The 165,492-nt window shown below is 72.2% G+C and carries 151 protein-coding genes and 2 riboswitches (1 of these 153 only partly in view); of the genes, 116 read left to right on the forward strand and 35 right to left on the reverse strand.

All coding sequences use genetic code 11. The annotated features are described in order from the left end of the window. From ABD332_RS20045 to ABD332_RS20075, 7 genes are all read left to right on the forward strand, one after another. A protein-coding gene (locus tag ABD332_RS20045; protein ID WP_344503648.1) for a glycosyltransferase family 4 protein crosses the window boundary here: on the forward strand, window positions 1–1,065 show its 3' portion. 75 nt of this gene lie to the left of the window's left edge; the window shows 1,065 of its 1,140 coding nt (coding positions 76–1,140); its start codon lies beyond the left edge, outside the window; the stop codon is at window positions 1,063–1,065. Window positions 1,066–1,094: 29 nt separating this feature from the next. Next, window positions 1,095–1,562: a hypothetical protein gene (locus tag ABD332_RS20050; RefSeq protein ID WP_344503507.1), complete on the forward strand. Its 468-nt coding sequence runs from the start codon at window positions 1,095–1,097 to the stop codon at window positions 1,560–1,562. 220 nt (window positions 1,563–1,782) lie between these two features. Further along, window positions 1,783–2,691: a pyridoxal 5'-phosphate synthase lyase subunit PdxS gene (pdxS, locus tag ABD332_RS20055; protein ID WP_344503508.1), complete on the forward strand. Its 909-nt coding sequence runs from the start codon at window positions 1,783–1,785 to the stop codon at window positions 2,689–2,691. Window positions 2,692–2,699: 8 nt separating this feature from the next. Beyond that, on the forward strand, window positions 2,700–3,356 hold the full coding sequence (gene pdxT / locus ABD332_RS20060; protein ID WP_344503649.1) for a pyridoxal 5'-phosphate synthase glutaminase subunit PdxT: 657 nt from the start codon (window positions 2,700–2,702) through the stop codon (window positions 3,354–3,356). Between the two features lie 3 nt (window positions 3,357–3,359). Next, window positions 3,360–4,115: a YebC/PmpR family DNA-binding transcriptional regulator gene (locus ABD332_RS20065; RefSeq protein WP_344503509.1), complete on the forward strand. Its 756-nt coding sequence runs from the start codon at window positions 3,360–3,362 to the stop codon at window positions 4,113–4,115. 220 nt (window positions 4,116–4,335) lie between these two features. Then, entirely contained in the window at window positions 4,336–4,584 is a 249-nt protein-coding gene (locus tag ABD332_RS20070) for a type II toxin-antitoxin system VapB family antitoxin (protein ID WP_344503510.1), read from the forward strand. Beyond that, window positions 4,581–4,988 (forward strand): PIN domain-containing protein, encoded by a 408-nt coding sequence (locus tag ABD332_RS20075; RefSeq protein WP_344503511.1) that lies wholly within the window; start codon window positions 4,581–4,583, stop codon window positions 4,986–4,988. The genes ABD332_RS20070 and ABD332_RS20075 overlap by 4 nt, the downstream gene beginning before the upstream one ends. Window positions 4,989–4,994: 6 nt before the next feature. On the opposite strand, the gene ABD332_RS20080 is transcribed toward ABD332_RS20075, so the two are convergent. Further along, window positions 4,995–5,672 carry a response regulator gene (locus ABD332_RS20080; RefSeq protein WP_344503512.1) on the reverse strand — a complete coding sequence of 226 codons (678 nt, stop codon included), beginning with the start codon at window positions 5,670–5,672 and terminating at the stop codon, window positions 4,995–4,997. Continuing rightward, window positions 5,669–6,799: a sensor histidine kinase gene (locus ABD332_RS20085; protein WP_344503650.1), complete on the reverse strand. Its 1,131-nt coding sequence runs from the start codon at window positions 6,797–6,799 to the stop codon at window positions 5,669–5,671. The genes ABD332_RS20080 and ABD332_RS20085 overlap by 4 nt, the downstream gene beginning before the upstream one ends. 166 nt (window positions 6,800–6,965) lie before the next feature. On the opposite strand from ABD332_RS20085, the gene ABD332_RS20090 reads away from it, so the two are divergent. Beyond that, window positions 6,966–8,243: a hypothetical protein gene (locus ABD332_RS20090; protein WP_344503513.1), complete on the forward strand. Its 1,278-nt coding sequence runs from the start codon at window positions 6,966–6,968 to the stop codon at window positions 8,241–8,243. A 184-nt stretch (window positions 8,244–8,427) separates the two neighbouring features. Here the strand turns inward: ABD332_RS20090 and ABD332_RS20095 are convergent, their stop codons facing one another. The 4 genes from ABD332_RS20095 to ABD332_RS20110 are packed head-to-tail and all read right to left on the reverse strand — an operon-like array spanning window position 8,428 to window position 12,919. Further along, window positions 8,428–9,579 carry a cytochrome P450 gene (locus tag ABD332_RS20095; RefSeq protein ID WP_344503514.1) on the reverse strand — a complete coding sequence of 384 codons (1,152 nt, stop codon included), beginning with the start codon at window positions 9,577–9,579 and terminating at the stop codon, window positions 8,428–8,430. Beyond that, the gene (locus tag ABD332_RS20100; protein WP_344503515.1) at window positions 9,576–11,225 is read right to left on the reverse strand and encodes an FAD-dependent oxidoreductase; all 1,650 of its coding nucleotides are present in this window, start codon (window positions 11,223–11,225) and stop codon (window positions 9,576–9,578) included. Before ABD332_RS20100 ends, ABD332_RS20095 begins: the two co-directional genes overlap by 4 nt. Before the next feature lie 34 nt (window positions 11,226–11,259). Further along, complete coding sequence (locus ABD332_RS20105) at window positions 11,260–12,264, reverse strand: sensor histidine kinase (RefSeq protein WP_344503516.1); 1,005 nt, start codon at window positions 12,262–12,264, stop codon at window positions 11,260–11,262. A gap of 7 nt (window positions 12,265–12,271) precedes the next feature. Then, window positions 12,272–12,919: a response regulator gene (locus ABD332_RS20110; protein ID WP_344503517.1), complete on the reverse strand. Its 648-nt coding sequence runs from the start codon at window positions 12,917–12,919 to the stop codon at window positions 12,272–12,274. Between the two features lie 146 nt (window positions 12,920–13,065). On the opposite strand from ABD332_RS20110, the gene ABD332_RS20115 reads away from it, so the two are divergent. The 21 genes from ABD332_RS20115 to ABD332_RS20215 all read left to right on the forward strand — a co-directional run bounded on the left by ABD332_RS20115 (window position 13,066) and on the right by ABD332_RS20215 (window position 34,767). Then, complete coding sequence (locus ABD332_RS20115; RefSeq protein ID WP_344503518.1) at window positions 13,066–13,677, forward strand: GtrA family protein; 612 nt, start codon at window positions 13,066–13,068, stop codon at window positions 13,675–13,677. Further along, window positions 13,571–14,743 carry a glycosyltransferase gene (locus ABD332_RS20120; RefSeq protein WP_344503519.1) on the forward strand — a complete coding sequence of 391 codons (1,173 nt, stop codon included), beginning with the start codon at window positions 13,571–13,573 and terminating at the stop codon, window positions 14,741–14,743. The genes ABD332_RS20115 and ABD332_RS20120 overlap by 107 nt, the downstream gene beginning before the upstream one ends. After that, a complete protein-coding gene (locus tag ABD332_RS20125) occupies window positions 14,733–16,337 on the forward strand; it encodes an ArnT family glycosyltransferase (protein ID WP_344503520.1) in 1,605 nt (534 codons plus the stop codon). Before ABD332_RS20120 ends, ABD332_RS20125 begins: the two co-directional genes overlap by 11 nt. 16 nt (window positions 16,338–16,353) lie before the next feature. After that, the gene (locus ABD332_RS20130; protein ID WP_344503521.1) at window positions 16,354–17,841 is read left to right on the forward strand and encodes a hypothetical protein; all 1,488 of its coding nucleotides are present in this window, start codon (window positions 16,354–16,356) and stop codon (window positions 17,839–17,841) included. A gap of 5 nt (window positions 17,842–17,846) precedes the next feature. Then, the gene (locus tag ABD332_RS20135; protein WP_344503522.1) at window positions 17,847–18,896 is read left to right on the forward strand and encodes a sensor histidine kinase; all 1,050 of its coding nucleotides are present in this window, start codon (window positions 17,847–17,849) and stop codon (window positions 18,894–18,896) included. Next, window positions 18,896–19,555, forward strand: a complete 660-nt coding sequence (locus ABD332_RS20140; protein WP_344503523.1) for a response regulator — start codon at window positions 18,896–18,898, stop codon at window positions 19,553–19,555. The genes ABD332_RS20135 and ABD332_RS20140 overlap by 1 nt, the downstream gene beginning before the upstream one ends. 112 nt (window positions 19,556–19,667) lie before the next feature. Next, a complete protein-coding gene (locus ABD332_RS20145) occupies window positions 19,668–20,876 on the forward strand; it encodes a glycoside hydrolase family 5 protein (RefSeq protein WP_344503524.1) in 1,209 nt (402 codons plus the stop codon). 53 nt (window positions 20,877–20,929) lie between these two features. Further along, window positions 20,930–21,802, forward strand: coding sequence for an alpha/beta hydrolase family protein (locus ABD332_RS20150; protein ID WP_344503525.1), 873 nt, complete (start codon window positions 20,930–20,932; stop codon window positions 21,800–21,802). A 133-nt stretch (window positions 21,803–21,935) separates the two neighbouring features. Next, the gene (locus ABD332_RS20155) at window positions 21,936–23,144 is read left to right on the forward strand and encodes a substrate-binding domain-containing protein (protein ID WP_425552254.1); all 1,209 of its coding nucleotides are present in this window, start codon (window positions 21,936–21,938) and stop codon (window positions 23,142–23,144) included. A 60-nt stretch (window positions 23,145–23,204) separates the two neighbouring features. After that, on the forward strand, window positions 23,205–23,948 hold the full coding sequence (locus ABD332_RS20160) for an ABC transporter ATP-binding protein (RefSeq protein ID WP_344503651.1): 744 nt from the start codon (window positions 23,205–23,207) through the stop codon (window positions 23,946–23,948). A 148-nt stretch (window positions 23,949–24,096) separates the two neighbouring features. Continuing rightward, window positions 24,097–24,819: an ABC transporter ATP-binding protein gene (locus tag ABD332_RS20165; RefSeq protein ID WP_344503527.1), complete on the forward strand. Its 723-nt coding sequence runs from the start codon at window positions 24,097–24,099 to the stop codon at window positions 24,817–24,819. Next, window positions 24,816–25,703 carry a branched-chain amino acid ABC transporter permease gene (locus tag ABD332_RS20170; RefSeq protein WP_344503528.1) on the forward strand — a complete coding sequence of 296 codons (888 nt, stop codon included), beginning with the start codon at window positions 24,816–24,818 and terminating at the stop codon, window positions 25,701–25,703. The genes ABD332_RS20165 and ABD332_RS20170 overlap by 4 nt, the downstream gene beginning before the upstream one ends. Continuing rightward, window positions 25,703–26,794, forward strand: a complete 1,092-nt coding sequence (locus tag ABD332_RS20175) for a branched-chain amino acid ABC transporter permease (protein WP_425552255.1) — start codon at window positions 25,703–25,705, stop codon at window positions 26,792–26,794. Before ABD332_RS20170 ends, ABD332_RS20175 begins: the two co-directional genes overlap by 1 nt. A 203-nt stretch (window positions 26,795–26,997) precedes the next feature. Further along, a complete protein-coding gene (locus tag ABD332_RS20180) occupies window positions 26,998–27,756 on the forward strand; it encodes an ABC transporter ATP-binding protein (protein WP_344503530.1) in 759 nt (252 codons plus the stop codon). Continuing rightward, a complete protein-coding gene (locus ABD332_RS20185; protein WP_344503531.1) occupies window positions 27,743–28,435 on the forward strand; it encodes an ABC transporter ATP-binding protein in 693 nt (230 codons plus the stop codon). Before ABD332_RS20180 ends, ABD332_RS20185 begins: the two co-directional genes overlap by 14 nt. Before the next feature lie 10 nt (window positions 28,436–28,445). Beyond that, window positions 28,446–29,687, forward strand: coding sequence for an ABC transporter substrate-binding protein (locus tag ABD332_RS20190; protein ID WP_344503532.1), 1,242 nt, complete (start codon window positions 28,446–28,448; stop codon window positions 29,685–29,687). 4 nt (window positions 29,688–29,691) lie between these two features. Beyond that, window positions 29,692–30,564, forward strand: a complete 873-nt coding sequence (locus ABD332_RS20195) for a branched-chain amino acid ABC transporter permease (RefSeq protein ID WP_344503533.1) — start codon at window positions 29,692–29,694, stop codon at window positions 30,562–30,564. Then, window positions 30,561–31,520, forward strand: coding sequence for a branched-chain amino acid ABC transporter permease (locus tag ABD332_RS20200; protein WP_344503534.1), 960 nt, complete (start codon window positions 30,561–30,563; stop codon window positions 31,518–31,520). The genes ABD332_RS20195 and ABD332_RS20200 overlap by 4 nt, the downstream gene beginning before the upstream one ends. A 124-nt stretch (window positions 31,521–31,644) precedes the next feature. Continuing rightward, window positions 31,645–33,231 (forward strand): MFS transporter, encoded by a 1,587-nt coding sequence (locus tag ABD332_RS20205; RefSeq protein ID WP_344503535.1) that lies wholly within the window; start codon window positions 31,645–31,647, stop codon window positions 33,229–33,231. 58 nt (window positions 33,232–33,289) lie between these two features. Further along, window positions 33,290–33,907: a TetR/AcrR family transcriptional regulator gene (locus tag ABD332_RS20210; RefSeq protein ID WP_344503536.1), complete on the forward strand. Its 618-nt coding sequence runs from the start codon at window positions 33,290–33,292 to the stop codon at window positions 33,905–33,907. A 95-nt stretch (window positions 33,908–34,002) separates the two neighbouring features. Beyond that, window positions 34,003–34,767, forward strand: coding sequence for a DUF6928 family protein (locus tag ABD332_RS20215; protein ID WP_344503537.1), 765 nt, complete (start codon window positions 34,003–34,005; stop codon window positions 34,765–34,767). A 754-nt stretch (window positions 34,768–35,521) separates the two neighbouring features. On the opposite strand, the gene ABD332_RS20220 is transcribed toward ABD332_RS20215, so the two are convergent. Both ABD332_RS20220 and ABD332_RS20225 read right to left on the reverse strand, forming a co-directional pair. Next, window positions 35,522–37,417: a helix-turn-helix domain-containing protein gene (locus ABD332_RS20220; protein WP_344503652.1), complete on the reverse strand. Its 1,896-nt coding sequence runs from the start codon at window positions 37,415–37,417 to the stop codon at window positions 35,522–35,524. 18 nt (window positions 37,418–37,435) lie between these two features. Continuing rightward, entirely contained in the window at window positions 37,436–38,227 is a 792-nt protein-coding gene (locus ABD332_RS20225) for a 3-hydroxybutyrate dehydrogenase (protein ID WP_344503538.1), read from the reverse strand. A gap of 140 nt (window positions 38,228–38,367) precedes the next feature. Here ABD332_RS20225 and ruvC point away from each other — a divergent pair, with 140 nt between their 5' ends. The 8 genes from ruvC (at window position 38,368) to ABD332_RS20265 (ending at window position 47,421) form a co-directional block, all read left to right on the forward strand. Beyond that, the gene (gene ruvC, locus ABD332_RS20230) at window positions 38,368–38,880 is read left to right on the forward strand and encodes a crossover junction endodeoxyribonuclease RuvC (protein WP_344503539.1); all 513 of its coding nucleotides are present in this window, start codon (window positions 38,368–38,370) and stop codon (window positions 38,878–38,880) included. After that, window positions 38,877–39,485, forward strand: coding sequence for a Holliday junction branch migration protein RuvA (gene ruvA / locus ABD332_RS20235; protein WP_344503540.1), 609 nt, complete (start codon window positions 38,877–38,879; stop codon window positions 39,483–39,485). Before ruvC ends, ruvA begins: the two co-directional genes overlap by 4 nt. Then, entirely contained in the window at window positions 39,482–40,549 is a 1,068-nt protein-coding gene (gene ruvB / locus ABD332_RS20240) for a Holliday junction branch migration DNA helicase RuvB (RefSeq protein ID WP_344503541.1), read from the forward strand. The genes ruvA and ruvB overlap by 4 nt, the downstream gene beginning before the upstream one ends. 152 nt (window positions 40,550–40,701) lie before the next feature. Then, on the forward strand, window positions 40,702–41,079 hold the full coding sequence (yajC, locus tag ABD332_RS20245; RefSeq protein WP_344503653.1) for a preprotein translocase subunit YajC: 378 nt from the start codon (window positions 40,702–40,704) through the stop codon (window positions 41,077–41,079). Window positions 41,080–41,152: 73 nt separating this feature from the next. After that, the gene (gene secD, locus ABD332_RS20250) at window positions 41,153–43,003 is read left to right on the forward strand and encodes a protein translocase subunit SecD (protein WP_344503542.1); all 1,851 of its coding nucleotides are present in this window, start codon (window positions 41,153–41,155) and stop codon (window positions 43,001–43,003) included. A gap of 2 nt (window positions 43,004–43,005) precedes the next feature. Next, window positions 43,006–44,139 (forward strand): protein translocase subunit SecF, encoded by a 1,134-nt coding sequence (secF, locus tag ABD332_RS20255; RefSeq protein WP_344503543.1) that lies wholly within the window; start codon window positions 43,006–43,008, stop codon window positions 44,137–44,139. A 75-nt stretch (window positions 44,140–44,214) separates the two neighbouring features. After that, the gene (locus tag ABD332_RS20260; RefSeq protein ID WP_425552246.1) at window positions 44,215–44,742 is read left to right on the forward strand and encodes an adenine phosphoribosyltransferase; all 528 of its coding nucleotides are present in this window, start codon (window positions 44,215–44,217) and stop codon (window positions 44,740–44,742) included. A gap of 123 nt (window positions 44,743–44,865) precedes the next feature. Beyond that, on the forward strand, window positions 44,866–47,421 hold the full coding sequence (locus ABD332_RS20265; protein ID WP_425552247.1) for a RelA/SpoT family protein: 2,556 nt from the start codon (window positions 44,866–44,868) through the stop codon (window positions 47,419–47,421). Window positions 47,422–48,390: 969 nt separating this feature from the next. Here ABD332_RS20265 and ABD332_RS20270 read toward each other — a convergent pair. Together ABD332_RS20270 and ABD332_RS20275 are read right to left on the reverse strand one after the other, a co-directional pair. Then, window positions 48,391–49,206: a peptidylprolyl isomerase gene (locus ABD332_RS20270; RefSeq protein ID WP_344503544.1), complete on the reverse strand. Its 816-nt coding sequence runs from the start codon at window positions 49,204–49,206 to the stop codon at window positions 48,391–48,393. A 94-nt stretch (window positions 49,207–49,300) separates the two neighbouring features. Further along, window positions 49,301–50,200, reverse strand: a complete 900-nt coding sequence (locus tag ABD332_RS20275; RefSeq protein ID WP_344503545.1) for a peptidylprolyl isomerase — start codon at window positions 50,198–50,200, stop codon at window positions 49,301–49,303. Between the two features lie 166 nt (window positions 50,201–50,366). Here ABD332_RS20275 and ABD332_RS20280 point away from each other — a divergent pair, with 166 nt between their 5' ends. The 15 genes from ABD332_RS20280 (at window position 50,367) to aroB (ending at window position 68,452) form a co-directional block, all read left to right on the forward strand. Further along, on the forward strand, window positions 50,367–51,041 hold the full coding sequence (locus tag ABD332_RS20280) for an MBL fold metallo-hydrolase (protein ID WP_344503546.1): 675 nt from the start codon (window positions 50,367–50,369) through the stop codon (window positions 51,039–51,041). 6 nt (window positions 51,042–51,047) lie between these two features. Next, window positions 51,048–52,364, forward strand: coding sequence for a histidine--tRNA ligase (hisS, locus tag ABD332_RS20285; protein WP_344503547.1), 1,317 nt, complete (start codon window positions 51,048–51,050; stop codon window positions 52,362–52,364). Window positions 52,365–52,409: 45 nt separating this feature from the next. Further along, window positions 52,410–54,239 carry an aspartate--tRNA ligase gene (aspS, locus tag ABD332_RS20290; RefSeq protein WP_344503548.1) on the forward strand — a complete coding sequence of 610 codons (1,830 nt, stop codon included), beginning with the start codon at window positions 52,410–52,412 and terminating at the stop codon, window positions 54,237–54,239. A gap of 2 nt (window positions 54,240–54,241) precedes the next feature. Then, window positions 54,242–55,018, forward strand: coding sequence for a sugar nucleotide-binding protein (locus ABD332_RS20295; RefSeq protein ID WP_344503655.1), 777 nt, complete (start codon window positions 54,242–54,244; stop codon window positions 55,016–55,018). A gap of 154 nt (window positions 55,019–55,172) precedes the next feature. Beyond that, window positions 55,173–56,573 carry a replication-associated recombination protein A gene (locus tag ABD332_RS20300; RefSeq protein WP_344503656.1) on the forward strand — a complete coding sequence of 467 codons (1,401 nt, stop codon included), beginning with the start codon at window positions 55,173–55,175 and terminating at the stop codon, window positions 56,571–56,573. A gap of 908 nt (window positions 56,574–57,481) precedes the next feature. Beyond that, window positions 57,482–59,464 (forward strand): hypothetical protein, encoded by a 1,983-nt coding sequence (locus ABD332_RS20305; RefSeq protein ID WP_344503549.1) that lies wholly within the window; start codon window positions 57,482–57,484, stop codon window positions 59,462–59,464. A 103-nt stretch (window positions 59,465–59,567) separates the two neighbouring features. Further along, window positions 59,568–60,017, forward strand: coding sequence for a DUF948 domain-containing protein (locus ABD332_RS20310; RefSeq protein ID WP_344503657.1), 450 nt, complete (start codon window positions 59,568–59,570; stop codon window positions 60,015–60,017). Between the two features lie 52 nt (window positions 60,018–60,069). After that, the gene (locus ABD332_RS20315) at window positions 60,070–60,336 is read left to right on the forward strand and encodes a hypothetical protein (RefSeq protein ID WP_344503550.1); all 267 of its coding nucleotides are present in this window, start codon (window positions 60,070–60,072) and stop codon (window positions 60,334–60,336) included. Continuing rightward, window positions 60,333–62,993, forward strand: a complete 2,661-nt coding sequence (alaS, locus tag ABD332_RS20320) for an alanine--tRNA ligase (RefSeq protein WP_344503551.1) — start codon at window positions 60,333–60,335, stop codon at window positions 62,991–62,993. Before ABD332_RS20315 ends, alaS begins: the two co-directional genes overlap by 4 nt. Before the next feature lie 86 nt (window positions 62,994–63,079). Beyond that, the gene (ruvX, locus tag ABD332_RS20325; protein ID WP_344503552.1) at window positions 63,080–63,547 is read left to right on the forward strand and encodes a Holliday junction resolvase RuvX; all 468 of its coding nucleotides are present in this window, start codon (window positions 63,080–63,082) and stop codon (window positions 63,545–63,547) included. Window positions 63,548–63,568: 21 nt separating this feature from the next. Next, entirely contained in the window at window positions 63,569–64,762 is a 1,194-nt protein-coding gene (gene mltG, locus ABD332_RS20330; protein ID WP_344503553.1) for an endolytic transglycosylase MltG, read from the forward strand. Continuing rightward, window positions 64,763–65,557 carry a shikimate dehydrogenase gene (locus tag ABD332_RS20335; protein WP_344503555.1) on the forward strand — a complete coding sequence of 265 codons (795 nt, stop codon included), beginning with the start codon at window positions 64,763–64,765 and terminating at the stop codon, window positions 65,555–65,557. Window positions 65,558–65,671: 114 nt separating this feature from the next. Further along, window positions 65,672–66,850, forward strand: a complete 1,179-nt coding sequence (gene aroC, locus ABD332_RS20340; protein ID WP_344503556.1) for a chorismate synthase — start codon at window positions 65,672–65,674, stop codon at window positions 66,848–66,850. Continuing rightward, window positions 66,847–67,344 carry a shikimate kinase gene (locus tag ABD332_RS20345; protein ID WP_344503557.1) on the forward strand — a complete coding sequence of 166 codons (498 nt, stop codon included), beginning with the start codon at window positions 66,847–66,849 and terminating at the stop codon, window positions 67,342–67,344. Before aroC ends, ABD332_RS20345 begins: the two co-directional genes overlap by 4 nt. A 22-nt stretch (window positions 67,345–67,366) precedes the next feature. Further along, on the forward strand, window positions 67,367–68,452 hold the full coding sequence (gene aroB / locus ABD332_RS20350; protein ID WP_425552248.1) for a 3-dehydroquinate synthase: 1,086 nt from the start codon (window positions 67,367–67,369) through the stop codon (window positions 68,450–68,452). 336 nt (window positions 68,453–68,788) lie between these two features. On the opposite strand, the gene mptB is transcribed toward aroB, so the two are convergent. Then, window positions 68,789–70,168: a polyprenol phosphomannose-dependent alpha 1,6 mannosyltransferase MptB gene (mptB, locus tag ABD332_RS20355; RefSeq protein WP_344503559.1), complete on the reverse strand. Its 1,380-nt coding sequence runs from the start codon at window positions 70,166–70,168 to the stop codon at window positions 68,789–68,791. A gap of 138 nt (window positions 70,169–70,306) precedes the next feature. Here mptB and efp point away from each other — a divergent pair, with 138 nt between their 5' ends. Further along, window positions 70,307–70,864 carry an elongation factor P gene (gene efp, locus ABD332_RS20360; protein ID WP_344503560.1) on the forward strand — a complete coding sequence of 186 codons (558 nt, stop codon included), beginning with the start codon at window positions 70,307–70,309 and terminating at the stop codon, window positions 70,862–70,864. Window positions 70,865–70,914: 50 nt separating this feature from the next. Then, window positions 70,915–71,322 (forward strand): transcription antitermination factor NusB, encoded by a 408-nt coding sequence (gene nusB / locus ABD332_RS20365; protein WP_344503658.1) that lies wholly within the window; start codon window positions 70,915–70,917, stop codon window positions 71,320–71,322. 204 nt (window positions 71,323–71,526) lie between these two features. Here nusB and bldD read toward each other — a convergent pair whose 3' ends face one another. After that, a complete protein-coding gene (gene bldD / locus ABD332_RS20370) occupies window positions 71,527–72,015 on the reverse strand; it encodes a transcriptional regulator BldD (protein ID WP_033356835.1) in 489 nt (162 codons plus the stop codon). Between the two features lie 190 nt (window positions 72,016–72,205). On the opposite strand from bldD, the gene pyrR reads away from it, so the two are divergent. From pyrR to ABD332_RS20435, 13 genes are all read left to right on the forward strand, one after another. Further along, window positions 72,206–72,775, forward strand: a complete 570-nt coding sequence (gene pyrR, locus ABD332_RS20375; RefSeq protein WP_344503561.1) for a bifunctional pyr operon transcriptional regulator/uracil phosphoribosyltransferase PyrR — start codon at window positions 72,206–72,208, stop codon at window positions 72,773–72,775. Next, window positions 72,772–73,683, forward strand: a complete 912-nt coding sequence (locus ABD332_RS20380) for an aspartate carbamoyltransferase catalytic subunit (RefSeq protein WP_344503562.1) — start codon at window positions 72,772–72,774, stop codon at window positions 73,681–73,683. The genes pyrR and ABD332_RS20380 overlap by 4 nt, the downstream gene beginning before the upstream one ends. A 17-nt stretch (window positions 73,684–73,700) precedes the next feature. Next, entirely contained in the window at window positions 73,701–74,906 is a 1,206-nt protein-coding gene (locus ABD332_RS20385) for a dihydroorotase (RefSeq protein WP_425552257.1), read from the forward strand. After that, window positions 74,903–76,015: a glutamine-hydrolyzing carbamoyl-phosphate synthase small subunit gene (gene carA / locus ABD332_RS20390; protein WP_344503563.1), complete on the forward strand. Its 1,113-nt coding sequence runs from the start codon at window positions 74,903–74,905 to the stop codon at window positions 76,013–76,015. Before ABD332_RS20385 ends, carA begins: the two co-directional genes overlap by 4 nt. After that, the gene (gene carB, locus ABD332_RS20395; protein WP_344503565.1) at window positions 76,008–79,310 is read left to right on the forward strand and encodes a carbamoyl-phosphate synthase large subunit; all 3,303 of its coding nucleotides are present in this window, start codon (window positions 76,008–76,010) and stop codon (window positions 79,308–79,310) included. The genes carA and carB overlap by 8 nt, the downstream gene beginning before the upstream one ends. A 26-nt stretch (window positions 79,311–79,336) precedes the next feature. Further along, window positions 79,337–80,308, forward strand: coding sequence for a quinone-dependent dihydroorotate dehydrogenase (locus tag ABD332_RS20400; RefSeq protein ID WP_344503566.1), 972 nt, complete (start codon window positions 79,337–79,339; stop codon window positions 80,306–80,308). Beyond that, entirely contained in the window at window positions 80,305–81,147 is an 843-nt protein-coding gene (pyrF, locus tag ABD332_RS20405) for an orotidine-5'-phosphate decarboxylase (protein WP_344503568.1), read from the forward strand. The genes ABD332_RS20400 and pyrF overlap by 4 nt, the downstream gene beginning before the upstream one ends. Before the next feature lie 120 nt (window positions 81,148–81,267). Beyond that, complete coding sequence (gene mihF, locus ABD332_RS20410) at window positions 81,268–81,588, forward strand: integration host factor, actinobacterial type (RefSeq protein WP_033356842.1); 321 nt, start codon at window positions 81,268–81,270, stop codon at window positions 81,586–81,588. Between the two features lie 167 nt (window positions 81,589–81,755). Beyond that, window positions 81,756–82,022 (forward strand): DNA-directed RNA polymerase subunit omega, encoded by a 267-nt coding sequence (gene rpoZ / locus ABD332_RS20415; protein ID WP_033356843.1) that lies wholly within the window; start codon window positions 81,756–81,758, stop codon window positions 82,020–82,022. Window positions 82,023–82,028: 6 nt separating this feature from the next. Then, entirely contained in the window at window positions 82,029–83,258 is a 1,230-nt protein-coding gene (gene coaBC / locus ABD332_RS20420) for a bifunctional phosphopantothenoylcysteine decarboxylase/phosphopantothenate--cysteine ligase CoaBC (protein ID WP_344503569.1), read from the forward strand. Between the two features lie 124 nt (window positions 83,259–83,382). Continuing rightward, window positions 83,383–84,576: a methionine adenosyltransferase gene (gene metK / locus ABD332_RS20425; protein ID WP_344503570.1), complete on the forward strand. Its 1,194-nt coding sequence runs from the start codon at window positions 83,383–83,385 to the stop codon at window positions 84,574–84,576. A 194-nt stretch (window positions 84,577–84,770) separates the two neighbouring features. Then, window positions 84,771–86,813 carry a primosomal protein N' gene (locus ABD332_RS20430; RefSeq protein WP_344503571.1) on the forward strand — a complete coding sequence of 681 codons (2,043 nt, stop codon included), beginning with the start codon at window positions 84,771–84,773 and terminating at the stop codon, window positions 86,811–86,813. A gap of 87 nt (window positions 86,814–86,900) precedes the next feature. Then, entirely contained in the window at window positions 86,901–87,938 is a 1,038-nt protein-coding gene (locus tag ABD332_RS20435) for a class I SAM-dependent methyltransferase (protein WP_344503572.1), read from the forward strand. Here ABD332_RS20435 and ABD332_RS20440 read toward each other — a convergent pair. The 3 genes from ABD332_RS20440 to ABD332_RS20450 form a co-directional block, all read right to left on the reverse strand. Next, on the reverse strand, window positions 87,927–88,502 hold the full coding sequence (locus tag ABD332_RS20440; RefSeq protein WP_344503573.1) for a P-loop nucleotide/nucleoside kinase family protein: 576 nt from the start codon (window positions 88,500–88,502) through the stop codon (window positions 87,927–87,929). The genes ABD332_RS20435 and ABD332_RS20440 overlap by 12 nt on opposite strands. Further along, a complete protein-coding gene (locus tag ABD332_RS20445; RefSeq protein ID WP_344503574.1) occupies window positions 88,499–90,229 on the reverse strand; it encodes an ABC transporter ATP-binding protein in 1,731 nt (576 codons plus the stop codon). Before ABD332_RS20445 ends, ABD332_RS20440 begins: the two co-directional genes overlap by 4 nt. A gap of 96 nt (window positions 90,230–90,325) precedes the next feature. Further along, window positions 90,326–91,375 carry an amidohydrolase family protein gene (locus ABD332_RS20450; RefSeq protein WP_344503575.1) on the reverse strand — a complete coding sequence of 350 codons (1,050 nt, stop codon included), beginning with the start codon at window positions 91,373–91,375 and terminating at the stop codon, window positions 90,326–90,328. Between the two features lie 49 nt (window positions 91,376–91,424). Between ABD332_RS20450 and def the strand changes: the two genes are divergently transcribed. From def to ABD332_RS20465, 3 genes are read left to right on the forward strand one after another with little or no spacing between them, the layout of a single operon-like run. After that, the gene (def, locus tag ABD332_RS20455) at window positions 91,425–91,970 is read left to right on the forward strand and encodes a peptide deformylase (protein WP_344503576.1); all 546 of its coding nucleotides are present in this window, start codon (window positions 91,425–91,427) and stop codon (window positions 91,968–91,970) included. Further along, a complete protein-coding gene (gene fmt, locus ABD332_RS20460) occupies window positions 91,967–92,935 on the forward strand; it encodes a methionyl-tRNA formyltransferase (protein WP_344503577.1) in 969 nt (322 codons plus the stop codon). Before def ends, fmt begins: the two co-directional genes overlap by 4 nt. Continuing rightward, the gene (locus tag ABD332_RS20465) at window positions 92,866–94,374 is read left to right on the forward strand and encodes an RsmB/NOP family class I SAM-dependent RNA methyltransferase (protein WP_344503660.1); all 1,509 of its coding nucleotides are present in this window, start codon (window positions 92,866–92,868) and stop codon (window positions 94,372–94,374) included. Before fmt ends, ABD332_RS20465 begins: the two co-directional genes overlap by 70 nt. A 1,167-nt stretch (window positions 94,375–95,541) precedes the next feature. Here the strand turns inward: ABD332_RS20465 and ABD332_RS20470 are convergent. Beyond that, complete coding sequence (locus tag ABD332_RS20470; protein ID WP_344503578.1) at window positions 95,542–96,033, reverse strand: hemerythrin domain-containing protein; 492 nt, start codon at window positions 96,031–96,033, stop codon at window positions 95,542–95,544. Between the two features lie 55 nt (window positions 96,034–96,088). Between ABD332_RS20470 and rpe the strand changes: the two genes are divergently transcribed. From rpe to ribH, 6 genes are all read left to right on the forward strand, one after another. Then, a complete protein-coding gene (rpe, locus tag ABD332_RS20475; protein WP_344503579.1) occupies window positions 96,089–96,748 on the forward strand; it encodes a ribulose-phosphate 3-epimerase in 660 nt (219 codons plus the stop codon). 85 nt (window positions 96,749–96,833) lie between these two features. Continuing rightward, window positions 96,834–97,787, forward strand: a complete 954-nt coding sequence (locus ABD332_RS20480; RefSeq protein ID WP_344503580.1) for a GGDEF domain-containing response regulator — start codon at window positions 96,834–96,836, stop codon at window positions 97,785–97,787. Between the two features lie 69 nt (window positions 97,788–97,856). After that, window positions 97,857–98,001, forward strand: a riboswitch (FMN riboswitch). Window positions 98,002–98,127: 126 nt separating this feature from the next. After that, entirely contained in the window at window positions 98,128–99,162 is a 1,035-nt protein-coding gene (gene ribD, locus ABD332_RS20485; protein ID WP_344503581.1) for a bifunctional diaminohydroxyphosphoribosylaminopyrimidine deaminase/5-amino-6-(5-phosphoribosylamino)uracil reductase RibD, read from the forward strand. A gap of 4 nt (window positions 99,163–99,166) precedes the next feature. After that, a complete protein-coding gene (locus tag ABD332_RS20490; RefSeq protein WP_344503661.1) occupies window positions 99,167–99,763 on the forward strand; it encodes a riboflavin synthase in 597 nt (198 codons plus the stop codon). Further along, window positions 99,763–101,007: a bifunctional 3,4-dihydroxy-2-butanone-4-phosphate synthase/GTP cyclohydrolase II gene (locus tag ABD332_RS20495; protein ID WP_344503582.1), complete on the forward strand. Its 1,245-nt coding sequence runs from the start codon at window positions 99,763–99,765 to the stop codon at window positions 101,005–101,007. Before ABD332_RS20490 ends, ABD332_RS20495 begins: the two co-directional genes overlap by 1 nt. Further along, the gene (gene ribH / locus ABD332_RS20500) at window positions 101,007–101,483 is read left to right on the forward strand and encodes a 6,7-dimethyl-8-ribityllumazine synthase (RefSeq protein ID WP_344503583.1); all 477 of its coding nucleotides are present in this window, start codon (window positions 101,007–101,009) and stop codon (window positions 101,481–101,483) included. The genes ABD332_RS20495 and ribH overlap by 1 nt, the downstream gene beginning before the upstream one ends. A gap of 465 nt (window positions 101,484–101,948) precedes the next feature. Here ribH and ABD332_RS20505 read toward each other — a convergent pair whose 3' ends face one another. Then, window positions 101,949–102,461: a hypothetical protein gene (locus tag ABD332_RS20505; RefSeq protein ID WP_344503584.1), complete on the reverse strand. Its 513-nt coding sequence runs from the start codon at window positions 102,459–102,461 to the stop codon at window positions 101,949–101,951. Window positions 102,462–102,588: 127 nt separating this feature from the next. On the opposite strand from ABD332_RS20505, the gene ABD332_RS20510 reads away from it, so the two are divergent. From ABD332_RS20510 to ABD332_RS20625, 24 genes are all read left to right on the forward strand, one after another. Further along, a complete protein-coding gene (locus ABD332_RS20510; RefSeq protein WP_344503586.1) occupies window positions 102,589–103,128 on the forward strand; it encodes a SigE family RNA polymerase sigma factor in 540 nt (179 codons plus the stop codon). Continuing rightward, on the forward strand, window positions 103,125–104,144 hold the full coding sequence (locus ABD332_RS20515) for a GerMN domain-containing protein (RefSeq protein ID WP_344503587.1): 1,020 nt from the start codon (window positions 103,125–103,127) through the stop codon (window positions 104,142–104,144). The genes ABD332_RS20510 and ABD332_RS20515 overlap by 4 nt, the downstream gene beginning before the upstream one ends. Window positions 104,145–104,231: 87 nt before the next feature. After that, a complete protein-coding gene (locus ABD332_RS20520) occupies window positions 104,232–104,495 on the forward strand; it encodes a phosphoribosyl-ATP diphosphatase (RefSeq protein ID WP_203850014.1) in 264 nt (87 codons plus the stop codon). Between the two features lie 47 nt (window positions 104,496–104,542). Continuing rightward, window positions 104,543–105,397, forward strand: coding sequence for an ATP phosphoribosyltransferase (gene hisG, locus ABD332_RS20525; RefSeq protein WP_344503588.1), 855 nt, complete (start codon window positions 104,543–104,545; stop codon window positions 105,395–105,397). A 4-nt stretch (window positions 105,398–105,401) separates the two neighbouring features. Continuing rightward, window positions 105,402–105,863 (forward strand): PH domain-containing protein, encoded by a 462-nt coding sequence (locus tag ABD332_RS20530; protein WP_425552258.1) that lies wholly within the window; start codon window positions 105,402–105,404, stop codon window positions 105,861–105,863. A 219-nt stretch (window positions 105,864–106,082) separates the two neighbouring features. After that, entirely contained in the window at window positions 106,083–106,721 is a 639-nt protein-coding gene (gene infC, locus ABD332_RS20535; RefSeq protein ID WP_344503662.1) for a translation initiation factor IF-3, read from the forward strand. A gap of 179 nt (window positions 106,722–106,900) precedes the next feature. Next, a complete protein-coding gene (rpmI, locus tag ABD332_RS20540) occupies window positions 106,901–107,095 on the forward strand; it encodes a 50S ribosomal protein L35 (RefSeq protein ID WP_344503590.1) in 195 nt (64 codons plus the stop codon). Between the two features lie 87 nt (window positions 107,096–107,182). After that, window positions 107,183–107,545 carry a 50S ribosomal protein L20 gene (gene rplT / locus ABD332_RS20545; protein WP_344503591.1) on the forward strand — a complete coding sequence of 121 codons (363 nt, stop codon included), beginning with the start codon at window positions 107,183–107,185 and terminating at the stop codon, window positions 107,543–107,545. Continuing rightward, window positions 107,532–108,359 carry a TrmH family RNA methyltransferase gene (locus ABD332_RS20550; protein ID WP_425552250.1) on the forward strand — a complete coding sequence of 276 codons (828 nt, stop codon included), beginning with the start codon at window positions 107,532–107,534 and terminating at the stop codon, window positions 108,357–108,359. The genes rplT and ABD332_RS20550 overlap by 14 nt, the downstream gene beginning before the upstream one ends. Window positions 108,360–108,502: 143 nt before the next feature. Continuing rightward, on the forward strand, window positions 108,503–109,624 hold the full coding sequence (pheS, locus tag ABD332_RS20555; RefSeq protein ID WP_344503593.1) for a phenylalanine--tRNA ligase subunit alpha: 1,122 nt from the start codon (window positions 108,503–108,505) through the stop codon (window positions 109,622–109,624). A 1-nt stretch (window position 109,625) separates the two neighbouring features. Beyond that, window positions 109,626–112,124 carry a phenylalanine--tRNA ligase subunit beta gene (pheT, locus tag ABD332_RS20560; RefSeq protein ID WP_344503594.1) on the forward strand — a complete coding sequence of 833 codons (2,499 nt, stop codon included), beginning with the start codon at window positions 109,626–109,628 and terminating at the stop codon, window positions 112,122–112,124. Window positions 112,125–112,536: 412 nt separating this feature from the next. Then, complete coding sequence (locus tag ABD332_RS20565) at window positions 112,537–113,706, forward strand: nucleotide sugar dehydrogenase (RefSeq protein ID WP_344503595.1); 1,170 nt, start codon at window positions 112,537–112,539, stop codon at window positions 113,704–113,706. A gap of 20 nt (window positions 113,707–113,726) precedes the next feature. Next, on the forward strand, window positions 113,727–114,545 hold the full coding sequence (locus ABD332_RS20570; protein ID WP_344503596.1) for a glycosyltransferase family 2 protein: 819 nt from the start codon (window positions 113,727–113,729) through the stop codon (window positions 114,543–114,545). A 9-nt stretch (window positions 114,546–114,554) separates the two neighbouring features. After that, window positions 114,555–115,580: an NAD-dependent epimerase/dehydratase family protein gene (locus tag ABD332_RS20575; protein ID WP_344503597.1), complete on the forward strand. Its 1,026-nt coding sequence runs from the start codon at window positions 114,555–114,557 to the stop codon at window positions 115,578–115,580. Between the two features lie 91 nt (window positions 115,581–115,671). Next, entirely contained in the window at window positions 115,672–116,904 is a 1,233-nt protein-coding gene (locus ABD332_RS20580; protein WP_344503598.1) for a hypothetical protein, read from the forward strand. Between the two features lie 102 nt (window positions 116,905–117,006). Further along, complete coding sequence (locus ABD332_RS20585) at window positions 117,007–119,724, forward strand: AAA family ATPase (RefSeq protein WP_344503599.1); 2,718 nt, start codon at window positions 117,007–117,009, stop codon at window positions 119,722–119,724. A 1,177-nt stretch (window positions 119,725–120,901) separates the two neighbouring features. Beyond that, entirely contained in the window at window positions 120,902–121,912 is a 1,011-nt protein-coding gene (argC, locus tag ABD332_RS20590) for an N-acetyl-gamma-glutamyl-phosphate reductase (protein WP_344503600.1), read from the forward strand. Next, a complete protein-coding gene (argJ, locus tag ABD332_RS20595; protein ID WP_344503601.1) occupies window positions 121,909–123,084 on the forward strand; it encodes a bifunctional glutamate N-acetyltransferase/amino-acid acetyltransferase ArgJ in 1,176 nt (391 codons plus the stop codon). The genes argC and argJ overlap by 4 nt, the downstream gene beginning before the upstream one ends. A gap of 103 nt (window positions 123,085–123,187) precedes the next feature. Further along, window positions 123,188–124,072, forward strand: a complete 885-nt coding sequence (gene argB, locus ABD332_RS20600; RefSeq protein WP_344503602.1) for an acetylglutamate kinase — start codon at window positions 123,188–123,190, stop codon at window positions 124,070–124,072. Further along, entirely contained in the window at window positions 124,069–125,235 is a 1,167-nt protein-coding gene (locus ABD332_RS20605; protein WP_344503603.1) for an acetylornithine transaminase, read from the forward strand. The genes argB and ABD332_RS20605 overlap by 4 nt, the downstream gene beginning before the upstream one ends. Further along, window positions 125,235–126,143, forward strand: coding sequence for an ornithine carbamoyltransferase (gene argF, locus ABD332_RS20610; RefSeq protein WP_344503605.1), 909 nt, complete (start codon window positions 125,235–125,237; stop codon window positions 126,141–126,143). Before ABD332_RS20605 ends, argF begins: the two co-directional genes overlap by 1 nt. A gap of 43 nt (window positions 126,144–126,186) precedes the next feature. Then, a complete protein-coding gene (locus tag ABD332_RS20615) occupies window positions 126,187–126,693 on the forward strand; it encodes an arginine repressor (protein ID WP_344503606.1) in 507 nt (168 codons plus the stop codon). Window positions 126,694–126,722: 29 nt separating this feature from the next. Continuing rightward, the gene (gene argH / locus ABD332_RS20620) at window positions 126,723–128,162 is read left to right on the forward strand and encodes an argininosuccinate lyase (RefSeq protein ID WP_344503607.1); all 1,440 of its coding nucleotides are present in this window, start codon (window positions 126,723–126,725) and stop codon (window positions 128,160–128,162) included. A gap of 22 nt (window positions 128,163–128,184) precedes the next feature. Further along, window positions 128,185–129,081, forward strand: coding sequence for an NADP-dependent oxidoreductase (locus tag ABD332_RS20625; protein ID WP_344503608.1), 897 nt, complete (start codon window positions 128,185–128,187; stop codon window positions 129,079–129,081). 23 nt (window positions 129,082–129,104) lie between these two features. On the opposite strand, the gene ABD332_RS20630 is transcribed toward ABD332_RS20625, so the two are convergent. Continuing rightward, window positions 129,105–129,476, reverse strand: a complete 372-nt coding sequence (locus ABD332_RS20630) for a PH domain-containing protein (protein ID WP_344503609.1) — start codon at window positions 129,474–129,476, stop codon at window positions 129,105–129,107. An 83-nt stretch (window positions 129,477–129,559) separates the two neighbouring features. Between ABD332_RS20630 and ABD332_RS20635 the strand changes: the two genes are divergently transcribed. Next, a complete protein-coding gene (locus ABD332_RS20635) occupies window positions 129,560–129,745 on the forward strand; it encodes a DUF4236 domain-containing protein (RefSeq protein ID WP_344503610.1) in 186 nt (61 codons plus the stop codon). Window positions 129,746–129,814: 69 nt separating this feature from the next. Here the strand turns inward: ABD332_RS20635 and ABD332_RS20640 are convergent, their stop codons facing one another. Beyond that, window positions 129,815–130,297 carry a hypothetical protein gene (locus ABD332_RS20640; protein WP_344503663.1) on the reverse strand — a complete coding sequence of 161 codons (483 nt, stop codon included), beginning with the start codon at window positions 130,295–130,297 and terminating at the stop codon, window positions 129,815–129,817. A gap of 101 nt (window positions 130,298–130,398) precedes the next feature. Here ABD332_RS20640 and ABD332_RS20645 point away from each other — a divergent pair, with 101 nt between their 5' ends. The 3 genes from ABD332_RS20645 to ABD332_RS20655 are packed head-to-tail and all read left to right on the forward strand — an operon-like array spanning window position 130,399 to window position 132,322. Further along, entirely contained in the window at window positions 130,399–130,758 is a 360-nt protein-coding gene (locus tag ABD332_RS20645; RefSeq protein WP_344503611.1) for a GntR family transcriptional regulator, read from the forward strand. After that, complete coding sequence (locus ABD332_RS20650) at window positions 130,755–131,630, forward strand: ABC transporter ATP-binding protein (RefSeq protein ID WP_344503612.1); 876 nt, start codon at window positions 130,755–130,757, stop codon at window positions 131,628–131,630. Before ABD332_RS20645 ends, ABD332_RS20650 begins: the two co-directional genes overlap by 4 nt. After that, window positions 131,627–132,322: a hypothetical protein gene (locus ABD332_RS20655; protein ID WP_344503613.1), complete on the forward strand. Its 696-nt coding sequence runs from the start codon at window positions 131,627–131,629 to the stop codon at window positions 132,320–132,322. The genes ABD332_RS20650 and ABD332_RS20655 overlap by 4 nt, the downstream gene beginning before the upstream one ends. Before the next feature lie 46 nt (window positions 132,323–132,368). On the opposite strand, the gene ABD332_RS20660 is transcribed toward ABD332_RS20655, so the two are convergent. Further along, on the reverse strand, window positions 132,369–135,143 hold the full coding sequence (locus ABD332_RS20660; RefSeq protein WP_344503614.1) for an AfsR/SARP family transcriptional regulator: 2,775 nt from the start codon (window positions 135,141–135,143) through the stop codon (window positions 132,369–132,371). Between the two features lie 167 nt (window positions 135,144–135,310). On the opposite strand from ABD332_RS20660, the gene ABD332_RS20665 reads away from it, so the two are divergent. The 5 genes from ABD332_RS20665 to ABD332_RS20685 all read left to right on the forward strand — a co-directional run bounded on the left by ABD332_RS20665 (window position 135,311) and on the right by ABD332_RS20685 (window position 140,150). After that, entirely contained in the window at window positions 135,311–136,426 is a 1,116-nt protein-coding gene (locus ABD332_RS20665) for a M20 family metallopeptidase (RefSeq protein WP_344503615.1), read from the forward strand. Further along, on the forward strand, window positions 136,423–137,301 hold the full coding sequence (locus ABD332_RS20670) for a GNAT family N-acetyltransferase (RefSeq protein WP_344503616.1): 879 nt from the start codon (window positions 136,423–136,425) through the stop codon (window positions 137,299–137,301). Before ABD332_RS20665 ends, ABD332_RS20670 begins: the two co-directional genes overlap by 4 nt. A 98-nt stretch (window positions 137,302–137,399) precedes the next feature. Beyond that, window positions 137,400–138,902 (forward strand): MFS transporter, encoded by a 1,503-nt coding sequence (locus ABD332_RS20675; protein ID WP_344503617.1) that lies wholly within the window; start codon window positions 137,400–137,402, stop codon window positions 138,900–138,902. A gap of 7 nt (window positions 138,903–138,909) precedes the next feature. Further along, complete coding sequence (locus tag ABD332_RS20680; protein WP_344503618.1) at window positions 138,910–139,557, forward strand: TetR/AcrR family transcriptional regulator; 648 nt, start codon at window positions 138,910–138,912, stop codon at window positions 139,555–139,557. Further along, window positions 139,539–140,150 carry a DNA-3-methyladenine glycosylase gene (locus tag ABD332_RS20685; protein WP_344503664.1) on the forward strand — a complete coding sequence of 204 codons (612 nt, stop codon included), beginning with the start codon at window positions 139,539–139,541 and terminating at the stop codon, window positions 140,148–140,150. The genes ABD332_RS20680 and ABD332_RS20685 overlap by 19 nt, the downstream gene beginning before the upstream one ends. 6 nt (window positions 140,151–140,156) lie before the next feature. On the opposite strand, the gene ABD332_RS20690 is transcribed toward ABD332_RS20685, so the two are convergent. The 7 genes from ABD332_RS20690 to ABD332_RS20720 all read right to left on the reverse strand — a co-directional run bounded on the left by ABD332_RS20690 (window position 140,157) and on the right by ABD332_RS20720 (window position 146,663). Then, a complete protein-coding gene (locus tag ABD332_RS20690; protein ID WP_344503619.1) occupies window positions 140,157–141,839 on the reverse strand; it encodes a sodium:solute symporter family protein in 1,683 nt (560 codons plus the stop codon). Beyond that, a complete protein-coding gene (locus ABD332_RS20695; protein WP_344503620.1) occupies window positions 141,836–142,045 on the reverse strand; it encodes a DUF3311 domain-containing protein in 210 nt (69 codons plus the stop codon). Before ABD332_RS20695 ends, ABD332_RS20690 begins: the two co-directional genes overlap by 4 nt. A gap of 20 nt (window positions 142,046–142,065) precedes the next feature. Continuing rightward, entirely contained in the window at window positions 142,066–142,833 is a 768-nt protein-coding gene (locus ABD332_RS20700; protein ID WP_344503621.1) for a LysR family transcriptional regulator, read from the reverse strand. Window positions 142,834–142,840: 7 nt separating this feature from the next. Then, window positions 142,841–143,836, reverse strand: a complete 996-nt coding sequence (locus ABD332_RS20705) for a LysR family transcriptional regulator (protein ID WP_344503622.1) — start codon at window positions 143,834–143,836, stop codon at window positions 142,841–142,843. Between the two features lie 160 nt (window positions 143,837–143,996). Further along, on the reverse strand, window positions 143,997–144,494 hold the full coding sequence (locus tag ABD332_RS20710; protein WP_344503623.1) for a cupin domain-containing protein: 498 nt from the start codon (window positions 144,492–144,494) through the stop codon (window positions 143,997–143,999). Window positions 144,495–144,562: 68 nt separating this feature from the next. Beyond that, the gene (locus ABD332_RS20715; RefSeq protein ID WP_344503625.1) at window positions 144,563–145,705 is read right to left on the reverse strand and encodes a L,D-transpeptidase; all 1,143 of its coding nucleotides are present in this window, start codon (window positions 145,703–145,705) and stop codon (window positions 144,563–144,565) included. Window positions 145,706–145,814: 109 nt separating this feature from the next. Continuing rightward, the gene (locus ABD332_RS20720) at window positions 145,815–146,663 is read right to left on the reverse strand and encodes a hypothetical protein (RefSeq protein ID WP_344503626.1); all 849 of its coding nucleotides are present in this window, start codon (window positions 146,661–146,663) and stop codon (window positions 145,815–145,817) included. A 279-nt stretch (window positions 146,664–146,942) separates the two neighbouring features. Beyond that, a riboswitch (cyclic di-AMP (ydaO/yuaA leader) is annotated at window positions 146,943–147,085 on the forward strand. Between the two features lie 185 nt (window positions 147,086–147,270). Between ABD332_RS20720 and ABD332_RS20725 the strand changes: the two genes are divergently transcribed. Next, complete coding sequence (locus ABD332_RS20725) at window positions 147,271–148,116, forward strand: C39 family peptidase (RefSeq protein WP_344503627.1); 846 nt, start codon at window positions 147,271–147,273, stop codon at window positions 148,114–148,116. A gap of 22 nt (window positions 148,117–148,138) precedes the next feature. Here the strand turns inward: ABD332_RS20725 and ABD332_RS20730 are convergent, their stop codons facing one another. Continuing rightward, the gene (locus ABD332_RS20730; protein ID WP_344503628.1) at window positions 148,139–150,304 is read right to left on the reverse strand and encodes a transglycosylase domain-containing protein; all 2,166 of its coding nucleotides are present in this window, start codon (window positions 150,302–150,304) and stop codon (window positions 148,139–148,141) included. A gap of 401 nt (window positions 150,305–150,705) precedes the next feature. Here ABD332_RS20730 and asnB point away from each other — a divergent pair, with 401 nt between their 5' ends. Next, window positions 150,706–152,610, forward strand: coding sequence for an asparagine synthase (glutamine-hydrolyzing) (asnB, locus tag ABD332_RS20735; RefSeq protein ID WP_344503665.1), 1,905 nt, complete (start codon window positions 150,706–150,708; stop codon window positions 152,608–152,610). Window positions 152,611–153,308: 698 nt separating this feature from the next. Here the strand turns inward: asnB and recQ are convergent. The 3 genes from recQ to ABD332_RS20750 all read right to left on the reverse strand — a co-directional run bounded on the left by recQ (window position 153,309) and on the right by ABD332_RS20750 (window position 156,724). Further along, window positions 153,309–155,147 (reverse strand): DNA helicase RecQ, encoded by a 1,839-nt coding sequence (gene recQ, locus ABD332_RS20740; protein WP_344503666.1) that lies wholly within the window; start codon window positions 155,145–155,147, stop codon window positions 153,309–153,311. Window positions 155,148–155,222: 75 nt separating this feature from the next. Beyond that, window positions 155,223–155,573 carry a YciI family protein gene (locus tag ABD332_RS20745; RefSeq protein WP_344503629.1) on the reverse strand — a complete coding sequence of 117 codons (351 nt, stop codon included), beginning with the start codon at window positions 155,571–155,573 and terminating at the stop codon, window positions 155,223–155,225. A gap of 71 nt (window positions 155,574–155,644) precedes the next feature. Then, window positions 155,645–156,724, reverse strand: coding sequence for a hypothetical protein (locus ABD332_RS20750; RefSeq protein ID WP_344503630.1), 1,080 nt, complete (start codon window positions 156,722–156,724; stop codon window positions 155,645–155,647). A 120-nt stretch (window positions 156,725–156,844) separates the two neighbouring features. Between ABD332_RS20750 and ABD332_RS20755 the strand changes: the two genes are divergently transcribed. Both ABD332_RS20755 and ABD332_RS20760 read left to right on the forward strand, forming a co-directional pair. Then, window positions 156,845–157,456: a hypothetical protein gene (locus ABD332_RS20755; RefSeq protein ID WP_344503631.1), complete on the forward strand. Its 612-nt coding sequence runs from the start codon at window positions 156,845–156,847 to the stop codon at window positions 157,454–157,456. 64 nt (window positions 157,457–157,520) lie between these two features. Then, the gene (locus tag ABD332_RS20760; protein WP_344503632.1) at window positions 157,521–158,135 is read left to right on the forward strand and encodes a hypothetical protein; all 615 of its coding nucleotides are present in this window, start codon (window positions 157,521–157,523) and stop codon (window positions 158,133–158,135) included. Between the two features lie 74 nt (window positions 158,136–158,209). Here ABD332_RS20760 and ABD332_RS20765 read toward each other — a convergent pair whose 3' ends face one another. Next, window positions 158,210–158,839 carry an NAD(P)-dependent oxidoreductase gene (locus tag ABD332_RS20765; protein WP_344503633.1) on the reverse strand — a complete coding sequence of 210 codons (630 nt, stop codon included), beginning with the start codon at window positions 158,837–158,839 and terminating at the stop codon, window positions 158,210–158,212. 69 nt (window positions 158,840–158,908) lie between these two features. Between ABD332_RS20765 and ABD332_RS20770 the strand changes: the two genes are divergently transcribed. Continuing rightward, window positions 158,909–159,280 carry a winged helix-turn-helix transcriptional regulator gene (locus ABD332_RS20770; protein ID WP_344503634.1) on the forward strand — a complete coding sequence of 124 codons (372 nt, stop codon included), beginning with the start codon at window positions 158,909–158,911 and terminating at the stop codon, window positions 159,278–159,280. After that, the gene (locus ABD332_RS20775) at window positions 159,280–160,059 is read left to right on the forward strand and encodes an SGNH/GDSL hydrolase family protein (RefSeq protein ID WP_344503635.1); all 780 of its coding nucleotides are present in this window, start codon (window positions 159,280–159,282) and stop codon (window positions 160,057–160,059) included. Before ABD332_RS20770 ends, ABD332_RS20775 begins: the two co-directional genes overlap by 1 nt. Before the next feature lie 575 nt (window positions 160,060–160,634). On the opposite strand, the gene ABD332_RS20780 is transcribed toward ABD332_RS20775, so the two are convergent. The 3 genes from ABD332_RS20780 to ABD332_RS20790 form a co-directional block, all read right to left on the reverse strand. Then, complete coding sequence (locus ABD332_RS20780; RefSeq protein WP_344503636.1) at window positions 160,635–161,537, reverse strand: NADP-dependent oxidoreductase; 903 nt, start codon at window positions 161,535–161,537, stop codon at window positions 160,635–160,637. 95 nt (window positions 161,538–161,632) lie between these two features. Continuing rightward, on the reverse strand, window positions 161,633–163,138 hold the full coding sequence (locus tag ABD332_RS20785; RefSeq protein WP_344503637.1) for a class I SAM-dependent methyltransferase: 1,506 nt from the start codon (window positions 163,136–163,138) through the stop codon (window positions 161,633–161,635). Between the two features lie 3 nt (window positions 163,139–163,141). Further along, entirely contained in the window at window positions 163,142–163,462 is a 321-nt protein-coding gene (locus ABD332_RS20790) for an antibiotic biosynthesis monooxygenase family protein (RefSeq protein WP_344503638.1), read from the reverse strand. A 108-nt stretch (window positions 163,463–163,570) separates the two neighbouring features. On the opposite strand from ABD332_RS20790, the gene tyrS reads away from it, so the two are divergent. Then, entirely contained in the window at window positions 163,571–164,839 is a 1,269-nt protein-coding gene (gene tyrS, locus ABD332_RS20795; protein ID WP_344503639.1) for a tyrosine--tRNA ligase, read from the forward strand. Window positions 164,840–165,492: the final 653 nt, after the last annotated feature.

Genomic DNA, 165,492 nt, shown 5'->3' on the forward strand with positions numbered 1-165,492 from the left:
GAGACGCTGATCAGCCTCGGCCACGACGTCAGCGTCCTGGCGCCCGGCGACGACGAGAGTGCCGAGCAGCCGTACGTCGTGCCCGCGGGCCGGGCGGTGCCGGTGCCGTACAACGGCTCCGTCGCGCGCGTCTCCTTCGGTCTCATCTCCGCGACCCGGGTCCGGCGCTGGATGGCCGCCGGCCGCTTCGACGTGCTGCACGTGCACGAGCCGCTCACGCCGAGCCTGTCGATGCTGGCGGTGCTGTCGGCGCGCGGGCCGGTCGTCGCCACGTTCCACACCGCGATGACCCGCTCGCGGGCGCTCGCCGCCGCGCAGGGGCTGCTCCAGCTGGTGCTCGAGAAGATCACGGGGCGGATCGCGGTGAGCGAGCTGGCGCGCAAGGTCCAGGTCGAGCACCTGGGCGGCAGCGCGTGGGAGATCCCCAACGGGGTGCAGGTGTCGCGGTACCGCGCCGCCTCGCCGCTGCCCGGTTTCCCCGGCGACGGGGGCACGCTGGGCTTCCTGGGGCGGTTCACGGAGCCCCGGAAGGGCTTCCCGCTGCTGCTGACCGCGTTCGCGACGCTCGCCGCCCGCCGTCCGGGCCTGCGGCTGCTGGTGGCGGGCCCCGGCGACGTCGACGAGATCTTCACCGACTTTCCGGACATCGCGGCCTTCAAGGACCGGATCGTCTTCCTGGGGAAGGTGTCGGAGGAGGACAAGGCGCGGATGCTGCGCAGCGTCGACCTGTACATCGCCCCCAACACCGGCGGCGAGTCCTTCGGCATGATCCTGACCGAGGCGATGTCCGCGGGCGCGACCGTCGTCGCCAGCGACCTGGACGCGTTCCGGCGGGTCCTGGACGGCGGGCGGGCCGGTGCCCTCTTCCCCGTCGGCGACGCCGCCGCGCTGACCGCCACCGTCGCCGGCCTGCTCGACGACCCCGCGCGCCGGGCCGCGCTCGCCGACCGGGCCGCCTCCGTCGTCGCCGCGTACGACTGGCCCGTCGTCGCCGACCGGGTCCTGGAGGTCTACTCGACGGTGATCGAGGTCGCCGGGGCCGTGGTCGAGGAGCCCGTCCCGTAGGCAGCCAGCCTTACCGTAGGCTTCCCGCCGTGTGGTGGGTGATCGCGGTGGTGGCGGTGGTGGTCCTGGTGGCGACCTACCTCACCTGGCTCGCGGCCCGCGTCGACCGGCTCCACGCGCGGGCGGTCGCGGCCTACGCCACGCTCGACGCCCACCTGGTCCGGCGCGCGGTGGCCGCGGTGGCCCTCGCCGAGGCGGCGCAGCTGCCCACCCTTATGTACGCGGCCCGGATCGCCGTCGACGCCCAGCCCGAGGACCGCGAGGTCGCCGAGAACGACCTCACCCGCCACCTGCGCGAGGCGGCCGCCGGCCCGGAGGACGTCGTCGGGCCGCTCGTGCAGGTCAGCAGGCGGGTCGCCCTCGCCAGGCAGGTGCACAACGACGTCGTGCGCGACGCCCTCGCCGTGCGCCGCCGGGCGCTGGTCCGCGTGTTCCGCCTGGCCCGCAAGCACCCCCGCCCCGCGTACTTCGACGTCGACGACCCGTCCCTGCCGTGAACCGGTACATGAGCGGCGAAACGCACGCTGTTTCCCCCTTCCTTCCGGTTTATCAGGCGCTCCGCGCCCGCTACACCGGAAAAATCACCATTTTCTGAGGTTTGGCCGGCTGGTGGGGTGCAACGTGGGCCGCGGGGTTCCCATTGGACGTCGGAACCTGTCACCCGGTCGGCGTAAACTCAAGGTGAATCCCGTTCAGCCCTGTGAGGAGTGCTTCGTCGTGTCCGAGTCGCCCACCACCAGCTCGTCAGTCACCGGCACCGCGCGGGTCAAGCGGGGCATGGCAGAGATGCTCAAGGGTGGCGTCATCATGGACGTCGTCACCCCCGAGCAGGCGAAGATCGCCGAGGACGCCGGCGCCGTCGCCGTCATGGCCCTGGAGCGCGTCCCCGCCGACATCCGGGCGCAGGGCGGGGTCTCCCGCATGAGCGACCCCGACATGATCGACGGCATCATCGCCGCCGTCTCGATCCCCGTCATGGCCAAGGCCCGCATCGGCCACTTCGTCGAGGCCCAGGTCCTGCAGGCGCTCGGCGTCGACTATGTCGACGAGTCCGAGGTGCTCACCCCGGCCGACTACAGCAACCACATCGACAAGTGGGCCTTCACGGTGCCGTTCGTCTGCGGCGCCACCAACCTCGGCGAGGCACTGCGCCGCATCACCGAGGGCGCGGCCATGATCCGCTCCAAGGGTGAGGCCGGCACCGGCGACGTGTCCAACGCCACCACCCACATGCGCAAGATCCGTGGGGAGATCCGCAAGCTGACGTCGCTGCCCGAAGACGAGCTGTTCGTCGCCGCGAAGGAGCTGCAGGCGCCGTTCGAGCTGGTCAAGGAGGTCGCCGAGACCGGCAAGCTCCCGGTCGTGCTGTTCACCGCCGGCGGCATCGCCACCCCCGCCGACGCCGCCATGATGATGCAGCTCGGCGCCGAGGGCGTCTTCGTCGGCTCCGGCATCTTCAAGTCCGGCAACCCCGAGCAGCGCGCCGCCGCCATCGTCAAGGCCGTCACGTTCCACGACGACCCCGACGTCATCGCCAAGGTCTCCCGCGGCCTGGGTGAGGCCATGGTCGGCATCAACGTCGAGGAGATCCCGCAGCCGCACCGCCTCGCCGAGCGCGGCTGGTGACCGCCGGCATGATCATCGGTGTGCTCGCCCTCCAGGGCGATACGCGCGAACACCTGCACGCCCTGGCCGAGCTCGATGTCATCGCCCGTCCGGTGCGCCGCCCCGACGAGCTGGACTCGGTCGACGCGCTGGTCATCCCGGGCGGCGAGTCCACGGCGATGAGCAAGCTGGCGATCGAGTTCGGCATGACCGAGCCACTGCGCAAGCGGCTGGCCGGCGGCATGCCCGCCTATGGCTCGTGCGCCGGCATGATCATGCTCGCCGGCACGATCCTGGACGGCCGCCCCGACCAGGTGCCCTTCGGCGGCATCGACATGACCGTCCGGCGCAATGCCTTCGGCAGGCAGGTCGACTCGTTCGAAGGCACGGTCGACATTTCGGACATTGAAGGAGGGCCGTTCTCGGCGGTCTTCATCCGCGCCCCGTGGGTCGAGGAGGTCGGACCGGGCGTGCGGGTGCTGGGTCGTGTAAACGGGCAGTCCGGGCCTTCGGGCGAAGCCGCAAGGCCCGGACTGCCCGCACGTTCGGCCGCCGGTAGGATTGTCGCGGTTCGGCAGCAGCACCTGCTTGCCACCGCCTTCCACCCCGAGCTCACCGGCGACCTCCGAGTTCATCGGTACTTCGTGGAGATGGCGCGTGAGGCGGGCCAGACGACGGAGGGTTAGGCCATGTCCGGGCACTCAAAATGGGCGACGACCAAGCACAAGAAGGCGGTCATCGACGCCAAGCGAGGCAAGCTCTTCGCCCGCCTGATCAAGAACGTCGAGGTCGCCGCCCGCACCGGTGGTGGCGACCCGTCCGGTAACCCGACGCTCTTCGACGCCATCCAGAAGGCGAAGAAGAACTCGGTGCCCAACGACAACATCAACAACGCCGTCAAGCGGGGCTCCGGCCTCATCGGCGGCGGCGCCGACTGGCAGACCGCCATGTACGAGGGCTACGGCCCCAACGGCGTCGCCATCCTCATCGAGTGCCTCACGGACAACCGCAACCGCGCGGCGACCGAGGTCCGGGTCGCGCTCACCCGCAACGGCGGCAACCTCGCCGACGCCGGCAGCGTCTCGTACATGTTCACCCGGAAGGGTGTCATCATCGTGCCCAAGGCCGGCGAGCTGACCGAGGACGACCTGCTCCTCGCCGTCCTCGACGCGGGCGCCGAGGAGGTCAACGACCTCGGCGAGGCCTTCGAGATCATCAGCGAGGCGACCGACCTGGTGGCCGTCCGCACCGCCCTCCAGGACGCCGGCATCGACTACGAGTCGGCGGACTCCTCGTTCGTGCCGAGCGTGACCGTCCCCCTGGAGGAGGAGGGCGCCCGCAAGGTCTTCAAGCTGATCGACGCCCTCGACGACTGCGACGACGTCCAGAACGTCTACGCCAACTTCGACGTCTCCGACGAGGTCATGGCCCTGGTCGAGGCCTGATCTCCGCCGCTGCCGGAACGGCCCCTCCCCGCACCCGGGGCAGGGGCCGTTCGGCGTTGACCGGGGGCTGCTGCTCATGTCGTCCGTCGACACCGTTTCCGGTGGCACCGTCGCCGGCGCGTTTGCTGGCGCCGGCCGTTCGTATGCTGGTGTCCGGGGCTCGGATCAGGCAGATTGCCGTGGGGCCATATGGCCACTAGGGTGGGGAAGGAGGTGGAACATGACCGAAACCGTCATCAAGGCGGCGACTGAGGCGGCCGCCGAGGAAGACGTGGCGATCGACGAGGAGCTGCTCGAGGAGGCTCAGCGACACTTGGGAACGTCATCACGCAACGAAGCGATCAACGCGGCGCTCCGTGAGTTCGTCGACCAGCAACGCGCCCGGCGGCGCGCGGCCCTGCAGGACCTGCGGCGCCTGTCGGACGAGGGTGCGTTCAAGTACGACGCCCTTGACGAGGTGGACGAATGAGATTCCTCGTCGACACAAGTGCGCTGGTCCGGCTTCAGCGCAATCAGGCCGCGGCCGCGTGGGACGACGTCGTCGAGCGTGGGTTGATCGTGGTTTGTGAGCCGGTGCTCGCCGAGGCGATGTCCATCGCCGACGCGAAGGGCTACGAGGCCATCGAGGAGCGGATCCTTGCGCTCTATCCGTGGGCGGCAATCCCCGACGACATCTGGTCGCTGGTCAGCGCCATCCGTCATGAGCTGATCCTGCCGAGCGTGTATCAGGGTGTCTCCGTGGCGGACCTGGTGGTCGCGGCGACCGCGATCCGGCTCAAGCTCGTGGTCCTGCACGAGGACGGCGACTTCGAGACGATCGCGCGGCACGTTCCCGAGCTCCGGCAGCAGCGCGTCAGTGTCGAGCCGGGCTGACCGGGGTCATTGGCCGGGGCGGACGAGGCCTGACTCGTAGGCGTAGACGACGGCCTGGACGCGGTCGCGGAGGGCGAGCTTCATCAGGACGCGGGCCACGTGGGTCTTCACCGTGGCCTCGCCGACCGTGAGGGCGGCGGCGATCTCGCCGTTGGACAGGCCGCGGGCCATGAGGCGCAGGACATCGGTCTCGCGCGGGGTGAGGTCGGCGAGCTCGGGTGGGGGCTGCGGGCCGGGGGTGCCGGCGTACGAGGCGATCACCCGCGTCGTGACCGCCGGGTCGAGGAGGGCCTCGCCGGCGGCGACCACGCGGATCGCGGTGATGAGGTGCTCGGGGGAGGAGACCTTCAGCAGGAAGCCGCTCGCGCCGGCGCGGAGGGCCTCGTACAGGTTGTCGTCGGTGTCGAACGTGGTGAGCACGATGATGCGGGGCGGGTTCGGGGCGGCGAGCAGGGCGCGGGTGGCGGCGAGGCCGTCCTGACGGGGCATCGCGATGTCCATGAGGACCACGTCGGGGCGTAGCCGGCGGGTGAGGGTGACCGCCTCGACGCCGTCGCCGGCCTCGCCGACGACGTGCATGTCGGACTCGGTCTCGATGACCATGCGCAGGCCGGCGCGGACCATCCGCTGGTCGTCGGCGATGACCACGCTGATCTTCGAGGCGGGTGCGGGACCGGAGCTCATGACGCCACCAGCCGCGGCAGCCGGGCGTGGACGGCGAAGCCGCCGGAGGGGAGCGGGCCGGCGTCGAGGTCGCCGCCGAACAGGGTGACGCGCTCGCGCATGCCGATGAGACCCTGGCCGGAGCCGGGGGCCGCGACGGTGACGGGGCCGCCCTCGTCGACGACGGAGAGGTGGACGCCGTCGTCGGCGTAGCGCAGGGACACGGTGACCGCGGCGGGTCCGGCGTGTTTGAGCACGTTGGTCAGGGCCTCCTGCACGATGCGGTACGCCGAGAGGTCCGCGGCCGGCAGCAGCGTCACCGGCGTGCCCGAGCGGTGCAGGGTGACCGTCAGGCCGGCCTCGCGGACCTGGGTGAGCAGCTCGTCGAGGCGGTCGAGCCCGACCGGTGCCGCGGTGGTGCCGCCGGTGCCGGCCGTGTCGCCCCGGAGCAGGCCGAGCGTACGGCGCAGCTCGCCGACGGCGTCGCGGCCCGAGGACTCGATGTTGCGCAGCAGTTCGGCGTCGACGGTGAGGCCCGCGTCGAGGCGGCGGCGGACCACGCCCGCCTGGATGACCATGACGGTGACGCTGTGCGCGACCATGTCGTGCAGCTCGCGGGCGATCCGGACGCGCTCCTCCATGACCGCCTCGCGGACCCGCTGCTCGCGGATCGCGGCGCGGGCGGTGGCGGCGTCGGCGCTCTGGCGGTGCTGGACGCCGAAGACCGTGCCGAGGATCCACGGCGCGACGGGGAAGAAGAACGCGCCCATCGGGTCGCCCGGGTCGACCTGCCAGAAGGCGGCGCCGGTCGCGACGGCGAGCAGCAGGCCGGCGACCCCGCGGGCGCGGGCGAGCCGGCCGGTGGTGCCGAGCAGCGGCACGTGCCGCCCGACCGTGTACGCCGCGATGATCATCGCGGCGAGCTGCCACAGCCGGTAGTTGACGATCTGGTCCGGATACCAGTACTTGAGGCCGCCGACGCAGCTGGCGAGCAGGCCCGTGAGCGGGACGGCCCGGCGCAGGGCCACGAGCGGCGCGAACCCGGCCAGCACGAACGGCCACCAGCCGCCCGGCTGGTGCGCGACCGCCTCCTCGGTCAGGGCGAACGCCACGAACGCGCCCGTCAGCGCGAGATCTGCCCGCCTCATCTCCACGAGATGACCGTAAGCGGTCCCCGGCCGGGGATTCGCCCGTCCAAGGAATGACGGCCGGTCCCCCGAGCGGGGGAGGACGGCTCCCTCGCCATGGTGGCGACGTGCGAGCCGGCTCATACGTACCTTGCTGGTCCAACGTGAATTCGACAGGGGTACAGATATGCGGCTTCTCCTCTTCAGGCTCGTGCTCTTCCTCGCGCCCGCCTTCCTCGCCGTCGCCACGGCGGTCGATCCCGCCCTCGGCGAGGACCAGGGCTTCGGGATCTACCGGGAGCACCCCGACGCCATCCAGTGGCACTCGGTGCTGCTGCACTGGGCGTGGGTGCTGTTCGTGCCGGTGTTCCTCGGGCTCCTCGCACCGATCCGGCGCAAGGGCGCCGTGCTCGCGCGGATCGCGTGGTGCGCCGCGGTGTTCGGGCTCGTCACGTTCTCCGCGATGATGGCGTACGACCTGGCGATCCTCGCCATGGAGCAGACGCTGACCGACGCCGACGTCAAACGCGCCGACGAGGCGTTCCAGTCGATGCAGTGGGCGGCGTTTGGCTGGCAGGGGCCGGGCCTGGCCGGCTGGGCGCTGGCGCTGCTGCTGACCCCGGTCGCGGCCGCCTACGCGAAGGTCATCTCCTGGTGGACGGCGGCCGCCGCGCTGCTGGGTTCGGTGCTGTACCTGCAGTTCGCGATCTCGCCGCTGCCGGTGAACCTCGCCGGGCCGGTCGTGATGCTGGTGGCGTACTGCTATGCCGGGTGGGAGATGGGCCGACGGACCGACCCGTCCCGGGCGGACGAGCCGGCGACGTTCGGCGTGTTCAAGGACCGGGTGGGCCGCTTCGGGCTCGTCGCCGCGCCGGTCGTGTTCGGGGCGGGGCTGCTGACCGTGCCGGGGCTTTCGCCGGACATCGAGGAGTCGGTGCGGCAGCCGGACCTGGCGCAGGTGAGCGCGCTGTTCCTGCACTGGGCGTGGGTGCTGTTCGTGCCGGGGATGCTGCTGCTGATGCGCCGCGGCCGGCGGTTCACCAGCGTGGCGGCCGCCGTCACCGCGTTCGCGCTGATGCACTTCAGCGGGCTGATGATCGGCGACTTCAGCGACCTGGCGGTCCGGCAGACGGTGCCGGCCGAGCTCGCGGCGAAGGTGACGGAGGCCTTCGGCGGGTATGCGCTGTTCGCGTTCGGCTGGGCCGTGCCGGCGATGCTGGTGAGCCTGCTCGGCCTGATCGCGGTCCCGATCGGCGCCGCCGCCGACGGCCTGGTCCGCTGGTGGGTGCCGGTGCTCACGGGTCTGGGCGTGGTGGCGTTCCTCGCGGTGGGCGTCGGCCCGCTGTCGGTGCTCAGCCCGCTGCTCCTGCTCGCAGGCTACGGCCTGCTGGCCAAGGCCCTCCCGCCCCGCCCGCTGCAGGCGGCGACCCCGGCCCCCACGGCGGAGCCCCAACCCGCCGCGTGAGCGGACAGCCCGCGGCGCCGGCGACAGGTGGCGCCGGCGCCACGGCGCCCGATCACCGCAGTGCGCCGCGGTGCCCGGTCACTGCAGAGCGGCCGCGGTGCCGGGTCACTGCAGAGCGGCCGCGGTGCCGGGTCACTGCAGAGCGGCCGCGGCGCCCGGTCACTGCAGGCGCCGCGGCGCCGGCTCACTGCAGGGCGACGCGGAGGTGGCGGGGGCCGCGCAGCACGGGGCTCGGCCGGTACTCCGGCGGGTCCTCCAGCAGGCGGGCCCGCGCCAGGACCGGGGCCAGCGCGCGCAGGGCCACCTGCGCCTCCAGGCGGGCCATCGGGGCGCCGAAGCAGTAGTGGATGCCGTCACCGAAGCCGAGGTGCGGGACGGGCCGGCGGTCCGGGTCGAAGCGGTCCGGGTCGCTGACGTGGGTGGCGTCCCGGTTGCCGGCGGCGAGCAGCAGCGTGACGGTGGCGCCCCGCGGGATGGTGGTGCCGCCGATGGGGATGTCGTCGAGGGCGGTGCGCCACGGCAGGAACTGCACGGGCGGGTCCCAGCGCAGCACCTCCTCCACGAGGGGGATCGCGAAGGACGGGTCGTCGAGGAGGCGCTCGATCCAGCGGGGCTCGCGGAGCAGGACCAGCGAGGCGTTGGCGATGAGGTTGACCGTCGTCTCGTGGCCGGCGATGAGCAGCAGGAGCGCCGTGCCGACCAGCTCGTCGCGGGTCATCCGGCCGTCCGGGCCGTCGTCGTGGGCGAGGGAGCGCAGCAGGCCCGGCTCGGGGTCGGCGTCGACGAGGTCGCCGAGGTAGTCCCCGAGCTCCCGGAAGGCCGGCGTGTCCCGCGGGTTCTCGGCGGCCAGCGCCTGGTCGATCCACGCCTTGAAGCGCGGCTCGTCGGCGAGGGGCACGCCGAGCAGCTCGCAGATGACGAGGACCGGCAGCGGGTAGGCGAACTGGTCGACGAGGTCCGCGGTGGAGGCGGGCAGGTCGGCGATGAGCCGGTCGACGATGCCCTCGAAGGACTGCTGCAGGTCCGCGACGAAGGTCGGGCGGTGCGGCGGGCCGAACTGCCGGGTGGCGAGGCGGCGCAGGCGGTCGTGCTGGGGCGGGTCGGTCCGCAGGAAGCTCGGCGCCAGCCCGACCGGCTCGCGGTCGGGGTCGACGGCGGAGCTGATCCGCGGGTCGTGCAGCAGGGCGGAGATCTCCCGGAACGTGGTGACCAGCCACGTGCCGTCGGGTTCGCGGCCGACGGGGGTGCGGCGCAGCGACGTGTAGAGCGGGTAGGGGTTGTGGCGGTTCACCGGATCCAGGACCGCGCCGAACACGGAGCCGACGGAAGTGGTCATCGGGAACTCCTCAGGGAAGCGGACCGGGAACTGGGATCGTGGCCGGTGACCACCACGGTCGCGTCGCGGGCCAGGAACTTGGGGTCGGGGACGTCGGCGGGGACGGGCACCATCGAGTCGGGCTGGTCGACGGTGGTGAAGTGCGGCGGGAACGGTGCCGCCTGCTCGATGAGCCGCGCGTAGAACGGCAGCCACTTGCCGTGGTTGAAGGTGACGGCTCCGGTGAGGCGTCCCTTGTACCCGTAGGCCGCGGCGAAGCGGCGGTCCGCCACGGAGCCCTGGGTGACGACGACCTCGTCGGAGAAGGTGGGCACGCCGACGGCCTTGATGTTGATGCCGAACTGCAGCGACCAGAAGGACGGCATGTGCAGGTGCGGCCAGCGGTCGGACTCGTCGCTGACCATGTTGTGGGCGGCGACCTCGGCCTGGGAGACGGCGTTCGCCCAGTGCTCCAGGGCCAGGAACTGGTAGCCGAACATCGCGTTCGGGGCGCGGGCGACGTCGCCGGCGACGAAGATGTCGTCGAGCACGAGGCCGTTGGCGTCGAAGGCGCGGCAGCCCGCGTCGCACGCGACGCCCCACTCGCCGACGGCGAGGCCGGAGTCGCGGAGCCACTCGACGTTGCGGACCCCGCCGAGCGCGGCGACGACGACCGCGACGTCGGCGACCGTGCCGTCGGAGAAGCGGGCCCGGCGCACGCGGCCGTCGGCGTCGCCCTCGATCGACTCGACGGTGATGCCGCAGCGCAGGTCGACGCCGTGCTCGCGCTGCACCTCGGCGGCGACGGCACCGATGACCCCGCCGAGCGCGCCGGCCAGGGGCGTCGCGGCGGCCTCGGCGACGATGACGTCCAGCCCCATCGACCGGCAGGTGGAGGCGATCTCCGAGCCGGTGAAGCCCGCGCCGATGACGAGGACGCGTGGTGTGCGGCCGGCGTCGCGCGGCTCGAGCGGACCCGGGGCCGCCTCGCTGAGGTGGGCGGCGGCGCCGTACGGCGCGAGGAAGGCGAGCCGCTCGTGCAGGCGCACCGCGTCGTCGCGGGTACGGAGCACGAACATGCCGTCCAGGGCGGCCTCGACCGGGTCGTGCCACGACCGGGCGCGGACGCCGGTGGTGATCAGCAGCCGGTCGAACGGCACCGACGAGCCGTCGTCGAGCTGGACCCGGCGGCCGGCGAGGTCGAGGCCGATCGCGTTGACCCCGAGCCGCCAGTTGGCGTCGAGGTCGGGGCGTGGCAGGGCGGTCGCGTCCGGCGCGACCTGGCCGCTGAGGGCCTGCTTCGACAGTGGCGGCCGGTCGTACGGCTCGCAGGACTCGCCGTCGATGAGCGTGAGGGACCCGGTGAACCCCTCCTCGCGCAGCGCCTCGGCGGCCCGCAGCCCGGCGAGGGACGCGCCGACGACGACGATGCGGGACGGGCGGTCCACGACGTGCACGGGTGGCATGTCCTGCACGGAGAGCCGGTCGATCTGGATCGCCTGGACGGGGCACGCGGCCGCTGCCCGCTGGACGCGTTCGCGCTGGTCCTCGGCGGGGGCGGGGTCGTACATGAGGGCCTCGTCGCCCTGCATCCGAAACGAGGAGGGCGCCAGGAAGGCGCACTGGGCGTACCCCTGACACTTGGTGAGATCAACTACCACGCGCATGCCCCAACGGTCAGCCGGACCCGGCGGCGGTGCCTCACCCCGAGAGGACGGCGGGGGAACTGGGCAGGATCGCGCGGACGACGGTGCCGGCACCCGGCGCGCTCATCACGTCGAGGGTGCCGCCGACCAGCTCGGCCCGCTCCCGCATGGACCGCAGCCCGAGCCGGCCCGGCGACCCCGCGGTGAAGGGCAGGAACCCGACGCCGTCGTCGACGACCTCCAGGACCACGCGGGTGTCGTCGCCGGCGAGCCGGACGGTGACCTGCGAGGCGCCGGCGTGCCGGGCGGCGTTGCCGAGGGCCTCGAGGGCGATGCGGTACAGGGTCTCCTCCACCTGCGGGCTGACCGCCGGCTCGGCGTCCAGCTGCAGCCCCCACCCGGGCGGGACGGCGCCGGTGCCGGGCGCGAAGTGCAGCGCGTCGACGATGCGCCGCAGCGCCGCGGCGAGCCCCGCGCCGACGAGGGTCTCCGGGCGCAGCCGCACGATGATGCCGCGCAGGTCGCTGAGGCCGGCGCTGGCCGTCTCCTGGATCCAGGCGAGGGAGGCGCGGGCGTTGACCGGGTCGCCGTGGACGAGCTCGGCGGCGGTGCCCGCCCCGAGGCTGATGCCGTAGAGGGTCTGCACCACCGAGTCGTGCAGGTCCCTCGCGAGGCGTTCGCGCTCCCGGGTCGCCTGTGTCTCGCCGGTACCGATGGCGAGCGCGGCGACCGCGGCGAAGGCCTCGAGGCGGCGCGGTGGCGGAGGGCGGCGCCGGCCGGCGGCGACGAGCACGCCGGGGACCCCGCCGTGCCCGGGCATCGGCACGCAGCTGACGGCGCCCCGCAGCACCACCCGCCCGCCCCGCATCGCGACGGCGGCGAGCGCGGCGAGGTCCGGCAGCGGCGGGCCGGAGCTCACCCGAACGGCACCCGCGGCGTCGACGACGAGGACCGCCGCCGCCGGAAGGGCGCGCCGGGCGCGGTCGCACACCGAGTGGAGCACCTCGTCGACCGGGGCGCCGGCGCGCAGCAGCGCGTGCAGCGCCGCTATGTGTCTCAACGGTGCCTCAGCTCGGGGCCGCCGCGTGGACCGGCACGAGCCCGACCCGCATGGCGTAGAGGGCGGCCTGGGTGCGGCTCTCGGCGTTGAGCTTCTGCAGGATGTTGCTCACGTGCGTCTTCACCGTCTGCGGCGCGATGTGCAGCTCCCGGGCGATCTGCCCGTTGGCCCGGCCGCGGGCCAGCAGCACCAGGACCTCCTCCTCCCGGCGGGTGAGCTGCGGCGGGGCCGTCGGCACGTGGACGTCCCGGACGAGCCGGGCCGCGACTGCCGGCGACAGCTGCACCTGGCCCGCGGCGGCGGCGCGGACCGCGCGGTGCAGCTCCTCGGAGGAGGTGTCCTTCAGCAGGTATCCGACCGCGCCGGCGTGCAGGGCGTCGGCGATGAGCTGCGGCTCCAGGTAGCCGCTGAGGGCGACGACCTCGACCCCGGGCAGCTCACGGCGGATCACGGTGGTCGCGGAGATACCGTCGAGGACCGGCATGAGCAGATCCATGAGGACGAGGTCGGGGCGCAGCTCGTGAGCCAGGCGCACCGCCTCGCGGCCGTCTGCGGCGAACCCGACGGTCTCCAGGTCGCCGCTGAGGGACAGGAAGCCGCGCAGGCCCTCACGGACCATCGCGTGGTCGTCGGCGATCAAGATCTTGATACTCATCGCCGCGCGCTATACCCCGGTGCGGCGTCGAATCACCACGTCCCCGGTCCCGTTCGGCCTACGCCAAATGGGGGAGGACGAAGGTCGCCGCCGCCCACCGACCGTGGCCCGATGTAAGGCGCGCCCGGGGCGGGCATCGTTGCACCGTGACGCCCAACTTGCGCCGGCTGGGCCGGTTTTCGCTGGTGGGAGCCGGCGGTGTGGTGGTCAACAACGGCGCGTTGCTCGTGCTGCACGGGGTGCTCGGACTGGCGCTGCTGCCCGCCACCGTCGCCTCGGTCGAGCTCGCGCTGGTCACCAACTACGTGCTGCACGAGCTCTGGACGTTCCGCCGCCGCCGGTTGTCGCTGCAGCGGTTCGCCTACTTCAGCCTGGCCGGCCTCGCTGCACTGCCGGTCAACGTCGTCGCGGTCCAGCTGCTGGTCGCGCTCGGGATGCACTACCTGCCCGCGAACCTCATCGGCATCGTGGCCGGGTTCGCAGTCAACTTCGCCGTCAGCTCGAAGTGGATTTGGAGTGAACGCACCGATGGAACAGCTGGTGTTGACCATCCTCACCCTGATCTCGCTGGTGCTGACAGTGCAGGCGGCGCACGCGTTGTACCTCATGATCTACACGTGGGACCAGCCCGAGGCGGGCGACCGGGCGCGGGTGCCAGATCAACGTGCTACGCCGGCACTCTCCTTCACCGCCATCCTCCCGGCACGCCACGAGGAGGAGGTCATCCAGCACACCATCGCCCGCGCCGCGTCCGCTGACTACCCGCCGCACCTGGTGCAGATCCTCGTGGTCTGCTCCGCCGACGACGTCGGCACGATCGAGCAGGCACAGGCGCAGGTGAACCGGCTGCGCGCGATGGGCCGCACCAACGTCGAGGTGGTCGTGTTCGACGACGGTCCGATCAACAAGCCGCACGGGCTCAACACCGCGCTGCGGTATGCCACCAACGACGTCGTGGCGATCTTCGACGCCGAGGATGAGGTCCAGCCGCAGCTGTTCGACATCGTCAACACCATCATGTTGGGCGAGGACGTCGGCTGCGTGCAGGCCGGCGTGCAGCTGATGAACTTCGACTCCAACTGGTATTCGACGTTTAACGTGCTGGAGTACTTCTTCTGGTTCCGCAGCCGGCTGCACTACCACGCGAAGAACGGCGCGATCCCGCTCGGCGGCAACACCGTGTTCTTCAAGCGGGACCTGATCGAGCGCCTCGGCGGCTGGGACGAGTCGAACCTGACCGAGGACGCCGACATCGGCCTGCGCCTCTCCAGCATGGGGGAGAAGGTCCGGGTCGTCTACGACGACCGTTACGTCACGAAGGAGGAGACGCCACCGACGCTGCAGAGCTTCATCAAGCAGCGGACCCGGTGGTGTCAAGGCTTCATGCAGACCCTCGGCAAGGGCACCTGGAAGCTCATGCCGACCCGCCGGCAGCGGTTCCTCGCCTGGTACACCCTGGCGTTCCCGCACGTGCAGGCGATGCTCGGGGTGTACCTGCCGGTGGCGCTGCTCAGCGCGTTCGTGCTGAGCGTGCCGGTGCCGGTGGCCATGATGTCGTGGCTGCCGGTGCTCCTGCTCGGCGCGCACTTCGTGATGAGCGTCGTCGGCCTGTACGAGTTCACCGGCGCGCACGGGCTGAAGGCCACCCCCGGCACGGTCGTGAAGATGGCGATCACCTGGTTCCCGTACCAGATGGTGCTGTCCTACGCGGCGGCCCGCGCCCTGTGGCGGCAGGTCAAGGGCGAACGCAACTGGGAGAAGACGGCCCACGTCGGTGCGCACCGCACCGCGGCGGAGACGGCGGAGCTGACCAATGTCGGCTGACACCCTGCAGCGGCCGGCGAGCCCGGCCGCGCCGACACCGAAGAAGCCGCAGACCCGCGGCTGGCCGCTCATCATCCTGAGCCTGGTGATCGGGCTGGTGACGCACGGCTGGAACATGTTCCGCTACCCGCTGTACCTCACCGACGAGGGCATCTACATGGAGCAGGCGTGGTCCGTGCTCCACATGGGCAAGCTGTCGCCCTACACGTACTTCTACGACCACGCGCCGATGGGCTGGCTCACGATCGCGGGCTGGGTCGCGATCCTGCCCGGCGGCTTCAGCGCCTTCGGCAACGCGATCAACACCGGGCGCGTCCTGATGCTGATCGTGCACCTGGTGTCGGTGTTCCTGCTGTACGAAACGATCCGGCGCTACACCGGCAGCAAGGCCGGCGGGTTCCTCGCGGCGTTCGTGTTCAACGTGTCGCCGCTCGGCGTGTACTACCAGCGCCAGGTGCTGCTGGACAACCTGATGATGTTCTGGATCCTGCTGGGCCTGTTCCTGCTGGCCCGCAAGGACGGGCGGATCGTCACCGTGATGGCCGCCGGGACGTGCTTCGGCCTGGCGCTCGTCACGAAGGAGAACGCGCTGTTCATCCTGCCGGGCTGCGCGTACCTGCTGCACCGCACGGTGAAGGAGCAGTCGAACCGGCGCTTCGGCCTGTCGTTCTGGTGGTTCGCCGCGCTCGCCCCGGTCGTCGGCTACCTGCTCTACGCGCAGATCAAGAACGAGCTGTTCCCGGAGGGGTTCAACTTCAACCTCGCCGCCGCCACCCCCGGCGACCACGTGTCGCTGCTCTACACCGTGTGGTGGCAGCTGCACCGCAACTCCAACAGCAGCAACGGCCTGTCGTTCACCAGCCTGCTCCAGGACAGCTGGCTGTTCAAGGACCGCCACCTGCTCATCGCCGGCACCGCGGCGACGCTGCTCGCCCTCTTCGCCGGCCGCAACAACAAACGGCTGCGAGGGCCGATGCTGGCGTGCGCGCTGATGGCCGTCGGCTACGGCTTCTACCTGACCCGCAGCGCCCTGCTCGACTTCTACATCGCGCCGATGGTCCCGCTGTTCGCGCTCAACCTCGGGATGTTCTTCGGCTGGCTCACCCGGCGCACGAAGCCGGCCGGTGCGGCGGTGCTCGTCGCCTGCCTGCTGGTGCCGGTGCTCGTCATGCCGGGCGGGTTCCTCGTCAAGTACAACACCAGGGGTCAGCTGGAGTTCAGCGACGCCTACCGGCTGCCGCTGACCCGCCTGCAGGAGCAGCAGGTCGCGTGGATCAAGACGAACGTGTCACCGAACGCGAAGCTCATCATCGACGACGACATCTGGGTCGCGCTGCACGACAACGACCCGCCGTACAAGTACGCCTACCCGCACTACAAGGCCACGTCCGACCCGGACGTGCGGGACAAGGTCTTCGCCTCCAGCTGGCAGAACGTCGACTACGTCGTGATGTCGAACAAGATGCGCGACGCACTCGAGCGCGGCGGCGAGACCTGGATCCTCGAGGCGATCGACCAACACGGGACACCCGTCTGGCAGGCGACCCGCGGCGACGTCTCACTACAGATCATCAAGATCGGTGCAACCTCGTGAGCGAGCGGGAGTGACGATGCAAACCCTGAAGCGCCGGCTGGCACCGGCGAAACGCCGTTCGGCAGCGGCGAAACGCCGCCGGCGGGTGTCCCGGCCGAAGATCTCCGGCCGCCGGCTGCTGATCGCCGCGGTCGCCGCGTTCCTGCTGATCAGCGTCGGTCGTTCGGTGCTGCCGGCGCTGGGTATCGAAACACCGAAGATGCCGTCGTTCGGCGGCGGCGGCGGCGACACGCCGACGGCGCCGGTGACCAAGGCACCGAAGGCGCCGACCGTCGACCTCAACGGGGTCATGGTGCACGGTGGCGGCGATCCGATGGTCACGCTGAACCCTGGCCTGGTGCGGCTCGGCGGCTCGGTCACGGCCAGCGGGTCCGGCTTCGACCAGGGGTCCATGGTCGACGTGTTCCTCGGGCCGTCCTCGTCCGGGGCGCAGCCGTCCAAGGGCGCCGCCAAGAACGCCAAACCCGTCCAGGTCGGCACCGCGAAGGCCGGCAAGTACGGCATCTTCACGGTGAACTTCTCGTTCCCCACCAAGATGACCACGCCCGTGCTGGAGGTGACCGCACAGGCGCGCGGCAGCGACAAGGTCGCCAAGGCCGAGGCGGCCGTCGCCCAGGGCGCCGGGCAGGCGACGCTGTCCGCCATAGTCGGCAAGCCCGGCGACGTCGTCAACCTGACGGTGAAGGGCTTCTCCCCGGGCGAGCAGCTGCTGGTCTACTGGGGGCGGATCAATGGTGACCCCACCCTCACCCTCAAGGCCGACGAGGATGGCTCGGTGGGTAAGACGCCGATCAAAGTCGGGGTCACGGCGGTAGGGACGACCAGTCTGGTGGTCGTGGGCAAGACGAGTGGGGCGGCGGCGAGCGCGCCGTTCCAGGTGCTGCGGCTGTACCCGTCGATCAAGCTCGCGCCCTACGCGGTGAAGGCGACCCAGTCGATCACCTTCTCCGGCGCCGGGTTCGCGCCGGGCGAGCGGGTCCTGGTGCGGCTGAACTCCGCCGGCGGGCAGCCGGTCATGGCGGTGCCGACAGACGGCGCCGGAGCCTTCAAGGGCGCCGGGCTCACCATGCCGTACCAGCTCAAGGGCGCCCAGTCGCTGGTCTTCATCGGCGAGCAGAGCCGGGCGGCGGCGTCCACGGGGTTCACGATCCTGCCCTACATGCCGCAGGCCCGGACGAACGCCTACGGCGGCCTGCCCGGCACGGTCGTCAACTTCTACGCCACGCAGTTCGCGCCGAACGAGGCCGTGCACGTCTACGCGAAGACCTCCAAGGGCGCGAAGGGTGAGCTCGTGTCCGCGTTCCGGGTGAACAAGGCCGGCACCGCCCGCGCCGTCGGGCAGTACACGATCCCCGGCAACACCGAGAACAGTGTCATCTTCGAGCTGAGGGGGCAGCTCAGCGGCTCGACCGCGACCGTCAACTTCAAGGTCGACGCCTCCGGCGGGCCGGTCGACATCCCGACGCCGAAGCCGTACGTGCTGCCGAAGGACTTGGAGAAGTAGCCCCGGTGTACTGGCAGGCATTCCGGGCCGCCCCGGAGGCGTTGGTCGTGCTCGACGCCGCCGGGGTGGTCCGGCTCGCCAGCAGCGCCGCGGAGGCGCTCTTCCACCGGGCCACCGTCGACCTGGTCGGGCGCCGGGTCGGGGAGCTGTTCGTCGGCGACCCGCGCGGCGCACTCGGCGCGGAGACGGGCGACGAGCCCGTCTACACCGGCTCGGCGATCCGCCTGCCGGGCGGCGCCGAGGTGCCGGTCGACGTGCGACTGGGCACCCTGCCGGGCGACCCGAGCGGGCTCGTCGTGCTCGCCGTCGACGACCAGGGCGCCGGCGGCCTGTCCCGGTCCAGCCTCGAGCACCGCGTGACCCGGCTGCAGCAGGAGGGCGCCGCACAGGAGCAGGCGCTCGGCGACGTCATCCTCAACCAGGAGCGGGAGCGGGCCCGCATCGCCGCCGGGGTGCACGACGACAGCCTGCAGGTGATCACCGCGGCGATGCTGCGGCTGCAGCACCTGCGCCGCCGCCTGCGCGACCCCCGCAACCTGGAGCTGCTCAGTAAGCTGGAAGAGAGCCTGGTGCTCGCCGCCGACCGGCTGCGGCGGCTGATCTTCGACTTCCGGCCGCCGAAGCTGACCAGCGAGGGGCTCGCCGCGGCGACGAGGGACCTGCTGGACGGGCTCGCCGAGGACCACTCGCTGGCCGTGCACCTGGACAACCGGCTGCGGGACGAGCCGGCGCTGCCCACCCGGCTCCTGCTCTTCAGGATGCTGCAGGAGGCCGTGGCCAACGTCTACAAGCACGCCGACGCCGACGAGTGCACGGTGATCCTCGACGAGCAGGACGGCGGCTACCTGATCCGGGTCGTCGACGACGGGGTCGGCGCCGAGGAGTTCGAGTCCGAGGCGGGGCACCTCGGCCTGGTGCTGATGCGGGAGCGGGCGGCGTTGGCCGGCGGTTGGTTCCGGATCGGCAGCGTGCCCAGGGGCAGCGCCGGCAGTGGCACGACCGTCACGTTCTGGGTGCCGCGCGGCGCCGACCTGCAATCCAAAGGAGCCGCCTGATGCGCTACCGAGTGCTGATCGTCGAGGACCACCAGGTGGTCGCCGAAGGCCTCGCCGCGCTGCTCAACGAGCACGACGAGCTGCGGGTCGTCGCCATCGCCGGCGGCGTCGGGGAGGTCGAGCACCTCGCCGACGTCGAGCGGGTCGACGTGGTGCTGTGCGACTACTGGCTGCCCGACGGCACCGGCCCCGAGGCGGTCGCCGCGCTGCGGCTGCACCAGCCCGACGTCGCGATCGTGTTCCTCAGCGCCGACACCAGCGACGAGGTGATCCTCGCGGCCCTGGAGGCCGGCGCCGCCGGCTACCTGGTGAAGAGCGCGGGCGGGGCCGACGTCGCGGACGCGGTGCGCCGGGCGATCGACGGGGAGATCCTCGTGCCGGCCCGCCAGCTGGCGAAGCTGCTCGCGCGGCGGCGGGAGCGCTCGCACCGCTCCGCGGAGCACGCCCGGCGGCTGGACAGCCTGACCCCGCGGGAGCGGCAGATCCTCACGCTGATGACCTCCGGCATGGACAACCGTGACATCGCCAGGGAATTGAGCATCAGCTACACCACCGTCCGCAGCCACGTGCGGCATCTGCTGTCGAAGATGGGTGCCCGGTCGAAGCTGGAGGCCGTCGTACGAGCGGCGGACTGGGACGCTCCTACAGTTGCGCCATGAGGACGCTCCTACAGTTGCGCCAGGAGCATTTCGGACATTCGTACGCTGACCTGAAATTTCCGAATCCGTAATGTTTTGACCTGCCCGACGTCGTCGTACGTGAGGACAGGTCTTGAAGCGTTCCCGTCTTGTGTGGCTCAGCGCCACCCTGGTGCTCGCCGCCGCCGCTGTCACCACCGGTGGTCTTGTCATGCGCAACTCCGAGGAGAAGCACGGTCCGGCCACGGCGGCCGGCCGGCAGCTCCAACTGCCGCTGCACACCAACGGCAACCGCATCGTCGACGCCGGCGGGCGGACGGTCACCTTCACCGGGGTCAACTGGTTCGGCCTGGAGACCAACACGTTCGCCCCGCACGGGCTGTGGTCCCGCTCCCTGGACGACATGCTCGACCAGATGGCCGCGCAGGGCTTCAACTCGGTGCGCCTGCCCTTCAGCAACGAGCTCTTCGACGCCGCCTCGAAGCCCAACGGCGTCGACTACAAGCTCAACCCGGACCTGCAGGGGCTCACCGGCCCGCAGATCATGGACAAGGTGGTCGAGGGCATCACCAAGCGCGGGATGATGGTCATCCTCGACCGGCACCGGCCGACCTCGCAGGGCCAGAGCAACCTCTGGTACACCGACAAGGTCAGCGAGGAGCGGTGGATCTCCGACTGGAAGATGCTCGCGAAGCATTACCGTGACAACCCGCTCGTCGTCGGCGCCGACCTGCACAACGAGCCGCACGGCGAGGCCACCTGGGGCACCGGCGGCGACAAGACCGACTGGCGGGCCGCCGCGGAGCGGGCCGGCAACGCCATCCTGGCCGAGAACCCCGACTGGCTGATCGTCGTGGAGGGCATCGAGTCCTACGACGGCGACGGGTACTGGTGGGGCGGCAACCTCCAGGGCGCGGCCAAGGACCCGGTCCGGCTCAAGGACCAGTCGAAGCTGGTGTACTCCGCGCACGACTACAGCCCCAAGGTGTGGTCGCAGCGCTGGTTCACCGACCCGGCGTTCCCGGCCAACATGCCGGCGCTGTGGGACAAGCAGTTCGGCCACCTCGTCAAGAACAACGTGGCCCCGGTCCTGATGGGCGAGTTCGGCGGCCGCTCCGTCGCGGAGAAGGACGCCCAGGGCAACAAGGACCTCGAGGGCATCTGGCAGCGGCACCTCATCTCCTACATGAAGGAGAACGGGTTCAGCTACACGTACTGGTCCTGGAACCCCAACTCCGGCGACACCGGCGGGGTCCTGAAGGACGACTGGAAGACGATCGACCAGGCGAAGATGGACCTGCTCAAGTCGTACCAGTCGACGCCGACGGCCAAGAAGCCCTAGGCAGTCGTCGATGGCCCTCCCCGCGCTGTTATGTTCAGCGTGGGGAGGGCCTCATGCCTGAACGGGACCTTACGGTCGGCGACCTGCAAGCGATCCTCACTGTGCCGCCGGACGCGCCCAGGGCCGGTCTGGTGCTGATCGACGGCTCCGGACCCGCCACGCGGCACGACTGGGTCGGCATTCCCGGCTGGCTGGCCGGGCGCGGGGTGGCCACGCTGCGGCACGACAAGCCGGCCGGCTGGTGGGCGCAGAGCTTCGCCGACCGGGCCGCCGAGGCCCTCGCCGCCGTCGCCGCCCTGCGCGCCGAGACCGGTGTGGAGCGGGTCGGCCTCATCGGCTACAGCCAGGGCGGCTGGATCTCCCTCCTCGCCGCCACCGGACGGCCGGAGGCCGTCGACTTCGTGATCACCGTGTCCGGGCCGGCGGTCGGCATCGCCGAGCAGGAACGCGTCCGCATCGAGCGGGCGCTGCGCCGCGCCGGGCACCCGCCCGCCGTCGTCGACGAGGCGATGCGCTGGGTCGACGAACGCGCCGCCAGGCTCGCCGTGGGCGACCCGCCCGCCCAGGTCCTCGACGCGCAGCGCCGGCTCGCCGGCCGCGAGTGGCACGACGTGGTTGCGGCCGCGCCGTACGACACCGTGGAGACCTTGGCGTTCTTCGCCCGGGCGCTGAGCTTCGACCCCGCCGCGGTCGTCCCGCACCTGCGCTGCCCGATCCTCGCCCTGTTCGGCGCCGCCGACGAGCTCGTGCCCGTCGAGCGCAGCGTCTCGGTCCTCGCCGAGCGCCTGTCCGGGCTGCACCGCGGGCGCAACTGTGTCGCCGTCCTCCCCGGCGCCGACCACATGCTCTTCGTCACCGAGCGTGACCACTCGCCGGTGTTTCTGCCGATGTTGGGGGCGTTCCTCGACCTCGTGGCCGTCTCGTAGGGCATCGAACCGGGCAACCCGCCCGACTTGTGTGGTGCGCCCACATAGCTCGGTGCCCTGCGCCACTCCTAGCGTGTGCGAACACCGCCAGCAGGCGCTGGCCTTAACAAGGCGTTCACACGGAGGAAGCGTGATTCGGCAGACGACTGCGCCGCGGCGGGTACTGTTCGCGGCGCTCGGGTTGGGCATCGCGGCGACGTTCACGGCGGCGTGCAGCAGCCCCCAGGAAGCGGCGCAGGAGCCGGCGAAGGACGGCACCCCCATCAAGGTCGGCCTCGTCTACTCGCAGACCGGCGCCCTCGCCGGCTACGGCAAGCAGTACATCGAGGGCTGGAAGGCGGGCCTCGCCTTCGCGACCAAGGGCACAGGCAAGGTCGGCAACCGCCCGGTCGAGGTCAAGGAGGTCGACGACGCGGGTGACCCGGCGAAGGCCGTCTCCGCCGCCAAGGACCTCATCGGCCAGGGGTACAAGATCATCGCCGGCAGCACCGGCTCGGCCGTCGCCGGCCAGGTCGCGCCGCTCGCCGCGCAGAACAAGGTGCTCTTCATCTCCGGGCCGGCCGCGTCCGACGCGGTCACCGGCGTCAACAAGTACACCTTCCGCTCCGGCCGCCAGTCCTACCAGGACGTCCTCGCGGCGAAGTCCTACCTGCCGTCGCCCACGGGCAAGAAGGTCCTCGTGTTCGCGCAGGAGGGCACCTTCGGCAAGTCCAACGCCGACGCGGTCAAGGCCGTCATCGGCGGCGCCGGCGCGACCGTCGACAACCTGTTCGTCCCGGCCAGCGCGACCGAGTTCACCGGCTTCGCCGCCCAGGCGAAGGGCGCCAAGGCCGACATGATCTTCGTGGCGTGGGCCGGCACCACCGCCCCCGCCATGTGGCAGGCCCTCGACCAGCAGGGCGTGCTCGGCTCGACCATGGTCGTCACCGGCATCGACCAGCGCGCCTCGTGGGCCACGTTCGGCGCGGCCGGCAGCAAGCTGTCGCTGCTCGCGCACTACTTCGACGGCGCCAGCGACAACGAGGCCACCACCGCGCTGCGCAAGGGTGTCGAGGGCGGCAAGGTCGACCTGTTCCACCCGGACGGCTTCACCGCCGCGCAGATGGTCGTGCGGGCGGCCGGCGAGGGCGGCGACGACGCCGACAAGATGGTCACCGCGCTCGAGGGCTGGAGCTTCGACGGCGTCAAGGGCAAGCTGACGGTCCGCAAGGAGGACCACGCCCTGCTGCAGCCGATGTTCCAGGGCAAGTTCTCCGGCTCCGGCGCCGACCTGAAGCCGGAGCTCGTCAAGGCGATCGACCCGGCCGACGCGGCCCCGCCGGTCGTGCAGATGAAGGGCTGAGGTTTGTTCCCCCGAAGCAACGCACCGGCGGCCGGGGTGGTTGACGCCCCGGCCACCGGCCTGCTGTCCACCAGGCGGCTGACCTGGAAGATCGGCGAGGTCGCGATCGTCGACCATGTGTCGATCGACCTGGCCGAGGGCGAGTTCCTCGCCGTCATCGGCCCCAACGGCGCCGGCAAGACGTCGCTGTTCAACCTGATCTCCGGACTGCGCAAGCCGACGGACGGCTCGGTCACGCTCGCCGGGCAGGACGTCACGCGGCTCGCGCCGCACCGCCGGGCCCGCCGGGGGCTCGGCCGCACCTTCCAGTCCTCGTCGGTGTTCGGTTCGCTCACCGTCGAGCAGAACGTGCGGCTCGCCGTCCAGGCCCGCCGCGGCGGGTCGATCCGGCCCTTCCCGCTGCCGGGGTCCGACAAGGACATCGCCGAGCGGGCCGCCCGGGTGCTGTGGCGGGTCGGGCTCGACCACCGCGCCCGCACCATGGCCGGCACCCTCGCCCACGGCGAGAAGCGGAAGCTGGAGATCGCGCTGCTGCTCGCCGGCGAGCCGAAGGTGCTGCTGCTGGACGAGCCGATGGCCGGCGTCAGCGCCGAGGACGTGCCCGGGCTGGTCGCGCTGATCAAGACGCTGACCCGCGACGAGCGGCGCAGCGTCCTCATGGTGGAGCACCACATGGACGTCGTGCTCGACCTGGCGGACCGGGTGGCGGTCATGCACCACGGCGCCCTGCTCATCTGCGACACGCCGGAGGTCGTCATGGCCGACCGCACCGTCCAGGAGGCGTACCTGGGGGAGAAGCTGTGAGACATCCTCTGTCAACCACGGGCCGGCGCTCGAGCCCGGTTATGTCGGCTCGCGGCGCTCCCCGACATAACCGAAATTTCGGATATGTTCGCGCAGCGGACATGTCCGGGGAAGCCGTTGGGCGCCGGAGTGCAGCGGAGGTGACGCTGTGACCGCGATCCTGGACATCTCAGACCTGTCCGTGAAGGTGGGCGGGTCGCACATCCTGCAGGGCGTCACGTTCTCCGTGCAGCCGCAGGGCGTCACCGCGCTGCTCGGCCGCAACGGCGTCGGCAAGACCACCACGCTCAAGGCCGTGCTCGGGCTCATGCCGCGCGCCGCGGAGATCACCGGCCGGGTCGGCTTCGCCGGCGGCAGCATCCTGCGGCAGCCCACGTTCCGGCTGGTCCGGCAGGGCCTCGGCTACGTGCCCGAGGACCGCGGCGTCTTCGCCGGGCTCACCGTCGCGGAGAACCTGCGGCTCGCCGAGCGCGCCGGCACGGCCCCCGACTACGAGACCGTCCACGGCCTCTTCCCGGAGCTGCGCAAGCGGGCCCGGCAGCGGGCCGGCACCCTGTCCGGCGGCCAGCAGCAGATGCTGGCGATCGGCCGGGTCCTGCTCAACCCCAACCGGCTGCTGCTCATCGACGAGCCGACGAAGGGCCTCGCCCCGAAGGTCGTCACCGAGGTCGCCGCCGCGCTGGAGGCCGTCGCCGCCGTCGTGCCGATGCTGCTCGTCGAGCAGAACCTGGCGGTGGTGCGCCGGATGGCCCGCCACGCCGTCGTCATCGCCAACGGCCGCGTCGCGTACACCGGCGGGGCCGGCGACCTGCTCGACTACACCGAGAAGACCAAGGCGCTGCTCGGCGTCGGCAAGGGGGAGCACGCATGAGCACGTTTGTGCTGTTGACCTTGACCGGGCTGGGTCTCGCCGCCCTGTACTTCCTCGTCGCGTCCGGTCTCGCGCTGGTCTTCGGGCTCGCCGACGTGCTCAACTTCGCGCACGGGCTGTTCCTGTCCGTCGGCGCCTACGGCACCTGGTGGGCCTCCGGCAACCTCCCCGGCGCCGGGGCCTCCGGGTGGGGCTTCGTCCTCGCCGTCGTGTTCGGCGTCGTCTGCGGCACGGTCGTCGCCGCGCTCGTCGAGCTGGTGCTGATCCGGCCGCTGTACTCGCGCACCATCGAGCAGGTCCTCGTCACCGTCGGGCTGTCGCTGGCCGGCGTGGCGCTGCTGCAGGCGTCCTGGGGCGCGGACCCGCGGACCTACCCGCGGCCGCAGTGGACGCAGGAGCTGACCGAGATCGCCGGCGCCCGCGTCCCCAACGACCGCTTCCTGCTCATCGGCGCGGCCGTGGTGGTCCTCGCCGGCCTGCTCGCGTTCCTCAAGTACACCCGCATCGGCCTGGTCATCCGCGCCGGTGTCGAGGACCGGTCCATGGTCACCGCGCTCGGCATCGACGTGCGCCGCGCGTTCACGCTCGTCTTCGCGATCGGGGGCGCCGCCGCCGCGCTCGCCGGGGCGCTCGGCGGGGTCTACGCCGGCTCGATCTCCCCGACCGGCGGCAGCTCGCTGCTCATCTTCGGCTTCATCGTCGTCGTCATCGGCGGGATGGGCTCGGTGGTCGGGGCCGCCTATGCCGCCGTCGCCGTCGGGCTGCTGCAGCAGTTCGTCAACTACACCTCACCGGGGCTCGGCGACATCTGCGTCGTCGCGCTCCTGGCGATCGTGCTGCTCGTCCGCCCGCAGGGCATCACCGGAAAGGTCGCCACCTCATGATGACGGACACCGCGGTGACCCCCGGCGGCACCGTGCCGAAGCCGCGCCGGAAGTGGCACCCCGCCCGGTTCGGGCCGCTCGTCTTCCTGGTCGTGCTCATCGCGCTGCCGTACTGGTCGATCTCCATCCCGGGCGTGTTCGACACGGCGATCAACAAGCCCGGCACCCTGCAGCTGCTCGCGCTGTGCCTGGTGTTCGGTGCCCTCGCGACCGGCTACGACCTGCTCTTCGGGCGCACCGGGCTGCTGTCCTTCGGTCACGCGCTCTACTTCGCCGCCGGCGTCTACGGCACCGACGTCCTCATCACCAAGGCGGGCTTCCCGTTGTGGCAGGCCGTGCTCCTCGCCGTCGTCGGCACCGCCGCGATCGCCGCGGCGCTCGGGGCGATCGCGCTGCGCACCAACGGCATCGCCTTCGCCATGGTCACCCTCGCCTTCGCGCAGGTCGGCGCGATCACCATCGGGCGCGACCCGGGCGGGCAGACCGGCGGCGAGGAGGGGCTGCCGATGGACACGTCGGGCGTGCCCGACGCGCTCGTCGGCGTCACCAACACCGTGAACCTGTACTGGCTCGCGGTGGGCGTCGCCGTCGTCACCGTCCTGGTCGTGCACGCCATCGCCGACGCGCCCGCCGGTCGGGTGCTCGCCGCGATCCGCGACGACGAGCGCCGCGTCGGCGTGCTCGGCCTCGACCCGTACCGGTACAAGCTGTTCGCGTTCACCGTCGCGGGTGGGCTCGCCGGCCTCGCCGGTGCCATGTACGCGCTGCTGATCGGCGGCGCCACCCCGCACGTGGCGGCGTCCGACCAGACGCTGACGCTGCTCGTCATGGTCGTGCTCGGCGGCCCCGGCACCCGGTGGGGGCCGCTGATCGGCGGGATGCTCTTCACGTACCTCGACTACCGGCTCGTCGCGTTCGGCCGCTCCGACGCCGTCGACAACCTGCCGGGCGTGCTGAGCGGGCCGCTGTCGCAGCCGCTGTTCGTGCTCGGCACGGTCTTCATCCTCGCCGTGTACTTCTTCCCCGGCGGCCTCGCCGGCCTGCGGACCCGCCTCGGACCCCTCGCGAGGTGGATACCGGACCGCCGATGAGCGGTCCCCACGGGCACCGGTCGATTCGATCACCATCGAATCGACCGGTGTCTTTTTTGTGTGGGGCAAGGGCACACGCTCACACGGGCAAATGTATGGATCGCCTCCATGGCCTGGGTGTGGCGCCGGTCATAGCGTTCGCCGCAACGGCGGGCCACATGTGACCGCCACCCGCCCACCGCCACGAGGAGGTGTGTCCCCCGATGGACGGTCCCGCCCTGACAGCGCGCGGTCTCACCCGTGACTTCCGCGGCTTCCGGGCCGTCGACGCGGTCGACCTCACCGTCGCCGCCGGCAGCGTGCACGCGCTCGTCGGACCCAACGGCGCCGGCAAGACGACGCTGTTCAACCTGCTCACCGGGTTTCTCGCACCGACCGCCGGGCGGATCGAGCTCGGCGGTCACGACATCACCGGGCTCCCGCCGGAGCGGGTCGCCCGCCTCGGCGTCGCCCGCTCCTTCCAGATCACCAGCCTCTTCCCGCAGCAGACCGTGCGGACCCACGTCGAGCTGGCCCTGCAGAGCGCGACGGGGCTCGGCTGGTCGTTCTGGCGCAGCCACCGGCTCCTGGACCGCTTCTCGGCCCGCGCCGGCGAGCTGCTCGACCTGGTCGGCCTCGGCGACGCGGGGGAGACCCTGGCCGGCAGCCTGGCGTACGGGCGCAAACGGGCCCTCGAGCTGGCGATCGCGCTCGCGCTGGACCCGAAGGTGCTGCTGCTGGACGAGCCGACCGCCGGGATGGGCCTGGAGGACGTCGACCGCACCGTCGAGCTCATCGCGGCCGTCCGGGACGGCCGGACGGTGGTGCTGGTCGAGCACAACATGCGCGTCGTCGGCCGGCTCGCCGACACCGTCACGGTCCTGCAGGCCGGCCGGGTCCTCGTCGAGGGCCCCTATGAGCAGGTCCGCACCGATCCGCGGGTGATCGAGGCCTATCTGGGGAGCTCCGATGTTGCACATTGACGGTCTCTCGGCGTGGTACGGCGAGGCGCAGGTCCTGCGCGACGTCGACCTGTTCGTGCAGCGGGGCGAGGTCGTCACCCTCTGCGGGCGCAACGGCGCCGGCAAGACCACGCTGCTGCGCTGCGTCATGGGGCTGCACACCTCGCAGTCCGGCACCGTCCGGCTCGCCGACGAGGACGTCACCGCCCGCAAGGTCCACCAGCGGGCCCGCCGCGGCCTCGGCTGGGTGCCCGACGACCGCGGCGCCTACGCCACGCTGACCGTCGCCGAGCACCTCACCCTCCCACCCGTCGTCGGGCCGTCCCCGTGGAGCCTGGAGCAGGTCCACGAGGCGTTCCCGGCGCTGTACACCCGGCGCTCCAGCCCGGCCACCAAGCTCTCCGGCGGCGAGCAGCAGATGCTGGCCCTCGCCCGCGTGCTGCGGATGGGCGCCACCGTCCTGCTCTGCGACGAACCCACCGAGGGGCTCTCCCCGCTGCTGGTCCAGCAGGTCGGCGAGATCCTGCGCCGGGCCAAGGAGCACGGCGTCACCGTCCTGCTCGTCGAGCAGAACCTGCACTTCGCCACCACGGTCGCCGACCGCCACTACCTCCTCGCCGAGGGGCGGATCGTCGGCGCTTTCGACAACACCGACATCCAGTCCCGCGAGGCCGAACTCCTCGCACACCTCGGGATCTAGGAGAAATATCATGAGAAAAGCGCTCGCGGCCGGTGCCGCCCTCTGTGTCGCCCTGTCGGGCTGTGGCGGCGGTGGACCCCGCTCCGGCGGGAGCTCGAAGCTCACCGGCGACAAGCTCGTCCTCGGCGTCCTCAACGACCAGTCCGGCGTCTACGCGCAGCTGTCGGGCAAGAACTCGGTCGTGGCCGTGAACATGGCGATCGAGGACTTCAAGGCCAAGTACGGCGACAAGGCAATCACGAAGAACATCACCGTGGAGACCGCCGACCACCAGAACAAGCCCGACGTGGCGAACACCCGCGCCGCGGAGATGTACGACCGGCTCGGCGTCGACGCGATCCTCGACGTGCCGACCTCCTCGGCCGCGCTGAAGGTCGCCGACGTCGCCAAGGCGAGCAAGAAGCTCTACTTCAACATCTCCGGCGCGACCACCGACCTGACCGGGAAGTCCTGCAACAAGTACACCTTCCACTACGCCTATGACACCGCGATGCTCGCCAACGGCACCGGCACCGCGACCACCCAGGCGGGCGCGAAGAACTGGTACATCGTCTACCCCGACTACGCCTTCGGCCAGGACATGGAGAAGTCCTTCAAGGCCGCGATCGCCAAGGGCGGCGGCAGCGTCGTGGCGAGCGACCCGACCCCGTTCCCCAACGACAACTTCTCCACGTTCCTGCTCAAGGCGCCGACGCTCAACCCGAAGCCCGACGTGCTCGGCACCATGCAGGCCGGCGCCGACCTGGTCAACCTGGTCAAGCAGTACAACGAGTTCAAGCTGCGGGACAAGGGCGTCGGGCTCGCCGTCGGGCTCATGTTCCTCACCGACATCCACTCGCTCACCCCGGACGCCCTGGCGGGCACGACGTTCACCGACGCCTGGTACTGGAACTTCGACGCCGAGAACCGCGCCTGGGCCGACAAGTTCTCCGCCCGCGCCGGCGGCCAGCGGCCCACGTTCGCCCACGCCGCCAACTACTCCGCGGCGATGCAGTACCTGGAGGCCGTGCAGGCCGCCGGTACCGACGACGCCGACGCCGTGGTGAAGCAGCTGGAAGGCAAGAAGGCCAACGACTTCTTCCTCCGCAACGGGGAGTTCCGCGCCGCCGACCACCGGGTCGTGCACGACGCCTACCTCGCCAAGGTGAAGCCGGCGAGCGAGGTCAAGGAGCCCTGGGACTACGAGCAGATCGTCAAGACGATCCCCGCCCAGGAGGCGTTCCGCGCCCCGTCGGCCGACTGCAAGCTCTAGTCCGATGGGTTTCCTCACCCACACGTTCAACGGACTGGTCGGGGGCAGCTTCTACGCGTTGCTCGCCCTCGGCCTGTCGGTCATCTTCGGCATGCTGCGGGTGGTGAACTTCGCCCACGGCGCGTTCTACATGCTCGGCGCGTTCGGCGCCTACGTGCTGCTCGCCGAGGCCGGGATCTCCTTCTGGTGGGCACTGCTCGCGGTGCCGCTGGTGCTCGGCCTGCTCGGGATCCTGCTGGAGCGCGGGCTGATCCGCCGGCTGTCCACACTGGACCCGCTGTACAACTTCCTGCTCACGTTCGGGCTCACGCTCATGCTGCAGGACGTGGTGAAGTCGCGGTACGGCTCGCAGTCCAACCCCTACGGCGCGCCGGCCGGGCTGCGGGGGACCGTCGACTTCGGCCTCTTCGACTTCCCGGCGTACCGGGTGTTCGTGTTCGGCGTGGCCGTGCTGCTGTGCGTCGCCGTGTGGTGGCTGCTGACCCGCACCCGGGTCGGCACCGTCGTGCGGGCCGCCACCGAACGCCCCGAGCTGACCCGTGCCCTCGGCATCGACGTCGGGCGGTGGATCGCGCCCGTCTTCGGCTTCGGTGTCGCCCTCGCGGCCCTCGCCGGGGTGCTCGCCGCGCCGATGCGGGCGGTGAACCCGCTCATGGGCGCCGACCTGATCATCGGCGTCTTCGCGGTCGTCGTCATCGGCGGCCTCGGCTCGGTCTTCGGCAGCGTCGCCGCGGGCTTCGCGATCGGGCTGTTGCAGGCGTGGAGCGAGGCCTACGGGCCGGCGCTGCTCGCGCAGACCCTCATCTTCCTGGTCATGGCCCTGGTCCTGCTCTTCCGGCCGGCCGGGCTCTTCGGGCGGGAGGAGCTGCCGACATGACCTCACTGATCTTGCAGCGGGTCCGGACGCCCCGCTGGGTCGGCTGGGCGCTCGTGCTGGTCGGAGTGCTGGTGGCGCTCTGGCTGCCCAACGGGCTCTATCCGGCGGTCGCGGTGGACATGCTGTGCTGGGCGCTCTTCGCCGTCGCGATCGATCTGCTGCTGGGGTACGGCGGGCTGCTGTCCTTCGGGCACGCGGCCTTCTGGGGGACCTCGGCGTACACCGCCGGGATCATCGCGGCGCGGGTGGGCGTGCCCTTCCCCGTCGCCGTGCTCGGCGGCGCCCTCGCCGCGGCCGCCCTCGCGGTGCCGATCGGCTACCTCGCCGTGAAGCGCTCCGGGATCTACTTCGCGATGGTGACCCTGGCCTTCGCGCAGATGGTGTACTTCGTGGCCAACGAGTGGTCGTCGGTGACCGGCGGCGAGAACGGGCTGCAGAGCGTGCCGCGGGAGCTGTTCGGGCTCGACCTGTCGGACCCGTACTACTTCTACTACGCGGCGCTGCCCCTCGCCGTGCTCGGGCTGCTGCTCGCGTGGCGGATCGTGCACTCGCCGTTCGGCCGGGTGCTGGTCGCGATCCGGGACAACCCGGCCCGGGCCCGCGCGCTCGGCTACCCGGCCCACCGGTACAAGCTGCTGGTCTTCGTCCTGTCGGCGTTCGTCGCCGGGCTCGGTGGCGGGCTCTTCGCGGTCGCGCACGGCTTCGTCTCCCTCGACGTCGTGCACTGGACGACCTCGGGCAAGGGCGTGGTGCTCGTCGTGCTCGGCGGCATCGGCACGCTGTGGGGCGGGGTGGTCGGCGCGGCCCTGGTCGTGAACCTTGAGGACCAGCTGTCGCAGGCGGGCTTCACGCTGATCGGCCTGGTCACCGGGGGCATCTTCGTGCTCGTCGTGCTGCTCTTCCGGCGCGGCCTGTGGGGCTCCGCGGTTTCACTGGTCCGTCGTTTTGTTCCCTAGTGTGATCGCCCGCACATTCTGATACGAGACGGTTCCGTATCGCTTCGCCTTGCCCTAGCTTGGTGGAGGATACGGAACTGTTCCGTATCGTATCGCGCGTTCGCTCACTGGGGGCTTGAACCACATGGACGCAGCCACACCCAACACCGGACATCCCCGCCGCTGGGCCATCCTCGGCGTGCTCGTCATCAGCCTGCTCGTCGTCGTGCTGGACAACACCGTCCTCAACGTCGCCATGCGCACGATCGCCGACCCGGTGCACGGCCTGGGCGCGACCCAGAGCGAGCTGGAGTGGTCGATCAACTCCTACACCCTGGTGTTCGCCGGCCTGCTCTTCACCGCCGGCATCCTCGCCGACCGGCTCGGCCGGCGGATCACGCTCACCGTCGGGCTCGTGCTCTTCGGCATCGCGTCGCTCGTCTCCGCCTACGCGGACTCGCCCACCCAGCTGATCTGGGCCCGCGCCCTCATGGGCCTCGGCGCCGCGGCGGTCATGCCCTCGACCCTGTCGATCATCGCCAACGTCTTCGACCCGCGTGAGCGGGCCAAGGCGATCGGCGTCTGGGCCGGCGCCGTCGGCCTCGGCGTCGCGATCGGCCCGATCGTCGGCGGCCTGCTGCTCGAGCACTTCTGGTGGGGCTCGGTCTTCCTGATCAACGTCCCGATCGTCGTCGCCGGCGTGATCCTCGTCAGCGTGCTCATCCCCGAGTCGCGGGACCCGCGCCCCGGGCGCATCGACATCGTCGGCGTGGTCCTGTCCATCATCGGCCTGACGCTGCTCACGTACGGTGTGATCGAAGGCGGCGAGTCCGGCTTCGGCGAGCTCAAGTCCTGGGGCACCCTGGCCGCCTCGGCCGCCGTCCTCGCCGCGTTCGTGCTCTACGAGCGGAGCATCGAGTTCCCGTCGCTGGACGTGAAGCTCTTCGCCAACCGCCAGTTCTCCGCCTCCACCGCGATGATCGGCCTGGTCTTCTTCGCCGCGATGGGCGCCATGTTCACCAGCGCCTTCTACCTGCAGCTGGTGCGCGGCTACGGCCCGCTCGCCTCCGGCGCGCTCTTCGTGCCCTTCGCGCTCGGCCAGCTCGTCTTCGCCCCGCGCAGCGCCGCGATGGTCAAGCGCTTCGGCCCCAAGGCGGTCAGCACCACCGGCCTGCTCCTCGTCTCGCTCGGCCTGGCCGGCTGGATCTTCATCGGTGCCTCGACGCCGATCTGGGTCGTCGGTGCCCTGTTCTTCATCATGGGCGTCGGCATGGCCAACGTGATGCCGCCGGCCACCGAGGCCATCATGGCCGCGTTGCCCCGCGAGAAGGCCGGCGTCGGATCGGCCGTCAGCAACACCATCCGCCAGGTCGGCGGTGCCCTCGGCGTGGCCGCCCTCGGCGCGGTCATCAGCTCCTACTACCGCAGCGGCGTCGAGTCCTCCACGACCGGCCTGCCGGCCGCGGCGAAGCACGTGGCCGACGAGTCGATCTCCGGTGCGTACGGTGTCGCGCCGCACGTCGGGCCCGCCGGGCCGGCGCTGATCCAGCACGCCAACGACGCCTTCATCACCGCGATGCACTACTCGGCGATCGGCTCCGCGATCTTCGCGGTCCTCGGTGCGGCCGTCGCGTTCGCCTTCCTGCCCGGCAAGCGCCCGGCCTCGGCCCCCGCGCCCACGACCGCGGAAGGCCTCGCCGAGGAGCAGGGTGTCGAGCTGGTGGACGTGTGATGTCCTTTGAGCCGGCCGTTGATGGCTTCCGTGTGAGAACTCGGTAACAATGGAAGCCATGACGACGGCGAGCGTGGATGCGGTGGCCGACCAGGACCGCAAGGGTCCCGGCCGGCCCCGCAGCGCCCGCGCGGACGAGGCCATCATCGAGGCGGTCCTGGACCTGCTCAGCGCGGGTCAGAGCGCCGACGCTCTGTCCATCGAGGCGGTCGCGGCGAAGGCGGGCGTGGGCAAGGCGACGATCTACCGCCGCTGGCCCAACAAGGAAGCCCTCCTGATCGACGCCGTCACCACGATGAAGGGCCCCGTCCCGGAGCCTGCGGGCGTGTCGGTCCGTGACGACCTGGTCGCCCTGATCGCGGGCATGCGCACCAAGCGCATGCACCACTACGGCAAGGTCACCGCCTGCCTGCTGCCCGAGCTCGTCAAGGGCGAGGAGATGCACAAGGTCTACCAGGCCGGCGTCGTCGAGCCCCGTCGCGACGTGATGCGGGGCGTCCTGCGCCGTGGCATCGAGAGCGGCGAGCTGCGCGCCGACCTGGACGTGGAGCTGACCCTGCTCATGCTGTCGGGCCCGGCGATCGCGCAGAACATGCTGCGCTGGAACCCCGCCGTGCCCGACGAGGGCTTCGCCGAGCACCTGGTCGACGCCATCCTCCGCGGCGCCCGCCCCTGACCGTTTTCCACCCAGCTTGATCACGTAGCGGATCCGGTCGCCCTGGCAGCCGGATCCGCTACTTGATCACGGCTGATCTCTCTGGGAGTGGCGCGGTGGGGGCCAAGACGTCGCTGCTCGCCTACACGGACGGCGATGTCGCTGAGCTGCTCCGGGCCGGTGCCGTGGCCCGCCCGGACGCCACGGTCGCGCTGATCGCGCGCGTGTTCCCCGGCTGGACGGTCGAGCCGGCGGACGCCACCTCGCTGGACGACGCGGTCCACCCGCCCGACGGGACCGCGTACGCCGGCGCCTTCCCCGGCGTCGACCTCGTCTGCGACCGGCGGCTGCCGCTGGGCGCGCCCTCGCGGCTGCCGGATCATCTGATCGAGCCGGGCCGCCACCGCCGCGTCATCTCCCATGCGATGCACAGCGTCTCGGACTGGTTCGCGTTCTCCGTCTGGGACAACGGCGAACTGGTCCGGTCGCTGAGCCTGGACCCCGACAACGGCGTGGTCGAGAACGCCGGCGAGCCGTTCGCGTTCGAGGCGCCGTTCTGGTCCGGCGAGCATCCCGTGCTGCCCACGCAGGGCTGGCCGGACCAGGGGCCGTACCCGCTGCCGTTCCATCCGCTGGACCTGGGGGAGGCGGCACTGCGAGGCCTGTTCGGGTTCATCCTCGAGGGCTCTCCCAGCCAGGCAGACATCGACCCCGACGCCGTCGAACTGCACGGCTTCCGCCTCCACGACCCGGCCGCCCCCGACCCCGCCCACATGCAACAGTTGATCAGACGAATGCGTCGCCGCTCCTACACCTACGCCCCCGACGGCTCACTCGTCGAGACCGACCTCAAGAACCGCGGGCAACCGGGCGCCGGCTAGCTCACCGACTGCCATGCGGCTGCCCCGGTTATGTCGACTCGCTCCGCTCCCCGACATAACCGAAATTCCGGATATGTCCGCGCAGCGGACATATCCGGGGAAAGCGCCGGCGCGCGCTCCGGTTGATCATGGTCCGGTAGAGCTCGTGCGGCTACAACTCCTCGATCCACGCGGCGTGCGCCGATCGGCACCGGACGTGGAGGCCGGCTCCCTGCCGGGCACGGCGGCGGGTGGGCACCGGATGCGGTGCGCGATCTCAGCCGGTGCAGTACACGCGGTCATGCGCCGCGGAGCGACGCATCGGGGATTGCGGTGACCCATGCTGCCCGGTCGGGGTGCCGCCGGGCGAGGCAGGACTCGGCTGGGTCGACGTCCGCCGGCGGGCAAGCCGACGCTGGCCGCGGATAGGTCCGCTGGCGCGAACATATCCGACTTATCGGCATCTAGTGGGGCCTGGGTCCGCTGCAGGTGGTGATCCGGAGGAGTCGGTGCCGCTCGGTCGAAGATCGAAGGACGGATCTGGCTGTCCGGGCGGCCAGGTTGCGACTTCGATCAAGCAAGCGCGGGCAAGATCGCCGTCCTGAGCGTGGTACTTCCCGGTCTAGCGGCCGGCCACCGGATGCGGCGCGCGAGCGCCGCCTGCCCTGCCTCGCGCTATAGCGCGAGGCAGGGCGTCGCGGAGCGGCGCATTGGGGTGCGGGTGAGAATCCCCGCCGGGCCCCGCCGCGGCAGCGGTGGGGGGGAATTACAGCGCTCAGCGGAGGCGGTGGAGGCGGAGGGCCAGCTGGACCTCCAGGGCGCGCTCCGGTTTCTGCCAGTCGGCGCCCAGGAGCTGGCCGATGCGTTCGAGGCGCTGGGTCACGGTGTTGACGTGGACGTGGAGCAGCTCGGCGGCGCGGGCCAGGCTCCCGCCGACGCCGAAGTACGCCTCCAGCGTCTTGACCAGGGCGGTGCCCCGGCGGACGTCGTAGTCGACGACGGGGCCGATGGTGGAGCCCAGGAAGGCTTCGACGTCGCGGTCGCGGCCGTCGGGGGCGGAGCCCAGCAGGAGGCCGACGAAGCCCAGCTCGGCGGTGCTGGCACCGGCGCCGGCGCGGCCCAGGGCGGCGAGGGCGATGACGCAGCGGTCGGCGTCGCGGTAGGCGGCGGCGATGCCCGCGGGGCCGGTCGCCGGGCCGCCGGCGCCGGCGGTGACGGGGCGGCCGAGGACCTTGCCGAGGTCGCGGGCGACGGTGCGGGCGAGAGGGCCGGCCACCTCGCCGGGCAGGAGGAGGACCACGTGGCCGTCGCGGGCGGCGGCGAGGCCCCCGCGGGTCTGCGCGTAGGTCTGAGCCCAGGACATGGCGCGCTGGCGGGCCGTGTTCATGGGGCCGCCGGCGAGCGCGTCCTCGCCGACGGCGACGACGACGTTGGGGGCGTCCAGGTCGACGCCGAGGCGCTTGGCGCGGGTGCGCAGGGAGTCGGCGTCGCGGACGGGGCGGGTGATGACGTCGTCCAGGAGCTCGCCGCGGACGCGGCCCTCGGCCTCGGCGACGGTGCGGCGGAAGAGCAGCAGGAGCGCGGTGACGACGGCGGCGCGCTCCAGGATGCGCTGGTCGGCGTCGACGAGGGGGCGGTCGGGCCGCAGGACGAGCGCGCCGAGGTTCTCCGCGCCGGCCACGACGGCCGCGAGCCACAGCGGTCCCCGCCGGACGCTGCGCCCCTCGGTACGGGAGGCGGCGAGGGCCTCCGCGATGGCGCTGGCGTCAGGGGCGTCGAGCTCGCCGACGCTGGCCTGGTGTCGGCCGTCGGCGTCCAGGACGAGCAGCGCACCGCCCAGCACCTCGGTGACGACCTCGGCGATGTCCTCGACGCCGGCGCCCCGCAGCACGAGGGCCGTCATGCGGTCGTGGGCGGCGGCGGCCCGCTCGACGGAGTCGCTGTGGGCGCGGATCGTGCCGTTGGCGGCGGACAGCTCCTCGAGGGCGGCCTGGGTCTCGCCGAGGAGGCGGGCGGTGTCGATGGCGACGGCGGCGTTCGCGGCGAGGGAGACGAGCAGCGACACCTCTTCGCGGGCGAACGGGCGGGCGGAGCGGTTCGCGGCGTACAGGACGCCGATGATGCGGGAGCCGAGCCGCAGCGGCACGCCCAGGATCGCGACGAGCCCCTCCTCGCCGACGCCGGCGTCGATGTCTCCGGTGTGCCGGAAGCGGGCGTCCTCGGGGTAGTTGGCCGTCACGTACGGGCTGCCGGTCTGCGCCACGAGCCCGCCCAGGCCCGCGCCCATCGGCAGGCGCAGGGCCTGGAACTTCGCGGAGATGGAGCCGTCGGTGACCCGCATGTAGGTGTCGCCGTGCTGTTCGTCGTTGAGCGTCATGTACGCCACGTCGGCGCCGAGCAGGGTCCGGGCGCGATGGACGATGGCGGCGAGGACGGCGTCGACGTCACGGAGCCCGGCGAGGTCGCTGGCGGTGTCGAAGAGGCCGGAGAGCTCCTCCTCGCGGCGCCGCCGGCGCTCCAGGAGGGCCCGGACGCGCAGCGCGACGACCTTGGCCTGCTCCAGCTCGGCGAGGCGGTCGGGTGGGAGGCCCGCGTTGCGGGCGGCGACGAGCGGGCCCTCGAACTCGACCGCTGCGGCCTCCCGCGCGAGCAGCTCCAGGTACTCCAGCATCGTCACACCCCCATTGTGCTAGTGGGCGGTCCAGCCGCCGTCGATGGCGACGGACGTGCCGGTGATGAACCCCGCGGCGTCGGAGCAGAGGTACGCGACGAGCTCGGCGACCTCCGAGGGCTCGATGAGCCGCTTGATCGCCGCGCTGGTGAGCATGATCTTCTCGACGACCTCGGTCTCGTCGATGCCGTGCGTGGCGGCCTGGGCGGCGATCTGGCCCTCGACGAGCGGGGTGCGCACGTAGGACGGGTTGATGCAGTTGCTCGTGACGCCGTGCGGGGCGCCTTCGAGCGCGACCGTCTTGGACAGGCCCTCGAGGGCGTGCTTCGCCGTCACGTACGCGGCCTTGAACGGCGAGGAGCGCAGCCCGTGGACCGAGGAGATGTTGACGACCCGCCCCCAGCCGGTGCGGTACATGTGGGGCAGGACCCGGCGGGTGAGGCGGAACGGCGCCTCGACCATGACGGCCTGGATGTAGGCGAACCGCTCCGGCGGGAAGTCCTCCAGCGGCGCCACGTGCTGCAGGCCGGCGTTGTTGACCAGCACGTCGACGTCCCAGTGCTCCGCCAGGAGCGACTCGGCCTCGTCGAGGTCGGACAGGTCCGCGGTCACCGGCGTGAGACCGAGGTCGGCGAGCGGCTTGATGCCGTCCGCGTCGCGGTCGACGGCGACCACCTTCGCGCCGGCTGCGGCGAGGCGCACGGCGACGCCCCGGCCGATGCCGCTGCCCGCGCCGGTCACCAGTGCGGTCCGGCCGCGCAGGTCCAGGGCGACCACCTGGTGCGGCGAAACGGGATGTGGCGTCGTCATGGCGGGAAACGTACGAGCCTTCGCGCGTGCGTCCCATGGGGTCCGCCCACATACCTTCGCGGTACTCGGTGTGTGTGTCCTGTCGCCGGTACGAGCGGCGGGTGGGCTAGTGTGTCGAACACACGTTTGAGGGGGTGCCGGTGCGGGTGCTGGGGGTCGACCCGGGGCTGACCCGCTGCGGGGTCGGCGTGGTCGAGGGCGTGCCGGGGCGGCCGTGCAAGCTGGTGCACTACGAGGTGGTCACCAGCGACCCGGACACCGACCTGGCGCACCGGCTGCTGAACCTCGACGAGCGGCTGACCGCGCTGGTCGCCGAGCACCGGCCCGAGTCCGTCGCCGTGGAGCGGGTGTTCAGCCAGCACAACGTGCGCACCGTCATGGGCACGGCGCAGGCGGGCGCGGTCGCGATCCTCGTCGCCGCGCGGGCCGGGCTGCCGGTGCAGACCTACACGCCGAGCGAGGTCAAGGCCGCGGTGAGCGGCAACGGGTCGGCGGACAAGGCACAGGTCACCGCGATGGTGACCCGGTTGCTGCGGCTGACGGTCGCGCCCCGGCCCGCCGACGCCGCCGACGCCCTGGCTCTGGCAATCTGTCATGTCTGGAGGGGCGGCACCAAGGACCGCATCCAGGCGGCGCTGAGGAGAGCACGATGATCGCGAGTGTGCGGGGGCGGGTCGCCGCCGTGTCGCCGGACGGGGCCGTGATCGAGGTCGGCGGGGTGGGCCTGGCCGTGCTGTGCTCGCCGCACACCATCGCGGACCTCCGCGTCGGTGACGAGGCCCGGCTGGCGACGTCGCTGGTCGTGCGGGAGGACTCCCTGACGCTGTACGGCTTCGCCGACGACGACGCCAAGCAGCTGTTCGAGCTGCTGCAGACCGCGTCCGGGGTGGGGCCGCGGCTGGCGCAGGCGGTCCTCGCGGTGCACACCCCCGAGGTGGTGCGCCGGGCCATCGCCGGCAACGACACGTCGACGCTGACCCGGGTCCCGGGCATCGGCAAGAAGGGCGCGGAGCGGCTCGTGCTGGAGCTGCGCGACAAGATCGGCGCGCTGCCCGGCGACGGTGCGGCGCTGGTCGGGGTCGGCGCCGGCGCGGCGTGGGCCGAGCAGGTCCGCCAGGCGCTCGTCGGGCTCGGCTGGACCGCCGGCCAGGCCGACCAGGCCGTCGCCGCCGTGGCCGAGCAGCTCGACGGCGGCACCGTCCCGCCGGTGCCGGTGCTGCTGAAGCAGGCGATCCGCATGCTGGGCACCATCCGGTGACCGATCCCCTCGTCAGCGCGTACTCCTCGCCGGAGGACCGGGCCGCCGAGCAGAGCGTGCGCCCGAAGCGGCTCGCGGAGCTGATCGGCCAGCACCGGGTCCGCGAGCAGCTGGACCTGCTGCTGCAGAGCGCGCTGCGGCGCGGCAGCCCGCCGGACCACATCCTGCTGTCCGGCCCGCCCGGCCTGGGCAAGACCACCCTCGCCATGATCGTCGCCGCGGAGCTGTCGGCCGGCCTGCGGTTGACCAGCGGCCCGGCGATCGAGCGCGCCGGCGACCTCGCCGCGGTGCTGACCAGCCTGTCCGAGGGCGACGTGCTGTTCATCGACGAGATCCACCGGATCGCGAAGCCCGCCGAGGAGCTGCTGTACAGCGCGATGGAGGACTTCCGCGTCGACGTCGTGGTCGGCAAGGGCCCCGGCGCGACCGCGATCCCGCTCGACGTCGAGCCCTTCACGCTGGTCGGCGCGACGACCCGCAGCGGCCTGCTCACCGGCCCGATGCGGGACCGCTTCGGCTTCGTCGGCCAGCTGGAGTTCTACGACCCGGACGAGCTGGAGCTCATCATCGCCCGGTCGGCGCGGATCCTGGACGTGCCGATCACCGACGAGGGCTCGGTCGAGATCGGCCGGCGGTCGCGCGGCACGCCCCGCATCGCCAACCGGCTGCTGCGCCGCGTCCGCGACTACGCGGAGGTGCGGGGGACCGGCGTGGTCGACCTCGCCGCGGCCAAGGCGGCCCTGGCCGTGTATGACGTCGACGAGCTCGGCCTGGACCGCCTGGACCGCGCGGTGCTGCACGCGCTGATCCGGCAGGGCGGGGGACCGGTCGGGCTGTCCACTCTCGCCGTGGCCGTTGGTGAGCAACCCGACACGGTCGAAGAGGTCTGTGAACCTTTCCTGCTACGGACGGGACTGCTCGCGCGCACTCCACGTGGGCGGGTGGCGACGCCGAGCGCATGGCGCCATCTCGGGCTCCCGGTTCCCGCTGGTACCGTCGGTGGCGGGAGCCACGCAGGGGGAACATCGCCACAATTGCCCGATCTTTTCAGCTTGGAGCCGTAGCGTCCCTAGCTGTCGTGATCGGACCGTGATAGACGCCGGTCTGCGTGTCTTGCGACACACCGACTAGACTCGCCGCGGTCCGCCGCGCGGACTTCATACTTCGCTCGGTGCGCCCAGGCAACTGGGTTCCGAGCCGACCGGAAGGCATGATCGTGCTGTTCGCCGAGGCGCAGGGTTCAGGGGGCAGCGGCTTCCCGAGTTTGCTGCTGATCGTCGGGGCCTTCGTCCTGCTCTACTTCATGATGATCCGCCCGCAGCAGCGTCGCCGCCGGGAAGTGCAGAACATGCAGTCCTCGATGGGGGTCGGCGACGAGATCGTCACGGTTGGTGGCCTGTATGGCACGATTCGTGAGATCGACGACGAGACCGTCCTGCTGGAGATCGCGCCCGGCGTCACCGCCAGATACGCCAAGGCCGCGATCGGCAAGGTGACCCAGAAGGCCGCCGCCGTCGACGAGGACGTGACCGAGGCCGAGACCGAGGAGGCCGACGAGCCGGCACCGGGCTCGACGCCGAAGTCGATCGACTGAGCGACCGCCACCACCACGACGAACAAGCACGCCGCGCACCCCGCCGGCGTTAGTGCAGGGAGACCCGACAGCCGTGGCACAACCTCAGGCACCGATGCACCCGGGCCGTCAGCTCGGTGTGCTCGGCACCATCTTCGTTCTGCTCGCCATCTGGGTGTGGTTCGGCGGTGACGGCGGCTGGCGCAACCGGCTTGAGCCTAACCTCGGCCTCGACCTCATCGGCGGGACCACGGTCACGCTGCAGGCGAAGACCGACAACGGCAAGCCGCCGACGAAGCAGCAGATGGCGACGGCCAAGGACATCATCGACAGCCGCGTCAACGGCCTCGGTGTCTCCGAGGCCGAGGTTGTCGTCGAGGGCGACACCAACATCGTCGTCTCCCTGCCGGGCAAGAGCGACGACCGGTTGAAGCAGATCGGCCAGACCGCCGAGCTACGCTTCCGCAAGGTGCTCGGCTCGACGCAGGACATCGGCGCCGCAGACCCGTCGGCGTCCGCCTCGGCGTCGCCCTCCACCTCGCCCTCCACGTCGGCGGCTCCTTCGGGGACCCCGTCGGCGTCCGGGTCGGCCAGCGCCAAGCCGTCGGGCTCGGCGTCCGCGCCGGCCTCCGCACCGGCGACCTCCGCCCCCGCGTCGGACCCCGCCTCCGCGCCGGCCTCGTCCGCGCCCCCGGTGGCGGCGGACGTCGCCCAGCAGCGCGCGGCGGTGCAGAAGAAGCTCGGCGAGTCCGTCTGGGCCGCCGCCATGGCCGAGACCGCGCCGGTCGACCTGTCCGCCGACCCGGCGAAGGCCCAGCTCTACGCGCCGTTCAAGACCCTGACCCCCGAAGAGGTCGCGGTCCTGCCGCCGGCGATGCAGTACAACATCCCGACCGTCACCTGCGCCCAGCTCGACAAGCGCCCGGTCGGCTCGATCCGCGACGAGAAGCAGCCCGCGGTCGCCTGCCAGCCCGGCGTCAAGTACAACCTCGACGTCGCCAAGGTGCTCGGCACCGACGTGGACAACGCCGACTCCTCCATCGACTCGACCAACGGCAAGTGGATCGTCACGATCTCCTTCACCGGCGGCGGCCAGAACCGGTGGACCGAGCTGACCCGCGAGGCGTACAACAACGGCACCGACAGCAAGCAGGTCGCGGTCGTGCTCGACAACCAGGTCGTCTCGGCGCCGGTCATCGAGAGCGTCATCCCCGGCGACGCGCGGATCACCGGCCAGTTCACCAAGCGTGACACCGAACTGCTGGCCAACCAGCTGCAGTACGGCGCGCTCCCGCTGTCCTTCACCCCGCAGGACGCGCAGAGCATCTCCGCCACCCTGGGCAGCTCGCACCTGGAGGCGGGCGTCCTCGCCGCCGGCATCGGCCTCGGCCTGGTCGTGCTCTACTCGTTCTTCTACTACCGGCTGCTCGGCCTGGTCATCACGCTCAGCCTCGTGCTGTCCGGCGCGATGGTCTACATGGCGCTGATCATCCTGGGCCGCACGATGGGCTTCACCCTGACGCTCGCCGGGTTCGCCGGCTTCATCGTGTCACTGGGTGTCGCCGCCGACTCGTTCGTCATCTACTTCGAACGGTTGAAGGACGAGATCCGGGAGGGTCGCAGCCCACGCAGCGCCGTCCCGCGCGCCTGGACCCGGGCCCGCCGCACGATCATCTCGGCCAACGCGATCACCCTGCTCGCCGCCGCGGTGCTGTACTTCTTCTCGATCGGCTCGGTCCGAGGCTTCGCGTTCGCCCTGGGCGTCGCGACCATCCTCGACCTCGTCGTCGTGTTCCTGTTCCGCCATCCGATCATGACGATGTTCGCGCGCAGCAAGGCGTTCTTGTCGCCGCGGGTCTCCGGCCTCGGCCGGATCGTCGAGCAGCGTCCGAGCACTGGTGTGGCGTCCTCCGCCCCCCGTCGTAACCGCCCGAAGGAGGTCTGACGATGAGCGGCAAAGGTGGCATCGCAGCCCGGCTCTACCGTGGTGAAGCCAACGTCAACGTCGTCGGTCGCCGGCGCCTCTGGTTCACCGTCGCCGGCATCGCCCTGCTGATCGCGATCGCCAGCATGGTGTTCCGGGGCTTCACGCTCGGCATCGAGTTCGAGGGTGGCAACCAGTACAACGTCCCGGTCAGCGTCGGCACGCTCGACGAGGTCGAGAAGGCGTTCGGCGACGCCGGCGTCGAGGTCAAGACGGGCCAGACGGTCGGTGACTCGCAGTACGTCATCAAGACCGAGCTGATCAACGACGCGGCCCGGCAGACCGAGATCAAGGAAAAGGTCGCCGACCACTTCAACATCGACGCCACCCAGATCAGCGACAGCGCCGTCAGCACCTCGTGGGGCGACCAGGTCACCGAAAAGGCCCTGGTGAGCCTCGTGATCTTCCTGGCGCTGGTGACGGCCTACCTGGTCTTCCGCTTCGAGTGGCGGATGGCCGTGGCGGCGCTCGCCTCGCTGCTGCTCGACCTGGTCCTCACCGCCGGCGTCTACTCGCTCGTCGGCTTCGAGGTCACCCCGTCGACGGTCATCGGCTTCCTCACCATCCTCGGTTTCGCGCTGTACGACGTCGTCGTCGTGTTCGACAAGGTGCAGGAGAACACCCGTGGCATCACGGGCAACAACAACAGCACCTACAGCGAGGCCGCCAACCTGGCGGTGAACCAGACGCTGATGCGCTCCATCAACACCGGTCTGGTCGCGCTGCTGCCCGTCGGCGGCCTGCTCTTCATCGGTGCCGGCCTCCTCGGCGCGGGCACCCTGAAGGACCTCGGCCTGGTGCTGTTCATCGGTATGGGCGTCGCCGTCTACTCGTCGATCTTCTTCGCCACGCCGGTCCTGGCGGAGCTGAAGACCCGCGAGCCGCGGCTGCAGGCGCACGAGTCCCGCGTGGCGAACCGCCGGGCGGCGCTCGCCAAGCAGGCCACCCAGGCGCCCGTCGTCGACAGCGACGGCGTGCCGCTGACCAAGACCGGGGAGCGGTCCGAGCTCGCCGGTGCGGCACCCCGCCCGGGCAGCCGGCCGCAGGCCAGGCGGCCTCGGGCCGGCGGACGGCCCGGCGCCTCCGGGCGTCGCTGACCCTCATTCGATCACTGGCACGGGCGTCGCTTCTCAGCGGCGCCCGTTCCGCTGTCACCGGAGGTGTACCCCAAGTTGGAGATCTCGGAGCTGGTCGCGAGCAAGGTCGTCGACGTGCCCGACTTTCCCAAGCCCGGCATCCTGTTCAAGGACCTGATGCCGCTCTTCTCCGACGGCCCGGCGTTCGCCGCCGTCATCGACGCGATCATCGCCGAGCACGGCCCGGACAGCTTCGACGTGGTGGCCGGGATCGAGGCGCGGGGCTTCGTGATCGCCGCCGCCATCGCGTACGCCACGGGCAAGGGCGTCGTGCCGGTGCGCAAGGCCGGCAAGCTGCCCCGCGCCACCGTGTCGGCCAGCTACGCCCTCGAGTACGGCGAGGCGACCCTCGAGGTCCACGAGGACGCCTTCGTCGCCGGTGAGCGCGTCCTGGTGGTCGACGACGTGCTGGCGACCGGCGGTACGGCCGCCGCCACCCTCAGCCTCGTCGAACGCGCCGGCGGGACCGTCAGCGGCTTCAGCGTGCTGCTGGAGCTCGGGTTCCTCGACGGGCGGTCCCGGATCGCGCCGCGTCCGGTTCATGCCCTGCTGACCGTGTCCTGACCCTGTTTCTGGCCTGGGAATGTCGGTGGGGGCGGGTACGCTTGCGGTCCATACGTTGACGGCGATGAGGAGTGGCCGGTGACCGGCGACATCGCATCCCCGAAGGGGGGTACGGTCAAGCGGATGGGCGCTGCGTCGACACCGGAGGCGGTCCACGTGCCAGACGATCAGCAACACGCACCGCAGGGCACCGAGCCCGAGACGGCCGAGGCCGGCGGTGTGGTGCTGCAGTTCCCGACCCCCGACGGCGCCGTCGTGCACAACCGGCGCTCGACCGACCCGGGCTACACCGGTCCGCAGCCCCCGGCGCCCGCCGGCGGGCCGCCGGCGCGCCGGGTGGCGGACGACCCGCCGGGCGAGGACACCGAGGACCTGACCGAGGCGGCCGGCTCGATGACGGGCGCCGCCCTGGGCCTGGTCGGCGCCGCGCCGACCGGGCGGCGGGTCCGTGCGCGGCTCGCCCGGTTCAACGCGCCGTGGCAGAGCCCGTCGGTCAGCGAGGTGCTCGAGCCGCTGATCGCCCAGCACAAGGCCAGCCACCCGAAGGCCGACGTGCGGCTGCTGCAGCGCGCGTATGACATGGCCGAGCACTTCCACAAGGGGCAGTACCGCAAGTCCGGCGACCCCTACATCACCCACCCGCTCGCCGTGGCCACGATCCTCGCCGACCTGGGCATGGACACCACGACCCTGGTCGCGGCGCTGCTGCACGACACGATCGAGGACACCGAGTACACGATCGAGCGAATCCAGCACGACTTCGGCGGCGAGGTCACGCTGCTCGTCGACGGCGTCACCAAGCTCGACAAGGTCAAGCTCGGCGACGCGGCCAAGGCCGAGACGATCCGCAAGATGGTCGTCGCCATGGCCAAGGACCCGCGGGTGCTGGTCATCAAGCTCGCCGACCGGCTGCACAACATGCGGACCCTGACCTTCCTGCCCCGCCCCAAGCAGGAGCAGAAGGCCAAGGAGACGCTGGAGATCCTGGCGCCGCTGGCGCACCGCCTCGGTATGAACACGATCAAGTGGGAGCTGGAGGACCTCGCGTTCCGCACGCTCTTCCCGAAGCGGTTCGACGAGATCAGCCGGCTCATCGCCGAGCACACCCCGCAGCGCGACTCGCTGCTGCGCACGGTCACGCAGAAGGTCGCCGCCGACCTCAAGCAGGCGAAGATCAAGTCCGAGGTCACCGGCCGGCCGAAGCACCTGTACTCCGTCTACCAGAAGATGATCGTCCGCGGCCGCGACTTCGGCGACATCTACGACCTCGTCGGCGTGCGCATCCTCGTCGACACGGTCCGGGACTGCTATGCGGCGCTCGGTGTCATCCACGCGAACTGGCAGCCCGTCCCGGGTCGGTTCAAGGACTACATCGCGATGCCGAAGTTCAACATGTACCAGTCGCTGCACACGACCGTGATCGGCCCCACCGGCAAGCCGGTCGAGCTGCAGATCCGCAGCTACGCGATGCACCGCACCGCCGAGTACGGCATCGCCGCGCACTGGCGCTACAAGGAGTCCAAGAGCGCGACGATCGCCGGCCCGCCCGCCCACATCGACGAGATGACGTGGCTGCGGCAGCTGCTGGACTGGCAGCGGGAGGCGAGCGACCCGTCGGAGTTCCTCGACGCGCTGCGCTTCGACCTCTCCAGCCAGGAGGTCTACGTCTTCACGCCCAAGGGCGACGTGATCGCGCTGACCGCCGGCTCCACCCCGGTCGACTTCGCCTACGCCGTGCACACCGAGGTCGGCCACAAGTGCATCGGCGCCCGGGTCAACGGCAAGCTCGTCCCGCTGGAGAGCACCCTCTCCAACGGCGACGTCATCGAGATCTTCACGTCGAAGTCCGAGACCGCCGGCCCCACCCAGGACTGGCTCGGCTTCGTCAAGAGCCCCCGGGCCCGCACCAAGATCCGGCAGTACTTCAACAAGGAGCGCCGCGAGGAGGCGATCGAGGCCGGCAAGGAGGCGATCGTCAAGGCCATGCGCAAGCAGGGGCTGCCCCTGCAGCGCCTCCTGACCTCCGAGTCGCTCATGACGATCGCCCGCGAGCTGCACCTCGCCGACGTCGCCGCCCTCTACGCCGCCGTCGGCGACGGCCAGGCCTCGGCCCAGTCGATCGTCCAGCGCCTCGTCGCCGGCTACGGTGGCGAGGAGGGCGCCGTCGAGGACATCGCGGAGACCGCCACCCCGACCCGCCCCGCCCGCACCCGCACCGCCGCCTCCGACCCAGGCGTCGAGGTCCTGGGCGTCGACGACGTCTGGATCAAGCTCGCCCGCTGCTGCACCCCGGTCCCCGGCGACGCCGTCTTCGGCTTCGTCACCCGCTCCGGCGGCGTCAGCGTCCACCGCGACGACTGCGCCAACGCGGCCGACCTCAAGGAGCAGCCCGAGCGCGTCCTCGAGGTCAACTGGAAGCCGACCAGCGCCTCCACCTTCCTGGTCGCCATCCAGGTCGAGGCTTTGGACCGCCACAAGCTCCTCGCCGACGTCACCCGCGTCCTCTCCGAGGAGCGCGTCAACATCCTCTCCGCCACCGTCACCACCACCCGCGACAGGGTGGCGATCAGCAGGTTCAGCTTCGAGATGGCCGACCCGAAGCACCTCAACCACCTGCTGGCCGCCGTCCGCCGCATCGACGGTGTCTACGACGCCTACCGGGTCACATCGGGCGCCTAGCCTTTTCCGCTCCCGCTTTCCGCGCCCGGCCACCACCCGCGCGCGGGTCCCGCCTGTCCATCTACGGCGCAGCGACCACACCCACCGCGCCCGCCCAGCGCTATTGCCGCGGCCTCCTCAGGCGCACCACCACCGGCGAGAGGGCCCTGGCGCTGTTCCCGGCGACCAACGACGGCGTGGCGCCTCGAACGACGCCTTGGACGGCGCTGGACCCTGCAAGGACGGCGTCGGGGGAGCATCATCGCCCCCCACGGCACTGACGGGCAACCACGTCACCTGACACAGGGCTCGTTCGCCATGCGGCCGAACGCACCGACCGTCTCTCCCCGTGTGGGCAATTCCCCCTGGATCTGCGAACGCGCCTCAGAACGGACCGAGATCCCCGGCAGGGCACTCGCAACTCGTGACGGACCATGACTCCCGTGGTCGGGCACCGCGGCCAAGCCCGACCGAGATCCCCGGCCGGGGCGGCCGTGTGCAGGCGCGACCGAGACCTTGCCGGGCGCCATCGCTTCACCAGTAGGGCCGCCTGTGCCGCCCGTGCCGGACTCCGACCATTCCGGCCCGTGCTGGACTCCGCCCGTGCCGCTCGTGCCGCCGTGCCGGACTGCGCTCGTGTCGGACTCTGCCCGTGCCGGACTTTGCTCGTGCTGCTCGTGCTGGACTGCGCCCTTGCCGTTGCCGGGTGGATTCACGGCGCTGTCGTGGGTTCCCTATGCCGGTGCGTGTCGGCGCGAGTGGGCTTCCGGGCTGCCGGCCTCGTCTGCGGTGAGCCTCGGTCAATGGGTGGATTTGCGGCTTTTGTGTAACGGTGCTCTATCTGGAACGGGCGGATTTGGGTATTGGTCAACGTCTGTGCGGGGAGTGGTGTCGGGCCGCGGGCATGGTGCGCCTCGGGGGAGGGGTCGTGGAAAGCGAACGGCCGCGGGTGGGAGCCCGCGGCCGTTCGGTGGGAGAAATTGACGAGCGTCAGGAAGCTGGGCTCATCGTCAGGGTCTTGATCTTCACCTCGGTCTTCGGGGCGCCGTCGCCGGAGGCGGCTGCGGCGGGGTCGCCGGAGGCGGCGGGGTCGGGCAGGGTGCCGGCCTCGGCGACCTTCTTGACCAGGTCGAGGCCCTCGGTCACGCGGCCCAGGACCGTGTAGTCGGCGGAGAGCTGCTCGATGTCCTTGTAGACGATGAAGAACTGGCTGCCGCTCGAAGCCGGGTTCTGGGTCTTCGCGATGGCGACCATGCCCTCGGTGTACGCGGGGCGGCGGCCGGTCGGCAGGTTCTCCTCGGCGTAGCGGTACGTCGGGCCGCCGAGGCTGGTGCCGGACGGGTCGCCGCACTGCAGGACGTAGATGCTCTGCGTCACCAGGCGGTGGCACTTGGTGTCGTCGAAGAACTTCTTGCTGGCCAGGTACGTGAAGCTGGCGGCCGCGCACGGAGCGTTGGCGGTGTCGACCTTGATCTTGATCGTGCCGACGCTGGTGTCCATGGTCATGGTCTGCGAACCGGTGCGCGGCTCGCCGGAGGTGGGCGGGGTGCCCACGTCCTTGACCTCCTTGGGGATCTCAGGCGCGGGCGACGCCGACGGGTCGACCAGGGGCAGCCAGGTGCAGTTGGTCGGGGCCGCCGAGGCGGACCCCGAGGCGGCCGCCTCGGGGCTCGCCTTGTCGTCGCCCTTGGTCAGCACGACCACCAGCCACGCCACACCGAGCAGGACCACCAACCCGCCGGCCGCAGCGGCGATCGTCGTGTTCCTGCGCCGTCGGCCGGCTGAGCGCTCTGCGCGGTCTGCCATCTCCCGCTCCAGCCGCGCACGCGCTGCGGCGCGCTGGCGGTCCCGGTTGGAGGTCACGGTTGGTACTCCTTGCTCAGCAGGGATTGGGATGGAGTTACGACTTGCTGGAAGCGCTGGCCAACGGCGTCGCGGGCGCGGACGACGCGGGCGTCGAGGCCGGGACCGACGTGGCGGGCGTCGGGTCCTCCTGCGGCGCGACGTCGGTGACCGTCAGCGAGCTGATCTTGGCCTCGGTCTTCGGCTTGCCGTCGTTGGCCGGCTCGGAGCCGCCTTCACCGATCTTGGTGAGGACGTCCATGCCGCCGACGATCGTGCCGAAGACGGTGTAGTTCGGCGGCAGCTTGACGTCCTTGAACACCAGGAAGAACTGGCTGCCGTTGGTGTCGACGCCCGAGTTGGCCATGGCGACCGTGCCGGCCGGGTACAGGACGTTGGTGTCCGCCGGGGCCGACGGGTCCGCCGCGGAAGCAGACGGCGCGGGGGCCGGCGGCGGGTTGTTCTCGTCCGGGAACCGGTACGCGGGTCCGCCGCTGCCGGTCGCCGACGGGTCGCCGCACTGCAGCAGCGAGTCGTTGACCATCCGGTGGCAGGTGGTGTTGTCGAAGAACTTCTTGCCCGCGAGGTACGTGAAACTCTCCACGGTGCAGGGCGCCTTGCTCGGGTCGAGCTTGGTGGTCACGGTGCCCTGGCCGAGCGCGATCGTCATCGTCTTGACGCCGTTCTTGACGATGTCGTTGGTCCGCGGCTTGCCCACGTCGGTCACGCCGTTGCCGGCGTCGATCGGGGTCCAGGCGCACTCGGAAGCGCGGATCGGTTCGGGGTCGAAGCCTCCGGTCTTCCAGATCACGGCAAGGACCAGCAGGGTCAGTGCCACCGCCCCGCCGATGCCGGCCTGCCATTGCCGACGACGCCGTGCCGCTGCCGCCCGACGGGCGATCTGCCGCTCGGTCTTCGCCCGCGCCAAGGCGCGTTGCCGGCTCTTACTGGAAGCCACCTGTGCTCCCCTCCAGGAAAATACGTTTGGGTCCCACGTCACACGCCCGCCAGAGTGTACGGGTAGAAACCGGAATGGTGGTCGCCGCCCGGTCACGGTTCGCTGTGCCTGACCTCCGGATAGGGTCTGAGGGGTTGTCGCGCGGAAATCGACAGGGAGGAGCGCCGTGCTCGTCGCCGGCTTTCCCGCCGAAGCGTTCGGGACCAACTGCTACGTGGTCGCCCCGGCGCCAGGTGAGCAGTGCGTGGTCATCGACCCCGGGATCGGGGTCATCGACCGGCTCGACGCCGTGCTCACCGAGCACCGGCTGCAGCCGGCCGCGGTCCTGCTGACCCACGGCCACCTGGACCACACGTTCTCCGTCACGCCGGTCTGCGGCGCACGCGGGATCACGGCCTACATCCACCCGGACGACGGCGAGATGCTCGCCGACCCGGCGAAGGGGCTCAGCACCGACCTGACGGCGCTGTTCGGCGGCCGGCTGACCTGGACGGAGCCCGAGGACGTCGCACCCCTGGAGGACGGCCTGGTCCTCAAGATAGCCGGGCTGGAGCTGATCGTCGACCACGCGCCGGGCCACACGCGCGGGTCGGTGATGTTCCGCAGCGCCGAGGAGATCTTCACCGGCGACGTGCTGTTCAAGGGCTCCATCGGCCGCACCGACCTGCCCGGCGGCAGCATGACGCAGATGATGGCGAGCCTGCGCGACAAGGTGCTCACGCTCTCCGACGACCTCGTTGTCCTGCCCGGGCACGGGCCCGGCACCACGATCGGCCGGGAGCGCAAGGGCAACCCGTACCTGCGCGAGGCGACGACACAGAACCCCAACCGAGGCTGGTAGAGACAGATGACCCGTCCCACGCCGCTGTCCGGGTTTCCGGAGTGGCTCCCCGAGCAGCGCCTCGTCGAGCAGCAGGTCCTGGACCGGCTGCGGCGCACCTTCGAGCTGTACGGCTTCTCGCCCCTGGAGACGCGCGCCGTCGAGCCCCTCGACCAGCTGCTGCGCAAGGGCGAGACCTCGAAGGAGGTCTACACCCTGCGCCGCCTCCAGGCGGCCGAAGGCGAGGACGAGCAGAGCCTCGGGCTGCACTTCGACCTGACCGTCCCGTTTGCCCGGTATGTCCTTGAGAATGCGGGCAAGCTGCAGTTCCCGTTCCGTCGGTACCAGATCCAGAAGGTGTGGCGGGGGGAGCGGCCGCAGGAGGGCCGCTATCGCGAGTTCCTGCAGGCGGACATCGACATCGTCGACCGTGACACCCTGCCCTCCCACTACGAGGCCGAGATCCCGCTGGTCATCGGCGACGCGCTGCGGTCGCTGCCGATTCCGCCAGTCAAGATCATGGTGAACAACCGCAAGCTGTGTGAGGGGTTCTACCGGGGGCTCGGACTCGAGGATCCCGAAGAAATTCTCAGAATAGTCGACAAACTGGACAAAATCGGTCCAAACGCGGTGAAAGCCGAAATCCAGCAGAAGGCCACCGAGGCGCAGGCCGAGGCGTGCCTCGCCCTCGCCGGGATCAGCGCGCAGGACGCGTCCTTCGCCGACGACGTGCGCAAGCTCGGCGTCGAGCACCCGCTGCTCGACGAGGGCATCGCCGAGCTCACCGCGGTCGTGGAGACCGCCCGCGAGCACAGCCCCGGCCTGGTCGAGGCGACGCTGAAGATCGCCCGCGGCCTCGACTACTACACCGGCACCGTGTACGAGACGGAGCTCGCCGGGTTCGAACGGTTCGGCTCGATCTGCTCCGGCGGGCGGTACGACAACCTCGCCAGCGCCGGCCGCGACGTCTTCCCCGGCGTCGGCATCTCCATCGGCGTCTCGCGCCTGCTCGGCCTGCTCTTCAAGGCCGACGCGCTCGGCGTCACGCGCCCCGTGCCGACAGCGGTCCTCGTCGCGCTGTGGAGCGAGGAGGAGCGCGCCGCCAGCAACCGGATCGCCGCCTCGCTGCGCGCCCGCGGGATCGCGACGGAGGTGGCACCCGTACCGGCGAAACTCGGCAAGCAGATCCGCTACGCCGAACGGCGCGGCATCCCCTTCGTCTGGTTCCCCGCCAACGGGGAGAACCCGGACCAGGTCAAGGACATCCGGTCCGGCGAGCAGGCCGCGGCCGAAGCCCAAACCTGGGCGCCCCCGGCCGCGGACATGGCACCGACGCTGCGGTGACAGAATGACTACCACCTGCCCATGCGCGAAGGAGAGAGACATCCCGTGATCCGATCCCATCAGTCCGGCGCCCTGCGGGCCGGCGACGCCGGCACGACCGTGACGCTCGCCGGCTGGGTGGCCCGCCGGCGCGACCACGGCGGCGTGATCTTCGTGGATCTCCGGGACGCCTCCGGTGTCGTCCAGGTCGTGTTCCGCGAGGACATGGAGGTCGCGCACGCGCTGCGCAACGAGTACTGCGTGCTCGTCACCGGCGAGGTGCGCGCCCGGCCCGCCGGCAACGAGAACGCCGACCTGCCCACGGGCGACGTCGAGGTCGTCGCGACGGCCCTCGAGGTGCTGTCGGAGGCCGCGCCGCTGCCGCTGCCCGTCGACGACGGCGACGCCGCCAGCGACGACGTGCGCTACCGGTACCGCTACCTCGACCTGCGCCGCTCCGGCCCGCACAAGGCGATGAAGCTGCGCTCCCGCGCCAACCAGATCGCCCGCAACCTGCTCGCCGACCGTGACTTCGTCGAGGTCGAGACGCCGACGCTGACCCGCTCCACGCCCGAGGGCGCCCGCGACTTCCTGGTCCCGGTCCGCCTGCAGCCCGGCACCTGGTATGCACTGCCCCAGTCGCCGCAGCTGTTCAAGCAGCTGCTCATGGTCGGCGGCCTGGAGCGGTACTACCAGATCGCCCGCTGCTACCGCGACGAAGGCTTCCGCGCCGACCGGCAGCCGGAGTTCACCCAGCTGGACATCGAGATGTCGTTCGTGACCCAGGACGACATCATCGAGCTCGGCGAGTCGATCGTCCGGGCGCTGTGGTCCGACCTGGCCGGCCACGAGATCACCGGCGAGATCCCGAAGCTGACCTGGCACGACGCCCTCGCGCGGTACGGCTCCGACAAGCCCGACCTGCGCTACTCCGTCGAGCTGACCGAGCTGACGGACTACCTGCGCGGCACCGAGTTCCGCGTCTTCGCCGGCGCCATCGACGGCGGCGGCTACGTCGGCGGGGTCGTCATGCCCGGCGGCGCCGCGCAGACCCGCAAGGAGCTCGACGCCTGGCAGGACTGGGCGAAGGCGCGCGGCGCCCGCGGCCTCGCCTACGTCGTCCTCGACGCCGAGACCGGCGAGCCGAAGGGTCCCGTCGCGAAGAACCTGTCCGCGGAGCACCTGGCCGGCCTCGCCGACGCCGTCGGCGCCAAGCCCGGCGACGCGGTGTTCTTCGCCGCCTCCGCCGAGCGGCGCCAGGCACAGGAGCTGCTCGGCGCGGCCCGCGTCGAGATCGCGAAGCGGGCGAAGCTCGTCGACGAGTCGGCGTGGTCGTTCTGCTGGATCGTCGACGCGCCCATGTTCGAGCCGACCGACCCGGAGGCCGGCGGCACCGGCGGCGGCGCGAAGGGCTGGACGGCCGTGCACCACCCGTTCACCTCGCCCAACCGCGAGTGGATCGACCGCTTCGAGGAGTCGCCGGGCGAGGCCCTCGCCTACGCGTACGACATCGTCTGCAACGGCAACGAGATCGGCGGTGGGTCGGTCCGTATCCACCGGGGCGACGTGCAGCGCCGGGTCTTCGACATGCTGGGCATCAGCGCCGAGGACGCCGCGGACAAGTTCGGCTTCCTGCTCGAGGCGTTCAAGTACGGCCCGCCGCCGCACGCCGGCATCGCCTTCGGCTGGGACCGCATCTGCATGCTGCTGTCCGGCGTCGACTCGATCCGTGAGGTGATCGCGTTCCCGAAGACCGGCGGCGGCTTCGACCCGCTGACCAGCGCGCCGACCCCGATCACCGCCCAGCAGCGGTTGGAGGCCGGCGTGGACGCCAAGCCCAAGGCCGCCGGAGCCACAGAGGCGAAGACTGAGGCGAAGACAGAGGTCAAGGCTTGACGGTGCTCGTGACCGGCGCCTCCGGGTATCTCGGAGGCGCCGTCGCCGCCCTGGCCGGGGCCGTCCCCGCGCCGCGGATCGACATCAGGGACCTGGGCGCCCTGTCGGCCATGTTCGCCGTGGTACGACCGGCGACGGTCATCCACACCGCCACGGTCCTCGGCAACAAAGGCGGCTCGGCCGACGACCTCTGGCCGGTCGTCTCGGCGGGCGCCGCCAACGTCGCGGTCGCCGCCCGCTCGATCGGCGCCCGGCTCGTGCACGTCTCCTCCGACGCCGTGTTCGCGGGGCGTGACGCGCCGTACACGGAGGCGGACGCGCCGTCGCCGGTCTTCGACTACGGCGCCGCGAAGGCCGCCGCCGAGGAGGCCGTCGCCGCCGTCGACCCGGGTGCGGCGATCGTCCGCACGTCGCTGATCGTCTCCGGCGGCCGCGGGAAGCTGTCCCGGCACGAGCAGACCTGCCTCGACCTGGCGACCGGAGCCGCGTCCGGGGCGCTGTTCACCGACGAGATCCGCTGCCCGATCGCCGTCGACGACCTGGCCGCGGCCCTGGTGGCCGTCGCCGCGACCGACCACGCCGGCGTGCTCAACGTGGCCGGCCCCGAGGCGCTGTCCCGGCACGAGATCGGCGTCCGCGTCGCGGAACGGCACGGCGTGGACCCCGCGAAGGTGCCGGCGTCGACGCTCGCGGCGAGCGGAATGACCCGTCCGGCCAGGGTCGTGCTGGACTCCTCGGCGGCCCGGGCGCTGCTCGGTCTCACTCCACGGCCTGTCTGACCAAGGTCTTTCGCAGCGCACACAAAGTTTGAGTGCGGACGCGGAGCGTTCGCACGGGGGGTGTGGGGAGGCGCAGCCCCCCACAAAACCGCGGCCCGCAAGGGTCGGGGAGCTAGAAGCTGTAGGGTCTGGGGCCGTGGACGGCTTGTTCGAGATGCAACCACCGGGCGGCGGCGATCCCGCGCCCCCCGGCGGATTCGACGACGTCGCCGCCGACGCGCCCCTCGCCGTGCGGATGCGCCCGCGGACCCTGGACGAGCTCGTCGGCCAGCAGCACCTGCTCGCGCCGGGCGCGCCCCTGCGGCAGCTGGTCAGCGGCGACGCGCCGATGTCGGTGATCCTGTTCGGTCCGCCCGGCTGCGGCAAGACCACGGTCGCGCACCTGGTCGCCCGGGCCACCGACCGCAAGTTCGTGGCGCTGTCCGCGCTCAACGCGGGCGTCAAGGACGTGCGGTCGGTCATCGATGTCGCACGCCGGGAGCGCCGCCGGGGCGGGCCTCCGACCGTGCTCTTCATCGACGAGGTGCACCGCTTCAGCAAGACGCAGCAGGACTCGCTCCTCGCGGCCGTCGAGGACCGCACCGTCACGCTGCTCGCCGCCACCACCGAGAACCCGTTCTTCTCCGTCATCACGCCGCTCATGTCGCGCTGCGTGCCGCTGAAGCTGCATCCGCTGACCGAGGACGACGTGCGCGAGCTGCTGCGCCGTGCCGTGACCGACCCGCGGGGGCTCGACGGCAAGGTGACGCTCGCTCCTGATGCGGAGGCGCATCTGGTACGCCTGGCGGGCGGCGACGTGCGGAAGGCCCTCACCGCGCTCGAGGCGGCCGCGGCCGCGACGACGGCACAGGGCGCCGAGGTCATCGACCTGGCCACCGCCGAGCAGGCCATCGACGTGGCGGCGCTGCGGTACGACCGGGACGGCGACGAGCACTACGACGTGGTGAGCGCGTTCATCAAGAGCATCCGCGGCTCCGACGTCGACGCGGCCCTGCACTACCTGGCGAGGATGCTGGAGGCGGGGGAGGACGCCCGGTTCATCGCCCGGCGCCTGATCGTGCACGCCAGCGAGGACGTCGGCATGGCCGACCCGACCGCCCTGCAGACCGCGACCGCCGCCGCGCACGCCGTGCAGTTCGTCGGCCTGCCCGAGGCGCAGATCGTCCTGGCGCAGGCGGTGATCCACCTGTCGGTCGCCCCGAAGTCCAACGCGGTCGTTGCCGCGATCGGCGCCGCCATGGCCGACGTCCGCGCCGGGCACGGCGGTGCAGTTCCCGCGCATTTACGCGATTCGCACTACAGCGGCGCATCCAAGCTCGGCCACGGCAAAGGGTACAAATACCCCCACGACGACTCCCGAGGCGTTGTGCAGCAACGGTACGCCCCGGAAGGGCTCGACGACCGGGAGTACTACCGCCCTACGGGCCATGGCGCAGAGCGCGCTGTGGCGGAACGATTGCCGAAACTGCGGCGTATCGTGCGGGGGACCACAGTGTCGGCAGCAGACCCCGCAACCGACGGCGCGACCAGCATGGTGGAGGAGCGGCACCGGTGACATCGGGTCGAGATGAGGCCAAGAAGCGGCGCGGCCGCGGCAAGGCCGAAGAAGGCCCGAGCGACGAGGACCTCGGCTGGCTCGCCGAACTCCGCAGCGCCCGAGGCGACGAGGACGTCCTTCAACAGCCGCCCGCGGCCCCGCGCGACGGCGGCCACGACGTGCTGGACCAGCCGGCCCCCCGCCGCGCCGAGCCCACCCAGGCCTGGCAGGCCCCCCGCGCCGCCGGTCGCGGCGAGGCCGATCGTGAGTCGCCGTCGGGTGGTGTGCCGGCGGCTGGTCGTCGTGCTGCCCCTGAGTCGACGGCGGCGTGGCAGCCAGAGACTTCCCAGTCCGGTCGTCGGGCCGCTGGTCGCGGTTCGGTCGATCGTGAGTCGCCGTCGGGTGGTGTGCCGGCGGCTGGTCGTCGTGCTGCCCCTGAGTCGACGGCGGCGTGGCAGCCAGAGACTTCCCAGTCCGGTCGTCGGGCCGCTGGTCGCGGTTCGGTCGATCGTGAGTCGCCGTCGGGTGGCGTGCCGGCGGCTGGTCGTCGTGCCGCCCCTGAGCCGACGGCGGCGTGGCAGCCCGAGACCTCCCAGTCCAGCCGTCGCGCCGCGCCCGACACGTCCCAGCCGGGGGGTCGCCGCACCGCGCCTGACACGTCGCAGCCGGCGGGTCGCCGGGCCGCCCCCGAGGCCGGCCCTTGGCAGCCCCAGGCCGACCCGGTGGCGCGCCGCGAGCCGGCGACCGGATCCGTGCCGGGTGCGCCGGTCGCCCCGCCGGCAGGCCCTCCGCCCGCCGCCGGCCGTGCGTCCGCGACCGGTCGCACCTCGGTGCCCGGACCCGTCACCGGTCGCCCCGGCGTTCCCGAGGTGCCGCCGGCCACCGGTCGCACCGCCGTTCCCGGGCCTGCCACGGGCCGCACGCCCGTGCCCGACGCCACCCCCGCCACCCCGGCCACGGGCCGCACGTCGGTGCCCGGGCCCGTCACGGGGCGCACGTCCGTGCCCGAGGCCGGGCCGGCGGCGGGTCGCACGCCGGTGCCCGGCACCGGACCGTCGGCGGGTCGCCCGGCAGTGCCCGGGGCCGGACCGGCGGCGGGTCGCGGCGGCGCGCCGTCCGCGTGGGACGCCCCAGCCCGTGAGGCGGCACCGGGCGGGCACCGGGCCGCCGACGAGGAGTCGCCGTCGCGCGGGCGGCGGGCCGCGCCCGAACCCCGCCGTGGTGAGCCGGACCTGGAGTCGAGCGGCGGTCGTAGGTCGTTCGAGGCGGCTGCCGGCGCCGTTCCACCGCCGCAGCGTCGTGGCGAACCGGACCTGGAGTCGAGCGGCGGTCGTAGGTCGTTCGAGGCGGCTGCCGGCGCCGTTCCACCGCCGCAGCGTCGTGGCGAACCCGACCTGGAGTCCAGCGGCGGTCGTAGGTCGTTCGAGGCGGCCGCCGGTGCCATCCCGCCGCAGCGTCGTGGTGAGCCGGACCTGGAGTCGAGCGGCAGTCGTAGGTCGTTCGAGGCGGCCGCCGGTCCGATCCCGCCGCAGCGCCGTGGTGAGCCGGACCTGGAGTCCAGCGGTGGCCGGAGGTCGTTCGAGGCGGCTGCCGGCTCCGTCCCGCAGGCGCAGCGCCGCGGCGGCGGCGCCGAGCCGGCCGGCCGCTTCGGCGGCGAGGCGGGTCCCGCCGCCGCCCAGGGCCGCGCCGGCCGCGCCGGCCACGGCTCCGCCGGCTCCAGAGGCGCCGGCTCGCAGCAACCCGGACCGGACAAGACCGGCCCGCAACACACCGGACCGCGCGGCGCGGGCACGGGACCGCAGGAGCCCGGACCGTTCGGCGCGCGCGGCCAGAGCGGCCCGCGGACCGGCACCGGCCCCCAGAGCGACCCGCACGGCCGTGCCCAGGGCGAGTCGTTCGGGCGCGGTGGCCCTCAAACGGGCGCCCCGGCCGGCAACCAGCACGGCCCCCAGGGCGGCCCGCCCGGCGGTGGTCCCGGCGGCGCGCAGGGTCCGGCGCACCCCGGCGGCGGTCCGCAGCAGCGGGGACCGCAGCAGCGCGGCCCGCACGGCGCGCCCGGCGGGCGGCCACCGGTCAACGCACCGGGCGGGCGGCCCTCGCCCTACGGTGTGCCGCGACAGCCGGGGGAGGCGCCGCCGAAGCCGTTCGTGGACCTGGCGCGGTTCGACCCCAACCCCGCGACCACGTACCGCGGCATCGCCACCACACCGGGTGCGTTCGACTGGGAGTCCACGACGCAGATCGCGCCGTTCGGGCTGCTGCAGCTCGCGCAGGCCAAGCGGGTGCGGCAGCTGCGGCTCGCGACGATCATCTTCGTGGTGCTCGCGGTGGTGAGCGCGCCCGCGGCGTTCTTCGTGATCCGGGAGTTCACCAGGGACCCGGTGTTCGTGGAGCTCGACAACCTCAACCTGCCGGAGTGGGCGGCCCGCAACCCGACCGACGGGGCGCTCGGCAGCCGCTGGTGCATCCGGGAGTGCCGGTCCCGGCAGCGGACCTGGGAGTCGGCGCGCGGGCCGGAGGAGACCAACCGGGCGTTCGTCGGCAAGCTCAAGGACGCCGGCTGGGTCGAGTGGGACATCCCCGACTGCCAGGCCGAGGGCGTCGACGGGATCGAGACGTGCTGGCAGCGCGACGAATACGTCCTGGACCTGTGGGTGCGCGCGGCCGTCTGCGAGGTGAAGGGCGCCCGCCCGACGGTGAACCCGTCGCAGGTGAACCCGTCCCAGTCGGGCAAGCCGACGCCGAAGGCACCGGCCAGCCAGCCCGCGTCGCAGGACCCGGCGCCGCAGCCGTCGGGGGAGGGCGAGCCGGGCCCCGCGCCCACCGCGATCTGCCCCCTCGCGGTGGCGACCATCAAAGTCTTCAACCGGATCAGCTACGGCCCAGGTGGCGAGCAGGGCGGCGGTTGACGGCGACACCGGCCGGTCGAGAAGCGCCGCCTCATCACGGAGGGTAGGGTTCCTCCGTTGGATGAGCGCATCCACGCGGGTGAAGGAGGAAACGGGCGTGACCGTGTCCCTGGGCGGTATCGCGGCGCTGGTGGCGTCGGGTGGTTTTTTCGTGCTCGTGCTGGTGCTCGCGGTGCCGATCCTCCGGGTCCGGCACACGATCGACGCGGCGACCGGCGCGCTGCGCGACGCCGCGGACCAGACGACCCCCATGCTGGAGCGGATCAACAGCACGATCGACAATGTCAACGTGGCCCTCAGCCAGGTGCACACCACGCTTGACGGGGTAAACATGCAGCTGGCGCGCATCGACACGATCACCGAGAACGTGTCGCACGTGAGCGCCAACGTGGCGAACCTGTCCACAGTGGTCAGTGCGGCCGCGGCGAACCCGCTCGTGAAGGTCGCCGCGTTCGGCTACGGCGTGCGCAAGGCCGCCGCCAACCGCCGCGCCGCCGCCGACGAGGCCGAGGTGCGCGAACAGATCAAGCAGTCGCGGCGCAAGCGCGCCTAGTCGCGCGGACGCTGCCCGTACACCTGACAAACGAGACAAGAAAGGTTGAGCCATGCGGCGCATGCTGTGGCTCGGGATCGGACTCGCCATAGGCGCTTTGGTCGTCCGCGCGGTCACCAAGAAAGCGCAGGCCTTCACCCCGCAGGGCATCGCCGCCTCGGCGCGCGACTCGGCCGTCGGTCTCGCCGGCACCGTCCGCGGGTTCGTCGACGACGTGCGTGACGGCATGGCGGAGCGTGAGGCCGAGATCCACGCCGCGTTCGCGGAAGGCGCGACCCTCGACGAAGACCTTTACCCGGAAGGCCGGCAGCACCGATGAAGACCGCGGAGATCAAGCGTCGTTTCCTCGCCCACTTCGAGGGGGCGGGACACACGGTCGTGCCGAGCGCGCCGTTGCCGGCGATCGCCGACCCGAACCTGCTGTTCATCAACGCGGGCATGGTGCAGTTCGTGCCGTTCTTCCTCGGCCAGCGCACGCCGCCCTACCCGCGGGCCGCGAGCGTGCAGAAGTGCATCCGGACGCCGGACATCGACGAGGTCGGCAAGACCAGCCGGCACGGCACGTTCTTCCAGATGAACGGCAACTTCAGCTTCGGCGACTACTTCAAGGACGGCGCGATCAAGCTCGCCTGGGACCTGTCGACCAACCCGGTCGACAAGGGCGGCTTCGGCCTGGACCCGGAGCGGATCTGGGCGACGGTCTACCTCGACGACGACGAGGCGATCGAGATCTGGAAGAAGACCGGCCTGCCCGCCGAGCGGATCGTGCGGCGCGGCAAGAAGGACAACTTCTGGTCGATGGGCATCCCCGGGCCGGCCGGGCCGTGCTCCGAGCTGTACTACGACCGCGGCCCCGCCTACGGCAAGGAGGGCGGCCCGGAGGTCGACGAGGACCGTTACCTGGAGTTCTGGAACCTCGTCTTCATGCAGTACGAGATCACCAACGTGCGGTCGAAGGAGGACTTCGACATCGTCGGTGAGCTGCCGGCGAAGAACATCGACACGGGCATGGGCCTGGAGCGCATCGCCTCGATGCTGCAGGGCGTCGACAACCTGTACGAGATCGACGAGGTCAACCCGATCCTGAGCAAGGCCGCGGAGATGACCGGCAAGCGCTACGGGCAGACCGTGTCGAAGGTGGCCGGCGAGTCGCACCCCGACGACGTGCGGCTGCGCGTCATCGCCGACCACGTCCGCACCGCGCTCATGGTGATCTCCGACGGGGTCACGCCGTCGAACGAGGGCCGCGGCTACGTGCTGCGCCGCATCCTGCGCCGGGCGATCCGCTCGATCCGGCTGCTCGGCTGGCACGAGGGTCCGGCGCTGCCGATCCTGCTGCCGATCGCGCGGGACTGCATGTCGCCGTCCTACCCGGAGGTCGCGGCGGACTTCGACCGCATCTCGACGTACGCGTACGGCGAGGAAGAGGCCTTCCTGCAGACGCTGAAGGCGGGCACCACGATCCTCGACACCGCCGTCACGGAGACGCGCGCCGCGTCGAAGACCGTGCTGTCCGGGGACAAGGCGTTCCAGCTGCACGACACGTACGGCTTCCCGATCGACCTGACCCTGGAGATCGCGGCCGAGCAGGGCCTGACGGTCGACGAGGAGGGCTTCCGCCGCCTCATGGCCGAGCAGCGCACCCGCGCCAAGGCCGACGCGAAGGCCCGCAAGACCGGCCACGCCGACCTGTCGCAGTTCCGCGCCGCCCTGGAGCAGGGCGGGCCGGTCGAGTTCACCGGCTACCGCGAGGTGGCCCGGGAGTCGGTCGTGCGGTCGCTGCTCGGTGCCGCCGCGGGGGGCCAGGGCGAGGAGATCTCGCTGGTGCTGGACGCCACCCCGTTCTACGCGGAGGGCGGCGGCCAGATGCCCGACCTGGGCGTCATCACCACCGGCAGCGGCAAGGCCGAGGTCCTCGACGTGCAGAGCCCGCTGCCCGGGCTGATCGTGCACCGGGTGAAGATCCTCGAGGGCGAGATCCGGCCCGGCGAGTCGGCGTTCGCGGAGATCGACACCGCGCGCCGGCGGGCCGTGTCGCGGGCGCACACCGCGACCCACCTCATCCACCAGACGATGCGCAACTTCCTCGGCGAGTCGGCGACCCAGGCGGGCTCGCTCAACGCGCCCGGCCGGCTCCGCTTCGACTTCAACACCCCCGGCGCCGTGCCGCAGAGCGTGCTGCACGACGTCGAGCAGCAGGTGAACGAGGTGCTGCTGCGGGACCTGCTGGTGCACGCGTTCGTCACGTCGCAGGAGGAGGCGCGCAAGCTCGGCGCCATGGCGCTGTTCGGCGAGAAGTACGGCGACGAGGTCCGCGTCGTCGAGGTCGGCGACTACGCCCGCGAGCTCTGCGGCGGCACGCACGTCGAGCGCTCCAGCCAGCTGGGCCTGGTGAAGATCCTCTCCGAGTCGTCGATCGGTTCGGGTGTACGACGGGTCGAGGCGCTCGTCGGTCTGGACGCGTTCGGGCACCTGGCGCGGGAGCACGTCCTCGTGTCGCGCCTGGCCGAGCTCTTCCGGGTCCCGGGCGACCAGGTCGCAGACCGGGTCGAGCAGACCGTTGCGCAGCTGCGCGACGCCGAGCGGGAGCTGGAGAAGCTGCGCACCCAGCTGGTCCTCGCCAACGCCGGCGGGCTCGCCGACGCGGCGAAGGACGTGCACGGCGTCGCGTACGTCGGCACCGAGGCGCCCGAGGGCACCTCCGCGAACGAGGTCCGGACGCTGGTGCAGGAGATCCGCGGCCGGATCCCGGCGGAGCGGCCCGCGGTCGTTGCCGTCGCCGCCCGCGCGGGCGGCAAGGCGTCGCTCGTCGTCGGCATCAACGCGGCCGCGAAGGGCCGCGGCCTGTCCGCCGGTGACCTGGTCAAGGGCGCCCTGTCCGGCCGTGGCGGCGGCAACGCCGACCTCGCGCAGGGCGGCGGCGTGCCGGCGGCGGAGGCCCCCGCGTTGCTCGCCGCGGTCGAGCGAGCGCTGTAGATCGGCTGGCATGCGGGTAGGTGAATTCGTCGATTCACCTACCCGCGGGCGTTCGCGGGGTGCGCGGTGCGCATAGGGTGCTACCCGTGACGACGCAGCCGTGGACCCGTGGCCGGCGGATCGGCGTCGACGTCGGCAGTGTCCGCGTCGGCGTCGCGATGTGCGATCCGGACGGGATCCTCGCGAGCCCCGTCGCCACCCTGCCGCGCGATCAGGTCACCGAGAGTGACAAGGTTTCTTCCGACATGTCGGAAATCCTGCGGCTGGTCGCGGAACACGAAGTGGTGGAGATCGTTGTCGGCCTGCCGATTAACCTGGCCGGCAAGGAAGGGCCCGCAGCGGTTCTGATCAGGCAATATGCCGACCGTCTGGCGGAGCTGGCGGACCCCGTGCCGGTCTTGCTGACGGACGAGAGGATGTCCACCGCGGCGGCAACACGTAGGCTGTCGGAGCGCGGCGTCCGTGGCAGGCGGCAACGCGCGGTCATCGATCAGGTGGCCGCCGTGGAGATCCTGCAACGATGGCTCGACGCGCGACGGGCCGTTCGCGGCTGAATGCCAGGAGGCGAAGGACAGATGGGCGAGCTTGACCTGGGCTGGGACGACGAGGAGCGGCCCAGCAGACATCGGCGCCGCGCCGCGTCCGCTCCGGCCCGCGGCAGACGGAAGGGCCGTGGCGGGAGGACCTTCCTCGCGCTCTTCATCAGTCTGCTGGTCTTCGGTGGTCTCGCGTTGGGCGTCTATGTCGGCGTCGACCGGGTCAAGGACATGTTCACCGCTGCCGACTACAACGGCGGCGGCACCGGCGAAGTGACGGTCGAGGTCCTGCCCAACCAGTATGCCGCCGACATCGCCAACACGTTGGCGGAAAAGGGCGTCGTGAAGAGCGCGAAGGCGTTCGTCGAGGCGGCGAAGAAGGACGAGCGCAGCAAGAAGCTGCAGCCGGGCTTCTACAAGCTGCGCAAGCAGATGGCCGCCGCCCAGGCCCTGTCGATGATGCTCGACCCGAAGAGCCGCCTGGTCAACAAGGTGACGCTGCCCGAGGGCCTCACGTTCCAGGAGACGTTCAAGAAGCTGTCCGAGGTCACGAAGATCCCCTACGAGGAGTTCGAGAAGGCCTCGCAGGACACCAAGGCGCTCGGCCTGTCCGACGTGTGGTTCCAGCGCCAGGACGGCAAGGGCGTCGCCAAGAGCATCGAGGGCTTCCTCTTCCCGGCGACCTACGACTTCCCGCCGAACGTCGACGCGACCGCCATCCTGAAGATCATCATCAACCGGTTCAACCAGGAGATCGAGTCCCTCGGGTTCATCGACGGCGTGCAGAACTCGCTGCACATCTCGCCCTACGAGGCGCTGATCGGCGCGTCGATCGCCCAGGTCGAGGGCCTCGACAAGGACCAGGAGGGCATCGTGCGGGTGCTCTACAACCGGGTCTACTCCGGCAAGTTCCCGTGCAGCTGCCTCCAGGTCGACAGCACCGTCAACTACTACCTGCGGATCACCGGCAAGGGCGCCAAGCCGTCCACCGAGCTGCTCAACTCGGAGCTGCACAACAAGAAGAACCCGTACAACGCCCACGACGTCCCGGGCATGCCGATCGGCCCGATCAGCAACCCCGGCACCAGCGCGCTGAAGGCGGCGATCAACCCGCCGAAGCACGACTACTACTACTTCTGCGCCATCGACACGGCCGGCAACACCGGATACGCCAAGACGTACCCCGAGTTCGAGAAGCTGTGGGCCCAGGCGCAGAAGAACGGCGTCAAGTAGGTGCGTGCCGCGGTCCTCGGCCAGCCGGTGAGCCACTCGCGCTCACCGGCGATCCACAACGCCGGCTACGCGGCCGCCGGGCTGCGCGACTGGACCTACACGGCGATCGAGTGCGGCACCGCGGACCTGCCCGGGTTCGTCGCCGGGCTCTCGCCCGACTGGGCCGGGCTGTCGCTCACCATGCCGCTCAAAGAGGTCGCGCTGACGGTCGCCGCGATGGTCGACCCCTTCGCGGCGGCGATCGGCGCGGCGAACACGCTGGTCCGGCGGGCGTACGGATGGCACGCGTACAACACCGACGCCCCGGGCATGGTCCGGGCGCTGCTGGAGGCGGGTGTCTCGCGCACGCCGCGGCTCGCCGTGCTCGGTGGCGGCGGCACCGCCCGGGCCGCCCTGGCCGCGGCCGCTTCCCTGTCGGCGGACGTCACGCTGTACACGCGGCGGCTCGAAGCTTTTGAAGAGCTGCTGCCGGTGGCCTCGGCGCTCTCCGTGGACCTCGTGCACGCGCCCTGGTCGTCGCTCGACTCGTGCACCTCGTTCCCCGTGGTGATCTCCACGGTGCCGAAGGGGGCGGCGGACCCGCTCGCGGTCGCGGACTGGTCCGGGCGGCCGGTCGTGTTCGACGCGATCTATGAGCCGTGGCCGACGCCACTGGCCGCCGCGGCATCCGCCGCCGGGTGCGCGATCGTGTCCGGGCTCGATCTGCTGCTGTGGCAGGCGGTCGACCAGTTCGAGCTGTTCACCGGCAAGGCGGCGCCGGTCGCGGCGATGCGTGCGGCGCTGCGTTCCGCCTGACTGCGTGCTGTCTTTTGGATCGCTGTTCGCCGGCGAGGCGGCCGTGCGTTCCGTCTGATGGGCTTTGGTGACCTCATTGCGGGAAGTGTCATACCCGCGTGACATGCTTGCCGGGTGTTGCGCTGGTTGACCGCAGGTGAGTCGCATGGCCCGGCACTCGTCGCGATCCTGGAGGGTGTTCCCGCAGGTATCGAGCTGACGAGCGCGTCCGTGGCGGCAGAGTTGGCCCGTCGACGTCTCGGCTATGGCCGCGGCGCGCGGATGGCGTTCGAGCAGGACGTGGTCGAGTTCGTCGGCGGCCTCCGGCACGGGCGCACCCTCGGCAGCCCCGTCGCGATCCGCGTCGGCAACAGCGAGTGGCCGAAGTGGGAGACCGTCATGGCGGCCGATCCCGTCGACCCCGACGTGCTCGCCGCCCAGGCGCGCAACGCGCCGCTGACCCGGCCCCGCCCCGGCCACGCCGACCTCGCCGGCATGCAGAAGTACGGGCACACCGACGCCAGGCCGATCCTGGAGCGGGCCAGCGCGCGGGAGACCGCCGCCCGGGTCGCCGTCGGCACCGTCGCCAAGGCCCTGCTGCGCCAGGCGCTCGGCATCGACATCGTCTCCCACGTCATCGAGCTCGGGTCCGTCGCCGCCAAGCCCGGCCTGCTGCCCCGGCCCGAGGACTTCGACCGCATCGACGCCGACCCGCTGCGCTGCCTCGACCCCGACGCGAGCGCCCGCATGGTCGAGGAGGTCGACGCCGCGAAGAAGGACGCCGACACCCTCGGCGGCATCGTCGAGGTCCTCGCCTATGGCGTCCCGCCGGGCCTCGGCAGCCACGTGCAGTGGGACCGCAAGCTCGACGCCCGCCTCGCCACCGCCCTCATGTCCATCCAGGCGATCAAGGGCGTCGAGATCGGTGACGCGTTCACGCAGGCCCGTTCCCGCGGCTCGCAGGCGCACGACGAGATCATCCCCACCGCCGACGGCGTCCGCCGGGTCACCGACCGCGCCGGCGGTCTCGAGGGCGGCATCACCACCGGCGAGCCGCTGCGGGTCCGCGCCGCGATGAAGCCCATCTCGTCGCTCAACCGGGCACTGCAGACCATCGACGTCACCACCGGCGAGCCCGCCACCGCCATCAACCAGCGCTCCGACGTCTGCGCGGTCCCCGCCGCGGCCGTCGTCGCCGAGGCGATGGTCGCGCTCGTCCTCGCCGAGGCTGCCCTGGAGAAGTTCGGCGGCGACTCGGTCCCCGAGATCCAGCGCAACGTCGCCGGCTACATGTCGAACCTGGTCATCCGGTGAAGCCTCGCGCCGTCCTCGTCGGCCCGCCCGGAGCGGGCAAGACGACCGTCGGCACGCTGCTCGCCGCCGCGTTGGACGTCCAGTTCCGCGACGTGGACGTCGACATCGAGGCCGTCGCGGGCAAGCCGATCCCGGAGATCTTCATCGATGATGGCGAGGACCACTTCCGCGCGCTGGAGCGGGCCGCGGTCGCCTCGGCGCTGTCCACGTTCGACGGGGTGCTGGCCCTCGGCGGCGGCGCGATCCTGGCCGCCGAGACCCGCGAGCTGCTCGCCGGGCACACCGTGGTCTACCTGACGGTCGAGCTTTCCGACGCGGTGTCCCGGGTCGGGCTCGGCAGCGGCCGGCCGCTGCTCGCGCTCAACCCGCGGGCCACGCTGAAGTACCTGCTGGACCAGCGGCGGCCGCTGTATGAGCAGGTCGCCACCATCACCGTCGGCACCGACGGCCGCACTCCCGAGGACATCGCCGCGGAACTGGCCGGCAAGCTGTGACCGCTTCCGCTGCTGTTGTCGCTTGGTTGGAGGGTCTGCTGTGACCGCCGTTTCCGTGGTCGACGTCTCGGGCTACTCCGTCCTGATCGGGCGGGGGCTCTTCGACCGGGTGCCTTCGCTGGTCAGCGGCGCGGCGCAGGTCGCCGTGCTGTTCGCCGGGCCCGTCCGCGGGCACGCCGAGCAGGTCATGGCGGCGCTGCGGGCCGCCGGCCACGGGGTGCTGCCCCTCGAGGTCCCCGACGCCGAGGCGGGCAAGGACATCGCCGTCGCCGCCGGCTGCTGGGACGCGCTTGGGGAGGCCGCGTTCACCCGCAGCGACGCCGTCGTGGGCGTGGGCGGCGGGGCCGTCACCGACGTCGCCGGGTTCGTCGCCGCGAGCTGGCTGCGGGGGGTCCGGCTCGTCCAGGTCCCGACCAGCCTGCTCGGCATGGTCGACGCCGCGGTGGGCGGGAAGACCGGCATCAACACCGCCGCCGGCAAGAACCTCGTCGGCGCCTTCTACCCGCCGGTCGGCGTCGTGTGCGACCTGTCGACCCTGGACACGCTGCCCGCCGACGACCTGCGCGCCGGCATGGCCGAGGTGGTCAAGTGCGGGTTCATCGCCGACCCCACCATCCTCGACCTCGTCGAGGCCGACCCGGCGCTCGCCCTCGACCCGCACGGCGCGGTGCTGCCCTCGCTGGTCGAGAAGGCCGTCGCGGTCAAGGCCCGGGTGGTCTCCGCCGACCTGCGCGAGTCCGGCCTGCGCGAGATCCTCAACTACGGTCACACGCTGGGCCACGCGATCGAGCGCCGCGAGCAGTACCGCTGGAAGCACGGCCACGCGGTCTCCGTCGGCCTCGTCTACGCGGCCGAGCTGGGCCGGCTCACCGGCCGCCTCCCCGCCGACGTCGCCGCCCGCCACGCCGCGGTGCTGAAGCTGCTGGACCTCCCCGTCACGTACGACGCCGCCGCCTGGACCGACCTCCACGCCGCGATGCGCGTCGACAAGAAGGCCCGCGGCGCGACGCTGCGCTTCGTGGTGCTGGACGGCCTCGCCACCCCGGGCACCCTCGCCGGCCCACCCGACGACCTGCTCTTCGCCGCCTACGCCGCCGTGGCCGCCTGACCCCAACCACACTTTCTGGCAAGCCCGCCGGACCGGCTGGTGCCAGGCGCTTTTCCGTGATCCGGAAGACTTTGTGCTGCTATGACGACATGAAGTCTTCCGGATCATGGGTCTGGTGAGGGCTGAGGTCGCGGTGCTGTTCCGCGCCGCTGTCCCCGTGTGGTCTGGCGTCGTCGAGGGCGTCGTTTGCTGCTCCACGCCGCCGCTGGTCGAAGAACCAGGGCTGTCGATCGCTGGACCGGCTGGTACCAGGGCGCTTTTCCGTGATCCGGAAGAGTTTGTGCTGCTATGACGACATGAAGTCTTCCGGATCATGGGGCAGCTGGTGCCTGGCGGTCAGGGGGTGGCGGGGGCTGGGGTGGCAGGAGCTGGGGTGGGGAGCAGAGTGGGCAGGGGTGGGCGGAGGCGCAGGTACAGGATGCCGCCGACGGTGCCGAACATGGCGGCCACGACGGCCTGCGGGTAGGTGGGGGCGCCGAAGGGGAGCAGGAACATCGCGATGCCGACCGAGAGGCGGATCGCGGCGGGGGGCGGGTGGTGCAGGCCGGCCGCGAGCGGGACGATCGGCCACAGCAGGTACCAGGGGTGCACGACCGGGCCGCACAGGACGATCGCGGCGAGGGCCAGGCCGAGGCCCGCGACGGGGTTCGGGGCGCGCAGCAGGGCCCAGCCGGCGAGCGCACAGCCCGCGGCCGCCGCGACGAGGCGGATGACGGCCATCGCGGAGGGGTGGCCGGCGGAGGCGAGGAGCATGCCGACGTCGGTGCTGAGGGAGAGGCCGTTGCGGACGGTGGTGGGGGTGTGCAGGGCGGCGATCCAGCCCAGGCCCAGGCCGGACGCGGCCTGGAGCACGATGAAGGCGAGACCCGCCCCGGCCGCCGTGCGGATGAGGGCGCCCCGGCGGCCGCGGGTCAGGGCGACGACCGTGATGAGGGCGAGGATCGCGGGCGCCTTGACCAGGGCTGCCGCGACGATGAGGGCGGCGCCGAGCAGGGGGCGGTCGCGGACGGCGGCGAGCAGGCCGGCGGCGACGAGGCCGACCATGAGGGCGTCGTTGTGGACGCCGGCGACGAGGTGGAGCAGGAGCAGCGGGTTGAGCGCGCCGAACCACAGGGCGCGCTGTGGTGGGACGCCGAAGCGGGCGGCGAGGCCCGGCAGGCAGGCGACGGCCAGGGCGACCCCGGCCAGGGCGACGAGCCGCATCGCCCAGACGCCCGCGACGGTGTGCTCGCCGGTGACGGCGACGATCATCGACGCGCAGCGCAGGAAGACGGGGCCGTAGGGGGCGGGCGTGTCCTGCCAGATGGGCGGGACGTCCAGGGCGAGGGGGCCGCCGAGCATGGAGGGGCCCCAGCGGTACGCGTCGAGCCCCTGCCGCACCATCGCGCCCTGGGCGAGGTAGCTGTACACGTCGCGGCTGAACATGGGGGCCGTGACGGCGAGCGGGGCCGCCCACCACAGCAGGGTCTTGATCAGGTCGGCGGGGCGCTGGCCGTCGAGCGTGGACCGCATGCGCAGCCACGCGCCGCACAGCAGCACCAGCCCGAAGTAGGTGACGGCGACGCCCGCGAGGGGGAAGGCGCGCAGCTCGCGGATCAGCGGCCAGTCCTCGAACGGGTCGCGGCGAGGAAGTGCGCCGGCGGCGGCGCCACCCAGCGCGATCGCGACGGAACCCGCGAAACCCAGGGTACGGTTGACGATGTCCGGTCTGCCCACTACGGCACACTGGCTGAGTTTCATGTCCTGGTGGCCAATGCGACATGAACTCCGGCCACCTCGACCGGTACACTGCTTCGGGCCTTTCCGCCGGCACGATGCCGCACGGACCAACTGACGAAAGTGACGTCTATCCACATGGCAACCACGAACGACCTGAAGAACGGCCTGGTGCTCAACCTCGACGGCGATCTGTGGGCCGTTGTTGAGTTCCAGCATGTGAAGCCGGGCAAGGGCGGCGCGTTCGTGCGGACCACCCTGAAGAACGTGCTCTCCGGCAAGGTGGTCGACCGCACGTTCAACGCCGGGACGAAGGTCGAGACCGCCACCGTCGACAAGCGGACGATGCAGTACCTGTACATCGACGGCGAAGACTACGTGTTCATGGATCTGCAGTCGTACGAGCAGATCTCCGTCCCCGCCGGCACGGTCGGCGAGGGGACCAAGTTCCTGCTCCCCGAGGCCGAGGTGACGGTGGCGACCCACGAGGGTGTGCCGCTGTACGTCGAGCTGCCGACCTCGGTGATCCTCGAGGTCACCTACACCGAGCCGGGCCTGCAGGGCGACCGCTCCACGGGTGGCACCAAGCCGGCGACGGTCGAGACGGGCGCCACGGTCAACGTGCCGCTGTTCATCAACATCGGCGAGAAGATCAAGGTCGACACCCGCGACAGCCGTTACCTCGGCCGGTCCTGACCGTGTCCTTCAGTGGGGGCTCCTTTCTCGGGGGCGACGTCACCGCGCAGATGACCGCGCGGCGGAAGGCCCGCAAGCGTGCCCTCGACGTGCTCTACCAGGCCGACCTGCGCGGTGAGCCGCGCGGGTCGGTCCTGACGTCCTACGTGGCGAATCTCGAGGAGCCGAAGCCGGGCTACCTGCCGTACACCGTCCAGCTGGTGGAGGGTGTGGAGAGCCACGCCGTCCGGATCGACGAGCTGCTGTCCAGCTACGCCGAGGGGTGGACCCTGGAGCGGATGCCGGTGGTCGACCGGAATCTGGCCCGCATCGCGGTGTACGAGCTGCTCTACAACGACGAGATCGACAACCCCGTGGCGATCACGGAGGCGGTCGAGCTCGCGGAGACGCTGTCGACCGACGACTCGCCCCGCTTCCTCAACGGCATCCTGGGCCGGATCGCCGACTACGCCACGTAAGACGCCGCTGGCAAGCCAGTTGACCGGGTGTGATCCGCCGTCGGACGACGGGGGATCCGCCCGGTTTTGTGCGTTTTCCAAGGGACCAGCGACGCGGCGAGATCATCATCACGCCCTCCGCGGAGGGTGATGTCCGCCCCACCGCGGGCGGGTATCAACGCAAGGAGGGGGCCGCCGGAGCGACCCCCTCCTTGCTACGGAAGGTCAGGACTGAAACAGGCTGCGCGGGTCGGTGACCAGCACACCGTGCTCGTTGAGCCGCTCGACCAGCCCCGACGGCGAGGCGTCGTAAACGATCGCCAGGGCGCGCAGGTCGTCGGCCCGGATGGACAGCACGCGACCGTTGTAGTCGCCGCGCTGCTGCTGGATGGCGCGCGCGTAGCGGGCCACGTAGGCAAGGTCCTCGGCGCCGGCGTCGTACAGCCGCTCCAGGTCCAGGACGATCTTGTTGGTGGGCTCGTGCCTGACACCGCTGCCCTCGGGCAGCAGCTCGGCGACGGGGACGCGGTAGAACTCGGCGAGCTCGGCGAGGCGGGACACGGTGACGGCCCGGTCGCCCCGCTCATACGAACCGACGACGACGGCCTTCCAGCGCCCTGCCGACTTCTCCTCGACACCCTGCAGAGACAGCCCCTGCTGCTGTCGGATCGAGCGCAGGCGAGCACCAAGAGACTTGGCGTACTCAGACGGCATACGGACACTCCCAGTCACTGGCCTGAGGGGTTTCCCCAGCGATCGCTACGGAGCGTGACCGTAACTGGCAGAAGTCGCGGGGTCAAGTGGTCGAGACCCATCCGTTGCCCAGGTCAGGGCGGTTGTTAGGGTGGTTGCCGTTCGACGTCCTTTAACGACCCGTCCGGTGAGGCGGGGAAGGAGGTCTGGTTTGTCGACCCCGACAACAGGCGCTGAGCTGGGCAAAACCATCCTAACGGCGGCAGATGTCGCCCGTGTGGTGGACCGGATTGCCCATCAGATTCTGGAAAAGACGTCCGGAGCCACCGAAACGGTGCTGCTCGGCATACCTACCCGAGGCGTACCGCTCGCTCGCAGACTCGCCGCCAGGATCGCCACTTTCGAGGGTGCTGAGATCCCGGTGGGTGTGTTGGACATCACGCTCTATCGGGACGATCTTCGCCTCCAGGCGACCCGTGCGCTGGGTCACACGGAGATCCCGCCCGGTGGCCTCGACGGGCGCCGCGTGATCCTCGTCGACGACGTCCTCTTCTCCGGCCGCACGGTCCGCGCGGCCCTCGACGCGCTCAAGGATCTCGGCCGGCCGCGGATGGTCCAGCTGGCGGTCCTCGTCGACCGGGGCCATCGCGAGCTGCCGATCCGCGCCGACTACGTCGGCAAGAACATCCCGACCTCGATCGACGAGAGCGTCCGGGTGTCCGTCGCCGAGCAGGACGGCGACGACGCCGTGGTGATCGTGAGCAAGGAGAGGCAGGCATGAAGCATCTGCTCAGCGCCGCCGACCTGGACGCCGCCGCCGCCACGCTGGTGCTCGACACCGCGGCGGAGATGGCGAGCATCGCGGGGCGCGAGGTGAAGAAGCTGCCCGCGCTGCGGGGGCGCACCGTGGTGAACCTGTTCTACGAGGACTCGACCAGGACGCGGATCTCGTTCGAGGCGGCGGCGAAGCGGCTGTCGGCCGACGTCATCAACTTCTCGGCGAAGGGCTCCAGCGTCTCGAAGGGCGAAAGTCTCAAGGACACCGCCCTGACGCTGCAGGCGATGGGCGCCGACGCGGTCGTGATCCGCCACCCGGCCAGCGGCGCGCCGCACCGGCTCGCCAACTGGGTCGAGGGCAGCGTCGTGAACGCCGGCGACGGCACGCACGAGCACCCGACGCAGGCCCTGCTCGACGCATACACCATGCGCAACCGCCTCGGCAGGCTCGCCGGGCTCAACGTGGCCATCGTCGGCGACGTGCTGCACTCCAGGGTGGCCAGGTCGAACGTGCAGCTGCTGCACACCCTCGGCGCGAAGGTGACGCTCGTCGCACCGCCCACGCTGCTGCCGGTCGGCGTCGGGGCGTGGCCGGCCAGCACGTCCTACGACCTCGACGCGGTGGTCCCGGACTCCGACGTCGTCATGATGCTGCGGGTCCAGCGGGAAAGAATGAACCAGGCGTACTTCCCCTCGGAGCGGGAGTACGCGCGGCGCTACGGCTTCGACGTGCCGCGCATGAGCCGGCTGCCCGAGCACGCGATCGTCATGCACCCCGGGCCGATGAACCGGGGCATGGAGATCGCGCCCGAGGTCGCGGACTCGCCGCGCTCCACCATCGTCGAACAGGTCGCCAACGGGGTGTCCGTGCGGATGGCCGTCCTCTACCTGCTGCTCGGAGGCAAAGCGTGATCATCTCGGACACCCAGCTGGGCGAGATCACCATCGAAGACGGGGTCATTGTCCGTATAAATCCGGACAAAAAGGGTGGCAAGATCGCGCTTCCCGGGCTCGTGGACCTGCACACCCATCTGCGGGAGCCCGGGCGGGAGGACGCCGAGACGGTCGAGTCCGGGTCCAGGGCCGCCGCGCTCGGCGGGTACACGGCCGTGTGCGCGATGGCCAACACGTCACCGGTCGCCGACACGGCCGGCGTCGTCGAGCAGGTGTGGCGCCTGGGCCGCGAGGCGGGCCTGGTCGACGTGCAGCCGATCGGCGCCGTCACCGTCGGGCTGGGCGGCGAGCAGCTCGCCGAGCTCGGCGCGATGGCCGACTCCGCGGCGAAGGTCCGCGTGTTCTCCGACGACGGCCACTGCGTGCACGACCCGCGCCTGATGCGCCGGGCCCTCGAATACGTCAAGGCGTTCGACGGGGTCGTCGCCCAGCACGCCGAGGAGCCGCGGCTGACCACCGGCGCGCAGATGAACGAGGGCGAGGTCGCCGCCCGCCTGGGCATGACCGGCTGGCCGGCCGTCGCCGAGGAGGCGATCATCGCCCGGGACGTGCTCCTCGCCGGGCACGTCGGCGCCCGCCTGCACATCTGCCACGTGTCGACCGCCGGCAGCGTCGAGCTGATCCGCTGGGCGAAGTCCAAGGGCTGGCGGGTGACCGCCGAGGTGACGCCGCACCACCTGCTGCTCACTGAGGACCTCGCCGTCGACTACGACCCGGTGTACAAGGTGAACCCCCCGCTGCGGACCCAGGCCGACGTGCTCGCGCTGCGCAAGGGCCTGCAGGACGGCACGATCGACTGCGTCGCGACCGACCACGCCCCGCACAGCGTCGAGGACAAGGAGTGCGAGTGGGCGTACGCCAGGCCGGGGATGCTCGGCCTGGAGACCGCCCTGGCGATCGTCGTACAGACGATGGGGCCGCAGTGGGACAGGATCACGGACTGGATGTCCGTCGCGCCGGCGAAGATCGCCGGTCTCGCCGGGCACGGCCACGCCCTGCAGGTCGGTCAGGTCGCGAACATCGCGGTCTTCGATCCGGAGGTCCGGTGGACGGTCGACCCGACCGCCCTGGCCAGCCGGTCACGCAACACCCCATACGCCGGGATGGAGCTGCGCGGTCGCGTCGAGGCGACCTACCTGCGCGGCGAGCCGACGGTGTTGAACGGAAAGGCGACTCGGTGAAGCGCAGAGCAGCATTGTTGGTACTGGAGGACGGCCGCACCTTCCGCGGCGAGGCCTTCGGCAGCATCGGGGAGACCTTCGGCGAGGCGGTGTTCAACACCGGCATGACCGGCTACCAGGAGACGCTGACCGACCCGTCCTACCACCGGCAGGTCGTCGTGCAGACCGCGCCGCAGATCGGCAACACCGGGATCAACGACGAGGACGACGAGTCGGGCCGCGTCTGGGTCGCCGGTTACGTGGTGCGCGACCCCGCCCGGTCCTACTCCAACTGGCGCGCCTCCGGCAGCCTCCAGGACCGGCTGGCGGTCGAGGGGATCGTCGGGATCAGCGGCGTCGACACCCGCGCCCTCACCCGCCACCTGCGCGAGCGCGGCGCGATGCGCGTCGGCGTCTCCAGCGTCGACGACGACCGCGACGGCGTCCTCGAGCGCGTCCGCCAGCAGCCCGAGATGCTCGGCGCGGACCTGTCCGCCGAGGTGAGCACGCCCGAGCGGTACACCGTGGAGGCCGAGGGCGAGCACCGCTTCACGGTGGCCGCGATCGACCTGGGCATCAAGCGCAACGTCCCGCGCCGGCTGGCCGCCCGCGGCGTGACCACCCACGTGCTGCCCGCCAGCACCACCCTGGAGGACATCCGCGCGCTGAACGCCGACGCGGTGTTCTTCTCGCCCGGCCCGGGCGACCCGGCCACCGCCGACGCCCCGGTCAGCCTGGCCAGGGAGGTCATGTCCGCGAGGATCCCGCTCTTCGGGATCTGCTTCGGCAGCCAGATCCTGGGCCGCGCGCTCGGGTTCGGCACGTACAAGCTGGGCTACGGCCACCGCGGGATCAACCAGCCCGTCCTGGACCGGACCACCGGCAAGGTCGAGGTGACCAGCCACAACCACGGCTTCGCCGTCGACGCGCCCCGCGAAGGGCGCACCAGCACCGAGTTCGGCGAGGTCGAGGTCAGCCACGTCTGCCTCAACGACGGGGTCGTCGAGGGCCTGCGCTGCCTCGACGTGCCGGCCTTCACCGTCCAGTACCACCCGGAGGCGGCAGCGGGGCCGCACGACGCGGACTACCTGTTCGACAGATTCGCGGAGTTGATGAAAACCAATGCCTAAGCGGACCGATCTCCGGCACGTCCTCGTCATCGGCTCCGGCCCGATCGTCATCGGCCAGGCGTGCGAGTTCGACTACTCCGGCACCCAGGCGTGCCGCGTCCTGCGCGCCGAGGGGCTGCGGGTCAGCCTCGTCAACTCCAACCCGGCCACCATCATGACCGACCCGGAGTTCGCCGACGCCACGTACGTCGAGCCGATCACCCCCGAGTTCGTCGAGCAGGTCATCGCCAAGGAGCGCCCCGACGCGCTGCTCGCCACGCTCGGCGGGCAGACCGCGCTCAACACCGCCGTCGCGCTGCACGAGGCGGGCGTGCTCGACAAGTACGGCGTCGAGCTCATCGGCGCCAACATCGACGCCATCCGGCGCGGCGAGGACCGGCAGCTGTTCAAGGACATCGTCGCCAAGGCCGGCGGCGAGACCCCGCGCAGCCGGGTGTGCCACTCGATGGACGAGGTCCGCGCGACCGTCGCCGAGCTCGGCCTGCCGGTCGTCATCCGGCCGTCGTTCACCATGGGCGGCCTCGGCTCCGGCATGGCGCACACCGACGCCGACCTCGAGCGGCTCGCCGGCGGCGGGCTCGTCGCCTCCCCGGTGCACGAGGTCCTCATCGAGGAGAGCGTGCTCGGCTGGAAGGAGTACGAGCTGGAGCTGATGCGCGACAAGCACGACAACGTGGTCGTCGTCTGCTCCATCGAGAACGTCGACGCGATGGGCGTGCACACCGGCGACTCCGTGACCGTCGCGCCGGCCATGACGCTCACCGACGTCGAGTACCAGCGGCTGCGCGACCTCGGCATCGCCGTGCTGCGCGAGGTCGGCGTCGACACCGGCGGCTGCAACATCCAGTTCGCGGTGCACCCGCAGACCGGCCGGCTGGTCGTCATCGAGATGAACCCGCGCGTCTCCCGCTCCAGCGCCCTGGCCAGCAAGGCGACCGGCTTCCCGATCGCGAAGATCGCCGCGAAGCTCGCCATCGGCTACACCCTGGACGAGATCCCCAACGACATCACCCTCAAGACGCCTGCGGCGTTCGAGCCCTCGCTCGACTACGTCGTGGTGAAGATCCCGCGGTTCGCGTTCGAGAAGTTCCCCGGCGCGGACGCGGAGCTGACCACGACCATGAAGTCGGTCGGCGAGGCCATGTCGATGGGCCGCACCTTCCAGGAGGCCCTGGGCAAGGCGATGCGGTCGATGGAGACCAAGGCCGCCGGCTTCTGGACCTACCCCGACAAGGCGGGCGTCGACCCGATCGAAGCGCTGAAGGTGCCGCACGACGGCCGCCTGTACACCGCCGAACGCGCGCTGCGGGAGGGGCACAGCGTCGCGGCCGTGTCCGAGGCGAGCGGCTTCGACCCGTGGTTCGTCGACCAGATCGCCGCGCTCGTCGACCTGCGCGCCGAGATCCTCAGCGCCGCCGTGCTCGACGAGCCGCTGCTGCGCACGGCGAAGCGGGCCGGCCTGTCCGACCGGCAGATCGCCGCGCTGCGGCCCGAGTTCGCCGGCGAGGACGGCGTGCGCAGCCTCCGCCAGCGGCTCGGCCTGCGGCCCGTCTACAAGACCGTCGACACCTGCGCCGCCGAGTTCGCGGCCGGCACCCCGTACCACTACAGCACCTACGAGGAGGAGACCGAGGTCGCCCCGTCGGACCGGCCCAAGGTCATCATCCTGGGCTCCGGGCCGAACCGGATCGGGCAGGGCATCGAGTTCGACTACTCGTGCGTGCACGCGGTCATGGCGCTGCGCGCCAAGGGCTTCGAGACCGTCATGGTCAACTGCAACCCGGAGACGGTGTCCACCGACTACGACACCGCGGACCGGCTGTACTTCGAGCCGCTCACGTTCGAGGACGTGCTGGAGGTCGTGCACGCCGAGGACGAGTCCGGCAAGGCCGCCGGCGGCCCCGGCGTCGTCGGCGTCGTCGTGCAGCTCGGCGGGCAGACCCCGCTCGGCCTCGCCCAGCAGCTCGCCGACGCGGGCGTGCCGATCGTCGGCACCTCGCCCGAGGCGATCGACCTGGCCGAGGACCGCGGCGCGTTCGGCAAGCTCCTCACCGGGGCCGGCCTGACCGCGCCGGCGCACGGCACCGCGACCAGCTTCGGCGAGGCCAAGCTCATCGCCGACGAGATCGGCTACCCGGTGCTGGTGCGGCCCTCGTACGTGCTGGGCGGCCGCGGCATGGAGATCGTCTACGACGAGCAGACCCTGCGTGGCTACATCGCCCGCGCCACCGAGATCTCCCCGGCGCACCCGGTGCTGGTCGACCGGTTCCTCGACGACGCCATCGAGATCGACGTCGACGCGCTGTGCGACAAGGACGGCGAGGTCTACGTCGGCGGGGTCATGGAGCACATCGAGGAGGCCGGCATCCACTCCGGCGACTCCTCCTGCGTCCTGCCGCCGATCACCCTCGCCGGGGTGCACCTGGACGAGGTGCGGCGCTACACGGTCGCCCTCGCCCGTGGCATCGGCGTCCAGGGGCTGCTCAACGTCCAGTACGCGCTGAAGGACGACGTCCTGTACGTCCTGGAGGCCAACCCGCGCGCGTCGCGCACCGTGCCGTTCGTGTCGAAGGCGACGGCGGTGCCGCTGGCGAAGGCCGCGGCCCGCATCGCGCTCGGCGCCACGATCGCCGAGCTGCGCGCCGAGGGCCTGCTGCCCGCGACCGGTGACGGCGGGACCCCGCCGGATCACGCGCCGATCGCGGTCAAGGAGGCGGTGCTGCCGTTCAAGCGCTTCCGCACGATCGAGGGCAAGGGCGTGGACAACCTGCTCGGCCCGGAGATGAAGTCGACCGGCGAGGTCATGGGCATCGACACGTCCTTCGGCCACGCCTTCGCGAAGTCGCAGGCCGCCGCGTACGGGTCGCTGCCCACCACTGGCACGGTGCTGGTCACGGTCGCCAACCGGGACAAGCGCGGCATCGTGTTCCCGGTCAAGCGCCTCGCCGACCTCGGCTTCTCGATCGTCGCCACCGCCGGCACCGGGCAGGTGCTGCGCCGGTACGGGGTCGCCTGCGAGATCGTGCCGAAGCACTTCGAGGAGGGCGGCGGCCGCAACGCCGTGTCGATGATCGCCGGCGGCGAGGTCGCCCTGGTGATCAACACCCCGCAGGGCTCCAGCGGCCGGCAGGACGGCTACGAGATCCGCAGCGCGGCGGTCGTCGCCGACATCCCGTGCATCACCACGCTGCCGGGCGCGGCGGCCGCGGTCATGGGCGTCGAGGCGCTGCTGCGCGGCGAGATGACGGTCCGGCCGCTGCAGGAGCTGCACGCCGCCCTGCGCGGGCAGCAGTGACCTCCTCACCTGGGGGGTACGAGCGGATGGTCCGCCCGGTTCTGTTCCGTCTCGGCGGCGGTGACGCCGAGACGGTGCACGAGCGGACCCTGCACTGGCTGTCGCGGGTGCCGTCGACGAAGCGGGCCTTCAGCCCGCCCGGTGCGCGCCGGACCGTGTTCGGGATCGACTTCCCGAACGCGGTCGGGCTCGCCGCCGGCATGGACAAGGACGGCCGGGCGCTGCGGGCCTGGCCGCGCCTCGGCTTCGGCTTCGTCGAGGTCGGCACCGTCACCTGGCACCCGCAGCCCGGCAACGACCGCCCCCGCCTGTTCCGGTTCCCTCCGCAGGAGGCGATCGTCAACCGGATGGGCTTCAACAACGGCGGCGCGCGGGCCCTCTCGGCCCGGCTGAAGGCCCTCGGGCCCCTGCCCGTGCCGCTGGGGATCAGCCTCGGCAAGTCGAAGGTGACGCCCCTGACCGGCGCCGTCGAGGACTACGTCAGCAGTTTCCGGCAGCTGTACGACCAGGGCGCGTACTTCGCGGTGAACGTCAGCTCACCGAACACCCCCGGGCTGCGGGAGCTGCAGGACAAGGCGCACCTGACGGCGCTGCTCGGCGCGCTGCACGCGGAGAACCGGGCGGGCAGGCCCGTGCTGGTGAAGGTCGCCCCCGACCTGACCGACGCGGCGCTCGGCGAGCTGCTCGACGTGTGCCTGGCCCAGGGCGTCGCCGGGCTGATCGCCACCAACACGACCGTCGCCCGGCCGGGCGTGACGACGACCGAGACCGGCGGGCTGAGCGGCCGCCCGCTCGCACCGCGGGCCCTGGAGGTCGTGCGCTTCGTCGCCAAGGAGAGCGGGCTGCCGGTCATCGGTGTGGGCGGGATCACCTCCGCCGACGACGTGACCCGCATGCTCGAGGCCGGGGCGTCGCTCGTGCAGCTCTACACCGGATTCATCTACCACGGCCCGCGCCTCGTGAAGCAGGCCGTCCACGCCACCAGGGAGCACGCGTGAGCGAACGGTTCGGAGCCCGGCTGAGGGCCGCCATGGACGCGCTGGGGCCGCTGTGCGTCGGGATCGACCCCCACCCCTCCCTCCTGACCGCCTGGGGCCTCTCCGACGATGTCAAGGGCCTGGAAGCGTTCAGTCGGACGGTGGGGGAGGCCCTGGCTGACCGGGTCGCGGTGATCAAGCCCCAGTCCGCCTTTTATGAGCGTTTCGGCTCCAGGGGCATAGCGGTGCTGGAGTCGACTATCCGACAGTTTGACTCGACCCGGACTCTTGTAGTTCTCGACGTCAAGCGGGGTGACATCGGCTCGACGGCCGCCGCGTACGCGGACGCGTACCTCGACCCGGCGTCCCCGCTGCGGGCCGACGCGATCACCGTCAGCCCGTTCCTCGGGGTCGGTTCGCTGCGCCCGATCTTCGACAAGGCGGCCGCGAACGGCCTCGGCGCGTTCGTCCTCGCGCTGACGTCGAATCCCGAGGGCGCGTCGGTCCAGCGCGCCGTCGGGGCCGGCGGAAGGACCGTCGCGCAGACCGTCGTCGACGAGATTGCGCAGCTCAACGCGGGTGTGACGCCTCTCGGCGACGTCGGCGTCGTGATCGGCGCGACGCTCGGTGAGCACGGCCACGACCTGACGAACCTCAATGGACCGATCCTGGCTCCGGGCCTCGGTGCACAGGGCGGCAAGGCCGACGGACTGCGGGCCGCGTTCGGTGATCAAGCCCCTGACGTGCTGCCGTCGTACTCCCGGGAGATCCTCGGCGCGGGCCCGGACGTGGCCACGCTGCGTGCTGCCGCGGAGCGGGCGCGTGACGAATGCGCGGCCGCTCTGGCGGTCACCGCCTGATCATCAAGCCGCCACCGGCCGTCGATCATGCGATACCCACGTTGCCGAAATGGCTCGTGACCGCTAGTTTTCCCGGCGCTAGACCATCAACATTCTTTTCAAGGGACCTGAGGAGACCTGGTGCCGCTCCCGTCACTGAGCCCGGAACAGCGCGCGGCCGCTTTGGAAAAAGCGGCTGAGATTCGTAAGGCTCGCGCTGAGCTGAAGGAGCAACTGAAGCAGGGGAAGACCACCCTCGCTGCCGTGCTCGATCGTGCGGAGTCCGACGACGTCGTCGGCAAGCTTCGGGTTTCGGCCGTGCTGCAGGCAATGCCCGGCATCGGCAAGATCCGCGCGACGCAGATCATGGAGAAGCTGAAGATCGCCGACAGCCGCCGCCTCCGCGGCCTGGGCGACCAGCAGCGCAAGGCACTGCTCGGGGAGTTCGCCGGCGGCAAGTGACTGCCGCGTGGCCGGTCCCCCCGGACCAGTGTTGAGACCTCGGCGCGCCCGGACCCCTTGGGTCCGGGCGCGTTGTGTTTGCGCAGGCCTGGTGTGTTGCGTTCGCGCGACCCTGGTAAGGTTTACGGGTTCGCGAGCTGTCAATTGGAAAGTCGTGAGGTTGTTTCGTGGCCGGAACCGTGGCAGACCCCCAGGGCATCACCAACCCGCCGATCGACGAGCTGCTGGAGAAGACCACCTCGAAGTACGCCCTGGTGATCTTCGCGGCGAAGCGGGCCCGTCAGGTCAACGCCTACTACAGCCAGCTGGGTGAGGGTCTTCTCGAATACGTGGGTCCCCTGGTGGAGACCACGCCGCAGGAGAAGCCGCTCTCCATCGCGCTGCGCGAGATCAACAGCGGCCTGCTGACCGCCGAGCGCATCGAAGAGGTCTAGTCCGACATGCACGCCGAGGACGACGGAGCCGGTGACCGGCCGAGGGTCGTTCTCGGCGTCGCCGGTGGGATCGCCGCCTACAAGGCCTGCGAGCTGCTGCGGCTGCTGACCGAGTCGGGGCACGACGTCCGGGTCGTGCCGACGGCGGCGGCGCTCACGTTCGTCGGCGAGGCCACCTGGGCCGCCCTGTCCGGCCGGCCGGTCAGCACCGACGTGTGGACCGGCGCCCACGAGGTCCCGCACGTCCGGCTCGGCCGCGAGGCCGACCTCGTCGTCGTCGCACCCGCCACCGCCGACCTTCTCGCGAAGGCCGCGCACGGGCTCGCCGACGACCTGCTCACCAACACGCTGCTCACCGCCCGGTGCCCGGTGCTCTTCGCGCCGGCGATGCACACCGAGATGTGGGAGCACCCCGCCACCCGGGCCAATGTCGCCACGCTCCGCTCCCGCGGCGTCGTGGTCCTGGAGCCCGACGTGGGTCGGCTCACGGGAGCCGACACCGGCAAGGGCCGGCTGCCCGCCCCGGCCGCGATCTTCGCCACCGCCCAGCGGCTCCTGCGCCGCGGCGGCCTCGCCGCCGACCTGGCCGGACGGCACGTGGTCGTCACCGCCGGCGGCACCCGCGAGCCCATCGACCCGGTCCGCTTCATCGGCAACCGCTCCTCCGGCAAGCAGGGCTACGCGATCGCGCGGGCCGCCGTCGCCCGGGGCGCGCGGGTCACCCTCATCTCGGCCAACGTGGCGCTGACCGACCCGGCCGGCGCCGACCTGGTCCGGGTCGAGACGACCGAGCAGCTGCGGGTCGCCACCCTGGACGCGGCCGCGAAGGCCGACGCCGTGGTCATGGCGGCCGCGCCGGCCGACTTCCGGCCAGCGGTCTTCGCCCCCGGCAAGATCAAGAAGGTGGACGGGACCGCGCCCACCCTGGAGCTCGTGACCAACCCCGACATCGCCGCGGAGCTCGGCGCGGCGAAGCCGGAGGGGCAGGTGCTCGTCGCGTTCGCCGCCGAGACCGCCGCGATCGAGCAGGCCGTCGCGAACGGTCACGAAAAGCTGCTCCGCAAGCGCGCGGACCTGATCGTCGTGAATGAGGTCGGGGTCGGCAAGACCTTCGGCGCGGAGCACAACCAGGCGGTCATCCTCGGCGCCGACGGGACCCGTTCGGCCCTGCCCGAACTGTCCAAAGACGACCTTGCCGATAGGATTTTAGATCTCGTACTCGACCGTTTGCCCTGATCATCCCGGTCCCACGACGATGTGACGGCCCGGAGTCCACCATGCCTTTGTCGGTTCTCGAGGGCCAAGTCGTACACTGCTGCGAAGCCAACCAAACCGACGCCGTAACCCCTGAGGAGCACCATTGGCCCGCCGCCTGTTCACGTCAGAGTCGGTCACCGAAGGTCACCCCGACAAGATTGCCGATCAGATCAGTGACGGCATCCTCGACGCGCTCCTCACGCAGGACGCCCGCAGCCGGGTCGCCGTCGAGACGCTCATCACCACCGGCCAGGTCCACGTCGCCGGTGAGGTGACCACCAGCGCCTACGCCGACATCGCGAAGATCGTCCGCGAGACGATCCTCGGCATCGGCTACGACTCTTCGAAGAAGGGCTTCGACGGCGCCTCCTGCGGCGTCAGCGTGTCGATCGGCGCCCAGTCGCCCGACATCGCCCAGGGCGTCGACTCCGCGATCGAGGTCCGCGAGGGCTCCGGCAGCGACAACCTCGACCTGCAGGGCGCCGGCGACCAGGGCATGATGTTCGGCTTCGCGTGCAGCGAGACGCCCGAGCTCATGCCGCTGCCGATCGCGCTCGCGCACCGGCTCGCGCGCCGCCTCTCCGCGGTCCGCAAGGACGGCACGATCCCCTACCTGCGGCCCGACGGCAAGACGCAGGTCACGATCGAATACGACGGTCTGCGTCCGGTCCGGCTGCACACGGTCGTCGTCTCCAGCCAGCACGCGCCCGACATCTCGCTCGAGTCGCTGCTGACCCCCGACGTGCGCGAGCACGTCATCGCCCCCGAGCTCGAGGGCCTGGGCCTGGAGACCGACGGCTACCGGCTGCTGGTCAACCCGACCGGCCGCTTCGAGATCGGCGGTCCGATGGGCGACGCCGGCCTCACCGGCCGCAAGATCATCGTCGACACCTACGGCGGCTACGCCCGCCACGGTGGCGGCGCGTTCTCCGGCAAGGACCCGTCGAAGGTCGACCGCTCCGCGGCGTACGCCACCCGCTGGGTCGCGAAGAACGTCGTGGCCGCCGGCCTGGCCGAGCGCTGCGAGGTCCAGGTCGCCTACGCGATCGGCAAGGCGCACCCCGTCTCGCTGTTCGTGGAGACCTTCGGCACCGAGGTCGTGCCGGTCGAGCGGATCGAGAAGGCCATCAACGAGGTCTTCGACCTGCGCCCGGCCGCGATCATCCGCGACCTCGACCTGCTCAAGCCGGTCTACCAGCAGACCGCGGCCTACGGTCACTTCGGCCGCGAGCTGCCCGGCTTCACGTGGGAGCAGGCGAGCCGCACGGCCGAGCTGAAGTCCGCCGCCGGCGCCTGATCCACACTTCGACGTTGGCCGATCAATCTGATACCGGGATTGATCGGTCAACGTCTATTTCCGGCCTATCACAGGACGGTCTCTTCCCGTCACTGGAGCCGGTCGGGAAGGCCGCCGCGAAGGCCACCGGAAAAGCCGCCGCCGAGCGCGTCGCGGGAAAGTCGCGCACCGCGAAGCCCCGTGAGGCCGCCGCCGTGCTGCCGGTCGCCCGGATCTGCGTCGACGTGCCGCTGCCGCACCTGGACCGGCCGTTCGACTACCTGGTGCCCACCACCCTCGACGCGGTCGCCGTTCCAGGTGTACGGGTGAAGGTCCGCTTCGCCGGCCAGCTCGCCGACGGGTTCCTGCTGGAGCGGGTCGCGGAGTCGGAGCACGGGGGCCGCCTGCAGTTCCTGGACAAGGTGGTGTCGCCGGAGCCGGTGCTGCGGCCGGAGGTCGCCGCCCTGGCCCGCGAGGTCGCGGACCGCTACGCGGGGACCCTGTCCGACGTCCTCCGCCTCGCCGTCCCGCCCCGTCACGCGGCCACCGAGAAACGTTCCCCCGCAACTTCACCCTCCGTGCCGGCCGCCGACGAGGGGTCTCCGGACGAGGGGTCTCAGGGCGAGGGGTCTCAGGGCGAGGCTTCTTCGGACGTGCCGTCTTCGGCGGCCGCCCGGTCCGCCGGGATCCCGCCCATCGCGGTGCCGGCGGTCTCCGAGGCCGGGTGGCGGCGGTACCCGGCGGGGGTGGCGCTGCTGCGGGCCCTCGGCGACGGGCGTCGGCCGCACGCCGTGTGGACCGCGCTGCCCGGGGAGGACTGGCCGGCGCGGCTCGCCGAGGCCGCGGCGAGCACCCTCGCCGGCGGGCGCGGCGCGCTGATCGTCGTCGCGGACGCCCGGGACCTCGACCGGCTCGACGCGGCGATGACCGGTGCGCTCGGCGGCACGGGGGCGCACGTGGCGCTGTCCGCGGCGCTCGGGCCCGCCGAACGGTACCGGCGCTTCCTCGCCGCGGCACGCGGGCACGTGAAGGTCGTCATCGGCACCAGGGCCGCCTGCTTAGCGCCCGTCGCCGACCTGGGCCTCGTCGCCGTCTGGGACGACGGCGACGACCTGCACGCCGAGCCCAGGGCGCCGTACCCGCACGCCCGGCAGGTCCTCCTCGCCCGGGCCGAACAGGCGGGGTGCGGGATCATCGTCGGGGGGTTCGCGCGTACCGCCGAAGCCCAGCAGCTCGTCGAGGCCGGCTGGGCCATCGAGGTCGCCGCCGGCAGGGACGTCGTGCGGCGGCACATGCCGCAGGTGGTGACCGTCGGCGAGGACGACCAGATGGCCCGCGACCCGGGAGCGGTCTCGGCCCGGCTGCCCACCGCCGGCTGGCGGGCCGCCCGCGATGCCCTGCTGCGAAACACGCCGGTGCTCATCCAGGTGCCGCGGCGCGGGTACATCCCGTCGGTCGCCTGCGCCGAGTGCCACACCCCGGCCCGCTGCCCGAACTGCTCCGGACCCCTCGCGCTGCCGTCGGCGACCGCGCCGCCGTCGTGCCGGTGGTGCGGACGGGTCGCCGCCGCGTACGCCTGCCCGGAATGCCGCAGCAGACGCCTGCGCGCCTCCGTCGTCGGCGCGCGCCGGACCGCCGAGGAGCTCGCCCGGGCGTTCCCGGACACCCCGGTGCGGACCTCGGGCCGCGACGGCGTCCTCGCGACGGTCCCCGGCGAGGCGTCGATCGTCGTGTCGACCCCGGGCGCGGAGCCCGTGGCCCACGGCGGGTACGGCGCCGTCCTCCTCCTCGACACCTGGGCCCTGCTCACCCGCGCCGACCTGCGCGGCACCGAGGAGGCGCTGCGCCGCTGGCTGACCGCCGCGTCCCTGTGCCGGCACACCGGCACGGTCGTCGTGGTCGCCGACGCGTCGCTCGCGGTCGTGCAGGCGCTCGTGCGGTTCGACCCGGGCTGGCTCGCCGCCCGCGAGCTCGCCGACCGGCGCGAGCTCGGCTTCCCGCCGGTCGTGCGGATGGCGTCGCTGACGGGCGCGCCGGCCGCCGTCGCCGATCTCCTGGCGGCGGCGAAGCTGCCGCAGGGCGCGGAGGTCCTCGGCCCCGTCCCCGCCGCCGACGGCCAGGAGCGGATGCTGGTCCGCACCGGCCGGTCCGGCGGCCGTGCCCTCACCCTCGCCCTGCGCTCCGCCGCCGGCCTGCGCTCCGCCCGCAAGGCCACCGACCCCGTCCGCGTCCAGGTCGACCCCTTGGATCTGCTCTGACCTGCTCTGACCTGCTCTGCTCTGAACTTGTGATTCGCCCCGTTTCTCGCTCCGGAGTCACCCCGGCCGGGCGGTTGCATGGAAGGCATGGATACCGAACGGTTCAACGACCTCCTGGAGCGTGCCGTCGCCGACCTCGGCGCCTGCCCGTCGGCCGGGCTGATCGCGGTGGGGGAGCGGACGGGCCTGTTCGCCGCGCTGCGGCAGGGCCCCGCGACGACCGCCGAGCTGGCGCGGCGGTCCGGGACCGCGGAGCGCTACGTCCGTGAGTGGGCCGGCGCGCTCACCGCGGGCGGCTACCTGACGCACGACGGCGGCACGTACACGCTGAGCCCCGAGCAGCACGTCCTGCTCGACCCCGACGGGCCGGTGAACCTGCCGGCGGCGGCCGAACTCTGCCTCGCGATCCTGCGCGACACCGACCGGCTCGAACGCGCCTTCCGCACCGGCGAGGGCATCGGCTGGGGCGAGCACGACGAGACGCTGCACGCGGGCGTCGCCGCGTTCTACCGGCCCGGCTACGCCCAGCACCTCATCAGCGGGTGGCTGCCGGCCCTCGACGGCGTCACCGACCGGCTGCGCGCCGGCGGCAGCGTCGCCGACATCGGCTGCGGGCACGGCGCCGCGACCGTCCTCATCGCCGAGGCGTTCCCGGCCGCGACGGTCACCGGCTTCGACGCGCACCCCGGGTCGGTCGCCGCCGCGACGGCCGCCGCGGCGAAGGCCGGCGTCCGGGCCGAGTTCGAGGTCGCGACCGCCGCCGGGTTCCCCGCGCCCCCGGATGGCGGCTACGACCTGGTGACGATCTTCGACGCGCTGCACGACCTCGGCGACCCCCTCGGGGCCGCCCGGCGGGTCCGGGAGACCCTGAGCGACGACGGCACCTGGCTGATCGTCGAGCCCCTGGCCGGGGACCGGGTCGAGGACAACCTGCACCCGCTCGGGCGGCTCTTCTACGGCGCGTCGACGTACCTGTGCGTGCCGCACGCCATCTCCGAGGGCGGCGCCGCGCTGGGCGCGCAGGCGGGCGCGGCGCGGCTGACCGGGCTGCTCGCCGAGGCCGGGTTCACCGACGTCCGGGTCGTCGCCACCACGCAGACCAACCTGGTCCTGTCAGCCCGCTAGCAGGGCCCTGAGGGCCGCCTCCAGGGGCGGGGCGCCCTCACGGTTGTCCACCTCTCGGTGCGGGACCGCCGGTGGCCGGTCCGGCGGGATCGCCGCGAGGAAGTCGTCCCACCGGTCCAGCTTCTGGCCGTCGCGGTGCGAGCCGCGGGCCAGGAGCCGGGCCCGCAGCGTCGCCGGGTCGGAGCGGACCCACACCAGGTGGACGGCGTCGCCGCCGAGCGAGGACACGAACCCGGCCCACCGGCCCGCGTCGGAGATCTGGCCGGTGAACGGCGCGGACAGCACCACCGGGCAGCCGCGGGCGCGGATCTCGCGGGCGGTGGCGGCGAGCCCCGCGTACTCGTGCAGCTTGATGTTGGCGTCGTACCAGACACCCTCGCGCTCACCCGGGGACCGGCCGGCGGCGGCGAGGGTGGCGGCGACGAACCCGCCGTAGAGCGTGTCCTTGTCCAGCAGCGCCGGCACCGGGTCGAGCAGCCCGATCAGCAGGTCCGCGACCGTCGACTTGCCCGCCCCGGGCGGCCCGGCCACCACCCAGACGTCGGCCGGGCCACGCCCGGTCATGCCACCAGCAACTGGTTGGTGGCCAGCTCGCGGTACAGCTCGCTGGAGTCGAGCAGGTCGGCGTGCCGGCCGGTGGCGACGACCCGGCCGCCCTCCATGACCACGATCTGGTCCGCGTCGACGACGGTCGACAGGCGGTGCGCGACGACGATCATCGTCCGATTGTGCGCCACAGTGTCGATCGCCTGACGCAATGCCACCTCGTTGCGCGCGTCGAGGTTGGACGTCGGCTCGTCCAGCAGCAGGATCGGCGGCGCGGCCAGCAGCGTCCGGGCGATCGCGAGCCGCTGCCGCTCCCCGCCGGACAGCAGCACCCCACCCTCGCCGACCTGCGCGTCCAGGCCGAGCGGGGTCCGCTCGACGACGTCGGCGAGGTTGACCGCGTCGAGGACCTCCAGCATCTGCGCGTCGGTGGCGCCGGGCGTGGTGAGCCGCAGGTTCTCCCGCAGCGTCCCGGCGAGGACCGGCGCCTCCTGCTCCACGTAGCCGAGCTGGGCGCGCAGCGTCTGCCGCGGCAGGTCCCGCACGTCCACGCCGGCGACCCGGACGGTGCCGGCGGTCGCGTCGTAGAACCGCTCGACGAGCTGCAGCAGCGTCGACTTGCCCGCCCCGGAGGGGCCGACGAGGGCGGTGCGGGTGCCGTACGCCACCGTGAACGACACATCGCGCACGACCGGCTCCAGCGAGGCCGCGTAGCCGAACGTGACCCCCTCGAACGTGACGGCGACGGGGGAGTCCGCCACCGCGGCGGTGCCCGCGTCCTCCTCCAGGGGCACGACCAGGATGTCCTGCATCCGCTGCAACGCGCCCAGCCCGGTCTGCAGCTGCGTGTACGCGTGCAGCGCCTGGCCGAGGGGCATGACCAGGAAGAACAGGTAGAGCACGAACGCGACCAGGTCACCGACGGAGATGGTGCCGTTCGCGACGCGGGCGCCGCCGACGCCGAGCAGCAGCAGGAACGCGCCCTGGATCGCGGCGACGCTGGCCGGCCCGACGAGCGCCTGCAGCTTCGCGATCCGCACGCCCGCCCGGTACGCCTCCTCGGCGCCGGACTCGACGGTGGCGACCTCGCGGTCCTCGGCGTTGCTCGCCCGGATCGTGCGGGCCGCGGTCAGCGCCCGCTCGACGGCGCTGGTCATGTCGCCGATGCGGGCCTGCGCCTCCTCCGAGGCGGGCCGGACCCGGCGGGAGAAGATCACCGCGATCGACAGGCCCAGCGCGAGACCGCCGCCGGCCGTGAGGAACAGGACCGGGTCGAGCAGCAGCATCGCGACGCCGGCGCCGACGACCATGACGGCGCCGGTGACGGTCTCGAACAGGCCGGACGTCACGACGGCCCGCAGGAGCGTCGTGTCGGCGCCGACGCGGGACAGCAGGTCGCCGGTGCGGCGCTGGTCGTACTCGGCGATCGGCAGCCGCAGCAGGTGCCGGGTCAGCCGCCGGCGGGCGGTCAGCACGAGCCCCTCGGCGGTGCGCTGCAGCAGGTAGTCGCGCAGCGCGTTGAGCACCGCGACGGCGGCGAGGACCGCGACCAGCAGCGCGACGGTCCGCCCGACCGCCTCCGAGGCCTGCAGGCCGTCGAGGACGTCGCGGGTCAGCAGCGGCTGGGCGAGGGTCGTGACGGATCCGAGCAGCGACAGCACGCCGACGACGACGAGCGTCCGGCGGTGGTCACGCAGGTACGGCAGGAGGGAACGCAGCGAGACGGCATCCTTCTTGGTGGCCACCTGGCCGAGGCTAGCCCTGTTCTGCTGAGTGTCCCCTGAGTCCGTGGCTTGCCGGGCGTCCCTGAGTCGCTACTTCGCCGGGCGTCCCCTGAGTCGCTACTTCGCTGGGCGTCCCCTGAGGAGCACCAGTGACGGGTGCCGGAGCGCCTCGGGCGTCACCCTCGGGTCGGCGGTGACCGCGACGAGGTCGGCGGGCGCGCCCTCCTCGATGCCCTGGAACCCGAGGTAGCGGCGGGCGTCCCAGCACGCGGCGCCGACCGCGGCGGCCGGCGGCAGCCCCGCCGCGGCCAGGTGCCCGATCTCCGCGACGACGTCGCCGTGGCCGAGGGAGTCGGTGCCGGCGAGGACGGTCACGCCGGCCTCCCACGCGTCGACGGTCGCGGTGCGCAGGCTCTCGACCCCGCCGAGGAACCAGTCCTTGCGCGGCCCCTCCGGCTTCGTGCGCACGTTGTCGACGTGGCCGATGAAGCCCGTCCAGGTCGGGGTCACCGCGCCGCCCCGCGCGGCGAGCACGTCGAGCAGGTCGGGCGTCAGGAACCAGGCGTGCTCGATCGAGTCGACACCGGCCAGGACCGCGGCGCGGGTGCCCTCGGCGGTCTGGCAGTGGGCGGCCACCCGCCCGTTCACCGCGTGCACGGCGTCGCAGAGCTCCCGCAGTACCGACTCCGGGGTCTTGACCCGGTCGAACTCCCAGTCGCCGTAGGTCTTGCACCAGCCGTCGTTGGCGAGGGCCTGCGCGACGCCTGCTGCGGTCAGGTCGCTGGTTCTTGTCTGCAGGTCGTCCAGGTCCTCCAAGCCGTCCCAGGCCAGCCACGGGCCGGCGGTGACGAGCCGCGGCGCGGCGGCGTCCTCGCGGAGGCTTGCCGGGATCGGCTCCCGATGCCCCGGCACGCGCAACAGGAGGGTGCCGTCGCCTGTGTACTGCCGGGCGGCCGCCGCGAACAGCTCCGGGTCGAACGCCATCGTGTCCGCGTGGTGGCCCAGGTGCGCGTGGGAGTCGACGAGACCCGGCAGGATGAACCCGCCCTCGTGGACCGTGGTCACGTCGCCGGACGGGCGTTGGAAGGTGAGCCGGTCGCCGAGCACCCAGATGTCGCGGACGTCACCGTCCGGCAGGACGGTGCCACGCAGGTGGAGGCTCGTCATCGGGCCACACTAGACTTGTTTGACTCGAACCAGATATGGGGTGCCTCGTTTGACCGTCCAGTCCGTCCGCCTCTTCGGCGACCCGGTGCTGCGCACGCCCGCCGACAGCGTCGTGGACTTCGACCGTGAGCTGCGCAAGCTGGTCAAGGACCTGCTCGACACCATGGGCCAGCAGAACGGGACCGGCCTAGCCGCCCCGCAGATCGGCGTCGGGCTGCGCGTGTTCACCTTCGATGTCGACGACGTCATCGGGCACCTGGTCAACCCGGTGCTCGAGTTCCCCGACGAGGAGGAGCAGGACGGTCCCGAGGGCTGCCTGTCGATCCCGGGCGTCTACGTGGACACCAAGCGCCGGCAGAACGTGATCGCCAAGGGCTTCAACGAGCACGGCGACCCGATCCAGATCGTCGGCACCGGGCTGATGGCGCGCTGCGCCCAGCACGAGACCGACCACCTCGACGGGGTCCTGTTCGTCGACCGGCTCGACGCCGACCGGCGCAAGCAGGCGATGAAGGAGATCCGGGCGGCGGAGTGGTACAACCCCGACGCCCCGCCGGTCGTGAAGACCAGCCCGCACGGTCTGTTCGGCCGGTGAGGCTCGTCTTCGCGGGGACGCCCGCCGTGGCGCTGCCCGCCCTCGACGCGATCGCGGCCTCCTCGCACGAACTGGTCGCCGTGGTGACCCGCCCCGACGCGCCCTCCGGCCGCGGCCGGCAGCTGGTGCCGTCGCCGGTCAGCGCCTGGGCGCAGGAGCGGGGCATTCTCGTTCTGGCTCCCGAGCGGCCGCGTGAGCCTTCGTTCTTGGACCGGCTCCGTGAGCTGGAGCCAGACTGCTGCCCGGTCGTCGCGTACGGCGCGCTGGTGCCGCGGGTCGCGCTCGACATCCCCCGGTTCGGGTGGATCAACCTGCACTTCTCGCTGCTGCCCGCGTGGCGCGGCGCGGCCCCGGTCCAGCACGCCGTCCTGCACGGCGACGACATGACCGGCGCCAGCGTGTTCCTCCTGGAGGAGGGCCTGGACACCGGCCCCGTCTACGGCACGCTCACCGAGCCCGTCGGCGCCCGCGACACCTCCGGCGACCTGCTGTCGCGGCTCGCCGACTCCGGCGCCTCGCTGCTGGTCTCCGTCCTGGACGGCATCGCCGCCGGCTCGCTCGCCGCCGTGCCGCAGGCGCACGAGGGCATCTCCCTCGCGCCGAAGCTCACCGTGGACGACGCCCTCATCCGCTGGGGCGACCCGGCCTTCGCCGTCGACCGGCGGGTCAGGTCCTGCACGCCCGCCCCCGGCGCCTGGACGACCCTGCGCGGCGACCGGTTGAAGCTCGGCCCGGTCACGCCGGTCACCGCCGCCTCCGTCATCGGCGGCGGCGCGACGCTCGGCCCGGGCGTGGTCGCCGTCGAACGCAACCGGGTCCTGGTCGGCACCGGCACGGTGCCGGTCGCGCTGGGCACGGTCACCGCACCCGGGAAGAAGGCCATGCCCGCGGACGCCTGGGCGCGTGGCGCCCGCATCGAGTCCGGCGTGGTGCTCGGCGCCCCGGCTTCCGGAGCCTCGTCTTGAGGTCGCCCCGGCGGGGGCCGGGGCCGCGCCCGGCGGGTGCCCGCGACGACCGGCTCGTCCGGCCGCCGCGCGGTGGCCGCCCGGCGATCGACCCTGCCCGTGAGGCCGCCTATGAGGCCGTCGCCGCCGTGCACCGCGACGACGCGTACGCCAACCTCGTGCTGCCGAAGCTGCTCCGCGAGACCGGGGTCACCGGCCGCGACGCCGCGTTCGCGACCGAGCTGACCTACGGCACGCTGCGCCAGACCGGCACCCTGGACGCGATCGTCGCCGCCGCCGCGGACCGTGCCGTGGACCGCATCGACCCGCCCGTCCGCGACGCGCTGCGGATCGGCGCCTACCAGCTGCTCAACATGCGCGTCGGCGCGCACGCCGCGGTCGCGACCACCGTCGACCTGGTCCGCTCCCTGGTCCCGGGCGCCGCCGGCTTCGCCAACGCGGTCCTGCGCCGCGTCGCCGAGTCCGACCGCGCCGCGTGGCTGACCCGGCTGGCCCCCGCCGACCCGTTCGAGGCGGCCGCGCTCAACCACGCGCACCCGCAGTGGATCGTGCGCGCCTTCGCCGACGCGCTCGGCTCGCTCGACGAGGCGGAGCTCGCCCTCGACGCCGACAACCTCGCCCCGCCCGTGCACCTGTGCGCCCGGCCCGGCCTGCTCGATCCCGCCTCGTTCGCCGCGTCGCTGCGGGGCGCCTCCGTCGGGCGGTACTCGCCCTACGCGGTCGTGCTGACCGGCGGCGGCGACCCGGCCGGCATCGCCGCCGTCCGCGACGGCCGCGCCCACGTGCAGGACGAGGGCAGCCAGCTCGTCGCCGCCGCCCTGGCCCTGTCGGACATCGAGGGTCGCGACGAGCGGTGGCTCGACCTGTGCGCCGGCCCCGGCGGCAAGGCGGGCCTGCTCGGCGCGCTCGCCCGCACCCGCGACGCGCACGTGACCGCCGTCGAGGTCGCCCACCACCGGGCGGCGCTGGTCGCCAAGGCCACCGAGGGCCTGCCCGTCTACACGATCCACGCCGACGGCCGCGACGTGGGCAAGGACGCGGACCTGCCCGAGGGCGGCTTCGACCGGGTCCTCGTCGACGCCCCGTGCACCGGCCTCGGCGCGCTGCGCCGCCGCCCCGAGGCCCGCTGGCGCCGCCAGCCGTCGGACCTGCCCCCGCTGACCCGCCTGCAGCGCGAGCTGCTGCAGTCCGCGTTCCGGGCGGTCCGGCCGGGCGGGGTCGTCGCCTACGTCACCTGCTCCCCGCACCAGGCCGAGACCGAGGTCTCGGTCACGGAGGCAGCCCGCCGCTCGCAGATCGACATGGACCTCATCGACGCCCGCCCCTTCCTGCCGTCCTCGCTGCCCGACCTGGGCACCGGCCCGACAGTCCAGCTCTGGCCCCACCGCCACGGCACCGACGCCATGTTCCTGGCCCTGCTCCGCCGCGCCGACAAGTAACCCCCGCCGACCCCCCGTCCCGCCCTCACCCACCACCCTGCGCCCTGCCCTGCGCGGTGTTTGCCTGGCTCGGCTTCTGCCTGACCCGGTCTTTTGCCTGGCCCGGCTTCTGCACTGCGCTGCTTCTGCCTGGCTCGGCTTCTGCCTGGCTCGGCCTTTGCCTGGCTCGGCCCTGCCCAGCCCGGTCCTGCCACCCGGTGCTCGACTCTGCCCTGTCGGCCCCCCGCACAGACGTTGATCAATGCCCAGGTTTACGGCTTTCTATTGATAGACATTGCGCGATCCACCCCCAATTTGAAGATCATCTTGTAGGTGGATCGCGCAACTTCGATAGAACAAAAGCCGCAAAAGCGGGTATTGATCAGCGTCGGTTTGGAGTGGGCTGGGAGCCGGGCGCCGTGCGGGTTGGACCTACGTCACGCAGCTCCGGCGGGCTGCAACCTTCGCGACGGGTCGGCCTGGTGTGGTCCGGCCTTCCTGGCGTGCCGGCCTTTGTACTGCTCGGCATTGGGTGGAGGCTGCGTCGACTGGTGCCGACCGGAATGGGGGTGGAGGGCTGCGTGGGCCGGTGCTGATCGGAGTGGGGGTGGAGGGCTGTGTGGGCCGGTGTCGATCGGCGTTGGTGGGTGAAGGCTGCGCGGGCTGGTATTGATCAACGTATGTGGGTGTGCTGAGGTTGCGGCGTTGCGGGGGTTGAGGCCCCGCTGGGTCGCTCCGGCGAGCCGTAATCCCGCAAGGGCTCCGCTCTAGCGGGCTCCGCTCCTGCCTTCGCTCCACCTCTGCCCAGTTCTGCCCGGTTCGCCTGGATGGCTCTGCTCTGCCTCTGCCCAGTTCTGCCCGGTTCGCCTGGATAGCTCCGCTCTGCCTCTGCTCTGCCTCTGCTCGGTTCTGTCCGTTCTGCCTGGTTCGCCTTCATGGCTCTGCCCTGCCCTGTGTAGACATTGGTCAATGCCATGGTTTGTGGCTTTTAGGCGAAAGGCGTCGTGTGGTGCGCCCCCCGATCCGGGATCGCTGAGGGGTGATCGCGCAATGGTAATGGGGTAAATGCCGTATTAGTTGGCATTGATCAACGTATGTGGGGTGCGGCGGTTCGGTGGGGGCGGTTGGCTTGACCGTGCAGCGATGTTGGCCAGCGTGTTGATGGTGTGGGGGTGTGGGTGGCGCTGGTCAGTCGGGGAGGAGGGCGGCGACGGCGGTGCGGGTGCCGCAGGAGAGGGCGATCAGCCGGTCGCGTTCGGCGAGCCAGGCGTCGCCGAGGGCCTGGCGGGTCGCCGGGTCCAGGCCGCGGGCGTCGTTGATCAGGGTGCGCTCCTCCTCGTCGAGGTGGTGGTAGAGCGAGTTCGCGAGCTTGCTGACGGCCTTGTCGAAGGCGAGCGACGTCATGTCGGGCACGTCCAGCAGGGCGAGGAGGCGGCGGTGGCCGTCGAGGTGCTCGTCCTCGCCGTGCTCGACGTGGCCGTCGCCGCCGGTGAGCTCGCGTAGCTTCGGGTACACCTCGGACTCCTCGGCGGTGGCGTGCGCGACGAGAAGGTCGGCGAGCTCGGTCAAGGTGCGCCGCCGGTGGCTTTCGAGATCCGCGGGGGAGCGGTCGCGCAGGGAGCGGAGCAGCGTCTCGAAGCGCACGTGATCGGCGACGATCACATCGACGACATCAGCCATCCACCGATTGTCCCCCATATCCGGCGGAAGGCGTACCGTCGCCTAGAGTGCTGATGTGAGCAACACCGTGATCGCACCGTCCATTCTCGCCGCGGACTTCGCGCGGCTCGCCGAGTCCGCCGGGGCGGTGGAGGGCAGCGCCGACTGGCTGCACGTGGATGTCATGGACTACCACTTCGTGCCCAACCTGACGATCGGGCTGCCGGTGGTGCAGAGCCTGCGGAAGGCGACCACGCTGCCGTTCGACTGCCACCTGATGATCGCGGACCCGGCGCGGTGGGCGACGCAGTACGCGGAGGCGGGGGCGTACAACGTCACGTTCCATGCCGAGGCGGCCACGGACCCGGTCGCGATCGCGAAGGACCTGAGGAAGGCCGGCAGCCGGGCCGGGCTCGCGATCGACCGGGACACGCCGGTCGAGGGGTATCTGGAGCTGCTGCCGCACTTCGACCTGCTGCTGATCATGACGATCAAGGCGGGGTTCGGCGGGCAGGCGTTCATCCCGGAGCTGCTGGACAAGGTCAGGACCGCGCGCCGGCACGTCGACGCGGGCCATCTCGAGCTGCGCATTGAAGTTGACGGTGGAGTGGCCGACGATACGATCGCGGCCTGCGCGGAGGCGGGTGCCGACACGTTCGTGGCGGGCACCGCGGTCTTCGGCGCAGAGGACCCGGCCGCCGCGGTGCGCAGGCTCCGCGCCCTGGCGAACGGCTGACGGCACCAAACAAACGCGGCACCAAGCACGGCACCGAACACGGCACCAACGAGGAAGCCCGAGAGACAACCGAAGAGGACAGCGCATGGGCGAGCCCGACACCATCCTCGTCGTCGACGACGACGTCGACATCGCCCGGTTCATCGAGGTCAACCTGAAGCTCGAGGGCTACCGGGTGCTGCTCGCCCACGACGGCGCCACGGCGCTGCAGCTCGTCGAGGAGCACATGCCGGCCCTCGCGGTCGTCGACTGGATGATGCCGCAGCTGGACGGCCTGGAGCTGACCCGGCGGCTGCGCGCCGACCCGATGACGGCGCCGATCCCGGTGATCCTGCTGACCGCGCGCGGGCAGACCGCGGACAAGGTCATCGGGCTGCAGGCGGGCGCCGACGACTACTTGGTGAAGCCGTTCGACACCCTGGAGCTGGTCGCGCGGGTGCGCTCCACGCTGCGCCGCAACCAGGAGAACCGGGAGGTGTCGCCGCTGACCGGGCTGCCCGGCAACAGCCGCATCCTGCGCGAGATCACCGACCGGGCGCGGGCCGGCGCCGACTTCGCCGTCTCGCACGTCGACATCGACCGGTTCAAGGCCGTCAACGACGTGTACGGGTTCGCACGCGGCGACGAGTTCATCACCTCGCTCGCCCGGGCGTTGCACCGCGCCGTGGTCGAGGTCGGGCTGCCGCCGGCGTTCCTCGGCCACATCGGCGGCGACGACTTCCTCGTCGTGTGCAGCCCCGACCAGCTCAAGCCGCTGACGACGAAGGCGATCCTGGAGTTCCAGGCGGCGTCGGACGCGCTCTACGACCCGTCCGACGCGGAGCGTGGCTTCGTCGAGGTCGTGCAGCGCAACGGCGAGGTCCAGCAGGCCAACCTGGTCACCCTGTCGATCGGGGTGGCGATCGGACAGGCGGCCGCCGGCGGGCAGCTCACCGACCCGCGTGAGGTCATCGCGATCGCCACCGACATGAAGTCCGTGGCGAAGAAGCACAACGGCAACTACGTGGCTGTCGACCGCCGCAGTGCGCTGCACCTGTGATGTATGTCCCTGGGTAAGGACCGGGTCGGTCGCCGCGGAAATGTGCAAGACTCAGGTTACGTACCCACCACGCGCTGGCGGGGCTCGGTGAAATTCCGAACCGGCGGTAAGCGGTCGTAGACCGCGAGCCCGCGACCCGGTCGAAGCCATCGGCCGGTGGATCTGGTGTGAGTCCAGAGCCGACGGTCAAAGTCCGGATGGGAGTTCAGCGCGCGGGATCCGGTGTCCGTTTCGACGGGCGCCTGGGGGGCTGGCCTGCGCATCTGCGCATCCCCGCACCCCGCCCGCAGCCGTCCCCATCAGCCTCCCGACGCGTGACCACACCGCGCGGAGAGGGCCAATGGACGCAGACGCAGATGCCAGCCACATGCGGCGTGCCGTCGAGCTGTCCCTGCGCAGCCTCGGCGAGACCAGCCCCAACCCCAACGTCGGCTGCGTCCTCGTCGGCCCCGGCGGCGACGTCGTCGGCGAGGGCCGCACGGCACCCGCCGGAGGGCCGCACGCCGAGGTCAGCGCCCTTGCGGAGGCCGGCGAGCTGGCCCGGGGGGCCACCGCTTACGTCACCCTCGAACCGTGCGACCACACCGGCCGCACCGGCCCCTGCACGCAGGCCCTGATCGCGGCCGGGGTCGCCCGCGTCGTCGTCGCCGTCCGCGACCCGAACCCGGTCGCCGCAGGTGGCGCGCAGACCCTGCGACAGGCCGGAATACACGTCGACGAAGGCGTCGAAAGTGAAGAGGCCCACGACGCCATGCGAGGGTGGCTGACCGCGGTCGGGCGGGGCACGCCGTACGTGATCTGGAAGTTCGCCGCCACGCTCGACGGGCGCTCCGCCGCCGCCGACGGCACCAGCAAGTGGATCACCTCGCCGGAGGCCCGGGCCGACGTGCACCGCATCCGGGCCGGCGTCGACGCGATCATCGCCGGCATCGGCACCGTCCTCGCCGACGACCCGCAGCTCACCGTGCGCACGCCCGAGGGGCCCGCCGCCCGCCAGCCGCTGCGGGTCGTGGTGGAAGGCGGTAGTCGTACACCTCCCGCCGCGAAGATCCTGGACGGCTCGGCGCCGACGTTCGTGGCCGCCGCACCTGAGGGCGGAAGGGTCGACCTGCACGGCATGCTGCGGCACCTGTACGACCAGGGCGTTCGCACGGCGCTGCTGGAAGGCGGCCCGACCCTGGCGGGCGCGTTCCTCGCCGACGGTCTGGTCGACCGGGTCGTCGCCTACCTCGCCCCGAAGCTGCTCGGCGCCGGCCCGGCCGCCCTGGGCGCCGCGGGAATCTCCACCATCGCCGAGGCATTGACGCTCGACGTTGTCGACCTTGCCGTGATCGGGCCTGACGTGCGCCTGACGGCAACAGTGAAAGGTGCGTGACCCAGTGTTCACCGGCATCATCGAAGAGCTCGGCACGGTCGTCGCGATCGACCCGCTCGGCGACTCGGCGCGGCTGTCGATCCGCGGCGCGACCGTCACCTCCGACGCGGCCCACGGCGACTCCATCAGCGTCAACGGCGTCTGTCTCACCGTGGTCGACAACGACGGCGGCGTCTTCACCGCCGACGTGATGGGCGAGTCGCTGGACCGGTCCACGCTGGGCACGCTCACCGCAGGCTCCCCGGTCAACCTGGAGCGCGCCGCGACCATGGCCACCCGCCTCGGCGGTCACATCGTGCAGGGGCACGTGGACGGCGTCGGCGCGGTCCTGTCGCGGGAGGCCGGCGACCAGTGGGAGACCGTCACGTTCTCCCTTCCGCCGCAGCTCAGCCGGTACGTCGTGGAGAAAGGCTCCATCACCGTCGACGGCATCTCGCTGACCGTCATGGCGGTCACCGACGACACGTTCTCCGTCGGGCTCATCCCGACCACGCTCAAGCTCACGACGCTCGGTGCCAAGAGCGTCGGCGAGAAGGTCAACCTGGAGGTCGACATCATGGCCAAGTACGTCGAGAAGCTGCTGGCGAAGGGTGGCAAGTGATGGGATCACCGGTCACGGGCCTGGACCCGATCGAGCGGGCGGTCAAGGACATCGCCGCCGGCAAGGCCGTCATCGTCGTGGACGACGAGGACCGCGAGAACGAGGGCGACCTGATCTTCGCCGCGGAGTTCGCCACCCCGGAGCTGGTCGCGTTCATGGTCCGTTACACGTCGGGCTACATCTGCGTGCCGATCATGGAGGCCGAGGCCGACCGGCTCGATCTGCCGCCGATGTACCGCACGAACCAGGACCGCCGCGGCACGGCGTACACCGTGACCGTCGACGCCAGGTTCGGCGGGACGACCGGCATCTCCGCCGCCGACCGCGCCCGCACGATCAGGCTCCTCGCGTCCGAGGACACCAAGCCGACCGACCTCACGCGCCCCGGGCACATCGTGCCGCTGCGGGCCAAGGAGGGCGGGGTCCTGCGCCGCGCCGGGCACACCGAGGCGGCCGTCGACCTCGCCGCCATGGCCGGCCTGCGCCCCGCGGGCGTGCTGTGCGAGATGGTCAACGACGACGGCACCATGATGCGCCTGCCCGACCTGCAGGCCTTCGCCAAGCAGCACGACCTGGCGCTGGTCAGCATCGCCGACCTCATCGCGTACCGCCGGCACACCGAGAAGCAGATCGAGCGGGTCGCCGAGACCCGGCTGCCGACCGAGCACGGCGTGTTCCGGGCCGTCGGGTACACCACCGAGTTCGACGACGGCGAGCACATCGCCCTCGTCTACGGCGACCTCGGCGACGGCGAGGACGTGCTCGTCCGCGTGCACTCCGAGTGCCTCACCGGCGACGTGTTCGCGTCGGTGCGCTGCGACTGCGGACCCCAGCTGCACGCGTCCATGAAGCTGGTCGCCGCCGAGGGCCGCGGCGTGGTCCTCTACATGCGCGGCCACGAGGGGCGCGGCATCGGCCTGATCCACAAGCTGCAGGCGTACCAGCTGCAGGACCTCGGCCGGGACACCGTCGACGCCAACCTGGACCTCGGCCTGCCGGCCGACGCCCGCGACTACGGCACCGGCGCGCAGATCCTCGTCGACCTCGGCATCAAGACGATGCGCCTGTTGACGAACAACCCGGCAAAGCGGGCGGGTCTGGAAGGGTACGGTCTGTCCGTGCTGGGTCGCACGCCCCTGCCGACCCGGCCGCACCCGGAGAACGTGCGGTACCTGCGCACGAAGCGGGACCGCATGGGGCATCTGCTGGACGAGCTCGACGAGGTCGCGGAAGGACTTGCGTGATGGCTGGAATTGGCGCACCGGTGCTGCAGCGGGTTGACGGCACCGGACTGACCCTCGGCATCGTCGCCACCCGGTGGCACGCCGAGCTGGTCGACCACATGCTCAACCGGGCCATCGAGGCCGGCGAGGCGTCGAACGTCGACCACATCACCGTCGCCCGCGTCGACGGCGCCGTCGAGCTGCCCGTCCTGGCCCAGGCCCTGGCGCACCGCTTCGACGCGGTGGTCGCCCTGGGCGTGGTGGTCCGCGGCGACACGGCCCACTTCGAGTACGTCTGCCAGTCCGTCACGGACGGGCTGACCCGGGTCGCCCTGGACGAGTCGACCCCGGTCGCCCACGGCGTGCTGACGGTCGACAACCTGGACCAGGCCCGCGCCCGGGCCGGCCTGCCGGGCTCCCCGGAGGACAAGGGCTACTCGGCGACCTTGGCCGCCTTGGACGCCGCCCACGCCCTCCGCCAGGTAGCCAAGTCCTGACGCCGGCTCGCGCTGCAGGCCGCCTCTGACCCCGTTTTCCGTGATCCGGAAGACTTTGTGCTGCCATAGCGACACAAACTCTTCCGGATCATGAGAGACGGCCACGGCGGAGTGATCGCGAACGGTTTCGGTAGCCCTGGCTACCGGGATGATTCGGGATCATGGGCGGGCCTGATGCCGGCTTGCGCGGCGGGCGGCCTCTGACCCCGTTTTCCGTGATCCGGAAGACTTTGTGCTGCTATAGCGACACAAACTCTTCCGGATCATGAGAAGCCCCCCGCCCAGCCACGACGGAGGGTGGGCGGGATGGGCGCGGATGCGCGATCCGGCCGCGCGGAGCGCTGGCTGTGCGAGCGCAGCGAGCATTGGGGGTCCGGGGTGAGAATCCCCCGGCGGGCCCCGCCGCGGCAGCGGTGGGGAGGCGAGCCCATTGCGAAGCAACCGGCGGGAAACAGTGAACAGCTTTCAGACTTCGAGGACGGCGGCCAGGGTGTCGCGGAAGTTGCGTTCGGCGGGGGTGATGAGCTCGCCGCCGAAGCCCAGGACGTCGCCGGACTTGGCGGCGCTGACGACCTGGTCGGCGAGCGTGATGAGCCAGTAGCGGTAGGACTCGGCGTCGGCGTCGGTGGCCTTCGCGGCCAGCAGCACGTGGGCGGCCTTGGCGCGCTCGATGACGTCGGCGATGCCCGCGGCGCGGTCGGGGAACTCGATGATCGGGGGCTCGACGCCACCCGCGAAGCCGCCCACGGCGTCCTCGTCGATGTCGCCCTGGCGGGCGACGACGTCGGCGGCGACCGTGCGGACCAGGTCGCTGGCGGAGTCGCGGCCGTCGGCGATGGCCGTCATGCCCGCCGTCCACTCCTCGCGGGTGCGGCGGGCGCCGTCCTGCTCGGCCTGGGACGCGGCGATCAGCACGGACTGGGGCAGGCCCACGAGGAGCCCCCACTCTTCGTCGGTGTACTTCGGCACGGTTTCCACGCAGAACAGCCTATCCAGGGTGGGCGGAGTTCGCCTTTCGGGTGATCGCGGTAAACCTGGAAACCCGCTCGCGCGTCGTAGGTGCGTGACGGCCGACGTGGGGACCACGCCATGGGACGGTAGGGCGGTGCTAGCAGAGCCCGCCCGGGACGCCGCGCGCGAGTGGAGCGCCGACGAGGCGGTCACCGCGCTGTTCTCGGCGCACTACCGCGGGCTCGTGCGGCTGGCGGTGCTGCTGTTGCACGACGAGCAGGCCGCCGAGGACGTGGTGCAGGACGCGTACGTGGGGCTGCACCGGCGCTGGTGGCGGCTGCGGGACGCGGACAAGGCGCTCGGCTACCTGCGCACGAGCGTCGTCAACGGGGCGCGGTCGGCGCTGCGGCACCGGGGGGTCGCCGACCGGTACGTGGCGGCGCGGCGGCAGGTCGACGAGCAGACGGTGGCGAGCGCGGAGACGGGGGCGCTGGCGTTGCTGCGGCACCGGGAGGTCCTGGAGGCGGTCCGTCGCCTGCCGGCGCGCCAGCGGGAGGCGATCGTGCTGCGGTACTACGCCGAGCTGTCGGAGGCCGAGATCGCCGACGCGATGGGGGTCAGCAAGGGGTCGGTGAAGAGCCATGCCGCCCGGGGCATGGCCGCCCTGCGGCTCGGTCTGGAGCAGGCACCATGAAGATGTCGCCGGAGGACCGGCTGCGGGCGGCGCTGCAGGCGCAGGTCGACACCGTCGAGGTGGCGCCGGACGCGCTGCCGCGCATCCGCGGCCGGATCGAGCAGCGGCGCCGGGGCGGCTGGGTGGTCCTCGCCGCGGCCGCGGCGGTCGCCGCCGTCATCGCCCTCGCGGTGGTGGTGTTCATCCCCGAACGGGTGCCGGGGCCGGACGGGACGCAGGACCGGCTGCCGGCCCTGCCCGCGCCGACGGTCCCGGTGCAGCCGCCGTCGCCCACCGCGCAGCCCGTGACGGTGCTGCTGCCGGTGTACTACGCCCGCAACGACCGGCTGGTGCGGGAGTTCCACGAGCTGCCGCTCCCGGCCGACGACGACGCGCACCGGGTGGCGGCGGCCGTCGGTGAGGCGTTGCGCGCCGGCACCGCCGCGGACCCCGACTACCTGTCGCTGTGGCCGGACTCGGTGACGGTGCGCGGGGTCGCCTTCGACGGCAAGGTCGTGGTCGTCGACCTGTCCGACGTGGGTGCGGGGCCGCGGTCCGGCACGCCCGCGCTCGCGGTGCAGCAGCTGGTGTCGACGGTCGCCGCGGCGGCGTCGTACACGTCGGTGAAGCGGATCGACGGGGTGCGGATCACGGTGGACGGCTCGGCCGTGGCGAAGCTGTGGGGCGCGGTCGACACCAGCCGGCCGGTGAAGCAGCTGCCGCCGTCGGAGATCTACGCACCGGTGTGGGTGATCGACCCGCAGCAGGGTCAGGTGGTCGGCAAGTCGTTCACCGTGCACCTGGCGGGGATCGTGCCGGAGGGCGCCGTGCACCTGCGGATCCGTGGGGGGGCGGGCGGGGTCGAGCAGGTCGTCGTGGACCAGCCCGTGCAGCTGACGGCGGGCGCGCCCGCGGTCGGGGAGGCGAGGGTGCCGCTGACGCTCGCGACCGGCCGGTACACGATCGAGGCGTACTACGTCTCCATGGCGGACGGCAGCGTCCAGGGAGTGGACGACCACGAGTTCACGGTGGGGTGAACCGGCCGACCGCGCGGCGTGAGGCAGGACACGCCTGTCGTGATCGTGATTCCCCTTTCACGGGCGGGCCTGCGAGAATTCGTGCCCGTGAAGACCTTTGACGAGTTGTTCGCCGAGCTGACCGCCAAGGCCGCCGCGGGCACCCCGGGCTCCGGCACGGTCGCCGCGCTGGAGAAGGGCGTCCATTTCATCGGCAAGAAGGTCGTCGAGGAGGCCGCCGAGAGCTGGATGGCCGCGGAGCACGAGGGTCGCGAGCGCACCGCCGAGGAGCTCTCACAGCTGCTGTACCAGGTGCAGTGCCTGATGCTGGCGACAGGGCTGTCGCTGGAGGACGTCTACCGACATCTGTAGGCCGGTAGCCGCGATCCCGTCCCTCCTGTCTTCGAAAGGCCCCACCGATGCTGCGTATCGCCGTGCCCAACAAGGGCACCCTGTCCGGTCCCGCCGCCCAGATGCTCCAGGAGGCCGGCTACCGCCAGCGCTCCGACCCCAAGGACCTGCTGTGCCGTGACGAGGCCAACGACGTCGAGTTCTTCTACCTGCGCCCCCGTGACATCGCCACCTACGTCGGCTCCGGCGACCTGGACCTCGGCATCACCGGCCGCGACCTGCTGATCGACGCCGACAGCGGCGCCGAGGAGCTGCTCGACCTGGGCTTCGGGCGGGCCACGTTCCGCTTCGCCGGGGTGGCCGGCTCGATCGACGGCGACAAGCCCGCCGACCTGGCCGGGCTGCGGGTCGCGACCGCCTACCCGGGCGTGATGGAGCGCTACTTCGCCGAGCACGGCGTGACCGCCGAGGTCATCCGGCTCGACGGCGCCGTGGAGAACGCGATCCGCCTCGGCGTCGCCGACGTGATCGCCGACGTCGTCGAGACCGGGGCGACCCTGCGCCAGGCCGGGCTGGAGACCTTCGGCGAGCCGATCCTCAAGTCGTCGTCGGTGCTGGTGCGCCGCAGCGGGACCGGTGAGCTGGCCCCCGCGGCGAAGCAGCTGCTGCGCCGCCTCCAGGGCGTCCTGGTGGCCCGCCGGTACGTGATGCTCGCCTACGACGTGCGCGCCGACGCGCTCGACGCGGCCGTGGCGCTGACCCCCGGCATCGAGTCGCCGACGGTGTCGCCGCTGCACCGCGAGGGCTGGGTCGCCGTGCAGGCGATGGTCCAGCGCGACGAGGTGCACCGGATCATGGACGAGCTGTACGAGGTGGGCGCCCGGGCCATCCTGGTGACCGGCATCCACGCGTGCCGGTTGTAGTCTCATCGGTGTGAGCAGCACCGTTCTCGCCCGTCCGCGGCGCGCCAGGATCCTCGCCTTCGTCCTCGCCGCCGTGGTCGTGGTGGTCTTCACGCTCATCGCGCTGGGGCTGCACGGCAAGACCGGCGACGGCCCCGGCTATTTCCAGCGCGGTGACCAGGCCGCCATGATCGGCCTGGGGATCTGCGCCGCGCTCGCCATCCTGCTGATGGCCAGGCCCAAGGTCGAGGCCGACGAGACCGGGGTCCGGGTGCAGAACATCATCGGCTCCTACGACCTGCCGTGGGACGTGGTGCGCGCCGTCACGTTCGGCCGTGGCGCCCCGTGGCTCACCCTGGATCTGCACGACGACGAGCGGGTCTCGGTGATGGCGGTGCAGATCGCGGACAAGGACCACGCGGTCAAGGCGGCCCGCGGGCTGCGGGCCCTGCACGCGGCGTCGCTGACGAGCAGCGTGGTAGAGTAACTGGAGTCGACCGCACGCCGCGTCCTGTAATGGAGCGAGGCGTGTTCGAAGCGGAGGTAAAACTCCCACCCGTGCAGCTCTGGGCAGCCGGGTCCCGGTCTGATCGCATGGCCTCGGTGTGAGGTGGTGTGGTCGAGTGGGCCCTCGCATGCGCGCTGCGCATCCGGGGGCTTTTCCGCTTCGGTCGGCACACCAGACAGCACCGATCGAGGAGGCCACATCAGCGTCGAGCCACGCGTCAACGAGCAGATCCGGGCACGTGAGGTCCGGCTGGTCGGCCCGGAGGGTGAGCAGGTGGGCATCGTCCCGCTCGAGCGCGCACTCCAGCTGGCCGCCGACGTGGACCTGGACCTGGTCGAAGTTGCGCCCATGGCACGCCCGCCCGTCTGCAAGCTCATGGACTTCGGCAAGTTCAAGTACGAGAGCGCGCTCAAGGCCCGGGAAGCCCGGCGTAACCAGCAGCAGACCGTCATCAAGGAGATGAAGCTCCGCCCGAAGATCGACCCGCACGACTACGAGACCAAAAAGGGTCACGTCATGCGGTTCCTGAAGCAGGGCGACAAGGTCAAGGTAACGATCATGTTCCGAGGCCGCGAGCAGAGCCGCCCGGAGCTGGGGTTCCGGCTGCTGCGCAAGCTCTCGGAGGAGATCTCGGAGCTGGGCTTCGTCGAGGCGTCCGCGAAGCAGGACGGCCGCAACATGATCATGGTCCTCGCGCCTCACCGCAACGTGAAGGCCGCGGCGACCGCTTCCCGTGAGGGTCGCTCTGAGGATTCCTCAGTGGACACCGGAGGGGACACCGCCGCGCCGGAGGGCGAAGCAGCCGTCCTGCCCGAGGTCGTCACCGCCGACCAATGACCAGCGCTGGATAAAGCACCACCCGGCACCACTGCACCACACCACAACGACCGCGTCGTGCGGGCGGGACCCGCACAGCGGTCGTCCCGGCCTGTGCGCCGGTGCGCCACGGCACCCTCCCGTTCCGACGGGGAGGGTGCCGGCTCTGGCGTGCCGCACATGAAGGGGCAACATCAGCCATGCCGAAGTTCAAACCGCACTCCGGGATGAAGAAGCGCGTCAAGATCACCGGTCGCGGCAAGTTCCTCGCCGAGCCGGCCGGCAAGCGCCACCTGCTCGAGGTCAAGCCCAGCAAGCGGACCCGCCGGCTCAGCGGCACCGTCGAGCTCGCCAAGACCGAGACCACGCGCGTCAAGAAGATGCTCGGCCTCTAGTCACGCGTACCGCAGCTCCCCCCTTTCCTGACTTTTCCGACCGGCCCGCATGACTCAGGGCCGGTCTCGCATGAGGAGTAACGAACCGTGGCACGCGTGAAGCGGGCAGTGAATGCCCAGAAGAAGCGCCGTACCGTCCTGGAGACCGCCAGCGGCTACCGCGGGCAGCGCTCGCGGCTGTACCGCAAGGCCAAGGAGCAGATGCTGCACTCGATGCAGTACGCCTACCGGGACCGGCGCGACCGCAAGGGTGACTTCCGCCAGCTCTGGATCACCCGTATCAACGCCGCCGCCCGCGCGAACGGCCTCACCTACAACCGCCTGATCCAGGGTCTGCGCCTGGCGGGCGTCGAGGTCGACCGCAAGATCCTCGCCGAGCTGGCCGTCAACGACGCGAAGGCGTTCAGCGGCCTGGTCGCGGTGGCGAAGACGGCCGTTGCCGCAGCCTGACGCAGTGCGAACTGGGCAACCCGGGGCGGTCTTCACCACACGGACCCCCCGGGTTGTCGCTGCCCGGCGGCTGCAGCGCCGCCGCGACCGGGACGAGACCGGCCGCTTCCTCGCCGAGGGCCCCCAGGCGGTCCGCGAGGCCCTCCGCTGCGGCGTCGTCGTCGAGGTGTACTGCACCGCCGACGCCCTCACCCGCCACGCCGCCCTCCTGGACGGGGCCCGGGTCAGCGTCGTCGACGACGACGCCCTCGCCGCGCTCACCGAGACCGTCCAGCCGCAGGGCCTGGTCGCCGTCTGCACCCAGCGTGACGTCCCCCTCGCGGACGCGCTGCGCAAGAAGCCCCGGCTGGTCGCCGTCTGCGCCGACATCCGCGACCCCGGCAACGCCGGCACCGTCCTGCGCACCGCCGACGCCGCCGGCGCGACCGCGGTCGTGTTCGCGGGCGACAGCGTCGACCCGTACAACGGCAAGGCGGTGCGCTCCTCCGCGGGTAGCCTGTTTCACGTCGACGTGGTCCGGGCCCGTGACGCGGCCGCCACGATCACCGCGCTGCGCGACGCCGGCCTGCGGGTCCTCGCCGCCGACGGCTACGGCGAATCGGACCTGTTCGAGCTGTCCGACCTGGATCGGCCCACCGCGTGGCTGTTCGGATCCGAGGCGCACGGGCTCCGCGAGGAGCTCAAGCACGCCGCCGACGCGCGCGTCAGGGTGCCCATCCTCGGCGGCGCCGAGAGCCTGAACCTGGCTGCGGCCGCCGCGGTGTGCCTGTACGCTTCGGCGAAAGCACTGAACGTGTCAAAGGAGTCGATGTGAGCACGCGCCTGTTTATCTGGCCCGCCGGTGACGGTGGGCGGACAGGACGTCGCACCTCCTGACACCTTCCCACGGCCGGCGGGCGCCCTTCTCTACACTGTCCGGGGCCTGTAATGGGGCCAACCTCCCGTGGGAAGAGTCCGATGACGTACCGCAATGATCCGTATGACCCGAAGCAGGCGATGCTGCTCGCCCAGGACGCCCTGGACGACGCCGTGGCGAGCGCTGACAAGGCATTCGCCGGTGCGAGCGACCTCGACGCCCTTGCCGCGCTGAAGTCGCAGCACCTCGGCGACCGCGCCCCGATCTCCCTCGCCCGCCGCGAGATCGGCTCGCTGCCACCGGCGGCGAAGGCCGACGCGGGCAAGCGCGTCAACGAGGCCCGCGTCGCGGTGCAGGCGGCGTTCGACGCCCGGCTCGCCGCGCTGACCGCGGAGCGCGAGGAGCGCGTCCTGGTGGAGGAGACGGTCGACGTCACCCTCCCGACCGGCCGCCGCCCCCGCGGCGCCCAGCACCCGCTGACCAAGATCATGGAGCGGGTCGGCGACCTGTTCGTCGGCATGGGCTACGAGGTCGCCGAAGGCCCCGAGGCCGAGTGGGAGTGGTACAACTTCGACGCTCTCAACATGCACCCGGACCACCCGGCGCGCTCGATGATGGACACGTTCTTCGTCGCCGCCAGCGGCGCGGGCCCGGACCATGCCAATGACCTGGCCCATGACGTCGCCAAGGACGTCGACTCGCGGATCGTGCTGCGCACGCACACGTCACCCGTGCAGGCGCGGACGATGACGACCAGCAAGCCGCCGATCTACATCGTCTGCCCGGGTCGCGTGTACCGCACCGACGAGCTCGACGCGACCCACACGCCCGTGTTCCACCAGGTCGAGGGCCTCGTGATCGACAAGGGCATCACGATGGCGCACCTGAAGGGCACCCTCGACCACTTCGTCAAGGGACTGTTCGGCCCGGGCACCGAGACCCGCCTGCGGCCGTCCTACTTCCCGTTCGTCGAGCCCGGCGCCGAGATCGACATGTGGTTCCCGCACCACCGCGACGGCGCCCGCTGGGTCGAGTGGGGCGGCTGCGGCATGGTCAACCCGCGGGTGCTGCGCGCCTGCGGCATCGACCCCGACGAGTACTCCGGGTTCGCGTTCGGCATGGGCATCGAGCGGGCGCTGATGTTCCGCAACGCGGCCGCCGACATGCGGGACATGGTTGAGGGCGACGTGCGCTACGCGCGGGCGTTCGGATGGGAGGCCTGAGATGCGCGTACCCCTGTCATGGCTGCGTGAGCACGTCGACCTGCCGGCGGACCTGACCGCCGACGGCCTGGAGAAGGCCCTCGTCAAGGTCGGCCTCGAGGTCGAGGAGATGACCGACGCCGGCGCCTCCGTCGAGGGTCCCCTCGTCGTCGGCCGGGTCGAGTCGATCGAGGAGCTGCAAGGGCTGAAGAAGCCCATCCGGTACTGCCTCGTCGACGTCGGCAACCCCGAGCCGCAGGGCATCATCTGCGGCGCCCGCAACTTCGCCGAGGGCGACCTCGTCGTCGTCGCGCTGCCCGGGGCGGTCCTGCCCGGCGGGTTCGCGATCGCCGCCCGCAAGACGTACGGACACATCTCCAACGGCATGATCTGCTCCGCCCGCGAGCTCGGCGTCTCCGACGAGCACGAGGGCATCATCGTGCTGCCCGCCGGGACCGCGTCACCCGGTGCCGAGGCGCGGCCGGTCGTGGGCCTGGACGACATCGTCGTCGAGGTCAACGTCACCCCGGACCGCGGCTACTGCTTCTCCGTGCGCGGCCTCGCCCGGGAGCTGTCGCACTCGCTCGGCGGCGCGTACCGCGACCCGGTCGCGGCGGTCGTGCCGATCGAGGGTGACGGCACCGACGCATATCGCATCGACGTGCGTGACAGCGTCGCCTGCGACCGGTTCACCGCCGTCGCGGTCCGCGGGGTCGACCCGGCCGCGCCGACCCCGCAGTGGATGAAGTCCCGCCTCGCCGTCGCCGGCGTCCGGTCCATCTCGCTGCCCGTCGACATCACCAACTACCTGATGCTCGAGACCGGCCAGCCGATGCACGCGTGGGACCTGGAGCGGCTCACCGGCCCCCTCGTCGTGCGGCGCGCCGCCGCGGGGGAGACGCTGACGACGCTCGACGGCGTCAAGCGGACCCTCGACCCGCAGGACATCGTCATCGCCGACGACTCCGGTGTCGTGTCGCTCGCCGCCGTCATGGGCGGCAGCACCACCGAGGTGTCGGCGACGACCGTCGACGTGCTCCTCGAGGCCGCGCACTGGGACCCGCTGTCGGTCGCCCGCACGATCCGCCGGCACAAGCTGCCCAGCGAGGCCGGCAAGCGCTACGAGCGGGGCGTCGACCCGCAGATCACCGCCGCCGCGTGCGCGCGGGCCGCGGCGCTGCTCGCCGAGCACGGCGGCGGCACCGTCGACCAGCGGGTCACCGACGTCTACGCGGTCACGCCGCCGGCGCCGGTCACGATGGCCCTCACCCGGCCGTCGGAGCTCGCCGGCATCGACTACACGCCCGAGCGGGTCGTCGAGGTGCTGACGATGATCGGCGCCTCGGTCGAGGTCGCGGACGGGCGCGCGGTCGTGACCCCGCCGAGCTGGCGGCTCGACCTCGTCGACCCGGCCGACCTGGTCGAGGAGGTGCTGCGCCTCGACGGGTACGACCGGATCCCCAGCGTCCTGCCGATCGCGCCGCCCGGCGCGGGCCTGTCCGTCACGCAGCGCCGCCGCCGCACCGTCGGCCGCGCCCTCGCCGACGCCGGGTTCGTCGAGTCGCTGTGCTACCCGTTCGTCGGCGAGGCAACCCTCGACGCGCTGCGGATCCCGGCCGGCGACCCCCGCCGCGACATGGTGCTGCTGCGCAACCCGCTCTCCGAGGAGGAGCCGGGGATGCGCACGACGCTGCTGCCGCCGCTGCTGGGCGCGCTGCGCCGCAACCTCGGCCGCGGCCTGCGGGACGTCGCGCTGTTCGAGCTCGGCACCGTCTTCCTGCCCGGCGGACCCGTCCAGGTCGCGCCGGCCGCGGGCGTCGACGGGCCGCCGCCGGCCGAGGAACTGCGGGCCGCGGAGGCGCTGCTGCCGCACCAGCCGTGGCACGTCGCCGCCGTCATCGCCGGCGACGCCGACCCGGCGGGCTGGTGGGGCGCGGGCCGCCCCGCCGACTGGGCCGACGCCGTCGAGGCCGCCCGGATCACCGCCGAGGCGGCCGGGGTCACCCTCACCGTCAAGGCCGCTGTGGCTGTCCCGGGAGGAGCCGACGCGGTCGCGCCGTGGCACCCGGGCCGCTGCGCGGCGCTGCTCGTCGGCGACACCGTCGTCGGGCACGCCGGCGAGCTGCACCCGGCGGTCTGCGCCGACCTCGACCTGCCCCGCCGCACCGTGGCGATGGAGCTCGACCTCGACGCGCTGCCGCTGCCGGACGTGGCCACCGCGCCGCGGCTGTCGGGCTTCCCGACGGCGCTGCTCGACGTGGCGCTCGTCGTGGACGCCGCGACCCCGACCGGCGACGTGGAGGCCGCGCTCACCGACGGAGCGGGTGCGCTGCTCGAGTCGGTGCGGCTGTTCGACGTGTACGAGAGCGAGCAGCTCGGCGAGGGACGCAAGTCCCTGGCGTACAAGCTGACGTTCCGCGCCCCGGACCGCACGCTCACCGGCGAGGAGGCCCTCGCCGCCCGCGACGCCGCCGTCGCCGTGGCTGCCGACCGCTTCGGCGCGACCCTCAGGGGCGCGTGACCGCAGACGCGCAGCGTGACCGTCCGGGCGGCGCGCGACGCGCCTGCCGGAGGTGACCCTCCGCACAGCCGAACACGGGCGGCCGCATCGGACAGATGCGGCCGCCCGAACGGTTGGTCACAACGGTCGAGCCCCCTGCCAGGCGACGGTCAGATATCGGACCGAGCGATATTTCCGCTGGCGGGAAAGCCGGGGGAAAGGTGTGGGGCGGGACGCTTCACCCTGAACGGGTCGGGAGCCGGCAGTGCGGAAGTGGTACCGTCACGGCGCCGAGCCATCCTCCGTCTTGTCACGTGGCGTGAGGTCATCCTGAAGGCTCGGCCCGCGCCAAGCGCCGGCTTCGATCTCGGCTCTCCTGGAGGGGCAGCGCGTGTCAGACGATAGTGCATCGGCAGGTTTCACGACCGACGTCGTGATCATCGGAGGTTGCGGCCGGGTCGGACTGCCGCTCGGCATCGCCATGGCCTCCCGAGGCCTGCAGGTCACCCTGTACGACATCAACGCCGCCGCGGTCGCGGTGGTGAACGACGGACGGCTGCCGTTCGACGAGGAGGGCGCGGCCGAGCCGCTCGCCACCGCCGTCAAGGAGGGCAGGCTCACCGCCAGCACCGACCCGTCGACCGTCGCGTCGGCCGAGCACCTCGTCGTGATCGTCGGCACGCCCGTCGACGAGCACCTCAACCCCAACATCGGCGCGGTCCCCGCGGCGATCGAGCGCTGCGCGGAGTACCTGCGCGACGGTCAGCTCATCGTGCTGCGCAGCACCGTGCACCCCGGCGTCACCGCCCTCACCGAGAAGCTCATCAAGCGCCTCGGCGTGCAGGCCGACGTGGCCTTCTGCCCCGAGCGCATCGCCGAGGGCAAGGCGATGACCGAGCTGTTCGAGCTGCCGCAGATCGTCGCCGCCCGCAACCCCGCGGCGATGGAGCGGGCCGAGAAGCTGTTCCGCAACCTGGCGAGCGACATCGTGCGGCTCGAGCCCGAGGAGGCCGAGCTCGCGAAGCTGTTCACCAACACGTGGCGGTACATCAAGTTCGCCGCCGCCAACCAGTTCTGGATGATGTCCAACGACTTCGGCCTGGACTTCGAGCGGATCCGGCACGCCATCCGCTTCCAGTACCCGCGCGCCAACGACATGCCGGGCGCCGGTTTCGCCGCGGGTCCGTGCCTGCTCAAGGACACGATGCAGCTGGCGGCGTTCACCAACAACACGTTCGTGCTCGGCCACAGCGCCATGCTGATCAACGAGGGCCTGCCGCTGTACGTCGTGTCGAAGCTGCAGGAGCGCTTCGACCTGTCGGAGATGACGGTCGGCATCCTCGGCATGGCGTTCAAGGGCGGCAGCGACGACATCCGCGAGTCCCTGGCCTACAAGCTGCGCAAGGTCGTCATGCTGAAGGCGAAGGAGACCCTCTGCAGCGACCCGTACGTCAAGGACGACCGGTTCGTGTCGCAGGACGAGGTCCTCGCCAAGGCCGACCTGCTGATCATCGCCGCGCCGCACCCCGAGTACCGCGACCTGCAGACCGACATCCCGGTCGCGGACATGTGGGGCATCACCAACAAGGGCGTGCGCGTATGACGCTTACGCCGCAGGTTTCTGTGGTCATTCCCGTGTACAACGAGGGCGAGGCGATCGTGCCCTGCCTCGAACGGATCCTCCGCGCCGTGCTCATGCCGGCCGAGGTCCTCGTCGTGCACGACATGGCGGAGGACACCACCGTGCCCTTCGCGCAGAGCGTCGCCGCCCGCGACCCCCGCGTCCGCACCGTGCTCAACACCTACGGCCGCGGCCCGGCGAACGCGATCCGCTTCGGCATCGACGTCGCCCGCGCCCCGGTCGCCGTCGTCACGATGGCCGACGGCTCCGACGACCCGCGCCAGATCGAGGACCTCGCCCGGCTCGTCGAGCGTGGCGTGGTCGTCGCGGCCGCGTCCCGGTACATGCCCGGCGGGCAGCAGGTCGGCGGCCCCAGGTTCAAGCGGGCGCTGTCCCGCGGCGCCGGCCGGACCCTGTACATGTTCGCCCGCGTCGGCACCCGCGACGCGACCAACAGCTTCAAGGCCTACTCGACGGCGTATGTCCGGCAGGTCGGCATCGAGAGCAAGACCGGGTTCGAGATCGGCATCGAGCTGACCGCGAAGGCGGCGCGGCTGCGGCTGCCCGTCGCGGAGATCCCGACGATCTGGCTCGACCGCCAGCTCGGCGAGTCCCGCTTCGACGTCGGCCGGTTCCTGCCCAGCTACCTGAAGTGGTACCGGTTCGCGTTCGGCCGCAGGCTCACCATGGAACAGCTCGCGAAGCGGCCGGCGTCGTCCGCGGCCCGCGACGACGCGCAGGCGGCCCGCGCGGCGTCCACGGTGGCCCCCGCCGAGGTCCGCGACACCTTTTCCAGCAATCACGAAGCAGTTCAGAACTAAGGAGTGTCTGTGCCAAAGGTCCTGGTCACCGGCTCGGCCGGCTTCATCGGTGGTTATGTCGTCGAGGAGCTGCTGTCCCGCGGCTACCAGGTGGTCGGCCTGGACAACTACTCGAAGTACGGTCCGGTCACCCGTAGCTACGACTCCCACCCCGACTACCGGTTCGTCGAGGGCGACGCGCGCGACGTCGACCTCGTCACGGAGCTGCTCGACGGTTGCGACCACTTCATCGCCGGCGCGGCGATGATCGGTGGCATCTCCTACTTCCACGCCTACGCCTACGACCTGCTCGCCACCAACGAGCGGATCATGGCCTCCTCCTGCGACGCGGCCATCAAGGCGCACCGCGACGGCACCCTCAAGAAGATGACCTACCTGTCGTCGTCGATGGTCTTCGAGTCGACCACGCACTGGCCGTCGAAGGAGGGCGACGAGCGTCTCGTGCCGCCGCCGCTGTCGTCGTACGGCTTCCAGAAGCTCGCCGTCGAGTACTACGCGAAGGCCGCCTGGGACCAGTACAAGCTGCCCTACTCGATCGTCCGGCCGTTCAACTGCGTCGGCGTCGGCGAGGGCCGCGCGCTCGGCGAGGTCGAGGTCCTGTCCGGCAACGTGAAGCTCGCCATGTCGCACGTCGTGCCCGACCTGGTGCAGAAGATCGTGAAGGGCCAGGACCCGCTGCACATCCTCGGCACCGGCGAGCAGGTCCGCCACTACACCTACGGCGGCGACCTGGCCAAGGGCATCATCGCCGTCATGGAGCACGACGACGCCCTCAACCAGGACTTCAACATCTCCACCGCCGAGTCGACCACGGTGCTGGAGCTCGCCGAGGTGATCTGGAAGAAGATCAAGGGCGACAGCGTGCCGTTCAGCGTCGTGTCCGACGACCCGTACGAGTACGACGTGCAGAAGCGCGTCCCGGACGTGTCGAAGGCCAAGGAGGTCCTCGGCTACGAGGCGACCACGTCGCTCGACGAGATGCTCGACGAGGTCATCCCGTGGGTGACCCAGGCCGTGGCCGACGGCAAGCTGTAGGTTCCGCTCCCGCTAGGTTTCCGGCGGGCCGGCTGTTTTTGAGGCGGGCGCCTCGCACTGCGGTGCGGGGCGCCCGTTCGTTTGACCCGGTGTGAACGCAGTCCGCTGGGCCCTGCCGCTGTTCTTCGCCGCCGGCCTGCTCCGCGGCGGGTTCAACAGCGTCTGGGCCGAGGACGGGCAGGAGTTCCTCACCGACGCGTTGAGCCTGCCCTGGTACGAACCCTTCGCGACGCCCTTCAACGGCTACTTCCATACCGTGGCCCGTGGGTGCTTCGCCGTCATCGCCCTCTTCCCCGTCTCCTGGGCCGCGGCGCTCAACGCCACCTTCGCCGCCGCCCTCACCGCGCTGCTGGCCACCGCCGTGTTCGCCGCCGCCCGGGACCGCCTGGGGGCAGGCGCCGGGGTCGGCGCCGGGGTCGGCGCCTGGGTCGTCGCCGGGGCCGCCGCCGTGCCGGTGGGGTACGTGCCGAACACCCTCGCGCAGCTGCAGTTCCCCCTCGTGTACGCGGGACTGTGGATGCTGCTGTGGTCGCCGTCGCGGACCTTCCCGCGGGTGGTCGCGTGGACCCTGCCGGCGCTGGCCGTGCTCAACTCGATCCTCGGGCTGCTGCTCGTGCCGGTGGCGCTGCTGCGGCTCGGGCTCCGCCGCGACCTGGACGCGCTGCTGCGGGCCGGTGTCCTGCTGCCCGGTGCGGCGCTGCAGCTCGTGCCGCTGCTGGCGGGCGGGTCGCGGCGGGACGTGGGGGAGCGCCCCGACCTGGACCCGGTCTCCGTCGCCGGCACCTACCTGCGCTGGGGCGTGCCGCGCTCGTTCCTCGGCTTCCTCGACGCCTTCGACGACGCATGGCTCTCGCACCGTGCCGTCGTGCTGCTCGGCCTGGCGGTCCCCGCCGCCTGCGCCGGGCTCGCGCTGCTGCGCCGGACCCGGCCGCAGTGGCGGCTCGCGGCGCTCCTGGCCGGGTTCGCCGCGTTCGCGGGCGCGTTCCAGCTCGCCGTGCACGGCGCCCCCGAGGGCCGGTACCTGGTGCTGATCACGCTGCCCAACATCGCCGCGGCCGTCGCCCTGACACTCCCCGGCGATCGTCCGGACGGCCGGTTCGGGGCCGTCCCGTTTGTCGCGTTGGCGACACTCGTGGCGGCGGTGAGCGTCGCCGGTCTGCGACCGGGCGGCTACACCGACGGCCTCCCGCGCTGGGACACCACCGTGTCGTACGCCCGCGCCCAATGCCAAGCGGAGCCCCGTTTGCGGAGGGTGACGGTCCATACCGCACAGTGGCCGGTCCTCGGCTGGGAGGCCGTCCTGCCCTGCGACCGGCTCCGTTGACGGTGTTCAACATCGCGATGCCTGAACGCTCACCCGCGTTGGGCAGCCGTTGCGGCGGCGTGGCGTTCGGGAGAGACTCGGCGTCGTGGTGGAACAGTGGTGGTGAGCACCTGGCCGGTTGTACCGTTCGGCCGCGCCGATCTCCTGGCGCACGCCCGCGAGCGCCTTGCGGGCGGCGGTGGCGTGCTGCTCTACGGCCCCGCGGGCATCGGCAAGTCCACCATCCTCGACGCCATCGCGGGCGCCGAGACCGACGCGCTCGTGCTGCGCGCCGCCGCCGCGGAGGCCGAGGCGGACCTGCCGTACCTGGCGCTCGTCGACCTTTTCGACGGCGCGCCCGACGCCGCCGAGCACCTGCCCGCGCACCTGCGCGCCGCCCTCGACGGCGCCCTGCTGCGCAGCGCCCTGCCCGCGACCCCGCACGACCAGCTCGCCGTGCGCCTCGCCGTGCTCGAGCTCCTGCGCGCCCTCGCCGCCGACCGCACCCTGCTCCTCGTCCTCGACGACGTCCAGTGGATCGACGAGCCGAGCGCCGAGGTCCTCCGGTTCGTCGCCCGCCGGCTCGGCGAGGCACCCGTGCGCATCCTCGCCGCCGAGCGGATCACCGACGGCGACCGCCCCACCCGCCTCGACCTGTGCCCACCGCCGGGCACGACGCTGCTGGTGCCGCCGCTGCCCGAGAGCGACGTCGCCGACCTGCTCCGGGCCAGGTTCGGCGCCGAGGCCGGACGCGCGCACCTGCACCGGATCTACGAGGCCAGCGCCGGCAACCCGCTGTACGCCGTCGAACTCGGCCGCGCGCTCGGCGTGGCACCGGTGCCGACCACCGACCCCCTGCCCGTGCCCGACCGTCTCCGCTCGCTGCTGGCCGCGCGGCTCGCGGCGCTCCCCGCCCCGGACTGGCCCGCGCTGCTGGTCGTCGCGGCCGCCGCCCGTCCCAGCCTCGCCCTCCTGCAGCGGTGCGGCCTCGCCGAGCACCACCTCGACGCGGCGCTGGCGTCGTCGGTGCTGGATGCCGACGCCGACGGAGCGATCCGGTTCAGCCACCCGCTGCTGCGCGAGATGGTGTACGCCGACGCGACCGCCGCCGCCCGCCGCGAGGCCCACGAACGCCTCGCCGACACCGTCTCCGACCCGGTCGACCGGGCCCGGCACCTCGCCGCCGCCCGCCCCGAACCCGACGAGGCCCTCGCGGAGTGCCTCGCCGACGCGGCGTCCGCGGCGCGCCTCCGCGGTGCCCCGGCCGTCGCCGCCGACCTCGCGGCCCTCGCGGCCGACCGCACGCCGCGCGACACCCCCGGCGTCGGCGCGGTCCGCCGGCTGAGCGCCGCGCAGTACGCGTACGCCGCCGGATCGCCCGCCGCCGCCCGCCGGCACGCGACCGCCGCGCTGCGCGACGCCGCCGACCGCCGCACCCGCATCGGCGCCCGGCTCCTGCTCGTCGAGATGTCCGGCGAGGACCACTCCAACTCCGGCCCGCTGCTGGACGCCGCCTTCGTCGAGGCCGTCGACGCCCCCGACCTGCTCGCCCACGTCCGTCTGTACAAAGGCGTCAAGGCCTACTACGACGGCGACGGCGAAGGAGCCCTCGCCGAGCTCAAGCGCGCCGAGGAGGCCGCCGAGCTGTGCGGTGACATGGAGCGGCTCGTCGAGGTGCTCAGCTGGAAGGGCAACATCCTGCTCGGCACCCAGGGCGACGAATACCTGGAACGCGCCGGCAAGCTCGCCCGCGGCCTCTCCCTGACCCCGGCGACCGTCGCCGCCCGGCAGGTCGCCGCGATGAGCCGCCTCTTCAAGGGCGAGACCGGCGAGGCCGTCCGCCGCATCGAGGCCCTGCGCATCGCCGTCGAACGGGCCGGCACCGTCCGCGACCTCGCCTCCGTCCTCGTGTCCGTCGCCGGCATCTACTGGCGCGCCGGCCGCTGCGCCGACGCCGTCGCCGCCGGCCGCGAGTGCGTCCGCCTCTACGTCGACGTCGAGACCACTCCCGGCCCCGGCTACCTCGTGGCCGCCCTCGCCGAGAGCGGCGGCGGCACCGCCACGGCCGCCGCCGGCTACGCCGAACGCGGCCTCGCGGCCTGCCTCGCCGCCGGCGACGAGGACTGGATCAAGCTCGCCTACGCCGCCTCCGGCCTCGTCCACATGCTGCGCGGCGACCAGCTCGCGGCCGCCGAGGCGCTGCGCGAGGCGTACGCTCTCGACCAGCGCCTCGGCCGTCTCGACCCCGGCATCCTTCCCTGGCACGCCGACTTCATCGAGGCCCTCGTCGGCGCCGGCGCCCGGGCCGAGGCCGCCGAGGTGCTCGACGAGGTGTACAAGCACGCCCGGCACCTGGACCGCACGGTCGTCTTCCTCGGCCTTGCCCGCGCCCGTGCCGTCCTCACCGCCGCCACCGGCGAGGCCCGCGAGGGCGCCGAGGCGCTGCACCAGGCGATCGAGGAGTGGCAGGACCACCCGTACCCGCTGGAGGTCGCGCGGGCGTACTACACGCTGGGCGGCCTCGAACGCCGGGCCCACCGCCGCGGCGCCGCCCGTGCCGCCCTCTCCGAGGCCGTCCGCCGCTACGCGGCCGCCGAGGCACACCCCTGGCGCGAGGTCGCCGCCGCCGACCTGGCCCGCCTCGACGGCGGCCGCGGCGCAGGCCTCTCCGAGACCGAACGCCGCATCGTGGAGCTCGTCCGCGCCGGCGCCACGAACCGCGAGATCGCCCGCGCCCTCTTCCTGTCGATCAAGGCCGTCGAGGCGAACCTGACCCGCCTGTACCGCCGCCTGAACGTCCGCAACCGCGCCCAACTGGCCCGCGTCCTAGACCCTGAATAGCGCTGCAACTCCCCGCTGTAACTCCCCGCTGTAATTCCCCCCACCGCTTCGCGGCGGGGCCCGGCGGGGATTCTCACCCGCACCCCAATGCGCCGCTGCGCGGCGCACAGCCGCGCGTGCCGCGTTGGCTGGGATCGCGCGTGCGCGCCGCATCCGACGGCCGGCCGCCGTCGTCGCACCGATCGGGCCGTGCTGGAGTGTGGAGCGCGTGGCCAGTCGACTCTGCCGGCGCCACCGGGGCACGACAGCCGTGGACCGCTCGACCCGCGTGATCGCTCGACCGGGCAGCGCGGCCTTGGGCGGCTCAACCGGCGGGACGGCTGGACCGGGCGGTTCGACGAGCGGGCCTCTCGGCCGGTGGGCTGCTCGGCTGGCAGGCCACTCGACCAGGCCACTCGACCGGCGGGCCACTCGACCGGCGGGCGGCTCGACCAGCGGGCGGCTCGACCGGCGGGCGGCCTCGGGCGGCTCAACCGGGTGGGACCGCTCGGACGGCAACATCGCTCGGCTCGACCCTCTGGACGGTGGCCCGGCGACGGCGGCTGAGCGCCTGCACGGGGTCCTCGGACAGTGGGTCGGCTGCCAGGTCACCAGCGAGGGCCTGGTCATCCCGGCCGACTCGGGCACCGGCCGGATCAGCAACCGGTGGGCCGGGCCTCGCCTGGGATCGCCGTCGACGGCGGCCGTCAGGGTCGTGTCATCCGGGCCGCCGGTCTGGGTTGCGGGTCCGGGCTGGGCAGCCCCAGGCGGCGCTCCCGGTCCAGTCGTGCCGGTCTGGTGCAGCCGGTCTGGTGCAGATGGCCGGCTTGCGGGCTCGTTGTTGACGTGGTCGGTGTCGAATCGTCAGGTGCCCCACGCTCCAGCGTCGACGCGCCACCGGGGAGCTTCGGCGAGCCGCCGAGGGTGCTTCCTGTGTTCGCGCGCGTGAAGGCGGGACGGGTTGTGGTGGTTGGCGGGCTGGGGGCGAAGCGGTGGCCGGGGTCGGCGAGCGGTTACGGGACCCGTGATGGCCGCTGCGTTCCGGTCTCCAGCATCCTAACTCCATCCACCTAATTGACCTTGGGTGGTGCAGTTGGAGGGCTACGCAGTGTATCAGTTGAAGGGAATGCCGAGGCTGGAGTGACGGGGTCCGCAATCTGCTTGAAACCAACGCATGCATAGAGATACAGTTGGACGCATGGGAATACGAGTCGCTGTTGCGGGGGCTTCAGGGTACGCGGGTGGGGAGTTGCTGCGGCTGATCGCCGGGCATCCGCATCTCGACCTGGGGGTGGCAACCGGGTTTGCGCAGGCAGGGTCGAAGGTTGGAGCGGTGCACCCGCACGTGCGGTCGCTGCGTGATGTCGTCTTGGCGCCGACCGAGGCCGGGGTGCTCGCCGAGTCCGGCGCCGACCTCGTGTTCCTGGCGCTGCCGCACGGGGAGTCCGCGGCGCTCGCGGCGCAGCTGCCGGCGTCGGTGAAGGTGGTCGACATCGGCGCGGACTTCCGGCTCGCGGCGGCCACCGACTGGACGAAGTACTACCCCGGTGACCACGCCGGGACGTGGACGTACGGTCTGCCGGAGCTGCCCGGGCAGCGGGAGAGGATCGCGGCGTCCAGCCGGGTCGCCAACACCGGCTGCTACGCGGTGTCGGTGGTCCTCGCGCTCGCGCCGCTGATCGCCGCGGGTGTCGCCGACCCCGAGGACGTCGTGGTGGTCGCGGCGTCGGGGACGTCGGGGGCGGGCCGGTCCGCGAAGGTGCACCTGCTGGCGTCCGAGGTGATGGGGTCGCTGTCGCCGTACAAGGTGGGGGCGCACCAGCACGTGCCGGAGATCAAGCAGGCGACCGGGGCGACGTCGCTGTCGATGACGCCGGTCCTGGCGCCGATGCCGCGGGGCATCCTGGCGACGGTGACGGCGAAGGCGAAGACCGCCGCGGACCCCGCCGAGGTGCTCCGGCAGGCGTACGACGGCGAACAGTTCGTCCAGGTGCTGCCGGAAGGGCAGTGGCCGCACACGGCGTCGACGTTCGGGAGCAACGCCGCGCACCTGCAGGCGACCGTGGACGTCGACAGCGGCAGGATCATCGTGGTCTCGGCGATCGACAACCTCGTCAAGGGTGCCGCGGGCCAGGCCGTACAGAATGCGAATCTGATGCTCGGGCTGCCTGAGGGTGCCGGGCTCACCGCCGATGGGATCGCGCCATGAGTGTCACCGCACCGAAGGGTTTCCGGGCCGCCGGGGTCGCCGCCGGCATCAAGGCCACCGCCGGAGCGCTGGACGTGGCGCTCGTCGTCAACGACGGGCCGGACTGGACGGCGGCGGCCGTGTTCACCGGCAACAGGATCAAAGCGGCGCCGGTGCTGTGGAGCCAGCAGGTCCTGCGAGCCGGCATCGTGCGGGCCGTCATCCTCAACTCCGGCGGCGCCAACGCGTGCACCGGGCCGTCGGGCTTCCAGGACACGCACGCGACCGCCGAGCACACCGCGGCCGTGCTGTCGGGGCGGGCGTCGCGGTTCCCGGTCGGGGCCGGTGACGTCGCGGTCTGCTCGACCGGCCTGATCGGTGAGCGGCTGCCGTTGAAGAAGCTGCTGTCCGGTGTCGACGCGGCCGCCCGCGGGCTGGCCCGCGACGGCGGGGCGGACGCCGCGAAGGCCATCATGACGACCGACACCGTGCCGAAGACGGCCGCCCGCAACGGGCAGGGGTTCACCGTCGGCGGGATGGCCAAGGGCGCCGGCATGCTCGCGCCGGGGCTCGCCACGATGCTGGTGGTGCTGACCACCGACGCCGTCGCCGACGCGGACGTGCTCGACGCGGCCCTCAGAGCCGCGACCAGGGTCTCGTTCGACCGGATCGACTCCGACGGCTGCATGTCGACCAACGACACGGTGCTGCTGATGGCCAGCGGCGCCGCCGGGATCCAGCCGACCCAGGAGGAGCTGGCCGAGGCGGTCACCGCCGTCTGCAAGGACCTCGCCGAGCAGCTGGTCGCCGACGCGGAGGGCGCGACGAAGGAGATCGCGATCGAGGTCACCGGCGCGGCGAGCGAGGACGACGCGGTCGAGGTCGGCCGGTCGATCGCCCGCAACAACCTGGTGAAGACCGCGTTCTTCGGCAACGACCCCAACTGGGGCCGGATCCTGGCCGCGATCGGTACCACGGAGGCCGCGTTCGAGGCCGACGAGGTCGACGTCGCCATCAACGGCGTGTGGATCTGCAAGGGCGGGGCGGCCGGCGAGGACCGCTCCAAGGTCGACCTCAGCGCCCGCGAGGTCACGGTCACCGTCGACCTGCACGCGGGTGCGGCGGCGGCCACGGTACTGACCAACGACCTGTCCATGGGCTACGTGCACGAGAACTCGGCGTACTCGTCATGACGGCGAAGGCGAACGTCGTGACGGCGAAGGCGAACGTCGTGACGGCGAAGGCGAACGTCGTGACGGCGAAGGCGAACGTCGTGACGGCGAAGGCGAACGCAGCATGAACGGGCGGAACCTCGGCATCGCGCTGGGCAAGGCGAACACCCTCATCGAGGCGCTGCCCTGGCTGGAGCGGTTCTCCGGCTCGACCGTCGTCGTCAAGTACGGCGGCAACGCCATGCTCGACAACGAGCTGAAGCGCGCGTTCGCCGCCGACATGGTGTTCCTGCGCCACGTCGGCATCAAGCCGGTCGTCGTGCACGGCGGCGGCCCGCAGATCTCGGCGATGCTCAAACGGCTCGGCATCGCCAGCGAGTTCAAGGGCGGCCTGCGCGTCACCACCCCCGAGACCGCCGACGTGGTCCGGATGGTGCTCGTCGGGCAGGTCGGCCGGGAGCTCGTGGGTCTCATCAACGAGCACGGCCCGCACGCCGTCGGCATGTCCGGCGAGGACGCGGGCCTGTTCACCGCGGTGCGCCGGCCCGCGATCGTCGACGGCTCGCCGGTCGACATCGGCCAGGTCGGCGACGTCGAGCACGTCAACGTCGGCGCCGTCGCCGACCTCATCGCCGCCGGGCGGATCCCGGTCGTGTCGACGGTCGCGCCCGACGCCGACGGGGTGCTGCACAACCTCAACGCCGACACCGCCGCCGGGGCGCTCGCCATCGCCCTCAAGGCCCGCAAGCTCGTGGTGCTCACCGACGTGGAGGGCCTCTACGCCCGCTACCCGGACCCGGAGTCGCTGATCTCGCAGCTGACCGCGGACGAGCTCACCGAGCTGCTGCCGACGCTCGAGTCGGGGATGGTGCCGAAGATGGAGGCGTGCCTGCGCGCCGTCAAGGGCGGCGTGCCCGCCGCGCACGTCGTCGACGGCAGGGTGCCCCACTCCCTGCTGCTGGAAGTCTTCACATCGGAAGGGTTCGGGACCATGGTGGTGAGCTCATGACGCTGGTGCAGCGGTTCGAGGCGTCGGTGATGAACACGTACGGGCCGCCGTCGCTGGGACTCGTCAGCGGCAGCGGGTCCGTCGTCGTCGACGAGGCCGGACGGTCCTATGTGGACCTGCTCGGCGGGATCGCGGTCAACCTGCTCGGCCACGCCCACCCCGCGGTCGTCGCCGCCGTGACGCAGCAGATCGCCACGCTCGGCCACGTGTCCAACCTGTTCGCGTCGCCGCCGGTCGTCGCCCTCGCCGAGCGGCTCCTGGACCTCGGCGGCCGGCCGGGCGCGGTGTTCTTCGGCAACTCCGGCGCCGAGGCCAACGAGGCCGCGTTCAAGCTGTCCCGCCGCACCGGCCGCACGAAGATCGTGGCCGCGCAGGCCGGCTTCCACGGCCGCACCATGGGCGCGCTCGCGCTCACCGGGCAGCCCGCGAAGCAGGAGCCGTTCCGCCCGCTGCCCGGCGAGGTCGTGCACGTCCCGTACGGTGACGTCGCCGCGCTCGAGGCGGCCGTCGACGGCGACACGGCGATGGTGCTGCTCGAGCCGATCCAGGGCGAGTCCGGGGTCGTGGTCCCGCCCGCCGGCTACCTCACCGCCGCGCGGGAGGTCACCGCCCGGCACGGCGCGCTGCTCGCCCTCGACGAGGTGCAGACCGGCATCGGCCGGACCGGGCACTGGTTCGCCCACCAGGCCGAGGGTGTGCGCCCCGACGTCGTCACCCTCGCCAAGGGCCTCGGCGGCGGGCTGCCGCTCGGCGCGATGATCGCGTTCGACGGCGCCGCCACCCTGCTCGGCCCCGGCCAGCACGCCTCCACGTTCGGTGGCAACCCGGTCTGCTGCGCCGCCGCCCTCGCGGTCCTCGACACCATCGAGTCCGAGCACCTCCTCGAGCACGTCAAGCAGCTCAGCGAGCGCATCCGCCGCGGCGTCGAGGCCATCGACAGCCCGCTCGTCAGGGAGGTCCGCGGGGCGGGGCTGCTGCTCGGCATCGTCCTCAACGGGCCGGCCGCCGGCGCGCTCGCCGCCGTGCTGCGCGACGCCGGGTTCCTCGCCCAGGCGGCGCAGCCGGACGTGCTGCGCATCGCGCCGCCGCTCATCCTCACCGACGAGCAGGCCGACGCGTTCCTCGCCGCGCTCGGCCCGGCCCTGGACGCGGTGCGGGCCTGATGCCTCGTCATCTGCTCAGGGACGACGACCTGACCACGGCCGAGCAGGCGGAGATCCTCGACCTGGCCGCGGCGATGAAGGCCGACCGGCACGGGTTCAAGCCCTTCGCCGGTCCGCGGTCCGTCGCCGTCATCTTCGAGAAGCAGTCGCTGCGGACGCGGGTCTCGTTCGAGGTCGGCATCGCCGAGCTCGGCGGCACCCCGCTCATCATCGACGCGGTCAGCACCCACTTCGGCCGGGGTGAGGAGATCGGCGACGCGGCGAAGGTCCTGTCGCGGTACGTGTCGGCGATCGTCATCCGGTCCAATGTGGACGCGCGCGTGGCGGAGCTGGCCGAGCACGCGACGGTGCCGGTCGTCAACGCGCTCACCGACGGTTTCCACCCGTGTCAGCTGCTCGCGGATCTTCTGACGGTACGGGAGCGCCTCGGCTCGACGGAGGGCCGGACCCTCACGTACCTCGGCGACACCGCGAACAACATGGCCAACTCCTACGCGCTCGCCGGGGTCACCGCCGGCATGCGGGTGCGCCTGAGCGGCCCGGCCGGCTTCGAGCCCGACGCGTCCATTGTGGACGCCGCGCGCCGGCGGGGCGGCGTCGAATGGGTGCCGGACCCTGCGGAGGCCGTGAAGGACGCGGACGTCGTCGTCACGGACACGTGGACGTCGATGGGTCAGGAGGGCGACGGGCTCGACCGGATCACGCCCTTCCGCCCCTACCAGGTGAACGCGGAGCTCCTCGCGAACGCCCATGCCAACGCTATCGTGCTGCACTGCCTGCCCGCGCACCGTGGCGACGAAATCACCTCCGAGGTGATGGACGGCCCGCAGAGCGCGATCTGGGACGAGGCCGAGAACCGGCTGCACGCCCAGAAGGCGCTGCTGGCCTGGCTGCTGGACCATTCGTGAGCGGCGCGGAGGGCGACCGCCGCGGCGCGGCCGGGACGACGTCATGAGCGTTCCCGTCTCGAAGGCCGCGCGGCACGACCGGATCGCGTCGCTGATCCGCGGGTCGGCGGTGCGGTCGCAGACGGAGCTGGCGGAGCTGCTGGCCGCGGACGGGATCCAGGTGACGCAGGCGACGCTGTCGCGGGACCTCGAGGAGCTGCGGGCCGTCAAGGTCCGCGGCGAGTACCTCATCCCCGAGGACGGCGAGCGGGCGCTGCGCCCGGCGGAGGAGGCCCCGACCCGGCTGATCCGGCTGCTGCGGGAGCTGCTCACCGGCGCCGACAGCTCCGGCAACCTCGTCGTCCTGCGCACCCCGCCGGGCGCCGCGCAGTTCCTCGCCAGCGCCATCGACCGCACCGGGCTGCCCGACATCGTCGGCACCATCGCCGGCGACGACACCATCATGGTCGTCGCCCGGCAGGGGCCCGACCCGCTCGGGCAGCCGACCGCCGGAGAGCTGCTCGCGGCGAAACTCACCGAATGGGCCCATCTCGACGGCCCGTCGAAATAACGCGATCTTGCACATGGAAGGATCGTCGCGTGGCAACTTCGTCTTCTGAGTCCCCGACCCGTCTCTGGGGCGGCCGGTTCGCGGGCGGGCCCGCCGAGGCCCTCGCCCGGCTGTCGGTGAGCGTGCAGTTCGACTGGCGGCTGGCGCCCTACGACCTGGCCGGGTCGCGGGCGCACGCGCGGGTCCTCGCCCGGGCCGGGCTGCTCGACGCCGACGAGCTCGGCCGGATGCTCGCCGCGCTCGACGACCTGGAGTCGGCGTGCGCCGCCGGCGAGTTCCGGCCCACGGTCGACGACGAGGACGTGCACACCGCCCTCGAGCGGGGTCTGCTGGAGCGCCTCGGCGCGCTCGGCGGGAAGCTGCGCGCCGGCCGGTCCCGCAACGACCAGGTCGCCACCGACCTGCGGCTGTACCTGCGTGACCACGCCCGCGGTGTCGCCGCCCGGATCGTGGAGCTCGCCGACGCGCTCGTGGAGCAGGCCGCCCGGCACGTCGACACGCCCGCGCCCGGGTTCACGCACCTCCAGCCGGCGCAGCCGATCGCGTTCGGCCACCAGCTGCTCGCGCACGTGCAGTCGCTGCTGCGCGACCTCGACCGGCTCCGCGACTGGGACGCGCGCGCCTCGGTCAGCCCGCTCGGCGCCGGCGCCCTCGCCGGGTCGTCGCTGCCGCTGGACCCGACGCAGGTGGCGAAGGAGCTCGGGTTCGCCAGCGCCGCGGCCAACTCGATCGACGCCGTCTCCGACCGGGACTTCGTCGCGGAGTTCCTGTTCGTCGCGGCCCTCACCGGCGTGCACCTGTCGCGGCTCGGTGAGGAGGTCGTGCTGTGGACGACCCCCGCGTTCGGCTGGGTGCAGCTCGACGACGCGTTCGCGACCGGGTCGTCGATCATGCCGCAGAAGAAGAACCCCGACATCGCCGAGCTCGCCCGCGGCAAGTCCGGCCGGCTCATCGGCGGCCTCACCGGCGTCCTGGCGATGCTCAAGGGCCTGCCGCTGGCGTACGACCGGGACCTGCAGGAGGACAAGGAGCCGGTGTTCGACGCGGTCGACACCCTGGAGCTGGTCCTGCCCGCGATGGCCGGGATGGTCTCCACGATGACGGTCCGGGTCGACCGCCTCGCCGAGCAGGCGCCGGTCGGCTACACCCTGGCCACCGAGGTCGCCGAGTGGCTCGTCCGGCAGGGTGTGGCGTTCCGCGACGCGCACGAGATCACGGGCAAGCTCGTCGTGCTCGCGGCGGCCCGCGACATCGGCCTCGACGAGGTCTCCGACGAGGACCTGCAGGCCGTCAGCCCGCACCTGACGCCCGCGGTCCGCGAGGTGTTCTCCGTCCCCGGCGCCCTGGCGGCGCGCACCACGCCCGGGTCGACGGGCCCCGGGCCGGTCGCCGACCAGCTCGCGGTCGCCGGTGGCAAGCTCGACAGTTGGCGGTCCTGGGCGGCGGAGACGGTGCTACCGTCCGAATGATGCGGGTGACACAGTGCGACGGGTGACGCAGAACGTGCTCGGCGACGCGTCGGTGCTGCGCGTCACCGAGGCCGACGTCCCGCACCCCGGCCCGACCGAGATCCTGGTCGAGATGCACGCCGCCGGCGTCAACCCGGTCGACTGGAAGGTCCGCTCCGGCGGCGGCTTCCTCGGCACCCCGCCGTTCACCGTCGGCTGGGAGCTGTCCGGGGTCGTCGCCGCGACCGGCACCGGCGTCACCAGGTTCGCCGTCGGCGACGAGGTGTTCGGCATGCCCCGCTTCCCCGGGGAGGCGGCCGCCTACGCCGAGTACGTCACCGGGCCCGCCCGGCAGTTCGCGCTGAAACCGCTCAACCTCAGCCACGAGCAGGCCGGCGGGCTCGCGCTCGCCGGCCTCACCGCCTGGCAGGTCCTCGTCGAGACGGCCGGTGTCCTCGAAGGGCAGCGGGTGCTGGTCCCGGCCGCGGCCGGCGGCGTCGGCCACCTCGCCGTGCAGATCGCGAAGGCCCGCGGCGCGTACGTGATCGGCACCGCGTCGGCACCCAAGCACGACTTCGTGCGGTCCCTCGGCGCCGACGAGGTCCTGGACCACCAGCCCGGCGACCTGGCCGGCGTGAAGGACATCGACGTGGCCGTCGCCACGATCGCGGGGCAGATCCCGGAGCTGGTGGCGACCCTCGGGCCGGAAGGGGCGCTCGTCGCCCTCAACGGCGCCGACGAGGCCGCCGCGATCGAGGCGGGCGGCGTGTTCCTGCTCGCCGAGCCCGACCGCGCCGGCCTCGAGCACCTCACGGCGCTCGTGCTCGACGGCCGGCTCACCGTCCACGTCGACCGGGTCTTCCCGCTCGACCAGGTCGTCCGCGCGCACGAGTACGGCGAGCTCGGCCACACGACCGGCAAGGTGGTCCTGACGCCGTAAGTCGGCCGCAAGCCGGCCGTGGGTCAGTGGGACACGGCGTAGTGCAGGATCACGTTGTGGATGTGCTGGGTCTTCTCGACCCCGCGGACCTCGATCTCGTACGTGTGGGCGCCGACGTGGACGGCGATGTTGCCGCTGCTGAAGAAGTTGCCCGCCCACGACTTGTTGCTCACGATCGAGACGGCGGTCACCTTCTGGTAGGGGATCGACGTGAGCGCGAGCCGCTTGCCGACGAACGAGCGGTCCTGCAGGATCACGCGTCGGTCGGTCAGGCCGATGAACCCGGTGCCGATGCCGACGGCGTCGTAGACGGCGATGATGGTCTCGCCGGGCAGCAGACCGGACTGGATCTGCTCGAACTGTTCACGGCGGTCGTACTTCACCTGTTGGGCCATGTGTCCAACGTAGACCGACCCCTCAACCCGGCCGGTGGCGCGCATGGGTCATCCTTGACGGCACATCACGTCGAGGAGGACCCGTGCCGATCCTGTTCCGTAAGGCGATGCGTTTCGGCCCGCTGGTGCTGAACTTCACCCCGAAGGGCCTGTCCTCGTGGGGGTTGAAGATCGGCAAGTGGTCGTGGAACTCGAAGACCAGGGCGCACCGCTACGACCTGCCCGGCCCGTTCTCGTGGCGCAGCCGCGGCCGCCGCAGCGGCAGCTGAAGCCCCTGGCGCAGCCGAAGCCGCAGCTGAGCGGCCGCAGTTGAAGAAGCCCGCGGAGGCCGAAACCGCCTACCGGTCGCCGCGGGAGGACGACCCGTTGCTGAACACGCGCACCGGGACGTTCACCGTGCCCGGGTCGACGCTCCACTGTGCCGCGACCCGGTGCACGTCGCCGTCGTCGACGAGCTGACCGAAGGACCGCTCCAGGTCCGACGCCTCGCCGATCTCGTCGATCTCGCCGTCGGTGGCGGCGAACGACCGGAGCAGATCCCCCGACCGGGCGCGCTGCCACCGGTACACCTGCAGCCCTCGATGTGACGAGAAGAACTGCACCTCGGTCTCCAGGGCCGCGCTGAGCCCCGTCACGTCCGGCCGGTCCTTCATGAGCGCCATGCCCAGGACCAGGACCCACCCGTCGACCGGGGGCGTCACGATCAGGCGGTCGTCGGTGAAGTACGCCAGGTCGACGCCGGCCCGCCAGCCGGTCTCGCCGAGCTCGGTGAGCCCGAGCGCCGCCGCCGGGTCCCGGTCGCGCACGGCCAGCCACGCCATCTTCTGCACGCTTCGACGCTACCCCGCGACGCGGGGCTTGACGCGGCGGCGGCGAGGTTGCATGGTTAGTTACATGAGTAATGAACCGATGAACCAAGCCGATGGATGAGGGTCGGCCGATCTTCCTGCAGATCGCAGAGCAGATCGAGACGTCGATCGTCGACGGTTCGCTGCCCGAGGAGGCGCAGGTCCCGTCGACCAACGAGCTCGCGGCGTTTCACCGGATCAACCCCGCCACCGCCGCCAAGGGCGTCAACCAGCTGGTGGACGACGGCGTGCTCTACAAGAAGCGAGGCATCGGCATGTTCGTCTCCACGGGCGCGCGGGCCAGGCTCCGGCAGCGCCGCAAGGAGCAGTTCAGCGAGTTGTACCTGCAGCCGCTGCTGGCCGAGGCGGCGAAGCTCGGCATCCACGCCGACGAGCTCAAGACGATGATCGACCGCCACGAGGAGCAGCGATGACCACCACCCCCGTCGTGTCGGTGCAGGGCGTCTCGAAGCGGTTCGGCTCTGTCGCCGCGGTCGACGACGTCAGTTTCGACCTGCGCCGCAACGGCATCTACGGCCTGCTCGGCCGCAACGGCGCCGGCAAGACCACCCTCATGCAGCTGCTCACCGGCCAGCAGTTCGCCACCGGCGGCACGATCCGCGTCCTCGGCGCCGACCCGGTCGAGAACAGCCAGGTGCTGCGGCAGGTCAGCTTCGTCAAGGAGAGCCAGCGCTACCCGGACACGTTCAAGGTGCGGCACGTCCTGCTCGCCGGCCGGCTGCTGTTCCCCGAGTGGGACGAGGCGTTCGCCCGATCGCTCGTCGCCGACTTCCAGCTGCCCGTCGGCCGGCTGGTGAAGAAGCTGTCCCGCGGCATGCTGTCCGCGCTCGGCGTCACCGTCGGGCTCGCGTCCAGGGCGCCGCTGACGTTCTTCGACGAGCCGTACCTGGGCCTGGACGCCGTGTCGCGCCAGCTGTTCTACGACCGGCTGCTCGCCGACTACGCCGAGCACCCGCGGACCGTCGTGCTCTCCACCCATCTCATCGACGAGGTCGGCGACCTCATCGAGCACGTGCTGCTCATCGAGCGCGGCCGGATCGTCCTGGACGAGGCCGCCGACGCGCTGCGCGGGCAGGTCGTCACCGTCACCGGCCCGGCGCCGGCCGTCGACCGGCTCACCGTGAACACCGACGAGCTGCACCGCGAGCAGCTCGGGCCGCTCACCCGGGCCACCGTCCGGGGCGCCGTCCCGGCCGGCGCGGCCCGGGAGGCCGGCGTCCAGCTGGAACCCGTCTCGCTGCAGCAGCTCGTCGTCCGCATCACCGCACGGAAGGCCGCCTCATGAACCGCGTCTTCGCCATCGTCCGCATGCAGGCCGCGGGCCGCCGCGACGGCCTCGTCTGGCCCCTGGTCATCCTCGGCATCGCGTTCGCCGTCAACCTGGTGCTGTTCGGCTCGATGGGCGACGAGATGGGCGACCGTCCCGTGACCGGCGGCCTGGCCAGCGTCTACATCACCGCGCTCGTGTTCGGGGCGGTCGCGATGGCGCAGCAGTTCCCGTTCGCGCTCGGGATGAGCGTGACCCGGCGCGAGTTCGGCGCCGCGATCGGCCTGTTCACCCTCGCGCAGACCGTCATCTACGCCGTGCTCCTCGTCGTCCTCCAGGCGGTCGAGGCCGCCACCGGCGGGTGGGGCCTGCGGATGCGGTTCTTCGGCATCGGCCCCCTCGACACCTACGGCGTGCCGGCCCAGCTGCTCATCTACGGCGTGCCGCTGCTGCTGATGAGCCTCATCGGGATCGCGCTCGGCGCCGTGTACGTGCGCTGGCGCACCAACGGCGTCTTCGGCGCGATCACCGCCGTCATGGTCGTCCTCGGGCTCACCGCCGCCCTCATCACCAGGACGGGCAGGTGGCCGGCGGTCGGCGACTGGTTCCTCGACCAGAGCGCGCTGTCCCTGTTCGCCGGCTGGCCCTCGCTCGCCGGCGTGCTGCTGACCGCGCTGTCCTGGATCGCACTGCGCAAGGCGACCGCCTGACCCGCGCGCCGGCGTCACGCCCCCGTCATGCCCCCGTCATGCCCCGTTATGCCCCCGCCGCGGGATCCAGCGTGCTGAGGATCGACAGGCCGCGGCGGCGGTGCTCGGCGGCGGTCACCGGGTCGGCGGCGTCGTCGTGGGCGTCGGCGAGGTGGGCCAGGACCGCGGCCTCGCCGGAGCGGTCGCCGAGCTCCAGGTACGCCCGCAGCGCGTGCCCGTAGCAGGCGATCGCCTGGCGGGGGTCGCCGAGCCGGTGGTGGGCGTGGCCGACCGCGTCCCAGGCGCCCGCCTCGCCGTGCCGGTCGTCGAGCTCGATCGTCTCGGTGAGCGCCTCCCGGCAGCGCTGCAGGGCCTGCCGGTGCTCGCCGAGGTGGCCGTGGATCCAGCCGGTGGCGTTGAGGGCGCGGGCCCGCCAGATCCGGTCGCCGAGCCGGTCGAAGCGGCGCAGCGCCTCCTCGGTCAGGGTCAGCGCCTGCGGGTACCGGCGCAGGCGCAGCGCCAGCCCGCCCAGGTGGTAGCCGGCCCGGGCCAGCCCCGCCGTGTCACCGGCCTGCTCATGCACCCAAATCGCGGCGCCCAGGTGGTGCTCGGCGTCCTCGTAGCGGCCGATCCGGGCGTACGTGCGACCCAGCGCGCACGCGGTGTCACCCAGGCCCGCGTGGTCCACAGCCGGCGACCGGCCCCGCAGCTGGGCCCGCAGCGCGGTCTCGTGGACGGCGGCGAGGTCGTGCCACCGCCCGCGCCAGTCGAGGAACGTCGTGACCGCGGCCGCGAGCCGCCACGTGTGCCCGTCGAAGCCGGCGTCGGCGGCGAGGCGCACAGCCGCGAGCAGCGGGTCGCGTTCCGCGTCGAACCAGGCCAGGGCCTCGCCGCGGGTCCGGGGCCGGGGCACGGTCGTGCCGGGCTGCGGGTCGCCGAGGCGCCGCGGGCCGCGGGCCGGGTCGAGCAGGCGGGCCGCCGCGTCGGCGGTGTGCAGGTAATGGTCCAGCAGCCGGTGTACGGCCAGCCGGTGGCCCGGCGCCGCGTCGTGGACGGCGGCCTGCTCGGCGGCGTACGCCCGCAGCAGGTCGTGCAGGCAGTGCCGGCCGGGCGTGTCCTGGAAGACGAGGTTGGCGCGCACCAGCTCCGCCAGGGGGACCCGGGCCGCGTCCGCCGGGACGCCGGCGAGGCTGGCGATCGCGCCGGCGCCGAGGTCCGTGCCGGGGGCGAGGCTCATCCGGCGCAGCAGCTCCGCGGCCGCCGGTCGCAGCGCCCGGTAGGACCAGGAGAACACCGCCCGCGGGTCGGACACCGGGTCGTCGCCGGCGATCGCGTCCAGCGTGCCGGACGGCGTGCCGGCGGCGCGCAGCGACGCCGCCAGGTCCGCCAGGGGCAGCTCCGGCCGGGTCGCGGCCCGCCCGGCGGCGACGGCGAGCGCCAGGGGCAGCCGCGCGCAGCGGGCCACGATCTCGGCGACCGCCGCGGGCTCGGCCGCGACCCGGGCCGCGCCGAGCCGGCGGACCAGCAGGTCCCCGGCCTCGCCGGCGCTGAGCAGGTCGACGGCGACGGGCAGCGCCCCTTCGAGGGCGACCAGCGACGTGAGCGCGTCGCGGCTGGTGACGACCGCGAGGCAGCCGGGGGTGCCGGGCAGCAGCGGCCGGACCTGCTCGGCGTCGCGGGCGTTGTCGAGCACGATCAGGACCCGCCGGCCGGCCAGGAGGCTGCGCAGCAGGCCGGCCTGCGCGGCGAGCCCGGCGGGGACGCGGGCGGCGGCGACCCCGAACGCGTCGAGGAACCCGCGGACCGCGTCGGCGGGGTCGACCGGCCGGCCGCCGGGGTCGAAGCCGCGCAGGTTGACGTACAGCTGGCCGTCGGGGAACCGCCCGGCGGCGCGGTGCGCCCAGTGCACGACCAGCGCCGACTTGCCCACGCCCGCGGTCCCGGTGACCGCGGCGACCGCGACCCCACCGGCACCGGTGTCTGCGGTGTCGCCGGTGGCTCCGGTGAGGAGCGAGTCGAGGCGGGCGAGCTCGCCGGTCCGGCCGGCGAACGTGCCCACCGCCAGGGGCAGCTGGGCCGGCACCGCGGGGGCGGTGGCGGCGACCGGGGCGGGCGCGTCCAGCTCCGGGTCCTGGCGCAGGATCCCCGCCTCCAGGTCGCGCAGCGCGGCGCCGGGCTCGATGCCGAGGTCGTCGTCGAGCGTGCCGCGCAGCCGCCGGAACGCCGCGAGGGCGTCGGCCTGGCGGCCCAGCCGGTACAGCGTGAGCATCAGCAGCCCGTGCAGCTGCTCGTCGAAGGGGTGCTCGCGGGTCAGCTGCTCCAGGTCCGGCAGCAGCTGCGCGTGCTGCCCCAGCCCGAGCCGCGCCTCCAGCAGGGCGCGCCGGCCGCGCAGCCACAGCTGGCCGAGCCGCTCGGCCTGCTCGTCGAGCCACGGCAGCCCGCCGGTGTCGGCGAGGGGCGTGCCGCGCCACAGCTCGAGCGCGGCCTGCAGGTGGCGGGCGCGGGCCGCGGGGTCGGCCTCCTGCAGGCCGGCGGCGATGCGCCGTTCGGCGACCGCGACGTCGGTCCCCTCGCCGCCCGCGTCGAGCAGGTAGCCGGGTGGACGGGACGCGATGACGGCCTTGTCGCCGAGGGTGCGTCGCAGGTACGACACGTGACTCTGCAACGCGTTGACGGCGTTCGGCGGGGGAGCGTCGCCCCACACCAGGTCGACGAGGCGCCCGGTGCTGACGACCTCGCCCGGGTGCAGGCCGAGGACCGCGAGGACCGCCTTGCGCCGCTGCCCCCGCACGGGGCGCGCGGCACCGTCGACGAGCACGTCGACCGGACCGAGAAGCCTCACCCGCAACGCCGCCGCCCCCCAACGGTTGACTCCCTCGAACGTATCGATGAACCCGGGCGCTGACCGCCGGGTGTCCGACTGTTGACGACGCAACCGAACCGGCGCGCCGGCGGTCTTCGCCGCCTGCCCCCGGGGTGTCGCCGCGGTGGTCCGGATAGGTTGGATCGATGAGCGCGTTGGAGAAGCTGCGGGCTGCCGCGCCCGTCATGCGTGAGGACCTTGCCGGGCTCGTCGCCGTCGAGTCGCCGTCCGCCGACCTCGACGCCCTGGCCAGATGCGCCGACGTCGTCGCCGGGCTCGGCCGGCGGTGCACCGGGCTGGCGCCGGAGCGGGTCGTCGTCGCCGACCGGCCGCACCTGCGGTGGCGCTTCGGTGACGGGCCGGTCCGCGTGGTGCTCGTCGGGCACTTCGACACGGTGTGGCCGGTCGGCACCCTGGCCCGCTGGCCGTTCGCCGTCGACGGCGACCGGTGCACCGGCCCCGGCGTCGTGGACATGAAGGGCGGCCTGGTCGTGCTCTTCCACGCCCTGGCGGCGGTCGCGGACCTCGACGGCGTCGCCGTGGTGTGCAATTCCGACGAGGAGATCGGCTCACCGACGTCGCTGGCGCTCATCGAGGAGACGGCCGCCGGCGCCGCGGGCGCGCTGATCCTCGAGGGCAGCGCCGACGGCCGGCTGAAGATCGCCCGGAAGGGCATCGCGCACTACTCGCTGCGGGTCACCGGCCGCGCGTCGCACGCCGGGGTCGCCCCGCACCTCGGGATCAACGCCGGGGTCGAGCTGGCGCACCAGGTGCTGCGGGTCGCGGCGCTCGGCGCCCCACCGGGCACGACCGTCACCCCCACCGACGCCGTCGTCGGCACCACGAGCAACACGGTGCCGGCCGCCGCCCGGGTCAGCGTCGACGTCCGCGCGTTCGACCCGGCCGAGCTGACCCGGGTCGACACGGCGCTGCGCGGCCTGCGGCCGGTGCTGCCGGGCGCCGAGCTGACCGTCGAGCTCGGCCCGTCCCGGCCCGCGATGCCCGAGTCGGCGTCGGCGTCGCTGTTCGCCCTGGCCCGCCGGGTCGGCGCCGAGCTGGGCCTGCCGCCGCTTTCGGGCGAGGCGGTCGGCGGCGGCTCCGACGGCAACCTCACCGCCGGCATCGGCGTGCCGACCCTCGACGGGCTCGGCGTCGTCGGCGGCAACGCGCACGCCGAAGGGGAGTGGTCCGACCTGGCGACCATGCCGGAGCGGGCCGCCCTCGTCGCCGGCCTCGTCGACGCGATCGGCCGGTTACGGTGAACCTGGCCGCCGCCGACGCCGCCTCCCCGGTGGCGGACGCGTGGGAGTGCGCGGCGGCGGCCGCGGAGCGGGCCGGGGTCGAGATCGTGGAGACCGCCGACGTGCCCGGCCGGGCCGCGTTCGACGACGTGTCGGTGCTGCTGCAGCGGGTGTGGCGGGCCGATCACCGGGCCGAGATCGCCGCGCCGGGCCTGCTGCGGACCTACGCGCACTCCGGCAACTACGTCGCCGGGGCCTACCGTGGCGGCCGGCTGACCGGTGCCGCGGTCGGCTTCTTCGGCCGGGACGAGCGGGGGACGCCGCACCTGCACTCGTTCGTCGCGGGGGTCGAGCCCGGCGGCCTCGGCGCTGGGGTCGGGTTCGCGATCAAGCAGCACCAGCGGGCCTGGACGCTCGCCCGCGACGTGCCCGAGGTCCGCTGGACCTACGACCCGCTCGTGCTGCGCAACGCCTCCTTCAACCTGCGCAAGCTCGGCGGCCACGCGGTCCGCTACCTGCCCGAGTTCTACGGCGCGATGGCCGACGGCATCAACAGCGGCGACCTCAGCGACCGCCTGCTGCTCGTGTGGCGGCTCGCCGCGCCCGAGGCCGTCGCCGCCGCCCACGGCACTCCCGCCGGTGTCGACGTCGCCGGCACCGCGAAGCTCCTCGACCGTGCCGGCGACGGCACGCCGCTGCGGTTGCCGGCCGTCCCGGCGCCGGCGGTGCTCGTGGCCGTGCCGCCGGACGTGGAGGGCCTGCGGGCCAGCGACCCGGCGGGCGCGGCGGCGTGGCGGCTCGCGGTGCGGGACGTCATGGCCGGGCGGCTCGCCGCCGGCTGGCGGATTGCCGGGTTCTCCCGCGACGGCTACTACCTGCTCACCGAGGAGGGGTGACGACCGCCACGTCGCGGATCGACTACCGATAACTTTACAAGCGTTAGCTGACGTGTCTAACCTTACGGGCGTAAACAAACGTCCGTAAGGGGTCTCCGATGTCCGAACACCCGCGCCGGTGGGCCGCGCTCGCGGTGCTCAGCCTCACCCTGGTCGCCGTCACCCTCGACAACTCCGTGCTGAACACCGCCCTGCCGTCCCTGGCGCACGGGCTGCACGCCACCACGTCCGACCTGCAGTGGATCACCGACGCGTACACCCTCGTCTTCGCCTCGGCGCTGATCCTCGCCGGCAGCCTCGGCGCCCGGCTCGGCTCGCGGCGCGCCCTGATCGGCGGCCTCGTGGTCTTCGGCGGCGGCTCCGCCGTGGCGGCCCTCGCCGACACGCCCGGCCAGCTGATCGCGTGGCGGGCCGTCATGGGGCTCGGCGCCGCGTTCGTCATGCCGGCGACCCTCGCCATCATCACCCGCATCTTCTCCCCGGCGGAGCGGCCGAAGGCGTTCGCGGCCTGGTCGGCGGCGGCGGGCATCGGCGTGCTCATCGGCCCGGTCACGGGCGGCGCGCTGCTGGAGCACTACTCGTGGAGCAGCGCCTTCTGGATCAACGTCCCGCTGGTCGCGGGCGCGCTGGTCGCGGTGGTCCGGCTGGTGCCGGCCGTCCCGGTGGTGCGCACCGGCCGTCTCGACATCCTCGGCGCCCTGCTGTCCACGGCCGCGGTCGCGCTGCTGGTGGACTTCGTCATCCAGGCCCCGGCCCGCGGCTGGACCGCTCCGCTCGGCTTCGCCGAGCTCGGCGCCGCCGTCGTCCTGGCCGCGCTGTTCGTGGCGTGGCAGCTGCGGGCGGCGTCGCCGCTGGTGCGGCTCGACCTGTTCGCCAACCGCACCTTCCTGCTCGCCGCGCTGTCCCTCGCCGTCGTGTTCTTCGTCCTCTTCGGCACGCTGTTCGAGCTGTCGCAGTACCTGCAGCTCGTCCACGGGTACAGCCCGCTCGTCGCCGGCCTGGGCGCGATGCCCTTCGCCGTCGCGATGGCGACCACCTCCGCGACCTCGGCGCTGCTGTCGAAGCGGCTCGGCGTGCGCTGGACCCTCGTGCTGGGCCTGTCCCTCGCCGTCGCCGGGCTGCTCTCGCTGTCCACCACCGGGGTCGGCACCGAGTTCTGGAAGGTCGCATTCGGGACCGGCGTGATCGGGCTCGGCATGGGCATGATGATGGCCCCGGCCAGCCTGCAGATCAGCGGCTCGGTCCCGCCCGAGTACAGCTCCATGGCCGGCGCCCTCAACAGCGTCATCCGCGAGCTCGGCGGCGTCCTCGGCATCGCGGTGCTCGGCACGGTCGTCTCCTCGGCGTACCGGAGCGACCCCGCCCTCGTCCTGCCCGGCGCGGACCTGCCGGCCGCCCACGCCGCCGCGGCCACCATGCCGCCCGCCGACGCGCAGCAGGTCCTGTCCGCGGCCGACGCCGCCTTCACCGCCGCCATGGACCGCGGCGCCCTGGTCGCGGCCGGCATCGCGGCCCTGATGGCCGTCGCCGTGGCCGTGATCCGCCCGGCGGCCGCCCGCACCGCGCCCGCCGAGGCGCAGCTCGTCGCCCAACCGGCATGATGGACCGATGACGACATCGGGAGGCCGCACTCGCAACCGCAGGGGCGAGGGCGGCCTCCTGCGCGACGAGATCGTCGCCGCCGCCGAACGCATCCTGGAGCGCGAGGGCGACGAGGCCGCGATCACGCTGCGGTCCGTGGCCCGGGAGGCCGGGATCGCGGCGCCGTCCATCTACGCGCACTTCGCCGACCGGGACGCCGTCATCGAGGCCGTGCTCGACATCGCGTTCGACCGGCTGCGGCAGATCGTCATCGACACCACCACGGCGCTCGCCGACGAGGACTGCGTCGCGTCCCTGCTGGCCGGGTGCCACGCCTATGTCGACTTCGCGATGCGGGAGCCGGCGCGCTACCGGGTGCTGTTCGGCCGCCTCCGGGAGGGCCGGCCCGACCTGAAGATGCCGCTGAAGCTGGAGGACGTGCCCCCGAAGTGGCGGTCCCGCCTGCAGTCCTTCGAGGTGCTCGTCCACGCGCTCGCCGCCTGCGTCGCCGCCGGCCGGTCCACCAGCACCGACCCGTTCGCCGACGCGGCGCTGGTGTGGACGGCGCTGCACGGCGCGGTCATGATGCGCCAGTTCGTGCCGGGCTTCCCGTGGCCGCCGTTCGAGGAGTCCGTCGACGCGGTGGTCCTGCGCATCTGCCGGATCTCGCAGTGACCCTCGCCGACGACCTCGCGGGCCCGGTCGACACCGCCGCGCGGGCCCTGCTGGGCTGCACGTTGACCGCCGGCGGGGTGACGGTCCGCCTGACCGAGGTGGAGGCGTACTCGGGCACCGGCGAGGACCCGGCCTCCCACGCCCACCGCGGCCGCACCCCGCGCAACGAGATCATGTTCGGCCCCGCCGGCCACGCGTACGTCTACTTCACCTACGGCATGCACTACTGCGTCAACGTCGTCACCGGCACCGACGGCACCGCGTCGGCGGTGCTGCTACGGGCCGGCGAGGTCGTCGACGGCCTGCCGGTCGCCAGGTCGCGCCGGCCGGCCGCGCGCACCGACGCCGAGCTGGCCCGCGGCCCCGCCAGGCTGTGCTCCGCGCTCGGCATCGACAGGTCCTTCTACGGCACCTACCTCCTCGGCGACCCGCCCCTGCTGCGGGCCCCGGCCGCCGCGGTGCCCGCCCTCGCCGTCTCGACCGGCCCCCGCGTCGGCGTCACCGGCGCGCACGACGTCCCGTGGCGCTTCTGGGTCACCGGTGACGCGACGGTCAGCGCGTACCGGCGCCACACGCCGAAACCGGCGATGTGAGGGTGGTCAGAAGCGGGTGCGCCGCCGCGGGGTGGTGACGCCCCGCTGGTGCGGCGGCGGGGCGAATGGCCGGGTGTGGGCGCCGCCCGGGGTGCGGGGCAGGCCGTCGAGGAGGTCGTCGAGGCGCTTCACCATGGGGTCGCCGACGTCGGCCGTGTAGTCCTCCGGGCGCGTCCGGTCGATCCCCGCGGGCACCTTCGCGAACCGGAGCAGCACCGTGCCGGCCACCGACACGATCAGGTTGGCGAGGAGTGCGATGAGGCCCACGTACACCATGACGCCGTCACCGAAGGACCAGCTGGAGCCGCCGAAGTGGGCCTTCACCACGACGCCGCCGGGGCCGAGCTGCGGGATCCGGTAGAGCATCGCCACGGCCGTGACCAGGCCCGTGACCAGGCCGGCGATGAGCGCCGCGCGGTGGAACCACGCCGTCGTCAGGCCGAACATCACCGCGGGGATGGTCTGCAGGATGACGGCGCCGCCGATGAGCTGGAGCTCCGCGGAGTACGCGGGGTCGAGCAGGAGGATGACCCCGACCGCGCCGAACTTCACGACCAGCGACGCCCAGCGGCTGACGCGGGCCTCCTCGGCGGGGCCGGCGTCGGGACGCAGGTACTGGCGGTAGATCGAGCGGGTGAACGCGTTCGCCGCCGCGATCGACATGACCGCGGCCGGGATCAGCGCGGCGACGCCGAGCGTGGCGTAGGCGATGCCCGCCGACCAGCCGGGCAGCAGCTTGTGGAACAGCTGCGGGGTGATGGTGTTGAGGTCACGGCCGACGGGGACGACGCCGTTGGCGACCGCGAACAGGCCGAGCAGCCCCATCAGGCCCAGCGCCAGGCAGTAGACCGGCAGGGCGGCGGTGTTGCGCTGCACGGTCGACCGGTCCCGGGCGGCGATGATCGCGATGACCGCGTGCGGGTACGCGAAGATCGACAGCGCCGAGCCGACCACCATGGTCAGGTAGCCGATCTGCCCCGGGCCGGACAGCAGCAGGCCGTCGGCCGGCGACGGCGTCTTCGCGAAGTGCTCTGCGGCGCGCCGGAACGTGGTGCCCCAGCCGCCGGACATCGCCACGATCAGCACGCCGGACACGACGACCCACACGAGCAGGATGTCCTTGGCGATCGACAGCAGGGCCGGCGCCCGCAGCCCGGAGCGGAACGTGCTCACCGACACCAGGCCGACGGCGACAAGCAGCGGCCACTCGCCGTCGACGCCGAGCGTCTTGAACACCGCCTGCAGCGACAGCAGCTGCACCGACACGTACGGCATGGTCGCCACGATGCCCGTGACCGCCACCAGCGCCGCGAGCCCCGGCGACCCGAACCGCGCCCCGGCCATCTCGCCCGGCGTCACGAACCCGTGCCGGTGCGACACCGACCAGGCGCGGGCGGAGAGGATGAACGCGACCGGGGTCGTGGCGATCGCGAACGGCACCGCGAAGAAGCCGAGCGCGCCCACCCCGTAGGTCAGCGCGGGCACGGCGACGAACGTGTAGGCGGTGTACATGCTGCCGCCGAGCAGGAACCAGGTGACCCAGCTGCCGAACGCCCGGCCGCCGACGCCCCACTCCTCGAGGCTGTGGATGCTCTGCGGCTGCCGCCACCGCGCCGCCGCGAGGCCGAGCCCCATCATCACGGTCATGAGCAGCACGAACACGGCGATCTCGACGTCCCGGTCGCTCATCGGTGGGTCTTCCGGCGCACGCCGACGTAGACGATCGAGATGACCACGGTCGCGAGGACGGCGCAGGCCAGCTGGTACCAGTAGAAGAACGGCACCCCCAGCAGCGTCGGTTCGAGGCGGTTGTAGAACGGCACGGCCAGGGGCGCGACGGTCGGGAGCACCAGCAGCCAGTACAGGGGGCGGTGGCGCTGATCAGGCTCGGGCATCGCTTGATAACAGTGCGCGATCATCGAGAATGCAAAGACGAAAAGCCATCGACCCCATAGGTGCGCAGCATCGTCTCGAGCCGCCGCGCCGCCGGTGATCGGTGCTGGTGCTGGTGCTGGCTGACCACTCCGACGTCGACCGTCGCCGGCGGGTCGAACCGGTGCAGCACCGCCCCGGCCGCCTCCGCCCGCCGCGCGTAGCCGCCGGCGACGACCGCCGTCGCGCCCGCCCGCAGCAGCGGCAGGACGGCCTCGCTGTGCCGGGTCCTGACGTCCGCGCCGTCGACGCGGAACCGTTCCTGCCGGCCGAGCGGCTCGACGCGGACGGCGGGGTGCTCGACCGGCAGGTACGTGACGCCGAGCTCGCAGCGCCCGTCGACGACGTGGCGGACCAGGTCGTCCTCGTCGCGCGGGCCGTGCACGCGCACCGGCACCCCCGGATGCCGCCGCCGGAACGCCGCGATGGCCGGCGCCACGTCCACGGCCAGGGGGTCGAGGACGGCGACGTCGAGCCAGCCGGCGGCGAGGCCGACGACGCATCCGACGGCGGCCCGGGCGTCGGCGAGGTCGGCGAGCACCTTCCTGGCCGGGTCGAGCAGCGCCTTCCCGGCGTCCGTCAGGGCGAGCGGGCGCTGCCGCCGGTCGAACAGCTCCACCGACATGTCCCGTTCGAGCGCCCGGATCGACTGGGACAGCGACGGCTGTGCCACGTGCAGCGCGGCGGCCGCCGCGGTGACGCCGCCGTGCTCGGCGACGGCGACGAAGTACGCGAGCCTGCGCAGGTCCATGCCGCAGTCACCCCTCCCGCAGCGCGTGGTCTGCTTCCCGCCGGCCGTGGCCTGCTTCTCGCGGGGCGTGGTCGGCCTCTCGCAGGGCATGGTCGAGGAATGCCCGCGCTGTCGCGGACAGCTCGCCGGGGCGGTGCACGATGCCGTACGGCAGCCGCAACGCCGGCACGACCCGCCTGGCCACCGCCCCTCTGGCCACCGCCGCGGGCGTGGCCACGTCAGGCATGAACGCCGCCCCGGCCCCGGCGATGACCAGGTCGGTGATCAGGTCCCGCTGCCCGCTCTCGACCACGACCCTGGTCCTGACCCCGGCCGCCCGCAGCGCCGACTCGACCAGCAGCCGCGACGCGCTGCCGCGCGGCACGCCGAGCAGCTCCAGCCCCGCCAGATCCGCCAGCCGCACGGCCTCGGCGGTGGCCGTGTCGGTGTCGGTGGCGGCGGCAGAGGCGGAGGCGGAGGAGGGTGGGACGCGGGTCGCGGGGCGGGCGGTGTGCGGCGGCGGGAACACGAGGACCAGGTCGTGCGCGCCGAGCGCCACCTCGCACAGCCCCAGCCGGGCCGCCGGCAGGTGGACCAGGCCGAGCTCGCTCACCCCGTCGCGGACCCGGGCCAGCAGCGCCTCGTCGGTGTCGCGGTCCAGGTTGACCGACACGCCCGGGTGCGCCCGCAGGAAGCCACCGACCAGCTCGGCGCCCGGGTGCGCCCCGAGCGGCGCCGACGCCACGAGCTCCAGGCTGTCGTGCTCGGGCCGCCCGCCGACGGCCTCGCCGGCCATGGCGACGTCGCGGATCAGCACCCGGGCCGGCCCGAGGAACGCCCGCCCGGCCGCGGACAGCGTCACCCCGTGCGACGCCCGGTGGAACAGGGCCGTGCCGAGGTCGCGCTCCAGGGCCTTCACCGACTGCGACATGGTCGGCTGGGCGACGTTGAGCGCGGTCGCCGCCCTGCCGAACCCACCGTGCTCCACCACGGCGAGGAAGTACCTGATCTGCCGGGTGTCCACGGGTCACACGTCTTTCAGCACGCTTCGTGCAGAAATCATGTCGACAGTGTTACGCGTGTGTGCCGAGCGTGTCCAGGATCTGGACGCCGGACTTCGCGGCGGCCCGGCCCCCGCGACCGTGACGGCCGCGGGACCGGGCTTGCCATCAATGCCGGGACCGCTACCAGCACGCCTCGCGCTGCGGGACCCGGTCCGCGTCCGGCCGGCGGATCATCGCGGTGAGCGGTGCCAGCCGGTACTCGGCGTCGGTCACGTGCTCGCCCCATTCCGTGCCGGTGTCGTCCGTGTCGGCGCCGGTGTCATCCGTGCCGGTGCCGGCCGGGCCGGTCTCGTGGGCCGACACGACCGCCATGAACGTGTTCGGCGCGGCGCCGTGCCAGTGCCACTCGCCGGCCTCGACGACGACGGTGTCGCCGGCGCGCACCTCGTGGATCGGGCCGCCCCGGCGCTGCACCCGGCCCACGCCGTGCAGGACGGTCAGGATCCGGCCGTACGGGCAGCGGTGCCAGGCCGTCCGGGTGCCGGGACTGAACTGCGCGTGGAACGTCTGCAGGCGGGACGGCTCCAGGCCGGTGACGTCCCGGTCGATCCAGACGACGCCGGAATAGTGTTGTTGCGGGGCCTGCCGGCCTCGGCTCGGGGCACGGACGACTTCCATGGACCTTTCCTCTCTGGAAACGGACTCCCTGCTTCGGTTCGCTGCTGTGATTCGCCCGGGCGGACGCGTCAGGCCTTGTAGTCGGCCCAGGACAGGTCCCAGGCGGTCCAGCCGTCGCCCGGGTCCAGCGGCACCCCGGTGTTGCGCGTGGTGACCGGGTCACCGACGAGCGTCTGCTCGTACAGCCACTTCGCGTTCGCTGTCGAGACGTTGGTGCAACCGTGGGAGACGTTGCGCTGGCCCTGGTCGCCGACCGACCACGGCGCTGCGTGGATGTACTGGCCGCCCCACGTCAGCCGCATGGCGTACTGCACCGCGACGGTGTACTCCGGGGTGCGGAACACCGTCGAGGCTTCCCGCGACATGATGACGGTGGCGCCGCTCGACGTCGGCGTCGACGGCTTGCCGAGGCTCACCGGCATGGTCCGCACGAGTGCGTCGTTCTGGTAGACGTTCATCTGCTTCGTCGCGTTGTCGATGTCGATGGTCAGCTTCCGGCCGATCGTGACCGTCGCCGCGAAGTCCTCGTCGGCGTGACCGGAGCCGATCCGCACGCCGTTGAGCGCCTTCCGCGCGGTGATCTTCGTGCCGGGCTGCCAGTACTTCTCCGGCCGGTACATCACCTGCCGGCCGCCGAACCAGTGCCACGCACCGGGCTGCGGCGGATCGCTCTTCACGAAGAGACGCTGCTGCACGGCGGCGCGCGACTCCTGCGGGACGTCGGAGCCGAACTCCACGACGATCGGCATGCCGACGCCGTAGGTCCCGCCGTTGGTCAACATCAGGTCGGACGTGACGACCGGGCCGCTGGCCTTCGCCGCCGTGGTGAAGGCCGCCTCCCGGGTCACGGGTTTGTTGTCGGCACCGACGGCGGTGACCTTCGCGGTGTACGCCGTGCCGTAGCGCAGCGCGGTGGCGGGCACCCACGACGTACCGTCTTCGCGGAACTCGCCGGCGACCCGCTGGCCCGCCGCGTCGGTCAGGACGACCTCGGTGATCTTCCCGTCGTTGACCTTCGTGCCGATCTCGGTGCTGATCGCCACCCCCGACTCGCCCGCCGCCGGGCTGACGGCCAGCCCGACCGCCGGCGGCGGAGCGGTCGACTTCGCCGCCGTGGGCTTCTTCGTCGAACTGGTACACGCCGACAGGCCCAACTGCGCTCCCACCGCGAGCGCGACCAGCGCCGCCGCGGTCCGGCTGGGCCCCCTCATGTGTTCTGCCTGTGCATGGACATGGGGGCATCGTCGTGCGCATCGGGGCGAGGCCGGGGCGGCAATACGAGTGACAATGCGAGGGACCTGGGCCCGCGCGGTGGAATTCCTACATGACGGCGTCCACGATCTGTTGTGCGAGCCCCTCCCACTTCGCGTAGGCGTCCGGGAACGCCGACCGCTGCACCATCTGCGCGGCGATGGTGACGGCCTGCTGCTCCCAGCCCGGGATCTGGGCGAGCGCCGCGTAGAACCTGCGGGCGGACTCGTGCGGGTTCATCAGCTGGTCGACCGAACCCCAGCTCGGCCGCTGCTGGAAGAGGCCGACCGAGTCGTAGTCGTACCCCACGCCCTCGTTGGGGCGCTGCAGCGACTGCGGCACGTTCGGGTTCGCGAGGTTTCGCAGGTGGCTCTCCTGCAGGGCGGTGGCGATCCCCACGACGGCCGCGCGCCGCGGCAGGTTCAGCTGCCGGGCGACGTCGATGATCGCGACGGCGTTGTTCATCTCGGCCTGGGTCAGCCCGCCGACGGGCGCGTGCACGGTCGGCGACGGCGCCGCCGTCGACGCCGGTGGCGTGCCGGCGGGTGCCGGGGTGGTCTTCGCCGGTGCCGGGGCGGCCTTCGTCGGTGCCGGCGTGGCCTTGTTCGCGCTGTCGGCGGGTTTCCGGGTGCGGCTGCGTGAGGCCTGCCCGCCGGCCGCCGAGCGTTCGGCGTCGACGGCGAACGCCGCACTGTCCGCCGGCACGGCGGCGGGTCCGGCCGACGCCGACAGCGTCGCGGACAGGCCGATCGCCACGACCGCGACGGCGCCCACGGCGTAGCGGCGGATCTCGGCCGGCACGGGTGCACGCAGCCGGAATCGGGTCGCGTGCCGCCCCCGCCGGGAGCGGCGCAGGTGTCGGGGACCGCGTGCGGTCGCACCGTTGAGCTGCTGGTCATCGTCGGCGCCCGGAAGCATCCGGCGAGCCTAGGGAGGCCCCGGATCCGGGGTGATGCCGGGCATGCGAACCTGCCGACCGGACACTGGGCGGGCCGCACGGGGCCGGGGCGCGGTCGGCGAGGTGCACCGGGGCACGGCGCAGCCGACCGGCGGGCTGATGGCCCGTGCACCCGGCCGTTCGCCACGCCGTCGTCACGCAAGGTAGCCGACCAGCGTGGGGGTTCCGGGGGTCCTCCCGCGCCCCCGATATGGTCCTCGCATCCGCCCGGCCCGACGTCACCCACCTCGGATGACACCGCGGCGGATCCGCTGAGTCGCGTCCGCGCGAGCCGGGGAACCGAGCACCACCGGGGTGAATCCGCGGGGCCAGCGCCTCGCGGTAGGGCGATCCTCCCGCCCGAACCCGTCAGCTAACCCGGTAGGCGGCACCGGAAGGAGCACTCCGTGCAGCCACTGACCCGGCATCGCCCGTGCCGCAGCACCTCGGGCACCTCGACCCTCGGCCCGGCCCGGTAGTCGCCGACCGTCACCGCACCGGCCCTCGGCCGGCGTGGCACCCCCCTGCCCGGATCACGTCCGGCACCGGCAACAGCAGCCGTCATCGAGCATGTCTGTCGAGGTACCCGTGAGTTACCTGTACAAACCCAGGCACCAGAACCAGAGCCCCGCCCCGTCGCGCTTCCGCGTGCTGCCGATCGCGGCCGCCGCGGCGGTCCTCGGGGTGACGGCGGCCGTCGGCGTGGCCGTGCACGCCTCGACCCCCGCACCGGTGGCCGACGCGCAGTCGGTGACGTCCGCGGATCCGTCCGGAACCGGCGCCGGTCCGGCCGGGCGTGACCGGCAGCGGACCCAGGCGGCGCCCGACGCCGCCTCCGCCCCGTCGAAGGCCCCCGCCGGTACCGCGACGTCCAAGCCCGCCCCGCCCGCCGCCTCGGCCAGCCCCACCAAACCGGCGGCCCCGGCGGAGAAGGAGCTCGCGTACCGGTTCGCCTGGCAGGAGAACTTCTACTACTGCGGCCCGGCGGCGACCCGGATCGCGCTGACCGCGCGGTCGATGTACCCGTCCCAGTCCGAGGTCGCCCAGAGCCTGCACACGACCGTCAACGGCACCAACTCCGCCGACGACACCACCCGGTCGCTCAACGAGTACACGAAGACCTCCTTCTACAAGTCGCACTTCATCCCCGGTCAGTCGGCCACCCAGGCGGAGATCGACCAGATGCAGGCCGACGTCGTCAACGCGATCACCAACGGCTACGCCGTGGTCGCCAACATCGCCGGCTCCACCGTGGACGACAAGGGCAACTCGCACTCGTACCCGGGCGGCCACTACCTCACGGTGGTGGGGTACCTCGACGGCGGCAAGACGGTGAAGATCGCCGACCCCGCGGACGCCCTGGGCGTCGGGTACTACACGCTGACGACGGCCAAGCTCGCGCACTGGACCGCCCTGCGCGGATACTCCGCCTGACACGGCCGTCAGCGGCTCGCGGTCAGCGGCCCAGTGCGCGTACCCGGCTGGGTGGCCGGAACGCCTGGGCCGGCTGGCCGCGCAGCGCGCTCGCCATGGTCTGCGCGACGGCGGCGTTGACCGAGCCGGAGACGCCGCTGCCCACGTGGTCGTTCGGGTTGTCCACGTTCACCGCGATGCCGGCCGCCGCGATCTGCGGGGTGAAGCCGACGAACGTCTCGGTCGAGTTGTACTCGGAGCTGCCGGTCTTGCCCGCGACCGGGCGGCCGCCCAGGATGCCGGACACGTTCTCCGCCGTGCCGCCGTCGCACTTGCCGTACGCCGAGGACCGGCTGACCGGGCACCGTGCCGCGTCGGTCGCGGCGGCCGCCACGTCGGCGCTGACCGCCTGCCGGCACTTCGGGGCGGCGGCGTCGACCGGTTTGCCGTTGGAGTCGGTGATCGACAGCACCGGCAGCGGCTGGCAGTACAGGCCGCCGGCGGCGACCGCCGCGTAGGCGTTGGCGAGGTCGAGCGGTGTGGTCGAGGCGACGCCGAGGGTGAACGCTCCCCACTGGTCCGCCTTGGCCGCCATCGCCGCGTCCTCGGCGGAGCGGAACGTGATGCCGAGCCGCTGCGCCATCTCGACCACGCGGCGCGCGCCGATCTGCTGTTCGAGCCAGACGAAGTAGGTGTTGACCGAACGGCCGAAGCCGTTCCACATCGTCCGGTTCCCGTTCATCCAGCTCGGGGAGTCGTTCCCCGGGCACCACTTGCCCCCGCAGCTGCCCGGGCCGCTGGCCGGCCACACGGTCGCTATCCGGCCCGGTGAGTTGAAGTTGGTGCTCAACGGCATGCCCGCGTCGAGCGCGGCGAGCATGGTGAACATCTTGAACGTCGAACCCGCCTGATATCCGGCGACGCCACCACCGCCCGCGATGAGCTGGTTGACGGTGTTCGGGAACAGTGGATGCTGGGGCGGGTTGGGTTCCAGGCTGTAGTGGCGGTTGACGGCCATCGCCAGGACCCGGCCGGTGCCGGGGGTGACGACGGCCGTCGGCATCGACCGCGCGCTGCCGTAGCCGTAGACGCTCAGGGACTGGTTGAGCGTGGCCGCCTGGATGCCCGGGTCAAGCGAGGTGACCACGGTGTAGCCGCCGGTGCGCAGCGCCTCGTCGCGGTCGGCGCGGGTGGCGCCGAACTCGGGCTGGCTGCCCCACCACTGGCGGAAGTAGTCGCAGAAGAAGCCCCAGTCGTTGTGCTCCCGCGGGACGGACACGCAGTTGTTGGGCAGGTCGCGCTCGTTGATCTTCAGCTCCTGGCCCTTCGCCGCGGTGGCGTCCGCGGCGCTGATCATCTTCATCTTCGCCATCGAGTCGAGCGTGTAGGCGCGGCGCCGCAGGGCCGCGTCGCGGTCGCCGCTGATCGGGTTGTCGCCGTCGGGGGACTGCAGCAGCCCGGCGAGCAGCGCCGCCTCGGGCAGCGTCAGCTCCAGGGCCGACTTGCCGAAGTACGTCTGGCTGGCGGCGTAGATGCCGTAGGCGCCGGCACCGAAGTAGGCGATGTTCAGGTAGCCCTGGAGGATGTCCTGCTTGCTCAGGTGCTGTTCCAGCTTCGTCGCGTAGCGCATCTCGCGCACCTTGCGGGCGGGCGTGTCGGCGAGCGAGTCGACCCGCTGCTGCGGCGACAGGGTCGGGTCGTTCTTCAGCACGTTGCGCACGTACTGCATCGTCAGCGTCGAGGCGCCCTGCTGGGCGTTGCCCCTGCCGTTGGAGACCAGCGCGCGCAGGACGCCCCTGCCGTCGACACCCTGATGCTGGTAGAAGCGGGTGTCCTCGGCCGCGACGACGGCCTGCTGGAGCACCGGTGCGATCTGGTCCAGCGGCACGTCCTTGCGGTTCTCGTCGTAGAACGTGGTGATGAGCGTCTTGCCGTCGTTGGCGTAGACGTAGGTGGCCTGCGGCGGCGGTGGCAGCGCCAGGTCCGCCGGGAGGTTCGTCCAGACGTCACGGCTCGCGTTCACCGTGGAGCCGCCGATGAACGCGAGTGGCAGTACACCGGCGGCCACGACCAGACCCGAGATGACGCCGCACAGCAGGAGCCGGCCGAGCCCCCGGATCCAGCGTGCTGAGCGGCTCGGCGCCCCGGCTTTCGCACGGCGGCTGCTGGCGCTGTGCGCGGGTCGGCTTCGGGCGCGGACGAGGCGCATTGGCTTCTCCCCAGGAGACAACGGGTGGTTCGCTAGCCGCCGATCCGACGTGGACCGATGTGACCGGCGCGCCGCTACCCGGGGGGGTGCAGGGCCAAACGGCGGGAGTGCCCGCCCGCCCCGATCGTCACCCCGGGGCGAGGTTCACCCCTCCGCGGGCCGGCGATCCCCCTGGTGAGGAGGGATCGGATGACGGCCGGGCAATCGGGCGCCCGGACCCGGCAGCCTCTGTTCGGCTGGATCGCGCGGCGCACTGTGGCCGTTCGAGCGGGGGCTCAGCCGGTGCCGGCGGGAGCTCACCGGCGACGGCTCACGGGCGACCGCCGACAGAGCGGTCCGCGGCCCGACACCGCTGCCACGCGAGGCGACCGAAGGGAAACGACGCCATGTGCGGCTTCCTGATGTACGTGGGGGACTTCGCCATCTCCCCAGAGACCCTCGGACTGGTGGAACGGCAACTCGAGTTGCTCGACCACCGCGGCCCCGACGACATGGCCCTGGAGAAGGCCGGACAAGGCGTGGCGGCCGGTTTCAAACGGCTCGCCATCATCGACGTGCAAGGCAGCCGGCAGCCGTTGCGGTACCCGCCGAGCGGGCCGGATGCGGGCCGGTGGACGCTGGTCTTCAACGGCGAGATCTACAACTTCGAGGCACTGCGCGAGGAACTGATCCGCGTGCACGGCGCGGAGTTCGCCACGGGCGGCGACAGCGAGGTGGTCGCCGCCGCCTACCACTACTGGGGCGAGGCCGCGCTCGGCCGGCTCCGCGGCATGTTCGCGTTCGCCCTCTGGGACGAGGCCACCGAGACGGTGCACGCGGCGCGGGACCAGTTCGGGATCAAGCCGCTGTACTACCTGCCGACCGTCGACGGGCTGTGGCTGTCGAGCGAGAAGGCGCCGCTGCTGGGGGTCGCCGGCGGGGAGCTCGACCAGACCGCGCTGTCGCTCTACCTGACGATGCAGTACGTGCCCGAGCCGTACACCTTGCACCGGCACATCGCGCGGCTGCCCAGCGGCGGGCTGCTCACCCGCGCGCTCGGCTACCCGCCGGTGGTCCGGCGTCTCAACCGGCCGAAGTTCCGGCCGGACCCGGCGGTCACCGAACAGTCCATTGTGGACGAGCTGCGCGACGCGCTGCGGGAGAGCGTGCGATGCCACCTGCGGGCGGACGTCCCGGTCGGAGCGTTCCTGTCCAGCGGGATCGACTCGACCGCCATCGTCGCGCTCGCCGCCGAGGTCCACCCACGCCTGCGCGCCTTCACCGCCGGCTTCGACACCGCCACCGCGTACTCCGAGCTCGACGTGGCCGAGCAGTCCGCCCGCCACCTCGGCGTCGACCTGGTGCCCACCATCGTCAATCCCGAGCAGGTGATGGTGGCGCTGCCGCGCATCATCTGGCACCTCGGCGATCCGGTCGCCGACCCGTCGATCGTCCCGCTGTACTTCCTGGCGCAGACGGCGGCCGAACACGTCACCGTGGTGCTGTCGGGCGAGGGCGCGGACGAGCTCGCCGGCGGCTACACCATCTACGGGGAGCCACGTTCCCTCGCACCGGTGCGCCGCCTCGGCGCACCGATCCAGCGCGGCCTGCGCGCCCTGGCCCGTGCGGTCCCCGACGGTGTCAAGGGCAAGAGCTACCTGCTGCGGGCCACGACGCCGATCGAGACGCGGTACTTCGGCAACGCCCGCGTCCTCGGCGACGAGGAGAAGGCCCGGATCCTCCTGGGCGGCCCGGGGGTGGGCCACCCGCACGTGACCGCGGCGCTCTACGCCGAGGCCGCGGACCTCGACGACCTCACCACCATGCAGCACATCGACATCAACACGTGGCTGCCCGGCGACATCCTGACCAAGGCCGACCGGATGTCGATGGCTCACTCGCTGGAGCTGCGCGTGCCGTTCCTGGACAAGGGCGTGTTCGAGGTCCTGTCCCGGCTGCCCGACCGGCTGAAGGTGCCACCCCGCGGCCGCACCACCAAGTACGCGCTGCGCCGGGCCCTCGCAGGCATCGTGCCGGACTTCATCACCGACCGTCCGAAGCTCGGCTTCCCGACCCCGGCCCGGCGCTGGCTGCGCACGGAGCTCGCGGAATGGGCCCACCACGTCCTGTCCACGTCGGGCGCCGGCCACCTGATCGACCTCAAGTACGCCCACGAGCTGCTCACCCAGCACGAACGCGGCGACGCCGACAACGCCCGCAAACTGTGGATCCTGCTGACGTTCTGCCTGTGGCACGGCATCTTCGTCGACGGCTCGGTCGTCCCCACACTGCCCGAACGCCGCCCCCGCCCCGCCCGCGCCATCTGACGCCCACCACCCGCGACACACGCCGGACCGTGCGCGCGCTGCCCTGCGCGCACCGGCCCGCGTGCGTCCTCAACCGAGCGGCCGCTGTCCTGCGTGCTGGACCACGTGCGTGCCGAACCGTGTGGGGGCGCTGGACTGTGTGGCCGCTGGATCGTGCGCGCCGGCTGTGCCCGCGATGGACCGTGGGCCTGGACTCTGTGCGCGATGGACCATGTGCGCTGGACTGTTTGGACGCTGGACCGTGTGCGTTGTCCGACCGTGTGCGGCGTCCGACCGCGTGCGTGCTGGACGGCATGGACGCTGGATCGTGTGGACAGTGTGCGCCCGATCGTGTGCGCCCGATCGCGTGCGGCTGGACCGCATGGCGCTGGACGGCATGGCACCAGGCCGAATGACGCCCGACCGTATGGCGCTGGGCCGCATGAAGCCTGACCGCGTGGCGCCGACCGCTCGTCGCTGGACCGCGCTGCGCGCCCGACCGCGCGGGCATCGGCGTCGCTCCGGGCGACCGCGGACCAGCGGGAACGCTCCTCCCGGTGGTCTCCCGGCGACCTCAGCTTCCGTGCCAGGCCGCCGGCATCACACGCGCATTGGGCCACCACCTGGTCCCGCGCGGCGAGCCACCGCCGGTCCGCCACCCGCCCCTCCCCGCAGCAGAGCGGGTGTCGTCCGCGGGGAGACGCGGGCCGCAGCGCCGATCACGACGGGTCCGGCTCGCTGATGGCGTCGAGGATCTGCTGGCCGAACTTGGCGAGCTTGTTCTCCCCGACACCGCTGATCGTCGACAGCTGCGCCAGAGTCGCCGGGGCCTCCGTGGCGATCTGCCGCAGCGTCGCGTCGTGGAAGATGACATACGCCGGGACGCTCTGCTCCTTCGCCGTCGCCGAACGCCACGCACGCAGCCGCTCGAACAGCGGCGCCGCCTGCGCCGGCAGCTCCGTCGCCGCGGCCGCGCCGCGCTGCTTGGCGACCTTCGCCGCCGACACGGGCCGCTCCGGCTCCCGGCGCAGCATCACCTGCCGCCGCCGGCCGAGCACCTCCGCGCTGTCGTCGGTGAGCACCAGCGTGCCGTAGTCACCCTCGACGGCGAGCAGGCCCTGCGCGAGCAGCTGCCGCACCACCGCCCGCCACTCCGCCTCCCGCAGGTCGGCGCCGACCCCGAACACGGTCAGCTCGTCGTGGTGCCACTGCACGACCTTGTCGGTCTTCTTGCCGAGCAGGATGTCGATGCACTGCCCGGCGCCGAACTTCTGGTTGCGCTCCTTCTGCAGCCGGTACACCGTCGACAGCAGCTTCTGCGCCGGCACCGTGCCGTCCCATGACTCGGGCGGGCTCAGGCACGTGTCGCAGTTGCCGCACGGCTTGCTCTGCTGCCCGAAATAGGCCAGCAGCTGCACCCGCCGGCACTCGACCGTCTCGCACAGCGCCAGCATCGCGTCGAGGTGCCGGCCCAGCCCCCGCCGGTGCGCCGCGTCGCCCTCCGAGCCTTCGATCATCTTGCGTTGCTGGACGACGTCCTGCAGGCCATAGGCCAGCCACGCGTTGGACGGCAGGCCGTCCCGCCCGGCCCGGCCCGTCTCCTGGTAGTAGCCCTCCACCGACTTCGGCAGGTCCAGGTGCGCGACGAACCGCACGTCGGGCTTGTCGATGCCCATCCCGAACGCGATCGTCGCGACCATGACCAGACCGTCCTCCCGCAGGAACCGGGCCTGGTTGTCGGCGCGGGTCCGCGCGTCGAGCCCTGCGTGGTAGGGCAGCGCCGAGATGCCGTTGTCCTTCAGGAACTCGGCGATCTTCTCCACGCTGGCGCGGGACAGGCAGTAGACGATGCCGGCGTCGTCGCGGTGCTCGGTGCGCAGGAGCTCCAGCAGCTGCCGCCGCGGCTCCTGCTTCGGCACGATCCGATACTGGATGTTGGGCCGGTCGAAGTTCGACACAAAGTGCCGCGCCCCGGTCAGCCCCAGTCGGGTGGCGATCTCCTTGTGGGTGGCCGTCGTCGCGGTCGCCGTCAGCGCGATCCGCGGCACGTCGGGCCACCGCTCGTGCAGCACCGACAGGTTGAGGTAGTCGGGCCGGAAGTCGTGCCCCCACTGCGACACGCAGTGCGCCTCGTCGATCGCGAACAGCCCGATCTTCCCGCGCTCCAGCAGCCGCATCGTCTGCGGGGACGCGAGGGCCTCCGGCGCGAGATACAGCAGGTCGAGCTCGCCGCCGACGAACGCGGCCTCGACCGCCCGGCGGCTGTCGAAGTCGAGCGTCGAGTTGACGAACCCGGCCCGCACACCCAGCGCCGTCAGCGCGTCGACCTGGTCCTGCATCAGCGCGATCAGCGGCGAGATCACCACCGCCGTGCCCTCGCGGACCAGCGCCGGGATCTGATAGCACAGCGACTTGCCGCCGCCGGTCGGCATCAGCACGAGCGCGTCGCCACCGCCGATGACGTGCTCGATGATCTCTTGCTGGCTGCCCCGGAACGTGTCATATCCGAACACCCGGCGCAGGACCTCGATCGCCGGCCCGGCCGTCTCAACCCCCACGGTGCTGTCCACGCGGCGATTCTACGAGCGGCGACCGACAAGAATCGCCGCCGTGACGGCCGGTGGACGATCTGACTACTGGCTGAACACGATCGGGCGCACCTCGATGGCGTTCCACTTCGCGTCGGGGATCATCGCGGCGAGCTCCACCGCCCGCTCCTTCGACTCGCACTCGACCAGGTAGAAGCCGGCGAGGAACTCCTTGGCCTCCACGTACGGCCCGTCGGTCACCGTCTCCGCGCCGGCCCTGATCCGGACCACCGCGCTGTCCTTCGGGTCGGCCAGGGCGTGCGTGCTCACCATCTCACCCGATTCGGTGATCGTGGTGATGAACCGCTCGTGCCCGGCCATCACCTCGTCGACGTCCGCCTGCGTCAGCGTCGACCAGACGTCCGGGTTCATGTGGATCAGCAGCAGGTACTTCACGGGAACGCTCCTCTGTCGTCGGGTGCTCGCACCGACTGGTCGGAGCCGCCGCGCGGTGCTCTACACGTCTCTCAGGAATTCTTCACCGCGGCCGGCAGGGGCAGCGACTGGGTCAGCTTGGTCAGGGTCGTCGCCGCCTTCGCGAACTGGGTGCCGTTCGGGTGCACGGACAGCACCGCGACGATGTACCGGTCGCCGTCGCCGACCGTCCCCGTCGTGTGCAGGACCTCGCCGCTCATGTCCGGCGCGTTCGGCGGCGCGGCGACACCGACGAACTGCCCCGGCGCGGAGGGCTGATACGCGGCCGGCGCGGCGCACGGCGTGGCCGGGTTGTCACCGAAACCGGACCATCCCTGCTTCGCCGACCACGGCTTGCTGAACGTGCTCGGGATGCCGAACGACTGGTCGTACTTGTCGGTGCCGCACTTCGTCGACGCGTGCAGGTTGCCCATGATGTAGTCGCGCACCGGCGCCGGCGCCTTGTCGAGGATGAACTGGTAGACGCGCACCAGGTCGCCCGCGCTCACGGCGGTGTACCCCCAGTAGCCCGGCTGGCTCACCGGCGGCGGCGCGGTGTCCTGCAGCCCGAGCCGCTGCACCATCCGGGTCACGATCTCCCGCTGCCCGTTGGCCTTCCACAGCCCCGTCGCGGCGCTGTCGTCGCTGCTGCGCAGCATCACGTCGAGCTTCGGCTTGTCGGCCGCCGGCACGGTGTACGACGGACCCTTGTCCCAGAAGTAGTCCAGCGCGATCAGCAGCTTCACCAGTGACGCCGACCTGAACCGCCAGCTCGCCTTCTGCTGTACAACGAACGCCCCCTGCTGCCGGTCGAAGATCACGATCCCCGCCGTCACCCCGGCCGGCACCGCGACCGTGGCCACGCCCGACGGGGACGGGCTGGCCGCCGCGGAGGGCGTGGAGAGTCCCGCTGAGGCGCTGCCCACGCCACTGCCCGACCGGGCGGGCTGGGCGGTCTGCGCGGCGCCCGGGTCCTCGGACCCGCACCCGGTGAGGACGAGCAGCGCGATGCCCGCGACCACGGCGCTGAGCACGACCCTCACCCGCCGGACCCCGGTCACGTCCCACGCCGGCGGGAGCGTCGACGCGGTGCTGGGCGGTGCCGCCGGCTGGGTGACCCGGGTCGAAAGCATGGTCCATCCTCACGCTCCGCCTGCCGGAGCACAAACCCCGGGCGGTATTTGACGTGAGGTGGCCGGGGCGGGAGCGTTCGCCGAGGCCGGGACGGGTCCGGAGTGCGTCACCATGGCGGGGTGGGGGACCGGGGGCGTCCGCGGTGGGCCGCCCTCGCCCTGGCGGTCCCGGTGGTGTTGCTGCTCGCCGGGTTGTGGAAGGCGATCGCGCTGTTCGCCATCGTGTGCGCCGGCATGGTCACGCCGGTGCTGGCCGGACAGTGGCGGAGCCGTCACCGGCAGCGGGCGGCGCACGCGGGCGGAGCGCAGGTGTGGGCCGGGCACCTGGCGCTGGACAGCGCCGTCGGGCTGTGGGAGGTCGGCGTCGGCGCGGCGTTCCTGTTCGGCGCGGGTGTGCCGGTGCGCCTCACCCCGCAGCCGCTCGGGCTCCTGATCGAGGTGCGCCGGTCACGGCTGCGCGAGGGCGTGGCCGGGCACCGGGCGGAGGGCTGCCGTCCGGGCCGGGCGCCGATCCTCGTCTCGTGGGTGGACATCGCGTCGGTACGGCAGGCCCGCCCGACCCGGGTGACCGACTGGGGCAAGGTGGGTGTACTGCCGTTCGACGTCATCGAGGTGGTGCTGCGCGACGGCGGGGTGCTGCCGTTCGCCACGCCGGACGCGGCCGGACTCGCCGACCTGATCGCGCTGCGGACCGCCGCCGGGCCGGGTTCGGGAGACGAACGACCCGGGTGATCGACCGGAGACTCTGCGTGGCTGAGTTGCGCCGGTTTCTGGCGCTTCCGTACGGTGGTCTTCCATGGCAGAGCTGATCGAGGTCGGTGTCTGGTTCGAGGCCCGGCCGATCACCGTTGAGCAGGGCGTCGACCGCTTCGAGGCGCTGCGGCGCGGCGACACCGGATGGGCCGCGGCGGACCCCGGGATCGAGAAGTTTCACCGCGAGGTGCTGGCCGGCGTCGACGCCGCGTGGTGGGCCGGTCCGGTCGTCGCGGCCGACACGCACGTGCTGCTCAGCCTGCAGCCGGAGACGCCGGAGGCAGCGCTCGACCTCGTGCACCGGGTGGCCGACGAGTGCGAGCTGCTCTGCTTCCAGCGCCCCGGTCGGCACCAGCCCGCGGCGCTGTGGCAGCCGCGCAGGCTGCTGAGGGTGCCGGTGCCCCGGCTATCGACCGAGGACGGCTCGCTCGCGCACCACCCGACCGGTGACGACATCCGCGACTTCCTCGGCCGGCTCGACGCGGACAACCGCTCCGCCGTGCTGTGGCGGGAGGACGGGTCGTCGATCCGCGTCACGTACGTGCCGGGCCAGCGCAGCTGGAAGCTGGAGACCGTCGTGGGCGAGGAGCGGGGCGAGACGGTGCAGGACGACCTCGCCGGCGTCGCCGAACGGTTCGAGGCCTTCGCCCAGTCGTGAGGCGTCGTGGTCGCCCGACCTGACCGCCGGCGCGGCCCTGCCCGCGGGATGCGGGCGGGCCGGCCGGTGCCGGGTCAGGGGGTGGTCCGGGTCCGGACGGTGAGCTGGGTGCGGTGGTGGGCCGGGGAGGTCACCTCGTCGAGGATGGCCGTGGCCAGGTCCGCGTAGGTCGTGGTGCCTTCCGCGATACGGCCGTCGGTGGTGACCTCATATGCGCCGGTGCCGGGGGTGTCGACCAGTTCCATCGTCGGCGTGAACACCACCCAGTCCAGGGAGCCCTCGCGCAGCGCGGACAGCTCGGCAACCCGGCCCAGCGAGAACGGGCGGTAGGCGTCTGGGAAGGACTCCGCCTCGTACAACTTCACACCGTCCGGACCGTCGAGGGTCGTCGCCAGCCCCACCACCAGCAGCCGCTTCGTGCCGGCCAGGGTGAGGCCGTCCAGGAGGGAGCGGGTGCCGGCGCCGTACAGGTCCGTGGGGTCGATGTCGGCCGTGTAGATCGCGCTGACCGCGACGTCGTGCCCCGCGGCGACGGCCGCCACCGCGTCCGCGTCCGTGACGTCGCCGGCGACCGCGCCCGCGACGTCCGGGTGCCGTGCCGGATCCCGTACCACCGGCGTCACCCGCAGCCCTCGATCCCTCGCCGCCGCCGTGATCCGCCGGCCTGCCCGCCCACCTGCTCCGAACACCACCAATGAGGTCATGCCGGCGACCATAGGAGGCGAGACGTCGGTAACTGCAACGTAACCGAGGCGTGCGCTACGTTCGGCTGCGTGAGCGAGCCACTGCCGCGCGACCTGTTCGACCCCGCGTGCCCGTCGAACGCCACGCCGTTCCAGATCGGCGACAAGTGGGCCGGGATGGTCCTCGTCTGCCTCGAGGACGGGCCGCGCCGCTTCTCCGAGCTGCGCGTGCCGATGCACCGCGTCTCCGCCAAGGTGCTCGCCGAGACCCTCCGCGCCCTCGAACGCGACGGCATGATCACCCGTACCGCGTACGACGAGGTGCCGCCGCGCGTCGAGTACGCGCTGACGCCGCTCGGGCGGACGCTGTTCCCCGCGATGGCCGCCTGCCGGGCCTGGGCCGTCGAACACCTTCCGGCGGTGCTCGACGCCCGCGAGCAGTACGCCAGCAGGAGCGCGTGATGTTCCGCCGGTACGTGGCGATCGGGGACAGCACCACCGAAGGCATGGACGACCCGGACGGCGCCGGCGGCTACCGCGGCTGGGCGGACCGCTTCGCCGCGCACGTCGCCCGCGCACAGCCCGGCCACCGGCTCGAGTACGCGAACCTGGCCATCCGCGGCCGCACCACCGCCCGCATCCGCGCCGAGCAGCTCCGGCCGGCCCTCGACCTCGCGCCCGACCTCGCCACCGTCGTCGCCGGCATGAACGACATCCTGCGCGGCTCCTTCGACGTCGCCGCCGTCTCCGGTGACCTCCTCGCCATGCAGAAGGCCCTGATCGGCGGCGGCGCCACGGTCATCACGTTCACGCTGCCCGACCCCGCCCCGGTCATGCCGATCGCGAAGCCGCTGCGCGGCCGGGTCCTCGCCCTCAACACCGCGATCCGCGACGCGTGCGCCGCCAGCGGGGCGATCCTGCTGGACCTCGGCGCGTACCCGGTCGCGTCCGACCCGCGCCTGTGGAGCGACGACCGCCTGCACGCCAACAGCGCCGGCCACGAACGCATCGCCGCCGCCCTCGCCCACGCCGCCGGCCTGCCCGGCACCGACGAGTCGTGGACCTCGCCGCTGCCGTCCCCTCCGCTGCGCCGCCGGCACGAGGTGCTCCGGGCGGAGCTCGCCTGGGGCCGCCGCCACCTGCTGCCCTGGCTCGGCCGCCACCTGCGCGGCAAGTCCTCCGGCGACGACCGCTTCCCGAAACGCCCCGACCCGTCCCCGGTCGACCTCCCGGACGCCTGACCCGCCACAACCCCTGCCCGCCGCGCCATGGATCCCGGCGCTCCGGCCAAGATCCCCGGCTTGATCCTTCCCGGTGTCTGACCCATCGCAGACGTGAACCGCGTCCGAGCTGCCGCATCGTCGTCTCGCGGTCCGTGCCCCGCCACGGTGCCTCCGGGCGCCGTGGCGAGCGGTGCCGCCGTCCACCGGCCGGACCACCTCCCACGGAGCGGGTCACGACGCGATGGGCTGCGGATCGCGCCCACCACGGACGACAAGAAGTGCCGCCGGCCACCCGGCCATGTCGCCACAAGCAGCCACCGCCGGCGCGGCTCACCCCTTCAGCTCGCCCTCAAGCAACCGTCCCGTCCCGGCTCGCCTCGACGCATCGGACCGGCGGCCCGGTGCAGCCTTGAGCGACCGGCCAGGCGCGGCCGGTGCAGCCTTGAGCAACCGGCCCGGCGCGGCCGGCACCGCGGAGCATGCGGAGCTGTTGGTGGTGCTGACGAGTGGACGGACGGCACAGTCGGAGTGCCGGGTGGGCAGCGGCCCGGCCGGTCAGGGCACCCGCCGCGCCGGGTGGGTTCGCTGCTCGGTCAGGGGACCAGGATCACCTTGCCGCGGACGTGGCCGGACTGGCTCAGGTCGTGGGCGGCGGCAGCCTCCGACAGCGGGAACACCCGCTCGACCGGCATCGTGAAGCGGCCCTGGCGGTACAGGTCGGCGGCCTCCTCCAGGGTCTGCCAGGCGCGGCCCTCCGAGCCGTCCGTGACCCGGGCGCCGAGCGTCGGTGCGTCGAAGTCCACGAGGCTGACCACGTCGGACGGCGCGGGCGTCAGCGTGATCAGCTGCGCGACCGCGCCGCGCCCCGCGGTGTCGAGGGCGACGTCCACGCCCTGTGGCGCGGCGGCGCGGATGCGGTCGGCCATGCCTTCGCCGTACGTGACGGGAATGGCGCCGATCGAGCGCAGGAACTCGTGGTTGCGCTCGCTGGCGGTGCCGATGACCGCGGCCCCGCGGGCGACCGCGAGCTGGGTCGCGGCGATGCCGACACCGCCGGCGGCGCCGTTGACGACCAGCGTCTGCCCCTTCTCGAGACCGAGCAGCGCGAGCGCGCGGCCGGCCGACTCGACGACACCGGGCAGCCCGGCCGCCTCCTCGAACGACATCGCCGCCGGCTTGGCCACCCACAGCTTCATGACGGCGTGCTCGGCGGCGCCGCCACCGGCCGCGAGCCCGAAGACCTCGTCGCCGACCTGCGCGTCCGCCCCCGGGCCGACGGCGTCGACGACACCCGACACGTCGCCGTGCGGGATCACCGGCAGCCGGGTCGGTGTCGTGTCGCCGAACAGGCCGCTGCGGACCTTCCAGTCGAACGGGTTGATGCCCACCGCCCGCACCGCGATCCTGACCTGCCCCGGCCCGGGCTGCGGCGGGTCGACGTCGACGACGTGCAGGACGCTCGACGGCCCGTATTCGGAATACCGCAACGCTTTCACGGGTGCCCCTCCGATGGTGGTGTACGTGCTGCGCGGCCGCTGGGCCCGATACCCCGCAACCGCCGGTTCAATGGTCGAACGGCCCGCCCGGCGGGTCAGGTGTTGAGTGGCCGGCGGGCCACCAGCAGGACGTGCGTGTCGGGCCACGGCAGCGGCGTCCCGTCCTGGGCCGAGAGCGCCGCGACCTGGGCGAGCCGGTGCTCGACGATCCAGTCGTTGCGCCACGAGTGCGACGCGGCGTCGACCTCGAAGCCCACGTCGGTCAGCAGCGCCTTCCAGTCGGCGAACTCCAGCCCGCAGAACTGCTCGTGTGCCTCGGACAGCCAGTTGTCGGGATAGTCCTTGTGGGTGAGGAACTCCATCGCGTCGCCGAGGGCGATGTCGACGGTGCCGTCGGCCCGGGCGTCGAACGGTAACGGGAAGTGGAAGTCGGCGGCGAACCGGTCCAGCCGCGCCCTGGTCGGCAGCCCTTCGACGTGTGCGGCGATCTCCTCGCGGGTCAGGCCGTCCAGGTCGACGAGCGGACCGCCGGCGGCGCCCTGCAGCGCGAGCCGCACCCGCAGGTCGCGGTTGTCGGGGCCGGACACGTCGGAGTTGATCCAGACGCCGCCGGGGACCGTGTGGTCGTAGATGGCCTGGGCGAAGCGGCGCAGCGAGTCCATCCGCTGCCCGTAGGACCAGATCTCGTGCGTCAGCGCGAACGTCAGCGTCGTGTCGACCGACCGGGGCGCGAAGACGGCCCCGCCCAGCACGTTGCGGCAGTAGAAGTAGACGTTGGGATTGGTGAACCAGCCCTGCGCCTTGCGGTGCATACATTCCTCGAACAGGTGACGGGCGACCTCGACACCGATGAGGTCGCTCTCGCGCAGCGCAGGCTCCCGGTCGGCGAGGGCGAGGACCGCGCCGGCGCCGCAGCCGACGTCGACGATCCTGCCGGGCCGCACATGCCGGCGGACCAGCTCCCACTTGCGCTCGGCGCTCGCCTCGAACGCCTCGGCATAGGTGCGGTAGTCACGGGTCGTGGTGAGGCCGCCCTCCTCGCCGACGACCGGATCGTTGACGACCTGGGCGACCTGCTCACCGAGCCGATACCGGTCGAAGACGTCGAGCGTCGCGGGGTGCGCCAGCTCCCGCCACGCGGGGTCGCCGGCGGCGAGCCGCAGCAGCACGTCCCACGGCCGGTCGGGCACCGGGTCGCGCTCGGCCTCGACGCCGGCGATCGCGAAACCGAGCTCGGCATACATCGCCGCGACCTCGGGTGTCGAGCACGCCACCACGGTGTCGTGCGGCGTCAGGGTGCGGCCGAGCACGGACTCGACGCTCTTGAGGGTGACCTCGGCGAACCGGTCGGTGTGCGCGGTGTCGAACACCGGCACCACGAGGGACCGCAGCCCCTCCTGGACGCTGAACCGCTCGATCGCCGCCTGCCGCCGGTCATAGCCGACGGGGTTGCGTTTGGTGTTCTGATGGTTGGCGCTCGTCACCGCCCACACGACCGTGCGCCCGCCCTCATCCGTCGGGGCGGCGAGCTCGCGCAGGTAGCCGGCCTGGAACCTGGTCAGCAGGTGGTGTCGGCCGGGGAACAGGACGAAGCGCTCCACAGGTCAGCCCTCGGCTGCCGGTGCCGGGCCGGTGCTCTGCACGACCTCGAACTCCAGCAGGCTCGCCCCGGACGCCACCGGCTTGGCCCGCTCACCCGAGTGCGCCTCCATCGCGGGGCCCTTCACCCACGCCTGGAAGTCCTCCTCGGTCTCCCACCGTGTGTAGACGAAATAGCGGGTCTCGCCGGCCACCGGGCGCAGCAGCTCGAAGCCCAGGAACCCCTTCGACCCCTCCACGGCACCGTGCCGCGCACCGAACCGGCGCTCCAGCTCAGGGCCCGCACCTTCAGGAACCTCGATCGCGTTGATCTTCACAACCGCCATGCCAACCACACTAGCGACCCCCACCGACAGTTCTTCCCCACCAGCGAGGGGTCGACGCCGCCGACAATGCGGTGGGAGGCGTCCGGGGGCGGGTGCGAGAATCGCGACGTGACCGATGTGCTTGATGATCTGCAGTGGCGGGGCCTGATCGCGCTCTCGACGGACCTCGACGAGTTGCGCGCCGAGATGGCGAAGGGGCCGCTGACCTATTACTGCGGCTTCGACCCCACCGCGCCGAGCCTGCACATCGGGCACCTGCTCCAGGTGCTGACGATGCGCCGCCTCCAACTGGCCGGCCATCGTCCCCTCGCGCTGGTCGGCGGCGCCACCGGCCTCATCGGCGACCCGCGGCCGACCGCCGAGCGGCAGCTGCACTCGCGTGACCAGGTCGCGGAGTGGGTGGACAAGATCCGCGGGCAGATCCAGCCCTACCTGGACTTCACCGGTGACAACGCGGCGACCATGGTCAACAACCTGGACTGGACCGCGCCGATGTCGGCGATCGACTTCCTGCGCGACATCGGCAAGTACTTCCGGGTCAACAAGATGCTGACCAAGGACGCCGTCAGCGCGCGGCTCAACTCCGACGCGGGGATCAGCTACACGGAGTTCAGCTACCAGATCCTGCAAGGCATGGACTTCCTGGAGTTGTTCCGCCGGTACGGGTGCCGCCTGCAGACGGGCGGCAGCGACCAGTGGGGCAACCTGACCGCCGGGACCGACCTCATCCGGCGGATCGAGGGACAGTCGGTCCACCTGCTGGCGACGCCGCTGCTGACCAACAGCGCGGGGGAGAAGCTCGGCAAGTCCACCGGCGGCGGAAGCCTGTGGATGGATGCGTCGATGACCTCGCCGTACGCGCTGTTCCAGTACCTCGTGAACCTCGAGGACTCGATCGTGGGCGGGCTGCTGCGCCGCCTGACGTTCCTGTCCAGGGAGGAGATCGAGGTGCTGGAGAAGGAGACGGCGGACCGGCCCGCGGCCCGGCTGGGGCAGCGCAAGCTGGCCGAGGAGGTCACCCGGATCGTGCACGGGGCGCACGAGACCGAGCAGGTGATCGCCGCGTCGCAGGCGCTCTTCGGCCGTGGCGAGCTCGCGACCCTTTCCGCGTCGACACTGCGCGCCGCGTTGGCGGAGGCAGGTTTGGTACGGGCGGCGCCCGGGACGTCCGTGGCGGACCTCTTCATCGCCGCGGGCCTCGTGAGCAGCCGCAACGAGGCACGCAGGACGGTCTCAGAGGGCGGCGCGTACGTGAACAACGAGCGGGTGAGCGACGCGGAGGAGGTCGTCGCCGCGGACCGTGCGCTCGCCGGCGGGCTGCTGGTGCTGCGCAAGGGGAAGCGGACGTTCGCCGGCGTCGAGCTCGGCGCGATTTGACTCTGTCGCTGCGTTCCACGTAGCTTTTGCGAGCGCCACGGGGCACCTGCCCGGTGGCGCTCTGCACGACCCGGGCCCCGCTCACCACCAAGCGAGTGATCGATTTGGTGGAGATCGGAAGCCGGGGTAACGTAGATGACCGGCAGGGAAACGGGCGGCGCGCGAGACGCGTCGGACGGCCTACCGAAAGCTTGATCGGCCAGAGACCGGGTGACCGGCCGAAGGTCGTGCCCGTAAGGCGGACGGCATCCAGTCGACACAGTCGATTTGGATGAGGGACGCGGAGCGGGTAAGGTTTTACCCCGGCAGGGACACGGACGAGGCACGCGGGTCGCTCACACGAGCCGCAGCGGACGTCCTGCCGAAACCATACGACACTCGACCGGCTTACCGGAAGGGTAGTTGTGTGTCCGTGAAACGGGACAAAGTACGGCGAGCCGGACTTGACACCGCAAAACGGAGATGCTAGGATAGAACGGTAAGGAAAATGCCCCGGGAGATCGGGACCGGATAGCGGTCAGGGTCTGCGGTGTGTGTTGGTTGTTTGAGAACTCAACAGGGTGCTTGTTAAGCCAGTGCCAATTGATTGACCCCGTGACATGGCTTTGTTGTCGTGTCCGAGGATTCCTTTGGTGACAAACGATTGTTTGTTG

This window comes from Dactylosporangium maewongense (assembly GCF_039531485.1).
GTDB lineage: Bacteria > Actinomycetota > Actinomycetes > Mycobacteriales > Micromonosporaceae > Dactylosporangium > Dactylosporangium maewongense.

Bases quoted from the DNA above. Each gene is read 5' to 3' on its own strand.
- pdxT (WP_344503649.1), top strand. From the start codon at position 2,700: ATGATCATCGGTGTGCTCGCCCTCCAGGGCGATACGCGCGAACACCTG.
- ABD332_RS20065 (WP_344503509.1), top strand. From the start codon at position 3,360: ATGTCCGGGCACTCAAAATGGGCGACGACCAAGCACAAGAAGGCGGTC.
- ABD332_RS20070 (WP_344503510.1), top strand. From the start codon at position 4,336: ATGACCGAAACCGTCATCAAGGCGGCGACTGAGGCGGCCGCCGAGGAA.
- ABD332_RS20075 (WP_344503511.1), top strand. From the start codon at position 4,581: ATGAGATTCCTCGTCGACACAAGTGCGCTGGTCCGGCTTCAGCGCAAT.
- ABD332_RS20080 (WP_344503512.1), bottom strand. From the start codon at position 5,672: ATGAGCTCCGGTCCCGCACCCGCCTCGAAGATCAGCGTGGTCATCGCC.
- ABD332_RS20085 (WP_344503650.1), bottom strand. From the start codon at position 6,799: ATGAGGCGGGCAGATCTCGCGCTGACGGGCGCGTTCGTGGCGTTCGCC.
- ABD332_RS20090 (WP_344503513.1), top strand. From the start codon at position 6,966: ATGCGGCTTCTCCTCTTCAGGCTCGTGCTCTTCCTCGCGCCCGCCTTC.
- ABD332_RS20095 (WP_344503514.1), bottom strand. From the start codon at position 9,579: ATGACCACTTCCGTCGGCTCCGTGTTCGGCGCGGTCCTGGATCCGGTG.
- ABD332_RS20100 (WP_344503515.1), bottom strand. From the start codon at position 11,225: ATGCGCGTGGTAGTTGATCTCACCAAGTGTCAGGGGTACGCCCAGTGC.
- ABD332_RS20110 (WP_344503517.1), bottom strand. From the start codon at position 12,919: ATGAGTATCAAGATCTTGATCGCCGACGACCACGCGATGGTCCGTGAG.
- ABD332_RS20125 (WP_344503520.1), top strand. From the start codon at position 14,733: ATGTCGGCTGACACCCTGCAGCGGCCGGCGAGCCCGGCCGCGCCGACA.
- ABD332_RS20130 (WP_344503521.1), top strand. From the start codon at position 16,354: ATGCAAACCCTGAAGCGCCGGCTGGCACCGGCGAAACGCCGTTCGGCA.
- ABD332_RS20140 (WP_344503523.1), top strand. From the start codon at position 18,896: ATGCGCTACCGAGTGCTGATCGTCGAGGACCACCAGGTGGTCGCCGAA.
- ABD332_RS20150 (WP_344503525.1), top strand. From the start codon at position 20,930: ATGCCTGAACGGGACCTTACGGTCGGCGACCTGCAAGCGATCCTCACT.
- ABD332_RS20170 (WP_344503528.1), top strand. From the start codon at position 24,816: ATGAGCACGTTTGTGCTGTTGACCTTGACCGGGCTGGGTCTCGCCGCC.
- ABD332_RS20175 (WP_425552255.1), top strand. From the start codon at position 25,703: ATGACGGACACCGCGGTGACCCCCGGCGGCACCGTGCCGAAGCCGCGC.
- ABD332_RS20180 (WP_344503530.1), top strand. From the start codon at position 26,998: ATGGACGGTCCCGCCCTGACAGCGCGCGGTCTCACCCGTGACTTCCGC.
- ABD332_RS20185 (WP_344503531.1), top strand. From the start codon at position 27,743: ATGTTGCACATTGACGGTCTCTCGGCGTGGTACGGCGAGGCGCAGGTC.
- ABD332_RS20190 (WP_344503532.1), top strand. From the start codon at position 28,446: ATGAGAAAAGCGCTCGCGGCCGGTGCCGCCCTCTGTGTCGCCCTGTCG.
- ABD332_RS20195 (WP_344503533.1), top strand. From the start codon at position 29,692: ATGGGTTTCCTCACCCACACGTTCAACGGACTGGTCGGGGGCAGCTTC.
- ABD332_RS20200 (WP_344503534.1), top strand. From the start codon at position 30,561: ATGACCTCACTGATCTTGCAGCGGGTCCGGACGCCCCGCTGGGTCGGC.
- ABD332_RS20205 (WP_344503535.1), top strand. From the start codon at position 31,645: ATGGACGCAGCCACACCCAACACCGGACATCCCCGCCGCTGGGCCATC.
- ABD332_RS20210 (WP_344503536.1), top strand. From the start codon at position 33,290: ATGACGACGGCGAGCGTGGATGCGGTGGCCGACCAGGACCGCAAGGGT.
- ABD332_RS20220 (WP_344503652.1), bottom strand. From the start codon at position 37,417: ATGCTGGAGTACCTGGAGCTGCTCGCGCGGGAGGCCGCAGCGGTCGAG.
- ABD332_RS20225 (WP_344503538.1), bottom strand. From the start codon at position 38,227: ATGACGACGCCACATCCCGTTTCGCCGCACCAGGTGGTCGCCCTGGAC.
- ruvA (WP_344503540.1), top strand. From the start codon at position 38,877: ATGATCGCGAGTGTGCGGGGGCGGGTCGCCGCCGTGTCGCCGGACGGG.
- secF (WP_344503543.1), top strand. From the start codon at position 43,006: ATGAGCGGCAAAGGTGGCATCGCAGCCCGGCTCTACCGTGGTGAAGCC.
- ABD332_RS20265 (WP_425552247.1), top strand. From the start codon at position 44,866: ATGGGCGCTGCGTCGACACCGGAGGCGGTCCACGTGCCAGACGATCAG.
- ABD332_RS20270 (WP_344503544.1), bottom strand. From the start codon at position 49,206: ATGGCAGACCGCGCAGAGCGCTCAGCCGGCCGACGGCGCAGGAACACG.
- hisS (WP_344503547.1), top strand. From the start codon at position 51,048: ATGACCCGTCCCACGCCGCTGTCCGGGTTTCCGGAGTGGCTCCCCGAG.
- ABD332_RS20300 (WP_344503656.1), top strand. From the start codon at position 55,173: ATGCAACCACCGGGCGGCGGCGATCCCGCGCCCCCCGGCGGATTCGAC.
- ABD332_RS20315 (WP_344503550.1), top strand. From the start codon at position 60,070: ATGCGGCGCATGCTGTGGCTCGGGATCGGACTCGCCATAGGCGCTTTG.
- alaS (WP_344503551.1), top strand. From the start codon at position 60,333: ATGAAGACCGCGGAGATCAAGCGTCGTTTCCTCGCCCACTTCGAGGGG.
- mltG (WP_344503553.1), top strand. From the start codon at position 63,569: ATGGGCGAGCTTGACCTGGGCTGGGACGACGAGGAGCGGCCCAGCAGA.
- efp (WP_344503560.1), top strand. From the start codon at position 70,307: ATGGCAACCACGAACGACCTGAAGAACGGCCTGGTGCTCAACCTCGAC.
- nusB (WP_344503658.1), top strand. From the start codon at position 70,915: ATGACCGCGCGGCGGAAGGCCCGCAAGCGTGCCCTCGACGTGCTCTAC.
- bldD (WP_033356835.1), bottom strand. From the start codon at position 72,015: ATGCCGTCTGAGTACGCCAAGTCTCTTGGTGCTCGCCTGCGCTCGATC.
- ABD332_RS20380 (WP_344503562.1), top strand. From the start codon at position 72,772: ATGAAGCATCTGCTCAGCGCCGCCGACCTGGACGCCGCCGCCGCCACG.
- carB (WP_344503565.1), top strand. From the start codon at position 76,008: ATGCCTAAGCGGACCGATCTCCGGCACGTCCTCGTCATCGGCTCCGGC.
- ABD332_RS20400 (WP_344503566.1), top strand. From the start codon at position 79,337: ATGGTCCGCCCGGTTCTGTTCCGTCTCGGCGGCGGTGACGCCGAGACG.
- coaBC (WP_344503569.1), top strand. From the start codon at position 82,029: ATGCACGCCGAGGACGACGGAGCCGGTGACCGGCCGAGGGTCGTTCTC.
- ABD332_RS20435 (WP_344503572.1), top strand. From the start codon at position 86,901: ATGGATACCGAACGGTTCAACGACCTCCTGGAGCGTGCCGTCGCCGAC.
- ABD332_RS20440 (WP_344503573.1), bottom strand. From the start codon at position 88,502: ATGACCGGGCGTGGCCCGGCCGACGTCTGGGTGGTGGCCGGGCCGCCC.
- ABD332_RS20450 (WP_344503575.1), bottom strand. From the start codon at position 91,375: ATGACGAGCCTCCACCTGCGTGGCACCGTCCTGCCGGACGGTGACGTC.
- ABD332_RS20470 (WP_344503578.1), bottom strand. From the start codon at position 96,033: ATGGCTGATGTCGTCGATGTGATCGTCGCCGATCACGTGCGCTTCGAG.
- ABD332_RS20480 (WP_344503580.1), top strand. From the start codon at position 96,834: ATGGGCGAGCCCGACACCATCCTCGTCGTCGACGACGACGTCGACATC.
- ribD (WP_344503581.1), top strand. From the start codon at position 98,128: ATGGACGCAGACGCAGATGCCAGCCACATGCGGCGTGCCGTCGAGCTG.
- ABD332_RS20495 (WP_344503582.1), top strand. From the start codon at position 99,763: ATGGGATCACCGGTCACGGGCCTGGACCCGATCGAGCGGGCGGTCAAG.
- ribH (WP_344503583.1), top strand. From the start codon at position 101,007: ATGGCTGGAATTGGCGCACCGGTGCTGCAGCGGGTTGACGGCACCGGA.
- ABD332_RS20515 (WP_344503587.1), top strand. From the start codon at position 103,125: ATGAAGATGTCGCCGGAGGACCGGCTGCGGGCGGCGCTGCAGGCGCAG.
- hisG (WP_344503588.1), top strand. From the start codon at position 104,543: ATGCTGCGTATCGCCGTGCCCAACAAGGGCACCCTGTCCGGTCCCGCC.
- rpmI (WP_344503590.1), top strand. From the start codon at position 106,901: ATGCCGAAGTTCAAACCGCACTCCGGGATGAAGAAGCGCGTCAAGATC.
- pheS (WP_344503593.1), top strand. From the start codon at position 108,503: ATGACGTACCGCAATGATCCGTATGACCCGAAGCAGGCGATGCTGCTC.
- pheT (WP_344503594.1), top strand. From the start codon at position 109,626: ATGCGCGTACCCCTGTCATGGCTGCGTGAGCACGTCGACCTGCCGGCG.
- argC (WP_344503600.1), top strand. From the start codon at position 120,902: ATGGGAATACGAGTCGCTGTTGCGGGGGCTTCAGGGTACGCGGGTGGG.
- argJ (WP_344503601.1), top strand. From the start codon at position 121,909: ATGAGTGTCACCGCACCGAAGGGTTTCCGGGCCGCCGGGGTCGCCGCC.
- argB (WP_344503602.1), top strand. From the start codon at position 123,188: ATGAACGGGCGGAACCTCGGCATCGCGCTGGGCAAGGCGAACACCCTC.
- ABD332_RS20605 (WP_344503603.1), top strand. From the start codon at position 124,069: ATGACGCTGGTGCAGCGGTTCGAGGCGTCGGTGATGAACACGTACGGG.
- argF (WP_344503605.1), top strand. From the start codon at position 125,235: ATGCCTCGTCATCTGCTCAGGGACGACGACCTGACCACGGCCGAGCAG.
- ABD332_RS20615 (WP_344503606.1), top strand. From the start codon at position 126,187: ATGAGCGTTCCCGTCTCGAAGGCCGCGCGGCACGACCGGATCGCGTCG.
- ABD332_RS20630 (WP_344503609.1), bottom strand. From the start codon at position 129,476: ATGGCCCAACAGGTGAAGTACGACCGCCGTGAACAGTTCGAGCAGATC.
- ABD332_RS20640 (WP_344503663.1), bottom strand. From the start codon at position 130,297: ATGGCGTGGCTGGCCGTGCGCGACCGGGACCCGGCGGCGGCGCTCGGG.
- ABD332_RS20645 (WP_344503611.1), top strand. From the start codon at position 130,399: ATGGATGAGGGTCGGCCGATCTTCCTGCAGATCGCAGAGCAGATCGAG.
- ABD332_RS20650 (WP_344503612.1), top strand. From the start codon at position 130,755: ATGACCACCACCCCCGTCGTGTCGGTGCAGGGCGTCTCGAAGCGGTTC.
- ABD332_RS20655 (WP_344503613.1), top strand. From the start codon at position 131,627: ATGAACCGCGTCTTCGCCATCGTCCGCATGCAGGCCGCGGGCCGCCGC.
- ABD332_RS20665 (WP_344503615.1), top strand. From the start codon at position 135,311: ATGAGCGCGTTGGAGAAGCTGCGGGCTGCCGCGCCCGTCATGCGTGAG.
- ABD332_RS20675 (WP_344503617.1), top strand. From the start codon at position 137,400: ATGTCCGAACACCCGCGCCGGTGGGCCGCGCTCGCGGTGCTCAGCCTC.
- ABD332_RS20680 (WP_344503618.1), top strand. From the start codon at position 138,910: ATGACGACATCGGGAGGCCGCACTCGCAACCGCAGGGGCGAGGGCGGC.
- ABD332_RS20690 (WP_344503619.1), bottom strand. From the start codon at position 141,839: ATGAGCGACCGGGACGTCGAGATCGCCGTGTTCGTGCTGCTCATGACC.
- ABD332_RS20695 (WP_344503620.1), bottom strand. From the start codon at position 142,045: ATGCCCGAGCCTGATCAGCGCCACCGCCCCCTGTACTGGCTGCTGGTG.
- ABD332_RS20700 (WP_344503621.1), bottom strand. From the start codon at position 142,833: ATGGACCTGCGCAGGCTCGCGTACTTCGTCGCCGTCGCCGAGCACGGC.
- ABD332_RS20710 (WP_344503623.1), bottom strand. From the start codon at position 144,494: ATGGAAGTCGTCCGTGCCCCGAGCCGAGGCCGGCAGGCCCCGCAACAA.
- ABD332_RS20715 (WP_344503625.1), bottom strand. From the start codon at position 145,705: ATGAGGGGGCCCAGCCGGACCGCGGCGGCGCTGGTCGCGCTCGCGGTG.
- ABD332_RS20720 (WP_344503626.1), bottom strand. From the start codon at position 146,663: ATGCTTCCGGGCGCCGACGATGACCAGCAGCTCAACGGTGCGACCGCA.
- ABD332_RS20730 (WP_344503628.1), bottom strand. From the start codon at position 150,304: ATGCGCCTCGTCCGCGCCCGAAGCCGACCCGCGCACAGCGCCAGCAGC.
- asnB (WP_344503665.1), top strand. From the start codon at position 150,706: ATGTACGTGGGGGACTTCGCCATCTCCCCAGAGACCCTCGGACTGGTG.
- ABD332_RS20750 (WP_344503630.1), bottom strand. From the start codon at position 156,724: ATGCTTTCGACCCGGGTCACCCAGCCGGCGGCACCGCCCAGCACCGCG.
- ABD332_RS20760 (WP_344503632.1), top strand. From the start codon at position 157,521: ATGGCAGAGCTGATCGAGGTCGGTGTCTGGTTCGAGGCCCGGCCGATC.
- ABD332_RS20765 (WP_344503633.1), bottom strand. From the start codon at position 158,839: ATGACCTCATTGGTGGTGTTCGGAGCAGGTGGGCGGGCAGGCCGGCGG.
- ABD332_RS20775 (WP_344503635.1), top strand. From the start codon at position 159,280: ATGTTCCGCCGGTACGTGGCGATCGGGGACAGCACCACCGAAGGCATG.
- ABD332_RS20790 (WP_344503638.1), bottom strand. From the start codon at position 163,462: ATGGCGGTTGTGAAGATCAACGCGATCGAGGTTCCTGAAGGTGCGGGC.